Origin of the sequence: Streptomyces sp. ME19-01-6, from assembly GCF_033793745.1 — a bacterium.
Taxonomy (GTDB): domain Bacteria; phylum Actinomycetota; class Actinomycetes; order Streptomycetales; family Streptomycetaceae; genus Streptomyces.
Genome location: NZ_JARAXF010000001.1, coordinates 514,287 through 741,791, shown reverse-complemented (window position 1 = coordinate 741,791; position 227,505 = coordinate 514,287). Strand labels below are relative to the sequence as shown.

Below are 227,505 nucleotides of genomic sequence, written 5' to 3'. Positions count from 1 at the left end.
GGCATGCACGCCTTCCTCACCCACCCCGACCAGTGGGAGCTGTTCCAGCGCGAGCGCCCGGCCACCGCCGCGGACGAGATCGTGCGGTGGGCCACCCCGGTCATGTCCTTCCAGCGCACCGCCACCCAGGACACCGAGCTGGGCGGGCAGCGGATCGCCGCGGGCCAGCGGGTCGGCATCTTCTACTCCTCCGCCAACCACGACCCGGAGGTCTTCGACCGGCCCGAGGCCTTCGACATCACCCGCGACCCCAACCCCCACCTGGGCTTCGGCGGCGGAGGCCCGCACTTCTGCCTGGGCAAGAGCCTCGCGGAGCTGGAGATCCGTCTCATCTTCAACGCGATCGCGGACGCCATGCCGGACATCCGGCTCGCGGGCGAGCCGCGGCGGCTGCGGTCGCCGTGGCTGAACGGGATCAAAGAGCTGCAGGTGACATACGGCTGACCACCAGTGATCGGCGGCGCACTGCCCCGTCCCGGGAGTGCCGCTGTGGCCCCGGCCGGGGGCACACTGTCCGCCATGAACGACACGAGCGGCACGCCGGGCGCCCAGCACGAGCACGCGTTTCGAAGACTCTTCGACTTCATCGCCTTCACGGCCCGGCTGCGGGAGGTCGAGCGCCCCAACAACGCCACGCCGACACGGAAGGAGAGCGTGGCCGAGCACTCCTGGCACCTGGCGATGGTCAGCTGGATACTGCACGCCGAGTTCGAGCGGGAGGCCGGCCACTGCCTCGACCTGACCAAGATGCTCAAGCTCTGCCTGATGCACGACCTGGTCGAGCTCGACCCCGGTCCTTCAGCCGACCCCGACCCCTCAGCCGACCCCGCCGAAAACCCCTTCGCCTCGCTGCCGGACGCGCTGCGGCCCGAGTTCCTGGCCCTGTGGCACGAGTACGAGGAGGGCCGTACGCCCGAGGCCTGCCTGGTACGCGGGGTGGACCGGCTCAACCCGGCACTGATGCGGTACCTCACCGGCCAGGGCTGGCACGACGTGCCCACCGACACCAACGCCACCATGGACGCCGACGCCCTCGACCGGCTGCAGCTGCCACGGGTGGCCGTCAGCGAGACGCTGCGCGCGCTGTACGAGGAGGTCCGCGACGCGTCGGTGCGCCGCGGGCTGCTGACCCCCGCGCCGCAGGCGCCCGCCACGCCCTGACCGGCGGCGCCGTTACCCCTGGGTTCCCTTGAACGGCACCTTGATGCACGCCACCCGCGCGCCCGCCATCCCCGCCTTGCCCTTCTGCGTGGCGGTCGCATGCTCGTGGATCACGATGGAGCGCGCCTCCGAGTCCCGGAAGCGCCAGTTCACATGCGTCACGGAGTGGCCGTCACCGTACTTGTCGGTGGTGAGATCCAGCCACACCTCGTTGTGCGGATTGGCGTACTTCGGGTTGGTCGACGGCTGCTTCGGGTCCTTCATGTTCTGGTAATGCGGACCCGAGTCATCGGGCATGGTCCCGCACGGCTTCGTATGGACATGCACGCCGAAGGTGTGGTTCGCCTTGGCGCCGTGCAGCCACACCATGACGCTGGTGCCTTCGTGCTTGCCCTGCGTGCCCTGCGGGCTCGGTGTGCCACTGGGTGTGCTCGGGGTGCCGGTCGGCGTGCTCTGTGTGCCCTGCCCGCTGGGCGCGTCCTGGGCTGCGCCGTGCATGCGGTAGTGCTCGTGCCGGTGCCCGTGCTCGTGCCCGTACCGCGGCTTGCCCAGGAACTGCACGGCGACGACCACGGCGGAGGTGGGCACCAGCTTGGTGTTGTACGTCACCGCCTCGTGCGTACGGGCCTCGGCGGCCTGCGCGAACTTCGCGTGGACCAGCGCGACGGGGCAGGGCGGTGAGACCGCGGGGGACGCCGCGACCATCGACGCCGCGGCCGCCGCCGTAACCGCCATGGCAAGAGACATGGGGGATCACTCCTCCGAGCGTGGACCCCCCTTGATCGGCCCCTGGGCGCGGGCCCCGTATCACGCCTCGCGCGGCCGGACCCGACCCCTGCTTTCCACGCTAATGCCCTTTGTCACACCCTTCAACGCGAGCCCGGCCCGGCGACCTCCGTCGGCTCGGCGGCCTCGGAGTCGGGCTCCTTGGACGGCCCCGGCACCGACACCACCAGCGCGGGCGCCGCCGACTCCGACTCCGGCCCCGACTCCGGCCCCCGCTTCCGGAACCTCGGCGGCCACAGTGGACCGGCGGGCTCCTCCTTCGGCCGCTTCCCGACACCGAACAGCAGATACTGCAGGCCGAACCCGGCCGACACGACCACCGCGCCGCCGACCGCGTCCAGCACCCAGTGGTTCGCCGTACCGACGATGACCGCGGTGGTCATCAGCGGATACAGCAGCCCGAGCACCTTCATCCACACATACGGCGCCACGATCGCGATGACGACCCCGCACCACAGCGACCACCCCACATGCAGCGAGGGCATGGCCGCGTACTGGTTGGACAGCTCGGTCAGCGCGCCGAAGTCCGGGTTGTCCAGGTCCTGCGGTCCGTGTGCGGTGTCGATGAAGCCGAGGCCCATCAGGCGCGGCGGAGCGGTCGGGTAGAGCCAGAAGCCGACCAGCGCGAGCATCGTGGCCAAGGCCAGCGGGGTGCGGGCCCAGCGGTAGGTGACGGGGCGGCGCAGATACAGCCAGGCCAGCAGGGACAGCGGCACCAGGAAGTGGAAGGTGCTGTAGTACCAGTTCATGGTGTCCCTCAGCCATGGTGTGTCCGCCACCACGCTGTTGAACCAGTGCTCGATGTCGATGCTCAGCCACTTCTCGGCGGTGAGGATCTGGTGCCCGTGGCTCTCCGCGAGAGTCCGCGAATCAGGGGCGTGCGCGCGGACGTAGGAGTACCCGAAGTAACCGATACGGATGAACATCAGCTCGAGCAGCAGGTTCGGGCGGGACAGCGGCCGCCGTACGAAGCGCAGCAGCGGCACCCAGGCGTGGCGCCCCTGGACCGGTTCCGCGACGGGGGTCGGGGCCGGGTTGTCCCATGCCGGGGAGGTGCGGGACAGGAAGGGCACCAGGCAGGCGGCGGCGAGGGCCGCCAGCAGCGGTGCGTTATATCCGATATGACCCAGAATTTCGATATCGGGCAGCAGCGCACGGCGGTTGAGGGTCATCGCCAGCACCACCAGCACCGGCCACACCAGCCGGTCCGACGCGCGTTTGCCGACCCGGCCGACGACGGCCAGCAGGATCCACAGCTGCTGGTACTGCCAGGACGTGGGCGAAATCGCCAGCGCCACACTGCCGGTGATCGCCGCCGCCAGCAGCAGCTGCCCGTCCTTGGCGTAGTGCGCGGCGCGCCGCAGGCCGACCACGGCCACCGCCACGGCGAGCACCGCCAGCAGCGCCAGCTCGGCCGGGCCCGAAAGACCGATCCGCAGCAGCAGCCCGTGCAGGGACTGGTTGGCCAGGCTGTCCGCGGGCGCGCCGAGCCCGGCACCGCCGAAGTGGTGGATCCAGTACGTCCACGAGTCGTGCGGCATCAGGACCCAGGCGAGCGCGGAGCAGGCGGCGAAGGTGGCGCCCGCGACGGCCGCCGCGCGCCGCCGCCCGACGAGCCACAGGACCACCCCGAACAGCAGCAGCGCGGGCTGCAGCGCCGCGGCCACGCCGATCAGCACGCCCGCCTGCCGCCCGGAGGTCCTGGGCAGAACGGTGAGCAGCACCAGCACCACCGGGATGATGCTGGTCTGACCGAGCGTGAAGGTGTTCCGTACGGGCAGGGACAGCACCAGCAGGCTGATCGCCACGGGCGCGGCGAGCAGCGAGGTGCGCCGGGAGACCGGGCCGGGCAGGGAGCGGGCCGCGACCAGGCCGAGCACCACGACCAGCAGCAGGGTGCCGAAGGTCCAGGCGTAGCCGAGGCTCTGCTCGGCGGCGCGCGTCAGCGGCTTGAGCACCAGTCCGGAGAAGGGGGTCCCGGTGAACGCCTGCCCGTCGTACAGCGACCCGCTCACATGCAGGACGCCCCGCTCACCGATCCAGGTCTCGAGATCGGTCAGCCGCTCGTCGGGCGGCAGCCGCAGCACCGCCGCGGCCTGACGGACGGCCAGCACCCCGGCGAGGAGCCACAGCGCTCCGAGCACCAGTGCGTTTCGCGACGTCCGCGCCCCGACGGCACCGGGGCGGGGCCCCGAGCCCGGGTTTGTCCCCAGTCCGCTTCGCTCCACGTTCGCCACGCCCTGCCGCTCCCCCACTCGCCCTCGTCATTCGCTCCGGATATTTGAGACCTTACTGAGCCCTGTACTCAGACGCGGAACACCCCCTCGTCACCTGACCGCCGCCAAGGGTTGTCCGAAAAGTACCGCTCACTCGACCGGATGAGTCCGTGAGGTCCGTCCCGATGTCACCACTGGCAGTGGACGTGGGTGGCGTGCCCGGCGTCGCCGGGGCCCAGGACGAGGACGGCGCCGTAGGACCGGCAGGCCCTCATGAACTTCTTGGCGTTGTCGCGGCCCTGCCCCCCGGTGCTGACCCGCTTGCCGTTGACCGTGCCGACGTCGAAGGCCCGGCCCGCGTAGTGCTTCGAGCCGCGCGAGTGACTGCCGCCCGCGACCTCGGTGACCCTGAAGGTGAACCTCTTTGCGGTGTTCAGCTTCAGCATCGCGTTCAGCATGCTCTTGTTGAGCGTGACCGATCCGCCGGGGGCGGTGCCGTAGCCGCTGCGCCTGGCCTTCCGCCCGGCGGCGGTGTCCACGATGTTCTGCTTGGCGTTCGCCTTGTCCCGGACGCCGCTGTCGTGCGTCGTGGCCAGGGTGATGCCCCGGTGGTTGAGTATCGACTTCGCGATGGCGGGGCGCGAGGCGGCCTCCGCCGTCGTCGCCGAGACCATGACGGCCAGCGACGAGGCCACGACGGCGGAGACCATAAGAGGCGTGCGCTTCATGGGTGATTCCCTCCGGATACGGTGATGCGGCCGACCAACCGACCGCCGCGAACCACGGTCCTGGTGACGCCATGCGGGAACCTTGCGCATTTCTTGAACTGCCAACCAGGTGCAGGCACACGAGACAAAAGAGGAGCGGCACCGATGACCACCACGCATGGAACATTTGTGGATATTCCCACCCCGGACGGCACCGCCGACGCCTATCTGGCCCACCCCGACGACGACAGCCCCCATCCCGCGGTCCTCCTCTACCTGGACCGCGCTTCTGGACCTCTTCGGCCGTAGGCTCTGACCGCCCCTCCGGTGTGTCACGCGTCACACCACCGGAGCGAGTGGGCGCGATGACTTCGGCGCGGCTCGGCGGTCTTCATCACCGCAAGCCCCGCAACGACCAGGAGGAGCAAGTCCCGTGCGCATCGTGATCAGTCAGTTCATCAGCCTGGACGGTGTCGTACAGGCACCGGGCGGCCCCGAGGAGGACACCGAGGGCGGCTTCGCGCACGGCGGCTGGACCCACCCGTTCTTCGACCCGGAGGTGGTGGGCGGCGCCTTCGCGGACGCGCTGTCCAAGGCCGGCGCCCTGCTGTTCGGGCGCCGCACCTGGCAGACGATGGCCGCGGCGTGGCCCGAGCGGGCCGGCGACCCGTTCGCCGACCAGATGAACTCCATCCGGAAGTACGTGGTGTCCCAGACCCTGGGCGACGACCAGCTGACCTGGGACAACACCACCCGCATCGGCGGCGACGAGGCCGTCGCCCGCATCCGCGAGCTGCACGGCGCCGAAGGCGGCGACCTGTTGGTCATGGGCAGCCCCACGCTCGTCCGCACCCTCCTGCACGAGGGCCTGTTCGACGAGCTCCTGCTGATGCGCATGCCGGTGATCCTCGGCGGCGGAAAGACCATCTTCCCCGGCGACGGCGTGCTGCGCGCGCTGGAACTGGTCTCCTCGGTCACCAGCGGCACGGGCGTGCAGGTGTGCACGTACCGGCCGGCCGCCGGCTAGGGGACGGCGGAGCCATGACCGGGGCGGCGGAACAGGGCCATCCAGGGGTCTCAACACGTCGTCACAGTACGTATGTTCCGATCCATCCGACCTCCTTTCCCGATGCTCCGAAACCCAGCCGCGGACGCCGCGAAAGGCCAGGTCAGGTAAGGTGAAGGGATGTCACGGGCATGCACGTCGCACCGCTGAAGGGCCGTCAGGTAGCCGTGACCGGCGCCAAGGACGGCACCGTCCACACCTGGGACCTCGCCAACGGGGGCCCGGCGGCAGCGCCCTTCACCGCCCACACCGGCGAAATCCGAGCCATCCGCATCACCGAACCGGACGGCCGCACCGTCATCATCACCGCGGGCCCCTACGCCGAACTCCGAGTCTGGCCCCTCGACCTGTAGAGCCGACCGCCGCCGGGGCCAGGCGCGGGCCGACGGATCTCAGACCGAGGCCGAGGCAGCGGCGACGCAGAACTCGTTGCCCTCGGGGTCGGCCATCACGATGTGATGCTCGTCGACCTCCGCCACCACCATCCCGCCCGCCCTCACCAAGCGCTCCGCCTCCACCTTGATCCGCGCCCACCGGTCCTCGGCACCGCCGTTAACCGGCAGCCGGATGTCGATGTGCAGCCGGTTCTTCGCCGTCTTGGGCTCGGGGACCTTGAGAATGGACAGCCGGGGGCCGACACCGCCCGGATCGCACAGCCACGCCCCGTCGTCCACGGAGTCGTCTTCCGGCAGGTCGAACTGCGCCAGCCACTCCTCCCGGGTCCTGAAGGGAGGAGGCGGCGGCTCGTCGACATATCCCAGCGCGGTCTTCCAGAACTCGGCGAGGAGCCGGGCGTCCGTACAGTCGAGGGTCAGATCGATGCTGGCTGCCATGACCGGACCGTACTGCGCGCCTCTGACATCAACCACCGCGCAGTCCGGCCCGGTCGCAGGTGAAGGCGCAAGCCCCCCGCCCATGCGCCGCGGGAGACGCATGGACGGAGGCACGGTCCCAGCAAGGTGCACCTGTCGGCGGACCGCCGCTGCCGCCCCCTGTCCTTCGCCCTCGCCCCCGGCCAGGCCGCCGACAGCCCCCGCTTCACCGCCGTCCTGGAACGCATCAAGGTCCGTGGCCCGTACGGCCGGCCCCGCACCCGCCCCGCCGCCGACCCGGCTCCGGCTCGTCGCCGACACCCCAGCACTGCAAGCCGGGATGGCCACTGTGTTCTCCGGCTTCGAGCAGCTCGCCCTTCGCGTCACCGCAACTAGCCTCCACGAGGCCGACGACGACCGGCGCCCGAGGCTCGTCGCCGCAGCCGCGGTCGCCGCCTTCCGGGTCGGACTCGACATGTGGGTGGCGAGCGACGCCCGAACCGACCTCGCCCGACTCGTCCTCGACAACCTCGACGACCTCACCACCGGCATCCTCGCCGGACCGAGAGCAGAGGCCGGCGAGGGCTCTGACTCCAGAGGTCTCCGGCAGTCGTTGGTGCCTTTGAGGAAAACCGTAGTCGCCGGCGTCGCTCGGCACCCTCACCATCTCGCTGCTCCTGGCCGCCACCGAAGCGATCTGCTGCATCAGGCCCGGTCGCAAGGAACTGCGCGGCGCCACGGCGTTGATCCGCCGGGTCAGAGATTTGGAGTTCCAAGAGCGGTTGACCCTTTTTGTTGACGTGGGCGGCGATGTCGACGGGCACCGGTCGGCTGGGATGCCCGACGGTCACGACACTGCCTTCCGTCCGGACCGCGTCGAGAGCGCGGGCAGAGCCGCTGCCGCTCCCGAGCACTCGAAGGCAACGTCGGCACCACCGCGGCGGCCGTTCAGTTCGCGGCTGCGCTCGACGACCGCCTCTCCGGGCTCCATCGTGATGACACCGAGGCGTTCGGCCTGGGCGCGACGGAAGGAGTTGGGCTCCACACGATGACGTATGCGGCGCCCATGAGATGTGCCAGACGGGCCACGACCATACCGACCGGTCCGGCCCCGCTGACGATCACACCGCGGCCGGCGACGGCATAGCCCGCACGCTGTACGGCGTGAACGGCGACCCCCGCAGACTCCAGCAGGGCGCCGGTCTCGGTGCCGCCAACGTCGACCGGGCCGACCTGGCCGCCCTTGAGCAGCAGCCGGCAGCCGGCGATCGCTGCTTCGTCGTCGCTGCGGCAGACGGGCCCTGCGGTGACGAATTGGGCATTCAGGCGCAGTTGACGCACCCCATGGCGAGCAGGACGTGACTGGAGGTGTCACCGCCGAACACGGCGATGTCCCGAGTGAGCCCTCGGGTGGTCATGCCGGCGACCAGTGTGCCGAGGAGCTTGCCGACGTGCGCGGCGTCCACCGCGCCGGTAGCCGCGTAGCGCGGGTCGTCAGCGCCTCGGATGGTGTGCACGACGACATGGCGGCTCGCCGAGAGACAGGCCACGGTCTGCTGTTCCAGCTCGGCCAGCAGGGCGGGGTCGCTCGCGCTGAGCAGTGCGGCGGGCACGGCGATCTCCGCCCAGCCGTGCTCGACGGCGTCGGCGATCTGAGCGGCGGTGGTGCTCGACGCTGATGCGCTGACCACCAGGACCGGACCGGTCGCCCGTTGTCGTACGGGACGAAGCCCCGGCCCGGGTCCCGCCCCGGATCTGCAGGGGCGCTGAGGCAGGATGGGGGCATGAGTATCGTGAAGATCAATGCGCTGACGGTCCCCGAGGAGCAGCGCGAGGTGCTGGAGAAGCGCTTCGCATCGCGGGCCGGGACGGTCGAGAACTCCGACGGGTTCGAGTGGTTCGAGCTGCTTCGGCCGGTCGAAGGGACTGACACTTACCTCGTCTACACAAGGTGGCGCAGCGAAGAGGACTTCCAGGCGTGGATGGAGGGCCCCATGAAGGCGGCCCACCAGCGCGGCGGGGAGGGCGCTCCGCAGCAGAAGCCCGCCGCCTCCGGGTCCACGCTGTGGTCGTTCGAGGTCGTGCAGCAGACCGGACCCAAGCAAGATTGACACGAACGCCTCGCGAACACCGCCGGCCCCTGACCTTGGCCGGGGGCCGGGGGATTCGTAGTCCGCGGCGAGGGTTGCGTCGAACGTCGGCGGTCAGGACCGCCAGCGAGCCGTGGAAGGTGCCGGGCCACTGGTGCAGTTCGACCGAGACGCCGGCCTGCAGCAGGCGGAGCGCGTAGGTGATGCCTTCGTCGCGGAGCGGGTCGAACTCGGCGGTCGCGAGGTAAGCCGGTGGCAGGCCGGACAGGTCGGCGGCCCGCGCCGGGGCGGCGTAGGGTGTGGCGGGCTGGGAGCCCAGGTAGTGCCGCCACGCTGCGGTGAGTGTGTCGCGGTCGTGCGAGGGCGTGTCGGTGAAGTTCCGCTGTGACCACGTCTCCTGACGGTCGTCCAGCACGGGCTGGTTGAGCAGTTGGCAGCGGATGGCGGGCCCGTGCCGGTCACGCGCCCGCAACGCGGTCGCGGCTGCGAGGCCGGCGCCGGCGCTGTGTCCGCCGACGGCGACCCGGTTCGGGTCGATGCCCAGCTCGGACGCGTGGTCGGCGGTCCAGGCCAGCACGGCGTAGGTGTCGTCCAGGGCGGCCGGGAACCGGTGCTCGGGGGGCCGGCGGTAGTCCACCGAGATCACCATCGCGCCGGAGGCGGCTGCGATCCGGGTGGCGAAGTGGTGATCGGTGTCCAGGTCTCCCATGACCCATCCGCCGCCGTGCAGCCAGACGAGGGTGCCGTGTGCCCCGTTCGGGCGGTAGATCCGCACTGGCACGTCCGGTTCGGCGGGCACGGTGCGGTTTTCGATCTCCATTCCTGACGTGTCCGGTGCCGGTGCCGCCGCGGCTCGCTCGGCGTAGTTCACGCGGTCGGTGACCGGGTCGGTCAGGTCGGCTTTCGGGACCAGCGGGATGAAGGGTTCGAGTTCGGGATCCACGACGACCATCCTGGGCGCTGCCGCCCACGGGCTCATCCGCCACCCGTTGCGGACCCTGCCGTCATCGCGCACCGTTCGGCGCATCGGCCAGGTCCTATCCTTGGGCCATGGAGGCTCTCGCGGAACGGCTGTCGCACCTGGACGCGTGCGCCCACGGCGCGGTCCGCATCGTCGCGTTCTACGACACGTGATGCGCCGACGGGTGGACCTCCCGGCGCTCGCCCGGGCCTCGGCCGGCCTGGCCGGGTGCGTGGTCGGGATGCGGCTTCACGGCACCGGACGACTGATCCGCAGCTCGCCCGACGGCAAGCAGGCATCCGATCCGCCGCACCCCGCGTCCACCACGGTCCCGATCACCCTCGACGAGGAGGAGATCGGCACGGTGTGGCTGGAACGCCCCGGCCTGCCGAACTCGCTCGACGAAGTGCTCCTGGTCCGGCTCGCCATCGCCGCGGCCGCGGTCGTCGAACGCTACGGCCCGGCCAACACCACCATGGCCGACCCCGCCCTCGTCGAACTGGCCATCAGCTCCGACACCGACGAAGCCGCCCGAACCCGAGCGCTACGGCTCTTGGGATTCGCCGCCGACCTGCCGGCCCACGTCGTCGCCGTACGCTCGCCGCTTCCCCTCGGCCAGGTGGGCGCCCTGGTCGGCCCGGCCCGTACGGTCAAGGCGGCACCGCTCGCCGACACGGGCGTCATCCTGGCGACCACGGTGGACCCGGCCCGGTTTCCCGCAGGCGTGCACGCGGGCATCGGCATCGCCGAACGCCCCGACCTGTCCTGGCGGCAAGCCCGCACCGCCCTCCGCTTCACCACACCACGCCAACCAGTCGTCCCCTACGCCGAACTGGGAGCGTTGGCGCTGCTCGCGCAGGTGCCCCAGGACAGCGCCCGTGACAACCCCGACGTGGCCGCGATCGCCCGCATCACCGACAGCCCGCAAGATCTGGAGACGCTGGACGCCTACTGCACCACCGGCTCCCTGCGCCAGGCCGCCGAACTGCTTCACCTGCACCACAGCAGCGTCGCCCGCCGACTCGAACACATCGCCAAGACCCTGGGCATCGCATGGCGACTAGTCGACTTTCATCAGCACTCAGGAAAGAGAACGGGATGACATCGCTCGAGCTGGTTGCCGCGACGCACCTGTTGCAGCGTTGGGCGCCGGAACATCCCGGGAACGGGTGCCCCGCCTACCGGTTGACGACGGCCATGGGGAGCGCGCCGTCGCCGAGCGAGCGGTCGTGGGATTCGTCGCCGACGCTGCCGGAGATCGCCGAGTACGGCCGGTTTCCCGGAGCGTTCACGGGCGGGGGGACATCAGGGCACCGTCATCCGGTGGCCGTCGAGGTGCTGAACCATGCGATTGAGCACCCGGCAGAGCCATGGACGAGTGCGCGTCCGGTCGGCGAAGTAACCGAACATGTCAGCCGGTTGCTGACCGGCGCACTCTCGTCGGGACCCGCGACGCCGGACGAACGGGCTCGCGAGCTGATCGCAGCACTGGCCAGGGAACTGGCGGAGGGCCTTCACGACCTGGTGCGTGTCACCGCCGCCACGGAGCCGGGCGGCCATCCGCTCGACGATGAGCTGCATCTGCTCGGTCGGCATCTCAACGGGAACACGTTCCGGCTGTCCATAGCCCCCTCGGTGCCGCTGCCGTCCTCCGATGGACTGTGGCCGGACCCTTCCCGTGTGCTGGCCGGCGAGATCGCGGCACCTCCCACGCTCACTGAGGGCGAGTACCGGCAGGCGGATCTGGCCGTCCGCGCCAACTGTGCCGCGGCGCTGCTCGGCGAGTTCGTGTGGCTGACCAACAACGACCGGATGAAAGTCGACGTGAAGGTCCAGCCGCACGGCCTTGACCTGGACTTCGCTGCCCCCGGCGCCGTCGACGCCACGTTCCGCACGTGGTGGCCGAAGTCGGACCACCGGGCGGAGTTGGTGGACGACGAGTGGTGGGAGGAGGACGAAGCCGAGCTCCGCCGGCTGGATGGCGAGACTCTGGCGCGCGTCCTGACGGACTTCGACGAGCACAATCTGGAGCAGGCCAGGAGCGGAGCTTGGGCCATGGAGGAAATCGACGACTACGACATCGACGACGACCCACAGCCCAGCTTCCCGGGCGATCGGCTGGTGGTCCTCCTTGGCCGGGACCTGTTCCACACCGTCACCACACAGGTCGCCGGCGGCTCGGGCGGTGTGCTTCCCCTGGCGTACGGGATCGGCCTTCCTTTCGAGGTCTCGGATGAGGACTACGGCTTCCGCGCCTGCCTGCTGCTGGTCGGTACTGAGTCCGTAGGCATCGTCACCATCGACGCGGCGGCCTGAATCCGCGTTCTCAGCCATGAGCTGAATCCCGGGAGCGGGCAGGACGCGAGGGCTACGCTCGCTCGGATGATCACCACTTGGGAGCCCACGGCGGCGGGCGTGATGCGGCTGCCCTCAGGACGACTCGTACGGGGCAGGGGGCTGCGCCGCCCCCTGCCGGCCGGGCCGGAGCCCGGCTTCGCGCTGTATCTGCTGGGCAAGGAGCCGCCCGCCGTCTCCTGGGAGGCCCGCTGGGTCCGCTGGCCGGACTTCCGGCTGCCGTCCGACCGTGCCGCGGCCGGGGAGGCGCTGCGCGAGGCGTGGGAGCGCGCCGGGACCGAACGCGTCGAGGTCGCCTGCGGTGGCGGGGTCGGTCGCACCGGTACGGCGCTGGCCTGCCTCGCCGTGCTGGACGGGGTGCCGGGGCACGAGGCGGTCGCCTACGTCCGGGAGCACTACGCGTCACGCGCCGTCGAGACACCCTGGCAGCGCCGTTTCGTCGCCCGCTTCGCAGCGTGATCCAGGCGTGATCCAGCCCCACGGCCGAACGTCGGCGGTGGGTGCTCGGGCGGTCAGACGCTCAGCAGCCGCTCCAGGACGTTGCGGTAGCCGCGCATGGCCAGCCGCAGGTCTTCCGTCCGCGCGGTGCCCGCCCCCTCGTCGGACCACGCCTCGCGGAGCGTACGGCGGCGGTCGGCGAGGAGGGTCGTGAGGCGGGCGGACAGCTCGTCGAGGAGCAGATCGGCCTCCTCTACGGCGCCGCGCGGGGCGTCCACGAACTCGCTGACCGCGTGCCGCAGGCGGTGGGTCAGCTCGTCGTGCTCGCTCGGCGGGAGGACCGAGAACGTGGGGCCGTTGGGGATGGCCCCCGTGGTTCCCGCAGTCCCCGTGGCTCCCGTGGGTCCCGCGGCCCTCTCGGCGCTCGGGGTCCTCTCGGCGCTCGGGGCGCTCGGGGCCTTGCTGGTGACTCCGGCGTAGGGCGCCGCGGTCGGGTCGTCAGCCTTGGCCATCAGACGTCACCCCGTCCCGCATGCCCGCCGCGCATCGCCCACCGCATGTGCGTATGTGCGGGCCGCGTACCGAACCAGTTGCGTGTGCCGCCGCCCCGGTGGTGGTGCTTCTGGGCGACGCCGTGACCGTCGCCGTTATGGGGCGGCGGCTTGACGAGGTCCTCGAAGAGGACCCGGGCGTGCACCACGGCCTCGCGCAGCTCCTCCGTGTCCGACCGGCCCTCACGGGCCCGCAGGGTAGCGGCGTGGAGCTGGCGGTAGCCCTGCACGCTGTCCGCGTGATGTACCGACAGGGCCGCGACCTGCTCGTCGTAGCGGTCGGAGGGGAAGCCGCGGTCGTGGGCCAGTCGGGCCAGCAGCTGATCGGCGTCGGCCGCGGCGCGAGCCGGCTGCTCGATGAACTCCTCCTGTACGCCGGCCCACTCGGCCACGTACCGCTCGCGCAGTTCGCCGGACAGCGGCTGGGTCTTGAGGTGACCGTGCCGCCGCAGCCGCTCGTCGAGCTCCCGCTCGGCCGCCTGCGCGTCACCCGCGTGGCGAGCGACGGTCAGGTCGTACTCGGGTCCGAAGTGGCGTCGCAGAGCGCGGTTCCGGCCTCCCTCGCGCACTCGGGCGATTCCCACGACGAGCGCGGCTGCGAGCGCGATGACGAGGACGGCGGCAGCGACAACGACGATGATGCTCGCGCCAGTTGACATGGTCTGCTTCTGCCTTCCACCAGGCCCCCTTCCGTCCAGGGGCTGTTCCTCGCCGGGTTGCCCTCCTCACCGCCCTCAAACTCACGGGCGTTCGGCGGGCGTTCGGCGGGGGTTCGGAGGAGGGGGTCTCGGCCGGCCGACCGTAATTCGCGTGCGCCGCCGCGGCGGCAGCTGTCACGCTGCCCGCCATGAGCAGCAGCACGCCCCGCCCCCTCAGCCGTCCCCACGCGCCCTGGACGGTCGCCCCGCACCCGGTCGACGACCCCGTCTCGGCCGGGCTCCTGCGCGAGTTCCTCGTCGATGTCGCCGACCGCTGGTACGAGCTCTATGAGGGACGTTCCACGACCCCCGAGGAGATCGACAAGCATCTCGCCGACATGCCCAGCGACGACCTCGCCCCGCCGCACGGCGTGTTCCTGGTGGCCCACCACGGCGACGAGCTCGCCGGCTGCGCGGGCGTGCGGCTGCTGGACGGCGGCAGGACGGCGGAGCTCAAGCGGATGTTCGTACGGCCGGCCAAGCGCGGCCTGGGCGCGGCCGGCGTGCTCATCGCGGCGGCCGAAGCGGCCGCGCGCGAGCTGGGCGCCGGGCGGATCGTCCTGGAGACGCGGCTGGACCTGAGCGAGGCGCGGGCCCTGTACGCGCGGCATGGTTACACGGACGTGCCGCCGTTCTGCGAGGGGCCGTACTCGGAGGTCTGGCTGGGCAAGGAGCTCCGCGACCGCGTGGGCGGCTGACCCCGGGGAGCAGCCGCCCGCGGAGCCCACCCACGCCGGGTGGGCACCCCCGCCCCGGGAGCAGCCGCCCACGCCGGGCGCGGGCGCCCACGCCAGGGGCATGCCCGCCCGCGCCGGGCAGCCGCCGCGTGGGAAGCAGCCGCCGCACCAGGGGCAGCCACCCGCACCAAGAGCAGCCGCTCCTGCCGAGTGTGCCCGCCCGCACCAGGGGCAGCCGCGCGGGAAGCAGCGGCCCCCACCAGGCGCAGCCACCCGCACCAGGGGCAGTCTCCGCACCCGAAGCAGCCGCCGCGCCACGAGCTCCCGCCCGCACCAGGAACAACCCCCGCACCAGGTGCAGCCACCCGCGCCGCGGGCCCAGCCTCGTGCCGACTACGCCGCCGCGGGCGGCCCCGGGCGGCGGGTGTCGCCGTTGTCGTCCGGCTGCTCCGCGTCCGAGCCGCACAGCTCTCGGTTGAGCTCCCGCACCAGCTCCCTCAGGTCGGTCGGCCGGTCCGGGGACCACCAGTCGCCCAGCAGCTCCGCCAGCGACTCCCCCCTGGCCCGGTAGAGCCGTTCCGCCACCGCCTGCCCCTCCTCGGTGGGGACGAGCGCCACCCCGTCCCGTGCGCCCAGCCCCCGTTCCTCGATCTGCCGGGCCGCCTCGGTGATGACCCGCAGCGGCACGGACGAGCGCTCGGCCAGCAGGAAGGGCTCGACCGAGCCGTAGTGGCTCATCCGCAGCAGCATCCAGCTCGCGGCCGGTTTGAGGTCGAGGCCGGCGCGTTCGGCGATGTCCTCGTAGACCTGCTTGCGGCCCTCGCGGCTGCCGAGCAGTGAGAGGGCGCGGGCGACCTCGTCGTGCGAGGAGCGTTCGACGGGGTTGCTGGCGACCACCTCGCTGGCCTCGGGCGCGGTGACGCTGGCCCGCAGCGGCTCCTCCCGCAGGAACCAGGCCAGGACGAAGGCGATCAGCACGAACGGCGCCGCGTACAGGAACACATCGGTGATGGAGACGGAGTACGCGTCCAGCACCCTCGCCCGCAGCGCCGTCGGCAGGAGCCCGGCCGCCCGGGGGTCGGCGCTCAGCGCGGCGGGGTCGACGCCGGGGGGCAGCCGCTGTCCGGCCAGGACGTCGTCGAGGTGCGGGGCGAGGCTGTTGGCGAAGATCGTGCCGAAGACGGAGACGCCGAAGGAGCCGCCGATGGAGCGGAAGAAGGTGTTGCCGGAGGTGGCGACGCCCAGGTCCTGGTAGCGGACCGAGTTCTGCACGATGGTCACCAGGACCTGCATGACCAGGCCGAGCCCGAAGCCGAAGACGAAGAAGTACGCGCTGGTCTCGGCCACGCCGGTGGACGGCCGCAGCTGGTGCAGAAGCAGCAGGCCGACGACGGTGATGCCGGTGCCGAGGATGGGGAAGACCTTGTAGTGGCCGGTGCGGCTGACGAACTGGCCGGAGCCGGTGGAGGCGAGCAGCATGCCGAAGACCATCGGCAGCATGTGGACACCGGACAGGGTCGGTGTGACGCCCTGCACGACCTGCAGGAACGTCGGCAGGTAGGTCATGCTGCCGAACATCGCGAAGCCGACCACGAAGCCGATGACCGAGCAGAGCACGACGGAGCGGCTGCGGAACAGAGACAGCGGCAGCACGGGCTCGGCGGCGCGCCGCTCCACCTGTACGAAGGCCACCAGCAGCACCAGGCCCAGCAGCCCGAGCCCGATGATCTGCCAGGAGCCCCACGGGTAGGTCACGCCGCCGAGGGAGGTCATCAGGACCAGCGCGGCGGCGACGGCGGCGATGAGGAGGGTGCCGAGGTAGTCGATGGTGTGGCGGGCGCCGCGGACCGGGATGTGCAGGACGGTGGCGATGACGGCGAGCGCGATGATGCCGAGGGGGATGTTGATGTAGAAGACCCAGCGCCAGCTGAGGTGGTCGACGAAGAGCCCGCCCAGCAGCGGCCCGAGCACGCTCGCGGCGCCGAAGACCGCACCGAAGAGGCCTTGGTAGCGGCCACGTTCGCGGGGCGGGACGATGTCGCCGACGATCGCCATCGACAGCACGATCAGCCCGCCGCCGCCCAGCCCCTGCAGCCCGCGGAAGGCGATCAGCTGCGGCATGTTGCGCGCGAGCCCGCACAGCACCGAGCCGACGAGGAAGATGACGATGGCGGCCTGGAAGAGCTTCTTGCGCCCGTACTGGTCGCCGAGCTTGCCCCACAGCGGGGTGGCGGCGGTCGAGGCGAGCAGATACGCGGTGACGACCCAGGACAGATGGGCCAGTCCGCCGAGGTCGCTGACGATCGTGGGCAGGGCGGTGGCGACGATCGTCTGGTCGAGGGCGGCGAGCAGCAGTCCGAGCAGCAGGGCGCCGATCGCCACGAGGACCGTACGTTTCGTGCGGCCCTCCCCCGGGCTGAACGCCACGGGGCCCGGGGCCGGGGTCGGGCTCGCGTCCTGCGCCATGGTGACTCCGTACGTTGTCGGCCCGCGCGGCAGCCCGCTCGCGAGCCTCCGCGCTCCCGTCCCCTCGACTCGTCATCGATTCGCCGTCGGCTCGCCGTCGTCCTTGTCCGCGTCCTTCACCCCATCCTCGCCTTTATGCCCCGTTACGGCCTGTCGGGATGGCCCACACTCGCTGGGAAGCGCTGCGCGGACATGACAGGCTCTGCATAATCGCTGCGACTCCAAGGAGGGAAAGACCCGTGACGGCAGACCTCTGCCCGCACTGCTTCGCGCCGGCGCGCGACAACGGCCGCCCCGGTTGCGCGTGTGCAGCGCGCGCCGCCGCGGCTGCTGCTGCGGCGGCGGGCGACAGCGAGGACCACACACGCGATGACCGCGACGGCTTCGACGACGAGATACGCGACGACCCCATGGGCCCGCGCCCGTACGTCACGTTCTCCGGCGAAGACCGCCGCAAGGGCCCCGAGCTCCGTGACATACGGCTGTTCGAGCGCATGACGACCCGCAGATCCGCCCGCGAGGACCGCGACGCCCACGATGCGGACACGGAAGTCGAACAGGCCGCGAGAGCGGACGGCGCGGACAACGCGGACAGGGCAGCGGGCAGAGAGAACAGAGAGGGCAGAGAGAACAGAACCGCCGCGGTCGCGGGGGCCGCCGCGGCCACCCAGGCCTTCGAACCCCTCACCCAGCCCATCGACAGGATCGGGTCGATCGAGGCCGCGCGGGCCGAGGCCGACGGGCCCACCCCCGCCGGGGACGGGGCCGCGGCCGGCACCGGGCGTCACCGCAAGAGCCGCAGAGGCCCGGTGGTGGCGGTGCTCTCGGGGGCCGCCGCGGTGGCGGTGGCCGGCACGCTGGCCTTCGGCACCGGCTTACTGGGCGGGGACAAGAAGCACGACCAGGACGCCGACCGGGCACTGTCGGACCCGAGCTCCAGCGCACCGGACGACGGCCCGTCCACCGAGGACGACGAGACGCCCGACAAGCCCTCGCCCTCGGCATCGTCCGCCACCCCCACCGCGACGCCCTCCACCTCCGGGAAGGAGAGCACGAGTCCGCGTCCCAGCCGCTCGCCCTCGACGCTGAAGTCGAACGAAGCGTCCAAGACGGCCACCCCGCCCGCCCCCTCGACGACCGACGCGACCGGCAGCGTCTCCCCCGGGCCGACCGAGACCCCCACCCCCACCGGCCCGCCCGTACTGGAGGAGGGCGACAGCGGCTCCGAGGTGGTCGAGCTCCAGAAGCGCCTGGCCCAGCTGCTGCTCTACCTCGGGGCGACGGACGGCGAGTACGACGACGCCGTACGCAACGCGGTCTCCAGCTTCCAGAACACCTACGACGTGGAGGGCGACCCGAAGGGGGTCTACGGGCCCCATACGCGCCGCGCGCTGGAGTCGCGGACCGACGAGCCGTAAAAACCCGGCGAAGGCCCGGCAACGGCCCGGCGAAGGCCCGGCGGATCCTCTGGGGGATCCGCCGGGGCCACTGGCGCATCGGCGCGGCTCTTTGTATCGTGGAGGAACAAAGTGGTTCCGCCCGCACTCCCTGACCGGCGGGCGGAGCCACTTGTCTCTTTCCCGCGCCCTGGAGTACGCCGATGTCGGCCACCGCCCCGTTCACCGCCCGCGCCCTCCTCCTCGACATGGACGGGACGCTCGTGAACTCCGACGCCGTCGTGGAGCGCTGCTGGCGCCGCTGGGCCGCCGAGCACGGGCTCGACGGGGCCGGCGTGGTCAAGGTCGTGCACGGGCGGCAGGGGCACGCCACCATGGCGGTACTGCTCCCCGAGCGGCCCGTGGAGGAGAACCTGGCCGACAACCGGCGGATGCTGGAGTGGGAGACCTCGGACGTCGACGGCGTCGTGGCCATTCCCGGCGCCCCCGCCTTCCTGGCCTCACTCACGAGCCTGCCGCATGCCCTGGTCACCTCCGCCGACCAGGGGCTGGCCCGCGCCCGGATGGACGCGGCGGGGCTGCCGATGCCGAGCGTGCGGGTCACGGCGGAGTGCGTGGGGGCGAGCAAGCCGGACCCGGAGGGCTTCCTCAAGGGCGCGGCCGAGCTGGGCTTCGAGCCCGAGGACTGCGTCGTCTTCGAGGACTCCGAGGTTGGCATCGCGGCCGGCCGGGCGGCCGGCATGCGGGTCGTCGGGGTCGGCCCCCGGGCCGCGGCCCACGCCCCTGACGCGCACGTACGGGACCTGGAGCAGGTCCGTGTCGAGGCGCTGCCGGACGGCACCCTGCGCCTGCACTTCACCAACTGACACACCGGACCGACTGACGCCCTGGCCCGGGCTCCCGCCCGGGCCAGGGCATGTCCGTCAGCCCGCCACCGCCTCGTACAGGCTGAACCCCGCCAGCGCCAGCATCACCAGCGCCGCCACCTTCGTGATCAGCCGCAGCGGCACGTACCGCATCAGCGTGCGGCCGCCCAGGATGCCGAGTCCCGCGACCGCCCACAGGGCGAGCACCGCGCCGACGCCGACCGACAGGGGGTCGTCGTAGCGGGCGGCCAGGTTGGCCGTCATGATCTGGGTCAGGTCGCCGAACTCCGCGACCAGGATGAGCATGAAGCCCGCTCCCGAGACCTTCCAGAAGCTCTGGTCGGCGGGGGCGCGGATCTCTTCCTCCCCGTCGTCCTTCTTCAGGAGCAGCATCGCCGCGCCCCCGAGGAACAGCACGCCGACGAGCGCCTGGACGAGGCGGTGCGGAAGCAGCCCGAGCACGCTGCCCGCCGCGATCGCGAGCGCGACGTGGACCGCGAAGGCGGCGGCGACGCCCACGAAGACGTAGGAGGCGCGGTAACGGGTGCCGAGCATCAGCCCGGCGAGGGCGGTCTTGTCGGGCAGTTCGGCCAGGAAGACGACGCCGAAGACGACGGCGGCGACGGTGAGACTGAACACGGGCTGGTTACCTCAAGGGGCTCGGGCCGCGCCGAGAGGGGCCCTTGGGGAGGGGTCGCTTCGGCACGGCAGCGTCGGACACTGCGGCCGAAGGTCTCGCTGGCGTACGCACCACCCCGCTGGGACGGATGCCGTACGCTCCGGGCGCCGGCCCGCACCACGAGGGGCGGGCAGTATGTCGACGGTCCGGCGAAGAGCTACTCCCCTTCTGCTGTCGGCAAGGGTACGCGACGCGCCCGGTGCAGCCGCCCCCGCGCGACCAGCTCCAGGACCACCGAGACCGCCACCGCCTGCACCGCCAACAGCGCGACCAGCACAAACAGCTGCACCGCGCCCGCCATGACGGGTGAGGCGCCGCCCAGCAGCATGCCGACGAACGCGCCAGGCAGTGTGACGAGTCCCACAGTCCGGGTCTGGTCGAGCCCCGGCACCAGCGCGTCCGAGGCCGCCGGGCGGGCGATCTCCAGCCGCGCGTCCCGGGCGTGCAGGCCGAGCGCCAGGCCCGCCTCCACTTCGCCGTGGCGGGCGGTGAGCTCGTCGAGCGCGCGCCGGCCGCCGAGCACGGTCGCGGTGAGGGCGCCGCCGATGAGGATGCCGGTGATCGGGATCAGGGCGACGCCGTTGAGCGGGACCAGCCCGGTCAGCAGCAGGACGGTGACCACGGGCACCACCCCGGCGCCGATCGGGAGCGCCGCCCACCACCAGGTGTGGTTGTCGGTGATGCGGCGGCCCGCGGTGTGTACGGCGACGGCGAACATCACCGCGACGAAGCCCAACAGCGTCGGCGGGGCGCGCACCACCCAGCCGATGAGGTACGAGACGGCGGCCAGCTGGGCCGCCGCGCGCAGCCCCGCGACGGCGATGGCGCGGGCATAGCCGCGGTCGCCGCGGTCGGCGAGGTGGGCGCGGGCGGCGACGGTCACGGCGGCCAGGAGCAGGGCCCCGAGCACCACGCCGAGGGTGGGGCTGACCGGGAGCAGGGTGACGGAGGAGGCCGCGCGGGCGGCGAGGACGTACACGCTTCACCGTAGGCGATGGAATTGCCGGGCCCGAACCCCTCGACATGACGTGTCCATGTCGCCAATCTGTTACCTGTCGCACTCCGAAGAGAAACGTTTTGGCGACAGCATTACCCCCGCGTTACCCGGCTCTCACCGGGCCGAATCGTCCCCCACTCCAAGGGAGTTCGCATGTCCCGAATACGCAATGCCTTCACCCGGCGCGGCTTCTACGCGCGTCGACGGCTGAGCGTACTGGCCGCGGCCACCGGTCTGATGGCCCTGGCGGGCCTGTTCAACGGCCCGGCCGCCCAGGCGGCACTGCCCACCCCCGTAAGCGCCGCCACCGCCCGCACCTACCTCGCCTCGCTGACCGTGGCGACGGAGGACCGCACGGGCTACGACCGTGACCTCTTCCCCCACTGGATCACCCAGAGCGGCGCCTGCAACACCCGCGAGGTCGTCCTCAAGCGCGACGGCACCAACGTCCAGCAGGACTCCAGCTGCGCCGCCGTCAGCGGCACCTGGCGCTCCGTCTACGACAACGCCACCTGGACCGCCGCCTCCGACCTGGACATCGACCACCTCGTCCCGCTCGCCGAGGCCTGGGACTCCGGCGCGAGCGAGTGGACCACCTCCCGCCGCCAGTCGTTCGCCAACGACCTGACCCGTCCGCAGCTGATCGCCGTCACGGACAACGTGAACCAGGCGAAGGGCGACAAGGACCCGGCCGAGTGGCTGCCGTCGGTCACCTCGTACCGCTGCACCTACGCCCGCGCCTGGGTGCAGGTGAAGTACTACTACGACCTGTCGGTCGACTCCGCCGAGAAGAGTGCCCTCAGCTCCATCCTGAACGGCTGCTGACGCTCCGCACCGGAACCACCGCGCCCTCCTCCGTCGTTCCGTACCGTGACACCTTGAACGCCACGAGACGTGCACGAAGCGACGGAGGAGGGCCGGATGGCCGGGTTGCGCCTGGGACCGCTGCTGCGCCATGTCGACTGGGAGACGGGCACCAGCGCGATGGTCTGGGTCGAGGCCGACCGGCCGTGTGAGGCCGAGGTGCGGTGCGCCGACGGCGCGGGCGGCACGGCCCGGACCTGGTCGATCGCCGGGCACCACTACGCCCTGGTGCCGGTCACCGGGCTGCGTCCGGGCGGCGAGACGGCCTACCGCGTGCTGCTGGACGGCGAGCAGGTGTGGCCGCTGCCCGACTCCCGCTTCCCGGATTCCACGATCCGTACCCCCGCGCGGCCCTCCGCCGACCCCGACGCCAAGCCCGACGACCCTGCCGACCCCGACGCCCCCGCCGCCGTGCGCGTCGCCTTCGGTTCCTGCCGGTGGGCGGCGCCGCCCGCGGACACCTCGGCCGACCCGATGGGCCCCGACGCCCTGGACACCCTGGCGCGCACCCTCGCCCACACGCCCGGGGCCGAGCGCCCCGACGTGCTGGTCCTGCTGGGCGACCAGGTCTACGCGGACGAAACCTCCGAGGAGACCCGCCGCTGGCTCGCCGAGCGGCGCGATGTGACCCAGCCCCCGTGGCAGCAGGTCGCCGACTATGAGGAATACACCCGGCTGTACTACGAGTCCTGGCTGGACCCCGAGGTGCGCTGGCTGCTCTCCACCGTCCCCAGCTGCATGATCTTCGACGACCACGACGTCGTCGACGACTGGAACACCAGCGAGGCGTGGCTGCGGGAGATCCGCGCGACGCCGTGGTGGCGGGAGCGGATCCTCAGCGGTCTGATGTCGTACTGGGTCTATCAGCACCTCGGTAACCTCTCCCCCGCCGAGCTGGCCGCCGACGGGCTGTACGCGGCGGTGCGGGCCGCGCCCGACGGCACGGACCTGCTGCGGGAGTTCGCCGCCCGCGCCGACGCGGACCCCACGTACACCCGCTGGAGCTACCGCCGCGACTTCGGGCGGGTGCGGCTGCTGATGGTCGACACCCGGGCCGCGCGGGTGCTGGAGGAGGGCGCGCGGGCGATGGTCGCCGAGCCCGAGCTGGCGTGGCTGCGCGAGCAGGCGCTGGAGGGGACGGACAGCTATGCCACGAGCGGCCGCGCCGGGCCGTACGACCACCTCCTGATCGGCACCTCGCTGCCCTGGCTGCTGCCGCACTTCGTCCATGACGTGGAGGCCTGGAATGCCGCGGTGTGCTGCGGCAAGCGCGGCCCGCGCTGGGCGCGCCTCGCGGAAAACCTGCGCCAGCGCGGCGACTTGGAGCACTGGGCCGCCTTCCCTGATTCCTTCGACGCGCTCACCGAGCTGATCGCGAAGGTCGGCGGCGGGCCCGCGGCGCCGGCGACGATCAGCGTGCTGTCCGGCGATGTGCACCACGCGTACATCGCCGAGCCCGACTGGTCCAGGTGGCCGCAGCCGCCGGACAGCCAGGTGCGGCAGCTGACGTGTTCGCCCGTGCACAACCGAACTTACGCCTCGATCCGGTTCGGTTTCCGCTTCGGCTGGAGCCGGGCGGGCCGCCGGCTCGGCCGCGCCTTCGCCCGGCACGGACGCGTCACACCGAGCCGCCTCGACTGGCGCAAGACAGGCGGCCCGTGGTTCGGCAACCAGCTGATGACGCTGACGCTGCGCGGGCGCGCCGCGCGGCTGCGGCTCGACCAGGCCCGGCCCGGCCCGTCGGGCGACGGGGCGCGGCTGGTCACGGCCCTGGAGGCGGACTGGCCCGAGCGCTGACCCCAGCGCCGACTCGAGCGCCGTCCCCCACTCCGGTACCCGCCGCCGGACTGGTGAGGCAAACCCCACCGCGGCGTGATCCCTCCCACAACGGAGGCCGGAGTTCCGTACCCCGGCCCGATTCCCGGGAGCCGAGCGGCATGATGGGCGAATTCTGAGTCACATCTGCCCCGGGAGACACAATCTTGGCCGGAGACCCCCACGCCATAGCCGTCGTCGGTGCCGGTCCCCGCGGCACCAGCGTGCTCGAGCGGCTGTGCGCCTCGGCCCCGGAGCTGGCGCCCGGCGCGCGGCTCACCGTCCATATGGTGGATCCGTCCCCGCCCGGCGCCGGCCGGGTGTGGCGTACGGCCCAGCCGGGCGAGTTGCTGATGAACACCGTGGCCTCGCAGGTGACCCTCTTCACCGACGCCAGCGTCGAGTGCGAGGGGCCGGTCCGCACCGGGCCGAGCCTGCACGAGTGGGCCGCCGCCCGCGGGCTCGACCCCGCCCTGGGCCCGGACGACTACCCCAGCCGCGCGCTGTACGGCCGCTATCTGGAGTGGGTGTTCGGGGAGGTGGTGCGGGGCGCGCCGGACACGGTGACCGTCCAGGTGCACGCGGCGCGCGCCGTACGTCTCGAGGAACGGCCGGGCGGCGAGCAGGTGCTGACCCTGGAGGACGGCAGCCGGCTCGACGGGCTGCGGGCGGTCGTGCTCGCCCAGGGCCATCTGCCGGCGGTGCCCGACGCGGCGGAGGAACGGTTCGCCGCCCACGCCGAGCGCCACGGGCTGCGCTACTACCCGCCCGCCAACCCGGCCGACGTCGACCTGTCGCCCATCGCGCCCGGCGAGCCGGTGCTGCTGCGCGGTCTGGGCCTCAACTTCTTCGATCACATGGCGCTGCTGACGGTCGGTCGCGGCGGCGGCTTCGCGCCGGGCGACGGCGGCAAGCTGGTCTATCTCCCCTCGGGCCGCGAGCCGCGGCTGTACGCGGGCTCCCGGCGCGGTATTCCGTACCACGCGCGGGGCGACAACGCGAAGGGGGCCCACGGGCGGCACCATCCGCTGCTGCTGACGCCCGAGGTGGTCGGCCACTTCCGCAAGCGTGCGGAATCCGGCGATCCACCGGACTTTCTGACCGAGGTCTGGCCGCTGATCGCGAAGGAGGCCGAGACGGTCTATTACGAGGCACTGCTGGACCGGCCGGACCGGCAGGGGCAGTCGAGGGAATCGAGCCAGCAGAGTCAGCCGGGACGGCAGGGATCTACGGGATCTAGGGGCTTCAAGGGGCGTTTTCTGGCCACCGAGCACGGCGGGGCACAAGAGGCGGCGGTGCTGGATGAATTCGGCATCGCACCGGCCGACCGGTGGTGCTGGGACGCGGTGGCCCAGCCGCATCAGGGCGAGGACTTCACCGGGCGGGAGGACTTCCGGCGGTGGCTGTTGGCGTACGCGCGCGAGGACGTGGCCCACGCCCGGCTCGGGAATGTGTCGGGTCCCGTCAAGGCGGCCCTCGACGTACTTCGTGATCTGCGCAATGAGCTGCGGCAAATCGTCGACCACGGCGGTCTGTCGGGGCGCTCGCGCCGGTCCCATCTCGACCGCTGGTACACCCCGCTCAACGCCTTTTTGTCGATCGGCCCGCCGCGCCGCCGCATCGAGGAGATGGCCGCGCTGATCGAGGCGGGGGTGCTGGACGTACTCGGTCCGCATCTGGAGGTGACCGAAGTGACCGCCGCGGAGCCGGGCGGAACCCCCGGTTTCGGGGGGCACTCGGCGCGGGTGCCGGGCCCCGTGGTGGTGGCGACGACGCTCATCGAGGCGCGGCTGCCGGAGCCCGATCTGCGGCGGACGGCGGACGCGTTGCTGGCCCATCTGCTGCGTACCGGAGCGTGCCGTCCGCACCGGGTGGAGGGCTACGAGACGGGCGGTCTGGACGTCACCCCGAGCCCATATCGCCTGGTGGACGCGGAGGGGCGGCCCCATCCACGGCGCTTTGCGATCGGGGTGCCGACGGAGGGCGTGCACTGGGTGACGGCGGCGGGGGCGCGGCCCGGGGTCAACTCCGTGACCTTGTGCGACGCCGACGCGGTGGCCCGTGCGGCGCTGCGCGCGGCGGGGTCAGAGTTGGCGGAACTTGAACTTGCAACAAAAGGTGAGGCGAACCTAACCTGACATTCCCGTTGTTTCCCGTCCCCGGAACAAGGAGCAGCCCCCATGCCTCCGTCCGCCTCGCCCCAAGGCCTCGCCGACCGCCTGGACAGCACGAGACCGTATGTCCTCTCGCTCTTCCGCATCGTCGTCGGCCTGCTCTTCTTCTGCCACGGCGCCTCCTCGCTGCTGGGCTGGTTCGGCGGCATGATGGGCACCGGCAAGACCATCGACGCCGGCACCTGGCCCGGCTGGTATGCGGCCGTGATCCAGCTCGTCGGCGGCGGCCTGGTACTGCTCGGCCTGGGCACCCGCAGCGCGGCGTTCATCAGCTCCGGCTCGATGGCGTACGCGTACTTCCACGAGCACCAGCCGGAGAAGCTGTGGCCCATCCAGAACGGCGGCGAGGCGGCCGCGATGTTCTGCTGGGCGTTCCTGCTCATCGTCTTCACCGGCCCCGGCCCCTGGGCCCTCGACCGCTTCCTCGGCTCGGCGCGCCAGACGGTCACGGCCTCCGAGACACGCCGCCAGCCGACCGCCGCCTGATCATCGGCCCCAAGCCGCGTACCGCGTTATGCGGGGGTATCTCCCATTTTGCCACCGGGGAGGCAACCCCCGCGTGACGTGATTCGAACAACATCAACACCTCCTTGTCGTTATCCTCACCCGTCACAGGCGTACGCTGTATGGCTGTGAAGACCGCTTCTGCCGCTCCCCAGCGGCAAGGCGGTCGGGGGGAACTGGACCGGGAGAAACGTTGTTGGAACATCTGGGGTCGCTGACCAACACCCCATGGATTTACGCGGTTGTCGGCATGTCCGTTCTCCTCGACGTGTTCCTCCCCGTCCTGCCAAGCGGTGTCCTCGTCATCACGGCGGCCACCGCGGCCGCCGGAACCACCGTGGACGCGGTGGGCGTGGTGCGCGTCCAGGCGGGCGCCGCCGACTTCTCCCAGATGTTCGCCCTGATGCTGTGCGCCGCCACCGCCTCCGTCCTCGGCGACATGGTCGCCTACCGGCTGGCCTGGCGCGGCAGCGACCGCCTCGACCGCGCCATCTCCCGCTCCCGCCGACTCACCTCCGCCCAGGAGAAGTTGGGCACGGCGCTGGTCCAGGGCGGCGGCACGCTGGTCGTCATAGCCCGCTTCGCGCCCGCCGGACGGTCGGTCGTCAGTCTCGGCGCGGGCGCGGCGCACCGCCGGGTCAAGGAGTTCCTGCCCTGGTCGGCGGTGGCCGGACTGGCCTGGGCCGTCTACAGCGTGAGCCTGGGTTACGTCGGCGGCCAGTGGCTCGGCGCCACCTGGCTGGGCACGGCGGTCTCCGTGCTCGCGCTCTTCGCGGCCGGCGCGGGCGCGGCGTACCTGATGAGGCGGCCCGCCGAGGAGGCGCAGCCGCTCCCGGCGGCGCAGTCGGCGGTGGGCGCGGCCGGACAGCCCTAGTGTCCCGTCAGCCAAGTGCCCCGCTCGCCGCTCTGGCACGGCCATCTGCTGCGTTGCCGAATCAGCCGAGTAGGCCCGCCCCCAGCCTTCGGCCGGGCGGGGGTACCTCCCGGCCGAAGGCTGGGGGCGCCCCCGGAGGCTGATCCGGCGCCTTGCAGCCGACCGCACCAGGACGCCTCGCTACCGGGCAAACCTTGACTGACGCGGCACCAGGCAGAGCCGGCCCCGGCCTCAAGGCGTGCGAATTCCGCATCCGACGTGGAAATCCCGTTACCGTCGCCTCATGCGTATCCCCACCCCTCCGGCGCCCGCATGGTGACCCGCCGGAGCCGTACCGCCGCCACCCTGGCCGGCACCGCCCTGGTGCTCGCGGCCGGGATCCTCGTCGTACGGCAGTTCACCACCCCGTCGGAGCCCGAGCTGCCGACCATCCCCGCGGCCGAGCGCCCCGTGGTCGAGGCGGCCGCCCGGGCCTGCCCCAAGGTGAGCGTGCCGCTGCTGGCCGCGCAGATCCACGCGGAGAGCGGCTGGCGGCCGGACGCGGACTCCGGACATGCGCAGGGCATCTCGCAGTTCACCCCTCAGACCTGGGCCGAGTGGGGCCGCGACGGGGACGGCGACGGAAAGGCCGACGTCTGGGAGCCCAAGGACGCCATCCCCGCGCAGGCTCGCTACATGTGCCATCTGTACGGCGTGGTGAAATCCCTGCCCGGCAACCCGACCAAGCTGGCGCTGGCCGCGTACAACGCCGGTCCGACCGCGGTCCTCAAGGCCCGCGGGATCCCGAGGATCGCCGAGACCCGTGAGTACGTGGACCGCATCCTGAACACGCTGCTCCCCCAGTACCGCGAGAGCGAGGCGAAGTACACGGCGGCGCACCAGGCGCACCCGTCCGTGATCACGCGTCCGCCGCGATGAAGTCCTCGACGGCGCGCACGAGTTCAAGCGGTGTCTCATCGGCGGGGTAGTGCCCGGCACAGGGCAGCTCGACGAGTTCCGCGCGCGGATACCAGCGCAGCCAGGTCTGCCGCATCAGCTCCGCCGTCAGCGCCGGGTCGTGCGCCCCGACCACCACCCGGACCGGCACCCGGGACCCCACGATGTCCTCGTGGAAGTCCTCCAGGGCCCAGGAGTCCAGCCAGGCCCGGAACGCCTTGGCGTCACTGTGCTCCAGCGAGTGCCGGACCATCAGGTCGAGCCAGGCGGCGGGGTGGCGGCCGCCGGTGGTGTAGTCGATGATCGCCCGCCGGCTCTCGGGGCGCTCGGCGGCGGAGGTGAACAGCTCCCACTGCTCGCCTTCCATCGGCATCCCGCTCGCGGGGACGGGGGCGACCCCGATCAGCCGCCCGACCCGGTCGGGGACGGCGGCCACAACGCGCTGGGCGACGGCGCCGCCCATCGAGTGCCCGAGGAGCGAGAACCGCTGCCAGCCGAGGTGGTCGGCGAGCGCGAGCAGATCGCGGCCCGCCTCGCCGGTGGTGTACTCGCCGGGGATGTCCCGCGCCTCCCCGTAGCCGCGCAGATCGGGGAGTGCGTAGGTGAAGGCCCGACGGTCGATGTGCGGCAGCATGGCCGCGAAGGCGGCACGGTCCGAGAACCAGCCGTGTACGGCCATGACCCGGTGCGGCCCTTCGCCGACGAGCTCGAACGGTGGAACGAGGGGTGGAACGATCGGTCCCATGGCACCTCCGGTCCCTGTCGAAGACGGGCGCGCGGCGCGCGTGCCCGTTGCCGGACAACGGTGGCGTCAACCGGCGTCCTCGGCAAGGCCGCTGCGCATATGCGATAGCGGCACCTGACCGTGACCTGACAGGGATCGGGCCGGGCCGCGCCGCCCGCCTCGCTCACGTACGGTGCCCCGTCCGGCGTGGGCGGCGCCGACCGCGCCGCGCGGCGGCAGCCGCATATCGAATGGTCTCCCGGGCCGCCACCGACCCCTTCGGCCCTGGCCGCGCGTAACATAAGACGCGGGTCAGAGCTCCCCCGGCTACCGCTGGGAGGCACCCCTCGGAGCACCGATGAACCGCCGCCGCACCACCCCGCACCGAAGCACCGAAGAGGCGCTGCGTTCCCTGGGGCGGCTGACCGCTCAGATCCTCGAGCGGATCAAGCTGCAGCAGGCTCGGGTGGAGCTGGCCGTGGCCCTCCAGCGCCAGATGCTGCCCGCCGAACTGCCGGCGCTCCCCGGCCTGCGGGCCGCGGCCCGCTACACGCCCTCGCGGGACGGGCTGGACGTCGGCGGCGACTGGTACGACGCCTTCCCGCTGCCCGGCACCGCCTCGGTCGGCTTCGCCATTGGCGACGTCCAGGGCCATGACGTGGAGGCGGCGGCCTTCATGGGCCAGGTACGCACGGGGCTGCGCGCCGTCGCCACCGCCACCGGAGACCCGGGCGAGGTGCTGCGCGGGGTCAACGAGCTGCTCATCTCGATGGGCAGCGACCTGTTCACCACCTGCTCCTTCGTCTGCTTCGACCCGGTCACGGGCGAGCTGGCCTGCTCCCGGGCGGGCCACGTCCCGGCGGTCCGGGCCTCGGCCGACTGCCCCGCCGAAGTCGTCTGGGACCCCGGGGGCCTGCCGCTGGGGATCCAGGCCGGCGAGACCTATCCGGTGACCCGGCGCCTGCTGACGCGGGCGGGAGCCTTCGTCATGATCACGGACGGGGTGGTGGAAGGGCCGTCCTACCCGATCGACCGGGGGCTGGCGGAGGTGTCACGGCTGGTCGGCGCGGGCTATGACGCGGACGCGGAGGAGCTGGCCGCGCGGGTGAGCAGGGTCGCCGACCGGACCGGCCACTGCGACGACGCGGCCGTGCTCGTGCTCCGCCACGACGGCGTAAGGCCCTGACCGCCACACGCCCGACGGCGCCATACAGCCCAGCACCGCCGCACCCCCACTACCAGCGGCAACGCCATACCCGCCATGCCCGCCATGCCCGCCAAGGCCACCATCATCCCCGTGCTCCCCCGTCCTGCCCGCTCCCCGCGCCCCGGTTCCTCCGTGCGGCGGACGCCGCGCCGCGGCCCTGCGTGTCACCCGCACCGGACCGCTCCGAGGTTGTCTGATGGCCGCTGTGGCAGGCGATGACTGGATCCGGCGATACGGTGCCACGGGCCTGCGGATCGTCGCCGTCACAGCGGCCTACTACGCCGGGGCCCGGATCGGGCTGCTGCAGGAGCTGGTAGGCGGACAGGTCACCCCGCTCTGGCCGCCCACCGGCATCGCCCTGGCCTGTCTGCTCCTCCTCGGCCTGCGCACCTGGCCGGGCATCACGCTGGGCGCCCTCCTGATCAACGCCCCGATCGGCCCGACGGTCCCCGCGGTCGCCGTGATCGTGGCGGGCAACACCCTGTCCCCGGTGTGCTCGTACCTGCTGCTGCGGCGCATGGGGTTCCACACGGAGCTGAACCGGCTGCGGGACGCGCTGTCACTGGTCTTCCTCGGCGCGCTGGTCGGCATGCTGATCAGCTCCACGGTGGGCACCGGTGTGCTCGTGCTGCAGGGAGCGCTCCCGGCCGATGACTTCTGGGCGGCCTGGTCGGTGTGGTGGACGGGGGACGCGATGGGCGTCCTGGTGGTCACACCGCTGCTGCTGGTCCTGCGCAGGGCCCGGCCGCCGCGCGGCATCCCCCCCTACCGGTGGGCCGAGGCGGGGCTGCTGTTACTGGGCACCGCGGGCATCGCACTGATCGCCACGCACTCGGTCGTCAGCCTGCTCTTCCTGGTCTTCCCCTTTCTGATCTGGGCGGCGCTGCGCTTCCAGCTGGCGGGGGCCGCGCCGTGCTCGCTCATCGTGTCGGTGGTCGCGATCCAGGCGACGGCGGAGGGGGTCGGCCCGTTCACGGGGCATACGCTGCTGGCGCGGATGGTCACCCTCCAGGCGTTCAACGGCACCACCGCGCTGACCGCGCTGCTGCTGTCGGCGATCATCACCGAGCGGAACCGCACCCGCCAGCAGATCGAGCAGATCTGCACCCAGCTCGCCGAGGTGGTGGTCCGGCTGGCGCCGGGCGAGGCGCTACGGCAGTGGCCGCCGCCGCGACGGGGTGAGCAGCCGCCGGACCCCCAGTAGCCGTCAGCCCTTCGGCTCCCGCGCCTCGGTCAGGTCGCGCGAATGAGTCGAGCTGCTGCCGTGCATGTTGAATTCCTGGGCGAGGCCGGTCTGGTGGAGCCCTTGCATCTGCTTGCCGGTGACGGTGACGCCCGCGATGTCGAAGGACGTGTCGTCATCCCAGTTGTATCGGTCCCAGACGTTCACCTGGTAGTCGAGGGACACCTTGGGCTTCCCTCCGTGCGGGCCGGGCTCCACACTCACGACTCCCGAATGGTTCACCATTGCGTGGCCGACGGCGAAATTCCAGTCGCGGTCGCCCTGCTCGTATCCCTCGGCCTTCGTCTCCACCGGAATGGACACTGGCCGGCCGCCCGACTCCTCGAACGCCTTCAGGGCCTTTTGCCGCCACTCGTCCTCATGCTTGCTGAGGTTCTCCGTGGCGGCCTTCCGAAATCCCCCGTCCTCGTCCCACATGCGGTTGATGTCCAGATCCAGCGGCTTTCCGGACCCTCCGAGGTAGTGGGCCAACGCGCGGGCCCCCTGGTCGTAGCCCCCCAGACCGCCGCCCTTCGCCATGGCCTTCGCCTCGAGCTGGAACAAATAGTCCTTGTAGCCAGGATCGCGCGAGTGGAACTTCCCGGATCCCACATCCGCCGGCTTCCACTTGTACTGCGGGGACATGACCCCGGCCGCCATCAGCCCGTCCTTGTTCTCCTGCCACACCCGGGCGCGCAATTCCGGGCTGAGACCGTCCCAGATCTTGCGCAGTTCGGCGCGCTGCTTGGGGTTCGCGTCCTTGCCCAGGGAGGCGATCTCCGTGGCCCGGTCGGCCCGGACCTCGGCCAGCGAGTGGTACTGGGAGTGGCCCGCGTTGTACGCGTCTTTGCCGTGACTCTTGGCCAGCGCGGCCTTGACCAGGCCGTCGATCTCGGCGGCCAGGGCGATCTTCCGGTTGACGCGGTTGGCGTACGCCTCCTGAGTGTCCAACTGCGCTTGCGTCCGTATCCCGTCGTCCCCCGGCGTATGGGGGTAGAGGAAGCGTACGGTGCCGTCGAAGTTGTCGGAGAGCCGAAGCCCGTCGTCCTGCGCCTGCGCGACGATCGACTTGACGCCGGACTGGATCTCGGTCAGCTGCGAGTGCGCGTCGTCCAGGACGCTCCAGATACTGCTGGCTTCCTTGTGCAGATCCGCGAACTCCTTCGCGGTCTTGCCGACGAATTCACGCGTGACGTCCGCGTTGAGCCCGGCCCACCGCGCCCCCTCCGACTTCGTCTGCAGGCCCGAACGGGCATCGCTCATCAGCCTTTTCAAACCGTCGACGGCACACTTCCAGTCCGAGACCGCGGTGCCGAGCTTTCCCAGATCGACGCCGATGAGATCCGCGTAGGTGAGAGCCCCCATCGTCTTTCCCCCGCCGTTTCAGCTACTTCACCATCGTGGATATCTCGGAAACGCTCACGGCGGAGCCGTCCCGGTTCCGCAAGGAGGCCGCGATCTGCGCGTCGTCGTTCCCGTGCGCCTTCTTCGAGTAGTCCAGGTGATTGGAGATATGGGCGCACATCTGGAGCACGGTCTTCACCTGGGAACTCCACACGGACACCGTCGTGCTCAGCGCGTCGCCCATGGTGAAGTTGTGGTCGCTCAGCGCCTTGGCCGCCTGCATGGACGACCCCACGCCGTCCTTGTTCGCTCCGGCCCCGGCGATGTCGGCCGCCTTCTGCAAAGCCCCGTGCAGGACAAAGGCCTCGTGTCCCACGGCGCCCAAGTCGTCCTGGTGAACAACGAGATCGGAGGCCTTGGCCCCGTCCTTGCCCCCGCCGCCACCGCCGTCCGCGGCAAGCTGGTTGAGCCGCGTGTGGGCGCTTTGCCGCTCGGCCGCGTCCGCCTTGAGCTGAGACCACTCGCTGTCGAATGACATCTCCCCGTTACCTCCCGTAGAGGACATCCGCGCCGCGGAGCCGCAGCAGCCGTCCCTCCCCTGGCCGCACCGCGCCACATCGCAGATCAAAACGCATGGTAGCTGAATCGGATGACATCGCTCCGACTGCGGCCGGGCAAGGCCGAGGGGGTAGGAGGCTCGGGGCCCGGGTTCGGGCCCCGGGCCGGGTCCTAGACCTGCGGCCCCGGCCCGTCGTAATCGCCGTCCGGCCCCGGCTGCTGGTAGTCGTAGTGCGTCACCGAACTGCTGCCGCGCATGTCGAAGTCCTGGGCCAGCCCCACTGTCTGCAAGTGGGCCATGTCCGGGTCGGTGACGTCCCCCGGCCAGTTGTCCTTGCTCTCGTTCCAGCTGTATCGATCCCAGACGTTCACCTGGTAGTCGAGGTAATACTGGGGCTTCCCGTATTCGTCGAGCTTCGCCGTCATCGCGCCGGAGACATTGAACGTTCCGCTGCCGACGGCCTCACGCCAGCCGGGGTCGGCGGGCAAGTAGTCCTGGCCCTTCGTCTCCACCGGAATGGTCACGGTCTGCGCCCCTGACTTCTCCAACTCCTTACGCGCCTGTTCCGCCCACTTTTCCTGATGGTCGACGATGGCCCACTCAACATCTTCGTACACGGGGCGGTCGTCGCGCAGCATGCTGTCGACGTCCAGATCAAGGGGGGTTCCCGTGTTCGAGAGGTAGTGCTCCAGATTCCGACCCGCCTGGCCCAGGCCATTTATCTTGTCCAACTCCACTTCGCTTTTTGCCTTGAACAGGTTCCAGCGATCACCGGCCCCCGGGTCCCTCACCGCCCATCCCGGATTTCCCTTGTCCCCGGGCGTCCACTTGTACGTCGGCGAGATGACCCCGGCCGCCATCAGCTTTTCCCTGTCGGCATCCCACAGTCGGCCGCGCAGTTCCGGGCTGAGTCCGTCCCAGAGCTTCCGCAACTCGGCGCGCTGCTTGGCGTTCGCGTCCTTGCCGAACGAGGCGAGCGTCAGCGCCCGCTCGACCGCGACGTCGTTGAGCGAGTTGTACCGGGTGTGCCCCGCGTCGTAGACATCGCCGCCGTGGATCTTGGCCAGCGCGCCCTTGACCAGGCCGTCGATCTCGATGGCTCGGGCCAGCTTCGCGTTGACGTGGCGAATGTACTCTTGTTGGACTTCCCGATCGCGCTTGGAGTACGTCCCTTCGGGCGCAAGCGGGTAGACGAACTTCACGGTGCCGTCGTAGTTGTCGGCGACCTGGAGCTTGATTTCCTGCGCCTGCGCGACGGCCGACCTGATAGTGGACTGGATTTCGGTCAGCTGGGAATGCGCATCGTCCAGGATGCTCCAGACGCTGTGGGCCTCCTTGTGCAGATCCGCGAACTCTTTCGCGGTCTTTTTGACGAATGTACGTGTGACGTCCGCGTTGAGCCCGGCCCACCGCGCCCCCTCCGACTTCTTCAACAAGCCGGAATTCGCGTCGTCCATCAGCTTCTGCAAACCCTCGACAGCCGACTTCCAGTCCGCGACCGCGCTGCCGAGCTTCCCCAGATCGACTTCCACCAGATCGTGGTAGACGAGACCGCCCATCGCCTTTCCCCCGTCACTCCATCAGCTTGGAGATCGCAGACTAGCCGAACCGGATGATCTTGTTCCGACTCCGGGACGAGGAAGAACGGGACATTACCGAGCGAAGCCGCTACGACGGCTGGCAAATGCGCAGGTGAATGCGCGGCGTCGGATATTCACTGAACTTCTCCTGAACTCCGCGGGGACGCGTTTCACCAAGAGTTCAGCGAGCCGACCGCCGCTCCGCGCAGCAAGACGAACCCCAAATCCCGCAACCCCGACCGAGCCGAGGACGTCCCCAAGGATGCCCCTCGGGACGTCCCCGTGGCGTCGCGCTCACACCTCCGCAAGGACACCCGTACACCATGACCACAACAGCCGCCCGCTACCTCTATCTGACCCGCCACGGCCAGGCCTCCCCCGACGAGACGGAGCTGACGGCGAACGGCCGCCGCCAGGCCATACTGCTCGGTGAGCGGCTGCGCGACCACCCCATATCCGCCATCCACCACAGCCCGCTCCCCCGCGCCGCCCAGACCGCCCACCTGATCGCCGAGCAACTCACCCAGCGCCCCGAAATCCCCCTCCACCCGTCCGAACCGGCCGGAGACTACCTCCCGTACGTCCCCGACCGGCGCGAACTCCCCGCGGACACCGCCGACGCCCTCCTCGGCTTCCTCGGCCAATTCCCCCCGGAAGAGCGCGACCGCGGCCCGGCCCTCGCCCGCGAGGCCCTGGCCCGCTTCACCGGCCCGGTGCCCGGCGACGAGCCCCGCCACGAACTGGTCGTCACCCACAACTTCCTCATCGGCTGGCTCGTCCGCGCCGCCCAAGACGCCCCCGACTGGCGCTGGCTCGGCGTCAACCACGCCAACGCGGCTCTGACGGTCATCCGCTACGCCCCCGGCCGCCTCTCCTCCGTCCTCTTCTACAACGACATGTCACACCTGCCGGCCGACCTGCGCTGGACCGGCTTCCCCCCCCGAGCTGCGGGTGTGAGGGGCCGAGGTTCAGACCGAGGTTCAGGCTGAGGCGGGGCCCGAGACCGTGACGAGGACCGGCTGGGCCGCTCCCGCCGCCCGTAGCGCGTCGATCACGATCTCGGTGGCCCAGACGGCCGTGTCCAAAGACCAGGAGCGCGCGCCACAGCGCAGGGCCAGCACCTGCCGCATCCCCTCCGTCTGAACCTCCCCCGCCACCGGCAGGGCCAGCCCCTCCTGGGTGTCCGGGCCCGGCGGTACGGCCTCGAACGTGAGGCGCCCGAAGGCCCGCTCCAGTGCCAGGGCCCGTACGTCCCGGCTCTCCACGGCCGACGCCGCCGAACCCCTCCCCGAGACCGTCACCGTGAACTCCACCGCCCCATCCGGATCGTCCAGGGCGAACCAGTCCGCCGTCTGAGCCAAATGGACCAGGCTGTCGGGGGCGAGGTGGAGCGGCGCCAAGGTGTGCAGGCCGGTCAGGCGGAAGGTGCCCATGCGGCGCAGGACGTCGCCGAGCACCGTCGCCGCCGGCAGCACCGGCAGACGCTGCCCACGCGGGTTCTCAGCGGCGATCTGGAGCCAGGCCATCTGACGTATCCGGCCGTCCTCCGTCCAGTCCTCCCCCGCGTCGTTGTGCCCCCACCGCGCGCCCTCCAGCACGCCTCCGCTCGTCGTGGTCCACCCATACGCCTCGGCCCGTTTCACCGCGAGGCTGAACACGTCCTCGTCGATGCCCTCCTCGGCATGGAGCCGAGCGATCCAAGGGCGCCGGTGGAAGACACCGTGCAGCCCGACGAAGACGGTCGGATAGTCCGGTTCGAAGTCGCTCACCGCTCTACCCCTCCTCATTCCGCCAGGGCGGCGACCGCGTCGATCTCGACGAGCACACCCTCACGCACGAGTTGCGTCACCACCGTGGTCCTGGCGGGCAGCGGCGAACTGTCCGCGAAGAACTCCCGGTACACGCGGTTGAACGCCGGAAAGTCCTTCCTGTCGCTCAGATAACACGTGCACTTGATGATGCGGTCCTTACCGCTGCCCGCCGCCTCGAACACCGCCACGAGGTTGCGCAGCACCTGCGTCACCTGCGCGGCGAAATCGGCCGGCATCTCGTTCGTAGCGGGGTCGAGCGGCCCCTGGCCGGAGGTGAAGACCAGGCCACCGGACACGATGGCCTGGGACAGGGGCGGCTCGGTGCCGTCGGAGAAGCGCACGAACGGGGCTTGCTCTGTGTGAATGCCTTTGATCATGCGGGCATTCTGCACACTGCGGCGCCCCGGCCGCCTCCGGTCCTGGTCGCGCTCGTGGCCGACCATTCCCGTATGTCAGGTGCGCTGCCCGGTACGACGCTCGTAGTCGGCGAAGCCGTCCTCGATCGTCGGCAGCACCAGCTCCACTCGGAAGTAGGGCACGCTCCACAGCGGGCTGTCGCGAAGGCCTTCAAACAGGTCGGACCACGCGGTCAGATCGTCGGTCGTCGCGACCAGGACATCGGACGGAGCGGCCGCCCAAGCCTCGGCGTCGAACCAGCGGACCTTGACGGCAGAGTGCTTGTCCAACAGCGGCTGCACGTGATCAGCGATGATTCGCTGTCGCTCGGGCCGCCCCAGGGCAAGCCATGCCGGCAGGGCCGTCAGGTGGACGAATACGGTGAACCGTGGCTGTGGCTGTGCGTTGCTCATGCGCATCATTGTGGATCAAGAGATGATCGGCCGTCGACGATCCGACAGAGACGCCCCCGCCCAACCTGGAGCGCGTCGTCGAACGCGCCGGTTCTCAGTTCTTCACCACGCCTGCGTCGCGAGCCGCAGTCAGCCACGACGGGAATTCTTGGAGCAGTTGATCGTAGAGGGCGGCGTCGGAGAGAGTCTTCGGCGACGGCCCAGCGGCGAAGAACCCGGCGTTGTCGACAACGCGTCGGGCCGGCACCGGCAGATCGTCGAGCTTGCGAAGGAAGCGGAACTCGTCGTCGCCGAATCCGACGAACTGCCAGAAGATCGGCAGCCTCGCGGCCGAACACAGCATGCTCTGCGCGGCCCCCTTCGACGTGGGGGAACCGTCGGTCTGGAATACCACGAACGCCGGATCGTCGGCTCCACTCGACTGGTAGTGGTCAATCACGGCCTGCATGGCGAGGTGGTAATTGGTGCGCCCCATGTGGCCCATCGAATCGTGCAAAGGGTTGATCCGATCCTGATAGGCATCGAGGTTGATCTCAGCCGTCCCATCGACCTTTGTGGAGAAGAAGACGACCGGCACGACACCGTCGTCATCGAGGTTGGCCGCGAGCGCGAGAGCCTGCTCGGCCAAGTGCTGAACCGAGCCGTCACGATAGTACGGACGCATGCTCCCGGAGCGGTCCAGAACCAGGTACACGGCGGCACGCCGTCCGGCGACATCGTGCTTGGCCAAGGAGACGGCAGCCGTCTTGTAGAGGCTGACCAGCCCCGGAGCCCGGGCCGCAACCTTCTCCAGGCTGATCGCGGCGGTGGGTGCCTTGACCGGCTTGCGGTAGTCGATTTTCGGGCTCTTGCGATAGTCGATAGCCATACACATTGATTGTTCCCCAACCGACCGGCGGCCGAAGCCGCTCAGCACCACAAAGTCACTCACCTTCGGCGCCAGCACGAAGGGGCGGTTTGACCTTCCAGCGAGAACTTCCTTCACCTGGCCCGTCCTGCCCGGACAGGTACTCCTTGCAGACTCCCGTGTGGGATCCGGACGCCCTGGTGTGCCGCCGCTCCGGCGCGCCTCAGTCCGACGAGCCGACCCCGGGCCCTTCGACACCGGCCGTGCCGGCACCGGACCGCCGCCTCCTCTGACAGCAACGCCCCCTCGTGCGAGGGGGCATTCGTCATGCTCGGGGCTCAGCCGAGGCGCAGATGGTGCAACATCAGCAGCGCGGCCACCGCGTTTGCCGAGCGGACCTCTCCGCGCGCGACCAGGTCCGGCACCGACTTCAGCGGCACGCACTCCCGCCGCGTCGACTCAAAGTCGTCACGCGGCTCGCCGATCAACTCGGCGCGGTACACCGACCAACGCCAGGGGAACTGGCACTTCACCACCCACGACGCACGCATCAAACTGCGCCACCTCTATCCCAAACATTAGCCGCGACAGACTACGACGCCGAACGCTTCGAGGCGATCGACGCCTTCCGCTGGCCGAGCCTGCCAGGGTGCGGCGCTTTGCCTGGGTCATGCCCTCAGGTCCTCCGCCACGGGCAGGCACTCGGCGAGCAGGTCGACGACGTCGCGCCAGGCTCGCTGCGCGTGCTGTGGGTGGTAGCCGACACCGGGGACCACGGGGTGGTCAACCGGCGGGTGGTGGAAGGCATGCAATGCACCGCCATAGATCGCGAGGCGCCAGTCGACGCCCGCGGCCTGCATCTCAGCGGTGAACGCGTTTCGTTGCGCGGGCGGCATGATCGGGTCTTCCGATCCGACCCCGGCCCACACCGGGCAGCGAATGCGCGCTGCCTCGCCCGGTCGGCCCGTGGTAGTTGCGTTGACTGTCCCGATCGCGCGCAGGTTGACGCCGTCTCGCCCGAGTTCCAGCGCGATGGCGCCCCCGGTGCCGTAGCCGATGGCGGCGATCCGGTCGGGGTCGGTCCGGGGCTCGGTGCGCAACTCGTCGAGTGCCGCGTGGCCGATGCGCCGCATCCGGTCGGGATCAGCGAGCAGTGGCATGCAACGGGCCAGCATCTCCTCGGGGTCACCCAAATAGCGCCCGCCGTGCAGGTCGAAGGCCAGCGCTACATATCCCAGCTCGGCGAGAGCATCGGCCCGGCGGCGCTCGACGTCGCTGAGCCCCATGCCCTCTGGTCCGAGCAGCACTGCGGGCTGGCGGTCGACACCGGCCGGGAGCGCGAGGTGCCCGATCATCGTCAAACCGTCGGCCGGGTACTCGACCGTACGCGTCGTAATCGTCGTCATGAGACTGGACTGTAGTGATCGTCGAGCCCGGTCCGGCCGGTGTTCTGCCGCTGGCAGAACAGCGTAGGTGTCCCTCTGAAATACGGGACGGGTCCGGCGCTCAGGGCTTCAAGATCATCCCGTTGCCCCTTTGGCGCGTATCTCGGTCACACCCCTCGCAGGCCCGACGGCGCACGAGACAGCGGGCGCTCTCCCGTGATGTGGACCTCCCCGCCCAGGGACCAAGGGTCTGCTGAGGCAGGAATCGACTGCACCGGAACGGGAGCGGCACAGTCCCTCAGGTCTCAACGTACGAGACGCTTACCCAGGTCGCATAGGGTTACACCCCGTTGCACTGCATGATCCTTTGGGGTTGTGGCATCTATGTGGCATCCGAGCACGAACGACCCCTCAATCCAGACGGATTGAGGGGCCGAATCACGCTCTCACCTGCGGTCAATCACCGTGGGCGCAGACGGGTTCGAACCGCCGACATCTGCCTTGTAAGGGCAGCGCTCTACCGCTGAGCTATGCGCCCGGGATGAGGTGCCAGCCTACCTTGTCCGCGCCGCACCGCAGCAATCCAGTAGGTGAGGGGAAAGGACGGGGAAGGGCGAGGCCCTGATCGCGAACCAATCGTCATGCCTGTTCGTCAGTGACGAGTGGGAGAATGACAGCCGGGCCTGGGGCGATCCATGTGGGAGCGGGAAGTGGCGGCGACATCCGCGCAGTCTGCACGTGCAGTACGTCGTCCGTGTCCGGAGCATGGGCCGGGTCCGGTACGTGGCTTGCGGGGGCTGGGGCGGCGGGTCGCCGAGGGCGTGGTCGGGGGCGCGGTGCTGGTGGTGGGGCCGTTGGCGGTGCTGGTCGCGGTGGTGCCGGGGACGTTCGCGGGGGGCGGGGCGCGGCGGTGGTTCGGGGGGCGGGGGGAAGGGCAGCGGGCGCAGGCGCAGGCGGCGAAGGACGAGGCCGCGGCGGCGTTCTACGAGCTGGACACCGCGCAGCGCGATCTGCGGATCTCGATCGAGACGATCACGGCGGTCGACGACTCACCGGCCGCCCAGCGGGCGAAGGCCGACTTCGAGGCGTTCGGCGAGCGGATCGACCAGGTCAGCCGGGACTACATCACCGCCGTGGACGCCCATGACCTGGACCGCGACGACCTGGACGCCTCGGCCGCCTCGCGCGCCCGTGCGGATCTGGTCAGGGCGAAGGACGAGCTGCGGCGCACCAAGGCGGACCTCGACCGCTTCGCGCAGGGTCTTGGCCCGCTGCTGGAGCAGGCCGAGACCCAGCTGGCGCGGCTGGCGCCCGCCGTGGAGCGGGCGCGGCAGGCGCTGCGCGCGGCGAGCGACGCGTTGGATGCCGTGCGGGGGGCCGGGCTGCGGGCCGATGACCTGGCGGCGCGGCTGGCCGCGCTGGGGCCGGAGCTGACCAAGCTCAACGAGGGGGCGGGCCGGCATGGTGTGCAGGAGACCATCCGGCGCGCGGACGATGTGCTGCGTGGGGCGGAGGCGGTGCGCGGCGAGGCGGAGCGGCTGCCGGAGCGGGCGGCGGAGATCGACCGGCGGCTGGTGTCGCTGCGTACCCGCGCGCAGGCGATCACCACGCGGACGGAGGGCGTCGTGCCCGTGCTGAGCGAGTTGCGGCGGCGGTACAGCGCGGCCTGCTGGCAGGATCTGCAGGCCGTCCCGGATCAGGCGGCGGGGGATGTCGCCCGGGCCGAGGCGAAGCTCAAGGAGGCGCAGGAGGCGCGGGACGAGCAGCGCTGGGCGGATGCCACCGCCCTGCTCGCGACCGTACGGGCGCTGCTGAACACCACGGACGAGGCGGTGTCGGCGGCCGGCGACCGGCTGCGGCGGCTCGACGAGGTGTCGTACGACCGGAACAAGGAGGTCGAGCGCACGCGCTTCGCGATCCGCGACGCGCAGCGGCTGGCGATGGCCGGGCGCGACACCCCCGACCCGCGCCACGCGGGGCCGCTGGACGGCGCGGTGGAGCGGCTGGACCGGGCGATCGCGGGGCTGGAGGGGCGGCATCCGGACTGGTGGCACTTCCTGTCCGAGACGGAGGCCGTGCGGCAGGCGGCCGCCCGTGTGGTGCAGGAGATCCGTGAGGAGCGTGGGGGCGCGCACTGAGCCTCCCCTCAGGTGCCGGTTCCGCATATGCCTGCGCTGGCCTGCGGTTTCTTGCGTTTTGTGCGCTGTTGGACCGCGCCGTCCCTGGCTATGCTGCCTCCTATGCCTCGCTACGAATACCGATGCCGCGCCTGCGGGACCACCTTCGAGCTGAACCGGCCCATGGCCGAGTCCTCCGCGCCCGCGTCCTGCCCGGAGGGGCACGACGACACGGTGAAGCTGCTCTCGACGGTCGCCGTCACCGGCTCCTCCTCCGCCCCGGCGCGGCCCCAGGCCTCCGGTGGCGGTGGCGGCGGGTGCTGTGGGGGCGGCTGTTGCGGCTGAGCCTGGGCGGTCGCGGTTGAGCCGACCCGGCCGGGGGCGGATCCTGGGAGTACGTACGCAGGTATGGCCTCGACCGCGCAGCACCGTGAGGCCGGGGTCTCCGCGAGCGACAGGGGTAAAGCCCATCAGCCCGAAGGAGGCCGGACATGGCTACTGGCCGCCCCTCCCCCATCGGTCCTCACCCAGCGGGGATCGGACGCCAGTTCCCGGAGCGGATCGGCGTCCGCATCAAACTCGACGAGCATCTGCCGATCGACCACCGGCTCAGCCAGGTCTACCGCATTGGTGCGGGCCTGATGGGTCTGGTCCTGATCGCCTTCGGCATCCTGGGCCTGGTCGACAAGATCGGTTTCTTTGACACCGGCGGTGACACCGTCGCCGGCCTGAACACCAACGGCGCGCTGAGCGTGCTGTCCGTCGTCATCGGCGCGCTGCTGGTCGCCGGCATGGTCATCAGCGGCAACTTCGCCTCGACCCTCAACATCGTGCTGGGCATCGCCTTCCTGCTGAGCGGTTTCGTCAATCTCGCCCTGCTGGAGACGGACTACAACTTCCTGGCCTTCCGCCTCCAGAACGTGCTGTTCAGCTTTGTGGTCGGCCTGATGCTGATGTGGTTCGGCATGTACGGGCGGGTCAGCGGCGGGCTGCCGCACGACAATCCGTACTGGCAGGCCCGCCACCCCGACCTCGCCGAACGCGAGGCGCACACGCGCGAGGCGCACGCCCGGCAGCTCCCACCCGGTAAGTGGGGCAAGCTTGATCAGTCCCCCGGCAGGTCTCCCGGCGACTCCGCCGAGCAGCGATCCGCACAGGAACAGCGATCCGCAGAGGAACAAGGGCGGCAGGGAGAAGGGCGGCACGCCCGGCGGCTGCTGCGGCGGCGCAGGCTCAGCGGCGGCGCGCCAGGGTCAGCCCGTCGGCGACCGTCAGCATGACCGCCTCCATCCGGGTGTCGGCGGCCACATGCTCGTTGAACGCCTTGATGGCCGCGCCCGCGCCCGTCGCCTCCGGGTCGACGACGGACCCGTGGAAGAACACGTTGTCCGCGACGATCAGCCCGCCCGGGCTCAGGCGCGGCACCAGCTCCTCCCAGTACGCGATGTAGTTGCCCTTGTCCGCGTCGAGATAGGCCAGGTCGATGTGCGGTTCGGCCGGCATCGCCCGCAGCGTGTCCAGCGCGGGGGCGATCCGCAGGTCGATGAGGTCCGCGACCCCGGCCTTCGCCCAGGCCTCCCGCCCGTACGCCGTCCACTCCTCCGATACGTCGCAGGCGATCAGCTTGCCGTCGGCCGGCAGCGCCTGCGCCATCGACAGGGCGGAGAAGCCGGTGAAGGTGCCGACCTCGACGATGTGCCGGGCGCCGGTCAGCCGCACCAGGAACGCCAGCAGCGGGCCCTGTTCCTCGGCGGACTGCATGCCCGCGACCTCGGGGAGTCGGGCGTGCGTGACCTCGACGAGCTCGCGCTGGACCGGGTCGAGCGGCGGATTGTGCCCCAGCACGTAGGCGTACAGCTCGTCCGTGATCGGCGTGCTCTTGCTCTCGGCCAACGTGGTCCCCTTCAGCTTCCCAGGTAGCGCAGTACAGCCAGCACCCGGCGACTGTAACCCGAACTCGCAGGGAGTTCGAGCTTGTCGAAGATCGCATTGATGTGCTTTTCGACGGCGCTGCGCGAGACATGCAGCCGCTCCGCGATGGCGGTGTTGGCGTGGCCCTGCGCCATCGCGTCCAGGACGTCCCGCTCGCGCGGCGTGAGCCGGCCGAGGGGGTCGGTGTGGGTGCTGCGGGCCAGCAGTCTGCGGACGACCTCGGGGTCGAAGGCGGCACGGCCCGCGGCGACCCGCTCCAGCGCGTCCAGGAACTCGTCGACCTGCACCACCCGGTCCTTGAGCAGATATCCGACCCCCGCGCCTCCATCCTCGGAGGTCAGCAGCTCGGTCGCGTACCGCTTCTCCACGTACTGCGACAGCACCAGCACCCCGATGCCGGGGTGGCGCCGCCGGATCTCCAGTGCCGCCCGCAGCCCCTCGTCGGTGTGCGTCGGCGGCATCCGTACGTCCACCACCACCGCGTCCACGTCCGGATGCCGTCCCACCGCCTCGACCAGCGCCGCGCCGTCGCCCACCGCCGCAACCACCTCGTGGCCCTCCTCGGCGAGCAGCCGCACCAGGCCCTCACGCAGCAGGGTCGAGTCATCAGCCAGGATCATGCGCATGGCAGCTCCGCGCTGACCGTCGTGGGCCCGCCGGGCGGGCTGACCACCCACAGCCGGCCGTCCAGCGCCGCCACCCGCCGGGCCAGGCCCAGCAACCCCCCGCCCGCCGGGTCCGCGCCGCCCTTGCCGTCGTCGGTGACCCGTACCAGCAACCCGCCCACCGCCGTCTCCCCCTCCACGTCCGCCTGCGCCTCCCGCCGGGTGAGCGCCACCGTGAGGCGCCCCGCGTCCGAGTGCTTGATCGCGTTCGTCACCGCCTCGGCGACCACAAAATACGCCACCGTGCGGACCGCCTCCTCCGGCTCCGCCGCCAACCCGTACTCCAGCCGCACCGGGATGGGCGACCGCTCGGCGACCGCCTCCAGCGCCGCCCGCAGCCCGGCCTCGTCCAGTGCCGTGGGGTACACCCGCCACGCCACCTCGCGCAGATCGGTCAGCGCGGCCCGGCTCTCCTCATGCGCCTGGACCAGCAGGGCGCGCGCCTTGTCGGGGTCCTGGCTGCGGCGGGCCCGGCCGAGCAGCATGCCGAGGGCGACGAGCCGCTGCTGCACCCCGTCGTGCAGATCACGCTCGATGCGGCGGCGCTCGTCGTGCACGGCGTCCACGACCCCGGCGCGGCTGGTGGACAGCTCGTCGATCCGGCGGCGGAGGGCTTCCTGATGGCTGGGGCCGAGGTGGTGGCGGGCCAGCTGCCCCTCCAGGGTCGCGACGCCGACGATGCCCTGCAGGGCGAGGAAGAGCAGGAAGAGCCCGCCGATGGCGGATGCGGCGACCGGGAGCCACTCGCCGTCGCTGATGATGAACCAGCCCCACAGCAGCAGGCTGCCGTACGCGGCGCCGACCCCTACGGACAGCAGCACCAGCCCGCCCAACAGCCCCAGCGACCAGCGCCCCGCCAGATACTGGCGGGCGCCCGGGTCGTCGTAGTCGGCCGCGATGTCATGGCCCAGGAAGCGGGCCAGCCGGCGGCGCTCGATCTCCGTCAGCCGCCGCGCCCCTGCCGTCACCGTCCGAAGCACGCACCGCTGGGCAGTCGGCCACCTGCCCGGCCAGGTCCGTACGCACAGCAGGGCCAGGCCCGCCGCGGCGACGCACACCAGCTCCACGAGGGCGGTGCCGGTGCCGATCAGCAGCCCGCCCGCCAGGCGCAGCCCGCGCCGCAGCCAGCTCCTCGCTGTCCCCCTTGTCCCCATGGACGGCAACGCTAGCGGGGCGCGGCGGCCCGCACACTGAGGATTTCCGCAGGTTGTGGGTGTGGTGTGCGGCCCCCGGGCCGGGTGGGCGACCTCATGGTCCCGGGGCGGCGGCTTTTCTAGCGTCGCCGGGTATGAGCGATCGGATCACCGACTGGGCCACCGGCCTGATGGACACCCTTGGCGCGCCCGGCGCGGGCGCCGCCATCGCCCTGGAGAACCTCTTCCCGCCCCTGCCCAGCGAGGTGATCCTGCCGCTGGCGGGATTCGCCGCCGCGCAGGGCGATATGAACCTGTACGCCGCGCTGCTGTGGACCACCGCCGGCTCGGTGATGGGGGCGCTCGCCCTCTACTGGGCGGGCGGACTGCTCGGCCGGGACCGTACGGTCGCGATCGCCGCGCGGCTGCCGCTGGTGAAGGTGGCGGACATCGAGCGGACGGAGCGGTGGTTCGCCCGGCACGGCACGAAGGCCGTCTTCTTCGGACGCATGGTGCCGATCTTCCGCAGCCTGATCTCGGTACCGGCCGGGATCGAACGGATGCCGGTGCCCGTCTTCCTCGCCCTGACCACGCTCGGGAGCCTGATCTGGAACACGGTGTTCGTGCTGGCCGGGTACGCGCTGGGCGACAACTGGCGGGAGGTGACGGACTACGTCTCGGTGTACTCCAAGGTGGTGGCGGGGGCTGCGGCGCTGGGGGTGGTGGCGTTCGTGGGCGTACGGGTCTTCACCAAGGGGCGGGGGAAGCGGCGGGCGTGACGGGGGCGCGGTGACCGCGTTACGGCGTCACGCCCCGGCGCCCGCCACCCCGGCACCCCGCGCCATCCCGGCGCGGGCCGCGAAGGCTCGCAGGATCTCCTCGCCCGCCGCCACGCCCCGTTCCTCCAGCGCGGTCACATGCGGCGCCGTCCACCCCTCGTCGGCGAGTTCGCCGTGGGCCGGGCGCCAGGCGCGGTCGGCGGCCAGGAGGAGGTCGGCGTCCAGGAGGGAGTCCCCGGCGCCGAGCACCTCGCGCGCTCCCGTACGGCGCGCGATCTCGGCGACCGCCGCGCTCTTGGTGAGCGGCTTCGGCACCGCGTAGATCTTGCGGCCCTGCAGCGAGACCGTCCAGCCCCGCTCCTCGGCCCAGGCGGTCAGCTCCTTGACGTAGCCCTCGGGCAGCAGGGCCCGTTCGACGACCAGGTAGGCGAACAGGTCCTCGGCCACCCGCTCCTTGAGCAGCCAGGCCGGGTCCGCGGTACGGATGAGATGGGCGCGGACCTCCTCCAGCGGCGCGCACGACGCGGCGAGTCGGGCGCGCACGGACACCTGCCAGTCCGGGTCGGACTCGCCGTCGACCAGCAGATGCCCGCCGTTCGCGCAGATCGCGAAGCGGGGGGCGGGGCCGGGGAGGCGGACGCGGCCGTACTGCTCGCGGGTGCGCGTGGTGGTCGGTACGAAGACGGCGCCGCGGGCCAGTTCGGTGAGCAGCCCGGCCGCGGTCTCCGTCATGTACGACAGCGGCTGGTGGCCGTACACCTCGACACACAGCAGCCGCGGCGCCTCGGCGTCCGGCATGCGGAGGTCGAGCGCGGCCGCCGAGTAGATCAGCGTGCGGTCGAGGTCGCTCGCGATCAGCAGGGGCGACTGCTCATGGCTCGTCATCAGGCGGTCACCGCCTTGCCGTCCGCGCCCGTCGCGCCGCGCGTGTAGCGGGGGTGGATCAGCCCGACGCACGAGTACGGCAGGTCGTCCACCTCCTCCACCGGCACCCCTCGCTGCTCGGCCAGCAGCCGCACATGGGCCAGGTCCGGGCCGGCGCCGCGCGACGCCAGGATCTTCCACGGGACGCGGCGCAGCAGCACCCGCGTCGTCTCGCCCACGCCCGGCTTCACGAGGTTCACGTCATGGATGCCGTACTCCTCGCTGATCCGCTCGACCGCCGCCCACCCCTCCCAGGTCGGGGCGCGATCGGCGGCCGCGAGGTCCTTCGCGTCGGCGGCGACCTGGTCGGCGACCTCGTCGAAGCGGGCCGTGACGGTGTCGAGGAAGAGCCCGGAGACATCGGCGCCGGCCAGCTCGCGGTAGAACTTCCCGCCGTGGAAGTCGTCGGGCCCGACCAGGTCGGCGCGGAGCACGGTGCGCGATATCAGCCCGGAGACGGTCGAGTTGAGGCAGGCGGAGGGGATGAGGAAGTCATCGCGCGTGCCGTACGTCTCGACGCAGCGGCCGGGGTCGGCGAGTACGGCGATCCGCGGGTCGAAGCCGGGGTACGGGCGTACGGCCTCCGCCAGCTCGCGGGTGATCGCGCCCTTGCCGGTCCAGCCGTCGACGAACACCACGTCGGCGGGGTCGTGCCGGTCCGCCAGCCAGCGCAGCGCGGTGGTGTCGATGCCGCGGCCGCGCACGATGGAGATGGCGTAGTGCGGCAGGTCGAGGCCGTGTGCGTGGCGCGCCCAGCGGCGCATCAGCACGCCGACGGGGGTGCCGGCCCGGGCCAGCGACACCAGGACGGGGCGCGGCGAACGCTCGGCGAGCACGGTCTCGGTGACCGCGCCGACCGCCCGCGCGATGCGGGCCGCGGAGGTGGTGAGCGCGGCCCGGAACAGCGCCTGGTACTCCTCGGTCGGCTGGTACTCGACGGGCAGCGACTCGGCGTAGTGCGCGCCGCCGCTCTGGATCGCCTCCTCGCGCTCCTCGGTGGGCGCCTCGAGGGTGACCTCGGAGAAGTCCTGCAGCAGCCAGCCGACCTCTTCGGGGGCGTACGAGGAGAACGCCGGGCCGCGCAGCGGTTCCGGCAGCGGCGGTTGTGACATGGGGGGCGCCTGTCGCTCGGGGGTGTTGGTGGAGGCGGGGGCGTTGGTGTTCGGCGTGTAGGACGGCACGACGGCCAGCAGGAGGCGGTCGGTGTGCACGGCGAGGTGTGCCAACAGCCCGCCCGGGGCGTGCAGTTCGGGGGTGTCGGCCGGCGAGTCGACGACGGCGACGATCGCGTCGAAGCGGCGCGTGGGGTCGCTGCCGGGGGCGACGTTGTAGGCGTAGCGCTCGCCGGGGCCGTCGGCGGGCGCGTCGTGCGCGGGGAAGGCGAGGCGGGTACGGATCGCGTAGCCGGGGTCGTCGACGGCCAGCACGGGTGAGCGCGTGGTGGTCGAGTACCGCACCTCGGCCCCGCCCGACCCGGTGTCCAGCGCGGTCTCCAGCGCCTCGGCGATCCGCAGTGGCGCGTACATCAGCTCCTCGAAGCCGAGGACGAGCACGCGGCGGGCTGGCGCGGTGTCCGGCGCGGTGACGCGCAGCGCTTCGGCGATCCGGGCCGCCATGCCCGGAAGCGCGGCCTCCAGCCGCTCCCGATGGGCGGGTGTGAAGCCGTGCCGCCCACCGTCGGGCAGCCCACCCGGCCAGCCGAGCTCGACGCGGGCCAGCCCCGTACGGCCGGGGTGCCCTGCGAGCACCTGCCCAAGCGCGAGCCCGGCCGCCGGGCCGGGCACAGCCGCAGGCCCTGGGCCGGACACACGCGCAGGCCCGCGCCCCGAGCCAGGCGCAGCCGCAGGCGCTGGCCCCGAGCCGGGCGCCGGGCCAGGCGCAGGCGCAGGCCCCGAGCCGACGGACTCCAACCCCGCCGCAGCAGCCGGGTCCATGGTCACGGGTGCGGGGCCGGGGGCGCCAGTCCGCGCGGCGGCGGCCTCGTGTTCCGCGACCAGCCGCTGTCCGCGTTCCAGGACCCCTGCGGGGAGCCGGACCGTGCCCGTCGCCGCCGCGATCAGGTCCACGCGGGCGCCGAGGTCGGCCGCGAACGCGTCCAGACGGGCGCGGTCCTCGGGCGAGCGCATGTCGACCAGGGCCACCACCACATACCGCTCGCGCGGGAAGCGCCGATGGAGGGCGGCGATCGTGTTGAGCACCGTCCGGCCCGTCGAGAACTCGTCGTCGACGAGGACCAGCGGGCCGTCCGTGGCCAGCAGGTCGGGATCCTCGGGGAGGAGGAGGTGGGACGTGGCGTGGCTGTGCTCCTCCTCGAAGCCGCCCACCGGCGCGACCCCCGCGACCGGTCGCCGGGTGGAGTGGAGGTAGGGGGCGAGGCCCAGGCCGTCCGCGACGCTGTGGCCCAGGCCCGTCGCGGTCTCCGCGTAGCCGAGCACGACCGCGCGCGCCGCGGCCTGGTCGCCCAGCAGCTCACGCACCCGGCGCCCGAGCCGTACGCCCGCGCCGTGGACGGCCCGCGGCCGCTGCGGCACATGCTTGCCGAGCACGTTGGACACCAGCAGATGCGCGCGCTTGGGGTTGCGCCGCAGCGCGAGCCCCAGCAGCTCGCGCAGTTCATCGCCGCCTTCGAGCCCGACTCCCAGCCGGTCCGCGACCCACTGCCCCGACCACATCACGCCGTACGCCCCATCAGCCCGCTCAGCCCTGTCCACTCCATCAGGCACCCATCATCCCGTCATCCCGTCCGCAACCCGGCCGCCAGCAGCTCCACGAAGCTGATGTGCTCCTGGGCCACGCCGAACACCTCGGCGCGCCGCAGGGTCCGCTCGGCCCAGGCGCGGTGCGGCTTCACCTCGTTCATCTTGTTGGTGTACGCCGAGCGCAGCACCCCGCCCCCGTCGCGCTCCGGCTCGAGGATGTCCACGGCGTCGCTGTACTCCTCGTGACTGACCACGGACAGCGCATGCACGGGGGCGACATGCGTCGGGTGGATGCAGGTCTTGCCCTGCAGGCCGTTGGCGCGGTCGAGTTCGATCTCGCGCAGCAGCCCGTCCATGTCGTGCTCGATGAGGGCGGTGCGCAGCGACGACGCCGCGCGGCCGGTGAAGGGGCTGAGGCGCAGCTGCGGCTTGAACATCCGCTCGTGCGGCTTGAAGTACTCCCACACCGGCCCGGTGACCGTGAAGCCGGTGCCGTCCGCGCGGCCCAGCATGTTCACCACGTCCGCGATGACCGAGGCGACGAGCTGTACGTCGTACGCGGTCATGTCGGGCGCCCGGCGCAGCCCGTAGGCCGAGCACAGGTCGGTGACGCCGAGGCGGAGCGCCAGGACCCGCTCGCGGTGCTTGTCGACGGTGCGCCCGATGCCGGCCAGGGTCTCGGTGCGGGTCTCCCGGTGCATCAGCTCCGGCGATTCGAGGACCGGCATCGCGTACAGTCGCCGGCCGCCCAGGGCTTCGGTCGCCTCCGCGGTTTCGGCCGAAATCAGCGCCTCGAGGAAGGGGACGCCGCGCTCCTCGGTGAACTTCGGCAGTACGAATCCGGACAGCAGTCGCACGGCCGCTCCGAGCCGCCGGACGAGGTCGACGATCTGCTCGGGGGTCCGGACCCGGATGAACAGCAGGGGCAGCGTGAGGTGCGGACCGCGTGCCGAGAGTTCGCCCAGCTGCCGTACGAGGTTCTCCTCGGCCGCGGGCACCTCGTTGTCGTCTATCGAGTCCTCCAGGCAGAGCACCATGGAGGTAACGCCCTGACCTGCCTGTTTGGCGATGTCATCGGCGAGGCGGGGGCGGGTGGCCGGGCTGTAGAGGGTGGCACCGAGGGCGACGGCGAGCGTGTGGGCCGGGGAGTCGGCGGTGAATTCGCCGGGCTCCCGGTGGAACAGATCTTTCCGCGCCTCGGCCGACACGTGTCCAAAATGCCGCATAGCTCTCCCCACGCTGCCGCGCCCGCGCTGGCCGATCCGGCCCGGGTGGTGGCCGATAATCGTACGTGCGACGACTGGTCAAAAGTTCCCCAAGGGTGTGAAAATCGCGTAACTCATGTGCGTCCACTGGGTGTCCGGGATGCCGGTCCATTCACCTTTTCCGGCCTCTTCCCGGCCCCGCACCCGCCCCCTGCGTTGTCCCGACCAGGGCTGGGAGGGCAGGATTGCGGCCATGACGCACGCGATGCTGAAGGGATCGAACATCCCGCTGGAGGCCACCGCCGTACGGGCCGTGCTCCGCTGGACCCCCGGCACGGACGTGCCCGACGTGGACGCCTCGGCGCTACTGTTGGGCGCGGACGACCGCGTGCGTTCGGACGAGGACTTCGTCTTCTACAACCAGCCACGGCATCCGTCCGGCCTGGTCCGGCATCTGCCCAAGAAGCGGGTGTCGGAGGGGCTGACGGACACCGTCGAGGCCGACCTGGCGGCGCTGGAGCCGGCCGTCCACCGGGTGGTGCTGGCCGCGTCGGCGGACGGCGGCACCTTCGGCCAGGTGACGGACCTGAGCCTGCTGTTGTACGACGCGTCGGGCGCGGCGGGCGCGGAGCCGCTGGCGGAGTTCGTGGTGACGCCGGAGACCGGCCAGGAGACCGCGCTGCTCTGCGGTGAGCTCTACCGGCGCGGGGGCTCCTGGAAGTTCCGCGCGCTCGGGCAGGGCTACGAGTCGGGGCTGGTCGGGCTGGCCACGGAGTACGGCATCTCGGTGGACGACGGCGAGGGTGACGCCGAGGGTGGCGCCGGGAACACCGGCGAGAGCCCGGCGGCCGACGCCGCCCCCGACGCGAGCAGCCCCGCGAACGGAACGGGAGACGGGAACGGGAACGAGCCGGAGGGCACGCCCACCCCCGTGACGCCCCCCACCATGGACTCGGTCGTCGGCGCGGCGCCCCCCGGCCCCGCCTTCGGGCAGGACTCCTGGGACGACTCGCAGCTGACCCAGCCGATGGCGACGCCCACACCGCTGCCGACCGGCTACGGCCCCGTGCCGCCCCCGCCGACCGCCCCGCCGCAGCCGCCTCCGTCACAGCCCGGCTACGGCTACCCGCAGCAGCCCACGTACGGATATCCGCAGCCCCCCGCCCAGCAGCCCCCGGCGGCTCAGTCGGCGCAGTCGGGGTATGGCTACCCGCAGCAGCCGACGTACGGATATCCGCAGCAGCCCGCATACGGCTACCCGCAGCAAGTGCAGCGCACCCAGCCCATACCGCCGCCCCCGCTGCCCGACCGCAACTTCACGCTGCCGCCGCAGGGGCCGCAGTTCCAGCACCGGTAAGCAGCCGCAGCCGACGGGCCGGGCACCTCCGGGCACGCCTGGGGCCGGGCCGCCGGGGCACATCCCCGGCGCCCGGCTACGCCGCCCTCAGACCTTCTCCTTGTAGCCCCGGCCCCACTGCAGCCCCCACCCGTACAGCCGGTCCAGCTCCGCCTGGAAGCCGTACACGTACTTCACCTCGCGGCGGACCAGCATCTCGCCCTTGACGTTCTCGATCATCACCACGGCGCAGGAGCGGGCCTGCGGGGCCCGCTCGTGGAGCTCGATCTCCACCCGCGGCCCGTTGCTGGGGTAGAGCGTCACCATGCCGTGCGTACGGTCGAAGGCCGGGGTGCCGTCGTAGATGTAGACGAAGACGAGCAGCCGCTTGATGTCGTCCTTGTGGTCCATGTTGATGTAGATCGTCTCGCCGGATCCGGACCCGAACCGGTCGTCCCCGCTGAGCTTGACGTACGGCGCCTCATTGAGGTTGCCCAGGAAGTTGCCGAGCGGCTGGACCACGCCCTTGGCGCCGCTCTGCAGCTCGTACATGCAGGCCAGGTCCAGGTCCACGTTGACCATCGCGGAGCCCTGGGCCTGCACCATCTCCGGTTTGAACATCCGCAGCGGATGGCGCAGCGAGCCACGCCCCGCCCTGTCGTTGAAGTCCGACGTCCGCATCCGCCAGGACAGGTTGATCCGCAGGTTGCCGCTGGCCGCCCCCTGCTTGGTCAGCGAGATGGTCTGGTGCCGCTTGGTCAGCGCGACCGCACCCGAGGCGTCGCCGCTGTCGAATTCGCGCCACGCGCCCCGTCCCCAGTTGTTCCAGAACGCCATCGTGTGCACCCCCACCAATCAACTGGTCGATGACCCAACTGCCCGCGGGGCGGGCCGGGAGACAGGACTCCCGGCCCGCCCCGCTCAGAGCGTTCCTCAAACGGACCCGCGTCACACTCCGGAGGTGACTTCCGCCTTGCTCTCGGCGTCCTCGCCCCCCGCCGCCTCCTCCCGGCGGTTGCGCACCACCGAGGACCAGTACGAGGCTCCGATCAGGACGATACCGATCAGGCCGGTGATCACCTCGTTGATCTCGTACTTGATCGTGACCAGCAGGATGACGGCGAGCGCGCCGATGGCGTAGTGCGCGCCGTGCTCCAGGTAGACGTAGTCGTCGAGGGTGCCCCGGCGGACGAGGAAGACGGTCAGCGACCGGATGTACATGGCGCCGATGCCCAGACCCAGCGCCATCTCGAAGATGTCGTTGGTGATCGCGAAGGCGCCGATGACGCCGTCGAAGGAGAACGACGCGTCGATGACCTCCAGGTAGAGGAAGAGGAAGAACGCGGCCTTGCCGGCCAGGCCGACCACCGTGGCGCCCTGGCTGCTCTTCTGGGCTCCGGCAGCGGCCTTCTCGCTCTTCTCGGCCTCGTCGCCGTCCTCGGCCCCTTCGGCCTCTCCAGCCGCTTCAGCCGCTTCCTCTTCGTCTTCCTCCAGCTTGTCCTCGAAGTAGCCGGAGATGCCGCCGACGATCAGGTAGGTGAGCAGACCGGCGACGCCGGCCAGCAGGACCGTCGCGCTCTTGTCGCCGCCGCCGTGGGCCACGTCGGTGGCGAAGGTCATGGCGGTCACGAGCAGCGCCACCAGGGCGATGACGATGGAGAAGGTGTCCAGCTTGCCGAGCTTGGCCAGCGGCCGCTCCAGCCAGGCCAGCCACTTGATGTCGCGCTCCTCGAAGATGAAGTCGAGGAAGATCATCAGCAGGAACATCCCGCCGAAGGCGGCGATCGCCGGGTGTGCGGCGGTGACCAGGTGTTCGTACTTGTCCTTGTTGTTGATCGCCAGGTCGACGGCCTCCAGCGGCCCCATCTTCGCCGTGATGGCCACGATGATCACGGGGAAGACGAGGCGCATACCGAAGACGGCGATCAAGATGCCGACCGTCAGGAAGATCTTCTGCCAGAAGGCGTTCATCTTGCGGAGGATGCCCGCGTTGATGACCGCATTGTCGAACGAGAGCGAAATCTCCAGGATCGAGAGGATCCCGACGATCGCGAGCCCCTTCCACCCCCAGAGGACGCCGGCCAAGGCCAGGCCGGCCGCCGTGACGGCGAACGACCAACCAAAGGTTTTGAGGAGCACTTCCTGTCCAATCCCTCTTCGTAAGGTCTCCCCCGCGCGCTGTACGCGGCTTTACGAAACGTTGACCCCGAAGTCTAGAGCGATGCCCCGAAGACCCGACGCGTACCCCTGCCCCACGGCCCGGAACTTCCACTCGCCGCCATAGCGGTACACCTCCCCGAAGATCATCGCCGTCTCGCTCGACGCGTCCTCCGAGAGGTCGTAGCGGGCCAGCTCAGCGCCGTCCGCCTGGTTGACCACGCGGATGAACGCGTTGCTGACCTGCCCGAACGTCTGACGCCTGGTGTCCGCGTCATAGATCGACACGGGGAAGACGATCTTGTCGACCTGCGCCGGGACCTTGGTGAGGTCGATCAGGATCGACTCGTCGTCGCCCTCGCCCTCACCGGTGAGGTTGTCGCCGGTGTGCTCGACCGAGCCCTCGGGGCTCTTGAGGTTGTTGTAGAAGACGAAGTACTCGTCGCCGAGCACCCGCCCCGACTGGCACAGCAGCGCGCTGGCGTCGAGGTCGAACGGCGCTCCGGTGGTCGAGCGCGCGTCCCAGCCCAGGCCGACCATCACCTGGGTGAGATTCGGCGCGGCCTTGGTGAGGGAGACATTGCCCCCCTTGGCGAGGGTGACGCCCATGATTCTGATTCCTCCCCGTGGTGTCGCAAAGCGCTCATGAAGAGCATGAAACGCACGAAGCCCAATACAGTGCGTAGAAGCAGCACGTCCGGCGCCGCGCTCCTGCCGATGTGCAGGGACGCGGCGCCGGACGCGCGGGCGGTACGGTGCGTACGCGGGACGTACATACGCGGGTGGTGCTACGGGCCTACGGGCGTATCAGACGTTGACGCCGAAGTCCTGTGCGATGCCGCGCAGCCCCGAGGCGTACCCCTGGCCGATCGCCCGGAACTTCCACTCCGCCCCGTGCCGGTACAGCTCGCCGAAGACCATGGCGGTCTCGGTCGAGGCGTCCTCGGTCAGGTCGTAGCGGGCGAGCTCAGTGCCGTCGGCCTGGTTGACCACGCGGATGAACGCGTTCCGGACCTGGCCGAAGCTCTGCTGGCGGGTCTCGGCGTCGTAGATCGAGACCGGGAACACGATCTTGGCGACATCGGCCGGCACGCCGACCAGGTTCACCTTGATCTGCTCGTCGTCGCCCTCGCCCTCACCGGTGAGGTTGTCGCCGGTGTGCTCGACCGAGCCGTCGGGGCTCTTCAGGTTGTTGAAGAAGACGAAGTTCTGGTCGCCGGAGACCTTGCCTTCGGCGTTGGTCAGCAGGGCACTGGCGTCGAGGTCGAAGTCAGTGCCCGTGGTGGTGCGGATGTCCCAGCCCAGACCCACGGTGATGGCGGTCAGGTTAGGGGCTTCCTTGGTCAGCGAGACGTTGCCGCCCTTGCTGAGGCTGACTCCCACGAGTCCTCCCAAAAAGGTTCGTCAGGAGCACGGTGTGCCCCTTCATTGCTATGCCGGGTGCCGTGGGCACCGCCAGGTGAGGCCTGGGGGCGCCCGGGGATCCCATCAGGATCAACGCGTCGATCCTAGTGAGCGGTTCCCCTCATCACAGGGTTTCCGGGGCCTTAGAGGGTTTCCAGGGCCTTGACGTAGTCGTTGAGGTCCCGGGCGTCGGGGAGGCCGTTGACGATGGTCCAGCGGACCACGCCCTCCTTGTCGATCACGAAGGTGCCGCGCACCGCGCACCCCTTCTCCTCGTCGAAGACGCCGTAGGCCCGGCTGGCCTCGCCGTGCGGCCAGAAGTCCGACAGCAGCGGGTACTCGAGCCCCTCCTGCTCGGCGAACACGCGCAGCGAGAAGGGCGAGTCGTTGGAGACGGCGAGCAGCTGCACATCGTCGTTGACGAACGTCGGCAGCTCGTCGCGCAGAGCGCACAGCTCGCCGGTGCACACGCCAGTGAAGGCGAACGGGTAGAAGAGGAGGACGACGTTCTTCTCACCCTGGAAGTCGGAGAGCCGGACCGACTCCCCGTGCTGGTTCTTCAGCTGAAAATCGGGGGCCTTCGCGCCGACCTCTATCGCCATGGGTGGCATCCCTTCGCTGGTAGCTGGATTGGCTGGTTGATCGGGGAACACCCTACGCGCAGAGCCCCCCTCCGAACGGTACGGAGGGGGGCTCTCGGCAGGGTGTCGCGGGCCCAGCGCCGGACCGGCTCGCGCCGGACCGGCTCAGCGCTTCGACTTCGCGGCCTTCGGGGTGACCAGACGGCTGCCCGTCCAGTCCTTGCCCGCGTTGAAGCTCTTGGTCTGGGACAGGCCTGCGGTGGTCGCGGCCTCGTTGATGTCGCTCGGCTCGACATAGCCGTCACGGCCGGTCTTGGGGGTCAGCAGCCAGACCGGCGCGCCGTCGTCGATCATCTGGATGGCGTCCACCAGCGCGTCCGTCAGGTCGCCGTCGTCCTCACGGAACCACAGCACGACGGCGTCGGCCACATCCTCGTAGTCCTCGTCGACAAGCTCCTGACCGGTGATCTCCTCGATGGCCTCGCGGAGCTCCTGGTCGACATCGTCGTCGTAGCCGATCTCCTGGACCACCTGATCGGGCTGGAAACCCAGCCTCACGGCAGGGTTGGTCCGCTCCTCCGCGTGGTCCGCGGTCGCGCTCACGGATTGCCTCCTGTCATCTTGCGTTCATTCTTCGAGTCGCTGTGCGCCACGCGCGTACGCGAGGCTTGGGGCGTAGTCCACACGGGCCGGGCGGATCGCGCAAGTACCTGGCCAGCGATCCCGCCCAAACGTGGGGGGTCCCCCCATACGGCGTCCAACGGACGTATTGGGGGAGTGTCACCGCAACTCCCATCATGGACGAACGGCCACGAGTGAGTCACATCACTCCAAAATGTCCCGTTTGAACGCGCGTATCGCCACGATACGCCGAGTACGCCCCCCACGGGCCGAACGGGCGTACGCGAGCCCCGCCCGGGGTGGGCGTATGGTTGCGGTTTGGCCGTCGCATTCCGACGCCCGCGCAGCGACCGTCTCACCACGTGATGGTTACCACCCGGTAGAGGTGACGTATCCCCTACGCGAGGTACACGATGGAGATCGGCGCGACCCAGCAGAGCACGAATCCATTGCGTGCACAGCACGACCGAAAAGCGAAGGAATAGCGTGGCTTCCGGATCCGATCGCAACCCGATCATCATTGGCGGCCTTCCCAGCCAGGTCCCGGACTTCGATCCCGAAGAGACCCAGGAGTGGCTCGACTCGCTCGACGCAGCTGTCGATGAGCGAGGCCGGGAACGTGCCCGCTACCTCATGCTCCGCCTGATCGAGCGCGCCCGCGAGAAGCGCGTCGCGGTGCCCGAGATGCGCAGCACCGACTACGTCAACACCATCGCCACCAAGGACGAGCCGTTCTTCCCCGGCAACGAGGAGATCGAGCGCAAGGTCCTGAACGCGACCCGTTGGAACGCTGCGGTGATGGTCTCCCGCGCCCAGCGCCCTGGCATCGGCGTCGGCGGCCACATCGCCACCTTCGCCTCCTCCGCCTCGCTGTACGACGTGGGCTTCAACCACTTCTTCCGCGGCAAGGACCGGGGCGACGGCGGCGACCAGATCTTCTTCCAGGGCCACGCCTCCCCCGGCATCTACGCCCGCGCCTTCCTCCTGGACCGGCTCAGCGAGGGGCACCTGGACGCCTTCCGGCAGGAGAAGTCGAAGGCCGGCCACGCCCTGTCCAGCTACCCGCACCCGCGGTCGATGCCGGACTTCTGGGAGTTCCCCACGGTCTCCATGGGCCTCGGCCCGCTCGGGGCGATCTACCAGGCGCGGATGAACCGCTATATGGAGGCGCGCGGCATCGCCGACACCTCCCAGTCACATGTGTGGGCGTTCCTGGGCGACGGCGAGATGGACGAGCCGGAGTCGCTCGGCCAGCTGTCCCTCGCCGCGCGTGAGGGCCTGGACAACCTGACCTTCGTCGTCAACTGCAACCTGCAGCGCCTCGACGGCCCGGTGCGCGGCAACGGCAAGATCATCCAGGAGCTGGAGTCGCAGTTCCGCGGCGCCGGCTGGAATGTGATCAAGCTGGTGTGGGACCGCACCTGGGACCCGCTGCTCGCGCAGGACCGCGACGGCCTCCTGGTCAACCGGCTGAACACCACGCCCGACGGCCAGTTCCAGACGTACGCGACCGAGACCGGCGCGTACATCCGCGAGCACTTCTTCGGCGACGACCAGCGGCTGCGCACGATGGTCGAGCACATGACCGACGACCAGATCCTGCACCTGGGCCGCGGCGGTCACGACCACCGGAAGATCTACGCGGCGTACGCGGCGGCCAAGGCCCACAAGGGCCAGCCGACGGTGATCCTGGCCCAGACGGTCAAGGGCTGGACGCTCGGCCCGAACTTCGAGGGCCGCAACGCGACCCACCAGATGAAGAAGCTGACGGTCGACGACCTCAAGCGCTTCCGCGACCGGCTGCACCTGCCGATCCCCGACAAGGAGCTGGAGTCCGGCCTGCCGCCGTACTACCACCCGGGCCGGGACTCGGAGGAGATCCAGTACATGCACGACCGGCGCAAGTCGCTGGGCGGGTATGTGCCGACCCGCGTGGTGCGCGCCGAGCCGCTGCAGCTGCCGGGCGACAAGACGTACGCGTCGCTGAAGAAGGGCTCCGGTCAGCAGCAGATCGCCACCACCATGGCGTTCGTACGGCTGCTGAAGGACCTGATGCGGGACAAGGAGATCGGCAAGCGGTTCGTGCCGATCGCGCCCGACGAGTACCGCACCTTCGGCATGGACTCGCTCTTCCCCTCGGCGAAGATCTACTCCCCGCTGGGCCAGACCTACGAGTCGGTCGACCGCGAGCTGCTGCTGGCCTACAAGGAGGCGCCGACCGGGCAGATGCTGCACGACGGCATCTCCGAGGCGGGCTGTACGGCCTCGCTGATCGCGGCGGGCTCGGCGTACGCCACGCACGGCGAGCCGCTGATCCCGGTGTACGTCTTCTACTCGATGTTCGGCTTCCAGCGCACGGGCGACCAGTTCTGGCAGATGGCCGACCAGCTCGCGCGCGGTTTCGTCCTGGGTGCGACCGCCGGCCGTACGACCCTGACCGGTGAGGGTCTGCAGCACGCGGACGGCCACTCGCAGCTGCTGGCCTCGACCAACCCGGCGGTCGTCGCCTACGACCCGGCGTTCGGCTTCGAGATCGCGCACATCGTGCAGGACGGTCTGCGCCGGATGTACGGCGAGCCTGCCGATGGCGAAGACCCGAACGTCTTCTACTACCTCACCGTCTACAACGAGCCGATCCGGCACCCGGCCGAGCCCGCCGACGTCGACCGCGAGGGCATCCTCAAGGGCCTCTACCGCTACCAGGAGAGCGAGAAGGGCGCCATCCCGGCGCAGATCCTCGCCTCCGGCGTGGCGGTGCCGTGGGCGCTGGAGGCGCAGCGCATCCTGGCCGACGAGTGGGATGTGAAGGCCGATGTGTGGTCGGCGACCTCCTGGAACGAGCTGCGGCGCGACGCGGTCGAGGCGGAGGAGCACAACCTGCTCCACCCGGAGGAGGAGCAGCGCGTTCCGTACGTGACGCGGAAGCTGGCCGACGCGGAGGGGCCGAAGGTGGCCGTGTCCGACTGGATGCGGGCCGTTCCGGACCAGATCGCGCGCTGGGTGCCCGGCACCTACCAGTCGCTGGGCGCCGACGGGTTCGGCTTCGCGGACACCCGCGGGGCGGCGCGTCGCTTCTTCCACATCGACGCGCAGTCGATCGTCCTGGGCGTGCTCACCGAGCTCGCCAAGGAGGGCCGGATCGACCGCTCGGTGCTGAAGCAGGCGATCGACCGCTACCAGCTGCTGGACGTGGCCGCCGCCGACCCGGGCGCGGCCGGGGGCGACGCGTAGCGGCGCGCCGGCAGTCACAGCCAAGCGCCGGGTGGGCTGAGAGCAGCCCACCCGGCGCTTCGCTGTTGCCGGTCGACCGTGCGCGGTTCCGTACGGGGCGCGCCGTCAGATGTGTGCCGCTCCCGCGCCCGCCTCCGCGTTGTCGCCGCGCTTGGTGAACGCCGCCACCACGGCCGCCAGGAGCGAGACGACGCCCGCGACGGTGAAGGCGACGCCCATCCCCGACACGAAGGTGTCATGCGCCACGCCGGTGATCTTCTCCACCAGCTCCGGCTTCATGTCCTTGGTGACCGGGGCCTTGCCGACCTCGACCGCCTTGGACGCCTGATCCAGCTGCTGACCGGACATCGGCGGCAGTCCGGCGCGCTGCCAGGAGCCGGGCAGGTCGTCGTCGACCTTGGCGGCCATGACCGCGCCGAGCGCGGCCGTACCGATGCTGCCGCCGACCTGCATGGAGGCCTGCTGGAGGCCGCCGGCGACGCCGGAGAGCTCGATCGGCGCGTTGCCGACGATGACCTCGGTGGCGCCCACCATCACCGGGGCGAGGCCGAGGCCGAGGAGGCCGAACCACAGGGACATCTCGGCGGTGGAGGAGTCGACGTCGAGGGTGGACGCGCCGAACATCGACACGGAGGTGATCAGCATGGCGACCACCAGCGGAATCCGCGGCCCGAGCTTGGTGATCAGCACTCCGGCCAGCGGCGAGGCCACGATCATCATGGCGGTCAGCGGCAGCAGGTGCAGCCCGCTGTCGACCGGGCTCATGCCGTGCACGTTCTGCAGGTAGAAGGTGACGAAGAAGATCCCGCCCATGAACCCGAAGGCCATCAGCACCATCAGCACGGTGCCGGCGGACAGCGGTACGGAGCGGAACATGCGCAGCGGCAGCAGCGGCTCGCTGGTCCGGGTCTCCCAGAACGCGAACGCCGCGAAGCAGACCACGGCGAGCCCGAGGAACAGCAGCGTCCGGGAGTCGCCCCACTGCCATTCACCGGACTTGATCACCGCCCAGATCAGGCAGAACATCGCGCCGGACAGCAGCGCGATGCCGGGGATGTCGAAGGACTTGGGGGCCTTCTCGGCGCGGTGGTCCTTGAGGATGGCCAGTCCGCAGACGAGGGCCAGGACGCCGACGGGCACGTTGATGTAGAAGACGGACTGCCAGTTGACGTGTTCGACGAGCAGACCGCCGATGATCGGTCCGCCCGCGGTGGACGCCCCGATCACCATGCCCCAGATGCCGATGGCCATATTGAGCTTCTCGGCCGGGAAGGTGGCGCGCAGCAGGCCGAGCGCGGCGGGCATCAGCAGGGCGCCGAACAGGCCCTGGAGGACACGGAAGACCACCAGCAGGGTCACGGTGCCGGACAGGGCGATGGCGGCCGAGGAGGCGGCGAAGCCGACGACGCCGATCAGGAAGGTCTGGCGGTGACCGAAGCGGTCACCGAGCTTGCCGGCCGTGATCAGCGAGACGGCGAGGGCGAGCAGATAGCCGTTGGTGATCCACTGGGCGTCGGCGAGCGAGGCGTGGAGGTCTTCGGCGATGACGGGGTTGGCTATCGCGACGATCGTGCCGTCGAGGGCGACCATCGTCACGCCGATGGCGACGGTCAGCAGCGTCAGCCACGGGTGTCCCCGCAGTCCCTTCGGGGGATCGGGTATGGGAGGTTCCGGCGCCGCGTTGGCGACGGTGGTCTCAGACGTCATACTGGGAGGCTAGTGTCAGTCGCTGACAATTGACAAACAAGTTCACGATTCGGTAACTGTCAGTTTTCCGCAGGTATGGTGAGCGGCCCGAACGCGCCAGAAAGAGAGCCCCACAGGTGACAACGGACCAGGCGGTGGCACCGCCACCGGCGGGACTTCGGGAACGCAAGAAGCAACGGACGCGAGCCGCCCTGGTGCGCTCGGCCCTGGAGCTGTTCACCCGGAACGGATACGACCACACGACGGTCGACGAGATCGCGGACGCGGTCGAGGTCTCCCAGCGCACCTTCTTCCGGTACTTCGCCAACAAGGAGGAAGTGGCCTTCGCCGCCCAGGACGTGGCGGAGTCTCACTTCTTCGCCGCCCTGGCCGGCCGCCCCGCCGGCGAGGCGCCGCTCACCGCCCTGCACGGCGCCGTCCTCGACGCCTGGGACACCATCGGCGAGGCCGTCGCCCGGCTGGTCCCGCAGGACCTCCACATGCGCATGTACTGCATGATCGAGTCGACCCCCGCCCTGCTGGCCGTACATCTGCGCCGCACCGCCGAGCTGGAGGAGCGGCTGGCCCGGGAGATCGCCCGCCGCGAGGGGCTGGACATCGACACGGATCCGCGGCCGCGCCTGGTGGTCGCGGCGTTCGGCGGGGTGATCCGAGTGGCGGGCCGGCTGTGGGGCGAGAGCGAGGACGCCAGCATGGAGTCCCTGCGGGACCTCACCGCTTACCACCTCGACCATGTCGGGGCGGCATTGGCCGAACGATGGGACAGAAAATACTAAATCAGACAAAACGGCCGCCGGGGTTCCCTTCAAACGTGAGAAGTGTCACGGCATTTGGCAGCCACCGCCACGCTTCTCCTAGGGTGTCCCGAGGTGACTTCCTTCTCTGAGCTCGGCTCCCCCTCTCCCGGCTCCACCGCCTGGCGCGCGCTGCTCGCCCTGGCCGTGGTGTTCGTCCTGCTCGCCACCACCGGCTGGACAGCCATGCGGCAGCAGAGAGGGCCCCAGGGTTCGCTGGCCGTGGAGCTGGCCGCCTGGCAGAAGGGGCACCTTCCAGCGGTGGCCGGGGGACGCTCCATGGGCGGCCGTGCCCTCCCCGACCCGTCCGGCCCGCCGCGCCGCCTGGCCCGCTTCCTGGACTCGCTCACCGCGGCCCAGCGCGAGCGCCTGGCCCGCCGCTACCCGCTGGTGGTCGGCAACATGAACGGCGCGCCGGTGGAGCTGCGCTACCACGCCAACCGGATCGCCCTCGCCCGGGCCCGCGGCATCGAGCGCAAGCGGATGCACAACAGCGAGCTCACCCCGCTCGGGCGGCAGGACGCCGGGCGCCGGGTGGACCGCTACGAGGAGCTGCTGAGCGGCCACCGGCAGATCCTCGCCTTCGACCCCAGCGGCTCCGGGCGGGCCGCCGAGGTCTTCGGCGACCTGGAACACGCCGGGCGGGTCTCGGTCGTGGTGCCCGGCGTGGACACCAACATCCTGACCTTCCAGAAGTCCGAGCGCGGCTACACCGCGGTGGTCGGCATGGCCCGCGCCCTGTACGACGCCGAGCGGGCCGTCGCCCCGAACGGCAAGAACGCCGTCATCGCCTGGGCCGACTACACCTCCCCCAGCGGCGTCGGCATGGACGCCGCCACCGGCAAGCTCGCCGCCCAGGGCGCCCTGCGGCTGCGCGCGATGGTCAACGGCCTGCCCGCGCTCACCCGCGTCTCGCTGATGTGCCACAGCTACGGATCGGTGGTGTGCGGGGTGGCCGCCCGCGACCTGGCGCCCAAGGTCACCGACATCGCCGTCGCCGGCAGCCCCGGCATGCGCGCCGACCACGCCTCCGATCTGGGCACCAGCGCCCGGGTGTGGGCGATGCGCGACTCCGGCGACTGGATCCAGGACATCCCGCATGTGGAGGTCGGCGGGCTCGGCCACGGCGCGGACCCGGTCTCCTCCGGCTTCGGGGCCCGCGTCCTGTCCGCCGACGGGGCGCAAGGGCACGCCGGGTACTTCGAGCCGGGCACCACCAGCCTGGACAACTTCGCCCGGGTGGGCGTCGGCTCGGTCCAGTCCGTGAGCTGCGCGGACGGCGACACCTGCCGGTCCGGCCTGAGCTGACGGCCGGAACCACCCTGTTCGACCGCCCGAACTGTCTGAGCCGACTCCTGCTGTTCGGCCCCGAGCTGACGGCTGGAACCTGAGCTCACGGCTGAAAATTAGCTGACGGCGCAAATTGATTTGACGCGCGTAACCTCCGAGGGGGGACGGGCGGGCCCCCGCCGCATACGATGAGCCGCATGGGTGATGTGCTGGCCGGTTTTCAGACCGTCTGGGAGTTCGATACCGACTCCGTGCTCATCCGCTTCGAACGGGGGATCCGTACGCCGAAGCTGCTGCAGGCGCTCGGCGAGCGCCGCATCCCTTACGAGGCGCTGTCCGCGGTGGAGGTCACTCCCGGTAAACGGGGCACGGTGGTGCTGCGCGCCGTGCCGAGACCCGGCGCCGACCCCCTGATGGACGCCGCCGACGGCCAGCTCAAGGACGGAGGCGACCCGTACCGCTTGGTGCTGCCCGCCGAGCGCGGGACGCTCGCCGAGTACTACGCCGAGGAGATCCGTACGGCCCTCGGCCCCGCGGCCGACACCCCCGCCGAGTCCTACCTGGTCGCCGCGCCCACGCCGCCGCTGTCGTTCAAGGCGTACGACGGCAAGGCGTCCTTCGACGGCAAGGCCGTCTCGTTCCGCTGGTTCTGGACCGGTGCCTCCTCGGCCAAATGGAAGGCCGGGGACCAGCGCTTCCGGGTCGACGAGCTGTCAGGCGTCGAATGGCACTCGCCGGAGTCCAAAGGGGCCGGCAGCGGCTCCCCCAAACAAGGGCGCAGCGGCTATCTGCGGCTGCTGGAGCACGGCGCGGAGAACGGGCGCCCTGACGCGGCCGGCGCGGGCACCGGCATAGGCAGGGCACGTACGGGCTCGGGAGCGGGCGCCGCCGACCGGGCGGCCGCGGAGAGAGCCGGAGCCGCGACGCGGCCCGACCAGGACCCCGCCGCGGTCGTCTTCGGCCTGGGCTACGGACTGGTCCACGAGTCGCTGCCGTTCGCCGCGGCGGTGCTGGAGGCCGTACGGACCACCAGCCCGGCCCTGTCCGCCGGCCGCGCCCGCTCCGCGGCCCGGCCCGGCCGCCGCGACCCCGCCGACATCGCGGACCGCATCCGCCACCTCGGCGAACTGCACACGGCGGGCCTGCTGACGGACGACGAGTTCAGCTCGAAGAAGGCCGAACTGCTCGCGGAGCTCTGACGGTCCGGGGGTAACCCCATACCCGGGTATGACGTGCGGGCGCGCCCTCCCCCCTACGCTGTAGCCGCCATGTCCCAGCCGCAAGCCCCGACGCCGCCCGCCCCAGGCGCTTCCACCGCCGTGCCGTCCGCCGCGCACGAGAGCCTGCTGTCGGCCACCCGACGGCGCACCTCCGCCCTCGCGCGGGCGCTTGTGACGCCCACGTACCCGGCGACCCCGCTGCTCGCGAGGTCTTCCAGGCGCTGGCTGCGGCGGCTGCCGTACGCGGTCGCGGGCCTTCTCACCCTCATCCTGGTCCCGGTCACCGCCCAGCTCCTCACCAACGACTACGGCCTGAACGGCGGGCTGGCCACCATGCTGGCCGCCGCTCAGGCCGCGCCGCTGCTGCTGGCCGTCACCCGTCCGCTGCCCGCCTGGTGGATCGCCTTCATCGCCGACATCGTCGGCTCGCTGGCGGTGTTGGGCTACGCCGGCCTGCCCGAGCGCAGCTGGCCGTGGCAGCCGCCCAACATCATCGGCTACCTCTTCCTCCTGCTCGCCCTCGCGCTGCGCGAGCCCCGCCACACCCTGGTCGCGGTCTGGCTGGTCACCGGCGGCGTGGGCGTGGTCCTGGGGATACCCGGCGCGAGATACAGCGACGGCACCAATGTGCTGCTGTTCGTGCTCGGCGGGGTGGTGCTGCTGGTCGGCGGCGCGCTGCGGGAGCGCGGGGACGCACAGCGGCGACTGGCCGAGCAGGAGACGATCAGCGAGGCGGAGCGGGCCCGCCGCACCCTGCTGGAGGAACGCGCCCGGATCGCCCGCGAACTGCACGACGTCGTCGCGCACCACATGTCGGTGATCACCGTGCAGGCGGACAGCGCCCCGTACCGGATCGGTGGCCTCCCACCCGAGGCGGAGCGGGAGTTCGGCACCATCGCGGCCACCGCCCGCGAGTCTCTCGCCGAGATGCGGCGGCTGCTGGGCGTGTTGCGCAGCGAGGACGCGCGCGGGGAGCGCGCCCCGCAGCCCGGCCTGGACCGGGTGCCGCAGCTGGTCGAGGCGACCGTACGGGCCGGGATACCCACCACGCTGTCGATCGCGAAGGACGTGGCCGGGCTCGGGACGCTGCCGCAGGCGGTGGACCTGTCGGCGTACCGGATCGTGCAGGAGGCGCTGGCCAATGTGGTGCGGCACGCACCGGGCGCCCCGACGAACGTGTCGATCCTGACCTCCGCGGACCGTACGGGGCTGACCGTGCTGGTCGTCAACGGCCCGGCGAGCGGCACGCCCGGACCGCCCCTGGAGACCACCGGCACCGGCCACGGCCTCATCGGCATGCGCGAGCGCGTCCGTCTGGTCGGCGGCACCCTGGACACCGGCCCGCTGCCCGACGGCGGCTTCCGCCTCGCGGCCCGGCTTCCGCTCGTCGAGGTGGAACCCACCAACAACTCAGTCAACTCGGGCGACGGCGCAAGCGGTGCGGCGAGCGCGAAAAGCGCGGAAAGGTACCCTCTCGCTCCATGACCATCCGGGTGATCATCGTGGACGACCAGGCCATGGTGCGGGCGGGCTTCGCCGCACTGCTGGCCGCGCAGAGCGACATCGACGTGGTCGGCGAGGCCCCCGACGGGAGGCAGGCGGTCGACGTCAGCCGCAGCACACACCCGGACGTCGTGCTCATGGACGTCCGGATGCCCGAGATGGACGGCCTGGAGGCGGCACGGCGCATACTCGACCCGCCGCCCGGCGTCACCCACCGCCCGAAGGTGCTGATGCTCACCACCTTCGACGTCGACGACTATGTGTACGAGGCGCTGCGCGCGGGCGCCAGCGGCTTTCTGCTCAAGGACGCCCCGCCCGCCGATCTGATCTCGGCGGTACGCGTGGTCGCCGCCGGGGAGGCACTGCTCGCCCCGTCCGTCACCCGCCGCCTCATCGCCGACTTCGCCCGGCAGCGGCCCGCGCCACGCAGAAACCTGGCGCTACGGGGCAACGGGCTCACCCCGCGCGAGACCGAAGTTCTCGAGCTGATCGCCCGCGGGCTGTCCAACCAGGAGATAGCGGAGTCGCTGGTCCTCGCCGAACAGACCGTCAAGACGCACATCGGGCGGGTGCTCGCCAAGCTGGGGCTGCGCGACCGGGCCCAGGCGGTGATCTTCGCGTACGAGTCGGGCCTGGTGACACCGGGTCAATAACCCGGCACCGCCCCGGGCACCGCGCCGCCCACCCCCTACCCAGGTATGACCCGCGAGTTGGCTCCGAGGTGTGACGCTTCGCCGCCCGTCGCCTTCCTACGTTTCCCTCCGCCACTGAACAACAGAGGGAGACGCGACCATGTCGCACACACCGGTCGGCAGGCACGGGGCCCGCAGCCTGATCACCGCCGCGCTCATGGTCACCGTCATGGCGGGCACCGTCGGCTGGACCCTGGCCCATGAGCAGCAGCCGGTCACCGGCCCGCCGCCCGGCACGGCCGCCTGGCGCGCGGACCACTCGCCGGTCCCCGGCGCCGCGGGCCGGCTGCCCGATCCGGCCACCGCCTCGCCCGCCGGGATCGCGCGCTTCTTCGCCGGGCTCACCGCGGCCGAGCAGCGGGCCCTGGCGCTCCGTCATCCGAGCGTCGTGGGCAATCTCGACGGTGTGCCCGTGGCGCTGCGCTACACCGCCAACGCCCTGGCGATCAGGGCGGAGCGCGCCAAGGAGCGGGCCGCCGACCCGAAGAGTCCCCTCATCGACCGGTACACCCGGCTCCTCGCCCCCGGCCGCCGGATCCTGGCCTTCGATCCGCGCGGCCGTGGCCAGGTGGCCGAGGTGTACGGGGATCTGACGACCGCGCAGCGCACGGCGGTCCTCGTCCCCGGTTCCGACACCGACCTGTCGAACTTCGACCGTGCGGACCACCCGTACGGCTCCGCGGCGGGCATGGCCAGGTCGCTGCGCGCGCAGATGGGCCGGGAGGCGCCCGGGGTCCGTACGGCCGTCGTCGCCTGGGTCGGCTACACCACCCCGCTGGGCCTCGGCCCGGACGCCGCCACCGGCCGTCTCGCCAAGGCGGGCGTGCCCCGCCTCGACCGCTTCCTCGCCGGGCTCGCCGCGACCGCCGGCGAGGCCGCGCAGGCCCCGCCGGCCGTCTTCTGCCACAGCTACGGCTCGGTCGTCTGCGGGCTGACCGCCTCGCGTCTCGACCACGCCGAGATTTCCGACCTGGTGGTGTTCGGCTCCCCCGGGGTACGCGCCGGCGACGCCGCGGACCTGGGCCCGGCCGCCCGGGTCTGGGCGGCGCGCGACGGCTCCGACTGGGTCCGGCGGGTGACCGGCTTCGACTTCCTGGGCCTCGGCCACGGCGAGGACCCGACCGACCCGTCCTTCGGCGCGCGCGTCGTCTCCGCCGACCGGGCCCATGGCCACACGGGCTATTTCGCCCCCGGCACGGACTCGCTGCGCAACTTCGCGCGGATCGCCCTCGGCCACTTCGCGGCGGTCCACTGCGCGGAGGGTGCCGGCTACGACCACGACTGCCGCCACGGCCTGGCGTGAGGGGTCTGTTCTCCGGAATCAGCAGCGGGCACGGCAACGCCGGGCGGGACGGATCCAGGCCGACGTTGTTGTCAGGCGTTACTGGCTGTTTCTCTTTCGAGTGTGATCGGTTGGTTTCTGCGGGTCAGGTATGAACTCCGTGGTAGTGCGGCAGGGATGGTGCGTCGGCGTTACCGAACCGGTGAGCCAGACAGTCGCACGATCCGGTGACGGAAGTGGACTCGCCGGTCTCGGGGGCGTACAACTGCGGCAACAGGGCCTCCTGGTGCTCGTCCGGTTTCTCGACCTTTGAGCTACCAAGTGACCCTGCCCGCCTGCCGATTCGGCCCGGCGATCACCCGAGCTCGGGATGGACGTTCGACCCGCGTTCCACAGCCGAAAGAGCAACAGCCAGTTAGCCCTGCGAGTCGCCCCAATAGTCCGCCAGCATCTCCCCCGGCCAACTGGGTTCCCTCACTTCGCCGCGAGGTCCCATCTCCTCGAAGTACGGGGAAAGGTCGAATACAGGGCTGCCGTCGATCGCGTCCAGGTCCGTCACGTGAAGGTCCAAGCCGTCGACCTTCAGGAGCCGTGGGAAGGATTGCGCGAGCTGATTAGGACGACGGTGGTTGCGATGGACGAAGGTTCCGGTAGTCGGCCATTTGGGGTTGTTGCGCGGGCTTCGGGCGTGCAGCGCGACATCGTCCGGGGATGCCTTGTGGAAGTGCCAGACGACCAACAGGTGGGAGAACTCCTCAAGCCCCTGGACGACCTCGACGGGGAAGTCCGCACTCAGGCGGATGATCGCCGTGCCACTCCAGTGGTCATCGGTCGGCTCGGCGCGTCCGCCCACCACGGTCCCGATGGGCTTGATTTCCAGTGGCTGTGTCATGCGCTCGCCCTTGTCCCTTCGTCGTGACACGGTCAATCTACTTGCGCCAGATACGCCGCGGCCCGCCCGTCCAGCTCCGCGACCGCCGGGATCCCCCGGCGCCGATACGGGGAGACCAGCTTGCGCATGTCGACGACCGCTTGCCGCGCCCGCCCTGAATAGATGCCCTCCTCCATCACCTCAAGGACGTCGTTCCAGGTGGCGCATGCCTCTTCCACACTGCCGGCAGCGATCTGCGTGGCACCCAGGTACCCGAGCGTCACCACATGCGTACGGCGGAAGGCGGCTCCACGGGTCTGTACGCTGCGGCGGAACTGGCGGATGGCTCCCTGCCGGTCGCCGCAGTCCCGCAAGGTACATGCGGTCTCGTGTGCCAGCGACGCCTCCGCGAAGAAGAACGTGCGATGCGGTTCCTCAACGTCGTCGTCGGCCGAGGCGAGATCGTCCTCGGCCCGCAGAAGAGCTTTCGCCGCCGCCTGCTTCTTGCCGTTGGCGGCCAGCCCGCGGGCGTGGACAACCCCGAGCAGCGCCCGTTCCCGGGGAGTGGCTGAGGCGTAGCGTTGCCCTTCGACAGAGGCCGTCGACAGTTCGAGGCCTTGTTTGAAGAACCCAAGGTCAATGGCCTGATGTGCCATGGCGCGCAGGATGTGGCCGGTGAGTGGCGGATTGCCGGCACGCGCGGCCAGTTTCACGGCAAGGACGAAGTACCTCTGCGCGAGGGCGTGCTCGGCGTTGTCGAACGCCATCCAGCCCGAGAGGTAGGCCAGCTCCCCTGCCGCGGAGAACATGTCGCGCCGCACCTGCTCGTTGGGAAACGTCCCCCGCAGGAAGCCGGCGACGTCCGAGTGCAGGTACTGCGCCAGCGCCTTTCTGCCGTGGCCACCGCCGCGCTGCTGGTCGGTCCGTGAAAAGGCGACAGTGAGTTCCTGGACCGTTGCCACATCACCGCGTCCAACGCGCTGTTGCTTCGTCAGTGCCGAGGCGGGCGGCGGCGCGGCCATGGTTGTCCACCACGTCTCGTCGGGCAGCGACAGAGATGCCACGGAGTACACCGCGCCTGTCAGCAGACTTCTGCGGTCCGCATCCAAGTCAGTCCTCCCCAGGTGATTCAGCGTGATCAGTGGGTCGGCACGCCACTCCAGTGCCTCCTGCCCGAGCGCGTTGGGAACTGCGAACCCGAGCTCCTCCGGCGTGACCACACGCCTCAGACGACGGGACAGTGCCTGACACAAGATTACGGGCGCCGCACCTGACGGTTCCGTACCGCCGACCCACATGCTGATGTGAGAGCGACCGATGCCGGCGAAGTCATACAGCTTGTTCTCTTGAGCGACCCGGTTGAACGCGCTCGCCGCCTGTGCCCGTGACCAGCCCGCCTCTTGCAGAAGCATGGCAAGCCGCTCATTCCTCTGTCGCGTCATGACTCCCACCCCCGCATGCCAAACGATCTTTGATCACTTTGACCGACCTGGACCTGCGGTCCGGACCACTCTCCCGCCGTGCCGACCAAGGTAGCCGCCACCACCGACGCACTTCAGACGATTAGTCAGGAATCACCCGGCGCATGGGAAGCACCTGTAGGCGATCTTTGACCACCTTGACCACCCCGACGTCCTCGCTCCCGTACCTGAGCCGCCCAGATCCCGGTTCGCTGTATGTGACCACAACGAACCCTGCTGAGGGGGGACCGGATGAGGGCTCTGCCCAGGATCAAGAGAGCGGCAACCAGCCATGTCACGCCCGGTGCCCGGCTCCGCGTGGCTTCCGCAGCGGCCCTGGATGCGGCACGCGCCGTGCTGGCCTTTCCCCGGTCCTCGCGACGCCAGACGGTGCAACCTGACCACGTTGCCACATCCTTCCAGTGCCAGTCCCGAGCTGAAGGCGAACCGGTCTCTCCACGCGATGCGATACGCGCCAAAGAGATGCGTCGTATCGCATCGGCCCGCCTGGGCTACTGGGGGCTCGACGCACTCATGGAGCCGGCCGAGCTCGTAGTCAGTGAGCTGATCACCAACGCCCTCCAACACGGGCATGGCGGGACAGTGGACTTCTCCCTCTCGTATGCCGACGACACGGTGCGCATCTCCGTCAGTGACACATCTCCGCGCCGACCGCGGAAACGCTGCGCGGACCCCGACTCCGAGGGAGGCCGCGGCTTGGCCCTCGTCGAGTGGACCGCCGCCGAACATGGCGGCGCCTGGGGAACGACATCGGACGGCAGGACCACCTGGTGCACGCTCCCAGCGCCCTCAGCGCGTCAGCCCGCAAACCACCCCGCCCGATCCAGCGGCGCCCGACAAGGTCAGCCGGATCAAACGGGGTAACGCCCGGCCGACCAAGCCGGAGCGGTTCCGCCACGTCGGCAAAAGCGGCGCGAAACAGCAGCCACGCCGACGAGGCAAAAGAGCAAGGCCCATCCACATCCAGTGAAGAGAGGTAAGCCATGAACACGGCCACCACCGACGAGAACGGGGACGCGTTCGTCCTCGACGTCATCGTCACCACCGACGTCAGTGGCGACGCGATTCCCTGCGGCACGGACGACGGCTGCGACCCGACCTGCGCGTCCTCCTGCAACAGCAGCGTCTGATCCATCCCGCTCCGGCGGGGCCGGGGAACGATTCCCCGGCCCCGCTCTCCCCCTCCCCCGCCCGCGAACCGCCCGAGGAACATCATGACGCTGCTCTACCAACACACCGGGGTCGCGCTACTGCGGTCCACGGCCCTGTCCCTCGCCCACGCGCCCGACGCGTGGCCCGATCCGGACGACGTAGCGGCATGCCGAGCCTGGCTTCGGCGGATGTGGCCCCTCCCCGGACTCGCCGAGGCCATCGGACAAGCCAGCCCCTCCCTGGCCGCTCGACTGGACGGCCTCTTGGCGGGAGACAATGTTCGCGATCGTCAGGTACTGCGTGCCGCGGCCGCCCTCACGCGCTATCTCCTGCGTGCCACCGGACGCCCCACGCCTTTCGGGCTGTTCGCCGGAGTAGCGCCGGTGGCGCTGGGAGCGCATGCTCGGGTGCGGTGGGGAGACGACCACCGGCCAGTGGTGCGAGTCGGTGCCGAATGGCTGGCCGACATCATCAGTCGCCTTGAGGCCTGCCCTGAGCTGTTGGAACGCCTTGATGTGGTGCTCAGCGACCTGGCCGTCCGGCGTGGGAACCGGCTGGAGTTACCACACGGCCCGAACCGCGTCACCATCCGCCACACCAGCGCCGTGCATGCCGCGTACGAAACCGCTGCGGCGCCTGTGCGGTTCTGCGACCTGGCCGACAAGTTAACCGGGGTCTTCCCCGACGCCGGATCGGCCAAGGTCAGGGGCCTGCTCACCGAACTCGTACGGCGCGGATTCCTCATGACGTCTCTGCGTGCCCCGTTCACCGTCACCGACCCACTCGCCCACCTGATCGACCGGCTCGTCGAAGCGGGAGCGGACATGGTTGAACCGGTCGTGCCCCTGCTGCGGGAGCTACAGACCGTCCGCGTCGACGTGGCGCACCACAACCGTGCGGACACCATTCCGAACGACCTGAGTCGCGGCATGCTCACCCGTCGGATGCGGGCATTGTCGGAGGCCGGACGCACGCCGCTGGCCGCGGATCTACTCCTGGACTGCGACGTACAGATCCCGCACAGTGTCGTGGAGGAGATGGAACGGGCCGCAAGTGCACTGCTCCGGCTGGGGCACCAGCGAACCGGCCAGGAAGTATGGCGGGAGTACCACGCCGCGTTTCTCGATCGGTACGGCATTGGGGCACTCGTGCCGTTGCGTGATGCGATCGCCCCGGACGCCGGGCTGGGCTACCCGGCCGGATACCCGGGAAGCCTCCTGCCCGAGCCGCGCGCAGGTACCAGTGACCGCGACGAACGGCTGCTGGCACTCGCGTGGCGGGCCATTGCCGACGGCAGCCACGAGATCGCCCTGACCGAAGGGAGCATCCAGGCGCTGACACGGAACGAACCGCTGGACGAACGCCGTATCCCGCCGCACGTCGAGCTGTCCGCCCGCATCTATGCCACCAGTACCGAAGCGCTGGAGCACGGCGAATACACGCTCACCATCGCCCCCGCCCGCTCTGCCGGGACGCTCACCTCCCGGTTCACTCCGACCGCCACGGGCTCGGGTCTGGAGGAGGTCTACCGGACCGTTCCTACCGCAACCGCCGGGGCCCTGCCGGTGCAGTTGTCCTTCCCGCCCCGTCTACGCACACGCCGAGAACGTCTGCCGCGTCCCTGCATACCTACAACACCTCCTGCCGCTCGGCGAACACCGCTCCGAGCCGCACGACGGCGAGCTGGAGCTCATCACGGTGGACGACCTCGCCGTACTGGCGACCCGTGACCGCCTCCACCTGGTCAGCGTCTCGCGTCAGCAAGTCATCGAACCGCAGGTGTTCCATGCGCTGGCGCTGGACAAGCAGCCCCCACCACTGGCACGGTTCCTCGCCCATCTCCCCCGCGCTTTCAGCGCAGCGTGGCACGAGTTCGACTGGGGCAAGCACGCCGCACGGCTGCCGTACTTGCCCCGAGTGCGCCTCGGCCGCAGCGTGCTGTCCCCGGCACGCTGGCGCCTGACACACACCGACGTACCGGCCGACGCCGCCGATCAGGAGCAATGGCAGCAGGCCCTCGCCCATTGGCGCGCCCGATGGCACTGCCCCAACACCGTTGAATTGCGCGACGCCGACCGGACCCTGCGCCTCGACCTCAACGAGCGTGCGCACACCGCCGTCCTGCGTGCCCACCTGCGTCGGCATCCCGACGCCACACTCACCGAAACCGTCACGTCGGTTGAGGGGTTCGGGTGGATCGACGGCCACGCCCACGAGATCGCGCTGCCCCTCGTCACACGGCACCCGCCCGCTCCGTCGCCTCTGACCGGGCCACTGCCCGTGCTGGCCAACCGAAGTCACGGACATCTGCCCGCCTCCCCCGACGCCCGCTGGCTGTACGCGAAGATCTACGCCCATCCCGAGCGGCACTCCGAGATCATCGCCGGATATCTGCCCCAACTCCTCATCGAACTCGACGGCGCCCCCCTGTGGTGGTTTGTGCGCTACCGCAGCCCTCATGAGGCGGACCACCTCCGGCTGCGTATCCATGCGGACCAGGAACGGTTCGCGGCCTACGCAGCAGCCGTCGGCCACTGGGCCGACCATCTGCGTGACGCCGAACTGGCCCTCCGCCTGGCCTTCGACACCTACTATCCCGAGACTGGCCGCTACGGGCCCGGCGCGGCTGCGGAAGCAGCTGAGACAGCATTCGCTGCCGACTCCGCAGTGGTGATGGCCACGCTTCAGCACCTTTCCCCGACCGCCGTCGACACCACCGCCTTGACAGCGCTCAATATGGTCGAAATCGCCCAGGGACTGCTGGGCACCCTTGGCGAAGCGATGGCATGGCTCACCGACCGCCCCGCGCCCGCCGGCGCCCCAGTGGACCGAGCCGTCACCGACCAGGTGATCCGTCGAGCCCGGCTCGGCGACCTGGACGGGCCCGGACACTGGCCCGTAGAGGTCACCAAGGCATGGCAAGCCCGTACAGCCGCCTTGAAGAGCTACCGCAACGCCCTGCCGGACAGCGCAGACACCACGTCGATCCTGGAATCGCTGCTGCACATGCACCACAACCGGGCGCTGGGCATCAACAGGGATGGGGAACGCGCCTGCCGTCGCCTCGCCCGGCAAGCAGCTCTCGCCTGGCACTCACGGCAGGACGGAGCCGACCAGTGATCCAGACTGCCGCTCACACGCTGCCGCGAACCGGCTCAGAACGCTGGTGGAGCCAATGCCTGGCCACCGGCGCCGCCGGAACCGCCCTGCTCCACATCGTCTACGCACGTGTTGGCACCGGGGCCTGGGAGACCGCACACCGATGGGCAGCTGCCATGACCAGCCATCCCATTGCCGCGCACCCCGACGTGTGCGGCCTCTTCCGAGGCGCCCCCGCAGTGGCCTTCGCTCTCCACACCGCAGACCACCCCGGTTACCGGGCAGCGCTCAACACCCTCGACGCCTCGATCAACGACCTGACCCGAGAACGGCTGGACCGCGCGCACGCGCGAATCGACGGCGGTCTCCTCCCTCGGTTGCGGGAATTCGACCTGATCCGTGGCCTGACTGGCCTCGGTACCTATCTGCTTCACCGCCACAACGGCGGCCAGCTGCTGGAGGACGTCCTCACCTACCTCATCCGGCTGACCGAACCAATCACCATGAACGGTGAAGTGCTCCCGGGTTGGTGGTCGATGGACACACCGAGCGGCACGCCATCGCCGAGCCGGCCGGGCGGACACGGCAATCTCGGCCTCGCTCACGGCATCAGTGGACCGCTGGCCCTGCTCGCGGCAGCGACGCGTCGAGGCGTCACCGTCACAGGGCAGGCCGACGCCATCGGCCGGATCTGCGCTTGGCTGGATACCTGGCGCTGCGGCGCCGACACCCGGGCCTGGTGGCCAGGGACGCTCGGTCTGGCCGAGCACCGCACCGGGACTGTTCGCCTCAGTGGCCCGCAGCGGCCGTCATGGTGTTACGGCACGCCCGGCCTGGCCCGCGCGCAGCAACTTGCGGCGCTGGCCACATCCGACCTGGTACGGCAACACGACGCCGAGCAGGCTCTTCTCGGCTGCGTAAGCGATGAGGCGCAGCTGTCCCAGCTCAGAGACAACTCGCTGTGCCACGGCCGGGCCGGCCTCGTGCACACCACACGCCGGGTGGCTGCGGACTCACTGGACGACGAACTGACCGTCGCCCTCCCCACCCTGGACGCGCGCTTGAAACACCAACTGAGCTGTCATCCAGCCCCGTCTCAAGACGGACTACTCGAAGGCCCAGAAGGAGTACGGCTGACCCAGCACAGCGCCGCCAGAAGGACACCGACCTGGGACGCCTGCCTTCTACTGAACGGCTGAACTCCGCCGATCTTCCCGCGTACGACCAGGCCAACTCACTACGCTCTGCCCACCGAGCGCCCGGACGGGCACCCTGCGAAAGGAAACGATGAACACCACCCCTTCCCCCGCCACGCCCGAGGCGTTGCGCACCCGCATGGTGGACCTCATCACCAGCTCGGGCTTCGCGTCGGGCCGAATGGTCCAGGAAGCCATGTCACGGGTGCCCCGTCACGAGTTCCTGCCCGCCGCCGATGTCGAGATCGCCTACGCCAACCAGGCCGTCATCACCAAGCGAGCCGCCGACGGCGCGGCCCTGAGCTGCGCCTCACAACCCACCGTCGTCGCCATGATGCTCGTCCAACTCCAGGTCCAAGAGGGGGACCGCATCCTGGAGATCGGCGCCGGCACCGGGTACAACGCCGCCCTACTCGCACAGCTCACCGGCCCCAGGGGCCAGGTGACCACCGTCGACATCGACCCCGAAGTCACCGATCAAGCACGCAAGGCCCTCGACGCCACTGGCAACCACGCCGTCCACGTCATCACCCGCGACGGAGTCCTCGGCGCGCCGGAGCGCGCCCCGTACGACCGCATTATCCTCACCGTCGGCGCCTGGGACCTCCCCCGCGCCTGGTGGGACCAGCTCGCCCCCGGCGGACGCCTCGTGGTACCGCTGCGCTGGCGCGGCCAGACCCGCAGCGTCGCCTTCGTCCGCGACGGTGACACCCTGCGCTCCGACTCAGTCGAGCTGTGCGGCTTCGTGCCCCTCGTCGGCCAGAAAGGTGAACTCCACGGCCCCATCAGCCCGGCGGGTGACGTCACCCTGTACTGGGACGCAGACCAGCCCATCAACCCCGCCGCCCTCATGGCAACCCTCGACCAGGCAAAGACGATCCGCTGGTCCGGCCAGACCGTCGTGTCCAACGAGTCATTCGACGGAGTCTGGCTACGGATGACCGCCGCCGAGCCCGGCACCTGCCGTCTCAAGGCCGCCCCCACCGCCGTCAGCAGCGGCCTCTGCACACCTGCCATTGCCGCACAGAGCCCTGCGCTGGTCGAGCGGGACTCCCTTGCCTACCTCACTCAACGCCGCCTCGCCGAGACCGAACCCAGGTGGGAACTCGGAGCCATCGGCCACGGTCCAGCCGGTGAAGACCTCGCCGAGCGACTGTGCAAGCAAATCCGGACATGGAACCTCGCCCGCACGTCCCGACCAGTCATCACTGCCCGCCTAGCAGGCACACCAGACAACAGGCTGGCCGAGGGCCAGGCTATCGATAAGGATGCTGTCCGATTGGTGGTCTCCTGCACCACAGGGAGGCAGAAGACGGTTGGCGGCTAAGGCTGTACTTGACTTGCCATCAGTAGCGCACCCGCATGCCGGGGACCGAACGAGAACTGCTGGCCGGCCACCGTCAGGTTCCCGCTCGGTGGCACCAGCCGGTCCCCCCACCGCGTCCGGCGACCCCAGCACCGCTTCCCGGCCGAAGACACCCCCGTCTCCGCCGCGGAAGGGGCAGCTACAGGAACAACCTCGCTCGACACCGCCGGAAGCCGCAGCGCGAGCCCATCACCAGGCGCCGGGCGGAACCGGGCGGCCTGGATCGCCCCATCGCCGGCCTCGGCAACCTGGCCATCTCACCGAACAACCCGCACCCGACTTGACCGCCTTCGCGAACAGATCCACGAGCGGGCCGCCGCGCCCGAAGCGCAGACAAAGGCCTCCTACGAGACCCTCGCCCCGCTTCGACCAGAACTATTCCGTCGGCGCCTGGAACCAGGTACTGCGCCAGGCCACAGCCTGATCCACTACTACGCGGTCAAGCGCTCCTGAGCCGCGCCCAGCCGGGCCAGCACTCGCTCCCGGCCAAGCACCTCCAGCGACTCGAACAGCGGCAGCCCCACCGTGCGGCCCATCGCCGCGACACGGACCGGAGCCTGGGCCTTGCCCAGCTTCAGTCCGTGCCGGGCGGCCACAGCCTCCAGCGCACCCTTCAACTGCTCCGCCTCCCAGGCCGCCGCGGCCAGCTCGGCCCGAGCATCCCGCAGCAGTTCCGCGGCGCCCGGCTTCATCGCCTTGTTCCACGACGCCTCGTCGTCCACCGGCTCGTCCAGGAACAGGAAGTCGACGTACTTGGTGATCTCCGACAGCACCGAGAGCCGCGTCTGAGCCAACGGTGCCACCGCCTCGAACACCGCCTGGTCGTACGCCTCCTCCGCCCACGGCGCGTACGGAGCCTTGAGCCACCGCGCACACGCGGCGATGAAAGCCTTTGGAGCCAGCCGACGGATGTACTCACCGTTGAACGCGGACAGCTTCTTCACATCGAAGAACGCCGGAGAAGTGCCCACGTCCTCGACGCGGAACAGTCGCTCCAGCTCCTCATACGGCCGGATCTCACGGTCCTCGCCAGGACCCCAGCCCAGCAACATCAAGTAATTCGTCATCGCCTCGGGCAGATAGCCCTCGGCCAGATAGTCCTCCAGCGCCACCTTGTCCCGGCGCTTGGACAGCTTCTGCCGCTTCTCGTTCACGATCACCGGCAGATGCGCCCAGACCGGAGCCTTCGCCCCCAGCGCCTCCCACAGCAGCTGCTGCTTCGGCGAATTCGACAGGTGCTCCTCGCCCCGGATGACCTGCGTGATCCCCTCATCCAGGTCATCAACCACGTTGGCGAGCAGGAACACCGGCGAGCCGTCCCCTCGCGCGATCACGAAGTCCTCGACCGCACTGTTCGGGAACGCCGGCTTCCCCCGGACCAGGTCGACGACCACCGTCTCCCCCTCATCCGGCGTCCGGAACCGCAACGCCCGCCCCGCCTCGTACACCAGCCCCCGGTCCCGGCAGAACCCGTCGTACCCCAGGTGCTCCGACCCCGTGCGCTCCTTCAGCTGCTCCCGCGTGCAGTCGCAGTAGTACGCCTTCCCCGCCGCGTACAGCTGCTCAGCAGCCTCCCGATGCCGGTCAGCGTTCTGCGACTGGAAGTACGGCCCCTCGAACGCCGGATCCGACTCGTTGATCCCGATCGCCGCCAGCGCGCTGATGATCCCCTCAACCCACTCGGCCTGATTCCGCGCCGCGTCCGTGTCCTCAATCCGCAGCACAAACCGCCCACCGGACTGTCGCGCCACCGCCCAGTTGTAGAGAGCGGACCGGGCACCCCCCACATGAAACATACCGGTAGGAGATGGGGCGAAACGAACACGAACTAGGGAATCAGACATACGGCAAAGCCTACCGAGACGGCAGTCCCTTCAAGGACCATCGCGCCGTACCACCGCACTCCCACCCGCTACCGCACTGGCCCAGTCCAGCTCAGAAAGCCGTTGACCCAAGGGAACCGTGCGGTGCGGAGCCTGTGACCGCTGGGCAATGACGGTGGGTGACGCTGAGGTGACATGCCGCTTCTATGGTGTTCTGCGGGAGCCTGAGCACGCAGCGGAGGAGTACGCCGCCGAGTTCCTGGGGCTTAACCGCTACCCGGCGGGAACAGATGGCAGTGCGCCGCCAACTCGCTACTGCCCAGGCTGTGACATGGAGGCGCTCACCCAGGGAGCGTACGCTGCCCAGACAAAGATCCCGTATGGACGATCGACGTCGTCGGCAGCTTGATCCGGTGGTGCCGCCCAGCGAGTGGTCAGCAGCTCCTGCCCGGCGCTGCGGTACCCGGCGTCGGCGGGGGTGACCAGCACGGCAAGCACCAGGCCCAGAACATCGCAGATCAGATGGCGTTTGCGGCCCACTGTCCGCATCCCCGTCGTAGCCACTGGTAGTGCCAGGGACGGTAGGGGTGGAGCGGACGGTCGTGCAGCCCTCACGCACCACCGCCCTCCGCTCATCGCCCATATCGGTCGGATACCGGGCGGGCCCGCTCCCCGTGGTCGGCGGCGTTACCGAACCGGTGAGCCAGACAGTCGCACGATCCGGTGACGGAAGTGGACTCGCCGGTCTCGGGGGCGTACAACTGCGGCAACAGGGCCTCCTGGCGCTCGTCCGGTTTCGCAACCTTCGAGCTACCAAGAGGCCCTGCCCGCATGCCGATCCGGCCCGGCGATCACCCGATCTCGGGATGAACGTTCGACCCGCGTTCCCCAACCGAAGGAGCAACAGCCAGTTACGGCTTGTCGAAGGTCCAGACGGCGCGGGCGCCGGGGCCCACGACGAGGGTCGAGTTGCCGATCCGCTCCTCGTGCCGGTAGTCCACCGACTTGTTGAGCGACATCTGGATCTGCTTGAGCCCCACCTTGTCGGCCGAGACCACGTCGTACTGAATCGTGGTCAGCCCGTCCTTCACGAGGACGCCGCCCGGGACCTTCTTGATGTCCAGCCCGCCCGCCTTGAACAGCGGCAGCTGCGTGTTGAGGTCGCGTTCGGTGACGGCGAAGCGGATACGGGTCAGGTCCCGCATCTGGTGGTCCTTGTAGGTGTCCGGCAGGTAGCGCTGACGGCTGGTGTCACCGGGGTAGCTCGCCGGGCCGGTCTTGCTGCGCGGGTCGGCGAAGTACTCCTCCCGGTACTCCATCGCCCACGAGCCGAAGGCGTCATAGGGATAGTCGGCGACGGGGAACTGGACGCCGTCGAACCACGGCACCCGGACGCCGTCGCCGAAGTCACGCGTCTGGAGGAACTCGTCCAGCTTGTCGAACCCCTGATCCCGCAGCCTCTGGCTCACCTTCGCCAGGTCGCCGTCGTGCTCGGCCGAGTACGCCACCGCGGTGGAGCCGAAGTTGGCGTCCTGGCCCGGCAGGTCGCCGGCCCCGAACAGCTCGATGTAGGTCTGGCCGCCGTAGAGGTAACGGCCCTTCCAGGTGAGGTCACCACCAGTAGTGGTGCGGACCTCGAAATTGGCGAACTTCCGCAGGAAGTCCGAATTCTCCACGGCGTCGGCCGTCTCGCGGTCGACCACGCCGTAGGAGTGGTTGTAAAAAAGCACCTGCTCATCGGCCGACGCCCGGCTCTCGGCGGTGCGCGCGCCGGCCTCGGCAGTCCCGGCGAAGGCGACGCCGGCGATAACGGCGAGGCCCACGGTTGCTCGTAACATCCGTCGAATAAACATACGAGTGATCTTAGTCAAGTCAGGCCCTCTCCGACGCCCTCCGGGCATCGGCGTAAATATCGATCTTGAAGTCGAGGACATGCAGGGTGTCCTGCAACTCGGCGATCCGCTGCCGCACGCTCTCCCGGTGCGCGGTCAGCAGCTCCTCGCGCTCGCGGAAGGTGTGCTGCCCCTCGCGCACCAGCTCCGCGTAGCGGACCATGTCCGCGACCGGCATCCCGGTCAGCCGGAGCTTGCCGACGAGGGAGAGCCAGTCCAGGTCTTTGTTGCTGAAACGGCGCTGGCCGGTGTGGGTGCGGTCCACATGCGGCATCAGCCCTATCCGCTCGTACCAGCGCAGGGTGTGCGCCGTCAGCCCGGTGTGGGCAACGACCTCGCTGATCGTGTAGCGGTCCTGCCCGGTGGGCCGGGGGTGGATGCTCGTCCCCGCGCATGCCTGCACCTTCACCGGCGCGCTCTCCAACACGGTCATGCCGCTTCGCCGCCCTCTCGCAGTCGTTGATCCGTAAACCCTCACGACGTCCTCAACGCTATTGACTTGGAGCGCACTCCAAGCAAGCGAAGATTTGACGAATCCTTGGCTCCGCTTCCTTCAGGACACTCGCCATTTCCAGGGCTTGGCCGGCCTTCCCGGCCGTTGGTTAGGCTCTGGGCCATGGAGAGCCTGCGGATGATCGAGAACTGGCCGGTACCCACGGCGGCCGCGGCCGTCGTGCGCGCGGACGGCACGGTGGCCGGATCGTACGGCCCGGCCGACCGGCGCTTCCCCCTCGCCTCGGTCACCAAGCCGCTCGCGGCGTACGCCGCGCTGGTCGCCGTCGAGGAGGGCGCGGTGGAGCTCGACGAGCCGGCCGGACCCGAGGGCTCCACGGTCCGCCATCTGCTGGCCCACGCCTCCGGGCTCGCCTACGACGCGCACCGCCCGGCCGCCGCGCCCGGTACCCGCCGGCTGTACTCCAACGCGGGGTTCGAGGTGCTCGGCGACCACATCGCCAAGGCCACGGAGATCCCCTTCGCCGAGTATCTGCGCCAGGCGGTGCTGGAGCCGCTGGGCATGGCGTCGACCGACCTGCCCGGCTCCCCCGCCAAGGACGGCGTCTCCACCGTCGCCGACCTGGCCCGCTTCGCGGCCGAGCTGCAGGCCCCGCGGCTGCTGGCCGCCCAGACGCTGGCGGAGGCCACCGCCGTCGTCTTCCCCGGCCTGACCGGTGTGCTGCCGGGCTACGGTCACCAGCGGCCCAACGACTGGGGGCTCGGCTTCGAGATACGCGACGGCAAGTCGCCGCACTGGACGGGCGCCTCGTCCTCGCCGCGCACGTTCGGGCACTTCGGGCAGTCCGGTACGTTCCTGTGGGTGGACCCGGAAGCGCGGGCGGCCTGCGTGGCCCTGACGGACCGCGCCTTCGGCCCCTGGGCGATCGAGGTCTGGCCCGCGCTGACCGACGCGGTCCTCGCCGAGCTGCGCGCCTGACTCAGCCGTACGACGGCTCCGCGCGCATCGCCCACACCAGCAGCTCCGCCCCGCTCAGGGCCTGGGCCGAAAGCCCCCGCCCGTCGGTGATCCGCGCCGCGTCCCCCGCCGTCAGCGTCTCGCCCGAGAGATCCACCTCACCCCGCACCACATGCGCGTACACCCAGGGCGCGGCCGGCAGCTCGGTGCGCTCCCCGGCGGCCGGCCGCCATACGCCGAGCGAGGCGTCCGCCCGCTCCAGGAGGTACGGCGCGGGGCCGGCCACGCCGCGCACCACCTCGTACGCGGGCTCGGCACCCGCGCCCGCCGAGGTGAAGCCGGGCGCCGGGGCCAGCCACATCTGGACGAAGGTGAGCGGCTCGCGGCCCTCGTTGCGCTCGCTGTGCCGCACCCCGCCGCCCGCGCTGAGCCGCTGCACATCGCCGGGGCGCACCACGGTGCGGCCTCCGGCGGAGTCCTCGTGGGTGAGCTCGCCCCCGACCACCCAGGTGACGATCTCCACATCGCGGTGCGGATGCTCGGCGAAACCCGCTCCCGGCGCCAGCCGCTCCTCGTTGCAGGCCACGAGTGACCCAAATCGCACATTTTCCGGGTCGTAATACCCAGAAAAGGAAAAGGCATGGCGCGTCTCGATGCCCGCCCCGTCTCCACCCCGGTACCGTTCTCCGGCGCGCTGTACCCACATCACCCGGCCCACGGTACCCACGCCCCCACCCTCGCCATCCGATAAGGCAGTCTTGTCCTCGTGCCAGAACCAGCCGCGAACAGCCCTCATCCACACAGCGCCACCCTGCGCCGCCTGGAGAAGTCCTCCGGGAAGCTCGCAGCGAGCGCCATCGCCCGCATGGACGAGCAGCTGCCGTGGTACCGCGCGATGCCACCCGAGAACCGGTCCTGGATCGGGCTCGTCGCCCAGGCGGGCATCGCGGCGTTCACCGAGTGGTTCCGGCACCCGGAGGCCCCGCAGGCCATCAGCACCGATGTCTTCGGCACCGCGCCGCGCGAGCTGACCCGGGCGATCACCCTGCGGCAGACCGTCGAGATGGTCCGCACCACGATCGAGGTCATGGAGTCCGCGATCGACGAGGTGGCGGCCCCCGGCGACGAGTCGGTGCTGCGCGAGGCGCTGCTGGTGTACGCGCGGGAGATCGCCTTCGCCACCGCGCAGGTGTACGCGCAGGCGGCCGAGGCCCGGGGCGCGTGGGACGCCCGGCTGGAGTCGCTGGTGGTCAACGCCGTGCTGTCGGGGGAGGCGGACGAGGGGGCGCTGTCCCGCGCCGCCGCCCTGGGCTGGAACGCTCCGGAGCATGTGTGTGTGGTGCTGGGCACCGCGCCCGACGGGGACAGCGAGCTGACCGTGGAGGCGATCCGGCGCGCCGCCCGCCACGCCAAGCTGCAGGTGCTCACCGGCGTCCTCGGCGATCGCCTGGTGGTGGTCGCGGGCGGCTCGGACAATCCGCTGCAGGCGGCGAAGGCGCTGATCGGGCCGTTCGCGGCGGGCCCGGTGGTGGCCGGCCCGGTGGTCTCCGACCTGCTGGCCGCGACCAAGTCCGCCGCGGCCGCCGCGGCCGGGCTGAAGGCGTGCACCGCCTGGCCGGACGCGCCGCGGCCGGTGCTCGCGGACGATCTGCTTCCGGAGCGCGCGATGGCCGCGGACCCGGCGGCGCGTGAGCAGTTGGTGGAGGAGATCTACAGACCGCTGGAGGAGGCGGGCTCTGCCCTGCTGGAAACTCTGAGCGTATATCTGGAACAGGCAAGCAGTCTGGAAGGCGCGGCACGCATGCTCTTCGTGCACCCGAACACCGTGCGCTACCGGCTACGACGTGTGACCGACGTCACCGGGTGGTCGCCCTCCGATGTGCGGTCGGCGTTTACTCTGCGCATAGCCCTGATCCTGGGGCGTCTGGCCGACGCGGACCCCCAGGGCTAGGTCTTTGTCGGAGTCCAACAATTCCCTTCACGGTTCTTCGTCCTTGTCCTCACGGGCGGGCGAGACCGACCACAAGAGAGAGTGTGAGGGTGCTCGTACTCGTCGCTCCCGGCCAGGGCGCCCAGAAGCCCGGCTTCCTGACCCCCTGGCTCGACCTCCCCGGCGTCACCGAACGGTTGACGTGGTGGTCCGCCGTATCCGGCCTGGATCTGATCCACTACGGCACCAAGGCCGACGAGGAGGAGATCCGGGACACCGCCGTCGCCCAGCCGCTTCTGGTGGCCGCGGGACTCGCCTCGGCCCACGCCCTGTTCGCCGAGGGCGCCGAGGGCGCAGCGGACGTACGGAATTCACTCGGCGCGAGCGCCGGGCACAGCGTGGGCGAGATCACGGCGGCCGCGGTCGCCGGTGTGCTGACCGACGAGGCCGCCATGGTGCTGGTCCGCCGGCGCGGGCTCGCCATGGCGGAGGCCGCGGCGCAGGCCGAGACCGGCATGGCCGCGGTGCTCGGCGGTGAGCAGGAGGATGTGGTCGCTCATCTGGCCAAGCACGGGCTGACCCCGGCGAACGTCAACGGCGCGGGCCAGATCGTGGCGGCCGGGACCGCCGAGCAGCTGGCCGCGCTGGCCGAGGACAAGCCGGAAGGGGTGCGCCGGGTCGTCCCGCTGAAGGTGGCGGGCGCGTTCCACACCGACCACATGGCCCCGGCGGTCTCGGCCCTCCAGGTCCTGATCGAGGGCGCCCCCGTCACCGATCCGCGACTCCCCTACGTCTCCAACCGGGACGGACAGGTCGTCACATCCGGCCCCGAGGTCGCCCAGCGCCTGGTCGCCCAGGTGTCCAACCCGGTCCGCTGGGACCTGTGCATGGAGACCTTCCAGCAGCTGGGTGCCACCGCGATCATCGAGGTGGCACCGGGTGGCACACTCGTCGGTATCGCCAAGCGCGCCCTGCCGGGCGTCAAGACGCTGGCCCTCAAGACTCCCGACGACCTCGAGGCGGCCCGTGCGCTGATCGCCGAGCACGCTGTTCCGGTCGCCGGCACCCCGGCCGAATAGGAGCTCCCAGAGCATGACCGCGAAGATCAAGCCCAGCAAGGGCGCACCGTACGCGCGCATCCTCGGTGTCGGCGGCTACCGTCCCCACCGCGTGGTGCCCAACGAGGAGATCCTCAAGCACATCGACTCCTCCGACGAGTGGATCCGCAGCCGCTCGGGGATCGCCACGCGGCACTGGGCCGGGCCGGACGAGACGGTGGCCACGATGTCCGCCGAGGCGGGCGGAAAGGCCATCGCCGCGGCGGGCCTGACGCCGGAGCAGATCGGCGGCGTGCTCGTCGCGACCGTCTCACACTTCAAGCAGACCCCCGCGGTGGCGACCGAGATCGCCCATCTGCTCGGCACGGGCAAGCCGGCCGCCTTCGACATCTCGGCGGGCTGCGCGGGCTTCGGCTACGGCCTGACCCTCGCCAAGGGCATGGTCACCGACGGCACCGCGGAGTACGTCCTGGTCATCGGCGTGGAGCGGCTCTCGGACCTGACGGACCTGGAGGACCGCGCGACGGCCTTCCTGTTCGGCGACGGCGCGGGCGCCGTGGTCGTCGGCCCGTCCACCGAGCCCGCGATGGGCCCGACCGTCTGGGGCTCCGAGGGCGACAAGTCCGAGACCATCACGCAGACGGTACCGTGGGACGAGTACCGCGTCGGCGATCTCTCCAAGCTCCCGCTCGACAGCCAGGGCAACGTCAAGTTCCCCGCGATCACCCAGGAGGGCCAGTCGGTCTTCCGCTGGGCGGTCTACGAGATGGCCAAGGTCGCCAAGCAGGCCCTCGACGACGCCGGGGTCAGTCCGCAGGACCTCGACGTCTTCATCCCCCACCAGGCCAACATGCGGATCATCGACTCGATGGTCAAAACCCTTGAGCTGCCGGACCATGTCACGGTCGCCCGTGATGTGGAGACCACCGGCAACACCTCGGCCGCCTCCATCCCGCTCGCCATGGAGCGGCTGTTGGCGACCGGGCAGGCGAAGAGCGGCGACACCGCGCTCGTCATCGGCTTCGGGGCGGGTCTCGTGTACGCAGCGACGGTCGTTACCCTCCCTTAGTCAAGATCCCCACGCAGCCCCGAACAGGTCGGACGCTGCGCACTCACCGCAATCACCCGAAGAAGGAGCGCCGCAATGGCCGCCACCCAGGAAGAGATCGTCGAGGGTCTCGCCGAGATCGTCAACGAGATCGCCGGAATCCCGACCGAGGACGTCCTGCTGGACAAGTCCTTCACGGACGACCTGGACGTCGACTCGCTGTCCATGGTCGAGGTCGTCGTCGCCGCCGAAGAGCGCTTCGACGTCAAGATCCCGGACGACGACGTCAAGAACCTCAAGACGGTCGGCGACGCCGCCGACTACATCCTCAAGCACCAGGGCTGAGTCCGAGCGCTTGTCGCCACCCGAGCGGTGGCAGGTCCAGCACCCTCTACACGTGGAGTAGGAATTCCTGTGAACTCGACCAATCGCACCGTGGTCGTCACCGGTGTTGGTGCCACGACGCCGCTGGGTGGCGACGCCCCGTCCACCTGGGAGGCACTGCTCGCCGGACGTTCCGGCGTCAGCCTCCTCGAGGAGGACTGGGCGGCCGATCTACCGGTCCGCATCGCCGCGCGGATCGCGGTGGAGCCAGGCACCGTCATTCCGCGCCCGCAGGCCCGCAGGCTGGACCGCTCGGCGCAGTTCGCACTGATCGCGGCCCGTGAGGCATGGGCGGACGCCGGCTTCACCGCCAAGGCGGGCGAGGACCCGACGGTCGACCCCGACCGGCTCGGCGCGGTCGTGGCCTCCGGCATCGGCGGTGTGACCACCCTCCTCGAGCAGCACGACGTGCTGCGCGAGAAGGGCGTCCGCAAGGTGTCCCCGCACACCGTGCCGATGCTGATGCCCAACGGCCCGGCAGCCAACGTCGGCCTGGAGGTCGGCGCCCGCGCCGGTGTCCACACCCCGGTCAGCGCGTGCGCGTCGGGCGCTGAGGCCATCGGCTACGCCATCGAGATGATCCGCACCGGCCGCGCCGATGTGGTCGTCGCGGGCGGCACCGAGGCGGCCATCCACCCGCTGCCCATCGTGGCCTTCGGCAACATGATGGCGATGTCGAAGAACAACGAGGACCCGCAGGGCGCCTCGCGCCCGTACGACGCCGACCGCAACGGCTTTGTGATGGGTGAGGGCTCAGGCGTCATCGTCCTGGAGTCGGCCGACCACGCCGCCCGGCGCGGCGCGCGGGTCTACGCCGAGGCCGTCGGCCAGGGCATCTCCGCCGACGCGCACCACATCACCCAGCCGGAGCCGTCCGGCAACGGCATCGCACACGCGCTGCAGAACCTGATCGACTCCACCGAGCTCAAGCCGGCCGAGATCGCGCACGTCAACGCGCACGCGACCTCGACCCCCCAGGGCGATGTGGCGGAGATCAAGGCGCTGCGCAAGGTCTTCGGCCACGACGTCGACCACATGGCGATCTCCGCCACCAAGTCGATGACCGGCCACCTGCTCGGTGGCGCGGGCGGCGTGGAGACGGTCGCCACGGTGCTGGCCCTGTACCACCGGCTGGCCCCTCCGACCATCAACCTCGACAGCCTCGACCCGGAGGCGGACGCGGACGTCGTGCGCGGCAAGCCACGGCCCCTGCCGGCGGGCACCATCGCGGCGCTCAACGACTCGTTCGGCTTCGGCGGCCACAACGTGGTGCTTGCCTTCCGTACGGTGTGAGCACGCGAAGGCCCGTACGGCTACTCACCGGTGAGTGGCCGTACGGGCCTTTCGCATGCCCGGACACGGGGCCCCGGTCCGGCTCAGGTCTCGTCGAAGCTCGCGAAGTACGAGGCCGCCATGTCCTGGTCGCCGTAACCCCGCTCGGTGGCCCGCCGGAACCGCTCCGCGCCCGCGGCCGCCACATCCAGCCGCACCCCCGCGCGCTCACCCGCCTCGACGACCAGCCGGGCGTCCTTCTCGGCGGTCCTCGTCGCGAAGCTGGCCTCCAGATGGCCGCTGAGCAGCAGTTCCGCCTTGGCCCGCAGATAGCCCATGTCCAGCGGCCCGCCCGCGACGGCGTCCAGGAAGGCGCGCGGGTCCACGCCGAGCCCCTCGGCGAGGGCGAGGGCCTCGGCGGTGCCGTTGGTGACGGCCAGCACCCAGCTGTTGGCCACCAGCTTGAGCCGGGTGGCCGCGCCCTCCTCGCCGCTGTCGCCCACCCACACGGTCCGGCTGCCGATGCCGTCGAAGACGGGGGCCAGAACGGTACGGGCCGGCTCCGGGCCCGCGGCGAGCACCAGCAGCGCCCCGCTCTCGGCGGGCTGCTTGGTGCCCAGGACCGGGGCGTCCACGAAGACCAGCCCGCTCTCCCGGGCGAACGCGGCGAGGGCGTCCAGACCGTCGAGACCGGAGGTGGTGGACTGGGCCCAGACCGTGCCCGGGCGCAGCGCCGGGGCGGCCTGCCGCATGGTGTCGAGGGCGGCCGGGCCGTCGTACAGCATCGTCAGGACGGCATCGGCGCCGTCCACGGCCTCGGCGGGGGTGTCGGTGACGTGCACACCGTGGGCGGCCAGCGGCTCGGCCTTGGCCCGGGTGCGGTTCCACGCGCGGACCTCGAGCCCGGCGCCGGCGAGGTTACGGGCCATCGGGAAGCCCATGACGCCGGTGCCGAGGACCGCGACGGACTGTGCGGGACGGGGTGTGGAGAAGTTCTCGGTCATGTCCGAAACGCTAGGTCCTGGAGCGGACTCCAGGTCAAACCCGGAACCGACCGCTGAGCTCAGACCACCTGGTGGAGCCAGCGGACGGGGGCGCCCTCCCCCGCGTAGCGGAAAGGCTCCAGCTCGTCGTCCCAGGGCTTGCCGAGCAGCTTGGCGACCTCGGCCTGCAGATCGCTCTCCCCGCGCGCCGAGCGCGCGAGCGCGGCGCGCAGCCGGTCCTCGGGGATCAGGATGTCACCGTGCATGCCGGTGACGGCGTGGAAGATGCCGAGATCGGGGGTGGAGCTGTAGCGTTCGCCCTCGGCCGTGGCGCACGGTTCCGCGGTCACCTCGAAGCGCAGCAGATGCCAGCCGCGGAGCGCGGAGGCCAGCTTGGAGGCGGTGCCGACCTCGCCCTGCCAGGAGAACTCGGCACGCCAAGTGCCGGACGCGGCGGGCTGTTTGATCCAGTCGAGGGTGACGCGCACACCGAGTACGCCCGCGATGGCCCATTCGACGTGCGGGCACAGCGCGCGCGGAGCGGAGTGCACGTACAGAACTCCACGTGTCGTCACCTGGGCCTCCTGTGCGGTTCGAGGTACGCCTTCCCCAGCGGCCTCATGTCCGTACCGGTGACGCCCGGGACAGCACTAGACATTCTGCCCTAATGATCACCCTCGCACCAGCCCCGAGGTTACCTGCAGTGAAATTTTTCGGGCAGAATTCTTCTGAAAACGGACACGATGTGACGCCAGGTAACTTGCCCGTACCGGAACGCTCCCGCTCCCGCCAGGGGCGGAGCTCAACTGGCACGGGAAAAAGCTACCGCGCGGTGCGAGCGGAGGAGTGACGTACCGTCGGTCCTGGACAGAATCACCCAAGAGTCGGAGGGGGAACAGCCATGCGGGGCAGCGCAGCACGCCGGCGCCGGACGTTTTCGGGGGCACGGTTCGCGTCCACGACCACCCGCCCCACCGTCGCGCGCACCACCGTCGCGCTGCTCACGACCGCCGCCGTGCTGGCGTCGGGGGGCTGCCTGGGCGGCTCCGACGACGCCTCCCACCCGGGCGGCTCCGGAAACAGCAAGCGCCCCGCCGCCAAGCCCGGCCTTCCGTGGAACACCAGTCCCGACTCCATCGCCTCCCTCGGCGACTCCATCACCCGCGGCTTCGACGCCTGCTCGGTGCTGGCCGACTGCCCCGAGGTGTCCTGGTCCACCGGTACGGAGGTGAACAGCCTCGCCCGTCGGCTGCTGCCCGCCGCCTCCCGCTCCGCCACACGCAGCTGGAACTACGCCAAGACGGGCGCGGTGATGGCCGACCTGTCCGGCCAGATCCAGTCGGCGGTCACCCGGAAGCCGCAGCTGGTGACCATCCTGATCGGCGCCAATGACGCCTGCCGGTCCTCGGTCGACGACATGACCCCGACGGCCGACTTCCGGGCCGAATTCAGCTCCGCGCTCAAGACGCTGCGTCACGACCTGCCCAAGACGCAGGTGTACGTGGCCAGCGTGCCGGACCTGAAGCGGCTGTGGTCCGAGGGGCGCAAGAACGTGCTGGGCCGGCAGATCTGGAAGCTGGGGATCTGCCCGTCGATGCTCAAGGACTCCGACGCCACCGACCCGGCGGCGGAGGAACGGCGCCGCCGGGTGGAGGACCGGGTGGACGAGTACAACGCGACACTGAAAGCGGTCTGCGCCCAGGACGTGCTGTGCCGGTACGACGACGCGGTGCACAACTACCGTTTCTCGGCGGATGAGTTGAGCAAGTGGGACTGGTTCCACCCGAGCAAGGAGGGCCAGCAGCAGCTCGCCGCGATGGCCTACCGCCGCATCACTGCGCGCTAGCGCGCCCCCCTTTTTTGTGGCTCGGTTCTCCCCCGGCTACCGCCGGGAGGCGCCCGCGCCGGGGCGCCTCAGCCCCTGTCGACGGTCGACCACGCGGCGGTAGCCGGCTGTATCGATATGCCGCTCCGCCGCGGGCGACCGCGGCCTCGGCCCCCCGCGCGGCGGAGCCGCAAATGGATTGCAGCCTCGGGGCCTCCGCGCGCTCTCCCTTTCACAGTGACATCAGCGCCTCCGGCGCGGGCGGTCGCGCCCCTTCGGCTCAATCGCCGATGGGTGCGGTTCGTTTCGAGTAACGGTCGCGATCAAGCGGTGAGGGCGTAGTTCTGCTGGTTGGGGTAGAGGTCTCCGTTGGAGACGATGGCACGCAGTCGCAGGACGGCTTCGGCTCCGGGCAGGCCCCAGCGGGCGCCGGTGATGTCGAGGCGGTCGGCGATCAAGTGGCGGCAGGCGCCCTCGACCGCGCCGGTGGCTATCGGCCACCCGCTCGCAAGTGCCGTGTCGTAGCGGAGCTGGTCGAGGTGGCCGGTCAGGTAGCGGTGGCAGGCATCGACGGCCTCGCGCCGGGCGGTCGACAGTCGCTCCCGGGTGGCTTGTGCGGTCATGGCGTGGGCGGTGCGGGCGGCGTGGCCTGCGAGGATCGCGGTCAGATGGTCGGCTGCCCAGACTTCGGCCTCGGTGGTGCCCGGTTTGTGGAAAGCGTGGGCCGCGGCCCAGACGTACTCGGCGACGTGCACGAAGTCCAGCAGCACGTGCACCGTGACGCCGCGTCGGTCGGTCTCGGCGGTGATCAGGTCGAGCTGGTGACGGGCGCCGTCGACCAGGACGACCCACGGCCGCAGATGCCTCGGGTCGCGCGCCTCGGCCTGGTCGAAGGCATCGGCGATGACCTGCTCGGGCGGACGGATCAGGGAGGCGGTGCACCACTTGTTCTCCGCCCTTGGCCCCGGGCGAGCGGGACGTTCGCCGCTGCGCCCGCCGGGCGGGTGGATCACATCGTGCGGACGCCGGGGAGCCGGGCGGGTGTCGAAGACGCAGGCCACGGTCGCCATCCGCTTGCGGTTCGGCTTCTCGCCCGGCGCGAGCCGGCCGCGATGACCGGTCGCGGCCTTCGCGGCGGCCCGGCGGGTGGCCTCGCGCAGAGCCTCGGGCCGCATGACCACGCCCTTGCCGTCCACTTGGACCACCAACGGCATCTCGCGGCTGCACGGAACCGGAATCCTGGTCTGGTAGAAGTCGTCGACGTCGACCGCGGCGGCGACCACGAGCTCTTCCGGCCTGCGCTTGCCGAGCACTTTCCCACAGCGGCGCTCGACCGCATCGTGCGCCTGGTCGAACGAGCCGCGGACGGCCTCGGTGACCGCGAGCCGACGCAGGCCCATCGAATGCCGGCCAGCTGGCAGCGACAGCGCGACGTCGGCGGGATGGACATTGCCCAGGCCCCGGCCCCGGTGGGCGACCCGCGTGACCCGGACCAGTCCAAACACGCTGGCCAGCCAACGCGAGTGTCCTGTCTCCCGCCAGGGCCGCACCTGCCCCTCCGGCCCGGTCACGGGCGGCCCGCCGCTGCCACGGACCTCTTCCTCCTCCAGCCTCGCGCGCAGGTCCAGATGGTCCTGCAGCAGCTGTCGTAACAGCTCCCGCCCGGCCACGTCGAGGCGTTCTTCCAGCTCGGCGTGGGTCCACGCGCTCGCATCGCTGCCCGACAAGGTGCACATCAGGGTCTCGAAGGCGCTGACCGAGCGCGCAAAGGGGTCAGTGGTGGCATGAGTGTCGTACGGTTTCATCTCCGGGGCTCGTCCCGTCCTGCTTCGATATGGATCGCACCTTCGAATGTAGGCGCGGAAGAGCCCTGCTGTTAACGGGAGTTGGGCGAAGCAGCCATCCGGCGACGGGCCGGGGTGAACATCCCCGGGGTGTCCTCGTCCAGCCAGCCCCGCTCCACCAGCCGCTTCAACTTCGACCTCGTGCCCTCGATCTTCCCGGTCTCGGCCGGCAGGCCGATCCTCGGCACGATCTGCTTGGCGCGGACCGGCCCTGGCGCGTCTGCCACCACCTCCAGGATGTCCCGATACGCCCGCGGCAGGACCTCCGAACCCATCCCGGGCTGCCAGTTCGGCACCGTCAGCACCCCGATGACCTGCCGCTCGGCCCCCGCATACGCCGACGCGAGCCGCTCACCCGCAGCCGGCTGTCCAGCATCGACGGCCGCCGCCGACTTCTCCGGGGTCATCTCCGCGAGCACATCGGCGACCGTCTCCCGCGCGATCCGCAACCGCTCCAGGCTCTCCCGGGCCAGCTCCAGCTTCCCGGCCAGCTCGGCGACCTCGGCCTCCAACTCCTCCACCCGCACCCGGGCAGCCACCTCGCGCGCTTCCAACTCCTCAAACAGCGAGCCCATCCGCCACCCTCCTCCACCACCACGGTAGAGAGGAGCAGCCCGGAACACAGCCCGTCCGCATCGTCCACGCCCTCCGGTCGGCTTTCAAGCGCCGGCAGGCCGACGGTGCAGAGTGGACTGCGCTCCGAAGAGAAGATCTTGAGGTTCGCGCGATGAGTTCCGAAAGGGACGCCGGTATGTACTCACGGGCCCCTTCGGTCCCGACCAAGTGCAATGACTGGAGAGAACGATGTCCGACAACCGCGCGAACGACACGGCCGCGATCACTGCCGTCCTTGAGAGCCTCTACAAGGCATGGGACGCCGGCGACGCCGACGCCTTCGTCGCCGACTACACGCAGGAGGCCACCGCGATCATGCCCGGCTCCTACCGCGCCTCCCGCGAGGAGGTTCGGCAGGGCATGGCGGCGGGGTTCGCCTCCTTCCTGAAGGGCACCACGACGACCAACCGGCAGCTGGGGATCCGGTTCCTGGGTCGCGACGGCGCGATCGTCGTGAGCGAGGCCGGCATCCTCTTCCCCGGCGAGTCCGAGGTTCCCGCCGACCGGATCGTGTACGCGACCTGGGTGTTGGAGAAGCGCGACGACGCCTGGCTGATCGCCGCCTACCACAACAGCCCGGTCAAGTCCGCTAGCTGATCCAGAGTCAGTCCTGCCCGGGTCCGCCCGCACCTGTCGGGCGGGCCCGCCCGACAGGTGCGGGCGGATCAGCCGTCGACCTTCTGCGCCAAGCCGAAGGCGGCGAACACGTCGGCGTCCTGGAAAACCGAGACACGGCTGATGCCGCCAGCCGTGACCGTGAACACCTGCAGGGTGTGCAGCTCGAACACGCCGGCGTCCCCGCGCCGATAGGCGGCGAAGCCGGCCTGCCCGTTGGCCCGCACCGGCAGCAACCGCCAGGCCTTGCCGGCCTTGGCGAACACCCAGCCCATGAAGCTCGCATAGTTCTCCCGGCCGGTGAACCAGTTGACCATGGGCGGCATCTCCATGAGGACGTCCTCGGTCACCACCTGCAGCAACCCTTGGATGTCCGCCCGGACGAAGGCCGCCATGTACCGGTCCACCCACGACCGTTGCTCTGCGTCGGAAGGCTCAGCGACCTGCTCCTGCAGCACTCCCGCGGCCCGGATCCGGGCGCGAGCCCGCTGCAGCGAGCTGTTCACGGCCGCGACCGAGGTCTCCAGGATGTCCGCTGCCTCCGCCGCCGGGTAGTCGAGCACGTCGCGCAGGATCAGGACGGCGCGCTCTCTCGGTGACAGCAATTGCAGTGCTGCGACGAAGGCCAGCCGCAGGCTGCCCCTGTCGATCGCCGCGGTGGCCGGAGCGCCCAGCCCGAGCAGGCTATCCGGGAGTGGCTGCAACCAGGTTGCCTCCCCGCCGTGGACGAGCGGGCGCAGCGGTTCGCTCTCGGTGACCAGACCCGAGGGCATGGGGCGGCGGCCGAGCCCGTCCAGCGCGGTCAGACACGCGTTCGTGGCGATCCGGTACAGCCAGGTCCGCAGGGAGGCACGCGACGGGTCGTAACGGTCCCGCGCGCGCCACGCCCGCAGACACGTCTCCTGCACGAGTTCCTCGGCGTCGTGGACCGAGCCGAGCATCCGGTAGCAGTGCGCCAGCAGCTCGGGCCGGTACCGCTGCACCAAGGTCTCGAAGTCCCCCGTTGACGTCATCCCCGCGCTGCCGCCCTTCCGGTCTGCTCATCCGCCCCTACGGTAGCCGCCTCACGGGGCCGGTTGCAGCCGTTCTGCTGCCGGGAACATCGGTCGCGGCGGGCGCTGTGCTCTCGCCGCGTCCTGCGCGGAGCAGGCGGGTACGTGAGGAACCGAGCGCTTCCACGCCGCCCACGAGCACCCGCGCCTCTACCCACCCCGACCAGCAGGATTACGACCTCACCGCTTGATCGCGAGCTTCACCCGAAACGAACCGCACCCATCGCCGATGGGGGGGGCGACACCCGGGTCAGGCCACCGGCACCGGGACGGACAGCCGGCGGTCGGCCAGGCTGCGGCCCACCCGCGCGGCGTACGCGCCGGGGACCAGCCGCCAGGCGTGCGCGGCCTCGTCCCAGACCTCCGCGGCCCGGCGCGGCAGCGCGATGTCCGCCCGTGCCCTCCCGCCCGGCCCGGCCGCCACGGAGGCGAACCCCGCGAGGCGGCGCACCGGCCGCTCCTCGCCGTCGCCCTCGGGCACCTCGAGATAGACCTGGACCACCTCCCGGCCGGCCCGCGCCCCGGTGTTGCGGACCCATACGGCGAGGGTGCCCAGGTCGTCGCCGCCCGGCTCCGCCGCCGGGGTGAACTCCGCCGACTCGTAGCCCCATTCGGTGTACCCGAGGCCGTGGCCGAACCAGTACGCGGGGGCGGGGGCCGCCTCCGGCCGCTCCGCCGTGCGCCGCTCCCAGGCGCGGTAGCCGATGAACACGCCCTCGTCGTAGCTCAGCCGGCCCTCCGTCGGCCGGACCTCGCTGACCGGGGCGTCCGCCAGCCGGGCCGGCCAGGTGGTGGGCAGCCGCCCGCCGGGCTCCTGGGCGCCGAGCAGGACGTCCGCGAGCGCCAGGCCCGCGTCCTGCCCCGGGAACCAGCTCAGCAGCACCGCGGCGACGTCCTCCCGCCACGGCATCTCCACCGGCGAGCCGGAGTTGACGACCACCACGGTGCGGGTGCCGGTCGCGGCGACGCGCCGTACCAGCTCGTCCTGACGGCCCGGCAGCCGCAGGTCGGAGCGGTCGAAGCCCTCGCTCTCGACGCGCTCGGTGGTGGCGACCACCACCACGGCCACCTCGGCGGCCGCCGCGGCTGCCACGGCCTCCTCGATCAGCTCTTCGGCGTCGCGCTCGGGGGCGCGGTGCATGAAGCTCAGACACACGGCCTGCAACGGGGCGTCGGCCGCGTCGAGCCTGACCACCTCACAGGTGAGGCTGATCCGTACGGGCTTGTCCGCCGTCAGCTCGGCGGTCGCGCGCGGCTTGGGCTCGCCGAAGAACGCCTCGAAGGGATCGCGCGCGTCCTCCATGTCCTGCACCCCGTCGTACAGCACCTCGTCGCCGACGGTCAGCCGGAACCCGCCGAGGCCCCGGGTGCCGAAGGTGTGGCGGCCGGACTCGCGCGGGGTGAAAGTGCCGGTGATCTCGACGGTGTGCAGCTCCTCGTACGTCACCCCCTCCGGAAGGTCGCCGAGCCACCGCACCTCTCCGTTCGGCAGCGTCGACTCCCCCAGCGTCCGCCCGTCCTCGGCGCGCACGACGGCGCGCAGCTCGAACCCCTGGGAGGCTGGGGCGAGTTCGTCGGTGGGGTCGGCACCTACGGCGTAGCTGAGGACGCCCGGGGGCAGGGCCCGGCGCAGCCCCTCCAGCGGCGAGACGACGCGCTCGGGGAAGACCTGGGCGGAGCCGCCGCCGAGCACCCGGGCGTCGCGGGCCGCCGCGCCGAGCAGCGCGACGCCCGACACCCCGACGGGGTCGAGCGGCAGGGCCGGGCGACCTGGCAAGGCTGTCGCGGGCTCGTTGCGCAGCAGGACGAAGGAGCGCCGGGCGATCTCGCGGGCCAGTTCCTCGCCGTCGACAGGCCGCGGCCGGTCGGCGGCGGACACGGCCGGGGCCACTCCGTCCAGGGCGCCGACGCGGGCGGCGAGGGTCAGCACGCGGCGCACCGCCTCGTCCACGTCGGCCTCGGCGACCTCCCCGGCCCGTACGGCGGCGGCCAGCGCCTCGCCGTAGACGGTGCGCGGGCCGGGCATGGCGACGTCGAGCCCGCCGAGCAGGTCCCGTACGGTGTCGCGGGCGGCCAGCCAGTCGGAGACGATGAAGCCGTCGAACCCCCACTCGCCGCGCAGCACCCCCTGCTGCAGCTCGCGGTGCTCGGTCATCGTCGAGCCGTTGACGCCGTTGTAGGCGGCCATGACGCCCCAGGGGCGGGCGTTCTTGACGACGGCTTCGAAGGGGGCGAGGTACAGCTCGCGCAGCGCCCGCGCGCCGACCCTGTTGTCGACGGTGAAGCGCTCGGTCTCGGCGTCGTTGGCGACGAAGTGCTTGACGGTGGTGCCCACCCCGCCCTCCTGGACGCCGGTCACATAGCCGGTGCCGATCTCGCCGGTGAGATACGGGTCCTCGCTGTACGCCTCGAAGTGGCGGCCGCCCAGCGGCGAGCGGTGCAGGTTGACGGTCGGCGCCAGCAGCACGTGCACGCCCTTGCGGCGCGCCTCCTGGGCGAGGAGGTGGCCCGCGCGGCGGGCGAGGCCGGGGTCCCAGGTCGCGGCCAGGGCGGTGGGGCTGGGCAGGGCGACCGACGGGTCGTCGGCGCTCCAGTGCACCCCGCGCACGCCGATCGGGCCGTCCGACATCACCAGCGACCGCAACCCGATCTCGGGGACGGCGGGCAGCGACCACATGTCCTGGCCGGAGAGCAGCCGCGCCTTGGTGTCCAGGTCGAGCTTGCCCAGCGCGTTCTCCACGGCCTTCACGCCGCCACCTCCTGATCACTGCGGTCAGTTCAGGCCATGGTGGACCGGACCGCCCCCGATGACCTGTAGCAGGGTAGGCATAGTTACCCTTTCGTTATCCGATGCGATATCCAGGCCGCGTGGGTCGACCGTCGACAGGGGCTGTAGCGCCCCGGCGGGGGAGAACCGAGCCCTCAGAAAGGGGCATGCCGTACGGTCGGCGGGCGGCGAACCAGTGTTTCAGGCGGCGAGCGGGAAGGCGGGAACGGCGATGGCCGAGCGGACGCGGAGCGGCGGGGACGGCGGCGTCAGACGCGGGGCGCGCGGCGAGGAGCGCCGCGCCGAGATCGTCCGCTGCGCGCTCGAAGTGATCGCCGAGCGCGGCTACCGGGGCGCTACTCTGAGCGCGGTCGCCGAGCGCGTCGGCCTGACCCAGCAGGGTCTGCTGCACTACTTCCCCACCAAGGAGGCCCTGCTCGTCGCGGTGCTCGCGGAGCGCGACCAGTGGGACACCGGCTCCGCGCGGCGCGACGAGTCGGCCGCCTGGCCGCTGGATCTGCTCGCCTCGCTGGTGGAGTACAACGCCATGCGAGCGGGGATCGTGCAGACCTTCTCCGCCCTCCTCGGCGAGAGCGTCACCGACGACCACCCGGCCCGCGAGTACTTCACCCGGCGCTACGAGCGGGTGCGCGCCGACATGGCGGCCACCCTGCGCGGCGAGTTCGGCGACCGGCTGCCCGGGGGCCTGAGGCCCGAGGAGGCCGCGCCGCTGCTGGTCGCGGTGATGGACGGGCTGCAGTACCAGTGGCTGCACGACCCGGAGGCGGTGGACATGCCCGCCGCCTTCCGGTCCTTCCTCGCCCTGCTGGGGCAGCCGGCGCCGCCGCACGACTGACGGCCCCGGGCCGGACACCGGCCTACGCGTAGGTGTATGTCAGGGTGTTGGAGGGGCCGCCCGGCGTGATCACCTGGACCAGGGCGTTCCCGGGGCCCGGTGCCGCCGGGGCGATCACCGTGAGCTGGTTGTCGGAGTCCACGGTGAGGAACAGGCTCGTGCTCCCGAACTTCACCGCGCTCGCCGTGCTGAGGTAGATCCCGCTGATCACCACCGCCTTGCCGCCGCCCACCGGGCTGCCGGATGGCGACAGGGCGGTGAGAAGGGGCGGCGGGATGTAGTAGAAGTGGCCGAGCACACCGGTACCGCCGGGCCCGGTCACCGTCACCACCACGGCGCCGGTGCTTGCGGGGGTCACCGCCGTGATGGTGTTGTCGTCCAGGACGGTGAAGCTCCTGGCCGGCCGTGAGCCGAACGTCACGGCGGTGACGCCGGTGAAGTGCCGGCCGATGATGGTCACCGTGGTCCCGCCGCCGATCGGGCCCTGCCCGGGCACGATGCCGGGGGGCGACCCGAACACGCTGACCGAGTCGCCGCCGTTGTTGACCACGTAAACGAACCGGCTGTCCGGGGTGACCGCGAGCCAGTTGGGCACATTGAGGCCGGGCACGGTGCCCGTGACGGTGTCCGTGGCGACATCGATGACCTGCACGGAGCTGGTGCCGTCCACGCTCACGTAGGCGCGCTGGCCGTTGGGGGCGACCGTCACGAAGAACGGGATGGACAGACCGCCGACCCTCCGCACGATGGAGTTGCTGGAGGTGCTGACCACGGACACCGTGTTGCCGCCGTAGTCCGTCACGTACAGGCGGAGGCCGTCCGGCGTGAGGGCGAGAGCCCGGGGCAGGTCGAAGCCGGAGATGGTGTTCAGGACGGTGTCCGTGGCGGTGTCGAGGACGCTGACCGTGTCCCCGCCGAAGTTGGACACGTAGGCGCGGGTGCCGTCGGAGGTGATGAGGATGTTGTACGGCCTGGTGCCGACGGGAATGGTCGCGACGGGCGTGTGAGTGGCGGTGTCCACCCGTACCACCGTGTCGGCCCCCTGGCTGACCACATAGGCGAACTGCCCGCCCGGGGCGAAGCCGACGCCGACCGGGCTGCTGATCCCGCCGATGGTGGCGGTCACAGTGTTCGTCGCGGTGTTCAGGACGCTGACCGCACCGGCGCCGAAATTGCTGACGTAGACGGCGGACCCGTCCGGGGACACCCCGATCCCCCAGGGCCCGGCCCCGGTGGCGACCGTGGCGGTCACGGTCCTGGTGGCGGTGTCGAGGACGCTGACCGTGCCCGAGCCGAAATTGGTGACATAGGCGTGCCTGCCGTCGGGCGCCATGGCGATGCCGAGGGGGCCGTGGCCCACGGGTATCTGCGTCAGCGGTTCGGCGAACGGGCCCGGCACCTGCGACGGTGAAGCGGGGGGTGACATGAGAACTCCTTCCGCGCGACCGGGCGGGTTCGTCACGGTCCCGCGCAGAGATACCCCCCTGTGAACGGATCACAAGAATTCCAGCAGTCAGTGGCCGCCCGGTGAAGGGGAAAACGGAATACATCGGTGCACTCCGGCGTGGAATTCCTCCCCGCGTTGCTTTTTCATACAGTCACATTCACCCCCATCGGCATCACACGCGCCCTTCTCACTCGATCGAACAGTCCGTTCAATCGATCCTGAGAGGCAGCGCCTCGCAGAGCTACCGGCTGCGAGTCACGGACCACAAGCCCCGGCCTGCCGACTACCGGGTCGCCAACCCTCTCGCTCAGCGGTTTCCCGTCCCCGGCGCAGGCCCGCCTGCACGGATCCGATACGGCCTTTCCGCGATCCATGGCAGCGGAGACGGCACTCGCCTTCCGAGTCCGAGGGATACGCCGCACACCACAAAAGGAGCCTCCCATGGCAACACTCAATCCCACCCAAGGGCCATCAGCAGGCGGGAACTCGGTCATCATCACCGGCACCAACTTCACGGGCGCGACGAGCGTGAAATTCGGCACCAAATCCGCCACCTTCACCGTCAACTCCGCCACCCAGATCACCGCCACCGCCCCCTCGGGCAACGGCGTCGTGGGCGTCACGGTGACCACGCCCGGCGGCACCACCAGCCCGGTCAACTACTTCTACGTCCCCCAGCCGATCAAGACCACCCTCAGCAACACCTCGGGGCCGCTGACCGGCGCGACCACGACCATCTCCGGCGCCAACCTGAGCACGGCCTCGTCGGTGACCTTCGGCGCCGTCGGCTCGGCCACCCCCACCGTCGTCAACGACAGCACCCTCAACGTCACGGCGCCGACGTCCGCCACCGCCCAGACGGTTCCGATCACCGTTACCACCGGGGGCGGGTCCACCAACGGACTGTTCTTCACCTACGTGGACGCGCCCACGACCACCAGCATCACCCCGGGCAGCGGCCCGGAGGCCGGCGGGACCGCCAGCACCGTCATCGGCACCGGGCTCAGCAACACGACCGGTGTCACCTACGGAGCCACGTCGGCCGCCTTCGTGGTGAACAGCGACACCCAGCTCATCGCCTACGCCCCGCCCGGCACCGGGACGGTCACCGTCAATGTGACCACCCCCGGCGGCACCGACTCCACGCAGACCTTCACCTACGCGCCCCCGCCCGGATGATCCACCCCGCAGAGGGGCGGGAGACGGCCACGGCCGTCTCCCGCCCCTCGCCGCGCGCCGTACCACCGCCCCCTGACCAGCCCACGCGGCACACGGCGGTCCCGACCCACAGCCACGCCCCCGGAAACGGAGACGAGAAAGGCGCAGCCGTGCCCACGTCACCCGCCCCCTCTCCCCGACCCCTCGCCGTCGACGCGCGGACCGCCGCCGCGAAGGCCTCCGATACGAAGACCGCCGACACCCGGTCCGCCGCCCAGACCGCCGCGGCGGCGCCCTCGGTGACCGGGGTCAATCCGAGCAGCGGTCCGGCCGGTACGGCGGTCGTCATCACCGGCAGCGGATTCACCGGCACCACCCAGGTCCGGTTCGGTACCGCCCTGGCCTCCTTCACCGTGGTCTCCGCCACGCAGATCAACGCGACCGTTCCCACAGGCAGCGGCACCGTACAGATCACCGTCACCACGCCGAACGGCACCAGCACCCAGAACGTCACCTTCAGCTACGCCTCCGCGACGGCCCCGACCCTCACCTCACTCAACCCGGCCTCCGGGCCGGCGGGCGGCGGCAACTCCGTCGTCATCACCGGCACCGGCTTCACCGGCACCACCCAGGTGCTCTTCGGCACCACCGCGGCGACCGCCTTCACAGTCAACTCCGCCACCCAGATCACCGCCACCGCCCCGGCCGGCAGCGGTAGCGTGCAGGTGAAGGTCACCACCCCCGGAGGCAGCAGCAACACGCTCACCTATACCTATTCCACGGCCCCTGCCATCAGTTCCCTGAATCCGGCCTCCGGGCCGCAGGCAGGCGGCAACACGGTCGTCATCACCGGGACGAACCTGGCCACCACCACGTCCGTCCACTTCGGTGCCACCGCGGTCGGCTTCACGGTGCTCTCCAACACCCAGGTGTCCGCGGTCGCCCCGCCCGGCACCGTCACCGTCAATGTCAACGTCACCACTCCCGGCGGCACCAGCAACAACCTGATCTACACCTACTCCGCCATCCCCACGGTCACCACGGTCAACCCCGGCCAGGGGCCGACGTCCGGCGGCAACTCCGTCGTCATCACCGGCACCGGCTTCACCGGCACCACCCAGGTGCTCTTCGGCACCACCCCGGCGACCGTCTTCACGATCAACTCCGCCACCCAGATCACCGCCACCGCCCCGCCCGGGGCCCCCGGAGCCTCCCCGGTGAACGTGGTCACCCCGGGCGGCACCAGCAGTCCGGGCGCGTTCTACTTCTATGTGGCGCCACCCGCCCTGACCTCGCTCTCCCCGGCGAGCGGTCCGACGGCCGGGGGCAACACAGTGGTGATCAACGGCTTCCACCTCACCCTCACCACCGCTGTGCACTTCGGCGCCGCCTCGGTGCCTTTCACCGTCCTGAACGACAACCAGGTCAGTGTCACGGCTCCGGCCGGCACCGCCACCGCCAACGTCAACCTCACCACCTCCGGCGGCACCAGCAACAACCTCGTCTACACGTACGCCCCCGCCCCCGCCGTCTCCGGCCTCAACCCGGCCCTGGGCCCGGAGATCGGCGGCACGATCGTGACCGTCACCGGGACCAACCTGGCCACCACCACGTCCGTCCACTTCGGCGCCGCCTCGGCCGCGTTCACAGTGCTCTCCGACACTCAGCTGACGGCGGTCGCCCCGCCCGGGACCGGCACGGTCAGTGTCAACGTCACGGCCACGGGCGGCACCAGCAACAACCTGCCCTTCACCTATGTGCCCCCACCTGGGTAAGCCCTCAGGTGTAGGTGTACGAGACGGGGGACGTGGCGGTCCTGTTGTCGGCGGTCCGTACGACCACGGCGACGGGACCGGGCGCGTGGGCGGGGGTGATCGCCTGCACCTTGATGTCGGACATGACCTTGAAGATCGCGGAGACACCTCCGAACGTCACACCGGTAACGGCGCTGAGCCCGAGGCCGTTGATGTTGACGGCACGGCTGCCCGCGGCGGGCCCGGAGACGGGGCTGATGCTGCTGATGCTGAGGTTGGCGATGTAGGTGAACGGGAGCGAGTTGGAGACGCCACCGGGGTTGGCGATGTGCACGGGCACCTGGCCGACGACGCTTGACGGTGGGGCGACGACGGTCATCTGGGTGTCCGACAGCACCGTGGGTACGCGCACTGTCTTGCCGAACCACACTCCGGTGACGCCGACGAACCTGTGGCCGGTGAAGGTGGTAGTGGTGCCCCCGCTCGCCGGCCCGGACGTCACCGACATCTGGTCGATGCTCGGCACGCGGCGGTAGTAGTAGTGCCCGACGACCGCCGTGCCGCCGGCGGCGACGACGCGGACCGGCACGCTGCTGAGCGTTCCCGAGGGAGTCACCACGGTGAGCCGGTTGTCGTCGACGACAGTGAAGCTCGGGGCCCGGCGGGCCCCGAAGTACACCGCCGTGGTACCGGTGAAGCCCTCGCCCGTGATGGTCACCAAGGATCCGCCACCACGCGAGCCCTGGTTCGGGGTGATGCTCGCGGGCCGCCGCATCACCTTCACCGTATTGGCGCCGCTGTCGGTGGTGTAGAGCCGCAGACCGTCCGGTGAGGTGGTGATCCGCTGCGGCGAGCCGAATCCGACGAGCGTGGCCGTGACGGTGCTCGTGGCGGGGTTGATGACGGTGAGCGAGCCCCTGCCGGGTGTCACCGCGTAAAGGAGCGTCCCGTCCGGGGACATGGCGAGATACGCAGGGCCGGCAGCGAGGCGGATGGTCCCGGTGACGGTGTTGGTGGCCGTATTGGCGACGCCGACCGTGTTCCCGCCCGAGTTGGCCACGTACAGCCGGGAACCATCGGGAGAGACCGCCAGCCCGCGCGGACTGGTGAAGCCGCTGATGGTGGCCGTCACGGCGTTGCCCGTGGTGTTGATCACACTCACGGTGCCGCTGCCGATATTGGACACGTACATCACGGCCCCGTCCGGCCGGGACACAACGGTGTCCGGTGTGTTCCCCACCGCGACGGTGCCGGTGACGGTGTTGGTGGCCGTATCGACGACGGCGACCGTGTTCCCGCCCGAGTTGGCCACGTAGAGCCGGGAACCATCGGGACGGACCGCCAGCCCGCGCGGGCCGGTGAAACCACTGATCGTGGCCGTCACGGCGTTGGTGGCGGTCGTGATGACCATGACCGCTCCGGCCGCGGGCCGGGAGACGTAGACATGTGCGCCGTCGGGTGAGATCGCGACTTCCCATGGGCCGCTGCCCACGGTGATGGTGGATGCGACGGCGTCGGTCGCGGTGTTGACGACGGTGACGGTGTCACCGCCGGAATCGGCGATGTAGGCGGCCGCCCCGTTGGGTGTGACGGCGATGCCCACGGGCGCCGGCCCAACGGGGATCGTGTACGGGAGGAGAAGGTCGATCGGTTCGGCCGCCCTAGGGTCGGCAAGAGAAATGGTTGACGCCACCGGAGCACTCCTCTCGCTGGTTCCCCGGAGCCAGCCGGACAGCGGAAATATCTTACGGAATCAAGTATTCAGCGCCGATGACGCTCTTGCCAGATCGATTTAGGAGCACAGCGGCGCGAAAAGGATTGATTGCAGTAATTCATATTTGCAGATAACGCTTCTCAGTGGATTCCATGGCGCCCGAATACGCCTCCCGGACGGCCCCTGCGCCTGCTTCTCTCGTACAGAGAGCCCGCATCCTCATGCCTCAGGCCAACGGCGCTCGCCAACCGCTCGACGAAGGAGTAGACAGCATGGTCACACTCAACCCGAACCAGGGCCCGACGTCGGGCGGAAACCAGGTCATCATCACCGGTTCCGCCTTCACCGGCGCGACCAGCGTGAAATTCGGCACCAAGAGCGCGTCGTTCACCGTCAACAGCGACACCCAGATCACGGCGACAGCTCCTTCCAACAGCAGCGCCGTCCAGGTCGTCATCACCACGCCGTCCGGGAACTCCACGCCGGTCTGGTACTTCTACATCTTGCCGCCGAGCAAGTCCTCCCTCAGCAACACCGCCGGACCCCTGACCGGCGCCACGACCACGCTCACCGGCTCGAACCTGTACACCACCACCTCGGTGACCTTCGGCGGCACCCCCGCCGCGTCGTTCGATGCGGTGAACGACAACACGGTCGACATCGTCGCGCCGACCGTCACCACTCCGGCCACCGCGGCCATCAGCATCACCACCAAGGGCGGCACCACCAACGGGCTGACCTTCAGCTTCGTCGCCGCCCCCACCGTGACGAGCATGGACCCCACCGCCGGACCCGATTACGGCGGCACCCCGTCCACCGTCATCGGGACCAACTTCAGCGATGTCACCGATGTGATCTACGGCACCGACTCGGCCGCCTTCCAGCTCATCGACGACTCCACATTGGTCTCCTACTCCCCGGGCGGCACCGGCACGGTCCCCATCACCGTCCGCAGCGCAGGGGGCGACGACACCTCCCAGTCCTTCACCTACAACGTCACACCCTGACCGACATCGCGTGCACCGGGCGAACGGACACCGACGCCCCCTGTCCCGCGCCTCGGGTGACATCGCGGACGGCACAGGGGGCGTCGCCGCGACGCTCAGCCGATGAACCGCACGTCCGGGTGGCGCGGCGTGGGCCCGTCCAGCAGCGGCCGGTGCAGCCCGCGCAGATGCCGGTCGAAGAACGCCGTGAGGTAGGCTCGCCGGCTCGCCGCGAAACGGGCCGGGTCCACGGTGCCGATCATCTGCTTCCGCAGCCCTTCGGGCAGCGTGAGGCGCTCGGCGAGGGCGGGGAGGACGGTCTCGTAGTCGGTGAACGAGTTGTGCTCGGCCGCCTGCGTCCACAAGTCACGCTTCCAGCCCGTGGAGTTCTGCCACAGCGCCCGCCAGGAGGGCGAGTGTTCATGGGTGTGCGGCAGCCGCCCCGACGTGGTGTCCAGCCACGCCCCCATCAGCAGAAACGGCCGGTCGAGCCCGCTGTGTGCGACCGGCAGCAGCAGATCGGGGTCGGTCCAGTCGTAACCCAGCGGCCCGTCCAGGTTGGCCCCGGCCCGGATCCGGCGGTCCAGCCGCATGGCCTCCGCCGTCGTCATGCCCCCGAGCGAGTGCCCGAACATCCCGACCCGCCCCATGTCCAGCGCCGCGCCGAGCCCGCTGGGCAGCTGTCGCCGCCCGGCGTCGGGGTTGCCACCGCGCGCGAGCACCTCCAGCCGGTCCAGCACGAACCGGACATCGGCCACCCGCACGTCCAGTACCGCCTTGTTCCGCTCGGCGATCGGCTCGATCTTGCCGATCTCCGACGACGCCTCGGCGACCCTCCCGTCGGGGAACTCCACCGCGTGCGCCTCGTACGTCGGGTCGACCGTCACCACGACATAGCCCTGGCCGGCCAACTCCACCACCGCGCTGGTGTCCAGCGTGCGCTCGTTGTACATCCCGGGCGAGTACAGCACCACAGGCCTGCGCCCCAGCCCGCCCGCCACGCCCGCCCCCGCGCGGGCGTGCGTGGTGAACCCGCCCCAGTCGATGGCCCCGCGGTCGATTTTCAGGATCTGCGCGGCCCCCGCCCCGAACGCCTCGGCCGCACCCGGCCGCATGTACGGCACCCGCGCCCCGTCCGTCTCCCGCCGCGCCGGGTACCACACGCTCACCATGAGCTCCCGGTCGCCGGGCCCCCACCGCTCCTTCCGCCCCTGGTCCACCAGGTGCAGCTCGACCATCCCGACCGGGTACGGGCCGGTGGGCGCCGGCAACTCGACCCGTATGGCGCCGGCGTCCCCCTTCCGTGCCGGCTCTGCGCCGCCCTTGGGACCCTTGTGGCCCGTGTCGGAGGACACCGCGCCGGAAGCGACAGAGGCGGACGCGAGGGTCACGGCGGCCCCCGTGGCGGCCAGGCCGCCGAGTAGTTGACGCCGTGAGAGCCGGGACACGGCGGAAGTCATCAATCGCATGCCCCGACTCTGGCGCGGCGCGGGGCCCCCGCCCCACTGTCGAACGCCAGGTCCGCATCTGACTTTCGTCGGGACACCCCACAACACTCGCGATACGACTCGAACTCATGGCCGACCATGTAAGGATGCCGCCATGACGACACATGGCCGCATGCGCGAGAGACCGACGGACCCGGACCCGTTCAGACGCCGTGGCTCAACCCCCGTCCGTGCGGCCGCACTCGGCGCCACGGCGGGCCTGCTCGGCCTCCTCACCGCCTGCGGCACCAAGCCCACCTCCGAGGCCGTCGCGGCACCGGCCCCGCCCCCCGCGCCGTCCGTCGCCCCCCTCGACCCCGACCAACCCCGCTACGGCGATCTGTCGAGTCCCACCCCCTCCGCGCCGCCCACCTGCCCGGAGTCCGGTGTGTTCATCCAGGCCGAAGAGCCGAGCGCCGCGATGGGCCTGCGCGCCATGACCCTGAAGCTGACCAACTGCGGGAAGCGCACCTACACGCTGAACGGCTATCCGGCCATCCGCGTCCTGGACGAGGACGGAAAGCCCCTGGACATCCGCGTCAAGCACGGGTCCGCGGGTATCGCCACCCTCGACAACTTCGACGCCGCGCCCCGGCAGGTGACGCTGCGGCCCGAGGAGACGGCGGTGGCGGGCCTGGTATGGCGGAACACCGTGACCGACCCGACGACCCCGGCCGTCAACGGCAGGCAGCTGGACGTGGCCCCGGCCGAAGGCAGCCCCCGGCAGACCGTGACCGTCCTGCTCGACCTCGGCAACACCGGCAAGCTGGGCGTCAGCCCCTGGTCCGCCCCGGAGAAGACCTCCTAGACACTGCGGCGGCACAGCGACAGCTCCGGGCCATCAGCCGGCCCGACGTCTACCGGAACCTGTGAGGCACATACGCAAGGCCTTTCGACCACAGCGCAGTTGACACGGCTGACGTGACCGACACGGCCGACACGGCCGACACGGCTTCCGACAGGCGCGCGGCTCACCCCACCGCGGCCCAGACCGTACGGGCCACGGCCGGCGCGAACTCCTCCACCGGCTGCACGACCTCCTCACCGGAGAAGTGCAGGAAGAACGCCCGCTGGAAGCAGGCCCCGAGCAGCAGCGCGGCGGCGGCGCGCGGATCGGCGTCGGCGCGGATCCGTCCGCGGTCGCGTTCCCGCCGCAGGTGGCCGGTCAGCGCGTTGAGCACCATGTGCGGGCCCTTGCCGATCTTCTGGACGCCCTCCCTGTGGCGGCTGAGCAGAACCGGCTCCGCGAAGAGGGAGGCCGCCATCGGCATGGCGTCGGCGTAGAAGAGCGAGGCGTGGCGAGCGATCTCCGTCAGGCACTCCTCGACGGAGCGCTCCCCCGGGTCGCCGGTGAGCGCGGCGAGGAGCGGGCCGGCGTTGGGCGAGCGCTCGGTGAGCACCCGCACGAACAGCTCCTCCTTGTTCGCGAAGTGCTTGTAGAGCGCGGCCTCCGAGCAGCCCGCTTCACGGGCGATGGCCTTGGTCGTGGCGTTGGCCAGTCCGGTGGTGCGCATCAGCTTCTCGGCGGCGTCCAGCAGACGCTCCGGGGTGGGCCGACTTGACTTCGGGGTGAGCATTCACTCACCCTACTGGAAGCCGGGGTGAGTGAATACTCACCCATCTCGCCGTCACACCCATGACACGCACCCATCACCACGCATCCATCACCAGTCAGAGCCAGGGAGCCCCCATGAAACTCACCGTCTTCGGCGCCACCGGCGGCGTCGGCCGCCATGTCGTACGCCAGGCCCTCGACTCGGGCCACGAGGTGACCGCCGTGGTGCGCGACCCGGCGCGGCTGCCCGTCCCCGCCCACCCGCGGCTCCAGGTCCTCACCATCCCCGACCTCACCCACCACGAGCCGCTCCTCCCCGCCGTGACCGGCCGGGACGCGGTGATCTCCGCCGTGGGCCCGTCAAGCAACGCGCAGGCCAGGACCACACACATCGCCGGCACCGCTCTGCGCGCGATCGTCACGGCCATGGACCAGGCGGGCGTACGGCGGCTGTCCGCCGTCAGCGCCGCCCCGGTCGGCCCGGTGGCCGAGGGCGAGGGCCCGCTCACCCGCGCGGTGGTCTTCCCGCTCCTGCGCAGGGCGCTGCGCGACACCTACGCGGACCTGGCGGCCATGGAGGAGGCGATCAGCGCGAGCGACACGGGATGGACCGTCGTACGGCCGCCCAAGCTGACGGACAAGCCGCACACCGGCACCTATCGGCGCGTGATCGGCGGCAACGTCCCGGGCGGCATGACCATCAGCCGCGCCGACGTGGCGGACGCGCTGCTGACCTGCCTGGACGACCCGGCCACGGAGGGCCACGTGGTGGGAATCGCCACGTGAACACCGCCGGCTGACACATGCCACGGCTGACACGATGAGCGCATGTCGAACATCTTCTCCGACGCCATCCGCGTCTACGCCCGCCCCGGCGACCACATCGACGCCGTCGAGGCGCAGTGGATCACGTGGATGCTGCTCGGCCGCGGCGGTTCGTACCACGTTCCGGTCGTGACCCGGCGCGGGCCGGAGGGGGCTTACGTCGACATCCAGTACGGCTCGGGCAAGAGCCCCGACATCGTCAACTTCTGCCAGGACCACGCCCCGTACCTCTACGGAGCCGTCTGGGGCCGCCACCACAACGAGGGCCGGCAACGCGATCTGATCTGGCAGGGCGACGTCAACGACGGCCCGCACCGATACTGCCGCTACGGCTTCGACGAAGTGCGCGTCACGACCACCGGCGACCGCCCGCCCGGCGCCCCCGAAGCGCCCTGGCGGCGGCGGCCCGACGGCTCATGGCGGCTGTCCGTCAGCGGCAGCTACCACACCGGTAACTGCCGCCAAGCCGATGTCGGCCCCATGGCCACGCCCGCAACTCCCCTGCCCGACCCGCCGCCGACGGCCCTGCCCACCCCCACCACCCCGAACGACTGGGGCGAGCCCCTCACCGCCCTCGACCCCGTCTGGCTCGCCCCACTCGCCGACGAGCACCCGACGGCCACGCTGATCGAATACCGCTGGCGAGGCCGCGTCGTCCACCGCGCCCGCGAGGACGACGACTGGGACGGCCCCTCCTGGCAGCACCGCTGCGCCGACGACTGGGACAACTGCCTGGACCCCGACTTCCTCCGCTTCACCGGCGCGACCGATCTGCTCGCACCCGAGAAGGTCTACGAACGCGACCGCCAGGAGTGGGAGAAGCGCACATCGCGCTGACGGCGGTCAGTGCGCATGCGACGGCTGCGCGCTTCCGCCCGGCACATCACTGACGGACAGGCACTCCCGCTGTTGCCGGATCGGCTTCACCACCTTGCTCAGCTCCACCAGCACCCCGTCAATCCCGGCGACCCGGTCGGAGATCGAGACCTCCACCGCGGGGTCCCGACCGTAGGTGATGACCACCTTCTCGCCGTCCCGGGACTTCGCCTCCTCCACCACCCAGTCCACGCCGTTGACCTCCACGCACGGGTCGGCCGTCGGCAGGGGTGGGCTCATCCCGCAACGCAGCACCACCGCCCTGTCGCCCCACACGGCGACGCCCGCGGCCCCGCCGTCGGCCCGCTCCCGCCCGTCCAGCCTGGAAGGAAATTCCTTCGCGATCCGCCCGCACTCCGGCGCGTCACCCCTCGGCGCCGCCTCCACACCGAACGCGGGGGAGCTCACCACGCGCACCACGACGACCCCTGCGACGACCAGCCCGGCGGCGGCCACGCCGACAGCGATCCGCCCCTTGCGAGAAAGACGCCCCATCATCCCCTCGGACCCCTCGGCCGACTTTCCACCAGCCTTCTGGAGCATCGTCCCACCCGGCGCTCAATGATCGGACATCAGGTCCGGCAGGACCGCTTCTCGCCTCAAGTCCCCCGCAACTCAGGTACCCGGCAACGTCTCCTGCTCGACGTCATGCGCGGGCGGCCTCGGCGCACTCCGCACCGCCAGCTTCGCCCGGCACTCATCCCCCAGCCCCCACAAGCGCGCCTCACGCCCCCTCAGCGGGCGCCCACACATGCGGCATGTGACACGGCGCCGCGGGGCGGCGGGCTCCTCACCGAGGCCGGGCAGCGTGGTGGGGTCATCGGCGGTCATGACTCTGGTGTACCAGCTCGGACCCGGGCAGCGCCGCACTCAGAAATCTCTATACGCAGTATAGTGTATGTTGTACAGAGAAATGGTCAGTGCGATCTTGCAAGGAGAGCCGCCCGTGAAGGTCACCTCTTGTGCCGTGTCCCTCAACGTCGACGACGTCCCCGCCTCCAGCGCCTTCCTCGTCGAGCACTTCGGCTTCCACGAGCAAATGGCCGCCGACGGCTTCGCGTCCCTGACGCGTGACGACCTCAACATGAACGTCGTCTACCTGCGACGCGGGTTGGAGACCCTGCCCGCCGACCAGCGCGACGAGCACGCCGCCGGACTGATCCTCGCCCTCGTCGTCGACGACCTCGAAGGCGAGTTGGCCCGCCTGCGCGCCGAGGGCGTCACCATCACCATGCCGCTGACCGAGGAGGAGTGGGGCGAGCGCGCCTTCCAGGTCCGAGACCCAAACGGCGTCATCGTCCAGCTCGTCGACTGGAACGCACCCACCGGCGGCTGACACACCCGAGAGCCGGCGGCAGCCCCTGGTCCGCGACCACTACGCCCGGTGACAACCCCCGTCCACCACCCGGCCGGTCGGCGCGGACCAGGGAGTCACCCGTGCGCGGCGTGCCGTCCACCCCGGCGCCCACCGGGCCTGCGCCCGCGCCGCGCCAGCGGCACCGCCAAGCCGCTCAGCAGCCCGACGGCCAGCGCGTACGGCCACCAGTTGAGTCCGCTGCCACTGGAGGCGCTCGCGTTCTTCGTGGTGTCCGCCGCCGTACCCGAGGAGGCCGCGTCGACGTGGGCGCTCGCGGACGCAGGGGCGGCGGTGGCGGCGGTCAGCACCACGTCGTTGCCGTCCCCGCCCCGGTAGCTGATCCGGTACGTGGTGCCGGCGAGCTTCAGCTTGGCCCCCTCGCGAAGACCGGTGAACGCGCCCGTGGTCCCGGCACCGCCCTTGTGGTCAAGGACGGTGATCTTCCGCGGTGGCTTGGCGCCGATACCAGTGACCCCCGAAACGTCGAGCTCTCCGGCGAGCCCGGCCTTGCCCGACACCTCCAACGGCCGGGCACGCAGGGCGAATCGCCCCTTCACGGTCTGCGTGTAGTCACCGGTTACGGCGAGGCCGCCCGCGACCTCGCCCTCATTGGTCACCGAGCCCTTCACCGTGCCCCTGCCGGACAACGAGGTCGCCACCCGCAAGCCCGCCGCGCCCACGTCCAGCTTCGCCCCTGCCGAGGTGAGGCGGATCGCCTTGCTGCGGGCGAGAGTCGCCCCGGAACGCAGCGCCAGCGTGCCCTTCTTGACCGTCGTCGTCCCCGTGTACGTCACCGCGCCGCCTGCCAGCGTCGTCGTCGCGGCACCCGCCTGGGTGAGCGACCCGCTTCCGCTGATCCGGGACAGGGCCAGGGACTTGCCCACGTTGTTCAGCACGAGAGAGCCGTTGTTGACGACCTTGTAGAGGCCGCCCTCGGTGTAGAGCCCGCCGTCGCCGCCCCGCTTGCCGCTGCCCAGCCGCAGCACGGCGCCCTCCTCGACGGTCGTCGAGCCGTTGTAGTACTGGACGGCGGCGAAGGTGACGTCGTTGCCCTTCGTCCCCTTGATGACGATGTCACCGGCGCCGGGCGCGGAGAGCGTGTCGTGGAAGCGACCGCCGCCGATGGGGGCGCCCAGTGTCACCGGGCCGTTGTAGTCGAACGTGAGCAGCGAACGGGTGCGGGCCGCCAGCAGGTTGATGTAGACGGTCGCGGCGGTGCCCGGCATGAAGATCTTGTTCGTGGTGCCGTCCCCCCACTGGACGTCGGCGCCCTTGATGTTGGTGCCGCGCTTGTTGACGTTCTTCCGCGCGGGCGTCCAGTTCAGGGCGGGGTCACTGAGCGAGGGGTTGGTATCGCCGCCCTGGTTCGACCAGCTGTACTGGCCGGCCAGGATGACCTTGCTCCCCGGCCGGGACTGGACGTTGATGTCGCTGCCGTACTCGCGCTGGTAGAAGTCCATGCCCATGGTGACGGTCTGTCCCAGCGGGGTGTCCACGGTCCAGGTGCCCTGGTTGAGGACCTTGCGGACGAACCGCAGCGACGTCGCGTACTCCGGCCGGCCGGCGTTCACCTGCGTGCCGTTGTCGATCACCCCGGAGAAGGGGTGCGCGCCCGGCAGGTCCCAGGTGCCCCAGAGGAACCTCGGCTGGGCGACCAGCCCGGAGCCGCTGATGGTCCCCAGGTTGTAGGCGCTCTTCAGGGACAGCCGCAGGGTGCCGTCCACCCGGATGTTGTCCTGGTTCAGCCGGAACGCCGGGGTGCTGTACGGAAAGTGGCCGATCAGTCCGGTGGTGCCGCCGTTGCCGTACTGAAGGGTGGCGCCTTTCGCCACGGTCACGGCCGGCGGGTCCGGGTTGGTGACGGTGACGTACGGGTGGTTGCCGCCCTGTGTCTTCACCACCTGCCGCTGCCGGGACTCCGGCAGGGTGAAGTCGCTGTCCTTGGTGAGGATCAGTGTGCCGGTGCCGCGCACGGTGAGCGTGCCGGTGCCGCTGAACACACCGCTGTACGTGACCGTCCGGGACGGCACGGTCACCACCGTGTCGCCGGCGAGTGTCACGTTCCGGCCCGCCAGCACGTCGGCGGTCACGTCCCGCGGCCCGGCGGCGCTCGCGGTGGGGGCACCGAGCATGAGGGCGACCACCGCGAGGGCTCCGGCGGATGCTGCTGTCTTGTGAGTGAGGCTGCGCACAAAGGGGAGACGGGCCGGGGCCGGGACCGATAACAGAAATCTCACGGTCACCTTTCGCCCCGCCGAGGTCTTGAGGCGGCTCTGGGTTCGGCCTGGGTCGGGGCGGCGGCCGTCCGGGGCCCGGGGCGGCGGCCGTCGTGGCCCCACGGCTCCGGAGGCGATCAAGCGCGCCTTACGGAGCGCGAGAGCCCGAGGGGCCCACTCCGATATCCGTTCGACAACAAACCCGCCGACACCCCGCCCGGACCCCGCAGCAAACGTGAAAATCATTCGACAACCATTCGACGCGGACCATTGACACCCCTTACGCCCGGTGACTACCGTCACGCCAGGATTTCGAACGTGTGACGAAATATCGAACATCACACACCGCACCACTCGCGAAAGGGCAGAAAGCCTTGCGCATCACCGGAATCAGCACGCATGTCGTCGGCACCCCCTGGCGCAACCTGACCTACGTGCAGGTCCACACCGACGAGGGCATCACCGGCGTCGGAGAGACCCGCATGCTCGGCCACACCGACGCGCTGCTCGGCTACCTCCGTGAGGCCGAGGCCAACCACATCGCCGGATCGGACCCCTTTGCCGTCGAGGACCTCGTACGGCGGATGAAGTACGGCGACTACGGCCGTGCGGGTGAGATCGTGATGTCAGGGATCGCCTGCATCGAGATGGCCTGCTGGGACATCAAGGGCAAGGCCCTCGGCGTGCCCGTCTGGCAGCTGCTCGGCGGGAAGGTGACCGACAAGGTCAAGGCGTACGCCAACGGGTGGTACACGACCGAGCGGACGCCGGAGGCCTACCACAAGGCCGCCCAGGGTGTCATGGAGCGCGGTTACAAGGCCCTGAAGATCGACCCGTTCGGCACCGGGCACTTCGAGCTCGACCACAAGGAGACCTTGTACGCGGTCTCGCTCATCGAGGCCGTGCGGGACGCGATCGGCCCGGACGCCGAGCTGATGCTGGAGATGCACGGCCGCTTCTCCCCCGCCACCGCCGTCCGCCTGGCGAACGAGCTGGCCCCCTTCAAGCCGGCCTGGCTGGAGGAGCCGGTGCCGCCGGAGAACCTGAAGGCGCTGGAGAAGGTCGCGGCCAAGGTGGACATCCCGGTCGCCACCGGTGAGCGGATCCACGACCGCATCGAGTTCCGCGAGCTCTTCGAGAGCCAGGCGGTGGACATCCTCCAGCCGGACGTCGGCCACATCGGCGGCATCTGGGAGACCCGCAAACTGGCCGCCACCGCCGAGACCCACTACATGCTCGTCGCGCCGCACAACGTCGGCGGGTCCGTGCTCACCGCCGCCTCCCTCCAGGTCGGCTTCACCTCGCCCAACTTCAAGATCCTCGAGCACTTCAACGACTTCGCCGACTCGGAGATCAAGAAGGTGATCAAGGGGGCGCCGCAGGTGGTGGACGGCTACTTCGAGCTCTCCCACGCCCCCGGCCTCGGTGTCGAGCTGGACACCGACGCGGCCGCCGAGTTCCCGCAGCAGCAGGCCCGCTTCGACCTGTGGGCCGAGGGCTGGGAGAAGCGGGACCCCTCGCGGAGCGGCGGCAAGTGAACGCGGCGACCCCGGCGCCCGCCCCGGGCGGGGCAGGAACGGAGCAGATGTGAGCGGCACAGAAGACGCCCTCGTACTCGACGGGCCGGGCAGCCACCGGCTGGAGACCCGCGCCGTGGCCGAGCCCGGTCCCGGGGACGCGCGGGTGCGGGTGCACGCCTCCGGGATCTGCGGCAGCGACCGCGAGATCTACCAGGGGAACCGGCCCGAGGGGTACGTCCGCTACCCGGTCACCCCCGGCCACGAGTGGTCGGGCACGGTGGAGGCCGTCGGGGCCGGGGTGCCGGCGGCGCTGGTGGGCCGGAAGGTGGTCGGCGAGGGGTTCCGCAACTGCCAGGTGTGCGATCGCTGCCACGCCGGGGAGACCACGCTGTGCACCGCGGGGTACGAGGAGACCGGCTTCACCCAGCCGGGCGCGATGGCCACCACCCTCACCCTCCCCGCCCGTCTGCTGCACCCGCTCGCCGACGACGCCGACCTCTCCGCCGCCGCGCTGCTGGAGCCCGCCGCCTGTGTCGCGGCCGCCGCCCTCAAGGCGAACGCCCAGCCGGGCGAGCGGGTCGCGGTGGTCGGCACCGGCACCCTCGGCATGATCGCGGTCCAGTTCCTGGCCGCGGCCTCCCCCGCCGAGTTGCTGGTGGTCGGCACCCGCCGGGACCGGGAGGAGCTGTCGCTGTCCTTCGGCGCGACGACCTTCCACACCCGGGGCGCGCTGCCCGAGGGCGAGGCCGGCACGTACGACATGGTTATCGAGACCGCGGGCTCCGCCTCGGCGGCCCGGGACTCCGCCGCGCTGCTGCGGCGCGGCGGGCGGCTCGTACTCACCGGCATCCCGGCGGCGGGCGCGGACGGCCTGGACCCCACCGACCTGGTGGTGCGCCAGATCGAGGTGCAGACGGTCTTCGGGGCCGCGCCCGCCGCGTGGGCGCACGCCGTGCGGGTCTTCGACGCCGGGCTGCTGTCCCTGCTGCCGCTGGTCTCTCACGAGCTGCCGCTCACCGCATTCGGCGCCGCGATCGATCTGGTCGGCAGCGGCGATCCGAAGGTCGGCAAGGTTCTGCTGCACCCGCAGGGCCTCCCGTAGCCGCGCGTCGGTACGGGCCGCCCTGACGCGGCCCGTACCGACGTGCACCCAATCACCCGAATGTCGTTCGACCACGCGGCGGTAGCCGCATCTCGATACAGACGAACAAATCTCATGCGTCAGACGACACCAGACAACCCCCCGCACCACCCAGCCCCGGACGACGACGTGCCGGGCAGCACCGCAGCCGGACGCCGAAACACCGGCCATCACTCCACAGGGAGCACCGTGACCGCCGCCTCAGCCACCACCTCCGGCCCCCGCCGCCCCGCCGACGCGGCCCTCGCGTCGCTCGGCCACTCCGCACCCGCCGCCGACCCCGCCGACACCTCTCCGCACTCCTTCCCCGACGGTGGCACCTGGCGCACCGAGATCCCCTCCGTGGAGGGGCCCGAGGCGCTGGCCACCGTGTTCAAGGAGGCCGGCCGCCTCGATGTGCCGATCCACCGGATCAGCCAGGGCAGCGGCGTCTGGATGCTCACCGACTCCGAGATCACCGAGATGGTGGAGTCCTGCGCGGAGCGCAACGCCGAGCTGTGCCTGTTCACCGGCCCGCGCGGCACCTGGGACATCGGCGCCGCCACCCGCACCGACTCCGGCGGCGGCGGCCTGCGCGCCCGCGGCCATGACGCGGTCGCCGGCTGCGTCGAGGACGCCCTGCGCGCCGCCTCGCTGGGCGTCAAGTGTCTGCTGGTCGCGGACGAGGGCGTGCTGTGGCTGCTGCACCAGCTGCGCGAGCGCGGCGAGCTGCCGGCCGACACCACCTTCAAGCTGTCCGCGCTGATCGGCCCGGTCAACCCGGCCTCGTTCGCGGTGTACGAGCAGCTCGGTGCCGACTCCATCAACATCCCCTCGGATCTCACGCTGGAGCACCTCACCGAGATCCGCCGGGCCTCCCGCGCCCCGATGGACTTCTACGTCGAGGCCCCTGACGACCTCGGCGGCTATGTCCGGATATATGATGCCGCGGAGCTGATCCGTCGCGGCTCCCCCATCTACCTGAAGTTCGGGCTCAGCAAGTCCCCCGGCATCTACCCCTACGGCGCCCAGCTGCGCGATCTCGCGCTGAACAGCGCCCGTGAGCGGGTACGCCGCGGCCGACTCGTGCTCGACCTGCTCGCCCGGCTGGGCGCGGACGGCGGGATGTCCCCGCTGGGCTCCCGGCTGCCCGGCCCGCTGCGGCGCTTCGCCGCGGGCCAGGCACAGCCCGCGCCCCAAGAATCCTGAGCCACGGACGCACAAGGGAAGGAAGACCCGATGATCATGCGCAAGGCAAGAGCGGTGCGAGCCTTGGCGGCCCTCGCCGCCCTGCTCACGCTCTCGCTCACCGCCACCGCCTGCGGCCAGGAGGCCGTCGGCGGCAGCCGCTACAAGGGCGGCAACAGCAACACGATCGGCATCGCGATGCCGGTCAAGTCCTCCGCGCGGTGGATCGCCGACGGCAAGAACATGGTCAAGCAGTTCCAGGCTGCGGGCTACAAGACGGACCTCCAGTACGGCGAGGACGACGTCCGCACCCAGGTGGCGCAGCTGGAGAACATGGTCACCAAGCAGTACAAGCTGCTGGTGATCGCGCCGATCGACGGAACCGCGCTGACCGATGTGCTCCAGAGCGCCCATGACGCGAACATACCGGTGATCTCCTATGACCGGCTGATCCTGGGTTCGAAGTACGTCGACTACTACGCGACCTTCGACAACTTCAAGGTCGGCGTGCTCCAGGCCTCGTACCTCGTGAACAAGCTCGGGCTGCCCAAGGACAAGGGGAACAAGAAGGGCCCGTTCAACATCGAGCTGTTCGCCGGGTCGTCGGACGACAACAACACCCGGTACTTCTTCAACGGCGCGATGAGCGTGCTCAAGCCGTACCTGGACGACAAGCGGCTGATCGTCCGCAGCGGCCAGACCAAGCTCAACCAGCTGTACACGGCGAAGTGGAGCGGCAAAGACGCCCAGGACCGCATGGAGAACCTGCTCAACAAGGCGTACAGCAACGCCAACGTGGACGCCGTGCTCTCGCCGTACGACGGCATGTCCATGGGCATCCTGTCCGCGCTGCGGGGCGTCGGCTACGGCACGAAGGACAAGCCCTACCCGGTCGTGTCCGGGCAGGACGCCGAGCTCCCCTCCGTGAAGTCCATCATCCGGGGCGAGCAGACGCAGACCGTCTACAAGGACACCCGCAAGCTCGCCAAGGCCACCGTCCAGATGGCCACCGCGAAGCTGAACGGCGGCAAGCCCCAGGTCAACGACACCAAGTCGTACAACAACGGCAAGAAGGTCGTGCCGGCCTATCTGCTCAACCCGGTCAGCATCGACAAGTCCAACACCCAGCTCCTCGTGAAAGAGGGCTACTACACCGCCGGCCAGCTGAAGTAGGGATGGAGGCCGGGACCATGAACCACATTCTCGAAATGCGCTCCATCACCAAGACCTTCCCCGGTGTCAAGGCGCTGTCCGACGTCAACCTCCGCATCCGCGAGGGCGAGATCCACGCCATCTGCGGGGAGAACGGCGCCGGGAAGTCGACCCTGATGAAGGTGCTCAGCGGGGTCTACGCGCATGGCAGCTACGAAGGGGAGATCCATTTCCAGGGGGAGGTGTGCGCGTTCAAGGACATCAAGGCCAGCGAACAGCGCGGCATCGTCATCATCCACCAGGAACTGGCCCTGATCCCGTACCTGTCCATCGCCGAGAACATCTTCCTGGGCAACGAACACGCCAAGGGCGGCCTGATCAGCTGGAACGAGACCCTCAAGCACGCCAAGGCGCTGCTCAAGCGGGTCGGGCTGACCGAGTCCCCGCAGACGCGGGTCGCCGACATCGGGGTGGGCAAGCAGCAGCTCGTGGAGATCGCCAAGGCGCTCTCCAAGGAGGTGAAGCTGCTGATCCTGGACGAGCCGACCGCGGCGCTCAACGACGAGGACAGCGGCAAACTCCTGGACCTGCTGATGGAGTTCAAGGCCCAGGGCATCTCCTGCATCATCATCTCGCACAAGCTGAACGAGATCCGCAGGGTCGCCGACTCCGTCACCATCCTGCGCGACGGCCAGACCATCGAGACCATCGTCGTCCGCGAGACGCCGGAGTCGGAGCCGCAGGTCTCCGAGGAGCGCATCATCCGCGGGATGGTCGGCCGGGACCTCGACCACCGCTTCCCCGAGCGCACCCCGTACGAGGGTGACGACGCCTCCGAGGTGGCCATGGCCATCGAGGACTGGACCGTACGCCACCCCATCGACCAGCAGCGCAACGTCGTGGACGGGGTGTCGCTGAACGTGCGGCGCGGCGAGATCGTGGGCATCGCCGGCCTCATGGGCGCGGGCCGCACGGAACTGGCGATGAGCGTCTTCGGGCGCGCCTACGGCCGGTACACCGGCGGCCGGGTCTACCGCGACGGCAAGGAGGTCCGTACCCGCACCGTCCCCGAGGCGATCGAGCACGGCATCGCCTACGTCACCGAGGACCGCAAGCACTACGGGCTCAACCTCGAGGACACCATCAGCCGGAACATCTCGCTCTCCTCGCTGGCCAAGGTGGCGCGCCGCGGCGTGGTCAACGAGCACGAGGAGTCGCGGGTGGCCGAGCGGTTCCGCAAGACGATGAACATCAAGGCCCCCACGGTCTTCGAGCACGTGGGCAAGCTCAGCGGCGGCAATCAGCAGAAGGTCGTCCTGAGCAAGTGGATCCATGTGGGTCCCGAGGTGCTCATCCTCGACGAGCCCACCCGTGGCATCGACGTCGGGGCCAAGTACGAGATCTACACGGTCATCAACGACCTGGCGGCACAGGGCAAGGCCGTCGTCTTCATCTCCTCGGAGCTGGGCGAACTGCTGGGAATGTGCGACCGGATTTACACGATGGCGGCTGGGCGGCTGACCGGGGAGGTTCCGCGGGCCGAGGCGACTCAGGAGGTACTGATGCGCCACATGACCAGGGACAGAGGAGACGAAGGATGAGCACGGCGACCCAGGACATCAAGAACCCGGCCCCACCACCGGCCGACGGCTCCCCGGGCATCGGGACGCTGCTGGTGCAGAGCCTGCGGGCCAATGTGCGCCAGTACGGGATGCTGGTGGCGCTCGCGCTGATCATCGTCATCTTCCAGATATGGTCCGACGACATCCTGCTGCGGCCGCTCAACGTCACCAACCTGGTGCAGCAGAACGGCTACATCCTGATCCTCGCGATCGGCATGATGATCGTGATCATCGCGGGGCACATCGATCTGTCGGTCGGATCACTGGTCGCGTTCGTCGGCGCCCTGGCGGGCGTGCTGATGGTCAACCACGACGTGCCCTGGCCACTCGCGGTCGTCCTCTGTCTGCTGGTCGGCGCGGTGGCCGGGGCGTGGCAGGGCTTCTGGATCGCGTACGTCGGGATCCCGTCCTTCATCGTCACCCTGGCCGGCATGCTGGTCTTCCGCGGCGGCACCCAGATCCTGCTGGACGGGCAGTCCCTGTCGCCCTTCCCGGAGGGCTTCCGGGAGATCAGCATCGGCTTCATCCCGGAGATGGGCCCGTACACGCAGTACCACAACCCCACCATGGTCATCGGCCTCGCGGTGTGCGCGGCGGCCGTCTGGCAGGAGTGGCGCAGCCGGCAGCAGCGTGCGGCGTATGAGCTGGACGTCATGCCGCTCGGCCTGTTCTACGTCAAGTGCGCCGCGATCGTGGCCGCGGTGATGGCCTTCGCCATGACCCTGTCCAGCTGGCACGGCGCACCGGTGGGGCTGCTGATCCTGGCGGGCCTGCTGGTGATCTTCAGCTTCGTGATGCGCAACACCGTCGTCGGACGCCATGTGTACGCCCTGGGCGGCAACCAGCCGGCGGCCAAGCTGTCGGGTGTCCGGGACAAGCGCGTCACCTTCATGGTGTTCGTCAACATGGGCCTGCTGGCCGCCCTCGCCGGCCTGGTCTTCACCGCCCGGCTGGGCTCCGCCACCCCGAGCGCGGGTCTCAACTTCGAGCTCGAGGCCATCGCCGCGGCCTTCATCGGTGGCGCGTCGGCGAGTGGCGGCGTCGGCACCGTGCTGGGCGCGATCATCGGTGGTCTGGTGCTCGGTGTGCTCAACAACGGCATGTCGCTGGTGGGCATCGGGACCGAGTACCAGCAGGTCATCAAGGGCCTGGTGCTGCTCGCCGCGGTGGGCTTCGACATCTGGAACAAGCGCAGGGTCGGTTCATAAGCCTTCCCCATGTCTACTCAGTTCTCATTCTGATGAAGCTTCGATGGAGCCGCATATGAGTATGAGCACGAACAGGCGCACGGTCATCACGGCGGCCGCAGCCGCGGCCGCCGGGCTGGCGGCCACGGGCACCGCACACGCGGGCGACCGGCAGGGCGCCGCCGCACACGCAGGAAACGCAGGAAAGGGCGGCGGACGCGCGGTGAAGGAACACTTCGGAACGCTGGCGGACGGCACCAAGGTCGACCGCTGGACGATCGAGAACGGCCGTACCCGGCTCTCCGTACTGACCTACGGCGGCATCGTTCAGTCCCTGGAGGTCCCCGACCGCCACGGCCGAGTTGCCAACGTCTCGCTCGGCTTCGCCGACCTGGACTCGTACGTGGCCGGCAGCCCGTACTTCGGCGCCCTGATCGGCCGCTACGGCAACCGCATCGCGAACGGCAAGTTCACCCTCGACGGCCACGCCTACCAGCTCCCCGTCAACGACGGCCCCAACAGCCTGCACGGCGGGGACAAGGGCTTCGACAAGCGGATCTGGTCCATCGAGCCCTTCGAGGACGGCGGCAACGTCGGCCTGACCCTGCGCCGCGTCAGCCCCGACGGCGAGATGGGCTACCCCGGGAAGCTGACGGTGCGCGTCGACTACACCCTCACGTCGACGGGCGACTGGCACATCGACTACGAGGCCACGACCGACAAGCCCACGGTCGTCAACCTCACCAACCACACCTACTACAACCTGGGAGGCGAGGGCACCGGCTCCATCTACGACCACCGGCTCCAGATCGCCGCCTCCCGCTACACCCCGGTCAACAAGACCCTCATCCCGACCGGCGAACTGGCGAAGGTCGCCGGCACGCCCTTCGACTTCCGCCGGTCGAAGGCGGTCGGCCGGGACATCCGGGAAGCACACCAGCAGGTGCTGTACGGACAGGGGTTCGACCACAACTTCGTCCTCGACAAGGGCATCACGAGCCGTCCCGAGCACATCGTGACGGTCAGCGAGCCGGAGTCCGGACGAGTGATGCGGATCGCCACCACCGAGCCTGGTGTGCAGTTCTACTCCGGCAACTTCCTGGACGGCACGCTGGCGGGCACGTCGGGGCAGGTCTACCGGCAGGGCGACGGCTTCTGCCTGGAGACCCAGCACTTCCCCGACTCGCCCAACCAGCCCAGCTTCCCCTCCACGGTGCTGCGACCGGGGCAGACGTACCGGTCGACGACGGTGCACTCGTTCTCGACGCGCTGAGCACGTCTTTCTCTCCCTCCCACCCCGCGCGATGGCCTTAGAGTGCGGGGCGGGAGGGAGATCGCATGGCGGGTCTGGACCCTGACCGGGTCGCGGAGGTCATCGTCGAGCGCGGTGGCGGGCGGCCGGGTGAGCGGGGATCGGGGTATCTGGTCACCGGTCGTACGGTGCTGACCGCCGCGCATGTGGTGCGTGAGGCCACCGCCGTCCGCCTCCGCTTCAGGGCCGACCAGCCCGGGGGGTGGAGCGCGGACGGCGTTGTCGTGTTCGCGGCCCCGGACATCGACGTGGCGGTGGTGTCCCTCATGGACACCCCGGACCTGCCTCCCGTCCCACCGGTCACCTTCGGCAGGCTGGTGGCCGCCGACGGCGAACTCCGCTGCTCGATGATGGGTTTCCCACGCTTCAAACTCCGCGAGGACGCGCCCGCGTCGGGCTCGCGATTCCGGGACGCCCACCATCAGCAGGGCACCGTCTCCCCCTGGTCCAACACCCGCCAGAAGACCCTGTCCATCCGGGTCGACGCCCCCGCCCCTGACCCCGACCCCGAGGTGTCCCCCTGGGAGGCCATGTCGGGCGCGGCGGTGTGGAGCGAGGGGCATCTCATCGGCGTCGTCGTCGAACATCATGCGTCGGAGGGCCTGGGACGGCTCACGGCCTCACGCGTGGACCGCTGGCACGAGGCGCTGAGCGAGGCGGAGTCGGCCCAACTCGCGCTGTTCACGGGCTTTCCCACCCGGCGGGAGGGGCTGCGGGAGGTCCGCGTGCCCGCCGGGCGCGCGGGGCAACGGGAGGAGGCCATACGGGCCCTGCTGAGCGCCGAGCGCACGGACTCCGACGTCCAGCCCTACCGCTTCCTCGATGCCGACGCTCCCAGTCTGGAACGGGTCTATGTCCACCAGCGGGTGGTGGAACACACCGAAGCGGCGGCCCCCGAGCCCGTCCCCGCCGAGGACATCCTGGACCTGCACCGGCATGTGCTGATCGAGGGCGAGGCGGGAGCGGGCAAGTCGACGTTCACGCAACGGGTGGCGCGGCAGGGCGCGGAGGCGCCCGGGGCGCAGGAGCACGCCGTACGCATCCCTGCCGTCGACCTGACCCACGGCGCCCCGCTGCCCGCCCTGCTTCGCGACTCGGTGCAGCGGCGGCTGGGAGGCCACCTGGGGACCGAACTCCCCCGCGACCTCTTCGAGTCGGTCGGCGACGGTGGCTGGCTCCTCTTGGTCGACGGCCTGGACGAGATCGTGGACACGGCGGCGCGGCGGCGCGTGATCTCTATCGTGGCGGCCAACGCGTCGGGGCCGTACCGCTGGGTTGTCACCACTCGCTTCCTGCCCGCGCACGAGCTGGCCCCCTTGCGGGATGCGGGCCTCGCCTCGTACGCCCTCGCCCCCTTCGACGATTCCCAGCTCCGCGAACTGGCCCACCGCTGGCTGGACGGGTACGGCGAGCGGGCCGAGGCTTTCCTGCTGGAGGTCGAGCGCAGCGGGCTGCGGCAGTTGGTCCGTACGCCCCTGGTCGCGGCCATCACCCTGTCCATCTTCCGCCGCGCCCCGGAGGCCGGGCTCCCGACCGGGCGGCCCGGCCTGTACCAGGAATGCGTCGGCTATCTGCTCAGCGGTCGTCCTGGGGAGGAGGACCGGCGGGCGGGGCTGCTGCGGGCCGTGGCTCAGGCGGGCGGCTCACGGCGGCTCGCGGAGTGGCTGTACGGCGCGCGTGTTCGGCTCCTCACGGCGCTCGCCCACAACACGCTGACGGCTGACGCGCCGCTGCTGGAAGAGGCACTGCGGTGGATCGCGGAGCACGCCCCCGAGGCGACGGACTTCCTGCACGGCTGGCGCGAGGTGGTGACCGGGCTGCTGAGCGGCACCGGGTTGTTGCTGTACCAGCGGGGCTCCGGCGAGCTGCACTGGGCTCACCGCAGCTTCGCGGAGTACCTCGCCGCACATGACACGGCGAGTCGGCTGCCCGCCGACTGGCCGGGGGCGGAGCCGCTGCGGGATGAATTGGTGCGGCAGGCACTGCGCGGGGAGCGGCGCGACTTCGGGGTGCTGGCGATCGCGTGCTGGGCGGGGCGGGCGGGGGTGTCCGAGGCAGAAGGGCTGGTGCAGTGGCTGCTGTGGAGCAGTGACGACTACGACCTCTTTGGCCAGCACCAGCGGGTCGTCATCATCTTGGGCGGGCACAGCAGCGTTCCGGACGACCACGCGGCACTGGCCGGGCGGCTGCTGGCGGAAGGGGTACAGGTGTCCGATGCCCTCACCACCTCGGTCCTGAACCGGCTGCTGGAGAGGGCCGGCTCCACCTGGCACGCAGAGGAGTTCTGCGGTCTGATCGCCGTCCAGCCCACGCGTGACGCGGCATACCAGGGCCTGGTGACCATGGCCGACAACGATCGGCTCAGCATCGTCGCGCGCTCAGGTGCCGTCGTCGCGCTCGGGCGCATCTTCGGTTTCGATGCCGCACTGGCAAAAGCCGAGCGACTTCTGACGTCGCGGGAAACCGAGCAGACGACTTATACGTCATCGAACTTTGCGAGACTCCGGAGCGGTGCGGTCAGTGAAGGACGGATCGTCGCGGCGTACTACTTGCTGGCCCTGGGCAGTCGGATCCACGGGCCCGTGCGACGCGTGCTCACCGATGTGTCACTGCCGGCCGACGACGAACTGGGGCGTTTCCTCCTCGGCAACTGCGCTGTCGCGCTGGGCGACACGGTTTCGCTGCTGCGCCTGCTGGACCTGTCCCCCGACGGTGGCCGACTGCCCGATGAGCACGATATGCGGCTCCTGATCCAGGCGGGTGCGTATGGCACAGCGGACTCCATGACCCACGCGCTCTTCGCCATGGTCGAGGATCCCCCGCCCAGTAACCGCCCCTTGTGGAGGGACGAGCGGGAGTACCACCTCGAGGACATCGTCCGGGCTCTGTGCGCCGCTGCCGAGGCGTACTTGTGCGCCGGACGGGATGAGGCGGCCGCAGCTGTCGCACGGCGGATCCTCGGGGCTTCTCTCCCCTCCGACGAGTTGGACGCCGCCACCCCGTACACGGTGTTGGCGCGCCTCGGCGAGCCGGGCCCGGCCCTCGCCGCACTGTGCCGCCCTCCCGGCAAGGACGGCACCCCACCCCCGCTGTACGGACCCAACTGGGCCGAAGTCGCCCACACGCTGTATGGCGAGGGTTATGTCGACGAGGTACGGAGCGCTGTGGAGGCCCGGCTGGCCCATCCCACTCCCTTGCCCGAAGCGGTGGAGATCGCCAAGTACCTCCTTGATGTCGGCGACGCACGCGGGCCGGAGGTGCTATTGACCATCGCCAACCACCCCGATACTGATGTCTCAACTGCGCTGCGCGCGGTCCAGTACCTGCTTGGCGGAGAGTTCCACGCGGCGGCGGTCGACACGCTCATCTCGCTGTCCCGGCGACCGATATCGGCGGGCAGGGGACAGGACATCGCCCGGCTCCTCACCGGTGCGGGGGTCGAGAGCGAGGCCAGTCGGCTCGCGCTGACCCTGGTGCGCGCGTGCCTGGACCATCCCGGCACCCGGGGGACGGCGCATCTCACAGAACTCCTTCGGCTGCTGTCCGCTCTCCGACCCGAGGAGGGACGGGCCCTGCTACTCGAAGCGGCCACCTCCCTCCACCTGCCCGCGCAAGTCCTGACGGATCTGGCCCGGCTGCTGGAGCGGTGCGGCGAGATCGGCAGGGCGGCGGCCGCGTACCGGCACGCACTTGGTGTCCGCGCGGGCCACACCGACCTCCGCCATCTGCACGGGGTCAGGGAGGCCGTGGACGGGCTGCGCTCGCTCGGTGCTCCCCTCACCCCGGAGGACATCTCCGCGCTCCGGACCGTGTACGCCTCGCTCGCGCCGCCCGGCACCCCCTTCGTACGCCGTCAAGACGTCGAGTGGCTGGCCGCCCTGCTCGATCAGCTCACCGAAGGAGACGAGGGGTAGGCCGCCGTACGGTCGACGACGGTGCAGTCGTTCTCTACGCGCTGAGCACCGCCCATCTCCCTCCTGTCCCGCGCGACGGCTTCGCAGCGCGGGGCAGGAGGGAGTTCGCGTTGCCTCGTGGTCAGGCGGCGGGGAACTCCCCGCCCTTGACGGCGGCGACGAACGACGACCAGGCGGACGACTCGAAGGTGAGCGCCGGGCCGTGCGGCTCCTTGCTGTCACGGACGGGGACTATGCCGCGCGAGGCGACGAGGTTGGCGGCGACCTCGACGCAGGCGCCGCCGTTCGAGCTGTAGGAGGACTTGAACCAGCGGGGGGATTCGGTCGTCACGGGGTGCCCTTTCGTACCTGCTCGATCATGGCCACGGATTCTGTCTGTGACAGGGCTTCGGCCTGCAACTGATGGTAGGCCGACAACGTGGCCAGAACGTGAGTGGATTCGCGGTCCAGGTATCCTCGGGCTTGTGACTCCGCGTAAGCCATCATGGACCGATCCGACATCGTCAGCAGGTAGACGGGCAAGTTGAACGGTCGTCGCTCGCCTATGTCGTACGGAGCAACCTGAAGATGGGAGTTCGGCAACGCAGCGATCTCCACGAGGTGTTGCAGCTGCTCGCTCATGACCTCGGCTCCGCCGACTGGACGTCGGATGCAACTTTCATCCATCACCACAAGCATCGTGGGCGGCCGGGACCGTACGAGTGCCGTCTGCCGCTCCGCCAGAACCGAGACTCGTTCAGCTGCTTGTTCGGGCGTGATGGTGCCCCGGCGTACATCACCATCTGCCAGCGCCCGTGCGTACGCGGGTGTCTGAAGCAAGCCGGGAATGATCCCAACCTCAAACACCCGGATCTCTACCGCCTGGGCCTCGTACCCGACGTACTCCGGGAACCCCTCCAGCAGACTGCCGTTCCGGAGCTCCCCCCACGCGCGTTCAAACGAGTCTGAGGTCCCGGTGAGCCCGAGGGCCGTGTCCGCGCACCGCGAGAACCGGCGCGTTGGCGGTTTGCAGCCTGTTTCGACCGCCGAAACATGCCTCCCCGAGTAGCCCATCCGCTCACCCAACTGGTCCTGAGTCCAGTCGCGCGCTTCCCGCTTGCTGCGTAAACGCGCGCCGTAGGCCGCTTGGGGTGAGGCGTCCGGGTTCAACTCCTTCAGGTTTACCAATGTGTCCTCCGTGCCTGGAATGTTGAAGACACCCGACCTGTAGACCACGCTGGGTGCTCCCAGTAGTGGAAACACTACGGAGAGGAGCGATCGATGGCTGGCGAAACCACAAATCCGCCAGGACAGGCCGACGAGCAGCAGGGGCAGCAGGGCGGCGACGACCGGCCGACCCTGGAGGAACTGCTGCAGCAGTCGGTGGCCCTGGGCGAACAGATCGCTCAGCATCTGGCGCGGGGGTCGAAGTGAACCGCGCGGACTGGACCACCACCCTGCCCCGGCTCACGGTCGGCATGGTGGTCTACGACCGGCACTACGACATGCCCGCGACCATCGCCGACTTCGACGGCCCGATGGTCTGCCTCACCCGCCCCACCGGCCTCACATGGCGATCGCACTGTGCCTCGGTGCGCCCCGCTACGCAGTACGAGCGGCGGCAGCTACGCGCCATCGCCAAGCTTCACGCCCAGCGCCAACGAGGCATGGCCGGGACCGGCCAAGATCGCCATTTGCGGTGAGTATGAGACGACGACACGCCGTGGCGTCGGCGTGTCGTCGTCTCATACTCACCGCAAAGTCATCACGCAGAGCACTTCGCCGGAGTGAGCCCCATGGCAGATGGCCCCTGGCACGCCGTATGGACGTTCATCAGCACATCCGGCGTCACCACAGGAAAAGCCGACCGCACACGGTATTTCGATATCCGCACCGCCATCTTCAAAGCGGCCTCCAAATCGCTACGGGACCTGGCCCACGAGGAAACCGCCGAGAGAGACGAGCCCTGGAAACTCCTCGTCGCAGCCCTGTACTCCGAGGCGATGCTGTCGGCTGATGAAGTCGGCGAATGGCGGTACACGAGTCCGGATGGCTGGGCGAATGTGATAATTCGCTTCAGCCCGTAGCCGCTACGGCTGGGCCCCGGAATAAGGCGCCGCAGGGTAACCCGGCTGCGAACGGTCGTCATCCCCGTCCTCATCGTCGTCCGCCCGCGCCTCCTCCCCCATCAGATCCCGTACGAACAGCGTCGCCCCCGCCACCGCACCCGGCATCAGGAACACCGCCACCAGCGGCAGCAGGAAGGCCAGTGCCAGCGGGACGCCGAAACCGAGGGTGAACATCCGGCGGCCCCGCAGCAGCCGGCGCCGCTCCTTCACCAGCACCCCGCGCCGCAGCAAGGCAATCGACGTGAGCTCTTCGGTGAGGAAGAAGCCCGTCACGCAGAAGGCGAGCACCGGGATCACGGTCTGGCCGATCACCGGCACGAAACCCAGAGCGAAGAACAGCACACCCCACAGCGCGACGCGTATCACCAGCGCGATGGCCTCGCGCAGACCGATCCACAGCTCGCGCCACACCGACAGCCCGGACTCGGGCGCGGTGCCGCACTCGGAGATGTCGACCTGTTCGGAGAGGGATTCGTAGAAGGGCTGGCCGACCAGCAGCGTGACCGCGGTGAAGGTGAGGATGGCGAGGAAGAGGCACACGCCGGCGAAGAGGACGGCGAGTGCGCCCCGGAAGACGTCGAGCCACGGCGAGGGCCAGCCGTCGGCGAAGGGGGTGGCCCAGTCGATGACGTCGTCGGTCCAGAAGAACAGCGCGACGAGCGCCGCCGCGTACCCGACGAGGGTGATGAGGGCGGGGATCATCCCGAACCACCACCACCGTCCGTGCCGGGCGACCCAGCGCTGCCCCTTCATCAGATAGCCGAACCCGGCCGCAAGATCACGCATGGGGCCGTAGCTTACTGGGGGCGGGGGAACCCCTACCAAGGTGCATACGGCGCGTTCCAGCGTTGGTGTGGACGTTTTGGAGTGTTCTCCCCGATGAATCCGGGAGATTCCCTTCTACCTTGCGGTGGCGGGCTTGACGCGGCGTGCGCGCCTGACGGCTGCCCTCCCGGCAGCCGGGACGAGCGCGAGGCCCATCCGTACAGGTGCAAGATGTTCCGGGCTCCGTTGTGGTCGGCGTTGCCCACCCAGCCGCAGTCGGGGTTCTTGCACACGAACACGGCCTGGGACTCCCGGCTGCCCGGGGTGGTGACCCCGCACATCGAGCAGCGCCGGGAGGTGCCGGGGGCGGGAACCTTGTGCAGAGCGGCGCCCTGGCGGGCGGTCTTGTACCTCAGTAGTTCGACCGTGCGCCCCCATGCCTCGCCGCTGATGGCGCGGTTGAGGCCGGACTTCTGGGCGACGTTCTTCCCCGGGCTGTCCACGGTGCCCTTGGCGCTCTTGACCATGTTCGTGATGTTCAGGTCTTCCACCACGACCACGCTGTACTTCGCGGCGATGGCGGTGGTGGCCTTGTGCTGCCAGTCCAGGCGTCTGCGCTTGGCTCTCGCGCGGATCCCCGCGATCTGGTCATAGGTGCTCTGCAGGCGGCGAGAGGTGCGCTCTCCCCGTTTGCGGAGGCTCTTGCGGTGCGCGGCCCGCTGCTCCAGCCGGACCAGCTTGGCCTGTTCCTTCCCGGTCAGCCATGCGTGGTGGTCGTGTGCCGTGCCGTCGGAGAGAGCGAGCGGCACGGTGACGCCCACGTCAATGCCGACTTCGGGGCCGGTGTGCGGCTCGGGTTCGGGTTCGAGGGTCTGGACGCGGAAGGCTATGTGCCAGCCGAGCGCGTCCTTGACCAGCCGGGCCCCGGTGATCCGGTTCTCGGCGCCTGCGCGCTTTCCCACGGGCAGGTCTTTGGTCCAGCGGAACCGGACCCGGCCGATCCTGGGGATGTTGACCATGCCCCAGCGGCGGTGCACCCGGGTGATGCACAGGTCCCGGCCCTGGGGATGTCCACGGACATCACCGTGCGGAAGCGGGCCTTGAACCCGGGGGCACCCGCGCGGCCTTCCCAGCAGTTCCTCCATGCCCGGAAGTACGTCTTGAGCACAGCCTGGGCCGCCTGAGCGGGCAGATGGGCGAGCCAGTCGATCTCCTTGCGTGCCTGCCGGATCGCCGCGTCCGCCGCCGCGAGAGACCGCTTGTCTCTGGGCAGCATCGTCCACCAGTCATGCAGCAGATTCCACAACGCGCGGGCCGCGTGCGCCTGACCATCCATGAGCTGGACCTGCGCAGGCGTCAGCGCCAGCCGGGCACGATACCCGAACTGCCGCTTCACGCATACACGTTCCGTAGTCACACGACTACGCTATCACTGGGTTTTTTGTCGCCGCGCTGGATTCCAAGTCTCGACGTAGGAGGGTGATGCCCGAGGATGACAGGGAGCACCGCCCCGCCGGAGCCGGCTCCGGCGGGGCGGTGCGGGTGTGGGGGGTGCTCAGGTGGTGCTCACGGGGTGGTGCTCAGATCTTGCCCGCCCCGGCCTGCCCCGTCACCGTCGAGACGACCGACGACGCGGGCTCGGCGGTGTACGAGTACGGCGGCTTGGTGAAGCTGCCGGTCTGGGAGATCTCGGTGGCCGCGCCACCCAAGTCGTTGCCCCGCGCCACCGCGTATCCGTCCACGTCGCTGCTGCGGTTGGTCGTGATCGCGATCTTCGTGTCGCGGAACACGTTGTTCTCCACCAGCATCTGCGCGCCCATCCGCGAATGCACGGCCGTGTCCGCGCCCTGCACGTAGTTGTCGTAGAAGTGGCCGGTGCCGAACCGCAGGCTCGGAATCCGCGAGTAGACGTTCGTGAACCAGTTGTGGTGGTACGTCACCTTCAGGTGACCGGTGTCCTCACTGGCGTTGTTGTCGCTGTGTCCGACGAGGCTGCCCTTGAAGTGATTGGCGAACTTGTTCCAGGACACCGTGACGTTGTCGGACGCGTGGGTGATGTCCAACAGGCCGTCGTAGTAGTCCTTGTCGTGGTCGCGGTCGGCCGAGAAGGTGTTGTGGTCGATCCACACCTTGGTGGACTTCTGCACGGTGATCCCGTCGGCGGGGGCGACCGGCTTGCTGATGTTCAGGTTGCGGATGACGATGTTGGTCTTCTCCTTCAGCCGCAGCCCACCACCGGTGAACCCGGACGAGGAGCCCACGCCCAGCACGGTGGTGTTGGATCCGACGTCCACCTGCCCGGAGAGCGAGATGAGGCCGGACACCTTGACGACCTTCGCGCTGTCGCTCGCGACGGCGCTCTTGAAGGCGGCCAGGGTGGTGACGGTGGTGGCGGAGGCGTTTCCGCCGCCGGTGGTGCCCGCGCCGAAGCCGATCGGCGAGGTCTCGGCCGTGACGGCGGTGTCGCCGGACGGCGCGCCGTGGGCGGAGACGGCCGAGACGGTGCCGAGGGTGAGCGCGGCCACGACGCCCGCGGCGAGGGCGGTCAACTGGCGCCGGCGGAGGATGGTGCGGTGTTCTGACATGGGGGGAGTCCTCTCGTTGCGAGAAGATCTCCACGCGGGAGGGGAGGCAAGCGCTTGCTGAAGAGCGGCAAGCACGCTGGTCGCTAGGGCCGGTGGAGATCGCCAAAGGTGCGGCTCTGACGTGTTCTCTGACGTGTTTGACTCTGCTGCCGAGCGGGTGGTCAGTCCGCGCCAGCAGAGGGTAGCTACCGAGAACGAAGCTAGTAAGCGCTTGTAGTGATGTCAACGCCTTTGCGCCACCGTACTCCTGGTCCCCGAACTTCACGACCGAGTGGCACAGCTCCCTTCCAAGGCTCGTCGCGCGGTCGTCGACACTCATTCATGCACACAAAACGGCCCCAAGTACCTTCACCCGGCAGCAGCTCCCAAGCACAGCGACGACGTGACGGGCATGAGTGAGGGCGGGTAGCGGCGGGCCGTAGCTTCGGATGCCCCGTGCGCCGACCGGAGTCCGACGACGGATCGCTTCGCGCCGGCGACCCGCCACGTCAGGGGACCTGGGCCTCGATGTGGGCGAGTTGGGCGGCGAGGATCTCCTCGAACGCAGCGCGGCGGTCTGCTCCGAGGGGGCGGACATCGCGGGCGAAGTGGGCCAGTGTGGGGAAGCGTTCGGGGTCGGCGCCGAGCACTGCGACACGGAACAGCTCCATGCCCTGTTCGTACTCCTTGGGGGCGATGGCGCCGATCCCCGCCTCGGCGGCGATCAGCGCGGCGAGGAGGATCACGATGCGGTGGTATCGCACCGGGACCTCCTCGTCGGGCAGGCCGGACGCGCGCAGGGCCTGCAGCAGCTCCTCCATGACCAATCGGGATCCGGTGCCGCCGGATGCATAGCGTCCCCACACCGCGGCGAGCTGGGATTGCTCACCGAAGGCCTCGCGTAGCCGCAGGGCCAGGGCGGTGACGCGCTGCTTCCAGTCGCCCTCGGGGCGGTAGCCGTCCATGGCGGCCAGCAGGACTCGGTCGGCGACCGCGCGCAGCAGTTCGGTCTTGTTGCGGAAGTGCCGGTAGAGGCTGGAGGAGTCGGTCCCGAGCGCTGCGGCGAGTTTGCGCACGCTGAACGACTCGGCGTCGCTCGTGCGTAGCAGTTCCGCCGCCGTGTCCAGGATCTCCTCGGTCGACCATCGCCTTCGGCCAGTCATCTCGCCCCTCTCGTCCGGACTCAGCCTAACCCATGCACTTGCTGATGCACGCACCGCGTGCATAATGAGGGCAACGCACTGTCCGACCGCAATGACACGCCCGGCATCCGGCCGGGGGGGAGAAGGAGAGATGAGCGAAGCCGCTGCCGTGACGCGGCCGCCGGAGCCGGACTTCTCGGTGATCACGACCGAGGAACTGATGGCCTACCGCGACGCGGAGAACCGCTTCCGGGCCTCCGGCGCGGCGCGTGCGATCCTCGGAGAGCCGGACCCCGGCGCCGCGATCGATTGGCAGGAGATCGCGCTGCCCGGCCGCGACCTGCCGGTCCGGGTGTACCGGCCGGCCCCGGCGGCAGACGGCGAGGCCGCAGCCCGGACCGACCTTCCACTCGTGGTCCATGTCCACGGAGGCAGCTTCGTGGGCACGGCGGTGCAGTGCGACTGGACCAACAGCCACCTCGCCGTCCGACTGCCCGCGCTCGTCGTCTCGGTCGAGCACCGCCTCCTCACTCCGGACAGCCCGCTCGCGAACGCCGCCGACGACGGCTGGGGCGTGCTCGACCACGCGGTCCGGCACGCCGCGCAGTGGGGCGTCGACCCGGCGCGCACGGCCGTCTTCGGCGAGAGCTGCGGCGCGCTGATCAGCGCTCTGACGGCCATCCGGGCCCGGGAGGCCGGCCTGGAGCTCACGGCGCAGGTGCTGGTCAACCCCGCAGTCGACGTGACCGAGACGATGTTCGACTACGCCTCGATCGCCGAGTACGCATACAGCCCGGCCCGGGCCCTGCCGCAACTGCGCCTCTTCCAGCGGCTCGCCGTCCCGCCGGGAACCGACGCCGGCGCCCTCTCGCCGCTGTACGTGGACGACCTGAGCGGGCTCGCCCCGGCACTCGTGGTGGTGCCCACCCAGGACGCGGTCGCCGACCACGGCCGCCGCTACGCCGAGCGGCTACGCGAGGCAGGGACGCCCGTGCGGCTTTCCGAATACCCGGGCGCGAAGCACGCGTTCCTCGCCATGCCCGGCGTGGAACCACAGGCCGAGGCCGCCCAGGCGGAGATCCTCCAGTTCCTCCGCGCGGCCCTGGCCACGTGACGGAGGGGCGATACCCCCCACCCTTGGACCCGACGGCCCAGCGGTCTCCCGAATCGGCCTCGGCTGCATGAGCACCCGCGGCAGCGACGTCATCCCCATCCCCGGCAGCTTCCGCCGCCGCCCCCGGCACCGGGGCCCAGGGGCCCGATACGGCGACCACGGCATCGCCCTGATCGACCAGCGAAGAGAGAAGCACCCTGATGACGAACCCACCCCATGCACGAGGGGCGCTCGGAGCGATGTACGCGGGCCTTGCGCTCGGCGGCCTCGCCTGGCTCACGACGGCCTGGGCCGTCAAGGCAGGCAAGCGGTGCGCCCGCCCCGCCACGACCGTGATGTTCGTGACGTCCACTCCGTACGCCTCCGCACACGAGGAGCCGACGACAACCATCCCGACCGCACAGACCCGCACCACCACGGTTCACGACCACCACACCATGGAGGAAGACACAGTGCAGCGCATCGGCATCATCGGAGTGGGCGAGATCGGCCGGGCCATCGTCGAGGGCCTGCGCAACGGGGGCGGTGCGTCGCCGGAGCTCTTCCTCTCTCCCCGGGGGGCCCGCACCGCCGCCGAACTGTCCGAGCGCTACGGGGGCGTCCATGTGTGCGCCGACAACCAGGAGGTGGTGGACCGCGCCGAGCTGGTGGTCATCGCCGTGCGCCGCCAGGACCACCACGAGGCACTCACCGGGCTGAAGGTGGACGACGGCCAGGTCGTGGTCAACCTGATCGCCGGCGTCGCCACCGACGACCTGCGCCGGACCCTGGCCACCGGCGCCCCGATCGTCCGCGCCATCCCGCTGCCCGCGGTGCGCGAGCGCCGCTCCGTCACGGTGACCTGCCCCTCGCACCCGGTGGTGGACTCCCTCTTCGAGCAACTGGGCGGCGCGCTCCCCGTCGCGGACGAGGCCGCCTTCAACGTCTTCTCCGCACTGACCGGGACGCTCACCGCCCACTATGCCTACCTCGCCGCGCTCACCTCGTGGGCCGCCGACCACGGCATCGTCCCCGACGCCGCCGACCACTATGTGCGCGGCCTCTTCCAGAACGTCGGCCGCTCCCTGGGCGACGAGACCCGCCCCCTGCACCGACTCGCCGCCGACCACGAGACGCCCAAAGGGAACAATGAGCGCATCCGCACCACCTGGTTCGATCCGGCCAACATGGCAGCTCTGAAGAAAGCCCTGGACGACCTCCTCGCCGAGCTGAAGTAGGAGCGTCCGGCTCGGACGTGCGTCCAGGCCGAGAGCGGCGACTGCACTGCACGCCTGTCACAAACGGTCCTTCGCACGAGCGAGATCTACAAGCGTCCGCCCGTCCCTGACCGAGCGTCACTGTGTCGCAGAGAGCTGCTTGTCACTTCGCGGCAGCTTCGGGAGAACAGGTCCTTAAAGGCATGTTGACGCGCGGAGACTTTGCCGAAACCACAGCGGCCACACAGAAAGCCCTTCTATTTTGCGTGCCCATGACAGACTCAACTGCCCCCATCGGGCGCCGCAGAATACTGATCGCCGGTAGCGCCGCCGCCGCGGCCGTCGGACTGGGCGTGGCCGCCACCGCCGGCCGCGCCGAAGCCGAAGCCGAATCCCCCAGGGTCGCCCCCGCGGCGGCCACCGTCTGCACGCTCACCAAGGAGCTCACCGAAGGCCCCTACTACCTCGAACACGCGCTCGTCCGCTCCGACGTCTCGGAGGGCAAGCCCGGAATCCCGCTCCAGCTCGCCCTCACCGTCGTCGACAACGCCACCTGCGCGCCGCTCAACAAGGCGCTCGTGGAGATCTGGTACTGCGACGCGCTCGGCGAGTACTCCGGCTTCGTCGGCAACAACGGCCACCAGGAGCCGGACAACGGCAAGTTCCTCCGCGGCGGCGTGCTGACCGGCAGCGACGGGATCGCCAAGCTCACCGGCATCTACCCCGGCTGGTACCGGGGCCGCTGCATCCACATCCACCTCAAGGTGCACACCGACGTCACGCTCACCTCCGACGGCTCGTTCACCGGCGGCAACGAGATCCACACCGGCCAGCTCTTCTTCTCCGAGACCGTCACGCAGGCGGTCGCGAAGCTCTCCCCGTACTCCACCAACACCGTCCCCCGCACCACCCTCAACGCCGACGGCATCTACGACGGCGGCGGGGCGGCCTCCGGCCTGCTGACCCTCACGGCGCTGGGCTCCTCGCCCTCGGCGGGCTACAAGGGCACCCTCACGGTCGGCGTGGACCCCGACGCCTGACAGTGAGGATGTAGATGGCACCGCTCGGGGGTCTGACCCCTCGCCTGACTGACGCTTCGGCTGTCCTTGGCTGGAACCGTCGTCCTTCCGGGCGGTGCCAGCACGTACCGCGCCGGTCGGGAGCCTGTGACCTCATAGGAGCCCGGCCAAAGGTCCCGTCACTGTCTTGTCCTGCTGCCCGACCGGCACGTGCCACCCCTCGCTGGGCGAACCAGGTCACCGTGGTCGACGTCGACCGCCCGGACCGCAAAGCCCGCCGCGCGAACGGCACATCCGACCCCGTCGACGCCTATGCGGCCGCCACCGCAGTCCTGTCCGGCCGCGCGGGCGGCACGCCCAGGACCCGCGACGGAATCGTGGAGGCCATCCGCTCCCTGCGCGTGGTCCGCCGCTCTGCCGTGAAGTCCCGTACCCAGCCCATCAACCAGATCCGCACCCTGATCGTCTCGGCGCCCGGCGAGGTCCGCGAGTACGGCAGCGAAACGGCAGCGAGCGCGTGTGGCTGGTCCCGACGGGGGTCAGCCACACGCGTCTCCTGTCATCGTCTGCGTACCGATCACCGCGAGCAGGCTCAGCTTGTCGGCCGCGTCGGTGCCCGGGGCGGCGGTCTGAATGACGACGTGCAGGTCGCTGCCGGGGGCGTTGAGGACGTCGCAGTCGAGGACGAGGGGGCCGACGTCAGGGTGGTGGACGGTCTTGGTGTCCATGGTGTGGCTGCCCACCGTGTGGGAGTCCCAGAGCCGGGCGAAGCGGTCGCTGGCGCGGCGCAGATCGGCGACGAGGGTGCGCAGGCGCCGGTCGGAGCGGTAGCGGGCGGTCGCGGAGCGCAGGTCGGCGACGGTGGCGGTCTCGAAGCGGGCCTGTTGTTCGGGGGTGTGGGTCACGCGGTCGGGGCTTCCGGTGAAGTGGCGCCACAGGACGTTGCGCTCGCGCTCCGAGCCTCCGGAGGGGTCGCCGTGCAGCGCGGCGTACAGCTGGTTCCAGGCGATCAGGGTCCACGCCGCGTCGTACACCCCGACCGGGGTGGTCCACATCTGGTCGAGCATGCGCTGGACGCCGGGGGTGAGGTGGGCCGATATCCGGTCGGTGGTCGGCGCGGGCCGGCCCGCCAGCAGGAACAGGTGGCGGCGTTCCGGTTCCGACAGCCGCAGGGCGCGGGCGAGGGCGGTGAGGATCTGCGGGGACGGGGAGGTCGCGCGGCCCTGTTCGAGACGGACGACGTAGTCGACGGACATCCCCGCGAGCTGCGCCAACTCCTGGCGCCGCAGCCCCGGCGCCCGGCGCACGCGTCCGGCCGGCAGGCCGACCGTCGCCGGGTCCAGCCGGTCGCGCCAGCGGCGCAGCGCGCCCGCGAGGTCGCTGGCCGCGTCGTCCCTGACGCCCGCGCCGCGCCCGCCGCCCCCGTGGCCCAGGCCGCCCCCGTGGCCCCTGTCGCCCGCGCCGCCCCCGTGACCGCCCTCGCCCCCGTCGCCGTTCCAGGCGCCGGGCGCGTATCGGCTCACGTCCCCGCCCGGCCCATCGCTCCCCGTCCCGCTCATCGCTCCAGTATCCGGCCGGGGGCGGCGGGCGTCCCGCGCCCAGCCTGGTACCGCTTTTGCCAGGAAGAACCTTGCCCTTCCTGTCCCTTCGCGCCGCGCCGACGCTGAGGGCATGCGAACGACACTGATCACCGGTGCCACCAGGGGGCTCGGCCTGGAGACCGCCCGGCAGCTGGCCGAGGCCGGGCACACCGTCTATCTCGGGGCGCGGGACATCCGGCGTGGCGAGGAGGCCGCGCGGCGGGTCGGGGCCCGCCCGCTGCGGCTCGACGTGACCAGCGAGGATGACGTACGGGCGGCCGCGAAGCTCGTCCGGGAGGAGGCGGGCCGCCTCGACGTCCTGGTGAACAACGCCGGGATCAGCGGGCCCGCCCGCTCCGCCGCCGAGGTCACCGCCGACGACCTGCTGACGGTCTACGACACCAATGTCTTCGGCGCCGTACGGGTCACCCACGCCTTTCTGCCGCTGCTCGAGGCGGGCGAGGCGCCCGTCGTCGTGAACGTCAGCAGCGGGCTGGGCTCACTGGCCGCCGCCGTCGACCCTCCCGCCCATACCTCGTCCGTGCCCGTGTGGCTTCCGGCGCTGGGGTACAGCTCCTCCAAGGCCGCGCTGAACATGGTCACCGTGCAGTACGCCCATGCCCTCCCGCACCTCAGGATCAACGCCGTCGACCCCGGCCTGACCGCGACCGACTTCAACGGTCACGCCGGAAACCGGACGGTCGCGGAGGGTGCCGAGATCATCGTACGGATGGCCACCGTCGCCCCCGACGGCCCCACCGGCGGCTACTTCTCGGCCGCCGGCCCGCTCCCCTGGTGAGCACCCACCCGAAAGGAACGACGATGCCCAAACGCCGTGTTGAGATCGCCCTGGACCTCGCCTGTGTCCGCTGCCACCTCGGCTTCTCCCGCCTCACCCGAGCCGCCCGCCGATACCGCGCCGACGGTGGCGAGGTCGACGTCACCATCCGCCCCTTCCAGGCCGAGCCCGACGCGCCGTCCGCCGGTGAGCCGCTGTTCGAGGTCTGGAGGCGGACCCGTGGCGAGGCGTTCGTACGACAGGTCGCGTCGGACACCTCCTTCGGCGTGGCGGACGGCCTGGAACTCCGCTTCGCACGCGCCCTGTTCACCAACACCTTCGAGGCTCACCGGCTGGTCGCCCGCGCGTCCGCCCAGGGGCTCGGCGAGCAGATGGCGGAGCGGCTGTTCCGCGCGTACTTCACCGACGGGCTGCTGATCTCCGACCGCACCACCCTGGCCCGGCTGGCCGCCGAGACCGGGGTGGTGGCTGCCGCCGACGCCGACGGGACCGCTGACGCGGCCGAGCTGCGCGCCGAACTCGACCGCGTGCGCCGGCTCGGCGTCCAGGTGGACACGTTGCCGTACGTCCGCTTCGAGGACGGGACCGTCCTCGAAGGCGCGCAGCCGGAGGAGGCCTACCGCGCGGCGCTGACCGCGCTCACGCCAGCCGGATGACGTTCCAGGACATCGGCTCCAGCGTGGCCCGCAGCACCCCGCCCCGGCCCTCGCCCTCCAGCGCCGTGCCGGTCGCGGCGTGCGGGGTGACGCGCTCCGGCTCGGCCAGGGTGTTGCGGGCCTCGGGGTCGGCGTCCGCGAGGACGCTGTGCTCGACGATCCGGGACACGGGCAGGCCGCGCAGGTCCACCTCCAGCGGCAGCGGGACCCTCTGAGCGCGGTTGACGGCGAAGACGGTGACCTCACCGGTCTCCTCGTCCGCGACGGCGGTGGCGTGCAGCAGCGGCACCTCGCCGTACTTGGCCGTCTCGTACGCCGGGCTGTCGACGTTGACCTGCAGGACCCGCCCGCGTCCGTGGCGGGAGGCCTGCGCGAACGGGAAGAACGTGGTCTGCTTCCAGGCCGGGCCGCCCGGCTCGGTCATGATCGGCGCGATGACGTTGACGAGTTGGGCGAGGCAGGCGACGGTGACCCGGTCGGCGTGGCGCAGCAGCGCGATGAGCAGCGAGCCGAAGACGACGGCGTCGGTGACGGAGTAGTTGTCCTCCAGGAGCCGGGGGGCCTCCTCCCAGTTGGGCGGCTCGGCGCCGTGGAAGCGCGTGAGGTACCAGACGTTCCACTCGTCGAAGGAAAGGTTGATCTTCTTCTTGGACTTCAGCCGGGCGCCCACGTGGTCGCAGGTGGCGACCACGTTCTCGATGAAGGACTCCATGTCGACGGCCGAGGCGAGGAAGGAGTCGCGGTCGCCGTCGAGCTCTTCGTAATAGGCGTGCAGGGAGATGTAGTCGACGAGGTCGTATGCCTCCCGCAGGACCGTCGCCTCCCACTCCGCGAAGGTCGGCATGGCCTGCGAGGAGCTGCCGCAGGCCACCAGTTGCACGTCCGGGTCTATCTGCCGCATCGCCCGCGCGGTCTCGGCGGCCAGCCGCCCGTACTCCTCGGCCGTCTTGTGGCCGGTCTGCCAGGGTCCGTCCATCTCGTTGCCCAGGCACCACAGCCGGATGCCGTACGGGTCCTTGTCGCCGTGCGCGACACGGCGGTCGGACAGGGCGGTGCCGGACGGGTGGTTGGCGTATTCCTGCAGCTCCAGCGCCTCGGCCACACCGCGCGTGCCGAGGTTGAGCGCCATCATCGGCTCGCCGTCGACCTTGCGGAGGAAGTCGATGTACTCGCCGAGTCCAAAGCGGTTGGTCTCGGTCGACCGCCAGGCCAGGTCCAGTCGGCGCGGGCGCTCGTCGGCCGGGCCGACGCTGTCCTCCCACTTGTAGCCGGAGACGAAGTTGCCGCCCGGGTAGCGGATGACGGTGACCCCCAACTCACGGATCAGCTCCAGGACGTCGGTGCGCAGACCGGCCTCGTCGGCGGTGGGGTGGCCGGGCTCGTAGATGCCGGTGTAGACGCAGCGGCCGAGGTGCTCGACGAATGACCCGAACAGGCGCGGGTCGACGTCGCCCACGGCGAAGGCGGGGTCGAGGGTGAAGCGGGCCGGGTGGGCGGGAGCGGGGGTGTCGGCGGTGCGGTTGCTGGGGGTCGTCGGCTGCATTGCGGTGTCTCTCTCCTGCGCTGGCGCGCTGTCACTTGGCCGTTTGTCCGAGATATCGGATGCCGATCGCAACTTCGAACGAGACGGTAAGAGCTCCATTCCCCGCCCGTCAACGCCTCGCGCAGCGCGACAACGGGTGGCCCGACTGCCGGAGGCGCGCGACAGACTTCCTGTGCCGCCATCTGCCCCAGGAGGTCCCCGTGTTGAGCCCCACCGTCGAAGAGTTCCTCGAGCATCCCGAGCACGACGCCCCCGAGGGAGACCTTCTCTCCGAGGACTGGAACGGTCGTCGACCCGGTCACCGGCGCGGTCGTGCACGACGGAACCCATGTGGTGCTGGCGTGGGAGACCGAGTGCGACGGGCGCGGCGCGTTCAGCGTCGGCCGGCAGCGTCAGGGCATTGATCCGGAGCGGGCCGCCGACCTGGACGAGGTGCGGGAGTCAGATCGATGGCGGCGAGCAGGAGGACTACCCGTGGGAGGAATGCACCACTGGCAGCGTTGGGTTTGCGGTGAGTTTGGGACAGCGACACGCCATGGCGTCGGCGTGTCGCTGTCCTATAGCCACCGCAAAGTCAGCTCGCCGCTCCGCGCTTCAGCCGGGCCGCGAGCCGGGGCAGCAGGCGGAGCGCGTTGTCGCGGTTGATGCGCCGACGGGAGCCGGGGTCGAGGGCTGGGTCGTGGTCGAAGTCCGCCGTGATGGCGCCCACTTCGCCGGCGGGCCTGGCGGGCCAGTCGGTCCCGTACAGGATGCGGGTCGGGTCGGCGGCGGCCAGCAGGGTCGGGGTGGCGTACGGGGACAGCGGCAGGGCGGTGTCGTAGTAGAAGCGCCGCAGTGCTCTGCGGACCGCATCCGGGGCGGGGCCCTCGCCCTGTCGGCCGGCGGAGACGGCCCGCCCGGCCACGTACGGGAGGAAGCCCCCGGCGTGGGACAGGATGACCGCCAGGTCGGGGTGGCGGTCGAGGGTGCCGGTGGCGATCAGGTTCAGCGCCGCCCGGGTGGTGTCGAGCGGGAAGTCCCCGATGGCCTCGGACACCCCCGGCAGTTCGGTGCCGCCTTCGGGCAGCCCCTGGGGATGGACGAAGACCACGGCCCGGCGGCGATTGAGCTCGGCGAAGAGCGGGTCGAACGCGGAGTCGCCGAGGTAGCGGCCGCCCGTGCTGGTCATCATGATGACGCCGTCGGCCCCGAGCTCGTCCAGCGCGTACGCGGCCTGCTCGATGGCCAGGTCGATATGCGCCATCGCGACGTTGGCGAAGAAGCCGAACCGGGTGGGATGGTCCGCCACCAGCTCCGCGAGGGACTCGTTGCACACCCGGACGCCCTCCTTCGCCACCGCCCGGTCGCGGAAGGCCACCGACGGCACCGGGGCGGAGGCCACCCCGGCCGCGATGTGGTGGGTGTCCATCACCTCCAGCGTCTCGCGGAGGGTCCAACGCGCCCAGTCCGGCCCGCCCTCGGGCGGAAGGAGCCCCGCGTCGATGGCCCACTGACGCATGGCCGGCGGTAACGCGTGGTGGTGCGTGTCGATCCGCCCGGCCCCCGGCGGCCCGCCCTCACCCCTCCGCCTCGTGTCGGCCGAGGCACCGGGCGCCGAGGTGAGCCCGGCCCCGACGGCCACCGCCCCCGCGCCCGCCGCGCGCAGGGCGCGGCGGCGGGTCAGGGACGACGGGGTGGGCGTGGTGGCGGGGCGGGGAGCGCGGGGTGTGGCCATGGGGGGGCCTCCTTGTCGTGGGGGCGTGTCGTGGCCCGAACCGGTTGACACATCCACCCTCGGCCGGTCGGCCAGGGCCACGCATCGGGGCACGTCCCCGATCCCGCCCTGGGCCGCCCCGTACGGGTCCCGGGAGCCGGTCCCCTACACCGCCCGCAATGCCGCTGGTCCTGCCATGAGTAGCCGGGCCCTACCTGATCTGCTCGGCGGCCCACTCGGCCCACTCGCGGCGCATGGCGTTGAAGCGCAGGCCGTACTCCAGGGCGATCCGGCCGTAGACCGAGAGGTCGTCGTCGCCCCAGTCGATGGACTCCGCCAGCCGGCGCAGTTCCTCGTGCCCCTGCTCGGACATCTCGACCAGCTCCGTCAGGTACGCGCGTGCCTGCCCGGGCTTCAGCACCCCGAGGAAGAACACCCGCAGCAGAACCTCGCTGCGCGTGTTCCGCTGGGGTCTGGTCTCCGTCAGCCAGTGCCGCAGTTCGGCCAGCCCCTCGTCGGCGAGGGCGTATTCCTTGCGGCCGCGTGGCCCCTCGGCCGCCACCGTGATCAGTTGACTGCCCGCAAGCTTGGTCAGCTCCGTGTAGATCTGGCTCTGGGTCGCCGGCCAGACGGTGGCCAGTGAGGTCTCGAACCGCTTGAGCAGGTCGTATCCGCTGGCGGGGCGCTCCGAGAGCAGGCCGAGCAGTGCGTGTCTGAGGCTCATGCCCTCACCCTACATTCCAGAATTGACATGTCACATCAAGACCTTCTAGTTTTGACATGTCAGAGGAGAAACATCGAACCAACGGAGAGACCATGTCCTACCTGCGCACGTTCCTGCCGTGGATCGTCTTCGCCCTGCTCCCGTCGGGGAGTTGGCAGTGGGCCGCACTGGCAGCGCTGGTGGTCGCCGTGGCGGTGGTCGCCCAGCAGGTACGGACCGGCACCGGGTTCGACGCGCTGATCATCGAGCTGGGCTCGGCGGTCTTCTTCGCCGCGCTGGCCGTCATCGCCTTCGCCGATCCGCACTCGGTCGTGCACGGCTACTCCGCGGCCCTCTCCTCGGGCACCCTGGCGGTCATCGCCGGAGCCTCGCTGGCCCTCGGCAAGCCGTTCACCCTGGGCATCGCCAAGCGCACCACCCCGCGCGAGATCTGGGGGCTCACGCCGTTCATCCGGATCAACGTCGTCATCACCGCCGTATGGGCCGCGGCCTTCGCCCTGACCGCCCTCGCGCTCGCCTTCGAGGCGCACGCCGGAAACGGTCACTCGACCACCGCCACGCTCGTCCCGGTCGCCGGCTTCGCCGTCCCGATGGCCTTCACCATCCGTTACGTCGCCCACGTCCAGGCCAAGGCCGGACAGCCGGCTCAATGACCCCATGATTCACTTGCGTTGACCAGAAAGTATTCCTCGTGGCACTCAAGGACGGGGCTCGAATCATGAGTGATGCGTACTCACCCATCCCGGAGCTGAACCAGCTCAAGGAGTTCACTGACCGGATCGGTCAGGTCTGGTACTCGGAAGGCTTCGAACTGTGCGAGTACGGCGTGGACGCCGGCCTGGACACCTGGTCGGAGGAGCCGGAGTTCCTGGCCGGACTCATCCCCTTCGCGCTGGCCACCCGCTCCGGTTCCCACTACGCGCTGTGGCGATGTGACGACCGGACCGACCTCGCCACGTTGCCGGTCGTCTTCGTCGGCGACGACGGAGATCTCTACGTCGTCGCGCGCGACCTGCCGGAGCTGTTCCAGCTCCTCGCCATCGACGAGGAGACCTTGGACCCCGACGGCGTCGAGCAGCACACCGAGGGCCACCAGGAGTACCTCACCTGGTTGAACGAGACCTTCGCGCTGCGGCCGCCGGAGGACCTCGACGCGCTCTGGGCGGGGCAGAAGGAGTACGACGAACGGTTCAAGACGTGGGCGAGCCGGTTCGTCGACGATTCAGCGCTCTCCGCGTCCGCCTGGTGTCGATAGTCTCGCCGGTCGCCAGCCCCAGCCCCTACGAAGGGAACCACCCGTGACCACCGAACGCCCCCGCATACCCATGACCGGCGACGAGCGCGAGACGCTGCGCGGCTTTCTCGACTTCCACCGGGCGACCCTCGCCAGGAAGTGCGACGGCCTGTCCGACGAGGAGCTGCGGCGTCAGTCGATGCCGCCTTCGACGCTCTCGCTGCTCGGGCTGGTGCGGCACATGGCCGAGGTGGAACGCAACTGGTTCCGAAGGGTGATCAACGGCGAGGACATCCCTCTCGTGTGGTCGGACTCGTTCGACTTCCAGGCGGCCTACGACGCGCGGGAGGCCACGCGGGCGGAGGCGTTCGAGGCCTGGCAGGCGGAGGTGGAGCACGCGCGGCGGATCGAGGCGGAGGCGGAGTCGCTCGAGGTGACGGTCCATGCCGTGCGGTGGGGGCAGGACGTGTCGCTGCGTACGGTGATGATGCACATGATCCTGGAGTACGGGCGGCACAACGGCCACGCCGACTTCCTGCGCGAGGGTGTCGACGGGACCGTTGGCGCCTGACGTCGGCGCGTCGGCTACCGGCTCACCAGCCGGAGCTCCAGCTCGCGCTCCTGGTCACCCGGAACCCTGCCCCGGTCCTCGATGGCGAAGGCGCGGGCCAGGACCTCGCGCATCTGCTCCACCTGGCACGGGCAGCCCTGCAGGTCGGCCGTGACGGGGGCGGTCAGGGCGGTGGGCTCGGGCTCCGGGTGGGTCGGGGTCACCTCGAAGGTCGAGGTCCACACCACCGGGTGTCCCTCGAGCGGATGCTGCGGCAGACCGGCGTACGCCTCGTCGGAGCGGTAGCACCGGTGCAGCACGTCGAAGACCACGTCGGCGTCGTCCCGCGAGATTCCCGTGAGGGTCACCAGTACATGCTCGGCGTGCCATTCCACGTTGGCCATGGCGGGCACCTTCTTCGCTGAGCGGTTGTTCTTACCTTCATGTTCGCAGCTTTTGCGGGGATTCACCCGGATGGCTCGTCCGGAATCGGATGGTCCGGGCGCGGGCTCCCGGACTGCCGAGGGCTCCCCCGCCGCCCGGTGCCGGACTCGTCCAGATCGGGCACGTCGTCGTCCGGGTCGTCGGGTGGGCTGTACCGGGCTGCGGAGCTGTCCACATCCAGGGGGTCCGGGCCGTCCTGCGCCTGCTGGTCGGGCAGATCCCTCGGTACGGCGTGGGCGTGGTCCCCGGGGGCTTCCAGTCGTCGGTCAGTCACTGCCGGTTCCCTTCATCGGCGGACGGACCCCTCAGGTACCCCGAGAGCCGGAGGCTACGCCGTCAGGCCGGACAGCAGGGCCCCCAGACCCGAGCAGTCGTTCCCCCCGGACGGATCCGGCTGGTACGTCGCCCAGAGGACCACCAGCTGCACCAGGAGCAGCAGGGGGACCAGGCAGCCGGCCGCCATGGCCAGCCGGCCGGACACGGACACCCCCAGGCGCTGCCCCCGGCGGCGTGCCCCGCGGTGCAGGGCCCACAGGAGCAGCAGGGCGGCCACGGAGCACAGCGGGGCGGACCAGGCGGTGAGGTACATCCGCGTGGAGGGGCCCAGGTACTCGCAGTGCTGGAAGGTGTCGCCGTCGAAGGCGGCGCTGGCGGCCAGCAGGCCCGCCGAGGCGACTACCAGGACGGGGACGAGCGGGGACCAGCGCCGCCAGGCCGGGCGGGAGGCGGAGCTGGTGGGCGGGGTGTAGGTGTGCGTGGACATCGATTACCAGCCAGGGTCGGATACCAGCCATGGACGGCTCGGATGCCGGGCATCTTAGGCCCTTCACACACGGCATGACCTGGGCTGATTCCGACGGAACAGACACCTCTGGCGGTCGATGAATGGTTGATATCACGCCATGGCGGTATCTGCCCCCGGGGAGCGATTGCCGATCTTTTACCTTCGGTGCGCCGGAACGGGGGCTCGCGCCCAGCGACCACGAGTCGCTGGGCGGGAGCCCGGCCCGCCGAGCCCCGAGCCCCGGCTCAGACGAGCACGTTCTTGTAGAAGATGTTGCTGCGGCGGTCGCCCGCGGCACCGGAGGCGAAGCCCAGGAAGAGCCGGACCTCCCCCGCGGCAGTCCGGTACACCCCCATGCCCTCGGGTTCGCGGTAGGTCAGCGTCGAGCCCGCCCCGGTGAAGGCCCGCTGGGTCAGAGCTCCGGTGTTCACGTTGACGCTGGAGGTGTAGGCGTTCCCGGGGGACGGGTTGTCGTCGCCGTAGGCGGTACCGGTCAGCTGGTAGACGTACGAGCCGTAGAGCGCGTAGCCCTGGAAGACGGCCGGGTCGCTGGGCTGGGCGAAGTCCGCCAGGCGGTTGGTGTAGTTCCCGGCCGCGACCTCGTTCACATTGAAGATCGCGTACCGCCTGCTGCCCGCGGTGTTCAGATAGCGGATCGCCATCCGGTTGTTCACCGGGTCGATCGCGCAGGTGGTCTCTGTCGCGTCGGAGACGGGTGAGTGCTTGGTCAGGGCGGAGGAGGTGTTGGAGAGGGTCGTCCCGCTGCTCCAGCGAAAGCGGGCCAGCCGTTTGCCGCGGGCGCCGCTGTTGACGTCCACTTCGGTCCACAGATAGGTGCTGGTGCCCACCGGCTGCGCGGCTATGGACACGCCATGTCCGAATCCGAGCAGATACATATAGCCGAGCTCATTGCCGGCGAAGTCCAGCTGGGTGATGCACAGGTCGCCGCTGCTGTCCGGCGAGCCGTCCTTGAGCTGGGCCACGAACAGGCGCCGGTTGACGTTGTCGAAGGTGAAGGACTGCTGGACCCTCGCGTCGTGCAGGCGTGCGTGGCGGAAGAGGTCGTACGAGGGCTCGGTCAGCTGGAAGCGCGGGGATGTCGGGACGGCGGTGGGGGCGGCCTCGCTCGCGGTGGCCGCCTTGGCCCCCAGGCCGAGCGCGGCACCCGCCGCGGCCCCGCCGCCGAGCATCAGTAACCGGCGTCTGTTCCATGTGCGGTCTTGCGTCATGGATCTCCGCTTTCTGTCGGTGATGTGCCGGAGCGCCCCCGTCCCCCGGTGACGGGGGACGGGGGCGCTACGCGCGTAGGGCCTTGGTGATCCCGTTCTCCAGATCTGCCCGGGGTACGCCTCCTTGAAGCGTCAGGTTCATGTCACCCCGGGACGTATCAGTACGCCGTGGGCCAACCGCCGCTCCAGCTCAGGAGGTTGACGCCGAGCTTCGAGGTGCCGTTGTCCTGGCCGTCGTAGTAGTGGTAGACGAGCAGGTCACCGTCGGCGTCGCTCATGACCGACTGCCCGCCGGGGCCGATGTAGCGGCCGTGGGACTCCAGCACCACCGAGCCGCCGTTGTTCATCATGTTGACGCCGTTCTTGTCGAGGTACGGCCCGGTGGGGCTGGTGGCGCGGCCGACCTTGATCTTGTACGTGGAGCTGGTGCCCGCGCAGCAGGTGTCGTACGAGGCGAACAGGTAGTAGTAGCCGTTGCGCTTGACGACCGTGGGCGCCTCGACGGCCTTGGTGCCGGTGGGCCGGGAGGCGATGCCGTAGACGGTCCTGTCGCCCGCGTACTGCTTGCCCGTGGAGGGGTCGATGCGGATCATCTTCAGCCCCGACCACCACGAGCCGAAGGACAGCCACCACTTGCCGTCGCCGTCGACGAAGAGGTTGGGGTCGATGGCGTTGTAGTTGCTGCTGTCGGTGGTGGAGTGCACGATGCCGTAGTCGGTCCAGGTGCCCGCCTTGCCGCTGGACGAGGTGGCGAACCCGATCGCGGAGTTGCGGGACCCGAACGACGAGACGGCGTAGTACATCAGGTACTTGCCGCCCTGGTACGAGATGTCGGGCGCCCAGGGGTCATTGCTTGAGGAGTAGTTCTTCCACCACGACGGCGGGGAGTTGAAGGCGTTCCCCGAGCGGCTGAAGGCGATCCGGTCGGTGGAGGTGCGGGCCTCCAGGCCACCGTGGGTGGAGTAGAGCAGGTAGGTGCCGTCGCTCGCGCGGATCATGGTGGGGTCGTGCACGACGATGTCGCCCGTCACCCGGCCCGGATTGGGGTAGGCGGACGCGCTCGTCGGCAGCAGCGCGAAGGCCATGGCGCCCACCAGGGCGGCGAGTCGCCGGCCCCGGGTACGCCCGGCGCCGGTACGTCTCGACATGGTGTGGATCATTCGGCTCTCCTTCGGAATGTTTTCGGTGCCTCTCCGAAACACATGGCGGTACACACGGCGATCGGTGGCCTCAACTCCTCCCTTGCACAGGGGATTGACTCGCCTCTCAGCTGCCTCTACGGTCCTCCGGACGTTTCGGTGACGTTCCGGAAGTTTTTCGGAGGCAGGGGAAAGGACGCTCTCGTGATCAAGGTGATGCGCGCCGCTGTGACGGGCGCACTGGCCGTCACCCTCCTGGGGGCGGCGGCGACCGCGCCACAAGCCCACGCCGACGGCAGCGCCGGGGCAGGGGCCACCGGCCGGGTGGACTTCGGCCAACGCCTCCAGCCCATCGACGGCTTCGGCTTCTCGCAGGCCTTCCAGCGCGCCGACATCATGCACGGCGCCCGCGGGCTGACCCCCGAACACCAGCGGGAGGTCCTCGACCTGCTGCTGGACCGGAAGTCCGGGGCCGGTCTGAGCATTCTGCGGCTGGGCATCGGCTCGTCCTCGGACGAGGTGTACGACCACATGAAGTCGATCCAGCCGACCGACCCGGGCGGGCCCGAGGCCACGCCGCGCTATGAGTGGGACGGCGACGACGGCGGCCAGGTGTGGCTGGCGAAGGAGGCGAAGGCGTACGGCGTCAAGCGCTTCTACGCCGACGCCTGGAGCGCGCCCGGCTATATGAAGACCAACGGCACGGACGCGAACGGCGGCACGCTCAAGCCCGAGTGGCGGCAGCGTTACGCCGACTACCTCGTGCAGTACGCGAAGTTCTACCGCCAGGAGGGCGTCCGCGTCACCGACCTCGGCTTCACCAACGAGCCGGACCTGTCCACCTCGTACGCGTCCATGCAGTTCACGCCCGAGCAGGCGGTGGAGACGGTCAAGGCGCTCGGGCCGACCGTGCGGCGGGCCGGTCTCAACCTGGTGTGCTGCGACGCCGCCGGATGGGACCAGCAGGCGGAGTTCAGCGCGGCGATCGAGGCGGATCCGCGGGCCGCGGCGTATGTCGGGGTGCACACCGGCCACCCGTACGTCACCCCCTCCGACCAGCCGCTGCCCACCAACCGCCGCACCTGGATGTCCGAGTGGAGCCCGAACGGCGCCACCTGGAACGAGGCGTGGGACGACGGCTCCGGCTACGACGGCCTGGCCGTCGCCGAGGCCATCCACACCACGCTCGCGGACGCCCGCGCCAGCGCGTATGTGTACTGGTTCGGCGCCTCGATCGGGGCGACCCGTGGGCTGATCCAGCTGGACGGGGCGGACTACCACGTCTCCAAGCGGCTGTGGGCCCTGGCCGCGTACAGCAGGTTCATCCGGCCGGGGGCGGTGCGGGTGGCCGCGTCGTCCGAGGCGTCGGGCGTCAAGATCACGGCGTTCCGCAACCAGGACGGGGCGCGGGTGCTGGAGATCCTCAACACGGGGGCGGACGCGGTGCGGACGGACTACGCGCTGACGGGCGGCGGTGCGGGGGGCTCCGCGCGCGGGTCGGTGTACCGCACGGATGAGACGCACTCGCTGAGCCGGGTCGGCGCGGTGGACGTCCGAGGCGGCAAGCTGGGCGTCGAGCTGCCGGCGCGGTCGCTGACCACGGTGGTGCTGGGGAAGTAGCCGCCGGGGAGTCCGGTCCGCCCGGCTGGGCGGACCGGACCCACCCCGTGGGGGGACGCTCACTGGCCCGCCAGACCCGTATGGGCCACGCCGCGGACGATCTGGCGCTGGAAGAGCGTGAAGACCACCAGCAGCGGCAGGCCCGCGATCACGACCGAGGCCATCATCTGGGCGTACCGCAGCCCGTACGAGGACTGGACGTTGACCAGCCCGACCGGCAGCGTCATGCCGTTCGGGTCGGTCGTGACCAGGAACGGCCACAGGAAGTTGTTCCACGTCGAGATGAAGGTGAAGATCGCCACGGCCGCGAGCACCGGCCGGGACAGCGGCATCACGATGGTCCAGAAGACCCGCCACCGCCCCGCCCCGTCCACGAACGCCGCCTCCTCCAGCTCACGCGGCACCCCGTCGAAGAACTTCACCAGGATGAAGACCATCGCGGGCACGGCGACCTGCGGCAGGATCACCCCCCAGTAGGTGTCGACGAGCCCCATGGAGACCATCTCCGCGAACAGCGGGGCCATCAGCACCTGCGGCGGCACCATGATCCCGGCCATCACCAGCCCGTAGAGAACCTTGCGGCCGCGGAACTCGGTCCGCGAGAAGCCGTACGCGGCCATGGCGCACAGCACCACGGTCAGCAGGGTCGTCATGACCGAGATGTAGGCGGAGTTGAACATCCACTGCCCGATGTCGCCCGACTTCCACACCTCGCGGTACGCGTCGAAGGTGATCGTCGAGCCGATCCACTTCAGCGGCGTCGTGGTGGTCTCCCCCTCCGGCTTGAGGGAGGTGGCCACCGCCCACGCCAGCGGCAGCACCCACACCACCACCAGCGCGAGCGCGATCAGCAGCATGCCGATCCGGCCCGGGGCCCAGCGGACCCTGCGGCCCGCGTCGGCGCTCGCTCTCACCTTTGTCTCACTCACAGCTGTCTCCGCGCTCATGACCGCGCGCCCTCCTCACTCGCGCGGCGGGTCAGCCGCAGTTGGACCAGGGAGACGATCACGATCAGGGCGAAGAAGAGGTAGGAGACGGCGGAGGCGTAGCCGATGCGGTAGCCGGTGAAGCCGGCCTGGTAGACGTACTGCAGGATCGGGCGGGTGGACTCGTCCGGGCCGCCGGCGGTCATGATGTAGACCTGATCGAAGATCTTCAGCGAGGCCAGGATCTGCAGCACGACCACGACGCCCGTGGTGCGCCGCAGCATCGGCAGGGTGATGTTCCACAGCCTGGCCCAGGCGCCCGCGCCGTCCAGCTCCGCCGCCTCGTACAGATGCTGTGGGATGGCCTGGAGCGCGGCCAGGTACAGCAGGAAGTTGAAGCCGACGGTCCACCAGACGGTGGTCGCGACGATGGACAGCATGGCGTAACGCTCGTCGGTGAGCCAGCCGATGCCGGGGTGCAGACCGAGGGAGGCCAGCGCCTGGTCGGCGAAGCCGAAGTCGGACGGGAAGATCACCCACATGAAGAGCAGCCCGACGACCCCGGACGGCAGCAGGAAGGGCGCGAACCAGCTCAGCCGCCACAGCCACTGGACCACGCGCAGATGGTGCGCGAGCAGCGCTAGGCCCAGGCCGACAAGAACGAGGGGGACGGTGGACAGGAGGGTGAACCAGACCGTGTTCCACAGCGAGGACCAGACGTTGGGGTCCTGGAGGGCCTCGGCGTAGTTGTCGAAGCCGATGAAGTGGCTGTCGGTGCCGGTGATGTTGTCGTCGCCGAGGCTCATCTTGACGCCGTACAGCAGCGGCCAGAGGAGGAAGAGGGCGTAGACGACGAGGAAGGGCGCGACGAAGACCAGCCCGTGCTCGGTCCAGTGGCGGCGCACGGTCCTGGGCGGGGTGGTGGCGGCCGTGGCCTTGACGGAACCCGGCGGGGGCGGGGGCGCGGTGACGGTCGGCGCGCTCATTTCGCACCTCCGAAGGGGTTGGGGGTGTCGAGGAGATCGCGCAGCCGGGACTTGGCCTCTCTCAGCGCGTTCCGGGGCGTACGGGAGCCGGTGAACACCCCGGAGAACGCCGAACCGAGCTCGATCCACATGAGGGAAGCGGAGCCGGCGAACCAGGCGGGCTCGTCGAGTGCGACGTCGTTCACGACCGAGCGGTATTCGGACTGCGGCTGGAGCTTGAGATACGCGGGGCTCTTGAGCGTCGGCAGATAGGCCGGGACATGCCCGCCCTTGGCCCATTCGACGGTGTGCTTCAGCATCCAGGCCACGAACTCATGGGACGCTTCGTTGGTCTCGCCGCCCCGGTCCCTCTGGTGGGGCAGGACGAAGGAGTGGCAGTCGGCCTGGGCGGTGGGGCGGCCGAAGAGATTGGGCACACGAGTCATGGAGAACGGCAGCTTGGTGGTGCGGAAGGAGCTGATCTCCCATTCGCCGTTGAGGTAGAAGGCGGTCTTGCCGCCGTTGAAGACGCCGATGGCGCCCGGGTAGTCGACACGGCGGACGCACAGCCCCTCGTCGACGAGCATGGCCATGTACTCGAGCGCCTTGAGCGCCTTGGCGTCATCGAGGGCGAGGCGGCGGCCGTCGGCGGACAGAACCTTCCCGCCGGTCTGGGAGTAGAAGGTGGAGAACACCCGCCACGGGCCGATGACATCGCCGCCGATGGTCTCGGTGACCAGGCCCGGCGCTCCGGTGGCCTTCTTGGCGGCGCGCAGGGCGGCGGTGAACTCCTCGGCACCGTGGATGGGTTTGAGCTTGCCGTCGGGGCCGAGCAGCCCGGCCTTCTCGCACACCTCGGTGTTGTAGAAGAGCACCATGGGGTGGGTGTCGAGCGGGATGGCGTACTGCTTGCCGTCGACCGCGCCGCGCTTCCAGATGCCCTCGGGGAAGTCGGCGGCGGTCACCCCGTGGTCGGCGAGCAGGTCGAGGTCGAAGGCGTCGAGGAGGCGGCCGGGCGCGAAGCCGGCGAGCCGGGCCAGGTGCAGTGCCGCGACCTCGGGGGCGCGGCCGCCCGCGCCCGCCATGCCGAGCTTGGTGTAGTACGGAGAGCCCCACTGGAGCGTGGCGGCCTCCAGGCCGATCGAGGGATGGGCCGCGCGATAAGCGTCCAGCATCGCGTTCATGTTGACGCCGTCGCCGCCGCCGAAGAGGTGCCAGTAGCGCAGCCGGGTCTTGTCCGCGCCGATGGACGAGGGCGCGGCGCAGCCGGCGGCTCCCGCGCCCACGGCGCCGGCGGCGGCGAGCGCGCCGAGCCCGGTGAGCGCGCTGCGGCGGCTCGGGGAGGATCGTTGCATTGCGGCTCATTCCTGCTGCGCCAGGCAGCGCTGTTCGTCATTTCGAATGCCGCTCGTAACTTCGGACGGGAAACATAAGCTGCTGAGGAGGGCACGTCAACGCTTTGCACACGACTCGCCCCACCTCTTGACCACGGTCGCAGCAAGCGCTTACCGTCCGGCCGACGGACGAGCGAGGCGAGGACGGGGCGGCACAACGGATGTTCGAGCTGGGAGATCTGACCGTCCGGTACCCGCGCCACGACACGGCGGGCGACAGCGGGGCGGGCGGCGCCGGGGCCATGCTCGGGCTGGAGATCTTCCCGACCGCGCTCGCCGACCGCCTGGCGCCACCCCGCGACCGCCTGCCGGAGGACGCCGCCCGCCATCACCCCGACACCGGCCCCGCCCGCCACATCGAGCCACTGGCGGCGGTGGCCCGCGCCGGGGACCCCGTACCCGAGCCCTTCGCGGGCGTGCGCACCCTGCGGCGGACGGCCACGACGGCGGCGCTTCGGCTGCGGGCGCAGCGGCACGCCGAGGCGGTCGCCGAGTCCGTCACCGAGACCGCCGCACCGGCCGTCACCGAGATCGTCACCGAACTGTCCGACGGTCAGGGTCTGTTGGTCGCGCATCGGCTGACCCACCGCCCCGGCGACCCCTTCGTACGGATCCGCACCAGCGCCACCAACGAGGGCGACCGTCCCTTCGCCCTGGACCTGATCTCCTCCTTCACCCTGGGCGGCATCACCCCCTTCGCCGCCGACGACGCCCCCGGCCGGCTCGTCGTCCACCGCGTCCGCTCCGCCTGGAGCGCCGAGGCCCGGCTGGTCAGCGCTACCGCCGAGGAGCTGCACCTGGAGCGGCCCTGGGTGAACATCGGCACGGTGGCGGAGCGCTTCGGCGCGCCCGGGTCGATGCCCGCGGCGGGCTGGATGCCCTGGCTCGCCGTCGAGGACACCGAGGCCGGGGTGGTGTGGGGCGTCCAGCTGGCGGCGGGCGGCCCCTGGCAGCTGGAGCTGCTGCGCTCCCGCGACGGGCTGGCCATCGGCGGCGGCCCCGCGGACCACGACTTCGGCCACTGGCGCCGTATCCTTTCGCCCGGCGAGTCGTACGAGGCGCCCGAGGCCGTCGTCACCGCCGTCCACGGCGACCTGGACGCGCTCTGCGCCCGGCTCACGCGTGCCGGGGCCGACCACCCGCGGCCCGGCCCCGAGCGGACGTCACCGCTGCCGGTGATGTTCAACGAGTACGCGACGACCTGGGGCAACCCCACCCACGACCGGATCCTGGCCCTCGCCGACCGCCTCCAGGGCTCCGGCGTCCGGTACTTCGTCATCGACTGCGGCTGGTTCAGCGAGCCCGGAGAGGACTGGGGCCGCAGCCACGGCGACTGGACGCCCAGCGTCGAGCGCTTTCCGCACGGGCTCGCGGAGACCGCCCGGCAGCTGCGCGACCGCGGCTTCGTCCCCGGGCTGTGGTGGGAGCCGGAGACGACGGGCGAGCTGTCGCGGGCGTACGGGGACGCGTCGCGCCACATCGCGTACGACGGGGTCCCCGTGCACGTGTCCGCCCGCCGTTTCCTGGATCTGCGCCGCCCCGAGGTCGCCGCGCCGCTGCTGGACCGGATGACCGCGCTGCTGAGCGAGGGCGGCTTCGGCTATCTCAAGATCGACTACAACGCGCATCTGGGCCCGGGCGACGACGGCGAGGGCCTGCGCGAACTCACCGCCGCCTCCCGCGACTTCATCGCCCGCCTCTCCGCCCGGCTGCCCGACCTCGTCATCGAGAACTGCGCGGGCGGCGGCCACCGCATCGACCCCGCGTACGCCGCGCTCACCACCGTCTCCTCGGGCTCGGACGCCTTCGAGGCCCGCGAGGCCCCGGCGATCGCGGCCGGGCTGCAGCGGGTGCTGCTCCCCCGCCAGTCGCTGGTGTGGGCGACCGTACGGGCCGACGACTCCGACGCCGCGCTCGTCTCCAAGCTGGCCGCTGGGTTCCTCGGGCGGATCTGCCTGTCCGGCGACCCGGACCGGCTCGACGAGCGGCAGTGGGGGCTGGTGCGCGGGGCGCTGGACCTGTACGGGCGGGCCGCCCCGCTCATCGACGACGGGACGACGCGGCAGGGCGGCACCCGCGGGGCCGCCCTGCGCAACACCGACGGCTGGCAGTCCGTCGTACGGCTGTCCCACGACGGCCGGCGCGCCCTGGTCGTCCTGCACACCTTCGCCGACCCGGACGAGTCGCTGTCGGTGAGACTCCCGGACGGGGACGGCGGGAGCTGGACGCTGGACGCCTCGCTCCTCGCCGACGGCACCGGCGCGCTCTCCCTCGCCGGGGACCGGCTGCGCTGGCAGCGGCCCCCGGCGTGGTCAGGCGCGGTGGCCCTGCTCAGCCGTTAGGGGCGCAAGCCGTCATCAGTAGTGTGTCCCGGCATACGTCCTGTTCCCCGATGTCGAGTACTTGCCCTCGGATCTTTCATTGAGCGTTGTGCACCATGAAGGCGCTGGTGACGGGGCTGGTGTTCGGTTCCCGGTGGGATCTTCATCGGCCTGGACGACGACCCCGACAACCCCGTGATCATCACGGGCCACAAGGCCGCCCGGGCGACGCTCTGCGATCACCGGGAGACCTGTGTCCGCCTTGCCAATATGGCTGATCGAACCCCTGTGGGACCAAGTCGCGGCGCTGCTCCGGCGGCGGCCCGGCTACGATCCAACCCACCCGCTGGGCTGCCACCGCAGGCGGTTGACTCGCCGCTGCTCGCCCCGACCCTGAACCTTCTGGACGGCCTGGGCCCGCTGCCCGACGACATCACCGTGCACCTGGACGCCGGCTACGACTCGGGCAAGACCCGCACCACCCTCGACGAACGCGGACTGCGCGGCCGGATCGCACACCAGGGCGAGAGAGCCCCCGTCCAGGCCACCGTGCGCTGGCACGTAGAGCGCACCCACGCCTGCCAGAACGCCTTCCACCGTCTCGCACGCTGCTACGAACGCCGGATCGACGTCATCAATGCCTTCTTCGACCTCACGGATGCCGTGATCAGCGTGCGTAGACTCATCCGCCGTGCCTGGACCACCCACCGCTGGGACGACCGCCCCACCCGGCGACCATGAGCCCACACCCCTCTGCGCGAGTTCTCACCAGCTCCAGTGAAGCACCAAGGGAGAACGGCCTCGGCCTCTGTCCCTTGAGCTACGAGAGCCTGGCGGCTGTCGGCGGCAGTGGGTTACGGCATTGCCGCGAATGCCTCCCGATGGTCGCGTGCCCACCGCTCGAACGTGCCCGCCGGTCGGCCGAGCACCTGCGGCACGTGGTCGGTGACGTAAGCTGCACCGCCGGCGCGCGCCCAGCCGATGCCAGTGCTCATCCCGGCCGGCAACTGGTCGAGCGCATTCGTGTCGGTGATCTTGACTGGCCGTTCCAGCACGCCCTCCAGGATCGCCGCCTGGTCTGCGAACGTCAGCAGCTCTGGCCCAGTCAGGTCGTACCGCTGCCCGTCGTGCGCATCGCTGGTCATGGCGGCGACGGCGACCGCGGCCACGTCCCTCGGGTCGACGATGGCCTGCCGGGAGTCGCCAGCCAGGTTCGGGATCGGCTCTCCGGCCTGGATCAGCGCCCGGTACCACAAGAAGTTCGAGGCGAAGCTCGGCGGGCGAAGCATCGTCCACACGAGCCCGCTGGCCTCGATCGCCTCCTCCGCGGCGAGGTGCCACGCGCCGACGGTCGCCCCGTCGAAACGCTCGCCGCTGCCGATGGCGGACAGCTTGACGATCTTACGGACGCCTGCCGCCAGCGCGGCCGTGACCAGGGCGATGTCGTGGTTCGCGGTCGGTACGGGGGGCACGGTTACGAGGAAGATTGTGTCGACGTCGGCCACTGCGCGCGCCAGCGACGCCGGGTCGTCGAAGTCGGCCCGCACCCCGCCGGCCCGCTCGCGGCGGGACATCGCCCGGAACGGCACGCCCCGCTCGGTGAGCAGACGGACGACGTGACTACCGATGGTGCCGGTGGCACCGGTAACAAGGATCATGTCCCGACGATGACAGCGCTCTCACACCTCGTGATAGGAAGTTTCGGCACTATCGTGGACCGCGTGAGTTCTCTCGTCGTGCCGCCTGCTCTTCTGCGGTGGGTGGCCGGGATCGATGTCGCTACGGCGGGTGCTTCGGCGGCGGTCGATGTGCCCGATCACGCCACCACACTTCTCCTGCGCACTGACAAGCGCGAGCTGATCGTGATGGGCCCCCGCACCCGGGCCGCCTATCACATCGCCGCGCCCGGCCACTCGTGCGTGCGGGTTCGCATGCGACCGGGTCGTGCCCAATCCCTGCTCGGACGTTCGCTGAATGGTCTCGCCGACGGTGCCCTGCCGCTTAGCGAACTGCCGGGTCTGGACGTCGACCAGCTCGCCGCCGACCCGGTCACCGCTCTCGAAAAGGCACTGGCCGACCGCCCGGAGCCGTCGGAGCGGCTCGAAGAGGCGGCGCGTCTACTGGCCGGCGCCACTGTCACCGCGACCGCGGCCCGGTTGCACATCAGTGAGCGCCGCCTGCACGCCCTGTTCACCGACGCCACCGGCTTGTCCCCCAAGCACTTCGCACGCATCGACCGCGTTCGCACCGTGCTCGCGGCCGATGCCGACCGATGGGCGGACATCGCCGCGACGGCCGGCTACTACGACCAGTCCCACATGACGGCCGAGTTCCGCCACTTCATGGGTGTCCCACCGGCCGCGTTCACCGCGGGTCGGCGCCCCGCCGCGACTTTGTGCACTGCCTCAGTTCCAAGACACGACACAAAGGCACAGGTCTCCCGGTGATCACAGAGCGTCGCAACAACGTGATCACCAAGCCCTGTGCCTCTCCTCCTCCCGAGGGGCCCAGCGCGCCTATCTGCGCGACCTCTGAGATCAGTCCCGCACGACCGCAGGCGCCACTCGCCCACACCGGTGCTCGGTTGTAGGGCGGACTCCCTGGCTGGGCGCCGGCGCGGACGAGAGCGACGAGGTGGAGTGCGCTGACAGCCCGCCACCGCTGCTGGGCGGACTCGACGAGCTTGAAAACCATCGCGAGGGCCGCGGTGCGGGAGCCGGCGCCTCGGGTGACCTTGGTCCGTAGGCGGCCGACCCGCCACGCGCCAGGCAGCACCGCCCGGCAGGCCGACGATTCGGCAGAAGGACAGCCGACGTGTCAGTCAGCCGAGGAGTCAGACCCCCGAGCGGTGCCATGGCCAGTTCTCACGGTCAGTCGTTCAGCGCGACGATCATCTTGCCGATGTTCGCGCCGCGCAGCATGCCCAGGAACGCGTCCACCCCGTTGTCGATGCCCTTGACCACCGTCTCACGGTAGTGCAGCTTGCCCTCGCGCAGCCAGCCGCCGACCTCCTCGACGAACTGCTGCTGGAGGTGCTGGTGGTCCTGCACCAGCATGCCCTGCATGCGCAGCCGCTTGCCGATGACGAGGGCGAGGTTGCGCGGGGCGGCGGGCGGCTCGGTCGCGTTGTACTGGGCGATCATGCCGCAGACGGTGATGCGGCCGTGCACGTTGAGGCGGCCGATGGCGGCCTCCAGGTGCTCGCCGCCGACGTTGTCGAAGTAGACGTCGATGCCGTCGGGCGCGGCCTCCTTGAGCTGCTCGGCGACCGGGCCCTTCTTGTAGTTGAACGCCGCGTCGAAGCCGTACTCCTCGGTCAGCAGCCTGACCTTCTCGTCGGAGCCCGCGCTGCCGATGACCCGCGAGGCGCCCTTGAGCTTGGCGATCTGGCCGACCTCACTGCCGACCGCGCCCGCCGCACCGGAGACGAAGACCGCGTCGCCCTCCTTGAAGGAGGCGACCTCGATCAGGCCCGCGTACGCGGTCAGGCCGGTCATGCCGAGGACGCCGAGGTAGGCGGAGAGGGGGGCGGCGGCCGGGTCGACCTTGACCGCGTGCTCGGCGTCCACCGTCGCGTACTCGCGCCAGCCGGCGAAGTGCAGGACGTGGTCGCCGACGGCGATGCCCTCCGCGTTCGAGGCGATGACCTGACCCACGGCGCCGCCGTTCATCGGGTGGTCGAGCTTGAACGGCGGGAGGTACGACTTCACATCGTTCATCCGGCCGCGCATGTACGGGTCCACCGACATGTACAGGTTGCGGACCAGCACCTGGCCGGGGCCCGGCTCGGTGACGGGGGCCTCGCGCAGCGCGAAATCCTCTGGCTTCGGCCAACCCTCGGGACGGGCGACGAGGTGCCATTCGCGGCCGGTGGCGGGGATCGCGGACTTGGGGGCCATCGGGGTCCTCCTTATGCTTCAGGTGGTGAAACAATCATGCTGCTGGATATTTCATGATGTCAAATAAATGAGTACGCTGATCCCCATGACCTCCAGTACCGAACCTCCTGATCCGCTGACACTCGAAGTCGTCGAGCTCATTGGCACCATCGTCGCTCGCTATCACGAGGAATACGAGATGGCCGCCGCGAAGCACTCCCTCACCGGCGCGCAGGCGCGGGTCCTCGGACTGCTGTCCCGGGGCCCGACGCCCATGCGCCACATCGCACAGCAGCTGAAGTGTGAGCCGTCGAACGTCACCGGGATCATCGACCGCCTGGAGGCCCGCGGCCTGGCCGAGCGCCGCCTGGATCCGGCCGACCGCCGCGTCAAGCTCGCCGCCGCGACGGACCGGGGCAAGGAGACCGCCGACCGGCTGCGCGGCTCACTGGACTTCGCGCGCGCGCCACTGGCCGGGCTGTCGAAGCGGGAGCGCACGGTGCTGCGCGACCTGCTCAAGCGGATGCTCGGACCAGACCCGGCCTGATATCCGATCAGCGGCCCTTCCTACGCGCACCACCACAGGAAGCGGTCGCAGGTCTCCGTGGGCGAGGGCGTGGGCTGGGACGGGGACGAGGTGGTGGGGTCGGGGTCGGAGGGTGAGGTCGGGGGCTGCGTGGCCCCGCCTCCCCCGCCACCCGGGGCGGTGGCCGTGGCGGAGGCGCCGCCCGTACCGCCGGCCGGCGAGGAGTCGTCGGCGCTGGGCGACTTGCTGTCCTTGGACTTCTTCTCGTCCTTGCCCGCGCCGTCCTCGCCCTTGCCCTCGTCCGCGCTCGCGCCGTCCGCACCCGCGGACGGCCCCGCGCTCGGCGCCCCGCTCTCCCGCGTACTCGGTCCGCTGGAGTCCCCCTCGCCAGGGCTGTGGTCCGCCTCCGGCGGCTTGTCGGGGCTGGACGAGGACGAGGGCGCATGGAAGATGCCGCCCTCCGTGGCGACTTCCGCCACGAACAGCCCGGCCAGCACGGGGCCGAGCACCGACGCCATGATCGTCACCCGGCGCCCCCGCCCGCGGCGCGCGCGGCGCGCGCGGCCGCCGACGAGGCCGCGGGGCTTCGGCTTTCCGCGGGACGCCTTGCGCCGGTCCGCGCGGGTCGAGGCGGCGCCGGCGTCCTCACCGACGGCCTCGCCCTCACCGGCATGCTCGCCCTCGCCGACACCGGGCTCGCCGACACCGGGCTCGCCGCCCCTGTCGCTGTCAGCCCGGCCGTAGTCGACGGCAGCGCCTTCGGCGGCGGGATACGCATACTCCTCGGCGTACGCGCCGCAACCGGGGCAGACGAGAGCGCCGTTGAGGTGGCGTCGGCAGGCAGGACAGTAATCCATCTCGCCGGGCAGGTTATGTGCCCGGCGGGTAGCGGAGGAACAGCGGATTGTGAGGATCCTGTGCAAGGATCGATTTCGCGCCGCGCCCGCTTCCACTTGGCCGAGATTGTCCGCGCCTCAGCCCCTGAACGCCGGCTGCGCGAGACCCTGCCCCGCCCCCGCGAGGACGAGCACCGACCCGGCGAGCGGCTGCTCGGCGGGGCCGAGCCCGACCCGGGCCGAGGTCACATACAGGTCGGTCAGGGCGGATCCGCCGAACGCGCACGCGGTCGGGCGGCGTACCGGCAGCTCGACCACCCGGTCGAGCGCGCCGTCCGGGGTGTAGCGGCGGACCGCGCCGCCGTCCCACAGCGCGACCCACACACAGCCGTCGGCGTCCACGCACAGCCCGTCGGGGAAGCCCGCGCCGTCCTCGATCCGTACGAAGGGACGGCGGCCCGCGACCCCCTCACCCGCCACGTCGAAGACGTCGATCCGGCAGGTGGGGGTGTCGGCGTAGTACATGAGGCGGCCGTCGGGGCTCCAACCGGTGCCGTTGCTGACCGTGACGTCCGGCAGGATCTCCGTACGGGAGCCGTCCGGGGCGATACGGGACAGTGTGCCGCCGCCCGTCGCCTCGTCGTAGCGCATGGTGCCCGCCCACAGCGAGCCGTCCGGCGCCACGGCCGCGTCGTTGCCGCGGCGGCCGGGGACCGCCTCGTGGGCCAGCCAGGAGAATCCGCCGTCGGCCCCGTACAGGCCGATGCCGTCGCGGAGGTTGACCACCAGCCCGCCGCCCGCGCGGGGCTTGGCCGCGCCGACGTGCTGCTCGGTGGCCAGGACCGTGCGCCGGCCGTCGGCCGGGTCGTAGGTGTGCACGCGGGACGAGAGGATGTCGACCCAGATCAGCCGCTGCGCCGCGGCGTCCCACGTCGGGCCCTCGCCCAGCTCGGCGGCCGCCCGGACGGCGAGCTCCAGCCCGTCACGGGTGCCGTTGCCGCCGGTGATGCCGGCCACCCCATTCGTTCCGCTCATGCTCCACGCCTCCGGTGTCCGAGGCGGGCCGACAGCTCGCCCGCGCCCTTGGCGGCCAGCTCCGCCAGCTCCTCCTGCCGCTCCTCGCTCCAGCGGATCATCGGCACCGAGATGGACAGCGCCGCCACGACCTTGCCCGCCGCGTCCCGCACCGGGGCCGCCACGCAGCTCACGTCCGGGTTGGACTCGCGCTGTTCGTAGGCGATGCCGCGCTCGCGGATGGCGGCGAGATGGCGGCGCAGCTCGTGCGGGGAGGTGATGCTGTTGTCCGTCATCGCGGCCAGCGGCTTGTCCTCCGGGATGCGGGTGGCCAGAGCCTCCTCCGAGAGGGCGGCGAGCAGCATCTTGCCGACCGAGGTGCAGTGGGCGGGCAGTCGGCGGCCGGCGGCGGAGACCATGCGGACGGCGTGGGTGGAGTCGACCTTGGCGATATAGATGACGTCCACGCCTTCGAGGATGGCGACATGGACGGTCTCGTCGCAGGTCTCGGCGACGCTGCGGGCCACCTGCTGTCCCTCGGCGGCCAGGTCCAGCTGCTCGGAGTATCGGCTGCCCAGCTGGTACGGGCGCACCCCGAGCCGGTAGCGGCCGGGCTGGTCGGGCACTTGCACCAGGTAGGCGCGGGCGGCCAGGGTGGTCACCAGCTCATGGACCGTCGTACGGGGCAGTCCGAGCTTGCGGGTGATCTCGGGTGCGGAGAGCGTGCCGTCCCCGTCGAGGAAGAGCTCGAGTATGTCGAGAGCCCGGGTCACCGCGGGCACCAAGCGTCCCATGTCGCTCGCTCACCCCTTCTGGTTCAGTTGGCACCATCTGTTCGAGATTCCGGCCAGCGGCCGGTATCGCGAACACAGATTACGCAGAGGTGACTTCTCCAGGCAATGGCCATGCGCCGCAGCGCGTACCCACCGAGTGCGCACCGGGTACGCACCGGGTACGCCACGATGGGGCCATGAACTCCGCGCTCGACCCCTCGGCCGACTCCTTTCCCACGCCCTTCCCCTTCGTGCTGGTGCTGCTGCGGAGAATGGCCGATTATCACCCGGACCTGGTCGAGGACGCGCTGCGCGAGCTGGGCTTCAACCGCTCCACGATGCGCGAGGCCAACCGCCGCTGGCAGGCCATGCGGCGCTCGCCGCGGCGCCGGTCCGCGGTCACCCACTACCGTTCCGTGCTCGGAGCGCCCGCGACCACGGCCACCCGCGCGATCGGCGATCTGACCTGCGAGGCGCTGAGCTGGCCCGTGCCGCTGTGGCCGGATCTGCGGTTCGAGGTGCTGACCGTGCCGGGCGGCGGGGTGTGGAACGAGTGGCTGGTACGCGCGCCCGGCGCGGCCGGGCCCCGGCCGCGTACGGTCGGTGATCTGACGCCCTGGTCCTGCACGGTGGACGAGGTGGCGGAGGCCTTCGCGCCGGCCCGGCCGATGGAGGGCTCGGCGCCCACCCGCTGGCGGCTCGGCTTCACGGCCCCGGACGGAGAAGGTGAACTCCACCACTGCGTGGCGGAGTTCACCTGGGGTCTGCTGCAGCGCGTGGAAGCCGTCAGGACAGCTTCGCCGAGAGGGTGATCTCCGTACCGGCGAGCGCCTGGCTCACCGGGCAGTTCTTCTTGGCCTCCTCGGCCGCCGCGACGAACGTGGCCTCGTCCACGCCCTCGACCGTGCCCTCCACGGTGAGGTGGATGCCGGTGATGCCGGTGCCCGGCTGGAAGGTGACGTCGGCCTGCGTGGTCAGCTGCGTCGGCGGGGTCCCGGCCTGGGTGAGGCCGTGCGACAGCGCCATCGAGAAGCAGCTGGAGTGCGCGGCCGCGATCAGCTCCTCCGGACTGGTCTTGCCGTTCGCCTGCTCGGCTCGCGAGGGCCAGGAGACCGACTGCTCGCCGATCCCGGAGGAGTCGAAGGTCACCGCCCCTTTGCCCTCGGTCAGACTGCCGTGCCAGACGGTGTGCGCGGTGCGCGTCGTAGCCATGCTTCCTGCCTTCTGTGAGCTTCTGCCAGGTTCTGCGTCCCTGAGCCTACGACCCGGCGCCCACGTTCCACGCGACAACGGCGGGTCGGCCGTGCTCGGTTCCGAGGCGGCTGACGGTCGCCGTGTCGAGCCGGAAGAGCGCACCGTCGGAGGGCGGCAGCCCGAGCCGGCGCGCGGTGAGGACGCGCAGGACGTGGCCGTGGGCGACGAGGACCACATCGCCGCGGTCGGCGCGCAGCTCGGACTCGATGGCGGCCAGCACCCGGTCGACGCGGGCGCCGATCCGCTCGGGCGACTCGCCGGGGTGCTCGGGGCCACCCGGGGCGACCCCGTCGGTCCACAGGCTCCAGTCGGGCCGGGTGCGGTGGATCTCGTCGGTGGTGATGCCCTCGTAGCCGCCGTAGTCCCACTCGTGCAGGTCCGGCTCGGTCCGCGCCCCCTCGACGCCCGCGAGCCGGGCCGTCTCCACGGCCCGTCCCATGGGGCTGACCAGGGCGAGCGCGATCTTGCGGTCGGCGAGCAGCGGACGCAGCGAGCGGGCCTGCTCCTCGCCACGGGGGGTGAGCGGCAGGTCGGTCCAGCTGGTGTGTCTGCCCGACCGGCTCCACTCGGTCTCGCCGTGCCGGATCAGCACCAGCTCACCCATGGCTGCCCGGAGCTCCCGCCTCGCCCGCCTCCGCCTTCTCCTCGCCCTCGGCCGCCTCGGCGATGGAGGCGCGGACCGCGTCCATGTCGAGGCCGCGGGCCTGGCCGATGATGTCCTCCAGGGCCGGCTCCGGGAGGGCGCCGGGTTGGGCGAAGACGGCGATGTTCTCGCGCACGATCATCAGGGTCGGGATGGACTGGATGTCGAACGCGGCGGCGAGCTCGGGCTGCGCCTCGGTGTCGACCTTCGCGAAGACCAGGTCTTGGTGGATCTCCGCGGCCCGCTCGTACACAGGTGCGAACATCCGGCACGGCCCGCACCAGGAGGCCCAGAAGTCGATCAGGACGAAGTCGTTCCCCGAGACGATTTCGTCGAAATTGTCCTTGGTGAGTTCAACCGTGCTCATGCCTGCGCTACCTGCTTCCGTGCTGTCGGCAGTGGGCCTTCCCTGCGATCGGCAGTGGCCCGGACCGCGTCAACCAGGCCGCCTCAGGTGATATTCCCCGCCGCGCCTCAGGTGGTCTCTGCCCATGCCTGCCCATGGCTGCCCACGCCTCAGGCCGTCCCCGCCGTGTCGATCCAGGTGACCCGGTGTGCCTCGGTGGGGTCGGGGGTCTCCCAGCGGCGGATCAGCCGGTCGATGACCGCTTGGGGCACCGGCCGGGGCCGGGCCGCGTTGCGGGCGCGCAGCACCGCGGGCGGCGCTTCGAGCGCCACCAGCTCCACCCGCCCGCCGTACCCGGCCACCAGCCCCACGCACTGCTCGCGCAGCCGCCGCGAGACGTTGGTGGCGTTCCAGACGAACGGCTCGCCCGCGCGCAGATGCGCCCGCGCCGCCTCCCGCGCGGCCGCCACCACCGGGGCCTGGTCGGCGGCCGGGTCCACGCCCAGCTCGGCGCGCAGCGCGTCCAGGCTGACCACGGGCAGACCGGGCCGGTGGGCGCCGGTCCAGTGGTCCTTGCCCACGCCGGGCAGCCCCGACAGGACGGTCACCGTCATCCGGGTGTCGTCGTACGCGGCGTAGTCCGGGTCCCGGCCGGGTGTGCGGAAGTACTCGAAACGGGCGTGGTCGGAGGGGAACCGGCGCGGCGTGGTCAGGCACTCCTGCTCGGCGCAGTACTCGCGGTACAGGGCGACGTTCTCCAGCATCACGTCCGTATCGCCGCAGATCCGGCCGAGGATGTCGGCCCGCGCCAGCACCGCGAGGTCGTCGTTGCTCGCCAGCAGGCTGGCCCGGAAGGAGATGCGCTCCAGGTCCGGCCGCTCCAGCGCCCAGAACGGCACCTGGTGGTGCCTGACCAGGGCGGCGACGTGCTCACGCCAAGCAATGGGCGCCCCCAGCTCCCACAGCACCCTGCGGGCGATCAGCTCGCCGCGCCGGGAGTGGCCGCGGGCGGTGATCCGCCCGTCGGGGTCGATGGCGGTGCAGTCCGGCTTCGCCGCGTCGTGCAGCAGCACGGCGGCGAACAGCAGCGCCCGCCCGGCCGCGGTCCTGGCCCGCCACTCGGGCAGCCCTGCCAGCGTCTCGGCGGCCATGCGGGTGTGGGTGGCCACATCGCCCTCGCCGTGGTGGACGGCGTCCTGCGGTACGCCCTCCAGTCGGCGGATCCACGGATACGCCGCGACGATCCGCTCCCAGGGAACCGTCCAGTCGGGCGGCGCGGGGCACAGCTCCAGCAACTCCTGAAAAGCGCCGCGGGCAGCGGACGCGCCCCGCTCCTCAAGCGCGCGCATACATCACCGCCGGGTCCCGGAGCCGGTTGGGCACGATCGGGCGGTTGAGCCAGTGCGTGCCGGAGTCCAGCACGCTGGTCAGGAAGCCGGCCCGCACCCACTTGTAGCGGCCGGCCACCACCCCGTCCTCCTCGACCTTCACATACAGACCCTCCATGAAGTCCGAGGAGTCCGTCTCCGCGGCCACCCGCTCGGGGTCGAGCCCGCCCGCCCCGGCCGTCTCCCGCAGGGCCGCCCGCCACCCCCGCGTACGGCACGTCGACGGCCCGACGAACGCGGTCAGCGCGTCCAGGCTGCTCAGCGGCCCGGTGTGCAGCACGGGCACCGAGTGCACGGGAAGCCCCTCCAGCAGCTCGCCGCGGCGGACGGTGGACAGGAACACGCCCTCGTCGCGGTCCAGCACGTCGAATTCGCAGAAGTAGTGCGGCAGCGCGTCGTAGTACACCGTGTGCTTGGCATAGAGCCACTCGCCGTACAGCACATAACGGCTCCCCAGCCGCGGCCACAACAGGTCCCGCACCAGCGCCGCCCACGCCTTGAACGGCGAGAAGTGACGCTCCCTCGGCCCGCCGGTGAGGAAGTGGCCACGGCTCTGCAGCCGCAGCTCCCCGTCCGGCGTGAAGCTGATCGCCGCATTGGCGCCGTCGAGCTTCTCCTCGACCACGAGGTGCCGACCCGCGATCTCGGCGAACGGTACGGCGGCCAAGTCCTCGTCGCCGGGCTGGAGTCGGGAGCCCTGCACATGCGGGGTCCTGGGGTACTTGCGGATCACGGGATTCTTTCTACGTCGTACGCGGCGGATCGGGCAACGAGGTTTCGTGGCACCGCGGAGGCCCTGAGCCGGGCGAAGGCCGGACCCGCGCTGTAGGGGTCCGGCCTTCTCGCGTCCGAGTCACGCGCAGCCCGCAGCGTGGATAGGACGTGTTCCACGGTAGGGCGGGGCACTGACAACGCCCCCTCGCTCCGTCACAGGCCGAGGTCGGCGACCCTGAAACGCCGGACGTCGTCCGTCGACAGACCGTCGTCCGCTCCCCGGAAGACCCAGAAGCTCTGCGGCTTGCCATACGCGTCGCCGGGCGTGGAGGTGATCACGTCGGCGTGCCCGTCGCCGTCGACGTCCAGCAGCGGGGGCTCCCAGCCGAAGCCGCGGGAGCCGGGTGCGTCGCGGGAGCCGGGCACGCCCGGGGTGTCCAGGTCGATGGCCCGCTCCCCGCTGTCCCCCTCGCCCTTGCTGCGCTTCGGGTCGTACTCGCCACCCTTGCCACCCGGGGAGCCGGGGAGCAGCGTGACGCGGCCCTTGTCGCGGTCCTCCCCTGGGCTGGACACCACCAGGTCGGGACTTCCGTCGTCGTTGATGTCACCGACCGCCGGGAGGGCGCCGAACCAGTCGTTGAACTGCGGATCGCCCGGCACGCCCGGACTCGCCTGGTCGACCGACAGGTCCCCGCGGCCCACGCCCAGCCCCGCCTTCGCCCCGTGGACGACGGTGAGCTTGCCCGCGCCGCTGCCGCCCCCCTGCTCGGTCCCCTCGCCGGGCGCCAGCAGATCGTCCATCCCGTCGTTGTCGGCGTCCCCGGCCCCGGGCACGTTCGGCCCGTCCTGCGTCCCGAGGAGCGCGGCGAGGTGCTCCTCGGCCGGCTGATGCCGCACCAGGCCCCGTGCACTGCCCCGGTAGAAGGCGACAGAGGTGAGGTCCGGCGGGGCGTTGTCGTCCTGCTCCGCGTCGAACGAATACGTCAGCACCACATCCGTCCGCCGGTCGCCGTCGAAGTCCCCGGTGGTGGCGCTCGCAGGGGCGGCGTACCCGTGCTGGTCGGCGACGAAGTCCGCGGTACGGGCGGGGGTGCGGCCCCCGGCGCCGAACGGCCCGTACAGCACCCGCCCCTTACCTGCCCCGGCCAGGTCGTCCCCGTCGCGCCCCGGCACGAGCAGGTCCGCCGCGCCGTCCCCGTCGAAGTCCCCGGCGGCCTTCGCCTCCACACCGCCCACGGTCAGCGGCCGGGGCCGTGCCAGACCCTGCCGCCCGCCGCGCAGCACGACCGTCTCCGGGGTCGGCGGCGTACCCGCCTTCCCGAAGGTGAGGCGCACCGTCACCAGGTCGGTGTACCCGTCACCGTCGAGGTCGGCGCGCAGCAGCGGCCCCTGGTACTGGCGGTGGTCCGACCTCTCGTCGAGGACGAGGCGCTTACCCGGGTCGAGCCCGCGGGCCGAACCGTAGACGACGGCCAGGCCGGGGCTCTGCGGGCTGCCGGACTTGGTCGGCGGGTTCACGAGGGTGGCGAAGTCGTCGTACCCGTCGCCGTTGAAGTCCCCCGACGACTTGGCGACCAGGCTCTTCGCGGCCGCCTTGCCCCGTCGTTGCCCGTCCCCCTCCCCCGACTCCCCGGCGTCGCCGCACCCGGACAGGAGCACGGCGGCGCACACGGTCGCGGCGGCAGCGGGAACGATGGGACGCACGGCGACACCTCATGACGGCAGACGGATGCTTCTCCGATCATGGACTCACCACGGCACGTCCCGGTTCCCTCCCTGCCTTGCCGGGACGCCGGGAGACACTGCCGCGCAACCGGGGGCCCCGGAAACCGCTTCTTGGTATCCACAGGACCGGAGAGTGACGAATCAGCGGGTCAAGGGGACATCATGGACATCGCGACCATGACGACGGCATGGCTGACGCCGGGAGAGCGGTTCGGCTGGTGGCACGACATGACGGCTTCGACGCTGATCCCGACCGCCATGGGCAGCGACCGGGCGGCGGACTTCGAGGCCTCGGCCCGGGTCCTGGACCTGGGTGACGTCCAGGTCTCCGACATGGCCTACCCCACGCTGACCGTGACCCGGACCCCCCGGCTGATCCGGCGCGGCGACCCCGGCTATGTACAGCTGTCGCTCACGCTCTCCGGGAACATGGGCTTGTCGCACTTCGGAAGGCAAGCCCTGCTCGGCTCCGGGGATCTGGCGGTGTACAGCTCGTCGGAGCCGTTCGACGGCTGGGCCACCCCCGAGGGCGCGGCACCGGTGCGCCAGTTACTCCTCCACCTGCCCCGCGCGGCCCTTCCGCTGACCGCACGGCAGGTGGACCACATCGCGGCCACCCGCATACCCGGCGGGGAGGGGTTCGCGACGCTGCTCGTCCAGTTCCTCACGCACATCGCCCGCAACCCGCACCAGTTCGGCCCCCAGGACGCGGCCCGGCTGTCCACCACCCTGATCGATCTGCTCTCCCACACCATCGCCCAGCGGCTCGACGCCCTCTCCGCCCTGCCGCCCGAGAGCCGGGAGCGCGCGCTGCTTCTCCGGGTCCAGAGCTTCATCCGCCGGCACCTGCCCGACCCCGGCCTCACCCCGGCCGCTGTCGCCGCGGCCCACCACATCTCCCCCCGCTCGCTCCACCGCCTCTTCCAGCGGCACGGCCTGACCGTGGCGTCCTGGATCCGCCACCAGCGCCTCGAACGCTGCCGCCGCGACCTCGCCGACCCCCGGCTCGCCACGCGGCCGATCCAGGCCATTGCCGCGAAGTGGGGGTTCTCCCGCCCGGGCGACTTCACCCGCGCCTTCCGGGGCGCCTATGGCATGTCACCGAGCGAATACCGCCACACCCCGATCGCCTACTGAATCGCCTCCTGAGACATCGCCTGCTGAGGCACCGCCTACTGAGACTCGGACAGGCCATCCCCCTCGAACCAGTGGGCGGCCACCCGCGACGCGGGCGGAAAGCCGAACGGCTGCTCCCGGTCGGTGAGCAGGCGCAGGATGAACTCGCCGGTGCCGCAGTCGAAGCGCTGCCACTTGTCGAAGTCGTCCTGCACGAGCACCGGCCAGTCGGCCGGGTCGTCGGCGCCGGTCAGCCAGTGGAACGTCACTTCCTGCTCGGAGCTGCCCCAGATCAGCAATCCCCCGGGTGCGGGATGGACCGGGTGGGGCCGGTACAGGTCGGCGTACTTCGACATGTCCAGGCCCCATCCGACAAGATCCGCACCCAGAGCACCCGGCACCAGCAGATTTAGATAACCGTCGAAGCTGCCCGGCCAGATCAAGCAGGTGGCGGAGCTCGGTGTGGTTCATGCGGCTCAGTGAACATCACGGCACTGACGCCGCTGACGCCGCTGACTCAGCTGACGGCTCCCGTTACTTCGAGCAACCACACGGGCGGCAGGTCTCGACCCGTACGTCATCGATGACCGGCCCGTAGGCGCCGCCCACCGTGCTGGCGAAGCCGAGCGTCGTCGTGTTGTTGTTGGCCACGAACGTGACCTCGCGGGTGACGTAGCCCATGTTCGTGCGGCTCGTGCCCGTGGAGTCGAACGAGAAGTCCTGGAAGTCCTGCCCGTCGATCAGCACGCTCCCGGTCTTCACCGCCGGACCACCCGGGTTCGCGGCGAGCGAGTACCTCACTGTGTACCGCTGCCCAGCCGTCGTCGAGAAGGTCTGCGCCACCGCTCCCGGCTGGACGGCGTTGAGATCGACAGACTGGTCCCCCTCGGCTGCCTGCCAGAAGCCGGCGCCGATCAGGTCCACACCCCCACGGGTGACCTTCCACGGGCCGATGGACTGGCCGCTGGAGAGGGTCGAGAACGCGTTCGCGGGCGCGGCGGGGTACTCGAAGCTGCCGTCGTCGAACCGGCTGACGGCCGCGGCGGCGGGGGCGGCGGGCGCGGCGGCCAGCGCCGTACCGGAGGCAGCCAGCAGCCCGACCACGGCAACCGCAGTGAAGACGGAGCGGGAAACCACCATGTATTTCCTCCTAAAAGGTGAAGGTCGGTGAAACGCGTTCGACCCTCCCACCGGGCAGAAGGCGCCAGGAAGGCGCGCACGCGGGAGTGCGAACGCGCCGGGCGTAGCACGGTGGCCGCTCACGCTTCCTCGCGCATCAATGAGCCGATTCGTTCGCATGGAGCGCAGAGGACGACGCTCCGGGCGGCCGGTACTTGTTATTGAGTAGTCGGGATTGTCGGCAGGCAGGACGACGGGACAGGGCCCGTCCGGAAAGGCTGGTGAGGTTCCCGGAGCAGATACGGAGACCTCTTCCATGGCGACCTTCCTCTACCGACTGGGCCGTTGGGCCTTCCGGCGGCGCCGTTACGTCGCGCTGCTGTGGGCGGCGGTCCTGGCCGTCGTCGCCTTCGGCGCCTGTCACCTCGGCCGCGAACCGCTCGGCCATCGACGGGCTGGTGACCAAGGTGGCCGACGGGCCGCAGGTAGCGGAGGTGGTGAGCCCGTTCGACGGGCGGGGGTGAGCAAGGACGCGTCCACGGCGTACGCCACCGTCACCTACGAGGTGAAGGGCGACGACCTCACCGACGCCGGCAAGAAGGAGCTGCAGGAGGCCATCGCGCAGGCCCGGGACGCGGGCCTGACCGTCGAGGCCGGCGGGAGCGCGCTGGAGACCGAGTCCCCGGCCGGGGTGGGCGAGGTGATCGGGGTCGTCATCGCCGCGGTAGTGCTGGAGCGGGCCAAGGGGCACGGCCCCCAGGAGGCGGCCGGACTGGCCGTGGGCACCGCCGGTTCCGCGGTCGTCTTCGCCGATGGATCTTGATCAGGCGACTTCTGGGACGCCCTACGGCACTCGTGCCAGCACCCGCCCACTGGCCTTCGCGGTTCTGGCTATGCGCCGACCTTCCCGACCCTTCCCGGTCCCGCCGGGCTGCATCGATGCAGGCCGCGCGACAGAGATGATGTGGCCTCGATCCCTCGGGCAGCGGAGTGCCTTACCGGCGACGAGGGCCCCGCCCTCTTCGCCCGAGGGCGGAGCCAGCCGGTAGATAAAGCGTTTGCGGGCGAAATCCCCGACCGCGGTGGCCCGGGAGGTGTCCGGATCCGCCCGTAGATCGACTCACCCGAGGAGACTGTCCAGCGCCTTGACGACGGCGTCCGGGTCGGCGGGGCGTTGCTCCGGCGGCAGAGCCGCCTGCACGTCCTCAGGTCGCACATGCACCGCGAATCGCTCCTTGGCCCGTCCGGTTCGGCAGGCGTGACGTCATCGTCCTGGCATTCTTCCCGATCGGCCACATCCTTGCGCTGGGCCGCCAGGCGCAGGCAACGCGGAACAAGTAACACCACCCACCGCCAGGCATAGTGGATCATGTATATTGATATATGACGCTGTATATACGAGGGAGGCGCCATGAGCCGCACCGTGATCGACCTCGACGACGAGGCGCTGGAGGCCGCCGCCAAGGAGCTCGGCACCACGACCAAGCGCGACACCATCAACACCGCCCTGCGGGAGGTCACCGCCCGCTTCCGGCGACTACGCGCGCTCGGAGAAGCCCGCGAACTGGTCGCCGAAGGCGCCCTGGATATCGACATCCTCCTTGACAAGAGGAAGTACCGGCCCGGCGGGCCGGACGGTGTCCACGACGCAGGAGCGGATGAGTGACCGTCGCCGACTACCTGATCGACACCTCCGCCCTCGCCCGCGTCCTCATCGCCCGGACCACGGCTGAGTGGGACGACAGGATCAGCGTGGGACTCGTCGCCCTGTGCGACATTACCGAACTGGAAGTCCTTTATTCCGCACGCTCGGCGGCGGACCGGGAACGCGTGAAGCGCACGCTGAACGCCCACTACACCTGGTGCCCCACGCCCGAGGGCATCCACCGACGCGCACGCGTCGTCCAGGAACTGCTCACCGCCAAGGGCGAGCACCGCAGTGCGGGCCCCGTCGACCTGCTGGTCGCCGCCGCCGCGGAAGAGGCGGGACTGACTCTGCTTCACTACGACCGCGACTTCGAGACGATCGCCCGTACGACCGGACAGCCAGTACGGATGATCGATCTCAAGGACTGATCGGCCTCAGGGACTGAGAGACGCCGTCGGCACCCAGTGAGCGGGCGCGGCCCGCCCACTTTCACAGCCGGTACCGGTCAAGGGTGCCCATCAGCCTCCGCCTGCGTTTCAGTTCCGTGCACAGGCCGGCGATACACGGTGAACGCGCCCTCAGCCCCAGTGCACGATGGAGTCATATGGGTGCGCCCAGCAGCAGCCGCGCGGTCGTCGGCCAGACCGGCCGCCTCCCGCCAGGCGGCATCAAGGTCGTCGTCGAGCAGCACATCGATCAGCACAGGCCTGCCGTACCTGCAGCCGCGCTCACGAGGGGCGTTCTCCCTCAAGGTGGCCGGCGCCGCCGCGCGCTCAGCCTCCCAGCAGTCCGCTGCCCGGGGAGCAGAGCGTGGCTGCCGGTAGGCGGCCAGGGACCGCTCGACACGGAACCGGTCCCGCCGCACCGCGGCCACATCGGCTGTCCCGCCCCGCCGTCGCGTACCGGACGCACACATGGTCGACCAGACGGCCGTCGAGTGCGTCTCGGCGGTGCAGTCCCGCAGTCCGCGCGCTGCGCCCAGGCGAGTGCCTCGTCCTCGCGTCCCCTGAGCGTCCCCCAGCTGCGGCTCTACGCCACCCCGCCGCCTCTCCAGTCACTGCATCACCGCAGGTCAGAACGTTGTCCTGACCTGCGCTCGGTGGGGCGGGTGGGACTCGAACCCACGGCCGACGGATTATGAGTCCTTTGCGGATCTTCCGATCTCGACTCGATCTTGCCCTGGAAACGGCTTCACCCTCCTCACCCGAGGGTAGAGTCGCCGCCCCTTTTGCCAGGTCAGCCGCGTACGAGCTCAGTGCCTTGTGTTGGCGAGGAACTTGGCACGCACCTCGGCTGCCAGTTCCTTGTTCTTGGTGGCGCGTTCGCGGGATTCGACGGCCCGGCGTTCGAACCATTCGTTGCGTTGGGCGGCGAAGTCGGCCATGCGGGCGTCGCGCTGCTCGTACATCTCCCGGCGCTGCGGGCTGAGCGCGGTGCGGTCGACCGTGGGCAGGTCCTTCATGCTGGGGCCCTCGGCCTTGCGGGGAAGGCGTTGGCGATGGCTGCGGCAGCCAGCCCGGTGGCGCCGGTGATCTGCAGGAAGCCTCGCCGGGACAGTCCCGGGTCGTTCTGCTCATGGTTCTTCTCCGTGCTCTGGGCAAGAAGGGAGGGGCGAAGAGGCAGTACCGTCGGCCGGCCACCGGAAGTGCGTCAGCGCCGAGGGGACGGCGCCTGAGCGGGCGGGGCGCTCATCGGACGGCGCCCGCGGTCATGCCCGCGATGACGTGTTTCTGGAAGGCCGCGTAGATGACGAGCTGCGGCAGCAGGACGAGGGTGGCGGACGCCATCATGGCGCCGTAGTCGACGCTGTAGACGCCCTGGAACTGGGAGACGCCGAGGGACACGGTGGTCATGGTCGGGTCGTTGATGAGCGTGACCGCGAAGGGGAACTCGTTCCAGACGTAGATGACGTTGAGGATCGCGAGGGTGGCGATGACCGGCCGCATGAGCGGGAAGACGACCTTCCAGGCCATGCGCCAGAGACCGACCCCGTCCACGACTGCGGCCTGCTCGATCTCCTCGGGAAAGTCCCGCAGGAAGCCGGTCAGCAGCAGGATGTTGAAGGGGATCGTGACGGCGATGTACGGCAGTATCAGCGCCAAGTAGGTGCCGAACAGGCCGAAGGTGATGTCGAGCCGGTACACCGGGAAGAGCAGGATGTAGACCGGGATGGCGAGGCCGGCCAGGAAATAGAAGCGCAGTGTGTTCTGTGTACGGCGCCTTCCGCCGCGGAAGACCATGCGGGTGAGCGCGAACGCCGCCATGTAGGAGATGACCAGCCCGGCCGTGACCGAGACGACGGCCAGGATCAGGGTGTTCTTGTACATCACCAGCAGGTTGAGGGTCTTCAGGGCCTGCGAGTAGTTGGCCGCCGTGAGGTGCGTCAGCGAGAACGGGTGGTTGAGGATGTTGTCGTTGGTCTGGAACGACAACAGCACGATCCACAGCAGCGGGAACAGGATCACGAAGGTGATCAGGTAGGCGGCCGCCGAGACGATGAGCCGGCCGCGGCCGCGGCGTCGGGGCCCGGGCGGGGCGCCCTTCCGTACGGGGGTGCCTGCCGACCGGGGAGGGCGGACGTCGGTGTGAGTGCTCATCGGACGTCTCCCTTACGGCGGTTGCCGAGGAACGTGGCCGCGGTGGCGAGCGAGCCCACCACGAACACCACCACCGCCAGGGCCATGCCGTAGCCGTACTGCTGGGTGGTGAAGGTGATGTGGTACATGTAGCTGACCATGACCTCCGAGAGGTGGACCGGACCGCCGCCGGTGAGCGCGTAGACGAGCTCGAAGACCTTGAAGACGCCGGTGACGACGAGCGCGGTGACAATGCCGAAGGTCTCGCGCAGCATGGGGATCTGGATGTACCGCAGCTGCTGTCGGCGGCTGGCCCCGTCGAGGCTGCTGGCCTCCATCACGTCGCGTGGCAGCATGCGCAGGCCCGCATAGAAGATCGTGAGCACGAAGCCGATCTGCTGCCAGAGGTAGACGAGGCCGATCGAGTACGGGCTGAGCGTCGGGCCGCCGATCCACTGCGGGTTCGCGGGCACGCCGATCGCCAGCAGGAAGGCGTTCACCAGGCCGATCTTGGGGTCCAGGATGAAGATCCAGATCAGGCCGACCAGGATCGGCGCGATGATGGCCGGCGCGAACACGAGCGCCCGCAGCGCGCCACTGCCCCTGACTCGGCCGCTGAGGAGGATCGCGAGCAGGAAGCCCAGCGGGATCAGCAGGAACAGGGCGATGCCGAGGATGATCCCGGTGTTGCGCATCGATGTCCAGAAAGCATCGTCCTGCGCCATCTGCCGGTAATTGTCGGGGCCGGCGAAGCCGCCCGCGGAGACGCCGTCGAAGTTGGTGAAGCTGTAATAGAGCGAGTACAGGATCGGATAGATCATGTACAGGCTGTAGATGATCAGCGCCGGCGCGATCATGAGCGCGAAGTGCCGGCGTGTGGTGAGCCAGTTCATGGGGTGACCGCCGGAACCTACTTGATGGTCTTCTGGACGTTCTTCACGGCCTCTTCGGGGCTGAGGCTGCCGCCCATGACGCCGTAGAAGCTGTCGTACATGGCGCTCGCCGTGGCCGCGGAGACGACCAGGTCGGGCTGGGCCTTGGGGCTCTTCCAGCCGGGTTTGGAGGCTTCGGCCAGGACGGCGGCGAACACCGAGTCCTTGGTGGTGTCCACGTCCGGCCTGTACGTGGTGACGGGCGGCTGGGCGTTGTCGACCAGGATCTTCTGGCCCGCGTCGCCGTAATAGAACTGGATGAACGCCTTCACCGCGGCGTACTTCTTCTTGTCCTGCTTGACCTTGGCGCTGACCACGAACGGCGCCGAGGGGACGTTCATGACGAGCTTCTGGTTCCCGACACCGTCGGAGAAGGTGGGACCGGCCCAGAAGCCGGTGCTCTTGCCCACGGTGCTCTTCTGGATCTTCGCGGCCTCCCAGACGCCCGCGTCGAGGAAGGCCGCCTTGCCGGAGGTGTAGGAGGCGACGGCCTGGGCGTACGTCTGGGTGTTCATGTTGGAGGGGAAGGCGCCGGCCTTGGCGAGCTCTTCCACCTTCTTGTACAGGCGCAGGAAGTCGGCGTTGTCGTAGCTCGCCTTGCCGGACAGGATGTCCTGGTACTTCGACTCGTAACCGAAGCGGTCGAGCATGGTCAAAAACGCCCAGACGCTGAACGACGAGTTGTTCGCGCCCTGCGCGATCGGGACCACACCGGCCGACTTCAGCTTCTTCACCGCGGCGACCAGCTCGTCGAAGGTCTCCGGGACAGCGATCTTGTGCTCGTCGAGGATGGCCTTGTTGTAGTAGAAGCCGGTGATCAGCGCCTGGTACGGGAGGCCGTACTGGACACCCCCCTGCTTGAACCCGGCGAGCATGCTCGGGGCGAACTTCGCCTTCAGGTCGTTCTCGGCGAGGACCGGGGTCAGGTCCAGCAGGTCGCCGCTCTTGACCATGGTCTTCGCCAGCGAGTCGTACACCCAGAAGACCTCCGGCAGCGTGCCGCTCTGTGCCGCGATGGTCATCCGCTGCTCGTGCTGGTCCACCGGTTGGCCCTCCAGCTTGATCTTCATGTCGGGGTGCTTCTTGTTGAACTCCTGTACCAGATGCCAGGTCGCCGGATCCTGCGTCTTGCTGTCCGGATTGTGCATGGACAGCGTGATCAGGCCGTCCGACGACGATCCATCTGCCGTGTTCACCGCGGAACCGCAGGCCGTGGCGGTGACGAACAGGGCGCTCGCGGTGGCGGTGAGCAGGAGTCGACGCGAGATGCCGGAGGGCCGTCTCGTCGTCGGGGACGCGGACTGAGGAGAGGTCGCCATGGTGCTGCTGCCTTCCGGGGAACGGTGTGACGAGGCGGAACCGGCGTGGGGTGACAGGATCCGGAGAGATGCCCGACATTGGTACAGGTCGTCTGCTCCGACGCTGATGTCCGGTGTGCTCTCATGCTCGACGTCAGGGTGGCTCTGTGGGCGCCGACGCAAACGTTTCGATGAAATTTGCCTCCAGAGTCCCGACGTGTCAATACCGTGTGACAGAGAAGTTTCCAGGAGTGGGCGACTCCGTACTGGCCACAGGCATTGACGGTCTTCCTCACGGCGTGCGAAGGTCTGCGCAATCGTTTCGATGGCTTATGGGTCAACGGAACAGTGGACGGCGAACCGGTCAACCACGTGGACCGGCGGACCGTATGACGCTATGGAGCTACGGACCGGATCGCGGATCGGGTCCGACGACACGAGGAGGCGGCGAAGCAGCAGTGGCCACGATCTCCGACGTTGCACGGATGGCCGGGGTGTCCACGTCCACCGTGTCGCACGTCATCAACGGCACCCGGCCGGTCCGCGACGAGACCCGTACGCGCGTCGAGGAAGCGGTTCGGGCCACGGGCTACCGGCGAGACAGTCTGGCCCGCGCGCTGCGCCGCTCGCGCACGGACTCCATCGGCCTGATCCTCACGGATGTGGCCGAGCCCGCATTCGCGGCGATGGCCCACGGGGTCGAACGGGAGGCCATGGGCGCCGGCCTGACCGTGTTGCTGGCCAACTCCGGCGAGGACCCGGAGCTGGAGGCCAGAGGGCTGGAGGTCCTGGCCGAGCGGCGGGTCGACGGCCTGCTCATCGCCCCGGTCGCCCGCTCCCATCGGGAGGCGATCACCGCGGTCATCGACCAGGGCACTCCGGTCGTCCTGATCGACCGACTCGGCGGGGTCAAGGCCGACCAGGTGGGCGTCGAGAACACCGCCCCCATGCGGGAGCTGGTGCTGCACCTGGTGCGGGCGCACGGCCATCGCCGGATCGCGCTGGCCGCGGGGGACACCGACGTCTCCACCATCGCCGAACGGCGGCGCGGCTACCTGGAAGCCCTGGACGAGGCGGGCATCGAGGTGGACGACGCCCTGATCGTCACCGGCAGCGGCCGCGCGGAGGACACCCGCGAGCGCATGACGAGTGTGCTGCGCCAGCCGCAGCGACCGTCGGCAGTGGTCGCAGCCGGCACGGAGACCGCCGTGGGCGTGCTGGGGGCGGCGAAGGGGCTCGGCCTGAGCACGCCCGAGGACCTGGCCTTCGCCACCTTCGACGGCTTCCCGCACACGGACCTGTTCCGCCCCGGCATCACCACGGTCACCCAGCCCGCCCACGAGATCGGTGCCACCGCGATGCAGCTGCTCCTCAGCCGCATCGACGGCACCCTCACCACCCGCCCCCGGGCCATCCGTCTCGAGCCCGAGATCACCTACCGGGAGTCCTGCGGCTGCCCGGCCTGAGCCACCACCACAGCAAGAAAGGGGGCAGCGGGAGAGGTCCAGTCTCCCGCCGCCCGAGTTCAGCGAACCATCACTGAAGGGGTCAGTCTCCCATGTCCTCGCACACCCTCGAACACCTCACCCGCCCCACGCGGGCCCGCACCGCACGCGTCTCCAGCTGGGACCAGCGGGGCCGCAACCAGGACTACTGGACGACCCCCGCGCACTCCAGCCGTGTCCTGGCCGATCTCGAAGGGCCGGGCCGGATCACCCACATCTGGATGACCCAGTTCTGCCGCCAGACCCTCGGCCCCGGCCTGATCGACCCCCTTGAGGCCGACACCGTGGCCCCGGTGATGGAGATCCACAACGCGCTCGGCGTCAACTGGGAGGAGCCGGACCCGGACTACTACCGCAAGGTCCTCATCCGGATCACCTGGGACGACGAGGAGGAGCCAGCCGTTCTCGTCCCGCTCGGCGACTTCTTCGGCATCGGCCACTGCATGCCCAACAGCTACCAGTCGGCCCTGTTCACCGTCTCCGCCAAGCCCGAGGAGTCGTTGATCTTCGGCGGCAGCGCGGCGTTGAACTGCTGGGCGCCGATGCCGTTCAACAAGCGCGCCCGCATCGAGCTGGTCAACGAGAACGACCTGCCGATCCAGCAGTACTTCTACATCGACTACGAGCTGTTCCCCGAGGAACTTCCCGAGGACACGCTCTACTTCCACGCCCGCTGGAGCCGCAGCAACCCCTGCAACGGCTGGGCCCCGGACATCCAGACCAACAGCCCCGAGGTCAACATCGTCGATGTGACCGGCGAGGACAACTACGTCATCCTCGACACCGAGGGCAAGGGCCACTACGTCGGCTGCAACCTCTCCGTCCACCACCGGCAGGGCAGCTGGTGGGGCGAGGGCAACGACATGATCTGGATCGACGACGACTTCCAGGCCGACGGCTCCGCCAGCTGGCCGCCCTCCCTGCACGGCACCGGCACCGAGGACTACTTCAACCACGCCTGGGGCATGCAGAAGAACGCCTACCTCTACCACGGCGCGATCCTCCACGAGGCCGACGTCCCCGGCTACTCGGTCAACTACCGCTTCCACGTGGCCGATCCGATCCGCTTCGAGGAACGCATCCGCGTCTCCATCGAGCATGGCCACGGCAACCACCTCGCCGACGACTGGGCCTCGACCGCGTACTGGTACCAGACCCTGCCCTCCCCCAAGGCCACCATCCTGCCGCTGGAGCAGCGCCTGCCCGTTCGCCCGGCCGGACAGCCGATGCCCGCCGCCGCGCCGCGCACCGGCACGGTCGCCGAGGAGATCGCCGTGATGCGCGAGCGGTACCAGGCCCGTTTCGACCGCCACATGGAACGTCTCGCCGAGCGCACCCGGCAGCGCGGCGAGCGTTCGCTGCAGGAGTCCGAGGCCAACGTCCAGCAGGCCGCCGCCGTCCGCCGCCGCTACGACGAGCGCGCCCATGACTGAGACCCAGACGGCGGTAGCCCTCGACACGCACTTCCCGGCGGTCCACCTCCGCCCGCCGGCCCACTGGATCAACGACCCCAACGGCCTCGTCTTCCACGACGGCAACTACCACGTCCACTTCCAGTACAACCCGCACAGCGCCCGCCACGCGGACATGCACTGGGGCCACTTCCGCAGCCCGGACCTCATCCACTGGGAACTGATGCCGGTGGCCCTCGCCCCCACACCGGGCAGCGACGACGAGGGCGGCATCTGGTCGGGCAACGCGGTCTCGCACGACGGCCGCCTCACCGCCTTCTACTCCGCCCGCCACAACGGACGTTGGCACCAGCCGGTCACCTCGGCGGTGTCGTACGACGGCGGTACGACCTTCACCAAGCGCGGCCGGCTGCTGATCCCGGAGGCGCCCGAGGGCACCACCATGTTCCGCGACCCGTACGTGTGGCGGGACGGCGACCGCTGGCGCATGCTGGTCGGCGCGGCCCTGGCCGACGGACGCGGCGCGGCCTTGGAGTACACCTCGCAGGACCTGGACGAGTGGTCGTACGAGGGCGTCTTCCTGGCCCGCCCACCGCACCCCCTTCGCGATGGCCGCAACACCGAGGAGGGCTGGGAGTGCGCCCAGTACGCCGCCTTCCCCGACGGCACCGGCGCGGTCCTCGCCAGTGCCTGGGACCCGGAGGACGGGGCGAGCTGCGCGATCTACTGGCCGGGCCGCGAACAGGACGGCGAGTTCCACGCCGCGTCACCTCGACTCCTCGACCACGGACCCGACTTCTACGCTCCTGCCCTTCTGCCCGCACCTGACGGACGTTGGCTGATGTGGGCCTGGATCTGGGAGGCCCGGGACGAGGAGTACGTCGGTGCCCCGAGCGTGTGGACCGACGAGGCAGGGTGGGCGGGAATGCTGTCCGTGCCCCGTGAGGTGTCGCCAGACCCGGACGGCGAGCTGATCCAGCAGCCCGCCCGCGAACTGCTCGCCTTGCGCGGTGAACGCCGTATCGCCGCCGCGGGCAAGGTGAGCGCCGAGCAACCGGTGGACCTCGGCGAGGTGGCCCGGGCCACCGACCTGATGGTGACCCTGGAGCGCGGCGGACGCCTGCGGCTGCTCACCTCACCGGGCGGGACCGAGTACCTCGACATCGTGCACGACCCGGTCACCGGCGAAGTGCTCGTCGACCGCGCTTACGCCTCCCTCGACCCCCGCGCCAAGGGCGGCAGTTGGTGCCTGCCGTCCGAGGGACCCACCGCGAGCCTGCGCATCCTGCTCGACCACTCGGTCGCAGAGATCTTCACCGCCTCCGGACGCACCCTCACCCTTCGCTTCTACCCTGTCGGCGACGGTCCATGGCGCGTGCAGATGGGTGCGACGGGCGTCGGCTCGGCCGCGTACACGCTCAGAGCATGGGACCTGACCCCGCCTGAACAGCTCGGTGGCCGGTAGACCGACTCGTGGCACCCGCGTGGGCTGTCCCGCCAGAAGCGGCGGGGCAACCCACGCATGCCCCATTGCCCCGGCGACGTCCCTTACCACCGTCCACCCGCAGCTGTTCAGTGGCAGGCCACGACGAAGCCCTGCCCTCGCTCACCCCGTACCTTCCGAGAAAAGACCAGCATATGAGTCCGCGTCAGATCACCGTCCTGGGTGAATGCGTCGCCGACGCCTTCACCCAGCCCCCGCCTGCCCCGAACGAACTCGCGCTGCGGGTACTGCCCGGCGGCGGCCCCGCGAACACGGCGATCGCCCTGGCCCGCCTCGGCACCCCGGCCCGCTTCCTCGCACGGCTCTCCGACGACGTCTTCGGACGCCTCTTTCGGGCCCACTTGGAGGCATCCGGCGTCGACCTCTCGCACGCCGTCATCGCTACCGAACCCAGCACACTGGCCGTGGCCGAACTGGACGCCACCGGACAGGCCGCGTTCTCCTTCCACGCCCAAGACACCGCCGACTGGCAGTGGACCCGGGACGAACTCGCCGACGTGGACCTGTCCGAGACGACCTGCCTGCACACCGGCTCCCTGGCACTGGTGCGAGCCCCGGCGCGGCGGTCGTCGAAGAGTTCCTCGCGGCAGCCGCACCGCACACCACCGTCAGCATCGACCCCAACGTCCGGCCGCTCCTGGTGGAGCCCCGGGTCTACCGAGACCGGCTCACCCACTGGTGTGCCCTTGCCGACATTCTGCGGCTCAGCGAGGACGACCTGGCCCTGCTGCTGCCAGACACCCCACCCGAGCAGGCATGCGACATCTGGCACGCCGACGGAGCACGGCTCGTCCTCATCACGCTCGGCGCCCACGGCGTCCTGGCCTCCCTCGACGGAGAACGCATCCAGGTACCCGCGGTGCACACATCGGTTACTGACACGGTCGGTGCGGGCGACTCGTTCACCGCCGGACTGCTACCTCGATACCCGAGGACTCCTCGGCAAACGGCTGACCGCGCTCGGGATCGAGGAAGTCGCGGAAGCCTGCCGGTTCGCCGCCCGGGTCGCAGCCCTGACCTGCTCGGTCGCCGGCCCCAACCCACCCTGGCCGCAGCAACTGGCACAGCACGCGACCACCAGCGACGCGTCACAGCAGACTGACGCGGCGGCCCAGAGCCGTTGAGTCCGCGTTCGGCTTCTGCGCACCGAAGGACTTCTGGAGCTCATGGCGATGATCGAACGGCTCACATGCCAATCACTCAACCGTTGGCCCAGCAGCAACCGTCCCTCAGGTGGGCGGCACACTAAGACCGTTGGGGGTTGCCCAGGTCGGGCTCGCGCAGAGACTGCGCCTGCAGTCTTTGCGCTGAAGGTCGTGGCTGCGTTGGCGGGCAGAAGCAGCGGCGTCGGGGCACCGACTCGTGCAAGCCAGCCTTGATCACCTCCAGAGGGCGTGCTGGCCGCCTACGAGGCAGACAGAGTGCAGAGGCCAATCGCCGGGGCTCTCGATCAGTGAGGCTCATAGGGGCACGGTGCTTTCCCGGACCACGAGGGTGGGCCGGAGCAGGACCTGTTCGGCCTTGGCATCTGGGTCCTTGAGCCGGTCGAGGAGGAGGCGCATGGTGTGTCGTGCGACCAGTTCCAGTGGCTGGGCGAGGCTGGTCAATCCCGGGTCGACGAAGTGTGCGCCGACGCTGTCGTCGAATCCCACGATGCCGACGTCACGGCCGGCGGCCAGTCCTCGCTCCCGGCACGCTCGGAGTGCACCGATCGCGATCGTGTCGCTGACGCACACGAATCCTGTTGGTGGCGTCTTCCTGTCGAGGAGTCGGCCGGCGAGTTCCCGGCCCGTGCTGATTTCGTCGGGCCCGCGGACCGCGAGATCACGGGTCGAGAAGCCGTGTGAACGCATGGCGCGGCGCCAGCCGGACTCCCGGTCGTCCCCGAACCCGTTGCGCCCGTCCCAGCCCAAGTAGGCAATGCGCCGGTGACCGCGTTCGGCGAGATGGTCCACGGCCTGCTCCATACCGGCGGCGCCGTCGACGTCGACCCACCACGTGTCCGACATGGGATGCCCCCAGGGGCGCCCGAAGGAGACGAAGGGAATGCCGCGTTCGCGCAGGAAGGTGATACGAGGGTCGTGGTCCTGGGTGGAAGTGATCACGAAGCAGTCGACGGTGTTCGTGCTGAAGATCTCCTGGATGACCTGGATCTCTTCCTCGTCGGTGGCGGCGGGGTGGCAGTAGACCGCATGGTCGGCCCGGTGTGCCGCTACCGAGAGTTCGTAGAGAAAGCTCGCCCAGACCCCGCCCGACTGACCTTCGGTGGTCGGCAACAGCCGAAAGCCCACGGCCCGCGGAGACTGCGTTCGCAGTGAACGCGCAGCCTGGTTGGGTCGGTAACCCAACTCGTCGACTGCTTTGAGGACCCGACGCAACGTTGTTGGGCTGAGACGGTCCGGGGAGTTCAAGGCGTAGTGAACGGTCTGCTTGGAGACTCCCACCCGCGCCGCCACCATGGCCATGGTCGGCCTTGACGACGCGGACGTTCCCTCAGCGGCCGGCTTGCGACCGCGCCGCGGAACCGATGGTTGATCGGTAAAACCCATCCGCTCATTCTGGTGGGCAGGAAGCGCGACAGTCAAGCATGTTCGACCCGCCCGCCCGCCTGACCGTATCGTCGCGCCGATCAGGGCCGCAGGATCGCTGAGGGCTGTCGTCGAGCGTCCCCCGGGTGTGTCATGCGTATGCCCCGCGCCGCAGAGGACACCCGTGACCTGGTGGAATATACGCGAAGTGGTCAGGGGGTATGCCGGGCCCCTCCCGATGGCGCCCCAGTGTGGGCGCCACTGCGACGGTCGCCGTCTCGTGCGTGCAGACCCCTTGACTTGCTGCGGCAAACGGCCCTACGGTCCCCGTTTTATCGGTAACACACAAGTTATATCGATGACACCGAGGGCCAGCGAACCTGCGCCCACAAGCTCGACCAGGCGCCGTGACGCGGCGAAACGATCAAGGGCTGCTCTACGGCGACGTACCGTCAGCGGAAGGGATGACTGTGTTCAGAGGCAAGAATGTGATCAAGGAGGCGGCTGCCACCACGGCTGTGGACCGCCGCAACCTCCTCAAGGCGGGCATGTTCGCCGGTCTCGGTCTGGCCGCCGCGCCTGCGCTTGCGGCATGCGGCGGTGGCTCCGCGGGGAGCGGACCCGCACTGAAGTGGGCGGGCTGGGACGGACCGCCCCAGTCGGAGGTGTTCCGTCGGTTCTCCGAGAAGATGACCGAGAAACTGGGGGTGAAGGTCACCTACCAACAGGTTGTGGGTGACTACCTCTCCAAGCTGCTGTCGCAACTGTCGGCCGGCGCTGCTCCCGACGCCTTCTACGTCGGTGACATCTACATGGCCAAGCTGATCGAGACCAAGCAGCTGCTCGACCTCACCGACTACCTGGACAGTGGCGACGCCGCGGTCAAGCTCGATGACTTCCACGAGGGGCTGTACCAGTGGTGCAGGCCTGCGGATGGCAGCCCCGGGCTGTACGGGCTGCCGGTGGACTGCAGTCCGCTGGTGTTCTGGTTCAACAAGGACCTCCTGGCCGAGGCGGGCGTCAGCACCGACCCGGCTGCCCAGTTCGAGGCGGGCACCTGGACCCAGGACGCGCTGACCGACCTGCTCGACAAGATCCGCGCCACCAAGAAGAAGGGTCTGCTGATCGGTTCCGGCAACTGGTTCGACTGGTTCGGCTGGATGTCCACCTTCGGCGGGACGCTCTTCGACGACTCCGGCAAGGCGGTGTTCGACTCCGACCCCAAGTCCCAGGAGGCACTGGCGTGGCTGTTCGAGCAGTTGAAGTCGGGAAACATCGCCTACTCCGGCACCCTCCCGCAGGGACAGAGCGGTGACGTGCTGTTCTACGCCGGCCAGCTGGCCTGCGTCACCTCCAGCCGCGTCATCCTGCCGAACGTCAAGAAGCTGAAGTTCGGCTTCGACATCGCCCCCTTGCCCTCCCTGTCCGGTAAGGACGTCATGCCGGTACCGGTCAACACGGCGGCGCTGTCGGTCAACGCCAAGTCCAAGAACCAGGCCAAGGCGCTGGAGTTCCTCGGCAACTACCTGAACGCCGAGGGGCAGAGGTTCCGCCTGTCCGGCGGCGGCAACGCGGTGCCGTCGGTCAAGGGCCTGGACGACATCGTCACCGAGGGCCACGTGCCCGCGCACGGCAGCCTGTTCAACGACGTCGCGGCCAAGGGCTACGCAGTCCCCAGCGCGATCGCCGGCAACGCGAAGGTCGCCAACGAGCTCCCGCGGCTGGTGGACAAGATGCTCAAGGCGGGCAACGGGACGCCGAGATCGTTCAGCGGCAAGGTGGTCCAGCTGATCAACAAGGGGTCCTGATGGCCGTAAGCAGCGCCCGTTCCCGGACCCCGGCGCAGCAGGGGCCCGGGGACCCGGACGTCCGCCCGGACCGCCGTAGCCGGCGCCGGCGCCGTGGGGACACGGCCGCGGGATACCTGTTCCTGGCGCCCCAGTTGCTGGGGTTGGTGGTGTTCATGGTCGGCCCGTTGCTGTTCGCTCTGGTGCTGGCGTTCTACCACTGGGACGGGTTCGGCACCCGATCCTTCGCCGGCCTGTCCAACTTCGTCGACGTGGTGTCCTCCCCGCGCATCCAGCGCTCCGCGGTCAACACCGTCTGGTTCACGGTGTTGCAGGTGCCGGGACTGATGCTCACGGGATTGTTCTTCGCCTTGCTGATGCAGCGTGCCGGCAAGCTGACCCCGGTGTACCGGCTGGCGTTCTTCGCCCCGGTGATCACCTCTTCGGTCGCGGTCGCGGCGATCTGGCTGTGGCTGTTCAACCCCGACATCAGCCCGGTCAGCAACGCGCTACGCGGGATCGGGCTGCCCGCGCCGAACTGGCTGCAGGACGCCCGGTTCGTCATCCCGGCTTTCGCGATCGTCGGGATCTGGCAGGGCCTGGGCTACCAGCTGGTCATGTTCATGGCCGGGCTGCAGAGCATCGACCGTTCGTACCTGGAGGCCGCCTTGCTGGACGGCTGTTCGGAGTGGCAGAAGCTGCGGCACGTCACCATCCCGCTGCTGTCCCCGACCATCCTGTTCCTCTCCATCACCTCGATCATCGGCTCGTTCCAGGTGTTCGACTACATCTACGTCTTCTTCGGCAACGGGGCTCCGGACTCCGCCCGCACCATCGTCTACGAGGTGGTCCAGACCGCCTTCGGCGAATTCAACTTCGGGGAAGCATCGGCTCTCGCCTTGCTCCTGTTCCTGGCCCTGCTCGTAGTCACCGGCTGCCAGCTCGCAGCCCAGAAGAGATGGGTCCACTACACAGAATGAGTACTTTCTCCGACACCATCAGCCGCGCGGTCAGGACCGCCAAGGGCGCTTCCGGCCGCGGCCGGCCCGCCCGTCACAAACTGCTGCTGCACGCGGTCCTCCTCGTCAGCGCCATCGGCATGGCGCTGCCCTTCGTCTGGATGCTGTTCTCCTCGTTCAAACCCCTGGGCGAGATCTTCATGCAGCCGCCCAAGCTCTTCCCTCAGGACTGGAACCAGCAGGGCTACCGCACCGCACTGGAGGGGGCCGACTTCGTCCGCGGCCTCTGGAACAGCACCTACATCGCCCTGACGGTCACCGCGGTCTCCCTGCTCACCTCGGCGATGGCCGCCTACGCGTTCGCGCGGATCGACTTCTGGGGCCGCCGTTGGCTGTTCATGGTCTTCCTCGCGACCATGATGGTCCCCGGCCAGCTCACGATCATCCCGCTGTACATCATCATGGGCTGGCTGGGCTGGGTGGACACCCATGCCGCAATCATCGTGCCGCCCGCGCTGTTCAACGCCTTCGGCGTCTTCCTGCTACGTCAGTACATCAAAGGCATCCCCGTGGAGTTGGAGGAAGCCGCCCAGCTCGACGGCGCCGGACGGGTCCGCAGGTTCGTGACGATCATCCTGCCGCTGCTGCGCACCCCTCTCACGGCGTTGGGGATCTTCACCTTCCTCGCCCAGTGGAACAACTTCTTTACCCCGCTGATCTTCCTCAACAGCTCCGAGAAGTTCACGCTGCCGCTGCTGGTCAACCAGTTCATGGGCCAGTACACCTCCGACTGGCCCGCTCTGATGGCCGCCACGACATTGCTGGCGGCACCGATGCTGGTCGTGTTCGCGTTCGCGCAACGCCAGATCGTCGAAGGCATCGCCCTGTCCGGCTCCAAGTCCTGAGCCACGCACATTCAGAAGGCCGGTTCTCGAACTCCGGGCTACGCCCAGCCACCCAGCGCACCCAGCCCATGAACCCCACGACAAGACCCATCCGAGAAGGGCACGCATGACCCCCCACGGAGACCCCTCCGATCACGACAACCCCACCCACGACCCGGCACCCGCGCGGTCCCAGCACGCTCCTCCCGGTCACGACGACCACACCACCACCGCCACAGAAAAGTCCCGGCCCGACACCGGGTGGACGCTCAGCACCACCGAAACCGACGACGACTACGCGCCGACCTTCCTCGGCAACGGCTATTTCGGTGGCCGGATCCCCGCGGCGGGGACGGGATACGCGACGACGCCGATCGAAAGCCAAGCCCACCTGGCCGGTTTCTTCGCCCAGGACGGCCCGGTCGAGAAGTACGCGAACATCCCGACCTGGTCCACGCTGGCGTTCTCTGACGAGTCGGGCACCTATGGCCGGCTACCCCAGGCGGCGCGGGCAGGTGAACAGGATGACCGGGAGCAGGGAGCGGTCAGCGACTACCGGCAGACACTGGATCTGCGGGCCGGGTTGCTGACCACACAAGCGACGTGGACCTCACCGGCGGGCCGCCGCACCGATCTCACTTACCAGGTACTGGTGCACCAGGCCCGGCATCGCGTGGCCGCCGTCCAGCTCACCTTCACCCCGCACTGGAGTGGCAGCGCGCGCGTGTCCGGGGTCTTCGACGGGACCAGCGCAAGGCTGACCGAACAGTCGAGCAAGGGCTACGACGGTGCGGCGGCCGAGTCGTACGAGACGGTGACGACGCTCGGCACGGGCATCACCGCAGCGCTCGCGTCGCGGCTGGAACTGCCCACCGGGGTGGCGGCACACGTAGCAGAGTTCGAGACCGACGAGGTCCAGTCGGTCGGTGTGCAGACGACCTTCGATGTGCAGGCCGGCAGCGCGTACACGGTCACCAAATACGTAGGCGTGGCCAGTTCCCAGGACTCCGAAGACCCGGTGTCGGCTGCTCGCGCCGCCGCGGCGGCCGCGGCGGACACCGGGTACGGGGACCTGCTGGCCGAGCACGAGGCGACGTGGGCCGACCTGTGGCGGGCCGATATCGAGGTCCTGGGGGATCCGGTGCTGCAGCTGCAGGTCCGCGCGAGCATGTTCTACCTGCTGGAGAGCGCCCGCGCCGGGGTGAACTGGAGCCTGTCCCCGTGCGGCTTGTCCGGCGACGGTTACAACGGGCACGTCTTCTGGGACACCGAGACCTGGATGTATCCAGCGCTGCTGGCCCAGCACCCGGACATCGCGGTGGGTATGAACACCTATCGCCAGCAGCGTCTGGCCACGGCCCAGGAGTATGCGGCCCGAACAGGGTTCGCGGGTGCGAGGTTCCCCTGGGAAAGCGCGCTGCATGGGGACGAACAGACCCCACCCGGCTGGGAAATGGGTGACCTCGAACACCACATCACTGCCGACGTCGCACTCGCCCACTGGCAGTACTACCTCGCCACCGGCGATCGCGGCTGGCTCGCAGAGAAGGCCTGGCCGGTGCTGAAGGGTGCCGCCGAGTTCTGGGTGAGCTCCGCCGTTCCCCATGACACCGGCGGCTACGACATCAACCAGGTGATGGGTCCGGACGAATACCACTTCCCGGTCGACAACAGCGTGTACACCAACGTCGCGGCCGCCAAGGCCCTGCGGATCGCTACCCGGGCGGCGAAGGTCGTGGGCGTGGCCGCGGACCCCGAGTGGGACCGGGTCGCCGACGGCCTGCGGGTGCTGTTCGACGAGGAGCTGGGCATCCATCCGCAGTACGACGGCTACGACGGCGAAACCATAAAGCAGGCCGACGTGGTGATGTTGCAGTATCCCTGGGAGCACCCCATGCCCGCCGAGGTCGCGCGGAACGATCTCGACTACTACGTGCCGCGCACCGACCCTGACGGGCCGTCCATGACCGACTCCATCCACTCCATCGCCCACGCCGCTCTGGGTATGCCCGGGTCCGAAGCCTACGACTTCATGCGGCGCAGCGTGGACCCGTTCATACGCGGACCGTTCAACCAGTTCGCCGAGGGACGTCACGGAGGCGCGTTCACGTTCACCACCGGACAGGGCGGTTTCCTGCAGGTGTTCCTCTACGGCTTCAGCGGGATGCGCTGGCGTGAAGACCGACTCAGGCTCGACCCGACCCTGCCACCTCAGTTGGACGGCATCACCCTGCGCCGGATGCTGTGGCAGGGACGCGAGTTCGACGTCGCGATCGGCCCGGAGCACACCACGGTCACGCTGACCGGAGGCCTCCCGACGCAAGTAGAGGTCGCGGGCGCGACACACCCACTGCGTCAGGGCGCACCGCTGATCCTGCCAACCCGCCGGCCTGACCCGCTGCCCACCAGTGACCTCGCCGGTGCGTCGAGGAGAGCGTGACCGCAAGCTCCCGGTCCCTCTCCGCGTCCATCAGCGCCGCGACAGGCAATCCGGCCACCGCCTGACCATCCACGACGCCGTTGCTGCCCGCCGCAAACCGGTCATCACCGCAGTCGTAGTGGCGGCGCATCAGGCCCAGGGCAACAACCCACTGCGACTGGTGGCCCGCGGACGCGAAGGGAGCCCCGCGGATCCCTCAGCGAAGCGGTGCCGCCTGCGACACCGTCGTCCGCAGCCCGAACCCAGCCTCCACCGGTTCGGCAACGTGGCCAAGACCAACGCGCTTGCAGGCGTACCCCCGCAGGCAACGGCGTCTGATGCACCGTCTCGACAGTCTCCCAGGAGATCGAACTCATGAGTGCACAAGCACACCGGAACCCGGCAACTGCGTGCCAGGGGGCAGGATCGGAGTCCTCCTGTCGCCCAGAGCGCCCCGTGGGCTCAGTGACCACGACCTCACCGGCCTACCGGGACCCTTCGAGACCGCTCGAGGAACGCCTCGAGGATCTGCTCGCCCGCATGACGCTGCCGGAAAAGGTCGGGCAGATGCTGCAGCTGGACGCCCGGGGCGACTTGGAGGACGTCGTGGCCACGAAGCTGGCCGGGTCGATCTTGCATGCCTCGCCCGAGCGCATGCTGGCTGCCGTCGAGCTGGCGGCAGACACCAGGCTGGGCATCCCGCTGCTCGTCGCTGACGACTGCATCCACGGCCATTCGTTCTGGCCGGGTGCCACGATCTTCCCCACGCAGTTGGGGATGGCCTGCACCTGGGACACCGAGCTCGTTGAGCGCATGGCCCGGGCCACCGCGGTGGAAGTCGCCGCGACGGGCATCCACTGGACCTTCTCGCCGGTGCTGTGCATCACCCGCGACCTGCGATGGGGCCGTGTGAACGAGACCTTCGGGGAGGACCCACTACTCATCGGGGAGCTGGGCGCCGCGATGGTCTGCGGGTATCAGGGAGCGGGACTGGACGACCCGACAGCGGTTCTGGCCTGCGCCAAGCACTTCGCGGGCTACTCGGAGACGCAGGGCGGACGCGACGCGAGCGAGGCGGACCTGAGCCGGCGCAAGCTGCGCTCGTGGTTCCTGCCGCCGTTCGAGAGGGTCGCTCGCGAGGGCTGTCGCACGTTCATGCTCGGCTACCAGGCGATGGACGGGGTCCCGATCACGGCGAACAAGTGGCTCCTGAACGATGTCCTCAAGGGCGAATGGGAGTTCACCGGCACGCTCGTGACCGACTGGGACAACGTGGGCCGGATGGTGTGGGAGCAGCAGGTCTGCGCAGACGCCGTGGAGGCCGCAACGGTCGCAGTGCAGGCCGGAAACGACCTAGTTATGACCACCCCGGACTTCTTCAAGGGCGCCCAGGAAGCAGTCGCGCAGGGGCGGCTGCGAGAGGAGGAGATCGACGAGGCGGTCCGGCGGATCCTAAAACTCAAACTGGAACTGGGCCTGTTCGAGGACCCCCGCGCGCCGGACCGGACACGCCAGGCCGACGTGATCGGGTGCGCCGAGCACACCGCCCTCAACCTCGAAATCGCCCGAAGGTCCCTGGTGCTGCTGCGCAACGACGGCACCTTGCCCTTGGAGGGCGGATTGATGGTAGACGGTCAGGGGCACACCGTGACCCCTGCGGGCCCTCGCACGATTGCCGTGATCGGTCCCAACGGCGACGACCCGCAGGCCATGCTCGGCGACTGGGCCGGCGCTTCCGGTCAGGTGGACTGGATGCCGGACGGGCACCCGCGTGAGACCGTCACGACGGTGCTCGACGGTTTCCGCGCAGCCGTTCCAGACGGGTGGACGGTCACCTACGCCCGAGGCGCCGACATCGGGCGCCTCGTGCCGGACCCGCAAGGACCGGTGTACCCCGACGGGCAGCCACGTCCGCCGCTGTTCGCGCCCGCGCCCGTCGACGAGGCTCAGATCGCGGAGGCGGTGAGCCTCGCGCGCGCGGCTGATTACGTCGTCGCCGTCGTCGGAGACACCGTCGCGCTGACCGGTGAAACTTGCTCGACCGCGACCCTGGAACTGCAGGGCGGACAGGTCGCCCTCCTCGAGGCGCTCGTCGCCACCGGCACACCCGTCGTCGTGGTGCTGGTCCACAGCAAGCCCTCGGTACTCCCCGACGCCGCGCTGGCGGCGGCAGCGCTGATCGAGGCGTTCAACCCAGGCATGCGAGGCGGCCGGGCAGTGGCCGAGCTCGTACTCGGTCTCATCGAGCCGTCGGGACGCCTGCCCCTGTCCGTGCCACGCCATGTCGGGCAGCAGCCCGTCTACTACAACCAGGTGCGCGGCCAGCACGGTGACCGTTACGCCGACCTGACCCAGGAACCACTCTTCGTCTTCGGGGAGGGCCTGTCCTACAGCACCATCGAGTACACCGACCTGGCCGTCCTCGATGAAGTCGTGCCATGGGACGGCGTGGTGCGCGCCGAGGTAAACGTCTCCAACACCGGCACCCGGCCGGTACTGGAGACCGTGCAGGCCTACATCAGCGACTTGGTCACGAGCGTCACGTGGGCAAAGCAGGAACTCAAGGCCTGGCGGCAGGTCGCGATCCCACCCGGCGACAGCGTGCGGGTTCGACTGTCGATCCCCGCCGCGGCATGCTCCCTGGTCGACGCCGAAGGGCGCCGGATCGTCGAACCCGGAGCGTTCGACATGCTCGTCGGCCACAGCTCACGCCCCGCCGACCTGCTTCGCGCCCGCTTCACCCTCAGCCGGCCATGACATCCGCCACGCTGCCACGGTTCAGCGAGCTGGTGCCTCGTCGCTGTCCCGCCCGCCGCGTCACGTCACCCGCTACGGCAGCGCCGACACCGGCGTGCAGGCCCTGTTCCGGAACCGGCCGATTCCCAGCGACCTCGCCCTCGGCACCCGCCGCGCCCGAGCGGCCGCCCTCCTCATGTTCGCCCTGCCCGGCGGGGCCTACATCTACCAGGGCGAGGAACTGGGCCTCTACGAGGTAGAAGACATCCCGGAAGAACTCCTCCAGGACCCCACCTGGGAACGCTCGCCGCGACGGCTGCCGTGTCCCCCTCCCCTGGACCGGCGACACCCCGCCCTTCGGCTTCGGCACCTCCGTGTCCGCCATGCCCTGGCTGCCCCAGCCCGAGGACTGGGAGTCCTACACCGCCGAAGCCAACCAGGCCGACCGCACCTCCATGCTCCAGCTCTACCGCTCCGCCCTGCGCCTGCGCCGCACCAACCTGGGCCTGCGGGGCGAAGAGCTCCGTTGGCTGGACGGTCCGGCCGACACACTCCTCTTCGAACGCGGCAACGGCCTCCTGTGCGCGGTCAACCTCTCCGACCAGCCGATCCCACTTCCCGACGCCTGCGGTCCCCTCCTCGCCTCAGGACCGCTGACCAAGACGGGCTGCTGCCCCCCGACACCACGGGTCTGCTGCACCGGGACTGATGCGCCCCGGCGCACCCGAACCCCTCGACCAGCCCGGGCCGCCGGCCGGTTCACTCCCATGCACGACGCCTGGTGGCAAGCCGCCGTCAAAGCGCACGGAAGGGTGCGCACCCGCAGGATCTCGCCCACGTGGCTGGCGTCGGTGTCGTGGTAGCGCAAGGCGCCCTTGAGCTCCACCAGGGCCGCGGTGGGCGGGAGGGCCTGCACGACCGGGGAGAGCTCCGCCAGCATCTCCAAGATGTGCCGGTAGGTCTCCTCCGGCAGACGGTGCGGGCAGCGCACGTGCATGGCCGTCGACCTCTGGCGTGCCGGTGCGTCTGTAGTCATGACAGCCACCTCCCGCGCCCCACGTTGGGGGGTGCCCCGGTCGACCTCGCGCAGAGGCTGCGCCTGCAGTCTGCCGCCTGGTACCGGCGGTTCAGCGGCCGGTGCCGATGCTGGTGGCCCTGGCCTGAAGGGTCTGCTGCACCTGGGCGACGGTGGCCTTGCTGTAGGCGAGCTTCTCCAGTTGGCTGTCGATGGTGTCGGCGATCTGCTGCCAGGGGTGATGGCCGGCGGGGCGTGGGTGGCCTGCAGCTGGGTATGGAAGGCGGCCATCTTGGGGTTCTTGCCCAGCTTCCCCTCGCACCAGGCAGGGGCAACGGCGGGCAGGTTGCCGGTGGCGTCTGCGTACGCGGCGATGTTGTCGACATCGATGAGGAACTTGACGAACTTCCACGCCGCGTCCGGGTTCTTGGCGTCCTTGAAGACCGCCAGGTCGCTGCCACTGGCCAGGCCGACGGACCGCTCGCCCTGCGGCAGAGGCACGGTCTGCCACTTGCCGTCCAGCTCGGGAGCGTTGAGGTGGAGGTTGCCACCAATGCTGGCGCCCTGCTGCACGGTGGCGATCAGCCCGTTCTGGAAGTCCTGCCCCGAGTCGGTCTTGTCGTTCGGTGACAGGCCGTTCTTGAAGATGCTGTTGTAGTACTCCAGGGCCTTGGCGACCGCGGGAGAGTCGAAGGTGAACGTCTTGGCGGTGGCGTCGTAGATGTCGCCGCCCTGCTGCCACACCATCGGCAGCCAGAACCGCCAGGAGTTGAGGCCGGTCTGCAGCTGGGTGGCGTGGCGCAGCCTGGGGTTCTTCTTTCCCCGCGGTGGCCTGGATGGCCTTCAGTTCCTTCAGGTACTACCCGGTCCAGTCGTCGGCCGGGGCGCCATGAATGCCGGCCTTCGCGGTGTCGGTGCGGTAGTAGATCACGGAGGTGTCGGCGGTGAACGGAACGCCGTAAGAAGTGCCCTTGCACGTCGTGGTGTCCCACGACCCCGGGAAGAACCGCCACGGTCTGATCGAGGCCGGGGTGGCCTGCAAGCCGTTCATGGCGGCCATCTCCGTCATCCAGCTGGAGTCGACCAGCCGGGTCTCATCGGAGCACGGATGATCACTTGGCGATCTTCGTACGAAGCTGTTCTCGGTGGTGACCGGTTCGCGGATCAACCGGAGATGCGGCTGGCTGCCGAGTAGGGCGGTGGCCTGGTGCGGAGACTCGCTCGCGGTCAGGATCACCACCGCGTCGGCGAGGGACTGAAGAGGGGCGGACACTGCGCGGCGCCTTGGTCAGACACTGAGTCCTCGGCGTCCCCTCGGCCGGAGAGCCCGGATGCCACCGGCCGAGGGGGCGGGCCGGCCCGGTCTGCCCTGACTTACAGACCGGGCCGGCGGTTACGGCGATTGCGGGTCGGTTGGGTCCGCGCCCGCCATGTTTACGAGTCGCATTGCGTCGCGTCGCCTGCTGGGTGCCTGGTGGGCACCTTCAGCGCTGTGCCGGGCTTGACCTTGCGCACGTCGTCGCTGCCGATGCCGACGCGCACGGGAAGCGGCTTACCGGAGCGCAGGGTCAGCTTCGTCGTCTGCCGGCCGACTGACAGGTCGAAGGTGCGGCCCTGCCATTTCACCCCGGTGATGTTGACGCCCGGCAGTTGCTGCGGCAGGAAGGGGTCGAGGGTGACGGCGTCGGTTCCCCAGCGCATCCCGGTGAAGCCGTAGAGGAACTCCTGCAGGTAGCCGCCCTGGCCGGTGGTGAAGTTGAACGCTCCGCCGTTGCGGGTCTCGTACCACTGGTTAAACGGTGCGGCCTGGTACGGCTCCACGCTGTTGCGCAGGTAGTCGTAGACCTGGCAGCCCGGCGATCCCAGGGCCGCGCCGTTGATGGCGGCGATCGCGTCCGTCATGGACGGGCCGCCCGGGTCGGTGTGCTCCTTGTAGTAGTCGAGGTCGTTCTGGGCCAGGCCGGCCGACATCGGCACAGCCCACGGATATTGCAGCAGGGTGACGTCGGCCTGCTTGACGATCTGGCCGCTGTAGCCGTCGAACTCGGGGTGGATGTTGAGCTTCGCGTCCACCGGGATCTTCAGGCCGTCGGCGACCTTCTTCCACACCGGGTCGGCGGTCCGGCCCACGAGCCCCGCGGCGCGGATCGCGATGCGCAGTGACGCCTGTGCGCCGGCGTTGGTGGTCACGCTGTTGTCGACGGGATAGTGGTACTCGTCCGGGCCCATGACGTCGTTGATGTCGTATCCGCCGGAGTCGTTGGGTACGGCGCGTGTGGCCCAGTAGTCGGCGATGCCCTTCAGAACCGGCCATGCCTTGTCCCGCAGCCACGCCTTGTCGCCGCTCGCTTCGTAGTACTGCCACTGCGCGAGAGCGATGTCGGAGTTGATGTGGACCTCGTACGTGCCCCAGGGGTCGGGGGCTGTCTCCTTGCCGGTCAGCGCGCTCTCCCAGGCGAACTTCGCGCCCTTGATCGGCTGCTCCGGTGTGGACAGCTTGGCGGCGTTCGCCTCGGCCGTCGGCAGCTGCCTTTGCCGGTAGGTGTTCGCCCCGTTGGCGATGTCGGGGTGCTGGGCGAGCAGTGCCGGGTACATCCAGGTCTCCATGTCCCAGAACACGTGACCGCTGTAGCCGTCCGAGGACAGTCCACCCGGGCTGGTGCTCCAGTCGACTCCGGCGCGCATGCTTGCCAGCAGGTAGAACATCGACGCGCGGATCTGCGCGGTCATGGTGCTGTCACCCGGGATCGAGATGTCCGACTTCCACAGGCGTGACCATGCCTTGTTGTTGCGGTCGATCGCCGTCCGGTAACCGGCTTCGGCGGCGCGGGCCGCGGTATCCGCGGCGGCCTGCTGCGGGGTCGCTTTCTTGAGCGGCCGGTCGGTGTCGACGCTGGAGGCGATACCGACGTACTTGGTGATCCGGTAGGCCTGACCGGCGCGGACCGGGAACGCGGCGCTCTGTGCGGCGCTGCCGTCGTCGGGTACGGCCATCGCCTTGGTCGGCGCGGCCTTGTCGTTGACGCGCAGCACGGAGTTCAGCCCGGCGGTGGCGAGTTTCCCGTCGGTGACGACGGTCGTCGAGAGCGTCGCGTTCTTGCCGTCCACATGCGGGTTCGTGGTGGAGGCGCGGTGCAGGCCCCGGCCGTCGAACTGATCCACGACGGTGGCCGTTCCGCTCCAGTGCGGTACGACGCGCACGCTCACCGTGCCCAGATGGCCCTCCGCACGGTTGGCGTTGACCTCGTAGGCGAAGCTGGTTCTGTCGCCCGCTGGCGAGGTCCAGTCGAACGACGTGCTCAGCACCCCGGTGCGCAGGTCCAGCGACTGCCGGTACTTGCTGGTGGTGCCGACCGTCAGGGGGGCTATGTCGGTGGGTGGCTGTGCGCCTTCCGGATACGCCGCGAGGTAGTCGACGTTCACCCGCGCCGTGTCACCCTCCTTGACGGTGATCGCGAGTGTGTTCGCGCCCGCCTTCAGCGTCACCGGCAGGGTTATCACCGCCCACTTGTCCCAACCGCCCGAGTCGGGAACGGTCAGTTGCTGGAGCGTGCCATTGACGCCGAGGTGGATGGTCTGCGGGTCGCCGCTGCCGTTGGAGTACCGGATGGCCAGCGTGGCCTTGCCGGCCGGCGCATCACGGATCGGAACGACGCCGGTGCCGCCGACCGTCGCCCCACCGGTGTTCAGGCCGGCCAGGTAGCCGCCCACGATCCCACCCGAATGGGAGTTCTCGACGAACGCGCCGCCGGATATCTTCCCGTACGCGGCCGGGCACAGCTGGTTGAACCCGCAGGACCAGCTGCCGATGCCGTATACACCGCCGCTGCCACTGCCGCCGAAGCCGAGCGTGGTCCAAGCCGGCAGGCTGGCCCGCTCCTCGGCCCCTTCCCGAGGAGCTCCGTAGAAGCCGGCCAGCTGGGACTGAGTGGTGATGGGCACGCTGCCGTATCCGTGGCCCGCCGCCGGCACCCGCGCGGCGAAGTAGCCGTTGCCGACGAACGTCGGGGAGTAGTTCTTCGAGGTGTCGGTCGTGCTCAGCACCCAGCCGTCGTCGCCACCGGCCTTACCCGGTGCGGGTGCGGACGAGGCGGGCACCGCTGCCGTGCCCAGGAGCAGGCCAGCGAGGGCCAGCCCGATGGACGCTGTCCTCCTGGTCGTGCGTGAGCGGGCGCGTGGGCGGACGGTCGCCGACGGCACCATCGACTGCGCGGTCCCAAGGCGTACGCTTGCGTCGGCTCTGGCGCGGGCACCCGGGCTGATCACCATTGATACCGCTGACGCCGCGGTTGTTGCCGCGGCCGTGAATCGGGCCCAGGCCGAGCTGCGGCGCGAGGTACCGAGCCTCGTTCCTGTGTCGCCTACGGTGTGACCGTATTCCTTCATCGAATGCCACCTCCTCGGGGTGGAAAGCGTGGCTGTGTCACGACGGCCTGCCGATGCGGCTCGCAGAGCGGCGTCGCGGTGCAGGACACAGACCACGAGGGGAAGTTGCGGGGGTGGGGGTTGGGTCTGGGTTTCAGGCTGACCGCGTGGTGAAGATCGCGGCGGCGCCGACGGGCAGTCGGTAGCTGTACGTGGTGCCGCCCCACGGGACGTCGAACGTGGCGGTGCCGGTGCCGGAGTTGTATGCCACCGACAGCCGCGTGCCGTCGGGCATTTGCGCGCTCTTGCGCTGAACGCCCTTGTCGCTGCTCGTACTCGACGTGCTCTTGCCGTCGGGGGCGAGGACGGAGACGTCGTGGATGGACCACCAGCTGCCGGAGGCGGCCTTGTTGACCACGCGGATGTAGCGGGCGGTGGTGGTGGGGAGCTGGATTCGGGTCACGGTGCTGCCGGGGCCGGTGGCGATGGGCTTGCCCCAGTTGGTGCCGTCGTCGGAGGTGTACACCTCGTACTGGCGGGCGAAGTCGCCGGATGAGGCGGTGGCGTCCAGGACGATCTGGTCGAAGGTCCGGGTGGAGCCGAGGTCGAGTTGGAACCAGTCGCCCGGCTGCATGCCGCGCCCCAGGCTCCAGCGGGTGGACGCGTCGCCGTCGGTGGCCTTGGAGGGCGGGTCGTCCGAGCTGCTCGCGGAGGCCGTTGCCTGCCAGCCGTCGCGGGACAGGGCCGTCTCGCCGGTGGGCGGGCTGAGGGATGCGCCCGTGGGCAGGGTGTAGCCGAGCCACTGGTCGCCGACGCGCACCTGGGGCTGCTGGGCGAGCAGGCTGCTGTCGTAGCTGATCAGGGCCTGGCTGCCGTTGGCGTTGCGGAAGGGGATGTCGACCGAGCCGATGGCGGCCGGGGCGGTGCTGCCGTGCTGGGCGCCGGTCCAAGTAAAGGTGGCGGCCGCTCCCGCTGCGAGTGTGTAGCTGAAGTGGCGGTTGCCCCAGCCGACGGTGAAGGTGCGTTCGGTGGCACCCGAGTTGTAGGTGACCAGTGCGGTGGAGCCGTCGGGGTTGGTGAAGGCGACGTCCTCGATGCTGCCCTTGCCGAGGGTGTTGGAGGCCACCCGGTGCGCGCCGGGCTGGACGAACTTGCTGGCCTGGGCGAGGCCCCAGTAGTCGGCCGTCGGCGTGTATGTCCATGTGCCGTCGGTGTTCGGCGCGACCGTCACCACCGGGCGGCAGCCGCTGCATCCGTTGTTCCTGGGCCCGCCGTTGGTGTCCAGCGCCATGTTCCAGCGGACGATGCTCTGGGCCCAGTTCCGGGGTCCGTTGATGACGTTGTCCATCGTTCCGGCGAAGCCGCCCTGTTCGTCGCCCTCCCAGGTGCCGCCGGAGCACTCGGTCTGGAAGGCGGGCTTGTTGGGGTAGTCGTTGTGGACGACGGTTTGCGCCGTCACGTCACCGGCATAGCAGTGCCAGGCCGTACCGGCGACGTTTTTGGCTGTGGCCGGGTCGGTGTACAGGGATTCGGGGTAGCTGGTGATGTCCCAGTTGTGGTCGTAGCCCAGGATGCCGGTGGACAGGCCCTGCTTACGCAGGGTCGGGGCGAGGTAGTCGTTGACGAAGGTCTTGGCCTGGTCGGCGGGCAGGGACATGCCCGGGTAGGTGGAGGGCTCGTACAGCGGTTCGTTCTGCGGGGTGACGTAGCGGACCGGGACGCCTGCCGCCTGATACGCCTTGAGGAACTTCGCGAAGTAGTTGGCATACGCCTGGTAGGAGTCCGGCTTGAGTTGGCCGGTGACCATCGAGCCGCTTGTCTTCATCCAGCCCGGCGCACTCCACGGGGTGGCCATGACGGTCAGCTGCGGGTTGATCCGGCCGGCCTGCTTGAGCAGGGGGAGCGTGTACGCCCGGTCGTGGTCGACGCTGAAGTGCGCGAGAGTGGGGTCGCTCTGGCCGACGGGCACGTCGTCGTAGGAGTAGTTGCCGCTCACGGTGAAGTCGCTAGCGCCCATCGGCTGGCGCAGGAAGCTCAGGCCGATGCCGTCGCGGCGGCTGAACAGGTCACGCATCAGGGCGTTGCGCTGTGCGGCGTCGAGCTTGGTGCCGACCAGCCAGGCGGAGGAGTCGGTGAACGAGGCCCCGAAGCCGGCTATCGACTGATACTTGCGGCTGGTGTCCACGGTGATGACCGAGCCGGCCGGGGCGGGGCCGGTCTTCCAGGTCACCGGCGCTTGCTTGGCCAGGTGGGTGTCGGTGGACAGGTCGGTGAGCCAGACGGACGCCCTGCCGGGCACGGTGCCGGGCGCGGTGCCTGCCGAGGCCGGTGTGGCCGCCGGCAGGACGGGGAGTGTGGCAAGCAGGGTTGCGGTGGCTGTCAGGGAAAGGGTGGTCCGGCGTCGTTGCCGGGTGGGGGATTTCATGGTGCGGCTCCTTGCGGGTATGACGGCCATGCACGGCGGCGCGCCTGCATGGCGTGGGTGGTGCGAAGCCGGCGCGTGGGGGCCGGGTAAGGGCGCCGGGGCGGGGGTCACTTCAGGCCGGTGGTGGCGATGCCGGCGACGAAGTGGCGCTGGAAGAGGAGGAAGACGATGGCCACCGGGAGCAGGACGATCACGGCGCCGGCGAGGAGGATGCCGAAGCGGGTGAAGTCCTGTCCGCTGCTGGCCAGGGCGAGGCCGACGGGGAGGGTGTACTGGCTCTCGTTCTGGGCCACGACCAAGGGCCACAGGAAGTTGTTCCAGGAGCCGAGGAAGGTGATGATCCCGAGGGTGGCGAGGGCCGGTTTGGTCAGCGGGAGAACGATCTTCCAGAAGATGGCCAGTTCGCGGCAGCCGTCGACGCGGGCGGCGTCGATCAGCTCGTCCGGCAGGGTGGAGATGAACTGCCGCATCAGGAACACCCCGAAGGGTGTGGCCAGGAAGGGCAGGATCAGCCCGAGGAGGGAGCCGGTCAGATTCATGTTGGCCACCAGTACGTACAGCGGTACGAAGGTGACCAGGCCGGGGACCATGAGGGTCGCGATGACCAGGGTGAAGACGGCGCGCTGTCCGCGGAACTCCAGCTTGGCCAGGGCGTAGCCGAGCATCGAGCAGAAGATCAGGTTCCCCGCGGTGACAGCCAGGGCCACGATCACGGAGTTGGCGAACATGCCGGTGAAGTCCAGGGTGCTGAACAGCTCCCGGTAGTTCGCGAGCGTGGGCCTGGCGGGGATCAGGTCGGGCGGGATCTTGCGGATGTCCGCCTCGGGCTTGAACGCCCCGGACAGCATCCACAGGAACGGCGTGACCATCAGCAGCAACAGGCCGGTGAGCGGCAGGTACAGCCACGGGCGGCCCCACTCCTGCCGGATGCGGCGGCGCCGTAGGACCTTGTCCGTGGCCGATGGTGTGGGGGCGGACGTGAGGGTGGTCATGGGGCATCAGTCCTTGTCGCGCAGCAAGCGGAACTGCAGCACGGTCAGCGCGATGATCAGAACGAAGACGACGTAGCCGGCCGCCGACGCGACGTCGTAGTTGCCGTTGCCGAACTGTTTGTAGGCGTACAACGTGGTCGACAGGGTGGAGTCCAGCGGTCCGCCGTCGGTCATGACGAACGGCTCGTCGAAGAACTGCAGGTAGCCGATGCCGGTGGTGACGGCGGTGAGCAGCAGGGCGGGGCGCAGCAGGGGGAAGGTGACCCGCCAGAACCGCTGCCAGTGCCCGGCCCCGTCGAGTTCCGCCGCTTCCATCAGGGACTGGGGCACGGACTGCAGGCCCGCCAACATGATGATCATGACGGTGCCGAGGTTGCGCCACACGGCCATCACGATCATGACGGGCAGGGCGAAGCGGGTGTCGGCCAGCCAGGCCGGGCCGTCGATCCCGAACCAGGCGAGAACGGTGTTCACCAGGCCCGCGTGGGGTTCGAGGAGGGTCTTCCAGACCACCGCGACGGCCACAATGCTGGTGATCACCGGCAGGTAGAAGCCGACCCGGAAGATCGCCCGGAAGCGGCGGATGCCGCGGTCGAGGGCGACCGCCGCGGCGAGCCCGGCGGCCAGCGTCAGGGGCAGGGCCGCCAGGACGAACACGGCTGTGTTGCGCAGAGCGGTGAAGAACTGCGGGTCCTGGAAGAGCCGGACGTAGTTGTCGAAGCCGGTGAACGACACGTTCAGCGGTGTGCGCAGGTCGGCGCTCTTGGTGTCGGTCAGACTCATCAGCAGCGACCAGGTGACCGGCAGCAGCATGAAGGCGAGGAACAGGGCGAGGAACGGGGCGGCGAGGACCCAGGCGGCGCGGGCCTGGCGGTCCCGCGCGGCGCGCCGCAGCGAAAGGGTGCGGCGGCGGGCCGCCGGCTGCTTGCCGGCGGTGGCGCGCTCCTGGGAGCCCTGCCCGGCGACGGTGCTCGTGGGCATGGTGGTCATCCGTCCGTACGAGGGATGCGGGCTGCGGCGCTTCAGCGGCCGGTGCCGATGCTGGTGGCCTTGGACTGCAGGTTCTGCTGCACCTGGGCGACGGTGGCCTTGCCGTAGGCGAGCTTCTCCAGCTCCCCGTCGATGGCGTCGGCGATCTGCTGCCAGGTGGTGATGGCCGGCGGGGCCTTGGTGACCTTCAGCTGGGTCTCGAAGGCGGCCATCTTCGGGTTCTCGCCCAGGCCCCTCTCCGACCAGGACTGGACGGCGGCGGGCAGATTGCCGGAGGCGTCCGCGTACTCGGCCAGGTTCTTCGGCTCGGTGAGGAACCGGACGAACTTCCAGGCCGCGTCGGAGTTCTTGGCGTCCTTGAAGACCGCCAGGTCGCTGCCGCCTGCCAGGCCGGCCGACTGTGTGCCCTTGGGCAGCGGCATGGTCTGCCACTTGCTGTCCAGTTCGGGAGCGTTCTTCTGCAGGTCGCCGCCGCTGCTGGGGCCCTGCTGCACGGTGCCGATCAGCCCGTTCTGGAGGTTCTGACGGGCGTCGGTCTTGTCGTTCGGTGACAGCTTGTCCTTGAAGATGCCCCTGTAGTGCTCCAGCGCCTTGGTGACCGCGGGTGCATCGAAGGTGAACTTTGTGGTTTTCGCGTCGTAGATGTCACCGCCCTGCTGCCACACCAACGGCAGCCAGAAGAGCCAGGAGTTGAAGCCGACCTGCAACTGGGTGGCGTTGCGCAGCTTGGGGTTCTGCTTGCCCGCGGTGGCCTGGATGGTCTTGAGATCCTTCAGGTAGCCGGCCCAGTCGTCGGCAGGGGCTCCCTTGATGCCGGCCTTCGCGGTGATGTCGGTGCGGTAGTAGATCACCGAGGTGTCGGCGATGAACGGGACGCCGTAGGAGTTGTTCTTGTACTTGGTGGTGTCCCACTGGCCGGGGAAGAACGCGGACTCCTTGAACGAGGCCGGGGTGGCCTGGAAGCCGTTCATGGAGGCCATCTCGGCCATCCAGGTGGAGCCGATCAGGGACATGTCCGGGGTGTTGCCGCCGGCGATCGCGGTGGTCAGCTTCTCGTGCGCGGCGTCCCACGGCACCGCGGTGATCTGGACGTCGACGCCCGGGTTCTGCTGCTCGAACTTCTTCGCCAGGCTCTGCAGGTCCTTGTCGGCCTTGTCGCCCATGGACCACATGACCAGCTTGCCCTTGGCCTTGCCGCTGCTGATCTTCGCCGGGGCGTCGTTGCCTGGCTCCGAGTCGGCGCTACGGCCGCAACCGGTGGCCAGCAGAGCCGCCGCGACGGCGGCGCACGCGATCTGGAGGGTTCTGGTGGTGGGACGGGTGATGTACATGGTTACGGCTCCTTGCGGTCGCGCTGAACGGGGCGCGGGGGGGGCGACTGGGGCAAAAGCGGCTGAATAGGGCCGGGTGGGTCAGCCTGCGGGGCGCAGGCGGCCGTCGTCGACGGTCACCTCGGCGGTGAGATGCGGATCACGGCTGGAGCGTCCGACGTGGAGGCGGTAGCGGCCGGGCGGAGTACGCCACGTACCGGCCTCGGTGTCCCAGATTTCCAAGGCGCGAGCGGGCACGCACACCTCAGCGGTGACGGATGCGCCCGGTGTCGCGTGGACGGTGGCGAAGCCGGCGAGCAGGCGCACCGGGCGGTCGGGGCCGTCCTGCGGCGGCTCCAGGTAGACCTGGACGACCTCACGGCCAGGCTGAGGGCCGGTGTTGGTCAGTTCCACGGTCAGGTTGAGCCCGTCTCCGCCTGCGGGGTTGGGCAGAATGGCGGAGACGGACGACTCGGGGAGGGGCACGGACTCGCTGACGGTGACGGATTCGTAGGTCCATCGGGTCCAGCCGAGACCATGGCCGAACGGGAAGGCCGGGACGATCCCCTCGCGGTCCCAGGCCCGGTGGCCGACGTGAACGCCTTCGCCGTAGTCCACGATGCCGTCGCGGGGACGGGCGTCGGGGACGGGCACGTCCTCCGCGCGGGCGGGCAGGGTCCACGGCAGGCGGCCCGACGGCTCGATCCGGCCGAGCAGGACATCGGCCAGTGCGTGCCCGGCCTCCTGGCCCGGCAGCCACGCCCACAGCAGGGCGGGAGCCTCATCCGCCCAGGGCAGCAGCACCGGGGCGCCGGCGTTGACGACCACGATGGTGCGCGGGTTGGCGGCGATCACCTTGCGGACCAGTTCGTCCTGGTGGCCGGGGAGGTCGAGCCCGGTGCGGTCCCAGCCCTCGGATTCGACCTCTTCGTTGGTGCCCACGACGACCACGGCCACGTCGGCCGCCTGGGCCGCGGCGGCGGCTTCGGCGATCTCCTCGTACGGCGTCGGCCCGGGCGGGGCATGCCGCAGCTGGGCAGTGACGAAACGGCCGTAGCCGCCGGCCTCGATCACGGTCAGGTCGATGCTGAGCGCGATCTCGCGCGGCTGCGGCCCCACCTCCAGGTCGATGCCATGCAACGGCGGGTTGTTGTGACTGGAGTCGAGGATCAGCTCCACGCCCCGGTCGTCGTCGCCCCTGAGTACCTCTTCGCCGTCCACGGTCGCCCGGAAGCGGCCCACGCACCCGACCTCCAGGCGGTGCGTACCGGGCTCGGCGAGGGTCAGCACCGTGCGCAGCACCACCCGGTGCGTCGTCGGTCCGAAGCCGCCGTAGCCACTCCAGTCGCCGGACTGACGCACGTCACCACCGATGCGGTGGCCCTCGGCGTCGACGTGGTCGGCCCGTACCCCGGCGGCGCCGGTGTCGGGATCGTTCAGCAGCGCATCGGACAGGTACGGCGGGCGCAGACGGGCATCGCCGCCCCGGTGCACGGACATGCGTACGTGCTCGGGCAGTGCGGCGCGCAGGCCTTCCTCGAAGGACACCGTGCGCACGGCCGGAACGAAGGCGCTGCCGCCGCCTTGGAGGTACGGCGCCACGGCGTTGGGGCCGATGAGCGCGACGCTGCGGATGCTCTCCGGTGTCAGCGGCAGCAGGTCTGCCTCGTTGCGGAGCAGCACCGTGCCGCGGGCGGCGACCTCACGCAGGAGACGGAACTCCTCCTCCGCGGGCCCGGCGGGAGCGGCGGGCGGTGGCGGGGGGTTCTGTCCGGGGTCACCGAGCCTCCCCGTGTGACGAGCCAGGCGCAGCAGCCGCAGCACCTTGTCGTCGACGAGCTGCTCGTCCACCTCGCCCGCGCGCACGGCCGCCACCAGGGCGTCGCCCCACGGACCGTGGGGGCCGGGCATCACCAGATCAAGACCGCCGACCGCCGAGGCCACGGTGGAGCGGGTCGCGGCCCAGTCACTGACCACGGGCCCGGAGAAACCCCACTCCCCCTTCAGTACCTCGCGCAGCAACCGCGCGTTCTCGGACATCGGCGCGGACTCGGTCCCGTCGTCGACGCCCGAGTACGCGGCCATCACACTCCACGGCGCGGCCTCGGCGAGGACCTGCTCGAAGGGGGCCATGTAGACCTCCCGCAGCGTCCGCTCGTCCAGCCGGGCGCGGTAGTGGGTGCGGTCGGTTTCCGAGTCGTTGGCCACGAAGTGCTTCAGGCACGCGCCCACGCCCCGGCCCTGCATGCCGCGTACCAGAGCGGCCGCCAGGGTGCCGGTGAGCAAGGGGTCCTCGGAGAAGTACTCGAAGTGTCGCCCGGCGACCGGGGTGCGCTGCAGGTTCACCGCCGGGGCCAGCACGACGTCGACGCCCTTGCGGCGCGCCTCCGCGGCGAACAGCGCGCCCAGCCGCTCGGCGAGTTCGGTGTCCCAGGCTGCCGCCAGTGCACTCGGCGCGGGGGCCAGCAGGCCGGTGGCGTCGGGCTCATCACCTGTCCCCCGCACCCCCTGCGGGCCGTCGGACATCGTCACCGCCGACAGCCCGAGCCGGGGCTCGGACGGGACTCGCCACAGGCTCGCGCCGGTCAGCAGCCGGATCTTGGAGGGAAGATCCAGGTCTCGGATGCGGCGCCGCAACTCGGCGTCATCGGTGAGAGCAGGGCGGCTCATGCTCGTCCTTCCAGGCCGCGGCGCGGCACGAAGCGGGTGGAACGGGAGCAGGAAAGCACACTTACTAAGTACTTAGTAAGTCCTTGTGCGGAAGTTCTTTCCCAGGTTTGATCAGGTCGTGACCACTGATCGAGAGCCCCGTAGACTGCGCACAATGAGCGAGAGCAAGCCGAACGGTAAGCCGCAGCCTCGTACCGGGAAGAGCCTCAAAGCCCAGCAGCGACGGCAGGAGATCCTCGGAATCGCCATGGACGCCTTCGCCGCCCATGGCTACAACAACGCCTCTCTCGCCGAGATCGCCGACCGGGCCGGCGTCACCCAGGCCGGCGTCCTGCACTACTTCCGTTCCAAGGCGCAACTGCTCACCAGCGTCCTAGCGCTGCGCGACGAAACCGACATCGAACAGCTGGGCACCGACCGCCCCCGCGGCCTCGCCTTCCTGCGCCACCTGGTCGACACCGTCCGCCACAACACCGAACGCGAAGGCATCGTCCGCCTGTATGCCGTGCTCTCGGCGGAGAGCGTCACCGACGGCCACCCGGCCCAGGAATACTTCCGCGACCGCTACGCGGGTCTGCGTGCTCTGGTCGCCGAAGCCCTCGCCGAGGCATGCGAACTCGGCGAAACCCGGCCCGACTTGGACGTCGAAGAAGCGGCCAGCGCCCTCATCGCCGTCATGGACGGCCTCCAGATTCAGTGGCTGCTCGCTCCCGACTCCGTCGACATGACCGCCGCTACGAACCGTGTCATCACCGCACTCCTGGCAGACCTCACCGGCAAACCCACCTGACGCCCACCGCCACCTAGGTCCCGGACCCGCCTGCCTCTTGCGGCGCTGTCCACGAGGTTGACGCACGCCCGCTCCTCCACCGGTCTTCCCGGCGGAGCCGGGGCCGTGTCGGCAGGGCACCGACCCGCCAGAGGTGTTCACCAGGGGAGCTGAGCCGCGGTTCTCCGCCCTGGTCAGTACATGTCCGCCGCCGCGCGGTCAGGGAACGCGGGCTCCCGTACACACGAAGTATTGCGGCAGCAGATAGCGGCCGCGAGTCCGAGAAGGCAAGGGAAGGATTCCCCTCGTAGCGGGGGCTGAGCCGTCGACAACCCGACAGCCACGAGGTTGGGTCGGCCGGTTGTCGCCGCCTGCACCGCCGCTACGAACGCAAGGCCGAGCACTTCCTGGCCTTCGTCGGCATTGCCGCCGCCCTCATCTGCTATCGGCGTCTTGCCAGATACCGGCTCTGCTCCGCCTTCTTGCGGGCGGGCGCCTTACGCGCCGGGCTTTTGGCAGCGGCTCCGACGGCAGTCCGACTGCGCGGTGCCGCAGACTTGGCCACCGCCTTCTTCACGACCGGCTTCCCCTCACCGTCGGCCTTGACCTCCTGCCCCTCGGACTCCGCCTCCGCCTCCCCCTTCTTCTTCGTCGCCTCCTGCTCGACCTCGGCCACCGTCTTGTTGAACTCCTCCGCCATGACGCGCTGGATGCCCTGGGCCTTGCTGAGCAGGTTGCAGGCCAGCTGAACCTGGCTGTAGATCCTGCCGATCAACTTGATGAGCCGGTTGAGGTCTTCACCGAGAATGACCGCCAGGTCCTCCGGCTTCTTCTCCGCCAGGTCCTCCAGCAGAGGTAGCAGGACCTCCTCCACCTTCCCCAGCCCGTCCTTGGTGTTGGCCTTGGCCTTCGGCCGCCACATCGGCCAACCCGTCGCCCGCCACCGGGAGCCCCGAGCCCGGCGGCCGTGGAGGCGGTGACAGGATCAGTTTCGGACGAGGCCGACGTCAGTGAGCGCGGAAGCGGCGCCCGCCTCGGCCGCGTACCGCATGGTGTACGGCCGCAGGTTCCAGGCCCCGACCGTGTAGCCGAGCCTGGCCTCGCCTCCGGCACGGGCCTCGATCCGCCAGGGCATGCCGCCTGTCGGGTAGAACCGCAGCGTCAGCGTCTTCCCCGACGGCAGATAGAGCTCGGCGACGGACCGGTCCACCACCAGACGCAGTTCGATCGGGGCACCGGGCACCGCCCTCGCCTCCGGGCAGGGGACGCGGTACGTTCCGCCGTGTGCGCGCGGGTCGAGGGAGGCGTGGTCGCGGTCCACGACGAGCTCACCAGCGGCGGGGTCGATCCTGATGTCGAGGTACTCGGCGCCGTCGGCTGAGGTGACCAGCCGTAGTCCTGCTGCCCTCCCTGCGGCACGGGGCTCCAGACGGGCCGTCAGGTCGAAACTCGGGCTCACCGTCCCCAGTACGGCCGTTCCGGCGGTCTCGCCGGCAGCGGTCACCGCGCGCTCGTCGCGCAGCGCGAGGAGTTCCGCGGCCGGTCGCTGTCGTACGGAGCCGTCCTCGGCGAGTGTCACCTCGCGCGGCATCGTCAGCAGCCCCGCCCAGCCGGCCTCGCGTACCCAGTCCGGGTCGCGGGCCTCCCACGACCAGCCCCACAGCAACCACCGGCCGTCGGGGGCGGGCAGCAGTGCCGGGGCGTAGAAGTCGGGTCCGTGGTCGAGCGCGGCGGGGGCGTCGGCGAGGAAGCGGCCGTCCTGCTCGCGCCCGGGGTAGACCACGGTCCGGCGCGGTCCGAGATCCGGGTCCCAGGCGCCGACGAGTAGTGCGCCGCGTCCGTCCGTGTGCAGGTACTGGGGGCACTCCCAGCCCAGCCCCGTGTCGGCGCCCGGCGCCACCGGCTCCGGGGCCCGGTCCAGGAACGGCCCCCTGTACTCCCACTGCTCCAGGTCCCCGGACTCGTACAGCAGTGCCGCCGCCCGGCCGTCCGCCTGGGCGGAGCCGACCAGCATGCGCCAGCGGCCGGACTCGCGCCATACATACGGGTCGCGGTACATGGTGGCGCCCTCGGGTGGTTCGGGTATCAGCAGGCTGCCGCGCGGTGTCCAGGTGACACCGTTGTCCCGGGACTCGGCGGTGGTGACCGGCTGTGCCCAGCGGTCGGTGCGGAAGGCGGAGTAGAAGGCGATCATGCGGCCGGCGTCGGAGACGGCGTTGCCGGAGAAGCAGCCGTCGGCGTCCTCTCCGCCCGGCGTGGGGGTCAGTGCGAGGGGAAGTTCCTCCCAGCTGATCAGGTCGGGGCTGCGGAAGTGGCCCCAGTGCATGTTCGCGTGTTCGGGTCCGTACGGGTTGTACTGGAAGCACACGTGGTAGTGGCCGTCGTGGAAGGCCAGCCCATTGGGGTCGTTGATCCAGTTGCGGGGTGGGCGCAGGTGCGCGATGGGCAGGTGGGTGTCTGTGGGCATGACGGACACGCAGGGGTCCTTTCGGTGTGGGGGTCGCAGGAGCGCAGTCAGCCCTTGACGCCGGTGGAGGCGATGCTGTTGACGAACGACCGCTGGAAGGCCACGAACAGGGCCAGGACCGGCACGGTGATCATGGAGGAGTACGCCATGATCTGGCCCCAGCCCACGTTCAGCTGGAAGAAGTAGGAGATGCCCACCATCACCGGCCGCAGCTCCTCGCTCTGCACGACCATCAGCGGCCACAGGTAGGAGTTCCAGGCGGGCAGGAAGGTGAGAATGGCGACGGTGGCGACGGCCGGTCCGGACAGCGGCATGATGATGCGGCGGTAGATGGTGAACCAGCCTGCGCCGTCCACGATCGCCGCCTCGTCGAGTTCCTTGGGGATGCTCTGGAAGTACTGGTGGAAGAAGAAGATCGAAAAGGCGTTGGCGACGAACGGCAGGATCTGCACCTGGTAGGTGTCCATCCAGCCGGTGGTCCACTCCAGGTGGAAGCCGTTGACGCGGAGCAGCGGCAGGTGGTTGACCCACCACACCAGCGGCAGGGCGAAAGTCTCGAACGGCACGATGAGGGTGGCGATGACGGCGGTCAGGACGAGCTTCCTGCCGGGCCAGCGCATCCGTGACAGGGCGAAGGCGGCCAGGCTGTTGACGATGATGCCGAGCACCACGGTGATCGACGAGATCAGCACGGAGTTCAGCAGGAACCGCGCCGCCGGGACACGCTCGAACACACCCGTGTAGTTGTCCAGCGACAGGGCACCGACCGGCAGGAAGGCGCGCACGGAGCCCAGGTCGCCGAAGATCTGGTCGTCCGACTTGAACGACGAGACCAGCATGAACAGCAGAGGTAGCCCGAAAACCAGGGCGAGGACGACACGGCCGGCGTGACCGCCGAGGTGCTTGAGGAAGGAGGTCATGTCAGCCCTTCTCCCGGGTCAGGAATCGCTGGACGAGGGATACGGTCAGCACGAGTACGAAGAAGACCAGCGAGATCGCTGCCGCGTACGCGGTCTGCTGCTGGTCGAAGCCGGCGTGCACCGCCTGGTAGACGACGGTGGTGGTGGAGTCGAGCGGGCCGCCTTGCGTCATCACCCTGATCTGGGTGAAGAGGCTGAAAGCCGCGATGGTGATGGTGACCAGCACGAACGTGCGGGTGCCCCGTAGCCCGGGCCAGGTGACATGGCGGAAGCGGTGCCAGCGGGTGGCGCCGTCGAGGTCGGCGGCCTCGTACAGCTCGGCGGGAATGGTCTGGAGACCGGCCAGCCAGATGACCATGTGGAAGCCGACGCCCTGCCACACCGACATCAGGATGATGGCGGGCATGGCGGTGGCCGGGTCGCCCAGCCAGTCCGGGCCCTGGACGTGTCCGAGGGTGAGCGCCGAGAGCACGTGGTTGACCAGGCCGTCCTTCCGGTAGAGGAAGGTCCACAGGAGGGACACGACGACCATCGAGGTGACGACCGGCAGGAAGTAGACGGTGCGGAAGAAGTTGACGCCGCGCACCTTCGCGTTGACCAGCAGGGCCAGCACCAAGGCGAGCCCGGCCTGGAGCGGGACGACGACGGCGGCGAAGTACGCCGTGTTGCGCAGCGACTTGTAGAAGGTCGGGTCCTGGAGGAGCAGGGTGAAGTTCCTCAGGCCCACGAAGCGGGCCGGAGTGGGCGAGATGAGCCTCGCATCGGTGAACGCCAGGGTGAAGGCGAGGGCGACCGGAACGACGAGGAAGACGACCAGCAGCACGACAGCCGGGGTGGCCATGCCGAGGGCGGTGAGGCTCTCACGGCGACGGGCGTTGGTCGTTCGGGTACGCCGGACCGGACGCAGCCGGCCGAGGGCTGCGATCATGGTGGTCACGGTAGCTCCAGGGGAAGCCGGTCCGGTTCGGGCTCGCGGGGAAGGCGCGGTCGGGGCCCGAACCGGACCGGGGCGGGTCAGCCGGCTTGGTAGTTGTTCGTCTTCAGGTTGTTGTCGATGTCCTTCGCGGCCTGGCCGAGCGCGTTCTTGGGGTCGGCCCCGGCCAGGATGTCCTGGGCCGCCTTCTGGAACTCGGTGGAGATGTACGGGTAGGCCGGGGTGGCCGGGCGGACCACCGCGTACTTGCGCGCGAACTGGACGAACACGTTGAACTCCCCGCCCGGCTGGTAGCCGTCGACCTGCTTGGCGGCGGTGTCGGTGGCCGGGATCGTGCCGGTGGCCTTGGCGTAGTCGACGAAGTACTTGGTCTGTCGGGAGAACTTCAGCCACGCGTGCGCGCCCGCCTTGTTGGAGCAGGTGGAGCTCATCGCCCACTGCCAGGAGGCTCCGCCGATCTTGGGCCCGTCACCGAAGTCGACCGGCGGGATGATCGCCAGGTCGTCACCGAGCTTCGCGGCGTTCTTGGCCGCGTTCCAGCTGCCGTCCCACTGGATGGCGCTCTTGCCGGCCAGGAAGTCCTTGTTGGGGTCGGCTCCGGACTTCTTCGCCATGTAGTCCTTGGTCACCAGCGAGCGGAACCAGGTGGCCCACTCCACGGAGTCCTTGCCGTCGAGGGTGCCGGAGGCGGTCTTGTAGCCGTGGCGGTTGATCAGGTCGCCGCCGAAGCTCTGAAGCTGCGGTGAGTACGCGTACGGCCACCACTCGCCGCTGCCGCCGGTGCCCATCTCCAGCGGGTACTCGAACTTTCCGCTCTTCTTCAGCTTGGCCAGCGCGGAGTCGAACTCGGCCTTCGTCCAGGGCTTGTCGATGGTCGGGAGGCGGATGTCGTACTTGTTCAGCACCGACTTGCGGGCGAAGAAGGACAGGGAGACGTCGTAGAAGCCGAACGCGTAGAGCTTGTCCTTGTAGCGGCCCACGGTGCTGGGCAGCTGGTCGGACAGCGGAACCTGGCTGCCGGAGACGTCGATCGGGGCGAGATAGCCGCCCCAGGCCCAGTTCGCCACGTTGGGGCCGTCCACGTCGAGCAGGCAGGGCAGCTTGCGGGCCGAAGCGGCGGCCACGACGGAGCTGTTGTAGTCGCTCTGCGGGAACGCCTGGAGCTTGACCTTGTACTTGCTCTGGGAGCCGTTGAAATCCTTGATGATCTTCTTGACGACGTCCAGCTCGGCCGAGTTGCCGGCGTTGTGCGTCCACAGGGTGAGCGTGTTGCCGTCTGCTCCGGACGTGCTGCCGCCGCTGCCGGACGCGCATCCGGCGACCAGCGCGGTCGCCGCCGCGACGGCTACACTCGCACCAGCGAGGCGCCTGGTTCTCCACACCACGAGGTTCCTCCATCTCACTGAGACGGGTCTTGCCGGACCCGCCTTGGCGACCGGTTGCGACGGTCGCTGTTCTTGGTGGTCGTCCCGCCGCCCGGGAGTTCTCCGCTCCGGGCGGCGGGACAACCGTCTATGGGCGCCGCACATCAGCCCTCGGCGGGCGCGCCGATGGAGGCACGCTCCTGAAGCGGCATGGGCACACGGTGTACGGCGGCTTCGAGCGGCCCCTCGCCGAGGATCAGCTCCACGGCGAGACGGCCGAGTTGGTAGTGCGGCAGTTTCAGCGTGGTGAGCGCCGGGCGCAGGACGGACGCGATGTCCTGGTCGTCGAAGGAGACCACCGACACGTCGCCGGGCACGGAAAGACCCGCCTCGCCGAGCGCCTGGTAGGCGCCGAAGGAGACCCGGTCGGTCAGGCACACCAGCGCCCGGGGCCGGTGGCCCGCCGTGAGGAGGGCGGTGACCTCCCGGTGGCCGTCGCGCGTGTCCCAGTCGCATTCGACGACACCGTCCAGGCGGGCACCGCCCGCCCGCAGGACCTCCTCCAGCCCGCGCATGCGCTCGTTGCCGGCGATGATCCCCTCGGGAGTGGCCGGAACGGCCTGGTGGCCGCCGATCGCCCAGATGCCCTCGGTGTGGCCGGCGGCGAGCAGGGCACGGGCCGCGTCCCGGCCTGCCTCCAGCTCGTCCGGGACGACGGACGGCGCGTCGAAGCCGGGGGCCAGGCAGTTCAGCAGGACCACCCGGCGCCCGAACAGCTCCTTGGGCGGAGTCACATACCGGGTGAACATGGACGCGTAGATCACCGCGTCGACCTGGCGGTCCAGCAGCGCGTGGACCAGCGACGACTCGGCGGCGCGGTCACCGCCCGCTTCCGTGATGAACAGCAGGTTGTCCCGCTGGCGGGCGGCTTCCATCGCGCCGCGGATCACATCTCCCGCGAACGGTGTCGTGGTGATCCGGTCCGACACGAACCCGATGGTCTGGGTCGACTTCGTCCGCAGACTGCGTGCGGTGACGTTGGGGCGGTAGCCCAGCTCCCGGGCCACCTCCAGCACACGATTGCGGGAGGCATCGGAGATGCGCATATCGGTACGGCCGGACAGGGCGAACGACGCGGTCGTCGGCGAGACGCCCGCCTTGCGGGCGACATCGGCCATGGTCACGCGGCGTTCAGACATCGATGGCTCAGCTCCGTTGTTAAATCGGATTAGCAAGTTGCGACGAGACTCATGCGCTCTTCGCCCGATGTCAACACCCCGGACATATCGAATGGGAAACGGTGACCTAATATGTCGTTTTGCGAGATATTCAGGTAACGCCATGGTGAAGCGGTATGCATGAGCTCTTGCGTTAGCAGGAGTGGTGCGCGAACGATGTCGAGTCATCCGGTTAAATCGATTTGGCACGACGTCAGGCCCTGCCGCGCACCACCCAGGAGTCAGCCTTGAGGAGAAGAACAGCCCTCACTGTCGTGTCCGCCGCCATCGGCGGCGCCGTCGTACCACTCTCGTTCACTCCCACCCCTGCCGACAACGACGAACGGCGCGGTCCGCAAAGCCCCACCGCCCGCTGGGACTTCGACGAGCGCACCGGCACGGTCACCCGGGAGGCGGTCTCCGGCTCCGCCGACACCGTCAGCTACGTGTTTGCCGACGCCCGCTACAAGCCCGGCAGCGATCCCTGCTACTGGATCGGCACCTTCGACAAGGATGCGTGCCGCTTCGTGCCCGACCACGAAAAGCCCCGCGCGTTCGACTTCGACGAACACTTCACCGGCCCGTCCGGCTTCGCCACCCCCGACGGCCGGTCCGTGCTCTTCAGCACCACCCAGGACCGCCGCAGCTGCCCGCGGCTCAGGGCGTGACCCCGGCCGGGTCCGGCGCGATCACGGTATGCCCCGCGCCTGATCGGGCGCTCTCCCGCCGTCCGGCCTTGGCCGCGTCCGGCTCGCCCTCCTCCTGCTCGGCGGTCAGCACCAGCAGGGCACGCGACTGTGACGATGTCGTGCGGCGCCACGGCCCGCAGGTTCCCCCACTCGACGCTCACCGCCAAGGGCGAGCATCGCAGGGCGGGCCCTGTCGACCTGCTGGTCGCCGCTGCTGCGGAACAGGCTGGGCTGACGCCGGCCCACCACGACCGCGACTTCGAAACGATCGTCCATGCGACCGGACAGCCGGTACACATCGTGAGGGCCGGACTCGGCGAAGATGCGGACCGGGTATATCGTGCCGCGGCGGACCGTTCTCGCGGCCATGACCGCGGGAACGGGCGCCGCATCCAAACAGAGGGCACCCCGTACGCACTGCTGCCGCGACGGCGCCATGGTCGCGGGTCGCGGAGCCAGGGGGCCGGGCGGCGCTCGGGATCAGGTGCGGCTGCAGCGCGGTTCACGACAGGAGGCGAAGCGCGGGCGGCGCTCGGGATCAGGTGCGGCTGTCGGTGAGGCCTGTCAGGAGTGCGGTGATGGCGCGGTCCGTGGAGGCGGCCATGTCGACGGAATCGGGGGCGAGCAGCCATTGGACCTGGAGGCCGTCCATGACGGCGATGATCGCGTTGGCCGCGTCCTCGAGGTCCAGGTCCGCCCGGGTCTCGCCCCGTTCGCATGCTTCGGCGAGGGCCTCGGTGACCATGGTGCGCAGCCCCGCGTAGCGGTCACGGAAGTACTCCTGGGCCGGGTGGCCCTCGGTGACGCTCTCCGCCGACAGGACGGCGTACAGTCGCACGATGCCTTCTCGTTCGGTGTTGCGGCAGGACTTCAACCCGGACCGGGGCGGTGACGACGCGCCACCGGGGTGCTCCATTCCGCCACCGTGGCCCCCGTGGAGACGGCGTGGTCGATCTGCTCGTGTCCGGCGGCAACGACCCTGACCGGCTCTACGCGGCCGTCATCCGCGCCGGCGACGGCAAGGTGCCGGCAAAGGCCACCGGCCGCGGCAACGAGCAGTACCGCCGGGTCGTCTTCGACCTGTCCGCCCACATCGGTGAACGGATCTACGTCGAGGTCGTCGACCGGGCGACGGGCGGCTGGGGCCACATCAACGTGGACGACGTCAACGTTCCCGTCTGCCGGGAGTGACACCTGCCGCCACAGCAGGAGGAAGCGCCGCTCGATGCCGGGCCCGCTGACCTGACCCGTTCCGGAGCAGGGCCGGCCGGGACTCCGACCTCCGCGACGCAGCCGCCACATTCGGCGACGGCCCCTACGCGGTGATCCTCGACGACGCCGACCACATCACCATCCAGCCCACCCAGGAAGGCTTCACCGACGCCCCCACCTGCTGGACGACATCGCCCGCCTCTCCGCCCGCGGCCACCACGCCCTCATCCTCACAGTCGACGCCACCCCCATCCTCACCGGCTTCCCCAACCCCCTCGCCCGCCTGATCAACACCATCATGACCACGGGAAACCGGATCCTCCTCGCCACCGGCCAGACCCCCACCCTGCTCCAACTGGCCACACCCGAGTAACGCCTCTACGTGCAGACCCAAGGCGCCGACCTCCGCCTGGAACACGACACCCTCCGCGTCCACCTCCCCGACACGCCCGGACGGCGCACCCTGCCCCTCAGACGCATCGAAAGCATTGTCGTCTACGGCCACATCAACCTCTCCACCGAACTCATCACACGCTGCGCCCAGGACACCTTGAACGGCTTGCCCATGTCGGCCTCGGCCTCGGGTGGCGGTCGCCCTCCCGGGTGACCGTGGATCGCAACACCGTCGACGACGCGCTGTGGCTGGCCCCGACCGATGTGGCGGTCGCCCTCCCGGGTGACCGTGGATCGCAACTCTGTGGGATGGTGGTGCTCCCCCGGAAACGGGGCGGTGGCGGTCGCCCTCCGGGGGGGACCGGGGATCGCAACCCCGCACCGCGTCACGCTGGACCTGACCAAGGAGCAGTGGCGGTCGCCCTCCGTGGTGACCATGGATCGCAACAGCGTGAGACCGGGCTGCATGTCACTTCGCACGCCGTGGCGGTCGCCCTCCGGGGTGACCGCGGATCGCAACGCCGACGACTTGGCCGAGTACGCCGACCAGAGCCCGGTGGCGGTCGCCCTCCAGAGTGACCGTGGATCGCAACTTCCCCGCGAGGATGCAGGTGGCCCAGGGCTGGCGGGTGGCGGTCGCCCTCCGGGGTGACCGTGGATCGCAACCAGTCGGGCTGCCCATGGCAGGGCTCAAGCGGCGGGTACCCGGGCTGCGCCGCGAGGAGGTCGCCGCCCTGGCCGGGTTCAGCATCGACTACTACATCCGCCTAGAACGCGGCGCACTCACCAACGCCTCCGACAGCGTGCTGCACACCATCGCCCGCGCGCTGCAGCTCGATGCTACCGAGCAGGCCCATCTGATCGACCTGGCGCGCGCTGGCCGGCCGTCCCCGTGCGCCGCTCCCATCGCACCCCGCCCGCGGCGATCGCCCGCAACCGCAGACGGTGCTCGACGCACTTGTCGAGGTCCCCGCGCTGGTGCGCACGCCCACCCTCGACGTGATCGCTGCCAACCCCTCTACAGCGTGGCTCAACGCCGACGCGCGCAAAGCTCCCAACCTCGCCCGGTTCACCTTTATCGACCCCTACGCCCGCCAGTTATAGCGCGACTGGGACGAAGTCGCCGACAGCCTCACCGCCCACCTGCGCGCCGCCGCAGGAGCCACCCCCTACGACCACACTCTCACCGACCTCGTCGGCGAGTTGTACACCCGCAGCGACACCTTCCGCTAGCTGTGGGCCCGCCACGACCTGCGCGCGCACGGCCGCGGCCGGCGCGTGATGGCCTGTGCCCATGTCGTCTGTGGCCCATGGGACAAGGGCGCCCCTCTGTGGGTGGCCTTTCCCAAGTCCGACCTACTCATGGACCGGCGGCTGCCGGCGAGCGAGGTGATCGCCCCGAGCCCCGAAAGCAAGCGGCACAGACAGGACGTCACGATCCTGGTGCTCGCAGACAACTTTCCCGAGTCGGCGGCACCTTTGCGCCGTCCCACCGGTGGAGACCTCGTGGGCGAGCCCTGGTGGTCCTTCGGTTTCCCCGACGACGTCTTCGACAGTTCCTCCGCCGGGGAGGTGGGAGAGAACCTGGCTCACGGCTGGATCCGGCTGAACACCGCCTCGCGGTACCTGGTGCGCCCCGGCTACAGCGGCGTTGTCACAGGCCAAGCTGAACGGTCTCTGGAGGGCCCGAGCGACTGCGTGCGCGCCCTGTGTCCACTGGTCGTCGACGGCCACACCCTCGTGGCCGCTGCCGACGATGACCACTGCCGTCGTTCTGTGGGACCTGGGATCAGCGGATGTGTTCGGGGAGTACCGGGGACACGCGGCTGCTGTTCACGCCATCTGCTCTCTGACGGTAGACGGACGCACGCTTCTCGCCAGTGCCGGTGCCGACTGCACCGTGCGCGTGTGAGATCCCGAAAGGGCAGAGACCGTCCACACTCTGTGGCATCCCTTCGGCGTGTCCGCGGTGTGCGCCGTCGATGTCGACGGAGTCCAACTTCTGGCTTCTGCCAGCGGTGGGCCTGACGTCCGGGTTCACCTGTGGGATCCCACGACTGGCGAACGCATCGCGGCGAGACATGGCTCTGGGACGCCGCCACTGGGCAGTGTGTACACGACGCTGAGGAGCCCGGACTACGCCATACCAGCGCGATCAACGCCCTCTGTGCCGTCGAACATGCTGGTCGTACGCTCCTGGTCACTGCGAGCAGCGACAGGACGGTGTGCCTATGGGACCCGATCACCGCCACACGGGTCGTGGAGGCCCCCGTCCGCCACGTGGCGTGGCCTTGGGGGTGGCCTGGTTCGAGGGACTACTTGCCGTAGGCCTCGACCGAGGGCTGCAGGCCCTCACCTTCAAACTGCCGTCCTGACCTCGGAGGCTGCCGATCGCTCGGCTGAGTCCTCTGGAAACCAGGAAGTCGCAGCCCGGAGGACCAAGGGACAGGCCACGTGCCAAGCGCCGATCCTGACCTTGACACCCACCGCCGCAGCGGCAGGGGCCTGGTTCTCGAGAATCGTCGCTCAAGCTACCCGAGGACGTAGGTCTCATCACCAAAGTCAGCAACGACCTTCAATTTGCCACCAAGGGCCTTCACGTACGCAGCAAGGGTGTCGACCTCACTGCGGTCCAGCTGCCCCTTCTCGATCCGCGAAACCCGAGCTTGAGTGACCCCCATGGCCTTGGCGACCTCCACCTGGGTGGTGTGCTGCCGCTTGCGCAGCTCAGCCAGTCGGTGCACCCGGGAGGCAGTGATCATCACCTGCGCACCCTGCGTGATCCGATCCTTCTCCGCATCGGTGAAGGCGAACTCCTCACTCAGGGCCTCCCAGGAGACGGCCTGCGGGTCCCTCAGGTGATCAGTCATCGCTTCGGGTCCTCTCTCCTTCGATTCGTTTCAGGTGATCCTCGTACGCCTGCTCTGCCAGCGGCACTGCCACTCGGTACCAGCCGGACCAGTTACCCGCTTTGTCCCCGCCCACGAGGATCACAGCCTGCCGTTGCGGGTCGAACACGAACAGCAACCGCACCTCCGAGACACCGGCCGAGCCGGGGCGAAGCTCCTTGATGCTGGGCAACGCCGAGCCCTTGATCGTGTCAACCAAAGGCCGCCCCAGGGCAGGGCCCTCTTCTTGTAACGCGGTGATGGCCTGACTGACCTGGATGAGGGTGTCGCGGTCGGTACGACGCAGGCCGTGGAGCCAAGTGAGAGCGGGCTCGGCCACGACGATTTCCCAAGCCGTCCGACCAACCTCCCACCTGCAGGATATTACACTGACAGCATATACCTTGTGGGTAGGGCTTCGTCGACCAGTCTTGCGCCTTGCCCGCTCATAGAGGGGGTAACCCAACTCCGGCGGCGGGCGGATCCAAGGCGCGGGCGGGCACTTGCCCGAACGGCAATCGCACCGACCCGACCCCGCCGCCCACAACCAGAGCAGCGTCGGCGCAGGCCCCCAGGCAGCCACTTCCGATTACCTGCGTCCCATCAGCGTCCCAACCTCGGCGTCCACCCGCCCGCACAGCCCACCTGCGGCGGCTTGCCCCGGCAGCGAACTGAGACGTCCGCCCAGGTCAGAGCGGTGCCAATGATGGCCACGGCGTCGAACTCACGAGCAGCGGATTCAGTCCGTTGGCCCAAAGCCCTGAATCCACACGTCCGCCTAGACGTTTCCACAGGTCAGAGCCCTGCTGTGGTGGGGCGGGTGGGACTCGAACCCACGGCCGACGGATTATGAGTCCTTTGAGGATCTTCCGTGATCTTCCCGATCCTGCCTCATGCTTCCCGTTTTCGCAGGTCAGGGCCGTATTTTCGTCCGGCAAAGACCTGGCCTTTCCTGATCCTTCCTGGTCATTCCGGCCCCTGGCTGGTCCCTGGGCCCCTCTTGGGCCCCTGCAAGGCCCCCTCTTCCCGGGCTCCAAGAGGCTGGTCACTGCTGTGAGCAGGGGCATACCGAACAAGCGCGCAGCGGAGTGCCTTACCGACGAAAACGGCTCCGCCCTCTTCACTCGAGGGTAGAGCCGCGCGGCTTTTACCTGGTCAGCCGCCTGATCACAATCGTAGGGCCTCTTTACTCCGTTCGGGCGGGGTCTGGTCTCCCCGCTTGCATCGAACCCTGCGACAGATATCGATGGCTCTGTACGTGAGAACGGACAGCACCTCGACATCAGTTTGGGAGGCATCAGGCGGCTGGCGTCGGGACGGAATGTTCACGAGATTCGACAGCACCTCCGTGCCCGGGGGCTGCGGAACCCTGGACGGTCAGCGCAGGATTTGGACCGCGTAGAGCGCGCCGACGCCTGTGGCGAGGGTGCCGAGCAGGAGTCGAAGGGCGATCTCCGGCAAGTGCGGCTGGAGCCGCGCGCCGAGGTATCCGCCGACGAGGCCCCCAGCTCCGCAGGACAGGCCCAGCAGCCAGTCGGGGGCGACGTCGCCTGTAGCGGTCAGGGAGAGCAGCGCGTAAGTGGCCGCGCCGACAATGGAGGTCACGAAAGTGGAGGCCAGGGCAGCGGGCGCGACCGTGGCGACCGGTGCTCCGCGGCCGACGAGGATCGGCCCGAGCAGGGAGCCGCCCCCAATCCCGTAGATGCCGCCAGCGACACCGACGGCGAGGGCCAGCGACGTCGTCGTACGGGGCGAAGGAGGGCGGGACGTGCGGGCGGGCGCGGGGCGCACGGTCCGCAGCCACAGCCACACTCCGAGCGGCAGGAGCAGCGCCGCAACGAGGAGACGGAAGACGCGGGGGCCGGGAACAGCGAAGACCCTGATCACGGCGCCGATGACGACACCGGGCACGGTGCCGGCGATGAGCAGGCGGGTCAGCGCCCCTCCCAGACGCCCGGCCCGCCAGTAGCGCAGGAGGGCGCCGGGGCCGGCCACGACGTTGTAGAGCAGGTTCGTCGGTGTCACGGCCGGGCTCGGCACCCCCAGCACGCTGACCTGCACGGGCAGCAGGAAGACCGCTCCAGAGACGCCCACGGGCGCCGTGGCCACCGATATCAGAAGCCCGGCGGCGAACCCGAGCGACCCCATCGACCACTCCACGACAACCTCCCGGAGGAATCGCTACCAGCACCCGGAACAGGCGCCGGATCGGGCGCCTCTCGTTCTCGTGAACATCGACCCCGGCCCGATCCAACCGCCTCCCGAGGTCATGAACAACTGCTGTCCCAAACTCGTGAACAAAGCCAATATCGACGATCACGGCCCCCGTTCCCGAGTCGACGGCGCCACCAGGCTGTGGCCAACCGTCGTGGTCAGGTCATGCACCAGCCGGAGTCGCAGCCCATGCCGTACGCGTCGAACGGCAGGGTGTCCGTGCCGTCGCCGATGGCCTCTCGCAGGGGCTTGCCGAAGGCGGTCAGATAGACGTGGTCCTTGCCGAGCTCTTCACGCCGGCCGTTGAGCAGGTCCTCGAGCTGGCATGCCTTCGCGAACAGCTCGGGCTCCGTGCGGCGCATCTCCTGCCACGTCTCAGGGCGGTGGAAGGGGCAGAACCAGCACGAGCTCTTGGGTGGCACCGGCAGCCCTGCTGAGCGGATGATCCGCGCGCAGTCGATTCGACGGATACCGCGTTCCAAGAGCGGGTACTCGATCCGCTCGTGCGGCTCACACTGTCGTGTGTTCGCCCGGTGGATCTCATCCAGGGTGATACCGATGCCGACCGTGGCGGGGTGCTCTGCGCTGGCGCCGCGTCGCTTGAGTTCGTCGCCGACGACCTTGATCTTGAACTCGACGGTGCACGAGCGAGTGCCCGGCGCCCCGTTGGACATCCGCACGGGGATCTTGAGCGACCGGGAACCTTCCCGGGTCAGGTCCTGGTACAGCGTGCGGACCTCTCCGGTGCGCTTCAGAACACGATCAACCACGACCAGTTCAAGGCCGTGTTGGGCAGCGAACGGCAGGGCGTACTGGTGCAGGTACCGGATGGTCCTGGGGTTCTCGGAGTCGTCGCCGACGTTGGCCATGATGAACGTGCGGTAGTCCAACTCGCCGCGGGCAGCGAGCACGAGGGCCGCCATGGACTGCCATCCGCCACCGAAACTGAAGGATCGGACATTGCGGCGTATGGCGGCGAAGCGAGGGAGGGCACGGGTCGCCTGGTTGTGACGCCTTGGAAGGTAGGCGGTCTGCCGCGTGACGGTGTCGGCAGATTCCTCTGGGGTCATACCTGGTACCTCTGTTTGAGGCGGCCCCGGCAGAATGCCGGGGCCGCGGATTGTTCAGTTCGTCTGGATGCCGGTGCGCTATGTGTCCTTCAGTCGTCGCGCCCGGTTCTTACGCGCGGTCTCAAGCAGCCCCTGCGGATCGACTTCGCTGTTGATGGCGTAGTTGAGTACGTCGGCCAGTTCGTAGTCAGGGTCGGTGGTGAGGGCCTGCGTGAGTGCGAGTCGCGCCGCGAGGATGTCCTTCTGCCGCCACGCGATCCACGCGAACAACGTGAGGACGGGCACCGCGGCCTCGGTGTAGGGCGGGATGCACCGACGGGCGAGGAAGGCCCAGAGGCGCCGGGCGTGGGGAAGGTCGTCGTCCTCGGCGAATTCCATGCCGTGGTCGTGCGCCAACTCATCGTGTAGACCGTGGATGAGCCGGGCGGCTATGTCGTCCGCGAGTTCCGTGGCACCGTCGCGGAAGGCGCTCATTGCTGATTCGAGCAAGGCATTCGTGGCACGGAGGACGGCGTCTTGCCCTTCGTCGGTGAGGCATTGAGAGCTCCATGCCGCGGCCTCGTTGTCGAGCGCACGGCGCTGTTGCTCAGTGCGATCGGCATCGCCGGGCTGGAACTCCTTCGCGATCTCCGACGTCCGTCGACCAGGGGAGAAGCCGAGTCGAATGAGCTGTGCTGCGGCACTGTTGGGGTCATCGAGAGCAGGGAGGGGTTCGCCCTCACAACATCCAGGCTGGTCGCAGGTGTATGCCCACCAGCGTCCTGCGACAAGTCCGAGAGTTAGCTGAGGGGTGCCACGGTGGTCGGCGATCGCATCAACCAGCCAGTTGGCCATGTTGCGAAGGAGTTCGGCAGTCTCCTCGGCGTCTTGGCCAGGCCGAGGGTCACGGCAGAGATAGATGATGACGTCACAGTAGAGACCCTTGCCTTTGGCGAGGGTGTAGCGCATGAATTTCCGTGCGGCCAGGTGGGCAATCTCAAGCCAGTGGGTCGAGTCCTCAGGCAGTGGGCAGGTCATACTCGGCCCATCGATGAAGCGGGGGCCGGGGCAGTGGAAGACGATGCTGTCGTCGGGGTAGTGGCCGAGTATGAATGGCAGGAGCTCTGCGACGTTGGCCATGCTGCGGATGGTGAGCTTGCGCTGGGGAGGAATCATTCTTCGGTCTCCTTGTTCTTTGGGGCCGTGCCGGCCTTGGCGGATGGGGGGTTCTTGGCGGTGGAGCGCCCCTTCTTCGTTCTGGGTGCCTCGTCCTGGGCGTTCGGCTGGGCCTTGGTCGCGTAGCTGACGGTGCGTGCGAACCTTGGCTTCTTGGTGAGCGCAGGTATGAGCTGGTCGTGCAGGAGACTGCTGACTGCCGTCGTCAGATCCTCGGCGTGGCGGGTCGGGATCGTGCGGTGCCAGGAGCGTCCCGGTTGCAGGCGGGCGTCGTTGGCGGCCTGGGCCTCGGCCTTCTCCTCGGCTGTGCCGATCGGAAGCGGCGGCAGGTCGGGGCCCGCGGTGATCCAGGTTTGGATGATCAGGTCGCCGGGCTGCAGACGCAGGCCGATGTGGTGGCCTTCGGGGTGGGTGTAGATGGCGGAGCGGTCGGGGGTGTCGGTGTCCTCCTTGGTCCAGGGCGGTTCCAGGTAGGGGGCGAGATCGTCTATCGGATAGGCGGCGCTGGCGGTCTTGGCCTGCACGAACGAGGGCCTGCGGGGTCGTCGTGCGGGGGTGGCTCGGGGTCGTACGAGGTCGTGCTCATCAGTCATGCGGCGGCCGTCTCCATGAGCTCGTCTAGGAGACGGAAGGCGCGGCGGGAGGCGACGATGGCGGTGGCGGTGCCCACGTACCTGTCGCGTTCCTCGAAGGCTTCCTTGGCTTCGGCAAGCGTCTTGGCGTGGCCGCCGTCCTCGATGGCGAGCGAGTCGGCGCAGCCGATGTGGGCCCGTGGGCCGAGGTCCCAGATGATCGTGTTGACGGCGGCGCAGGCTGCGGCGAGTGCGTCGATGTCGTTGCCGTACCAGTGGTAGTCGTGCGGGTCGAGGCCCAAGTCGCGGAGCCGTTGGGCGACAGAGCGGAACATCGTGCCCGAACCGACGGCCGGTTCGCGGATGGCCAGGTTGGGGCGGGCGAATTCCTTGTCGACGAGCATGTTGGCCATCAGGTCTGTGACGCACGCCGGCGTGTGGTACTCACCGCGCCACTTCTTGTCGCTCTTGTGGCGCAGGCCGGTGAGGAGCGGGCTGAGGACGTCGGACTCCGCCCGCATGTACGGGTCGTCGTGGCCTGTGAGGTCCAGCAGGCCCTGGTTGATGGCGCGGTGGGTGACGGCCTGGACGGCACGGAGCTGCTGGGTGTCGGGGTCGGGGTTCCAGGCCCAGTCGTGCAAGCGCAGGGCGCGGTTGATCAGGTCGGGGCGCTTGATCCAGTAACCGAGGTAGATCTCTTTGAAGAGCTGGGGCAGTTCGTGCGGCTGGCGGTTGAGTATCCAGTCGGCCAGGCCGTTGCCGATCTCTGTGGGCTGGCGAAGGAGCGCGAGCGCGGCGACGGTGCCGATGGGGATGTCGATGCTGCTGCCGCCGTAGCTCTGGTACCAGGCGTCGATGACGTTCTCGGCGATCGTGCGGGCGTGGTCATGGGGGTCGCGCGGGGCGAGGCGCTTGTGCCACGTGGTCTTGGCGGGGGTTCGTACGGCAGTGCTCGACTTCGGCGGGGCCTTCTTCGCCCAGCTCGGTATGGGCCGGGCCTCAGCAGGTGCGGCGGCCCGTGGCAGGGCCATGTCATCATCGGGCACGGAGTCTCCTCTGGGTACG

The 227,505-nt window shown here is 70.1% G+C and carries 207 protein-coding genes, 2 tRNA genes and 14 pseudogenes (1 of these 223 cut by a window edge); 103 read left to right on the top strand and 120 right to left on the bottom strand.

Going from position 1 to position 227,505, the window contains the following annotated elements:
- Positions 1–444, top strand: partial view of a cytochrome P450 gene (locus PV419_RS03465; RefSeq protein WP_319686119.1) — the 3' end only. Its footprint begins 789 nt before the window's first position; the window shows 444 of its 1,233 coding nt (coding positions 790–1,233); its start codon lies beyond the left edge, outside the window; it ends in the stop codon at positions 442–444.
- A 75-nt stretch (positions 445–519) separates the two neighbouring features.
- Positions 520–1,161 (top strand): HD domain-containing protein, encoded by a 642-nt coding sequence (locus PV419_RS03460; RefSeq protein ID WP_319686118.1) that lies wholly within the window; start codon positions 520–522, stop codon positions 1,159–1,161.
- A 12-nt stretch (positions 1,162–1,173) separates the two neighbouring features.
- Here the strand turns inward: PV419_RS03460 and PV419_RS03455 are convergent, their stop codons facing one another.
- The 3 genes from PV419_RS03455 to PV419_RS03445 form a co-directional block, all read right to left on the bottom strand.
- Entirely contained in the window at positions 1,174–1,908 is a 735-nt protein-coding gene (locus tag PV419_RS03455) for a superoxide dismutase family protein (RefSeq protein WP_319686117.1), read from the bottom strand.
- A gap of 122 nt (positions 1,909–2,030) precedes the next feature.
- Positions 2,031–4,184 carry a bifunctional glycosyltransferase 87/phosphatase PAP2 family protein gene (locus PV419_RS03450; RefSeq protein WP_415925215.1) on the bottom strand — a complete coding sequence of 718 codons (2,154 nt, stop codon included), beginning with the start codon at positions 4,182–4,184 and terminating at the stop codon, positions 2,031–2,033.
- A gap of 167 nt (positions 4,185–4,351) precedes the next feature.
- Positions 4,352–4,891: a hypothetical protein gene (locus PV419_RS03445; RefSeq protein WP_319686116.1), complete on the bottom strand. Its 540-nt coding sequence runs from the start codon at positions 4,889–4,891 to the stop codon at positions 4,352–4,354.
- A 144-nt stretch (positions 4,892–5,035) separates the two neighbouring features.
- Between PV419_RS03445 and PV419_RS03440 the strand changes: the two are divergent.
- The 3 genes and pseudogenes from PV419_RS03440 to PV419_RS03430 form a co-directional block, all read left to right on the top strand.
- Positions 5,036–5,152 (top strand): annotated as a pseudogene (locus tag PV419_RS03440) (dienelactone hydrolase family protein); the annotation flags it as partial.
- A 151-nt stretch (positions 5,153–5,303) separates the two neighbouring features.
- Positions 5,304–5,897 carry a dihydrofolate reductase family protein gene (locus tag PV419_RS03435; protein WP_319686115.1) on the top strand — a complete coding sequence of 198 codons (594 nt, stop codon included), beginning with the start codon at positions 5,304–5,306 and terminating at the stop codon, positions 5,895–5,897.
- A 170-nt stretch (positions 5,898–6,067) separates the two neighbouring features.
- Positions 6,068–6,289: a hypothetical protein gene (locus PV419_RS03430; protein ID WP_319686114.1), complete on the top strand. Its 222-nt coding sequence runs from the start codon at positions 6,068–6,070 to the stop codon at positions 6,287–6,289.
- 39 nt (positions 6,290–6,328) lie between these two features.
- On the opposite strand, the gene PV419_RS03425 is transcribed toward PV419_RS03430, so the two are convergent.
- A complete protein-coding gene (locus PV419_RS03425; protein WP_319686113.1) occupies positions 6,329–6,769 on the bottom strand; it encodes a VOC family protein in 441 nt (146 codons plus the stop codon).
- On the opposite strand from PV419_RS03425, the gene PV419_RS53140 reads away from it, so the two are divergent.
- Positions 6,756–7,547: a hypothetical protein gene (locus PV419_RS53140; RefSeq protein ID WP_415925214.1), complete on the top strand. Its 792-nt coding sequence runs from the start codon at positions 6,756–6,758 to the stop codon at positions 7,545–7,547. The genes PV419_RS03425 and PV419_RS53140 overlap by 14 nt on opposite strands.
- A 149-nt stretch (positions 7,548–7,696) precedes the next feature.
- Here PV419_RS53140 and PV419_RS03420 read toward each other — a convergent pair whose 3' ends face one another.
- The gene (locus PV419_RS03420) at positions 7,697–8,089 is read right to left on the bottom strand and encodes a hypothetical protein (RefSeq protein WP_319686112.1); all 393 of its coding nucleotides are present in this window, start codon (positions 8,087–8,089) and stop codon (positions 7,697–7,699) included.
- Positions 8,071–8,439 carry a nucleotide-binding domain containing protein gene (locus PV419_RS03415; RefSeq protein WP_319686111.1) on the bottom strand — a complete coding sequence of 123 codons (369 nt, stop codon included), beginning with the start codon at positions 8,437–8,439 and terminating at the stop codon, positions 8,071–8,073. Before PV419_RS03415 ends, PV419_RS03420 begins: the two co-directional genes overlap by 19 nt.
- A gap of 93 nt (positions 8,440–8,532) precedes the next feature.
- Here PV419_RS03415 and PV419_RS03410 point away from each other — a divergent pair, with 93 nt between their 5' ends.
- A complete protein-coding gene (locus tag PV419_RS03410) occupies positions 8,533–8,859 on the top strand; it encodes an antibiotic biosynthesis monooxygenase (RefSeq protein ID WP_319686110.1) in 327 nt (108 codons plus the stop codon).
- 118 nt (positions 8,860–8,977) lie between these two features.
- Here the strand turns inward: PV419_RS03410 and PV419_RS03405 are convergent.
- Positions 8,978–9,658, bottom strand: a pseudogene (locus PV419_RS03405) (alpha/beta hydrolase); the annotation flags it as partial.
- 313 nt (positions 9,659–9,971) lie between these two features.
- Here PV419_RS03405 and PV419_RS03400 point away from each other — a divergent pair.
- The 3 genes from PV419_RS03400 (at position 9,972) to PV419_RS03390 (ending at position 12,613) form a co-directional block, all read left to right on the top strand.
- A complete protein-coding gene (locus PV419_RS03400; protein ID WP_319686109.1) occupies positions 9,972–10,901 on the top strand; it encodes a helix-turn-helix domain-containing protein in 930 nt (309 codons plus the stop codon).
- A gap of 221 nt (positions 10,902–11,122) precedes the next feature.
- Positions 11,123–12,115 carry a hypothetical protein gene (locus PV419_RS03395; RefSeq protein ID WP_319686108.1) on the top strand — a complete coding sequence of 331 codons (993 nt, stop codon included), beginning with the start codon at positions 11,123–11,125 and terminating at the stop codon, positions 12,113–12,115.
- 66 nt (positions 12,116–12,181) lie between these two features.
- Positions 12,182–12,613, top strand: a complete 432-nt coding sequence (locus PV419_RS03390; protein ID WP_319686107.1) for a protein-tyrosine phosphatase family protein — start codon at positions 12,182–12,184, stop codon at positions 12,611–12,613.
- Positions 12,614–12,666: 53 nt separating this feature from the next.
- On the opposite strand, the gene PV419_RS03385 is transcribed toward PV419_RS03390, so the two are convergent.
- Together PV419_RS03385 and PV419_RS03380 are read right to left on the bottom strand one after the other, a co-directional pair.
- A complete protein-coding gene (locus tag PV419_RS03385; RefSeq protein ID WP_319686106.1) occupies positions 12,667–13,104 on the bottom strand; it encodes a hypothetical protein in 438 nt (145 codons plus the stop codon).
- Positions 13,104–13,802, bottom strand: a complete 699-nt coding sequence (locus PV419_RS03380; protein WP_319686105.1) for a hypothetical protein — start codon at positions 13,800–13,802, stop codon at positions 13,104–13,106. The genes PV419_RS03385 and PV419_RS03380 overlap by 1 nt, the downstream gene beginning before the upstream one ends.
- 188 nt (positions 13,803–13,990) lie before the next feature.
- On the opposite strand from PV419_RS03380, the gene PV419_RS03375 reads away from it, so the two are divergent.
- Entirely contained in the window at positions 13,991–14,539 is a 549-nt protein-coding gene (locus PV419_RS03375) for a GNAT family N-acetyltransferase (protein ID WP_319686104.1), read from the top strand.
- A gap of 372 nt (positions 14,540–14,911) precedes the next feature.
- Here the strand turns inward: PV419_RS03375 and PV419_RS03370 are convergent, their stop codons facing one another.
- A complete protein-coding gene (locus PV419_RS03370; RefSeq protein ID WP_319686103.1) occupies positions 14,912–16,984 on the bottom strand; it encodes an MFS transporter in 2,073 nt (690 codons plus the stop codon).
- Between the two features lie 239 nt (positions 16,985–17,223).
- On the opposite strand from PV419_RS03370, the gene PV419_RS03365 reads away from it, so the two are divergent.
- Positions 17,224–18,402 (top strand): peptidoglycan-binding domain-containing protein, encoded by a 1,179-nt coding sequence (locus PV419_RS03365; RefSeq protein WP_319686102.1) that lies wholly within the window; start codon positions 17,224–17,226, stop codon positions 18,400–18,402.
- Between the two features lie 182 nt (positions 18,403–18,584).
- Positions 18,585–19,247: an HAD-IA family hydrolase gene (locus tag PV419_RS03360; protein WP_319686101.1), complete on the top strand. Its 663-nt coding sequence runs from the start codon at positions 18,585–18,587 to the stop codon at positions 19,245–19,247.
- Between the two features lie 57 nt (positions 19,248–19,304).
- On the opposite strand, the gene PV419_RS03355 is transcribed toward PV419_RS03360, so the two are convergent.
- Positions 19,305–19,886 (bottom strand): TMEM165/GDT1 family protein, encoded by a 582-nt coding sequence (locus PV419_RS03355; protein WP_319686100.1) that lies wholly within the window; start codon positions 19,884–19,886, stop codon positions 19,305–19,307.
- A 197-nt stretch (positions 19,887–20,083) separates the two neighbouring features.
- Positions 20,084–20,905, bottom strand: coding sequence for an ABC transporter permease (locus PV419_RS03350; RefSeq protein WP_319686099.1), 822 nt, complete (start codon positions 20,903–20,905; stop codon positions 20,084–20,086).
- 171 nt (positions 20,906–21,076) lie between these two features.
- Here PV419_RS03350 and PV419_RS03345 point away from each other — a divergent pair, with 171 nt between their 5' ends.
- The 6 genes from PV419_RS03345 (at position 21,077) to PV419_RS03320 (ending at position 28,072) form a co-directional block, all read left to right on the top strand.
- Positions 21,077–21,748 carry an HNH endonuclease family protein gene (locus PV419_RS03345; RefSeq protein ID WP_319686098.1) on the top strand — a complete coding sequence of 224 codons (672 nt, stop codon included), beginning with the start codon at positions 21,077–21,079 and terminating at the stop codon, positions 21,746–21,748.
- A gap of 96 nt (positions 21,749–21,844) precedes the next feature.
- Entirely contained in the window at positions 21,845–23,584 is a 1,740-nt protein-coding gene (locus PV419_RS03340; RefSeq protein WP_319686097.1) for an alkaline phosphatase D family protein, read from the top strand.
- Between the two features lie 185 nt (positions 23,585–23,769).
- Positions 23,770–25,740 (top strand): FAD/NAD(P)-binding protein, encoded by a 1,971-nt coding sequence (locus tag PV419_RS03335; protein WP_319686096.1) that lies wholly within the window; start codon positions 23,770–23,772, stop codon positions 25,738–25,740.
- Between the two features lie 42 nt (positions 25,741–25,782).
- The gene (locus PV419_RS03330; RefSeq protein ID WP_319686095.1) at positions 25,783–26,262 is read left to right on the top strand and encodes a DoxX family protein; all 480 of its coding nucleotides are present in this window, start codon (positions 25,783–25,785) and stop codon (positions 26,260–26,262) included.
- A gap of 211 nt (positions 26,263–26,473) precedes the next feature.
- Positions 26,474–27,154: a DedA family protein gene (locus PV419_RS03325; RefSeq protein ID WP_319686094.1), complete on the top strand. Its 681-nt coding sequence runs from the start codon at positions 26,474–26,476 to the stop codon at positions 27,152–27,154.
- A gap of 312 nt (positions 27,155–27,466) precedes the next feature.
- A complete protein-coding gene (locus PV419_RS03320) occupies positions 27,467–28,072 on the top strand; it encodes a lytic transglycosylase domain-containing protein (RefSeq protein ID WP_319686093.1) in 606 nt (201 codons plus the stop codon).
- Here PV419_RS03320 and PV419_RS03315 read toward each other — a convergent pair.
- Positions 28,053–28,835, bottom strand: coding sequence for an alpha/beta fold hydrolase (locus tag PV419_RS03315; protein WP_319686092.1), 783 nt, complete (start codon positions 28,833–28,835; stop codon positions 28,053–28,055). The genes PV419_RS03320 and PV419_RS03315 overlap by 20 nt on opposite strands.
- Before the next feature lie 337 nt (positions 28,836–29,172).
- Here PV419_RS03315 and PV419_RS03310 point away from each other — a divergent pair, with 337 nt between their 5' ends.
- Both PV419_RS03310 and PV419_RS03305 read left to right on the top strand, forming a co-directional pair.
- The gene (locus PV419_RS03310; protein WP_319686091.1) at positions 29,173–30,000 is read left to right on the top strand and encodes a PP2C family protein-serine/threonine phosphatase; all 828 of its coding nucleotides are present in this window, start codon (positions 29,173–29,175) and stop codon (positions 29,998–30,000) included.
- Positions 30,001–30,217: 217 nt separating this feature from the next.
- Positions 30,218–31,225 carry an MASE1 domain-containing protein gene (locus tag PV419_RS03305; protein ID WP_319686090.1) on the top strand — a complete coding sequence of 336 codons (1,008 nt, stop codon included), beginning with the start codon at positions 30,218–30,220 and terminating at the stop codon, positions 31,223–31,225.
- Between the two features lie 3 nt (positions 31,226–31,228).
- Here the strand turns inward: PV419_RS03305 and PV419_RS03300 are convergent, their stop codons facing one another.
- The 3 genes from PV419_RS03300 to PV419_RS03290 form a co-directional block, all read right to left on the bottom strand.
- Positions 31,229–32,608: a hypothetical protein gene (locus PV419_RS03300; protein WP_319686089.1), complete on the bottom strand. Its 1,380-nt coding sequence runs from the start codon at positions 32,606–32,608 to the stop codon at positions 31,229–31,231.
- 22 nt (positions 32,609–32,630) lie between these two features.
- Positions 32,631–33,125, bottom strand: coding sequence for a hypothetical protein (locus PV419_RS03295; protein WP_319686088.1), 495 nt, complete (start codon positions 33,123–33,125; stop codon positions 32,631–32,633).
- A 191-nt stretch (positions 33,126–33,316) separates the two neighbouring features.
- Positions 33,317–34,705 carry a hypothetical protein gene (locus PV419_RS03290; RefSeq protein WP_319686087.1) on the bottom strand — a complete coding sequence of 463 codons (1,389 nt, stop codon included), beginning with the start codon at positions 34,703–34,705 and terminating at the stop codon, positions 33,317–33,319.
- A gap of 344 nt (positions 34,706–35,049) precedes the next feature.
- Between PV419_RS03290 and PV419_RS03285 the strand changes: the two genes are divergently transcribed.
- Positions 35,050–35,715 carry a histidine phosphatase family protein gene (locus tag PV419_RS03285; RefSeq protein ID WP_319686086.1) on the top strand — a complete coding sequence of 222 codons (666 nt, stop codon included), beginning with the start codon at positions 35,050–35,052 and terminating at the stop codon, positions 35,713–35,715.
- On the opposite strand, the gene PV419_RS03280 is transcribed toward PV419_RS03285, so the two are convergent.
- The 7 genes and pseudogenes from PV419_RS03280 to PV419_RS03250 form a co-directional block, all read right to left on the bottom strand.
- The gene (locus PV419_RS03280) at positions 35,707–36,495 is read right to left on the bottom strand and encodes a hypothetical protein (RefSeq protein WP_319686085.1); all 789 of its coding nucleotides are present in this window, start codon (positions 36,493–36,495) and stop codon (positions 35,707–35,709) included. The genes PV419_RS03285 and PV419_RS03280 overlap by 9 nt on opposite strands.
- Positions 36,496–36,509: 14 nt before the next feature.
- A complete protein-coding gene (locus PV419_RS03275) occupies positions 36,510–36,980 on the bottom strand; it encodes a RidA family protein (RefSeq protein WP_319686084.1) in 471 nt (156 codons plus the stop codon).
- A gap of 9 nt (positions 36,981–36,989) precedes the next feature.
- On the bottom strand, positions 36,990–37,346 hold the full coding sequence (locus tag PV419_RS03270; RefSeq protein WP_319686083.1) for a darcynin family protein: 357 nt from the start codon (positions 37,344–37,346) through the stop codon (positions 36,990–36,992).
- Between the two features lie 94 nt (positions 37,347–37,440).
- On the bottom strand, positions 37,441–38,214 hold the full coding sequence (locus tag PV419_RS03265) for a VWA domain-containing protein (protein WP_319686208.1): 774 nt from the start codon (positions 38,212–38,214) through the stop codon (positions 37,441–37,443).
- Positions 38,215–38,531: 317 nt separating this feature from the next.
- Positions 38,532–38,687: pseudogene (locus PV419_RS03260) on the bottom strand (NUDIX hydrolase); the annotation flags it as partial.
- A 174-nt stretch (positions 38,688–38,861) separates the two neighbouring features.
- Positions 38,862–39,599, bottom strand: coding sequence for a dienelactone hydrolase family protein (locus PV419_RS03255; RefSeq protein ID WP_319686082.1), 738 nt, complete (start codon positions 39,597–39,599; stop codon positions 38,862–38,864).
- Between the two features lie 445 nt (positions 39,600–40,044).
- Positions 40,045–40,116: transfer RNA gene (locus PV419_RS03250), tRNA-Val, on the bottom strand.
- Between the two features lie 157 nt (positions 40,117–40,273).
- On the opposite strand from PV419_RS03250, the gene PV419_RS03245 reads away from it, so the two are divergent.
- From PV419_RS03245 to PV419_RS03235, 3 genes are all read left to right on the top strand, one after another.
- Positions 40,274–41,716: a hypothetical protein gene (locus PV419_RS03245; protein WP_415925213.1), complete on the top strand. Its 1,443-nt coding sequence runs from the start codon at positions 40,274–40,276 to the stop codon at positions 41,714–41,716.
- Between the two features lie 102 nt (positions 41,717–41,818).
- Positions 41,819–42,040: a zinc ribbon domain-containing protein gene (locus tag PV419_RS03240; protein ID WP_319686080.1), complete on the top strand. Its 222-nt coding sequence runs from the start codon at positions 41,819–41,821 to the stop codon at positions 42,038–42,040.
- Positions 42,041–42,186: 146 nt separating this feature from the next.
- Positions 42,187–42,975, top strand: coding sequence for a DUF4383 domain-containing protein (locus PV419_RS03235; RefSeq protein ID WP_319686079.1), 789 nt, complete (start codon positions 42,187–42,189; stop codon positions 42,973–42,975).
- Here the strand turns inward: PV419_RS03235 and PV419_RS03230 are convergent.
- From PV419_RS03230 to PV419_RS03220, 3 genes are read right to left on the bottom strand one after another with little or no spacing between them, the layout of a single operon-like run.
- A complete protein-coding gene (locus PV419_RS03230) occupies positions 42,929–43,588 on the bottom strand; it encodes an O-methyltransferase (RefSeq protein ID WP_319686078.1) in 660 nt (219 codons plus the stop codon). The genes PV419_RS03235 and PV419_RS03230 overlap by 47 nt on opposite strands.
- 11 nt (positions 43,589–43,599) lie before the next feature.
- A complete protein-coding gene (locus tag PV419_RS03225; RefSeq protein ID WP_319686077.1) occupies positions 43,600–44,253 on the bottom strand; it encodes a response regulator transcription factor in 654 nt (217 codons plus the stop codon).
- Positions 44,244–45,446, bottom strand: coding sequence for a sensor histidine kinase (locus PV419_RS03220; RefSeq protein WP_319686076.1), 1,203 nt, complete (start codon positions 45,444–45,446; stop codon positions 44,244–44,246). The genes PV419_RS03225 and PV419_RS03220 overlap by 10 nt, the downstream gene beginning before the upstream one ends.
- A gap of 134 nt (positions 45,447–45,580) precedes the next feature.
- Between PV419_RS03220 and PV419_RS03215 the strand changes: the two genes are divergently transcribed.
- Positions 45,581–46,204, top strand: a complete 624-nt coding sequence (locus PV419_RS03215; protein WP_319686075.1) for a DedA family protein — start codon at positions 45,581–45,583, stop codon at positions 46,202–46,204.
- Positions 46,205–46,231: 27 nt separating this feature from the next.
- On the opposite strand, the gene PV419_RS03210 is transcribed toward PV419_RS03215, so the two are convergent.
- The 3 genes from PV419_RS03210 to PV419_RS03200 form a co-directional block, all read right to left on the bottom strand.
- Positions 46,232–47,089 (bottom strand): HAD family hydrolase, encoded by an 858-nt coding sequence (locus tag PV419_RS03210; protein ID WP_319686074.1) that lies wholly within the window; start codon positions 47,087–47,089, stop codon positions 46,232–46,234.
- Positions 47,089–49,800, bottom strand: a complete 2,712-nt coding sequence (locus tag PV419_RS03205; RefSeq protein ID WP_319686207.1) for a phosphoribosyltransferase — start codon at positions 49,798–49,800, stop codon at positions 47,089–47,091. Before PV419_RS03205 ends, PV419_RS03210 begins: the two co-directional genes overlap by 1 nt.
- 62 nt (positions 49,801–49,862) lie before the next feature.
- Positions 49,863–51,053, bottom strand: coding sequence for an HpcH/HpaI aldolase/citrate lyase family protein (locus PV419_RS03200; RefSeq protein WP_319686073.1), 1,191 nt, complete (start codon positions 51,051–51,053; stop codon positions 49,863–49,865).
- 232 nt (positions 51,054–51,285) lie between these two features.
- On the opposite strand from PV419_RS03200, the gene PV419_RS03195 reads away from it, so the two are divergent.
- Positions 51,286–52,389, top strand: coding sequence for a TerD family protein (locus PV419_RS03195; protein WP_319686072.1), 1,104 nt, complete (start codon positions 51,286–51,288; stop codon positions 52,387–52,389).
- A gap of 87 nt (positions 52,390–52,476) precedes the next feature.
- On the opposite strand, the gene PV419_RS03190 is transcribed toward PV419_RS03195, so the two are convergent.
- The 6 genes from PV419_RS03190 to PV419_RS03165 all read right to left on the bottom strand — a co-directional run bounded on the left by PV419_RS03190 (position 52,477) and on the right by PV419_RS03165 (position 57,113).
- Positions 52,477–53,205, bottom strand: coding sequence for a Tellurium resistance (locus PV419_RS03190; RefSeq protein ID WP_319686071.1), 729 nt, complete (start codon positions 53,203–53,205; stop codon positions 52,477–52,479).
- A 111-nt stretch (positions 53,206–53,316) separates the two neighbouring features.
- A complete protein-coding gene (locus PV419_RS03185; RefSeq protein WP_319686070.1) occupies positions 53,317–54,507 on the bottom strand; it encodes a DUF475 domain-containing protein in 1,191 nt (396 codons plus the stop codon).
- Between the two features lie 51 nt (positions 54,508–54,558).
- Complete coding sequence (locus tag PV419_RS03180) at positions 54,559–55,134, bottom strand: TerD family protein (protein WP_319686069.1); 576 nt, start codon at positions 55,132–55,134, stop codon at positions 54,559–54,561.
- Between the two features lie 198 nt (positions 55,135–55,332).
- A complete protein-coding gene (locus PV419_RS03175; RefSeq protein WP_319686068.1) occupies positions 55,333–55,908 on the bottom strand; it encodes a TerD family protein in 576 nt (191 codons plus the stop codon).
- Between the two features lie 164 nt (positions 55,909–56,072).
- On the bottom strand, positions 56,073–56,531 hold the full coding sequence (locus PV419_RS03170; protein WP_319686067.1) for a peroxiredoxin: 459 nt from the start codon (positions 56,529–56,531) through the stop codon (positions 56,073–56,075).
- 144 nt (positions 56,532–56,675) lie between these two features.
- Positions 56,676–57,113, bottom strand: a complete 438-nt coding sequence (locus tag PV419_RS03165; protein ID WP_014180045.1) for a DUF3052 domain-containing protein — start codon at positions 57,111–57,113, stop codon at positions 56,676–56,678.
- Between the two features lie 504 nt (positions 57,114–57,617).
- On the opposite strand from PV419_RS03165, the gene aceE reads away from it, so the two are divergent.
- Positions 57,618–60,362, top strand: a complete 2,745-nt coding sequence (gene aceE, locus PV419_RS03160) for a pyruvate dehydrogenase (acetyl-transferring), homodimeric type (RefSeq protein WP_319686066.1) — start codon at positions 57,618–57,620, stop codon at positions 60,360–60,362.
- 105 nt (positions 60,363–60,467) lie between these two features.
- On the opposite strand, the gene PV419_RS03155 is transcribed toward aceE, so the two are convergent.
- On the bottom strand, positions 60,468–62,069 hold the full coding sequence (locus PV419_RS03155) for a DHA2 family efflux MFS transporter permease subunit (protein ID WP_319686065.1): 1,602 nt from the start codon (positions 62,067–62,069) through the stop codon (positions 60,468–60,470).
- Positions 62,070–62,185: 116 nt separating this feature from the next.
- Between PV419_RS03155 and PV419_RS03150 the strand changes: the two genes are divergently transcribed.
- The 6 genes from PV419_RS03150 (at position 62,186) to PV419_RS03125 (ending at position 68,871) form a co-directional block, all read left to right on the top strand.
- A complete protein-coding gene (locus tag PV419_RS03150; RefSeq protein ID WP_319686064.1) occupies positions 62,186–62,845 on the top strand; it encodes a TetR family transcriptional regulator in 660 nt (219 codons plus the stop codon).
- Positions 62,846–62,938: 93 nt separating this feature from the next.
- On the top strand, positions 62,939–64,171 hold the full coding sequence (locus PV419_RS03145; RefSeq protein ID WP_319686063.1) for an alpha/beta hydrolase: 1,233 nt from the start codon (positions 62,939–62,941) through the stop codon (positions 64,169–64,171).
- A gap of 179 nt (positions 64,172–64,350) precedes the next feature.
- Positions 64,351–65,352: a DUF4429 domain-containing protein gene (locus PV419_RS03140; protein WP_319686062.1), complete on the top strand. Its 1,002-nt coding sequence runs from the start codon at positions 64,351–64,353 to the stop codon at positions 65,350–65,352.
- Positions 65,353–65,421: 69 nt separating this feature from the next.
- Positions 65,422–66,858: a sensor histidine kinase gene (locus PV419_RS03135; protein WP_319686061.1), complete on the top strand. Its 1,437-nt coding sequence runs from the start codon at positions 65,422–65,424 to the stop codon at positions 66,856–66,858.
- Positions 66,855–67,529: a response regulator transcription factor gene (locus tag PV419_RS03130; protein ID WP_319686060.1), complete on the top strand. Its 675-nt coding sequence runs from the start codon at positions 66,855–66,857 to the stop codon at positions 67,527–67,529. Before PV419_RS03135 ends, PV419_RS03130 begins: the two co-directional genes overlap by 4 nt.
- Before the next feature lie 139 nt (positions 67,530–67,668).
- Positions 67,669–68,871, top strand: a complete 1,203-nt coding sequence (locus tag PV419_RS03125; RefSeq protein WP_319686059.1) for an alpha/beta hydrolase — start codon at positions 67,669–67,671, stop codon at positions 68,869–68,871.
- 394 nt (positions 68,872–69,265) lie between these two features.
- On the opposite strand, the gene PV419_RS03120 is transcribed toward PV419_RS03125, so the two are convergent.
- Positions 69,266–69,742, bottom strand: coding sequence for an SAM-dependent methyltransferase (locus PV419_RS03120; RefSeq protein WP_319686058.1), 477 nt, complete (start codon positions 69,740–69,742; stop codon positions 69,266–69,268).
- Positions 69,743–69,774: 32 nt separating this feature from the next.
- Entirely contained in the window at positions 69,775–71,133 is a 1,359-nt protein-coding gene (locus tag PV419_RS03115; RefSeq protein WP_319686057.1) for a Tat pathway signal protein, read from the bottom strand.
- A gap of 300 nt (positions 71,134–71,433) precedes the next feature.
- Here PV419_RS03115 and PV419_RS53135 point away from each other — a divergent pair, with 300 nt between their 5' ends.
- The 6 genes from PV419_RS53135 (at position 71,434) to fxlM (ending at position 77,976) form a co-directional block, all read left to right on the top strand.
- A complete protein-coding gene (locus PV419_RS53135; protein WP_415925212.1) occupies positions 71,434–72,066 on the top strand; it encodes an ATP-binding protein in 633 nt (210 codons plus the stop codon).
- Positions 72,067–72,185: 119 nt separating this feature from the next.
- Entirely contained in the window at positions 72,186–72,332 is a 147-nt protein-coding gene (locus tag PV419_RS03110) for an FxLD family lantipeptide (protein ID WP_319686056.1), read from the top strand.
- An 84-nt stretch (positions 72,333–72,416) separates the two neighbouring features.
- The gene (locus PV419_RS03105) at positions 72,417–74,084 is read left to right on the top strand and encodes a lantibiotic dehydratase family protein (RefSeq protein WP_319686055.1); all 1,668 of its coding nucleotides are present in this window, start codon (positions 72,417–72,419) and stop codon (positions 74,082–74,084) included.
- Positions 73,996–75,474 (top strand): thiopeptide-type bacteriocin biosynthesis protein, encoded by a 1,479-nt coding sequence (locus PV419_RS03100; RefSeq protein ID WP_319686206.1) that lies wholly within the window; start codon positions 73,996–73,998, stop codon positions 75,472–75,474. Before PV419_RS03105 ends, PV419_RS03100 begins: the two co-directional genes overlap by 89 nt.
- Positions 75,471–76,652: a lanthionine synthetase C family protein gene (locus PV419_RS03095; protein WP_319686054.1), complete on the top strand. Its 1,182-nt coding sequence runs from the start codon at positions 75,471–75,473 to the stop codon at positions 76,650–76,652. Before PV419_RS03100 ends, PV419_RS03095 begins: the two co-directional genes overlap by 4 nt.
- An 88-nt stretch (positions 76,653–76,740) precedes the next feature.
- On the top strand, positions 76,741–77,976 hold the full coding sequence (gene fxlM / locus PV419_RS03090) for a methyltransferase, FxLD system (protein ID WP_319686053.1): 1,236 nt from the start codon (positions 76,741–76,743) through the stop codon (positions 77,974–77,976).
- A gap of 470 nt (positions 77,977–78,446) precedes the next feature.
- On the opposite strand, the gene gltX is transcribed toward fxlM, so the two are convergent.
- From gltX to PV419_RS03075, 3 genes are all read right to left on the bottom strand, one after another.
- A complete protein-coding gene (gltX, locus tag PV419_RS03085) occupies positions 78,447–79,811 on the bottom strand; it encodes a glutamate--tRNA ligase (RefSeq protein ID WP_319686052.1) in 1,365 nt (454 codons plus the stop codon).
- A gap of 938 nt (positions 79,812–80,749) precedes the next feature.
- Positions 80,750–81,676, bottom strand: coding sequence for a DUF5829 family protein (locus PV419_RS03080; protein WP_319686051.1), 927 nt, complete (start codon positions 81,674–81,676; stop codon positions 80,750–80,752).
- A 34-nt stretch (positions 81,677–81,710) separates the two neighbouring features.
- Positions 81,711–82,163, bottom strand: a complete 453-nt coding sequence (locus tag PV419_RS03075) for a MerR family transcriptional regulator (RefSeq protein ID WP_319686050.1) — start codon at positions 82,161–82,163, stop codon at positions 81,711–81,713.
- Positions 82,164–82,346: 183 nt separating this feature from the next.
- Here PV419_RS03075 and PV419_RS03070 point away from each other — a divergent pair, with 183 nt between their 5' ends.
- Positions 82,347–83,162 (top strand): serine hydrolase domain-containing protein, encoded by an 816-nt coding sequence (locus PV419_RS03070; protein WP_319686049.1) that lies wholly within the window; start codon positions 82,347–82,349, stop codon positions 83,160–83,162.
- Between the two features lies 1 nt (position 83,163).
- On the opposite strand, the gene PV419_RS03065 is transcribed toward PV419_RS03070, so the two are convergent.
- Positions 83,164–83,745 carry a pirin family protein gene (locus PV419_RS03065; protein ID WP_319686048.1) on the bottom strand — a complete coding sequence of 194 codons (582 nt, stop codon included), beginning with the start codon at positions 83,743–83,745 and terminating at the stop codon, positions 83,164–83,166.
- 162 nt (positions 83,746–83,907) lie between these two features.
- Here PV419_RS03065 and PV419_RS03060 point away from each other — a divergent pair, with 162 nt between their 5' ends.
- The 5 genes from PV419_RS03060 (at position 83,908) to fabF (ending at position 88,854) form a co-directional block, all read left to right on the top strand.
- Positions 83,908–85,092: a helix-turn-helix domain-containing protein gene (locus PV419_RS03060; protein ID WP_319686047.1), complete on the top strand. Its 1,185-nt coding sequence runs from the start codon at positions 83,908–83,910 to the stop codon at positions 85,090–85,092.
- 89 nt (positions 85,093–85,181) lie between these two features.
- On the top strand, positions 85,182–86,150 hold the full coding sequence (locus PV419_RS03055) for an ACP S-malonyltransferase (RefSeq protein ID WP_319686046.1): 969 nt from the start codon (positions 85,182–85,184) through the stop codon (positions 86,148–86,150).
- A 13-nt stretch (positions 86,151–86,163) separates the two neighbouring features.
- Complete coding sequence (locus PV419_RS03050; RefSeq protein ID WP_319686045.1) at positions 86,164–87,198, top strand: ketoacyl-ACP synthase III; 1,035 nt, start codon at positions 86,164–86,166, stop codon at positions 87,196–87,198.
- A gap of 75 nt (positions 87,199–87,273) precedes the next feature.
- Complete coding sequence (locus tag PV419_RS03045; protein WP_319686044.1) at positions 87,274–87,522, top strand: acyl carrier protein; 249 nt, start codon at positions 87,274–87,276, stop codon at positions 87,520–87,522.
- Positions 87,523–87,591: 69 nt separating this feature from the next.
- Positions 87,592–88,854 carry a beta-ketoacyl-ACP synthase II gene (fabF, locus tag PV419_RS03040; RefSeq protein ID WP_319686043.1) on the top strand — a complete coding sequence of 421 codons (1,263 nt, stop codon included), beginning with the start codon at positions 87,592–87,594 and terminating at the stop codon, positions 88,852–88,854.
- Positions 88,855–88,937: 83 nt separating this feature from the next.
- On the opposite strand, the gene PV419_RS03035 is transcribed toward fabF, so the two are convergent.
- Both PV419_RS03035 and PV419_RS03030 read right to left on the bottom strand, forming a co-directional pair.
- Positions 88,938–89,837, bottom strand: coding sequence for an NAD(P)-dependent oxidoreductase (locus PV419_RS03035; RefSeq protein WP_319686042.1), 900 nt, complete (start codon positions 89,835–89,837; stop codon positions 88,938–88,940).
- A 59-nt stretch (positions 89,838–89,896) separates the two neighbouring features.
- Positions 89,897–90,391 carry a DUF3145 domain-containing protein gene (locus PV419_RS03030; protein WP_319686041.1) on the bottom strand — a complete coding sequence of 165 codons (495 nt, stop codon included), beginning with the start codon at positions 90,389–90,391 and terminating at the stop codon, positions 89,897–89,899.
- A gap of 326 nt (positions 90,392–90,717) precedes the next feature.
- Here PV419_RS03030 and PV419_RS03025 point away from each other — a divergent pair, with 326 nt between their 5' ends.
- On the top strand, positions 90,718–91,662 hold the full coding sequence (locus PV419_RS03025; RefSeq protein WP_319686040.1) for an SGNH/GDSL hydrolase family protein: 945 nt from the start codon (positions 90,718–90,720) through the stop codon (positions 91,660–91,662).
- 302 nt (positions 91,663–91,964) lie between these two features.
- Here PV419_RS03025 and PV419_RS03020 read toward each other — a convergent pair whose 3' ends face one another.
- Both PV419_RS03020 and PV419_RS03015 read right to left on the bottom strand, forming a co-directional pair.
- Complete coding sequence (locus PV419_RS03020; protein ID WP_319686039.1) at positions 91,965–93,446, bottom strand: ISKra4 family transposase; 1,482 nt, start codon at positions 93,444–93,446, stop codon at positions 91,965–91,967.
- 71 nt (positions 93,447–93,517) lie between these two features.
- Positions 93,518–94,060: a hypothetical protein gene (locus PV419_RS03015; protein WP_319686038.1), complete on the bottom strand. Its 543-nt coding sequence runs from the start codon at positions 94,058–94,060 to the stop codon at positions 93,518–93,520.
- Between the two features lie 229 nt (positions 94,061–94,289).
- Between PV419_RS03015 and PV419_RS03010 the strand changes: the two genes are divergently transcribed.
- Complete coding sequence (locus PV419_RS03010) at positions 94,290–94,697, top strand: SgcJ/EcaC family oxidoreductase (RefSeq protein WP_054236290.1); 408 nt, start codon at positions 94,290–94,292, stop codon at positions 94,695–94,697.
- A gap of 68 nt (positions 94,698–94,765) precedes the next feature.
- On the opposite strand, the gene PV419_RS03005 is transcribed toward PV419_RS03010, so the two are convergent.
- Both PV419_RS03005 and PV419_RS03000 read right to left on the bottom strand, forming a co-directional pair.
- Positions 94,766–95,728 carry an RNA polymerase subunit sigma-70 gene (locus tag PV419_RS03005; RefSeq protein ID WP_319686037.1) on the bottom strand — a complete coding sequence of 321 codons (963 nt, stop codon included), beginning with the start codon at positions 95,726–95,728 and terminating at the stop codon, positions 94,766–94,768.
- Positions 95,729–96,017: 289 nt separating this feature from the next.
- Entirely contained in the window at positions 96,018–98,507 is a 2,490-nt protein-coding gene (locus PV419_RS03000; protein WP_319686205.1) for a glycoside hydrolase family 3 protein, read from the bottom strand.
- Positions 98,508–98,766: 259 nt separating this feature from the next.
- On the opposite strand from PV419_RS03000, the gene PV419_RS02995 reads away from it, so the two are divergent.
- The gene (locus PV419_RS02995) at positions 98,767–99,390 is read left to right on the top strand and encodes a TetR/AcrR family transcriptional regulator (RefSeq protein WP_319686036.1); all 624 of its coding nucleotides are present in this window, start codon (positions 98,767–98,769) and stop codon (positions 99,388–99,390) included.
- A 22-nt stretch (positions 99,391–99,412) separates the two neighbouring features.
- Here the strand turns inward: PV419_RS02995 and PV419_RS02990 are convergent, their stop codons facing one another.
- Positions 99,413–100,816 carry a beta-propeller fold lactonase family protein gene (locus PV419_RS02990; RefSeq protein ID WP_319686035.1) on the bottom strand — a complete coding sequence of 468 codons (1,404 nt, stop codon included), beginning with the start codon at positions 100,814–100,816 and terminating at the stop codon, positions 99,413–99,415.
- A gap of 462 nt (positions 100,817–101,278) precedes the next feature.
- On the opposite strand from PV419_RS02990, the gene PV419_RS02985 reads away from it, so the two are divergent.
- Together PV419_RS02985 and PV419_RS02980 are read left to right on the top strand one after the other, a co-directional pair.
- Positions 101,279–102,016 carry an IPT/TIG domain-containing protein gene (locus PV419_RS02985; protein WP_319686034.1) on the top strand — a complete coding sequence of 246 codons (738 nt, stop codon included), beginning with the start codon at positions 101,279–101,281 and terminating at the stop codon, positions 102,014–102,016.
- Positions 102,017–102,165: 149 nt separating this feature from the next.
- On the top strand, positions 102,166–103,770 hold the full coding sequence (locus PV419_RS02980; RefSeq protein ID WP_319686033.1) for a beta strand repeat-containing protein: 1,605 nt from the start codon (positions 102,166–102,168) through the stop codon (positions 103,768–103,770).
- Between the two features lie 4 nt (positions 103,771–103,774).
- On the opposite strand, the gene PV419_RS02975 is transcribed toward PV419_RS02980, so the two are convergent.
- A complete protein-coding gene (locus tag PV419_RS02975) occupies positions 103,775–105,352 on the bottom strand; it encodes an IPT/TIG domain-containing protein (protein WP_319686032.1) in 1,578 nt (525 codons plus the stop codon).
- Positions 105,353–105,735: 383 nt separating this feature from the next.
- Between PV419_RS02975 and PV419_RS02970 the strand changes: the two genes are divergently transcribed.
- A complete protein-coding gene (locus tag PV419_RS02970) occupies positions 105,736–106,470 on the top strand; it encodes an IPT/TIG domain-containing protein (RefSeq protein WP_319686031.1) in 735 nt (244 codons plus the stop codon).
- A gap of 95 nt (positions 106,471–106,565) precedes the next feature.
- On the opposite strand, the gene PV419_RS02965 is transcribed toward PV419_RS02970, so the two are convergent.
- Positions 106,566–107,918: a lipase gene (locus tag PV419_RS02965; protein WP_319686030.1), complete on the bottom strand. Its 1,353-nt coding sequence runs from the start codon at positions 107,916–107,918 to the stop codon at positions 106,566–106,568.
- A gap of 133 nt (positions 107,919–108,051) precedes the next feature.
- Here PV419_RS02965 and PV419_RS02960 point away from each other — a divergent pair, with 133 nt between their 5' ends.
- The gene (locus PV419_RS02960) at positions 108,052–108,744 is read left to right on the top strand and encodes a DUF4232 domain-containing protein (protein WP_319686029.1); all 693 of its coding nucleotides are present in this window, start codon (positions 108,052–108,054) and stop codon (positions 108,742–108,744) included.
- 163 nt (positions 108,745–108,907) lie between these two features.
- Here the strand turns inward: PV419_RS02960 and PV419_RS02955 are convergent, their stop codons facing one another.
- Positions 108,908–109,513: a TetR/AcrR family transcriptional regulator gene (locus PV419_RS02955; protein WP_319686028.1), complete on the bottom strand. Its 606-nt coding sequence runs from the start codon at positions 109,511–109,513 to the stop codon at positions 108,908–108,910.
- 113 nt (positions 109,514–109,626) lie between these two features.
- On the opposite strand from PV419_RS02955, the gene PV419_RS02950 reads away from it, so the two are divergent.
- Positions 109,627–110,277, top strand: a complete 651-nt coding sequence (locus tag PV419_RS02950) for an SDR family oxidoreductase (protein WP_319686027.1) — start codon at positions 109,627–109,629, stop codon at positions 110,275–110,277.
- Positions 110,278–110,319: 42 nt separating this feature from the next.
- The gene (locus PV419_RS02945) at positions 110,320–111,153 is read left to right on the top strand and encodes a hypothetical protein (RefSeq protein WP_319686026.1); all 834 of its coding nucleotides are present in this window, start codon (positions 110,320–110,322) and stop codon (positions 111,151–111,153) included.
- A 6-nt stretch (positions 111,154–111,159) separates the two neighbouring features.
- On the opposite strand, the gene PV419_RS02940 is transcribed toward PV419_RS02945, so the two are convergent.
- Both PV419_RS02940 and PV419_RS02935 read right to left on the bottom strand, forming a co-directional pair.
- On the bottom strand, positions 111,160–111,735 hold the full coding sequence (locus PV419_RS02940; RefSeq protein WP_319686025.1) for a DUF3515 domain-containing protein: 576 nt from the start codon (positions 111,733–111,735) through the stop codon (positions 111,160–111,162).
- Positions 111,736–111,807: 72 nt separating this feature from the next.
- Positions 111,808–112,023 carry a DUF6011 domain-containing protein gene (locus tag PV419_RS02935; protein WP_319686024.1) on the bottom strand — a complete coding sequence of 72 codons (216 nt, stop codon included), beginning with the start codon at positions 112,021–112,023 and terminating at the stop codon, positions 111,808–111,810.
- Positions 112,024–112,138: 115 nt separating this feature from the next.
- On the opposite strand from PV419_RS02935, the gene PV419_RS02930 reads away from it, so the two are divergent.
- Positions 112,139–112,528, top strand: coding sequence for a VOC family protein (locus PV419_RS02930; protein ID WP_319686023.1), 390 nt, complete (start codon positions 112,139–112,141; stop codon positions 112,526–112,528).
- A 95-nt stretch (positions 112,529–112,623) separates the two neighbouring features.
- Here PV419_RS02930 and PV419_RS02925 read toward each other — a convergent pair whose 3' ends face one another.
- Positions 112,624–114,741 (bottom strand): autotransporter-associated beta strand repeat-containing protein, encoded by a 2,118-nt coding sequence (locus PV419_RS02925; protein WP_319686204.1) that lies wholly within the window; start codon positions 114,739–114,741, stop codon positions 112,624–112,626.
- 398 nt (positions 114,742–115,139) lie between these two features.
- Here PV419_RS02925 and PV419_RS02920 point away from each other — a divergent pair, with 398 nt between their 5' ends.
- The 8 genes from PV419_RS02920 (at position 115,140) to PV419_RS02885 (ending at position 127,780) form a co-directional block, all read left to right on the top strand.
- Positions 115,140–116,303 (top strand): mandelate racemase/muconate lactonizing enzyme family protein, encoded by a 1,164-nt coding sequence (locus tag PV419_RS02920; protein ID WP_319686022.1) that lies wholly within the window; start codon positions 115,140–115,142, stop codon positions 116,301–116,303.
- A 49-nt stretch (positions 116,304–116,352) separates the two neighbouring features.
- A complete protein-coding gene (locus PV419_RS02915) occupies positions 116,353–117,387 on the top strand; it encodes a zinc-dependent alcohol dehydrogenase (protein ID WP_319686021.1) in 1,035 nt (344 codons plus the stop codon).
- Between the two features lie 228 nt (positions 117,388–117,615).
- On the top strand, positions 117,616–118,614 hold the full coding sequence (locus PV419_RS02910) for a hypothetical protein (protein WP_319686020.1): 999 nt from the start codon (positions 117,616–117,618) through the stop codon (positions 118,612–118,614).
- A 36-nt stretch (positions 118,615–118,650) separates the two neighbouring features.
- Positions 118,651–119,766 carry a multiple monosaccharide ABC transporter substrate-binding protein gene (chvE, locus tag PV419_RS02905; RefSeq protein WP_319686019.1) on the top strand — a complete coding sequence of 372 codons (1,116 nt, stop codon included), beginning with the start codon at positions 118,651–118,653 and terminating at the stop codon, positions 119,764–119,766.
- A gap of 17 nt (positions 119,767–119,783) precedes the next feature.
- A complete protein-coding gene (mmsA, locus tag PV419_RS02900) occupies positions 119,784–121,346 on the top strand; it encodes a multiple monosaccharide ABC transporter ATP-binding protein (RefSeq protein WP_319686018.1) in 1,563 nt (520 codons plus the stop codon).
- A complete protein-coding gene (gene mmsB / locus PV419_RS02895; protein WP_319686017.1) occupies positions 121,343–122,575 on the top strand; it encodes a multiple monosaccharide ABC transporter permease in 1,233 nt (410 codons plus the stop codon). Before mmsA ends, mmsB begins: the two co-directional genes overlap by 4 nt.
- A gap of 61 nt (positions 122,576–122,636) precedes the next feature.
- Positions 122,637–123,827, top strand: a complete 1,191-nt coding sequence (locus tag PV419_RS02890; RefSeq protein ID WP_319686016.1) for an aldose epimerase family protein — start codon at positions 122,637–122,639, stop codon at positions 123,825–123,827.
- Between the two features lie 65 nt (positions 123,828–123,892).
- Positions 123,893–127,780 (top strand): trypsin-like peptidase domain-containing protein, encoded by a 3,888-nt coding sequence (locus PV419_RS02885; RefSeq protein ID WP_319686015.1) that lies wholly within the window; start codon positions 123,893–123,895, stop codon positions 127,778–127,780.
- 121 nt (positions 127,781–127,901) lie between these two features.
- Here PV419_RS02885 and PV419_RS02880 read toward each other — a convergent pair whose 3' ends face one another.
- Together PV419_RS02880 and PV419_RS02875 are read right to left on the bottom strand one after the other, a co-directional pair.
- Complete coding sequence (locus PV419_RS02880) at positions 127,902–128,111, bottom strand: DUF397 domain-containing protein (protein ID WP_319686014.1); 210 nt, start codon at positions 128,109–128,111, stop codon at positions 127,902–127,904.
- A complete protein-coding gene (locus PV419_RS02875; RefSeq protein ID WP_319686203.1) occupies positions 128,108–128,947 on the bottom strand; it encodes a helix-turn-helix transcriptional regulator in 840 nt (279 codons plus the stop codon). The genes PV419_RS02880 and PV419_RS02875 overlap by 4 nt, the downstream gene beginning before the upstream one ends.
- A gap of 93 nt (positions 128,948–129,040) precedes the next feature.
- Here PV419_RS02875 and PV419_RS02870 point away from each other — a divergent pair, with 93 nt between their 5' ends.
- The 3 genes from PV419_RS02870 (at position 129,041) to PV419_RS02860 (ending at position 129,846) form a co-directional block, all read left to right on the top strand.
- Positions 129,041–129,193, top strand: coding sequence for a hypothetical protein (locus tag PV419_RS02870; RefSeq protein ID WP_319686013.1), 153 nt, complete (start codon positions 129,041–129,043; stop codon positions 129,191–129,193).
- Entirely contained in the window at positions 129,190–129,462 is a 273-nt protein-coding gene (locus PV419_RS02865; RefSeq protein WP_319686012.1) for a hypothetical protein, read from the top strand. Before PV419_RS02870 ends, PV419_RS02865 begins: the two co-directional genes overlap by 4 nt.
- 93 nt (positions 129,463–129,555) lie before the next feature.
- Positions 129,556–129,846: a hypothetical protein gene (locus tag PV419_RS02860; protein ID WP_319686011.1), complete on the top strand. Its 291-nt coding sequence runs from the start codon at positions 129,556–129,558 to the stop codon at positions 129,844–129,846.
- A 3-nt stretch (positions 129,847–129,849) separates the two neighbouring features.
- On the opposite strand, the gene PV419_RS02855 is transcribed toward PV419_RS02860, so the two are convergent.
- The 4 genes and pseudogenes from PV419_RS02855 to PV419_RS02840 all read right to left on the bottom strand — a co-directional run bounded on the left by PV419_RS02855 (position 129,850) and on the right by PV419_RS02840 (position 134,380).
- Positions 129,850–130,674, bottom strand: a complete 825-nt coding sequence (locus PV419_RS02855; protein WP_319686010.1) for an EI24 domain-containing protein — start codon at positions 130,672–130,674, stop codon at positions 129,850–129,852.
- A gap of 114 nt (positions 130,675–130,788) precedes the next feature.
- Positions 130,789–131,989 (bottom strand): annotated as a pseudogene (locus tag PV419_RS02850) (RNA-guided endonuclease InsQ/TnpB family protein).
- 244 nt (positions 131,990–132,233) lie between these two features.
- On the bottom strand, positions 132,234–133,238 hold the full coding sequence (locus tag PV419_RS02845) for a pectate lyase (RefSeq protein WP_319686009.1): 1,005 nt from the start codon (positions 133,236–133,238) through the stop codon (positions 132,234–132,236).
- Between the two features lie 488 nt (positions 133,239–133,726).
- Entirely contained in the window at positions 133,727–134,380 is a 654-nt protein-coding gene (locus tag PV419_RS02840) for a helix-turn-helix domain-containing protein (RefSeq protein WP_319686008.1), read from the bottom strand.
- A 130-nt stretch (positions 134,381–134,510) separates the two neighbouring features.
- On the opposite strand from PV419_RS02840, the gene PV419_RS02835 reads away from it, so the two are divergent.
- The 3 genes from PV419_RS02835 (at position 134,511) to PV419_RS02825 (ending at position 137,709) form a co-directional block, all read left to right on the top strand.
- A complete protein-coding gene (locus tag PV419_RS02835) occupies positions 134,511–135,473 on the top strand; it encodes an alpha/beta hydrolase (protein ID WP_319686007.1) in 963 nt (320 codons plus the stop codon).
- A gap of 200 nt (positions 135,474–135,673) precedes the next feature.
- Positions 135,674–136,690, top strand: coding sequence for an NAD(P)-binding domain-containing protein (locus PV419_RS02830; RefSeq protein WP_319686006.1), 1,017 nt, complete (start codon positions 135,674–135,676; stop codon positions 136,688–136,690).
- A gap of 251 nt (positions 136,691–136,941) precedes the next feature.
- The gene (locus PV419_RS02825; protein WP_319686005.1) at positions 136,942–137,709 is read left to right on the top strand and encodes an intradiol ring-cleavage dioxygenase; all 768 of its coding nucleotides are present in this window, start codon (positions 136,942–136,944) and stop codon (positions 137,707–137,709) included.
- A gap of 289 nt (positions 137,710–137,998) precedes the next feature.
- Here the strand turns inward: PV419_RS02825 and PV419_RS02820 are convergent, their stop codons facing one another.
- Together PV419_RS02820 and PV419_RS02815 are read right to left on the bottom strand one after the other, a co-directional pair.
- Entirely contained in the window at positions 137,999–138,235 is a 237-nt protein-coding gene (locus PV419_RS02820; protein ID WP_319686004.1) for a hypothetical protein, read from the bottom strand.
- Positions 138,228–139,247: a helix-turn-helix transcriptional regulator gene (locus tag PV419_RS02815; protein ID WP_319686003.1), complete on the bottom strand. Its 1,020-nt coding sequence runs from the start codon at positions 139,245–139,247 to the stop codon at positions 138,228–138,230. Before PV419_RS02815 ends, PV419_RS02820 begins: the two co-directional genes overlap by 8 nt.
- A gap of 112 nt (positions 139,248–139,359) precedes the next feature.
- On the opposite strand from PV419_RS02815, the gene PV419_RS02810 reads away from it, so the two are divergent.
- Both PV419_RS02810 and PV419_RS02805 read left to right on the top strand, forming a co-directional pair.
- On the top strand, positions 139,360–140,067 hold the full coding sequence (locus PV419_RS02810; protein ID WP_319686002.1) for an SDR family oxidoreductase: 708 nt from the start codon (positions 139,360–139,362) through the stop codon (positions 140,065–140,067).
- Positions 140,068–140,090: 23 nt separating this feature from the next.
- Positions 140,091–140,723: a DsbA family protein gene (locus PV419_RS02805; RefSeq protein ID WP_319686001.1), complete on the top strand. Its 633-nt coding sequence runs from the start codon at positions 140,091–140,093 to the stop codon at positions 140,721–140,723.
- Here PV419_RS02805 and PV419_RS02800 read toward each other — a convergent pair.
- The 3 genes from PV419_RS02800 to PV419_RS02790 form a co-directional block, all read right to left on the bottom strand.
- Entirely contained in the window at positions 140,707–142,266 is a 1,560-nt protein-coding gene (locus PV419_RS02800) for an alpha-N-arabinofuranosidase (RefSeq protein ID WP_319686000.1), read from the bottom strand. The genes PV419_RS02805 and PV419_RS02800 overlap by 17 nt on opposite strands.
- Before the next feature lie 574 nt (positions 142,267–142,840).
- The gene (locus PV419_RS02795; protein WP_319685999.1) at positions 142,841–143,980 is read right to left on the bottom strand and encodes an amidohydrolase family protein; all 1,140 of its coding nucleotides are present in this window, start codon (positions 143,978–143,980) and stop codon (positions 142,841–142,843) included.
- 190 nt (positions 143,981–144,170) lie between these two features.
- Complete coding sequence (locus PV419_RS02790; protein WP_319685998.1) at positions 144,171–144,683, bottom strand: PadR family transcriptional regulator; 513 nt, start codon at positions 144,681–144,683, stop codon at positions 144,171–144,173.
- A gap of 92 nt (positions 144,684–144,775) precedes the next feature.
- Here PV419_RS02790 and PV419_RS02785 point away from each other — a divergent pair, with 92 nt between their 5' ends.
- From PV419_RS02785 to PV419_RS02775, 3 genes are all read left to right on the top strand, one after another.
- Positions 144,776–145,336, top strand: coding sequence for a hypothetical protein (locus PV419_RS02785; protein ID WP_319685997.1), 561 nt, complete (start codon positions 144,776–144,778; stop codon positions 145,334–145,336).
- A 65-nt stretch (positions 145,337–145,401) separates the two neighbouring features.
- Positions 145,402–145,938, top strand: a complete 537-nt coding sequence (locus tag PV419_RS02780) for a hypothetical protein (RefSeq protein WP_319685996.1) — start codon at positions 145,402–145,404, stop codon at positions 145,936–145,938.
- Positions 145,939–146,008: 70 nt separating this feature from the next.
- Positions 146,009–146,488, top strand: coding sequence for a DinB family protein (locus PV419_RS02775; protein ID WP_319686202.1), 480 nt, complete (start codon positions 146,009–146,011; stop codon positions 146,486–146,488).
- 14 nt (positions 146,489–146,502) lie between these two features.
- On the opposite strand, the gene PV419_RS02770 is transcribed toward PV419_RS02775, so the two are convergent.
- From PV419_RS02770 to PV419_RS02750, 5 genes are all read right to left on the bottom strand, one after another.
- Complete coding sequence (locus PV419_RS02770) at positions 146,503–146,871, bottom strand: hypothetical protein (RefSeq protein ID WP_319685995.1); 369 nt, start codon at positions 146,869–146,871, stop codon at positions 146,503–146,505.
- Between the two features lie 62 nt (positions 146,872–146,933).
- Entirely contained in the window at positions 146,934–147,185 is a 252-nt protein-coding gene (locus PV419_RS02765; RefSeq protein WP_319685994.1) for a hypothetical protein, read from the bottom strand.
- A 54-nt stretch (positions 147,186–147,239) separates the two neighbouring features.
- Positions 147,240–147,674 (bottom strand): hypothetical protein, encoded by a 435-nt coding sequence (locus PV419_RS02760; RefSeq protein WP_319685993.1) that lies wholly within the window; start codon positions 147,672–147,674, stop codon positions 147,240–147,242.
- 266 nt (positions 147,675–147,940) lie between these two features.
- Entirely contained in the window at positions 147,941–148,924 is a 984-nt protein-coding gene (locus PV419_RS02755; protein ID WP_319685992.1) for a teichoic acid biosynthesis protein C, read from the bottom strand.
- A gap of 158 nt (positions 148,925–149,082) precedes the next feature.
- On the bottom strand, positions 149,083–150,072 hold the full coding sequence (locus PV419_RS02750) for an arabinan endo-1,5-alpha-L-arabinosidase (protein ID WP_415925211.1): 990 nt from the start codon (positions 150,070–150,072) through the stop codon (positions 149,083–149,085).
- A gap of 195 nt (positions 150,073–150,267) precedes the next feature.
- Between PV419_RS02750 and PV419_RS02745 the strand changes: the two genes are divergently transcribed.
- Positions 150,268–151,683 (top strand): glycoside hydrolase family 30 protein, encoded by a 1,416-nt coding sequence (locus PV419_RS02745; RefSeq protein ID WP_319685991.1) that lies wholly within the window; start codon positions 150,268–150,270, stop codon positions 151,681–151,683.
- A 59-nt stretch (positions 151,684–151,742) separates the two neighbouring features.
- Here the strand turns inward: PV419_RS02745 and PV419_RS02740 are convergent, their stop codons facing one another.
- From PV419_RS02740 to PV419_RS02730, 3 genes are read right to left on the bottom strand one after another with little or no spacing between them, the layout of a single operon-like run.
- Positions 151,743–152,630 (bottom strand): carbohydrate ABC transporter permease, encoded by an 888-nt coding sequence (locus tag PV419_RS02740; RefSeq protein ID WP_319685990.1) that lies wholly within the window; start codon positions 152,628–152,630, stop codon positions 151,743–151,745.
- Positions 152,627–153,595, bottom strand: coding sequence for a sugar ABC transporter permease (locus PV419_RS02735; RefSeq protein ID WP_319685989.1), 969 nt, complete (start codon positions 153,593–153,595; stop codon positions 152,627–152,629). Before PV419_RS02735 ends, PV419_RS02740 begins: the two co-directional genes overlap by 4 nt.
- A complete protein-coding gene (locus PV419_RS02730; RefSeq protein WP_319685988.1) occupies positions 153,592–154,929 on the bottom strand; it encodes an extracellular solute-binding protein in 1,338 nt (445 codons plus the stop codon). Before PV419_RS02730 ends, PV419_RS02735 begins: the two co-directional genes overlap by 4 nt.
- A gap of 200 nt (positions 154,930–155,129) precedes the next feature.
- Between PV419_RS02730 and PV419_RS02725 the strand changes: the two genes are divergently transcribed.
- The gene (locus PV419_RS02725; protein WP_319685987.1) at positions 155,130–157,310 is read left to right on the top strand and encodes an alpha-galactosidase; all 2,181 of its coding nucleotides are present in this window, start codon (positions 155,130–155,132) and stop codon (positions 157,308–157,310) included.
- A gap of 232 nt (positions 157,311–157,542) precedes the next feature.
- Positions 157,543–158,030 (top strand): annotated as a pseudogene (locus PV419_RS02720) (transposase).
- A gap of 113 nt (positions 158,031–158,143) precedes the next feature.
- Here the strand turns inward: PV419_RS02720 and PV419_RS02715 are convergent.
- Positions 158,144–158,947 (bottom strand): NAD(P)H-binding protein, encoded by an 804-nt coding sequence (locus PV419_RS02715; RefSeq protein ID WP_319685986.1) that lies wholly within the window; start codon positions 158,945–158,947, stop codon positions 158,144–158,146.
- 63 nt (positions 158,948–159,010) lie between these two features.
- Between PV419_RS02715 and PV419_RS02710 the strand changes: the two genes are divergently transcribed.
- The gene (locus tag PV419_RS02710; protein WP_319685985.1) at positions 159,011–159,736 is read left to right on the top strand and encodes an AraC family transcriptional regulator; all 726 of its coding nucleotides are present in this window, start codon (positions 159,011–159,013) and stop codon (positions 159,734–159,736) included.
- Positions 159,737–159,896: 160 nt separating this feature from the next.
- Here PV419_RS02710 and PV419_RS02705 read toward each other — a convergent pair.
- Both PV419_RS02705 and PV419_RS02700 read right to left on the bottom strand, forming a co-directional pair.
- Positions 159,897–160,037: pseudogene (locus PV419_RS02705) on the bottom strand (IS256 family transposase); the annotation flags it as partial.
- Between the two features lie 122 nt (positions 160,038–160,159).
- Positions 160,160–161,188, bottom strand: a complete 1,029-nt coding sequence (locus tag PV419_RS02700) for an NADP-dependent oxidoreductase (RefSeq protein WP_319685984.1) — start codon at positions 161,186–161,188, stop codon at positions 160,160–160,162.
- 67 nt (positions 161,189–161,255) lie between these two features.
- On the opposite strand from PV419_RS02700, the gene PV419_RS02695 reads away from it, so the two are divergent.
- On the top strand, positions 161,256–161,714 hold the full coding sequence (locus PV419_RS02695) for a MarR family winged helix-turn-helix transcriptional regulator (RefSeq protein WP_415925210.1): 459 nt from the start codon (positions 161,256–161,258) through the stop codon (positions 161,712–161,714).
- Positions 161,715–161,734: 20 nt separating this feature from the next.
- Here the strand turns inward: PV419_RS02695 and PV419_RS02690 are convergent, their stop codons facing one another.
- The 3 genes from PV419_RS02690 to PV419_RS02680 form a co-directional block, all read right to left on the bottom strand.
- Positions 161,735–162,550: a hypothetical protein gene (locus PV419_RS02690; RefSeq protein WP_319685982.1), complete on the bottom strand. Its 816-nt coding sequence runs from the start codon at positions 162,548–162,550 to the stop codon at positions 161,735–161,737.
- A 117-nt stretch (positions 162,551–162,667) separates the two neighbouring features.
- The gene (locus PV419_RS02685) at positions 162,668–163,564 is read right to left on the bottom strand and encodes an SMP-30/gluconolactonase/LRE family protein (protein ID WP_319685981.1); all 897 of its coding nucleotides are present in this window, start codon (positions 163,562–163,564) and stop codon (positions 162,668–162,670) included.
- Positions 163,561–164,337 carry an IclR family transcriptional regulator gene (locus PV419_RS02680; protein WP_319685980.1) on the bottom strand — a complete coding sequence of 259 codons (777 nt, stop codon included), beginning with the start codon at positions 164,335–164,337 and terminating at the stop codon, positions 163,561–163,563. The genes PV419_RS02685 and PV419_RS02680 overlap by 4 nt, the downstream gene beginning before the upstream one ends.
- A gap of 176 nt (positions 164,338–164,513) precedes the next feature.
- On the opposite strand from PV419_RS02680, the gene PV419_RS02675 reads away from it, so the two are divergent.
- The gene (locus tag PV419_RS02675; RefSeq protein ID WP_319685979.1) at positions 164,514–165,128 is read left to right on the top strand and encodes a hypothetical protein; all 615 of its coding nucleotides are present in this window, start codon (positions 164,514–164,516) and stop codon (positions 165,126–165,128) included.
- Here the strand turns inward: PV419_RS02675 and PV419_RS02670 are convergent.
- The 6 genes from PV419_RS02670 to PV419_RS02645 all read right to left on the bottom strand — a co-directional run bounded on the left by PV419_RS02670 (position 165,103) and on the right by PV419_RS02645 (position 170,365).
- Positions 165,103–165,528 carry an OsmC family protein gene (locus PV419_RS02670; protein WP_319685978.1) on the bottom strand — a complete coding sequence of 142 codons (426 nt, stop codon included), beginning with the start codon at positions 165,526–165,528 and terminating at the stop codon, positions 165,103–165,105. The genes PV419_RS02675 and PV419_RS02670 overlap by 26 nt on opposite strands.
- Positions 165,529–165,574: 46 nt before the next feature.
- The gene (locus PV419_RS02665; RefSeq protein ID WP_319685977.1) at positions 165,575–166,174 is read right to left on the bottom strand and encodes a histidine phosphatase family protein; all 600 of its coding nucleotides are present in this window, start codon (positions 166,172–166,174) and stop codon (positions 165,575–165,577) included.
- A complete protein-coding gene (gene trxA / locus PV419_RS02660) occupies positions 166,167–166,580 on the bottom strand; it encodes a thioredoxin (protein WP_319685976.1) in 414 nt (137 codons plus the stop codon). Before trxA ends, PV419_RS02665 begins: the two co-directional genes overlap by 8 nt.
- A gap of 149 nt (positions 166,581–166,729) precedes the next feature.
- Positions 166,730–167,908 (bottom strand): AAA family ATPase, encoded by a 1,179-nt coding sequence (locus PV419_RS02655; RefSeq protein WP_319685975.1) that lies wholly within the window; start codon positions 167,906–167,908, stop codon positions 166,730–166,732.
- Positions 167,895–168,680 (bottom strand): RNA ligase family protein, encoded by a 786-nt coding sequence (locus PV419_RS02650; RefSeq protein ID WP_319685974.1) that lies wholly within the window; start codon positions 168,678–168,680, stop codon positions 167,895–167,897. The genes PV419_RS02655 and PV419_RS02650 overlap by 14 nt, the downstream gene beginning before the upstream one ends.
- Positions 168,681–168,874: 194 nt before the next feature.
- Positions 168,875–170,365, bottom strand: a complete 1,491-nt coding sequence (locus tag PV419_RS02645; protein WP_319685973.1) for an FG-GAP repeat protein — start codon at positions 170,363–170,365, stop codon at positions 168,875–168,877.
- A gap of 183 nt (positions 170,366–170,548) precedes the next feature.
- Here PV419_RS02645 and PV419_RS02640 point away from each other — a divergent pair, with 183 nt between their 5' ends.
- Positions 170,549–171,523, top strand: coding sequence for a helix-turn-helix domain-containing protein (locus PV419_RS02640; RefSeq protein WP_319685972.1), 975 nt, complete (start codon positions 170,549–170,551; stop codon positions 171,521–171,523).
- A 35-nt stretch (positions 171,524–171,558) separates the two neighbouring features.
- Here PV419_RS02640 and PV419_RS02635 read toward each other — a convergent pair whose 3' ends face one another.
- Both PV419_RS02635 and PV419_RS02630 read right to left on the bottom strand, forming a co-directional pair.
- Positions 171,559–171,858: a hypothetical protein gene (locus PV419_RS02635; protein WP_319685971.1), complete on the bottom strand. Its 300-nt coding sequence runs from the start codon at positions 171,856–171,858 to the stop codon at positions 171,559–171,561.
- Between the two features lie 178 nt (positions 171,859–172,036).
- Positions 172,037–172,642 (bottom strand): choice-of-anchor C family protein, encoded by a 606-nt coding sequence (locus tag PV419_RS02630; protein ID WP_319685970.1) that lies wholly within the window; start codon positions 172,640–172,642, stop codon positions 172,037–172,039.
- 295 nt (positions 172,643–172,937) lie between these two features.
- Between PV419_RS02630 and PV419_RS02625 the strand changes: the two are divergent.
- From PV419_RS02625 to PV419_RS02615, 3 genes and pseudogenes are all read left to right on the top strand, one after another.
- Positions 172,938–173,432: pseudogene (locus PV419_RS02625) on the top strand (MMPL family transporter); the annotation flags it as partial.
- Positions 173,433–174,032: 600 nt separating this feature from the next.
- Positions 174,033–174,287: a type II toxin-antitoxin system VapB family antitoxin gene (locus PV419_RS02620; protein WP_319685968.1), complete on the top strand. Its 255-nt coding sequence runs from the start codon at positions 174,033–174,035 to the stop codon at positions 174,285–174,287.
- Positions 174,284–174,697 carry a PIN domain nuclease gene (locus tag PV419_RS02615; protein WP_319685967.1) on the top strand — a complete coding sequence of 138 codons (414 nt, stop codon included), beginning with the start codon at positions 174,284–174,286 and terminating at the stop codon, positions 174,695–174,697. Before PV419_RS02620 ends, PV419_RS02615 begins: the two co-directional genes overlap by 4 nt.
- 824 nt (positions 174,698–175,521) lie before the next feature.
- Here the strand turns inward: PV419_RS02615 and PV419_RS02610 are convergent.
- The 5 genes from PV419_RS02610 to PV419_RS02595 form a co-directional block, all read right to left on the bottom strand.
- The gene (locus PV419_RS02610) at positions 175,522–175,731 is read right to left on the bottom strand and encodes a hypothetical protein (protein ID WP_319685966.1); all 210 of its coding nucleotides are present in this window, start codon (positions 175,729–175,731) and stop codon (positions 175,522–175,524) included.
- Positions 175,728–175,826: a twin-arginine translocation signal domain-containing protein gene (locus PV419_RS53130; protein ID WP_415925222.1), complete on the bottom strand. Its 99-nt coding sequence runs from the start codon at positions 175,824–175,826 to the stop codon at positions 175,728–175,730. The genes PV419_RS02610 and PV419_RS53130 overlap by 4 nt, the downstream gene beginning before the upstream one ends.
- Before the next feature lie 131 nt (positions 175,827–175,957).
- Complete coding sequence (locus PV419_RS02605) at positions 175,958–176,866, bottom strand: carbohydrate ABC transporter permease (RefSeq protein ID WP_319685965.1); 909 nt, start codon at positions 176,864–176,866, stop codon at positions 175,958–175,960.
- Positions 176,863–177,738 carry a sugar ABC transporter permease gene (locus tag PV419_RS02600; protein ID WP_319685964.1) on the bottom strand — a complete coding sequence of 292 codons (876 nt, stop codon included), beginning with the start codon at positions 177,736–177,738 and terminating at the stop codon, positions 176,863–176,865. Before PV419_RS02600 ends, PV419_RS02605 begins: the two co-directional genes overlap by 4 nt.
- A gap of 17 nt (positions 177,739–177,755) precedes the next feature.
- Positions 177,756–179,096: an ABC transporter substrate-binding protein gene (locus PV419_RS02595; protein ID WP_319685963.1), complete on the bottom strand. Its 1,341-nt coding sequence runs from the start codon at positions 179,094–179,096 to the stop codon at positions 177,756–177,758.
- A 437-nt stretch (positions 179,097–179,533) separates the two neighbouring features.
- Here PV419_RS02595 and PV419_RS02590 point away from each other — a divergent pair, with 437 nt between their 5' ends.
- The 4 genes and pseudogenes from PV419_RS02590 (at position 179,534) to PV419_RS02575 (ending at position 184,620) form a co-directional block, all read left to right on the top strand.
- Positions 179,534–180,541: a LacI family DNA-binding transcriptional regulator gene (locus PV419_RS02590; RefSeq protein WP_319685962.1), complete on the top strand. Its 1,008-nt coding sequence runs from the start codon at positions 179,534–179,536 to the stop codon at positions 180,539–180,541.
- 92 nt (positions 180,542–180,633) lie between these two features.
- Positions 180,634–182,013, top strand: a complete 1,380-nt coding sequence (locus PV419_RS02585) for a glycoside hydrolase family 172 protein (protein WP_319685961.1) — start codon at positions 180,634–180,636, stop codon at positions 182,011–182,013.
- Positions 182,006–183,457: a glycoside hydrolase family 32 protein gene (locus PV419_RS02580; RefSeq protein ID WP_319685960.1), complete on the top strand. Its 1,452-nt coding sequence runs from the start codon at positions 182,006–182,008 to the stop codon at positions 183,455–183,457. The genes PV419_RS02585 and PV419_RS02580 overlap by 8 nt, the downstream gene beginning before the upstream one ends.
- 173 nt (positions 183,458–183,630) lie before the next feature.
- Positions 183,631–184,620: pseudogene (locus PV419_RS02575) on the top strand (carbohydrate kinase family protein).
- Between the two features lie 336 nt (positions 184,621–184,956).
- Here the strand turns inward: PV419_RS02575 and PV419_RS02570 are convergent.
- The gene (locus PV419_RS02570) at positions 184,957–185,961 is read right to left on the bottom strand and encodes a LacI family DNA-binding transcriptional regulator (protein ID WP_319685959.1); all 1,005 of its coding nucleotides are present in this window, start codon (positions 185,959–185,961) and stop codon (positions 184,957–184,959) included.
- 527 nt (positions 185,962–186,488) lie between these two features.
- Here PV419_RS02570 and PV419_RS02565 point away from each other — a divergent pair.
- The 5 genes from PV419_RS02565 to PV419_RS02545 all read left to right on the top strand — a co-directional run bounded on the left by PV419_RS02565 (position 186,489) and on the right by PV419_RS02545 (position 194,830).
- Positions 186,489–187,832 (top strand): extracellular solute-binding protein, encoded by a 1,344-nt coding sequence (locus tag PV419_RS02565; RefSeq protein ID WP_319685958.1) that lies wholly within the window; start codon positions 186,489–186,491, stop codon positions 187,830–187,832.
- On the top strand, positions 187,832–188,791 hold the full coding sequence (locus tag PV419_RS02560) for a sugar ABC transporter permease (protein ID WP_319685957.1): 960 nt from the start codon (positions 187,832–187,834) through the stop codon (positions 188,789–188,791). The genes PV419_RS02565 and PV419_RS02560 overlap by 1 nt, the downstream gene beginning before the upstream one ends.
- Positions 188,788–189,675, top strand: coding sequence for a carbohydrate ABC transporter permease (locus PV419_RS02555; RefSeq protein WP_319685956.1), 888 nt, complete (start codon positions 188,788–188,790; stop codon positions 189,673–189,675). Before PV419_RS02560 ends, PV419_RS02555 begins: the two co-directional genes overlap by 4 nt.
- A gap of 106 nt (positions 189,676–189,781) precedes the next feature.
- Positions 189,782–192,094, top strand: coding sequence for a glycosyl hydrolase family 65 protein (locus PV419_RS02550; protein WP_319685955.1), 2,313 nt, complete (start codon positions 189,782–189,784; stop codon positions 192,092–192,094).
- A 519-nt stretch (positions 192,095–192,613) separates the two neighbouring features.
- A complete protein-coding gene (locus PV419_RS02545) occupies positions 192,614–194,830 on the top strand; it encodes a glycoside hydrolase family 3 N-terminal domain-containing protein (protein ID WP_319685954.1) in 2,217 nt (738 codons plus the stop codon).
- Here PV419_RS02545 and PV419_RS53125 read toward each other — a convergent pair.
- A complete protein-coding gene (locus tag PV419_RS53125) occupies positions 194,817–195,194 on the bottom strand; it encodes a hypothetical protein (protein ID WP_415925209.1) in 378 nt (125 codons plus the stop codon). The two genes, PV419_RS02545 and PV419_RS53125, sit on opposite strands and share 14 nt — an antisense overlap.
- On the opposite strand from PV419_RS53125, the gene PV419_RS53120 reads away from it, so the two are divergent.
- Complete coding sequence (locus tag PV419_RS53120; protein WP_415925221.1) at positions 195,193–195,672, top strand: DUF3459 domain-containing protein; 480 nt, start codon at positions 195,193–195,195, stop codon at positions 195,670–195,672. The two genes, PV419_RS53125 and PV419_RS53120, sit on opposite strands and share 2 nt — an antisense overlap.
- Before the next feature lie 536 nt (positions 195,673–196,208).
- Here PV419_RS53120 and PV419_RS02535 read toward each other — a convergent pair.
- From PV419_RS02535 to PV419_RS02500, 8 genes and pseudogenes are all read right to left on the bottom strand, one after another.
- Positions 196,209–196,571, bottom strand: a pseudogene (locus PV419_RS02535) (extracellular solute-binding protein); the annotation flags it as partial.
- Positions 196,572–196,683: 112 nt separating this feature from the next.
- The gene (locus PV419_RS02530; protein ID WP_319685953.1) at positions 196,684–197,097 is read right to left on the bottom strand and encodes a hypothetical protein; all 414 of its coding nucleotides are present in this window, start codon (positions 197,095–197,097) and stop codon (positions 196,684–196,686) included.
- A gap of 161 nt (positions 197,098–197,258) precedes the next feature.
- Entirely contained in the window at positions 197,259–199,868 is a 2,610-nt protein-coding gene (locus PV419_RS02525; protein ID WP_319685952.1) for a glycosyl hydrolase family 65 protein, read from the bottom strand.
- Positions 199,869–200,343: 475 nt separating this feature from the next.
- Entirely contained in the window at positions 200,344–202,614 is a 2,271-nt protein-coding gene (locus PV419_RS02520) for a discoidin domain-containing protein (RefSeq protein ID WP_319685951.1), read from the bottom strand.
- 107 nt (positions 202,615–202,721) lie between these two features.
- Positions 202,722–203,606: a carbohydrate ABC transporter permease gene (locus tag PV419_RS02515; protein ID WP_319685950.1), complete on the bottom strand. Its 885-nt coding sequence runs from the start codon at positions 203,604–203,606 to the stop codon at positions 202,722–202,724.
- A gap of 6 nt (positions 203,607–203,612) precedes the next feature.
- Positions 203,613–204,596: a carbohydrate ABC transporter permease gene (locus PV419_RS02510; RefSeq protein WP_415925208.1), complete on the bottom strand. Its 984-nt coding sequence runs from the start codon at positions 204,594–204,596 to the stop codon at positions 203,613–203,615.
- Between the two features lie 32 nt (positions 204,597–204,628).
- A complete protein-coding gene (locus tag PV419_RS02505; RefSeq protein ID WP_319685948.1) occupies positions 204,629–205,927 on the bottom strand; it encodes an extracellular solute-binding protein in 1,299 nt (432 codons plus the stop codon).
- Positions 205,928–206,008: 81 nt separating this feature from the next.
- Positions 206,009–208,576 (bottom strand): beta-glucosidase family protein, encoded by a 2,568-nt coding sequence (locus PV419_RS02500; RefSeq protein WP_319685947.1) that lies wholly within the window; start codon positions 208,574–208,576, stop codon positions 206,009–206,011.
- A 154-nt stretch (positions 208,577–208,730) separates the two neighbouring features.
- Between PV419_RS02500 and PV419_RS02495 the strand changes: the two genes are divergently transcribed.
- Both PV419_RS02495 and PV419_RS02490 read left to right on the top strand, forming a co-directional pair.
- Entirely contained in the window at positions 208,731–209,366 is a 636-nt protein-coding gene (locus PV419_RS02495) for a TetR/AcrR family transcriptional regulator (RefSeq protein ID WP_319685946.1), read from the top strand.
- A 335-nt stretch (positions 209,367–209,701) separates the two neighbouring features.
- Positions 209,702–209,806, top strand: a pseudogene (locus PV419_RS02490) (IS5/IS1182 family transposase); the annotation flags it as partial.
- Here PV419_RS02490 and PV419_RS02485 read toward each other — a convergent pair.
- From PV419_RS02485 to PV419_RS02460, 6 genes are all read right to left on the bottom strand, one after another.
- Positions 209,788–210,267 (bottom strand): hypothetical protein, encoded by a 480-nt coding sequence (locus PV419_RS02485; protein WP_319685945.1) that lies wholly within the window; start codon positions 210,265–210,267, stop codon positions 209,788–209,790. The pseudogene PV419_RS02490 and the gene PV419_RS02485 overlap by 19 nt on opposite strands.
- 63 nt (positions 210,268–210,330) lie before the next feature.
- A complete protein-coding gene (locus PV419_RS02480) occupies positions 210,331–211,812 on the bottom strand; it encodes a glycoside hydrolase family 32 protein (protein ID WP_319685944.1) in 1,482 nt (493 codons plus the stop codon).
- 47 nt (positions 211,813–211,859) lie between these two features.
- A complete protein-coding gene (locus PV419_RS02475; RefSeq protein ID WP_319685943.1) occupies positions 211,860–212,732 on the bottom strand; it encodes a carbohydrate ABC transporter permease in 873 nt (290 codons plus the stop codon).
- Between the two features lies 1 nt (position 212,733).
- Positions 212,734–213,660 (bottom strand): sugar ABC transporter permease, encoded by a 927-nt coding sequence (locus PV419_RS02470; RefSeq protein WP_319685942.1) that lies wholly within the window; start codon positions 213,658–213,660, stop codon positions 212,734–212,736.
- A gap of 86 nt (positions 213,661–213,746) precedes the next feature.
- Positions 213,747–215,051, bottom strand: coding sequence for an extracellular solute-binding protein (locus tag PV419_RS02465; RefSeq protein ID WP_319685941.1), 1,305 nt, complete (start codon positions 215,049–215,051; stop codon positions 213,747–213,749).
- Between the two features lie 143 nt (positions 215,052–215,194).
- Positions 215,195–216,229 (bottom strand): LacI family DNA-binding transcriptional regulator, encoded by a 1,035-nt coding sequence (locus PV419_RS02460; protein WP_319685940.1) that lies wholly within the window; start codon positions 216,227–216,229, stop codon positions 215,195–215,197.
- A gap of 266 nt (positions 216,230–216,495) precedes the next feature.
- On the opposite strand from PV419_RS02460, the gene PV419_RS02455 reads away from it, so the two are divergent.
- On the top strand, positions 216,496–216,915 hold the full coding sequence (locus PV419_RS02455) for a hypothetical protein (RefSeq protein WP_319685939.1): 420 nt from the start codon (positions 216,496–216,498) through the stop codon (positions 216,913–216,915).
- On the opposite strand, the gene PV419_RS02450 is transcribed toward PV419_RS02455, so the two are convergent.
- Complete coding sequence (locus PV419_RS02450) at positions 216,905–217,027, bottom strand: hypothetical protein (protein WP_319685938.1); 123 nt, start codon at positions 217,025–217,027, stop codon at positions 216,905–216,907. The genes PV419_RS02455 and PV419_RS02450 overlap by 11 nt on opposite strands.
- Positions 217,028–217,089: 62 nt before the next feature.
- Here PV419_RS02450 and PV419_RS02445 point away from each other — a divergent pair.
- Positions 217,090–217,239, top strand: a pseudogene (locus PV419_RS02445) (VapC toxin family PIN domain ribonuclease); the annotation flags it as partial.
- A 235-nt stretch (positions 217,240–217,474) separates the two neighbouring features.
- Here PV419_RS02445 and PV419_RS02440 read toward each other — a convergent pair.
- Positions 217,475–217,798 (bottom strand): annotated as a pseudogene (locus PV419_RS02440) (TetR family transcriptional regulator C-terminal domain-containing protein); the annotation flags it as partial.
- A gap of 83 nt (positions 217,799–217,881) precedes the next feature.
- On the opposite strand from PV419_RS02440, the gene PV419_RS02435 reads away from it, so the two are divergent.
- Positions 217,882–218,127, top strand: coding sequence for a hypothetical protein (locus tag PV419_RS02435; RefSeq protein ID WP_319685937.1), 246 nt, complete (start codon positions 217,882–217,884; stop codon positions 218,125–218,127).
- A 124-nt stretch (positions 218,128–218,251) separates the two neighbouring features.
- Here PV419_RS02435 and PV419_RS02430 read toward each other — a convergent pair whose 3' ends face one another.
- Positions 218,252–218,653, bottom strand: coding sequence for a hypothetical protein (locus PV419_RS02430; RefSeq protein WP_319686218.1), 402 nt, complete (start codon positions 218,651–218,653; stop codon positions 218,252–218,254).
- Between PV419_RS02430 and PV419_RS02425 the strand changes: the two genes are divergently transcribed.
- The 3 genes and pseudogenes from PV419_RS02425 to PV419_RS02420 all read left to right on the top strand — a co-directional run bounded on the left by PV419_RS02425 (position 218,558) and on the right by PV419_RS02420 (position 219,774).
- A complete protein-coding gene (locus tag PV419_RS02425) occupies positions 218,558–218,755 on the top strand; it encodes a CRISPR-associated endonuclease Cas1 (protein WP_319686200.1) in 198 nt (65 codons plus the stop codon). The two genes, PV419_RS02430 and PV419_RS02425, sit on opposite strands and share 96 nt — an antisense overlap.
- Before the next feature lie 391 nt (positions 218,756–219,146).
- A pseudogene (locus PV419_RS53115) lies at positions 219,147–219,389 on the top strand (helix-turn-helix domain-containing protein); the annotation flags it as partial.
- Positions 219,390–219,417: 28 nt separating this feature from the next.
- Positions 219,418–219,774 (top strand): annotated as a pseudogene (locus PV419_RS02420) (hypothetical protein).
- Between the two features lie 1,298 nt (positions 219,775–221,072).
- Here PV419_RS02420 and PV419_RS02415 read toward each other — a convergent pair.
- The 8 genes from PV419_RS02415 to PV419_RS02380 all read right to left on the bottom strand — a co-directional run bounded on the left by PV419_RS02415 (position 221,073) and on the right by PV419_RS02380 (position 227,486).
- Positions 221,073–221,411 (bottom strand): helix-turn-helix domain-containing protein, encoded by a 339-nt coding sequence (locus tag PV419_RS02415; protein ID WP_319685936.1) that lies wholly within the window; start codon positions 221,409–221,411, stop codon positions 221,073–221,075.
- Complete coding sequence (locus PV419_RS02410) at positions 221,404–221,769, bottom strand: type II toxin-antitoxin system RelE/ParE family toxin (RefSeq protein ID WP_319685935.1); 366 nt, start codon at positions 221,767–221,769, stop codon at positions 221,404–221,406. Before PV419_RS02410 ends, PV419_RS02415 begins: the two co-directional genes overlap by 8 nt.
- Positions 221,770–222,238: 469 nt before the next feature.
- Positions 222,239–222,311 (bottom strand) — tRNA-Ile (locus PV419_RS02405).
- A 495-nt stretch (positions 222,312–222,806) separates the two neighbouring features.
- Positions 222,807–223,589: a sulfite exporter TauE/SafE family protein gene (locus PV419_RS02400; protein ID WP_319685934.1), complete on the bottom strand. Its 783-nt coding sequence runs from the start codon at positions 223,587–223,589 to the stop codon at positions 222,807–222,809.
- Between the two features lie 212 nt (positions 223,590–223,801).
- Positions 223,802–224,566 carry a phosphoadenosine phosphosulfate reductase gene (locus PV419_RS02395; RefSeq protein ID WP_319685933.1) on the bottom strand — a complete coding sequence of 255 codons (765 nt, stop codon included), beginning with the start codon at positions 224,564–224,566 and terminating at the stop codon, positions 223,802–223,804.
- 225 nt (positions 224,567–224,791) lie between these two features.
- The gene (locus PV419_RS02390; RefSeq protein ID WP_319685932.1) at positions 224,792–225,832 is read right to left on the bottom strand and encodes a DUF4192 domain-containing protein; all 1,041 of its coding nucleotides are present in this window, start codon (positions 225,830–225,832) and stop codon (positions 224,792–224,794) included.
- Between the two features lie 32 nt (positions 225,833–225,864).
- Positions 225,865–226,461: a hypothetical protein gene (locus PV419_RS02385; RefSeq protein ID WP_319685931.1), complete on the bottom strand. Its 597-nt coding sequence runs from the start codon at positions 226,459–226,461 to the stop codon at positions 225,865–225,867.
- Positions 226,458–227,486, bottom strand: a complete 1,029-nt coding sequence (locus tag PV419_RS02380) for an N-6 DNA methylase (RefSeq protein WP_319685930.1) — start codon at positions 227,484–227,486, stop codon at positions 226,458–226,460. Before PV419_RS02380 ends, PV419_RS02385 begins: the two co-directional genes overlap by 4 nt.
- Positions 227,487–227,505: the final 19 nt, after the last annotated feature.

Bases quoted from the DNA above. Each gene is read 5' to 3' on its own strand.
- PV419_RS03255 (WP_319686082.1), bottom strand. From the start codon at position 39,599: ATGACGACGATTACGACGCGTACGGTCGAGTACCCGGCCGACGGTTTG.
- PV419_RS03330 (WP_319686095.1), top strand. From the start codon at position 25,783: ATGCCTCCGTCCGCCTCGCCCCAAGGCCTCGCCGACCGCCTGGACAGC.
- PV419_RS02965 (WP_319686030.1), bottom strand. From the start codon at position 107,918: ATGCGATTGATGACTTCCGCCGTGTCCCGGCTCTCACGGCGTCAACTA.
- PV419_RS02935 (WP_319686024.1), bottom strand. From the start codon at position 112,023: ATGACCGCCGATGACCCCACCACGCTGCCCGGCCTCGGTGAGGAGCCC.
- PV419_RS02960 (WP_319686029.1), top strand. From the start codon at position 108,052: ATGACGACACATGGCCGCATGCGCGAGAGACCGACGGACCCGGACCCG.
- PV419_RS03200 (WP_319686073.1), bottom strand. From the start codon at position 51,053: ATGCGGCATTTTGGACACGTGTCGGCCGAGGCGCGGAAAGATCTGTTC.
- PV419_RS03070 (WP_319686049.1), top strand. From the start codon at position 82,347: ATGGAGAGCCTGCGGATGATCGAGAACTGGCCGGTACCCACGGCGGCC.
- PV419_RS03210 (WP_319686074.1), bottom strand. From the start codon at position 47,089: ATGACGAGCCATGAGCAGTCGCCCCTGCTGATCGCGAGCGACCTCGAC.
- PV419_RS02495 (WP_319685946.1), top strand. From the start codon at position 208,731: ATGAGCGAGAGCAAGCCGAACGGTAAGCCGCAGCCTCGTACCGGGAAG.
- PV419_RS03300 (WP_319686089.1), bottom strand. From the start codon at position 32,608: ATGGGGGCTCTCACCTACGCGGATCTCATCGGCGTCGATCTGGGAAAG.
- PV419_RS03410 (WP_319686110.1), top strand. From the start codon at position 8,533: ATGAGTATCGTGAAGATCAATGCGCTGACGGTCCCCGAGGAGCAGCGC.
- PV419_RS02995 (WP_319686036.1), top strand. From the start codon at position 98,767: ATGGCCGAGCGGACGCGGAGCGGCGGGGACGGCGGCGTCAGACGCGGG.
- PV419_RS02585 (WP_319685961.1), top strand. From the start codon at position 180,634: ATGTCCTCGCACACCCTCGAACACCTCACCCGCCCCACGCGGGCCCGC.
- PV419_RS02945 (WP_319686026.1), top strand. From the start codon at position 110,320: ATGTCGAACATCTTCTCCGACGCCATCCGCGTCTACGCCCGCCCCGGC.
- PV419_RS02775 (WP_319686202.1), top strand. From the start codon at position 146,009: ATGACCGGCGACGAGCGCGAGACGCTGCGCGGCTTTCTCGACTTCCAC.
- PV419_RS03205 (WP_319686207.1), bottom strand. From the start codon at position 49,800: ATGTGGTCGGGGCAGTGGGTCGCGGACCGGCTGGGAGTCGGGCTCGAA.
- PV419_RS03390 (WP_319686107.1), top strand. From the start codon at position 12,182: ATGATCACCACTTGGGAGCCCACGGCGGCGGGCGTGATGCGGCTGCCC.
- PV419_RS03170 (WP_319686067.1), bottom strand. From the start codon at position 56,531: ATGGCGATAGAGGTCGGCGCGAAGGCCCCCGATTTTCAGCTGAAGAAC.
- PV419_RS02560 (WP_319685957.1), top strand. From the start codon at position 187,832: ATGGCCGTAAGCAGCGCCCGTTCCCGGACCCCGGCGCAGCAGGGGCCC.
- PV419_RS03155 (WP_319686065.1), bottom strand. From the start codon at position 62,069: ATGACGTCTGAGACCACCGTCGCCAACGCGGCGCCGGAACCTCCCATA.
- PV419_RS02740 (WP_319685990.1), bottom strand. From the start codon at position 152,630: ATGAGCGCGGAGACAGCTGTGAGTGAGACAAAGGTGAGAGCGAGCGCC.
- PV419_RS03360 (WP_319686101.1), top strand. From the start codon at position 18,585: ATGTCGGCCACCGCCCCGTTCACCGCCCGCGCCCTCCTCCTCGACATG.
- PV419_RS03445 (WP_319686116.1), bottom strand. From the start codon at position 4,891: ATGAAGCGCACGCCTCTTATGGTCTCCGCCGTCGTGGCCTCGTCGCTG.
- PV419_RS03125 (WP_319686059.1), top strand. From the start codon at position 67,669: ATGTCGCACACACCGGTCGGCAGGCACGGGGCCCGCAGCCTGATCACC.
- PV419_RS02760 (WP_319685993.1), bottom strand. From the start codon at position 147,674: ATGTCCACGCACACCTACACCCCGCCCACCAGCTCCGCCTCCCGCCCG.
- PV419_RS03035 (WP_319686042.1), bottom strand. From the start codon at position 89,837: ATGACCGAGAACTTCTCCACACCCCGTCCCGCACAGTCCGTCGCGGTC.
- PV419_RS03140 (WP_319686062.1), top strand. From the start codon at position 64,351: ATGGGTGATGTGCTGGCCGGTTTTCAGACCGTCTGGGAGTTCGATACC.
- PV419_RS02395 (WP_319685933.1), bottom strand. From the start codon at position 224,566: ATGGCGGCCCTCGTGCTCGCTGCCCGCGGCGAGTTGGACTACCGCACG.
- PV419_RS02885 (WP_319686015.1), top strand. From the start codon at position 123,893: ATGGCGGGTCTGGACCCTGACCGGGTCGCGGAGGTCATCGTCGAGCGC.
- chvE (WP_319686019.1), top strand. From the start codon at position 118,651: ATGCGCAAGGCAAGAGCGGTGCGAGCCTTGGCGGCCCTCGCCGCCCTG.
- PV419_RS03240 (WP_319686080.1), top strand. From the start codon at position 41,819: ATGCCTCGCTACGAATACCGATGCCGCGCCTGCGGGACCACCTTCGAG.
- PV419_RS03290 (WP_319686087.1), bottom strand. From the start codon at position 34,705: ATGGGCGGTCTCGTCTACCACGATCTGGTGGAAGTCGATCTGGGGAAG.
- PV419_RS02655 (WP_319685975.1), bottom strand. From the start codon at position 167,908: ATGCGCGCGCTTGAGGAGCGGGGCGCGTCCGCTGCCCGCGGCGCTTTT.
- PV419_RS02725 (WP_319685987.1), top strand. From the start codon at position 155,130: ATGTTCGAGCTGGGAGATCTGACCGTCCGGTACCCGCGCCACGACACG.
- PV419_RS02795 (WP_319685999.1), bottom strand. From the start codon at position 143,980: ATGGCCACACCCCGCGCTCCCCGCCCCGCCACCACGCCCACCCCGTCG.
- PV419_RS53135 (WP_415925212.1), top strand. From the start codon at position 71,434: ATGAGGGCTCTGCCCAGGATCAAGAGAGCGGCAACCAGCCATGTCACG.
- PV419_RS03345 (WP_319686098.1), top strand. From the start codon at position 21,077: ATGTCCCGAATACGCAATGCCTTCACCCGGCGCGGCTTCTACGCGCGT.
- PV419_RS03120 (WP_319686058.1), bottom strand. From the start codon at position 69,742: ATGACACAGCCACTGGAAATCAAGCCCATCGGGACCGTGGTGGGCGGA.
- PV419_RS02840 (WP_319686008.1), bottom strand. From the start codon at position 134,380: ATGACTGGCCGAAGGCGATGGTCGACCGAGGAGATCCTGGACACGGCG.
- PV419_RS02855 (WP_319686010.1), bottom strand. From the start codon at position 130,674: ATGCGTGATCTTGCGGCCGGGTTCGGCTATCTGATGAAGGGGCAGCGC.
- PV419_RS02470 (WP_319685942.1), bottom strand. From the start codon at position 213,660: ATGATCGCAGCCCTCGGCCGGCTGCGTCCGGTCCGGCGTACCCGAACG.
- PV419_RS02845 (WP_319686009.1), bottom strand. From the start codon at position 133,238: ATGTCAGAACACCGCACCATCCTCCGCCGGCGCCAGTTGACCGCCCTC.
- PV419_RS03455 (WP_319686117.1), bottom strand. From the start codon at position 1,908: ATGTCTCTTGCCATGGCGGTTACGGCGGCGGCCGCGGCGTCGATGGTC.
- PV419_RS03015 (WP_319686038.1), bottom strand. From the start codon at position 94,060: ATGGGCTCGCTGTTTGAGGAGTTGGAAGCGCGCGAGGTGGCTGCCCGG.
- PV419_RS02835 (WP_319686007.1), top strand. From the start codon at position 134,511: ATGAGCGAAGCCGCTGCCGTGACGCGGCCGCCGGAGCCGGACTTCTCG.
- PV419_RS03430 (WP_319686114.1), top strand. From the start codon at position 6,068: ATGCACGTCGCACCGCTGAAGGGCCGTCAGGTAGCCGTGACCGGCGCC.
- PV419_RS03220 (WP_319686076.1), bottom strand. From the start codon at position 45,446: ATGGGGACAAGGGGGACAGCGAGGAGCTGGCTGCGGCGCGGGCTGCGC.
- PV419_RS02800 (WP_319686000.1), bottom strand. From the start codon at position 142,266: ATGCAGCCGACGACCCCCAGCAACCGCACCGCCGACACCCCCGCTCCC.
- PV419_RS02675 (WP_319685979.1), top strand. From the start codon at position 164,514: ATGAACTCCGCGCTCGACCCCTCGGCCGACTCCTTTCCCACGCCCTTC.
- PV419_RS53120 (WP_415925221.1), top strand. From the start codon at position 195,193: ATGCCCTGGCTGCCCCAGCCCGAGGACTGGGAGTCCTACACCGCCGAA.
- PV419_RS02785 (WP_319685997.1), top strand. From the start codon at position 144,776: ATGTCCTACCTGCGCACGTTCCTGCCGTGGATCGTCTTCGCCCTGCTC.
- PV419_RS02805 (WP_319686001.1), top strand. From the start codon at position 140,091: ATGCCCAAACGCCGTGTTGAGATCGCCCTGGACCTCGCCTGTGTCCGC.
- PV419_RS02755 (WP_319685992.1), bottom strand. From the start codon at position 148,924: ATGACGCAAGACCGCACATGGAACAGACGCCGGTTACTGATGCTCGGC.
- PV419_RS02750 (WP_415925211.1), bottom strand. From the start codon at position 150,072: ATGTCGAGACGTACCGGCGCCGGGCGTACCCGGGGCCGGCGACTCGCC.
- PV419_RS03180 (WP_319686069.1), bottom strand. From the start codon at position 55,134: ATGGGCGTCACCCTCGCCAAGGGGGGCAATGTCTCCCTCACCAAGGCC.
- PV419_RS02570 (WP_319685959.1), bottom strand. From the start codon at position 185,961: ATGGCCATGGTGGCGGCGCGGGTGGGAGTCTCCAAGCAGACCGTTCAC.
- PV419_RS02630 (WP_319685970.1), bottom strand. From the start codon at position 172,642: ATGGTGGTTTCCCGCTCCGTCTTCACTGCGGTTGCCGTGGTCGGGCTG.
- PV419_RS02635 (WP_319685971.1), bottom strand. From the start codon at position 171,858: ATGTCGAAGTACGCCGACCTGTACCGGCCCCACCCGGTCCATCCCGCA.
- PV419_RS02810 (WP_319686002.1), top strand. From the start codon at position 139,360: ATGCGAACGACACTGATCACCGGTGCCACCAGGGGGCTCGGCCTGGAG.
- PV419_RS02985 (WP_319686034.1), top strand. From the start codon at position 101,279: ATGGCAACACTCAATCCCACCCAAGGGCCATCAGCAGGCGGGAACTCG.
- PV419_RS03225 (WP_319686077.1), bottom strand. From the start codon at position 44,253: ATGCGCATGATCCTGGCTGATGACTCGACCCTGCTGCGTGAGGGCCTG.
- PV419_RS02890 (WP_319686016.1), top strand. From the start codon at position 122,637: ATGAGCACGAACAGGCGCACGGTCATCACGGCGGCCGCAGCCGCGGCC.
- PV419_RS02610 (WP_319685966.1), bottom strand. From the start codon at position 175,731: ATGAAGGACCTGCCCACGGTCGACCGCACCGCGCTCAGCCCGCAGCGC.
- PV419_RS02460 (WP_319685940.1), bottom strand. From the start codon at position 216,229: ATGTCTGAACGCCGCGTGACCATGGCCGATGTCGCCCGCAAGGCGGGC.
- PV419_RS02485 (WP_319685945.1), bottom strand. From the start codon at position 210,267: ATGTGGCGGCCGAAGGCCAAGGCCAACACCAAGGACGGGCTGGGGAAG.
- PV419_RS03235 (WP_319686079.1), top strand. From the start codon at position 42,187: ATGGCTACTGGCCGCCCCTCCCCCATCGGTCCTCACCCAGCGGGGATC.
- PV419_RS03020 (WP_319686039.1), bottom strand. From the start codon at position 93,446: ATGAAACCGTACGACACTCATGCCACCACTGACCCCTTTGCGCGCTCG.
- PV419_RS02815 (WP_319686003.1), bottom strand. From the start codon at position 139,247: ATGAGCGGGACGGGGAGCGATGGGCCGGGCGGGGACGTGAGCCGATAC.
- PV419_RS03045 (WP_319686044.1), top strand. From the start codon at position 87,274: ATGGCCGCCACCCAGGAAGAGATCGTCGAGGGTCTCGCCGAGATCGTC.
- PV419_RS02520 (WP_319685951.1), bottom strand. From the start codon at position 202,614: ATGAAATCCCCCACCCGGCAACGACGCCGGACCACCCTTTCCCTGACA.
- PV419_RS03425 (WP_319686113.1), bottom strand. From the start codon at position 6,769: ATGGCAGCCAGCATCGATCTGACCCTCGACTGTACGGACGCCCGGCTC.
- PV419_RS02790 (WP_319685998.1), bottom strand. From the start codon at position 144,683: ATGAGCCTCAGACACGCACTGCTCGGCCTGCTCTCGGAGCGCCCCGCC.
- PV419_RS02545 (WP_319685954.1), top strand. From the start codon at position 192,614: ATGACGCTGCCGGAAAAGGTCGGGCAGATGCTGCAGCTGGACGCCCGG.
- PV419_RS03135 (WP_319686061.1), top strand. From the start codon at position 65,422: ATGTCCCAGCCGCAAGCCCCGACGCCGCCCGCCCCAGGCGCTTCCACC.
- PV419_RS02620 (WP_319685968.1), top strand. From the start codon at position 174,033: ATGAGCCGCACCGTGATCGACCTCGACGACGAGGCGCTGGAGGCCGCC.
- PV419_RS03460 (WP_319686118.1), top strand. From the start codon at position 520: ATGAACGACACGAGCGGCACGCCGGGCGCCCAGCACGAGCACGCGTTT.
- PV419_RS02640 (WP_319685972.1), top strand. From the start codon at position 170,549: ATGGACATCGCGACCATGACGACGGCATGGCTGACGCCGGGAGAGCGG.
- PV419_RS03110 (WP_319686056.1), top strand. From the start codon at position 72,186: ATGAACACGGCCACCACCGACGAGAACGGGGACGCGTTCGTCCTCGAC.
- mmsA (WP_319686018.1), top strand. From the start codon at position 119,784: ATGAACCACATTCTCGAAATGCGCTCCATCACCAAGACCTTCCCCGGT.
- PV419_RS03305 (WP_319686090.1), top strand. From the start codon at position 30,218: ATGGCCGCTGTGGCAGGCGATGACTGGATCCGGCGATACGGTGCCACG.
- PV419_RS02480 (WP_319685944.1), bottom strand. From the start codon at position 211,812: ATGCCCACAGACACCCACCTGCCCATCGCGCACCTGCGCCCACCCCGC.
- PV419_RS03080 (WP_319686051.1), bottom strand. From the start codon at position 81,676: ATGTTACGAGCAACCGTGGGCCTCGCCGTTATCGCCGGCGTCGCCTTC.
- PV419_RS02690 (WP_319685982.1), bottom strand. From the start codon at position 162,550: ATGGATTACTGTCCTGCCTGCCGACGCCACCTCAACGGCGCTCTCGTC.
- PV419_RS02970 (WP_319686031.1), top strand. From the start codon at position 105,736: ATGGTCACACTCAACCCGAACCAGGGCCCGACGTCGGGCGGAAACCAG.
- PV419_RS53125 (WP_415925209.1), bottom strand. From the start codon at position 195,194: ATGGCGGACACGGAGGTGCCGAAGCCGAAGGGCGGGGTGTCGCCGGTC.
- PV419_RS02565 (WP_319685958.1), top strand. From the start codon at position 186,489: ATGACTGTGTTCAGAGGCAAGAATGTGATCAAGGAGGCGGCTGCCACC.
- PV419_RS02580 (WP_319685960.1), top strand. From the start codon at position 182,006: ATGACTGAGACCCAGACGGCGGTAGCCCTCGACACGCACTTCCCGGCG.
- PV419_RS03105 (WP_319686055.1), top strand. From the start codon at position 72,417: ATGACGCTGCTCTACCAACACACCGGGGTCGCGCTACTGCGGTCCACG.
- PV419_RS03195 (WP_319686072.1), top strand. From the start codon at position 51,286: ATGACGCACGCGATGCTGAAGGGATCGAACATCCCGCTGGAGGCCACC.
- PV419_RS02605 (WP_319685965.1), bottom strand. From the start codon at position 176,866: ATGAGCACTCACACCGACGTCCGCCCTCCCCGGTCGGCAGGCACCCCC.
- PV419_RS02475 (WP_319685943.1), bottom strand. From the start codon at position 212,732: ATGACCTCCTTCCTCAAGCACCTCGGCGGTCACGCCGGCCGTGTCGTC.
- PV419_RS02385 (WP_319685931.1), bottom strand. From the start codon at position 226,461: ATGACTGATGAGCACGACCTCGTACGACCCCGAGCCACCCCCGCACGA.
- PV419_RS02685 (WP_319685981.1), bottom strand. From the start codon at position 163,564: ATGAGCGGAACGAATGGGGTGGCCGGCATCACCGGCGGCAACGGCACC.
- PV419_RS02680 (WP_319685980.1), bottom strand. From the start codon at position 164,337: ATGGGACGCTTGGTGCCCGCGGTGACCCGGGCTCTCGACATACTCGAG.
- PV419_RS03130 (WP_319686060.1), top strand. From the start codon at position 66,855: ATGACCATCCGGGTGATCATCGTGGACGACCAGGCCATGGTGCGGGCG.
- PV419_RS02830 (WP_319686006.1), top strand. From the start codon at position 135,674: ATGACGAACCCACCCCATGCACGAGGGGCGCTCGGAGCGATGTACGCG.
- PV419_RS03025 (WP_319686040.1), top strand. From the start codon at position 90,718: ATGCGGGGCAGCGCAGCACGCCGGCGCCGGACGTTTTCGGGGGCACGG.
- PV419_RS03370 (WP_319686103.1), bottom strand. From the start codon at position 16,984: ATGGCGCAGGACGCGAGCCCGACCCCGGCCCCGGGCCCCGTGGCGTTC.
- PV419_RS02505 (WP_319685948.1), bottom strand. From the start codon at position 205,927: ATGTACATCACCCGTCCCACCACCAGAACCCTCCAGATCGCGTGCGCC.
- PV419_RS03375 (WP_319686104.1), top strand. From the start codon at position 13,991: ATGAGCAGCAGCACGCCCCGCCCCCTCAGCCGTCCCCACGCGCCCTGG.
- mmsB (WP_319686017.1), top strand. From the start codon at position 121,343: ATGAGCACGGCGACCCAGGACATCAAGAACCCGGCCCCACCACCGGCC.
- PV419_RS03275 (WP_319686084.1), bottom strand. From the start codon at position 36,980: ATGGTCGGCCACGAGCGCGACCAGGACCGGAGGCGGCCGGGGCGCCGC.
- PV419_RS02500 (WP_319685947.1), bottom strand. From the start codon at position 208,576: ATGAGCCGCCCTGCTCTCACCGATGACGCCGAGTTGCGGCGCCGCATC.
- PV419_RS02780 (WP_319685996.1), top strand. From the start codon at position 145,402: ATGAGTGATGCGTACTCACCCATCCCGGAGCTGAACCAGCTCAAGGAG.
- PV419_RS02825 (WP_319686005.1), top strand. From the start codon at position 136,942: ATGACAGACTCAACTGCCCCCATCGGGCGCCGCAGAATACTGATCGCC.
- PV419_RS02860 (WP_319686011.1), top strand. From the start codon at position 129,556: ATGGCAGATGGCCCCTGGCACGCCGTATGGACGTTCATCAGCACATCC.
- PV419_RS02550 (WP_319685955.1), top strand. From the start codon at position 189,782: ATGACCCCCCACGGAGACCCCTCCGATCACGACAACCCCACCCACGAC.
- PV419_RS53140 (WP_415925214.1), top strand. From the start codon at position 6,756: ATGCTGGCTGCCATGACCGGACCGTACTGCGCGCCTCTGACATCAACC.
- PV419_RS03310 (WP_319686091.1), top strand. From the start codon at position 29,173: ATGAACCGCCGCCGCACCACCCCGCACCGAAGCACCGAAGAGGCGCTG.
- PV419_RS02870 (WP_319686013.1), top strand. From the start codon at position 129,041: ATGGCTGGCGAAACCACAAATCCGCCAGGACAGGCCGACGAGCAGCAG.
- PV419_RS03380 (WP_319686105.1), bottom strand. From the start codon at position 13,802: ATGTCAACTGGCGCGAGCATCATCGTCGTTGTCGCTGCCGCCGTCCTC.
- PV419_RS03265 (WP_319686208.1), bottom strand. From the start codon at position 38,214: ATGGCTATCGACTATCGCAAGAGCCCGAAAATCGACTACCGCAAGCCG.
- PV419_RS03340 (WP_319686097.1), top strand. From the start codon at position 21,845: ATGGCCGGGTTGCGCCTGGGACCGCTGCTGCGCCATGTCGACTGGGAG.
- PV419_RS03075 (WP_319686050.1), bottom strand. From the start codon at position 82,163: ATGACCGTGTTGGAGAGCGCGCCGGTGAAGGTGCAGGCATGCGCGGGG.
- PV419_RS02665 (WP_319685977.1), bottom strand. From the start codon at position 166,174: ATGGGTGAGCTGGTGCTGATCCGGCACGGCGAGACCGAGTGGAGCCGG.
- PV419_RS02695 (WP_415925210.1), top strand. From the start codon at position 161,256: ATGAGTACGCTGATCCCCATGACCTCCAGTACCGAACCTCCTGATCCG.
- PV419_RS03190 (WP_319686071.1), bottom strand. From the start codon at position 53,205: ATGGCGTTCTGGAACAACTGGGGACGGGGCGCGTGGCGCGAATTCGAC.
- PV419_RS03285 (WP_319686086.1), top strand. From the start codon at position 35,050: ATGACCACAACAGCCGCCCGCTACCTCTATCTGACCCGCCACGGCCAG.
- PV419_RS02730 (WP_319685988.1), bottom strand. From the start codon at position 154,929: ATGCAACGATCCTCCCCGAGCCGCCGCAGCGCGCTCACCGGGCTCGGC.
- PV419_RS03010 (WP_054236290.1), top strand. From the start codon at position 94,290: ATGTCCGACAACCGCGCGAACGACACGGCCGCGATCACTGCCGTCCTT.
- PV419_RS02770 (WP_319685995.1), bottom strand. From the start codon at position 146,871: ATGGCCAACGTGGAATGGCACGCCGAGCATGTACTGGTGACCCTCACG.
- PV419_RS02390 (WP_319685932.1), bottom strand. From the start codon at position 225,832: ATGGCCAACGTCGCAGAGCTCCTGCCATTCATACTCGGCCACTACCCC.
- PV419_RS02555 (WP_319685956.1), top strand. From the start codon at position 188,788: ATGAGTACTTTCTCCGACACCATCAGCCGCGCGGTCAGGACCGCCAAG.
- PV419_RS03400 (WP_319686109.1), top strand. From the start codon at position 9,972: ATGCGCCGACGGGTGGACCTCCCGGCGCTCGCCCGGGCCTCGGCCGGC.
- PV419_RS02600 (WP_319685964.1), bottom strand. From the start codon at position 177,738: ATGAACTGGCTCACCACACGCCGGCACTTCGCGCTCATGATCGCGCCG.
- PV419_RS03005 (WP_319686037.1), bottom strand. From the start codon at position 95,728: ATGACGTCAACGGGGGACTTCGAGACCTTGGTGCAGCGGTACCGGCCC.
- PV419_RS02735 (WP_319685989.1), bottom strand. From the start codon at position 153,595: ATGAGCGCGCCGACCGTCACCGCGCCCCCGCCCCCGCCGGGTTCCGTC.
- PV419_RS02510 (WP_415925208.1), bottom strand. From the start codon at position 204,596: ATGACCACCATGCCCACGAGCACCGTCGCCGGGCAGGGCTCCCAGGAG.
- PV419_RS03320 (WP_319686093.1), top strand. From the start codon at position 27,467: ATGGTGACCCGCCGGAGCCGTACCGCCGCCACCCTGGCCGGCACCGCC.
- PV419_RS02950 (WP_319686027.1), top strand. From the start codon at position 109,627: ATGAAACTCACCGTCTTCGGCGCCACCGGCGGCGTCGGCCGCCATGTC.
- PV419_RS03295 (WP_319686088.1), bottom strand. From the start codon at position 33,125: ATGTCATTCGACAGCGAGTGGTCTCAGCTCAAGGCGGACGCGGCCGAG.
- PV419_RS03115 (WP_319686057.1), bottom strand. From the start codon at position 71,133: ATGCTTCTGCAAGAGGCGGGCTGGTCACGGGCACAGGCGGCGAGCGCG.
- PV419_RS02715 (WP_319685986.1), bottom strand. From the start codon at position 158,947: ATGATCCTTGTTACCGGTGCCACCGGCACCATCGGTAGTCACGTCGTC.
- PV419_RS02955 (WP_319686028.1), bottom strand. From the start codon at position 109,513: ATGCTCACCCCGAAGTCAAGTCGGCCCACCCCGGAGCGTCTGCTGGAC.
- PV419_RS02595 (WP_319685963.1), bottom strand. From the start codon at position 179,096: ATGGCGACCTCTCCTCAGTCCGCGTCCCCGACGACGAGACGGCCCTCC.
- PV419_RS03050 (WP_319686045.1), top strand. From the start codon at position 86,164: ATGACCGCGAAGATCAAGCCCAGCAAGGGCGCACCGTACGCGCGCATC.
- PV419_RS03245 (WP_415925213.1), top strand. From the start codon at position 40,274: ATGTGGGAGCGGGAAGTGGCGGCGACATCCGCGCAGTCTGCACGTGCA.
- PV419_RS02670 (WP_319685978.1), bottom strand. From the start codon at position 165,528: ATGGCTACGACGCGCACCGCGCACACCGTCTGGCACGGCAGTCTGACC.
- trxA (WP_319685976.1), bottom strand. From the start codon at position 166,580: ATGAGCACGGTTGAACTCACCAAGGACAATTTCGACGAAATCGTCTCG.
- PV419_RS02415 (WP_319685936.1), bottom strand. From the start codon at position 221,411: ATGACTGATCACCTGAGGGACCCGCAGGCCGTCTCCTGGGAGGCCCTG.
- PV419_RS03315 (WP_319686092.1), bottom strand. From the start codon at position 28,835: ATGGGACCGATCGTTCCACCCCTCGTTCCACCGTTCGAGCTCGTCGGC.
- PV419_RS03385 (WP_319686106.1), bottom strand. From the start codon at position 13,104: ATGGCCAAGGCTGACGACCCGACCGCGGCGCCCTACGCCGGAGTCACC.
- PV419_RS03270 (WP_319686083.1), bottom strand. From the start codon at position 37,346: ATGAGCAACGCACAGCCACAGCCACGGTTCACCGTATTCGTCCACCTG.
- gltX (WP_319686052.1), bottom strand. From the start codon at position 79,811: ATGTTTCATGTGGGGGGTGCCCGGTCCGCTCTCTACAACTGGGCGGTG.
- PV419_RS02990 (WP_319686035.1), bottom strand. From the start codon at position 100,816: ATGTCACCCCCCGCTTCACCGTCGCAGGTGCCGGGCCCGTTCGCCGAA.
- PV419_RS02940 (WP_319686025.1), bottom strand. From the start codon at position 111,735: ATGCTCCAGAAGGCTGGTGGAAAGTCGGCCGAGGGGTCCGAGGGGATG.
- PV419_RS02700 (WP_319685984.1), bottom strand. From the start codon at position 161,188: ATGGCCCCCAAGTCCGCGATCCCCGCCACCGGCCGCGAATGGCACCTC.
- PV419_RS02515 (WP_319685950.1), bottom strand. From the start codon at position 203,606: ATGACCACCCTCACGTCCGCCCCCACACCATCGGCCACGGACAAGGTC.
- PV419_RS03215 (WP_319686075.1), top strand. From the start codon at position 45,581: ATGAGCGATCGGATCACCGACTGGGCCACCGGCCTGATGGACACCCTT.
- fxlM (WP_319686053.1), top strand. From the start codon at position 76,741: ATGAACACCACCCCTTCCCCCGCCACGCCCGAGGCGTTGCGCACCCGC.